The organism is Dyadobacter pollutisoli, assembly GCF_026625565.1.
Taxonomy (GTDB): domain Bacteria; phylum Bacteroidota; class Bacteroidia; order Cytophagales; family Spirosomataceae; genus Dyadobacter; species Dyadobacter pollutisoli.
Genome location: NZ_CP112998.1, coordinates 3059089 through 3289774, shown reverse-complemented (window position 1 = coordinate 3289774; position 230686 = coordinate 3059089). Strand labels below are relative to the sequence as shown.

Annotated in this window: 185 protein-coding genes, 1 tRNA gene and 2 pseudogenes (1 of these 188 cut by a window edge); 100 read left to right on the top strand and 88 right to left on the bottom strand. The window is 46.2% G+C overall.

What is annotated here, in order from left to right; genetic code table 11:
- The 8 genes from ON006_RS13470 to ON006_RS13435 all read left to right on the top strand — a co-directional run.
- Positions 1-514: the 3' portion of an RNA polymerase sigma factor gene (locus ON006_RS13470; RefSeq protein ID WP_244820313.1), read on the top strand. It extends 71 nt beyond the left edge of the window; the window shows 514 of its 585 coding nt (coding positions 72-585); its start codon lies off the left edge, out of view; its stop codon occupies positions 512-514.
- A gap of 88 nt (positions 515-602) precedes the next feature.
- Entirely contained in the window at positions 603-1820 is a 1218-nt protein-coding gene (locus tag ON006_RS13465; RefSeq protein WP_244820312.1) for a FecR family protein, read from the top strand.
- Between the two features lie 298 nt (positions 1821-2118).
- On the top strand, positions 2119-5559 hold the full coding sequence (locus ON006_RS13460; RefSeq protein ID WP_244820311.1) for a TonB-dependent receptor: 3441 nt from the start codon (positions 2119-2121) through the stop codon (positions 5557-5559).
- Between the two features lie 6 nt (positions 5560-5565).
- Positions 5566-7320, top strand: coding sequence for a RagB/SusD family nutrient uptake outer membrane protein (locus ON006_RS13455; RefSeq protein ID WP_244820310.1), 1755 nt, complete (start codon positions 5566-5568; stop codon positions 7318-7320).
- A gap of 48 nt (positions 7321-7368) precedes the next feature.
- Positions 7369-8007, top strand: a complete 639-nt coding sequence (locus ON006_RS13450; RefSeq protein WP_244820309.1) for a DJ-1/PfpI/YhbO family deglycase/protease — start codon at positions 7369-7371, stop codon at positions 8005-8007.
- 3 nt (positions 8008-8010) lie between these two features.
- Entirely contained in the window at positions 8011-8940 is a 930-nt protein-coding gene (locus ON006_RS13445) for a sugar phosphate isomerase/epimerase family protein (RefSeq protein WP_244820308.1), read from the top strand.
- Between the two features lie 11 nt (positions 8941-8951).
- Positions 8952-9500: a gluconate 2-dehydrogenase subunit 3 family protein gene (locus ON006_RS13440; protein WP_244820307.1), complete on the top strand. Its 549-nt coding sequence runs from the start codon at positions 8952-8954 to the stop codon at positions 9498-9500.
- 67 nt (positions 9501-9567) lie between these two features.
- Positions 9568-11271 carry a GMC oxidoreductase gene (locus tag ON006_RS13435; protein WP_244820306.1) on the top strand — a complete coding sequence of 568 codons (1704 nt, stop codon included), beginning with the start codon at positions 9568-9570 and terminating at the stop codon, positions 11269-11271.
- A gap of 34 nt (positions 11272-11305) precedes the next feature.
- On the opposite strand, the gene ON006_RS13430 is transcribed toward ON006_RS13435, so the two are convergent.
- The 4 genes and pseudogenes from ON006_RS13430 to ON006_RS13415 form a co-directional block, all read right to left on the bottom strand.
- On the bottom strand, positions 11306-13912 hold the full coding sequence (locus ON006_RS13430) for an ABC transporter permease (RefSeq protein WP_244820305.1): 2607 nt from the start codon (positions 13910-13912) through the stop codon (positions 11306-11308).
- Positions 13909-14247 (bottom strand): PadR family transcriptional regulator, encoded by a 339-nt coding sequence (locus tag ON006_RS13425; RefSeq protein WP_244820304.1) that lies wholly within the window; start codon positions 14245-14247, stop codon positions 13909-13911. Before ON006_RS13425 ends, ON006_RS13430 begins: the two co-directional genes overlap by 4 nt.
- A 159-nt stretch (positions 14248-14406) precedes the next feature.
- On the bottom strand, positions 14407-14961 hold the full coding sequence (locus ON006_RS13420; protein WP_244820303.1) for a hypothetical protein: 555 nt from the start codon (positions 14959-14961) through the stop codon (positions 14407-14409).
- A 150-nt stretch (positions 14962-15111) separates the two neighbouring features.
- Positions 15112-15235 (bottom strand): annotated as a pseudogene (locus ON006_RS13415) (PadR family transcriptional regulator); the annotation flags it as partial.
- Positions 15236-15588: 353 nt separating this feature from the next.
- Here ON006_RS13415 and ON006_RS13410 point away from each other — a divergent pair.
- Positions 15589-16290, top strand: coding sequence for a hypothetical protein (locus tag ON006_RS13410; RefSeq protein ID WP_244820302.1), 702 nt, complete (start codon positions 15589-15591; stop codon positions 16288-16290).
- A gap of 65 nt (positions 16291-16355) precedes the next feature.
- Positions 16356-20147, top strand: coding sequence for a hypothetical protein (locus tag ON006_RS13405; protein WP_244820301.1), 3792 nt, complete (start codon positions 16356-16358; stop codon positions 20145-20147).
- A 67-nt stretch (positions 20148-20214) separates the two neighbouring features.
- On the opposite strand, the gene ON006_RS13400 is transcribed toward ON006_RS13405, so the two are convergent.
- Both ON006_RS13400 and ON006_RS13395 read right to left on the bottom strand, forming a co-directional pair.
- Complete coding sequence (locus tag ON006_RS13400; RefSeq protein ID WP_244820300.1) at positions 20215-20637, bottom strand: helix-turn-helix domain-containing protein; 423 nt, start codon at positions 20635-20637, stop codon at positions 20215-20217.
- A gap of 156 nt (positions 20638-20793) precedes the next feature.
- Positions 20794-21219 (bottom strand): hypothetical protein, encoded by a 426-nt coding sequence (locus ON006_RS13395; protein WP_244820299.1) that lies wholly within the window; start codon positions 21217-21219, stop codon positions 20794-20796.
- A gap of 276 nt (positions 21220-21495) precedes the next feature.
- Between ON006_RS13395 and ON006_RS13390 the strand changes: the two genes are divergently transcribed.
- The gene (locus ON006_RS13390; protein WP_244820298.1) at positions 21496-22065 is read left to right on the top strand and encodes a DJ-1/PfpI family protein; all 570 of its coding nucleotides are present in this window, start codon (positions 21496-21498) and stop codon (positions 22063-22065) included.
- A gap of 131 nt (positions 22066-22196) precedes the next feature.
- On the opposite strand, the gene ON006_RS13385 is transcribed toward ON006_RS13390, so the two are convergent.
- The 3 genes from ON006_RS13385 to ON006_RS13375 all read right to left on the bottom strand — a co-directional run bounded on the left by ON006_RS13385 (position 22197) and on the right by ON006_RS13375 (position 23149).
- Positions 22197-22529, bottom strand: coding sequence for an ArsR/SmtB family transcription factor (locus ON006_RS13385; protein ID WP_244820297.1), 333 nt, complete (start codon positions 22527-22529; stop codon positions 22197-22199).
- Positions 22526-22960 carry an SRPBCC family protein gene (locus ON006_RS13380; RefSeq protein ID WP_244820296.1) on the bottom strand — a complete coding sequence of 145 codons (435 nt, stop codon included), beginning with the start codon at positions 22958-22960 and terminating at the stop codon, positions 22526-22528. The genes ON006_RS13385 and ON006_RS13380 overlap by 4 nt, the downstream gene beginning before the upstream one ends.
- 72 nt (positions 22961-23032) lie before the next feature.
- Positions 23033-23149, bottom strand: a complete 117-nt coding sequence (locus ON006_RS13375) for an exo-beta-N-acetylmuramidase NamZ domain-containing protein (RefSeq protein ID WP_244820295.1) — start codon at positions 23147-23149, stop codon at positions 23033-23035.
- A 125-nt stretch (positions 23150-23274) separates the two neighbouring features.
- Here ON006_RS13375 and ON006_RS13370 point away from each other — a divergent pair, with 125 nt between their 5' ends.
- The 5 genes from ON006_RS13370 to ON006_RS13350 are packed head-to-tail and all read left to right on the top strand — an operon-like array spanning position 23275 to position 31367.
- Complete coding sequence (locus ON006_RS13370; protein ID WP_244820294.1) at positions 23275-23946, top strand: RNA polymerase sigma-70 factor; 672 nt, start codon at positions 23275-23277, stop codon at positions 23944-23946.
- Positions 23947-24003: 57 nt separating this feature from the next.
- Positions 24004-25014 carry a FecR family protein gene (locus tag ON006_RS13365; protein WP_244820293.1) on the top strand — a complete coding sequence of 337 codons (1011 nt, stop codon included), beginning with the start codon at positions 24004-24006 and terminating at the stop codon, positions 25012-25014.
- An 11-nt stretch (positions 25015-25025) separates the two neighbouring features.
- Positions 25026-28424, top strand: a complete 3399-nt coding sequence (locus ON006_RS13360; protein WP_244820292.1) for a SusC/RagA family TonB-linked outer membrane protein — start codon at positions 25026-25028, stop codon at positions 28422-28424.
- 23 nt (positions 28425-28447) lie between these two features.
- On the top strand, positions 28448-29917 hold the full coding sequence (locus ON006_RS13355; protein ID WP_244820291.1) for a RagB/SusD family nutrient uptake outer membrane protein: 1470 nt from the start codon (positions 28448-28450) through the stop codon (positions 29915-29917).
- Positions 29918-29942: 25 nt separating this feature from the next.
- Positions 29943-31367 (top strand): sulfatase family protein, encoded by a 1425-nt coding sequence (locus ON006_RS13350; RefSeq protein ID WP_244820290.1) that lies wholly within the window; start codon positions 29943-29945, stop codon positions 31365-31367.
- Between the two features lie 107 nt (positions 31368-31474).
- On the opposite strand, the gene ON006_RS13345 is transcribed toward ON006_RS13350, so the two are convergent.
- The 7 genes from ON006_RS13345 to ON006_RS13315 all read right to left on the bottom strand — a co-directional run bounded on the left by ON006_RS13345 (position 31475) and on the right by ON006_RS13315 (position 36184).
- Complete coding sequence (locus ON006_RS13345; RefSeq protein ID WP_244820289.1) at positions 31475-34609, bottom strand: lantibiotic dehydratase; 3135 nt, start codon at positions 34607-34609, stop codon at positions 31475-31477.
- Positions 34610-34738: 129 nt separating this feature from the next.
- Entirely contained in the window at positions 34739-34921 is a 183-nt protein-coding gene (locus tag ON006_RS13340) for a hypothetical protein (protein ID WP_244820288.1), read from the bottom strand.
- A gap of 86 nt (positions 34922-35007) precedes the next feature.
- Positions 35008-35193 carry a hypothetical protein gene (locus tag ON006_RS13335; protein ID WP_244820287.1) on the bottom strand — a complete coding sequence of 62 codons (186 nt, stop codon included), beginning with the start codon at positions 35191-35193 and terminating at the stop codon, positions 35008-35010.
- 161 nt (positions 35194-35354) lie between these two features.
- Positions 35355-35540 carry a hypothetical protein gene (locus tag ON006_RS13330; RefSeq protein WP_244820286.1) on the bottom strand — a complete coding sequence of 62 codons (186 nt, stop codon included), beginning with the start codon at positions 35538-35540 and terminating at the stop codon, positions 35355-35357.
- Between the two features lie 42 nt (positions 35541-35582).
- Positions 35583-35762 carry a hypothetical protein gene (locus tag ON006_RS13325; RefSeq protein WP_244820285.1) on the bottom strand — a complete coding sequence of 60 codons (180 nt, stop codon included), beginning with the start codon at positions 35760-35762 and terminating at the stop codon, positions 35583-35585.
- A 103-nt stretch (positions 35763-35865) separates the two neighbouring features.
- On the bottom strand, positions 35866-36042 hold the full coding sequence (locus ON006_RS13320) for a class I lanthipeptide (protein ID WP_244820284.1): 177 nt from the start codon (positions 36040-36042) through the stop codon (positions 35866-35868).
- A gap of 71 nt (positions 36043-36113) precedes the next feature.
- Positions 36114-36184 (bottom strand) — tRNA-Glu (locus ON006_RS13315).
- Positions 36185-36387: 203 nt separating this feature from the next.
- On the opposite strand from ON006_RS13315, the gene ON006_RS13310 reads away from it, so the two are divergent.
- From ON006_RS13310 to ON006_RS13280, 7 genes are read left to right on the top strand one after another with little or no spacing between them, the layout of a single operon-like run.
- On the top strand, positions 36388-38793 hold the full coding sequence (locus tag ON006_RS13310) for a TonB-dependent receptor (protein ID WP_244820283.1): 2406 nt from the start codon (positions 36388-36390) through the stop codon (positions 38791-38793).
- Entirely contained in the window at positions 38765-39958 is a 1194-nt protein-coding gene (locus tag ON006_RS13305) for a lanthionine synthetase LanC family protein (protein ID WP_244820282.1), read from the top strand. The genes ON006_RS13310 and ON006_RS13305 overlap by 29 nt, the downstream gene beginning before the upstream one ends.
- Before the next feature lie 21 nt (positions 39959-39979).
- Positions 39980-41209 carry a lanthionine synthetase LanC family protein gene (locus tag ON006_RS13300; protein WP_244820281.1) on the top strand — a complete coding sequence of 410 codons (1230 nt, stop codon included), beginning with the start codon at positions 39980-39982 and terminating at the stop codon, positions 41207-41209.
- A gap of 3 nt (positions 41210-41212) precedes the next feature.
- Positions 41213-42121: an LLM class flavin-dependent oxidoreductase gene (locus ON006_RS13295; protein WP_244820280.1), complete on the top strand. Its 909-nt coding sequence runs from the start codon at positions 41213-41215 to the stop codon at positions 42119-42121.
- Between the two features lie 3 nt (positions 42122-42124).
- The gene (locus tag ON006_RS13290; protein WP_244820279.1) at positions 42125-43180 is read left to right on the top strand and encodes a hypothetical protein; all 1056 of its coding nucleotides are present in this window, start codon (positions 42125-42127) and stop codon (positions 43178-43180) included.
- A 19-nt stretch (positions 43181-43199) separates the two neighbouring features.
- Positions 43200-45461, top strand: coding sequence for a peptidase domain-containing ABC transporter (locus tag ON006_RS13285; protein WP_255772868.1), 2262 nt, complete (start codon positions 43200-43202; stop codon positions 45459-45461).
- Between the two features lie 4 nt (positions 45462-45465).
- A complete protein-coding gene (locus ON006_RS13280; protein ID WP_244820277.1) occupies positions 45466-46191 on the top strand; it encodes an HlyD family secretion protein in 726 nt (241 codons plus the stop codon).
- A gap of 92 nt (positions 46192-46283) precedes the next feature.
- Here ON006_RS13280 and ON006_RS13275 read toward each other — a convergent pair whose 3' ends face one another.
- From ON006_RS13275 to ON006_RS13235, 9 genes are all read right to left on the bottom strand, one after another.
- Positions 46284-48023, bottom strand: a complete 1740-nt coding sequence (locus ON006_RS13275) for a S41 family peptidase (RefSeq protein ID WP_244820276.1) — start codon at positions 48021-48023, stop codon at positions 46284-46286.
- Positions 48024-48082: 59 nt separating this feature from the next.
- Positions 48083-48928, bottom strand: a complete 846-nt coding sequence (locus tag ON006_RS13270) for a DUF5694 domain-containing protein (RefSeq protein ID WP_244820275.1) — start codon at positions 48926-48928, stop codon at positions 48083-48085.
- Positions 48929-48973: 45 nt separating this feature from the next.
- Entirely contained in the window at positions 48974-50113 is a 1140-nt protein-coding gene (locus ON006_RS13265; RefSeq protein ID WP_255772867.1) for a radical SAM protein, read from the bottom strand.
- The gene (locus ON006_RS13260; RefSeq protein WP_244820273.1) at positions 50106-50273 is read right to left on the bottom strand and encodes a hypothetical protein; all 168 of its coding nucleotides are present in this window, start codon (positions 50271-50273) and stop codon (positions 50106-50108) included. The genes ON006_RS13265 and ON006_RS13260 overlap by 8 nt, the downstream gene beginning before the upstream one ends.
- 403 nt (positions 50274-50676) lie before the next feature.
- On the bottom strand, positions 50677-51450 hold the full coding sequence (locus tag ON006_RS13255; RefSeq protein WP_244820272.1) for a LytR/AlgR family response regulator transcription factor: 774 nt from the start codon (positions 51448-51450) through the stop codon (positions 50677-50679).
- Between the two features lie 180 nt (positions 51451-51630).
- A complete protein-coding gene (locus tag ON006_RS13250; protein WP_244820271.1) occupies positions 51631-54717 on the bottom strand; it encodes a lantibiotic dehydratase in 3087 nt (1028 codons plus the stop codon).
- A 50-nt stretch (positions 54718-54767) separates the two neighbouring features.
- The gene (locus ON006_RS13245; RefSeq protein ID WP_244820270.1) at positions 54768-54908 is read right to left on the bottom strand and encodes a hypothetical protein; all 141 of its coding nucleotides are present in this window, start codon (positions 54906-54908) and stop codon (positions 54768-54770) included.
- Positions 54909-55012: 104 nt separating this feature from the next.
- Complete coding sequence (locus tag ON006_RS13240; RefSeq protein ID WP_244820269.1) at positions 55013-55771, bottom strand: LytR/AlgR family response regulator transcription factor; 759 nt, start codon at positions 55769-55771, stop codon at positions 55013-55015.
- The gene (locus tag ON006_RS13235) at positions 55768-56502 is read right to left on the bottom strand and encodes a sensor histidine kinase (RefSeq protein WP_267609983.1); all 735 of its coding nucleotides are present in this window, start codon (positions 56500-56502) and stop codon (positions 55768-55770) included. The genes ON006_RS13240 and ON006_RS13235 overlap by 4 nt, the downstream gene beginning before the upstream one ends.
- A 584-nt stretch (positions 56503-57086) precedes the next feature.
- Between ON006_RS13235 and ON006_RS13230 the strand changes: the two genes are divergently transcribed.
- Positions 57087-58037, top strand: a complete 951-nt coding sequence (locus ON006_RS13230; RefSeq protein WP_244820267.1) for a ketopantoate reductase family protein — start codon at positions 57087-57089, stop codon at positions 58035-58037.
- Between the two features lie 101 nt (positions 58038-58138).
- Positions 58139-58570: a DUF1801 domain-containing protein gene (locus tag ON006_RS13225; RefSeq protein WP_244820266.1), complete on the top strand. Its 432-nt coding sequence runs from the start codon at positions 58139-58141 to the stop codon at positions 58568-58570.
- Positions 58571-58650: 80 nt separating this feature from the next.
- Here ON006_RS13225 and ON006_RS13220 read toward each other — a convergent pair whose 3' ends face one another.
- Positions 58651-59202, bottom strand: a complete 552-nt coding sequence (locus ON006_RS13220; protein WP_244820265.1) for a dihydrofolate reductase family protein — start codon at positions 59200-59202, stop codon at positions 58651-58653.
- Between the two features lie 372 nt (positions 59203-59574).
- Here ON006_RS13220 and ON006_RS13215 point away from each other — a divergent pair, with 372 nt between their 5' ends.
- Entirely contained in the window at positions 59575-61989 is a 2415-nt protein-coding gene (locus tag ON006_RS13215) for an ABC transporter permease (protein WP_244820264.1), read from the top strand.
- A gap of 89 nt (positions 61990-62078) precedes the next feature.
- Here ON006_RS13215 and ON006_RS13210 read toward each other — a convergent pair whose 3' ends face one another.
- Complete coding sequence (locus tag ON006_RS13210; RefSeq protein WP_244820263.1) at positions 62079-64043, bottom strand: glycoside hydrolase family 127 protein; 1965 nt, start codon at positions 64041-64043, stop codon at positions 62079-62081.
- A 27-nt stretch (positions 64044-64070) separates the two neighbouring features.
- On the bottom strand, positions 64071-66098 hold the full coding sequence (locus ON006_RS13205) for a beta-L-arabinofuranosidase domain-containing protein (RefSeq protein WP_244820262.1): 2028 nt from the start codon (positions 66096-66098) through the stop codon (positions 64071-64073).
- Positions 66099-66270: 172 nt separating this feature from the next.
- On the opposite strand from ON006_RS13205, the gene ON006_RS13200 reads away from it, so the two are divergent.
- Positions 66271-68091, top strand: coding sequence for a M2 family metallopeptidase (locus ON006_RS13200; RefSeq protein WP_244820261.1), 1821 nt, complete (start codon positions 66271-66273; stop codon positions 68089-68091).
- A gap of 139 nt (positions 68092-68230) precedes the next feature.
- Here the strand turns inward: ON006_RS13200 and ON006_RS13195 are convergent, their stop codons facing one another.
- From ON006_RS13195 to ON006_RS13185, 3 genes are read right to left on the bottom strand one after another with little or no spacing between them, the layout of a single operon-like run.
- Positions 68231-69091: a metallophosphoesterase family protein gene (locus ON006_RS13195; RefSeq protein ID WP_244820260.1), complete on the bottom strand. Its 861-nt coding sequence runs from the start codon at positions 69089-69091 to the stop codon at positions 68231-68233.
- Between the two features lie 57 nt (positions 69092-69148).
- Positions 69149-70942 carry a RagB/SusD family nutrient uptake outer membrane protein gene (locus ON006_RS13190; protein WP_244820259.1) on the bottom strand — a complete coding sequence of 598 codons (1794 nt, stop codon included), beginning with the start codon at positions 70940-70942 and terminating at the stop codon, positions 69149-69151.
- Between the two features lie 29 nt (positions 70943-70971).
- Complete coding sequence (locus tag ON006_RS13185; RefSeq protein WP_244820258.1) at positions 70972-74211, bottom strand: SusC/RagA family TonB-linked outer membrane protein; 3240 nt, start codon at positions 74209-74211, stop codon at positions 70972-70974.
- Between the two features lie 207 nt (positions 74212-74418).
- Between ON006_RS13185 and ON006_RS13180 the strand changes: the two genes are divergently transcribed.
- Positions 74419-75036 (top strand): TetR family transcriptional regulator, encoded by a 618-nt coding sequence (locus ON006_RS13180; RefSeq protein WP_244820257.1) that lies wholly within the window; start codon positions 74419-74421, stop codon positions 75034-75036.
- Here the strand turns inward: ON006_RS13180 and ON006_RS13175 are convergent.
- The 6 genes from ON006_RS13175 to ON006_RS13150 all read right to left on the bottom strand — a co-directional run bounded on the left by ON006_RS13175 (position 75025) and on the right by ON006_RS13150 (position 81997).
- On the bottom strand, positions 75025-75282 hold the full coding sequence (locus ON006_RS13175) for a CBU_0592 family membrane protein (RefSeq protein WP_244820256.1): 258 nt from the start codon (positions 75280-75282) through the stop codon (positions 75025-75027). The two genes, ON006_RS13180 and ON006_RS13175, sit on opposite strands and share 12 nt — an antisense overlap.
- 90 nt (positions 75283-75372) lie before the next feature.
- The gene (locus ON006_RS13170) at positions 75373-76743 is read right to left on the bottom strand and encodes a thioredoxin domain-containing protein (RefSeq protein ID WP_244820255.1); all 1371 of its coding nucleotides are present in this window, start codon (positions 76741-76743) and stop codon (positions 75373-75375) included.
- A gap of 289 nt (positions 76744-77032) precedes the next feature.
- A complete protein-coding gene (locus ON006_RS13165; protein WP_244820254.1) occupies positions 77033-79729 on the bottom strand; it encodes an FtsX-like permease family protein in 2697 nt (898 codons plus the stop codon).
- 5 nt (positions 79730-79734) lie between these two features.
- Positions 79735-80067, bottom strand: coding sequence for a PadR family transcriptional regulator (locus ON006_RS13160; protein ID WP_244820253.1), 333 nt, complete (start codon positions 80065-80067; stop codon positions 79735-79737).
- Between the two features lie 185 nt (positions 80068-80252).
- Positions 80253-80963: a LytR/AlgR family response regulator transcription factor gene (locus ON006_RS13155; protein WP_244820252.1), complete on the bottom strand. Its 711-nt coding sequence runs from the start codon at positions 80961-80963 to the stop codon at positions 80253-80255.
- Positions 80960-81997, bottom strand: coding sequence for a sensor histidine kinase (locus tag ON006_RS13150; protein ID WP_244820251.1), 1038 nt, complete (start codon positions 81995-81997; stop codon positions 80960-80962). Before ON006_RS13150 ends, ON006_RS13155 begins: the two co-directional genes overlap by 4 nt.
- A gap of 201 nt (positions 81998-82198) precedes the next feature.
- On the opposite strand from ON006_RS13150, the gene ON006_RS13145 reads away from it, so the two are divergent.
- Positions 82199-82924 (top strand): ABC transporter ATP-binding protein, encoded by a 726-nt coding sequence (locus ON006_RS13145; RefSeq protein WP_244820250.1) that lies wholly within the window; start codon positions 82199-82201, stop codon positions 82922-82924.
- Positions 82921-83691 carry an ABC transporter permease gene (locus ON006_RS13140; protein ID WP_244820249.1) on the top strand — a complete coding sequence of 257 codons (771 nt, stop codon included), beginning with the start codon at positions 82921-82923 and terminating at the stop codon, positions 83689-83691. The genes ON006_RS13145 and ON006_RS13140 overlap by 4 nt, the downstream gene beginning before the upstream one ends.
- A gap of 410 nt (positions 83692-84101) precedes the next feature.
- Here ON006_RS13140 and ON006_RS13135 read toward each other — a convergent pair.
- From ON006_RS13135 to ON006_RS13110, 6 genes and pseudogenes are all read right to left on the bottom strand, one after another.
- Positions 84102-84425 (bottom strand): annotated as a pseudogene (locus ON006_RS13135) (HEPN domain-containing protein); the annotation flags it as partial.
- Positions 84385-84834, bottom strand: a complete 450-nt coding sequence (locus ON006_RS13130) for a nucleotidyltransferase domain-containing protein (protein ID WP_244820248.1) — start codon at positions 84832-84834, stop codon at positions 84385-84387. The pseudogene ON006_RS13135 and the gene ON006_RS13130, both read right to left, overlap by 41 nt.
- Before the next feature lie 85 nt (positions 84835-84919).
- Complete coding sequence (locus ON006_RS13125) at positions 84920-85339, bottom strand: hypothetical protein (protein WP_244820247.1); 420 nt, start codon at positions 85337-85339, stop codon at positions 84920-84922.
- On the bottom strand, positions 85339-85692 hold the full coding sequence (locus ON006_RS13120; RefSeq protein ID WP_244820246.1) for a hypothetical protein: 354 nt from the start codon (positions 85690-85692) through the stop codon (positions 85339-85341). Before ON006_RS13120 ends, ON006_RS13125 begins: the two co-directional genes overlap by 1 nt.
- A 122-nt stretch (positions 85693-85814) precedes the next feature.
- The gene (locus ON006_RS13115; RefSeq protein ID WP_244820245.1) at positions 85815-86591 is read right to left on the bottom strand and encodes an ABC transporter permease; all 777 of its coding nucleotides are present in this window, start codon (positions 86589-86591) and stop codon (positions 85815-85817) included.
- Positions 86588-87508: an ABC transporter ATP-binding protein gene (locus tag ON006_RS13110; RefSeq protein WP_244820244.1), complete on the bottom strand. Its 921-nt coding sequence runs from the start codon at positions 87506-87508 to the stop codon at positions 86588-86590. Before ON006_RS13110 ends, ON006_RS13115 begins: the two co-directional genes overlap by 4 nt.
- A gap of 476 nt (positions 87509-87984) precedes the next feature.
- Here ON006_RS13110 and ON006_RS13105 point away from each other — a divergent pair, with 476 nt between their 5' ends.
- From ON006_RS13105 to ON006_RS13090, 4 genes are all read left to right on the top strand, one after another.
- On the top strand, positions 87985-88668 hold the full coding sequence (locus tag ON006_RS13105; RefSeq protein WP_244820243.1) for an ATP-binding cassette domain-containing protein: 684 nt from the start codon (positions 87985-87987) through the stop codon (positions 88666-88668).
- A gap of 30 nt (positions 88669-88698) precedes the next feature.
- Positions 88699-89178 (top strand): hypothetical protein, encoded by a 480-nt coding sequence (locus tag ON006_RS13100; protein ID WP_244820242.1) that lies wholly within the window; start codon positions 88699-88701, stop codon positions 89176-89178.
- Positions 89179-89263: 85 nt separating this feature from the next.
- The gene (locus tag ON006_RS13095; protein WP_244820241.1) at positions 89264-90301 is read left to right on the top strand and encodes a sensor histidine kinase; all 1038 of its coding nucleotides are present in this window, start codon (positions 89264-89266) and stop codon (positions 90299-90301) included.
- On the top strand, positions 90301-90978 hold the full coding sequence (locus tag ON006_RS13090) for a LytR/AlgR family response regulator transcription factor (protein ID WP_244820240.1): 678 nt from the start codon (positions 90301-90303) through the stop codon (positions 90976-90978). Before ON006_RS13095 ends, ON006_RS13090 begins: the two co-directional genes overlap by 1 nt.
- Before the next feature lie 38 nt (positions 90979-91016).
- Here the strand turns inward: ON006_RS13090 and ON006_RS32340 are convergent, their stop codons facing one another.
- The 3 genes from ON006_RS32340 to ON006_RS13080 all read right to left on the bottom strand — a co-directional run bounded on the left by ON006_RS32340 (position 91017) and on the right by ON006_RS13080 (position 91996).
- Positions 91017-91133 carry a zinc-binding dehydrogenase gene (locus ON006_RS32340; RefSeq protein WP_374760212.1) on the bottom strand — a complete coding sequence of 39 codons (117 nt, stop codon included), beginning with the start codon at positions 91131-91133 and terminating at the stop codon, positions 91017-91019.
- A 143-nt stretch (positions 91134-91276) separates the two neighbouring features.
- The gene (locus ON006_RS13085; protein WP_244820239.1) at positions 91277-91444 is read right to left on the bottom strand and encodes a hypothetical protein; all 168 of its coding nucleotides are present in this window, start codon (positions 91442-91444) and stop codon (positions 91277-91279) included.
- On the bottom strand, positions 91445-91996 hold the full coding sequence (locus tag ON006_RS13080) for an SRPBCC family protein (RefSeq protein ID WP_244820238.1): 552 nt from the start codon (positions 91994-91996) through the stop codon (positions 91445-91447).
- 239 nt (positions 91997-92235) lie between these two features.
- On the opposite strand from ON006_RS13080, the gene ON006_RS13075 reads away from it, so the two are divergent.
- Positions 92236-93192 carry a methylenetetrahydrofolate reductase gene (locus ON006_RS13075; RefSeq protein ID WP_244820237.1) on the top strand — a complete coding sequence of 319 codons (957 nt, stop codon included), beginning with the start codon at positions 92236-92238 and terminating at the stop codon, positions 93190-93192.
- Between the two features lie 76 nt (positions 93193-93268).
- On the opposite strand, the gene ON006_RS13070 is transcribed toward ON006_RS13075, so the two are convergent.
- Complete coding sequence (locus ON006_RS13070; RefSeq protein WP_244820236.1) at positions 93269-94198, bottom strand: LysR family transcriptional regulator; 930 nt, start codon at positions 94196-94198, stop codon at positions 93269-93271.
- 157 nt (positions 94199-94355) lie between these two features.
- Here ON006_RS13070 and ON006_RS13065 point away from each other — a divergent pair, with 157 nt between their 5' ends.
- Both ON006_RS13065 and ON006_RS13060 read left to right on the top strand, forming a co-directional pair.
- Positions 94356-96017 (top strand): carboxylesterase/lipase family protein, encoded by a 1662-nt coding sequence (locus ON006_RS13065; protein ID WP_244820235.1) that lies wholly within the window; start codon positions 94356-94358, stop codon positions 96015-96017.
- A gap of 41 nt (positions 96018-96058) precedes the next feature.
- Positions 96059-98506 carry an alpha-L-rhamnosidase-related protein gene (locus ON006_RS13060; protein ID WP_244820234.1) on the top strand — a complete coding sequence of 816 codons (2448 nt, stop codon included), beginning with the start codon at positions 96059-96061 and terminating at the stop codon, positions 98504-98506.
- 14 nt (positions 98507-98520) lie between these two features.
- On the opposite strand, the gene ON006_RS13055 is transcribed toward ON006_RS13060, so the two are convergent.
- The gene (locus ON006_RS13055; protein WP_244820233.1) at positions 98521-99627 is read right to left on the bottom strand and encodes an MBL fold metallo-hydrolase; all 1107 of its coding nucleotides are present in this window, start codon (positions 99625-99627) and stop codon (positions 98521-98523) included.
- 236 nt (positions 99628-99863) lie between these two features.
- Complete coding sequence (locus tag ON006_RS13050; RefSeq protein ID WP_244820232.1) at positions 99864-101240, bottom strand: Gfo/Idh/MocA family protein; 1377 nt, start codon at positions 101238-101240, stop codon at positions 99864-99866.
- A 467-nt stretch (positions 101241-101707) separates the two neighbouring features.
- Between ON006_RS13050 and mnmH the strand changes: the two genes are divergently transcribed.
- From mnmH to ON006_RS13025, 5 genes are read left to right on the top strand one after another with little or no spacing between them, the layout of a single operon-like run.
- Entirely contained in the window at positions 101708-102751 is a 1044-nt protein-coding gene (gene mnmH / locus ON006_RS13045) for a tRNA 2-selenouridine(34) synthase MnmH (protein WP_244820231.1), read from the top strand.
- Positions 102752-102755: 4 nt separating this feature from the next.
- Entirely contained in the window at positions 102756-103799 is a 1044-nt protein-coding gene (gene selD, locus ON006_RS13040) for a selenide, water dikinase SelD (RefSeq protein WP_244820230.1), read from the top strand.
- Positions 103800-103857: 58 nt separating this feature from the next.
- Positions 103858-104298, top strand: coding sequence for a rhodanese-like domain-containing protein (locus tag ON006_RS13035; RefSeq protein ID WP_244820229.1), 441 nt, complete (start codon positions 103858-103860; stop codon positions 104296-104298).
- A gap of 11 nt (positions 104299-104309) precedes the next feature.
- Entirely contained in the window at positions 104310-104831 is a 522-nt protein-coding gene (locus ON006_RS13030; RefSeq protein WP_244820228.1) for a TlpA family protein disulfide reductase, read from the top strand.
- Positions 104832-104890: 59 nt separating this feature from the next.
- Positions 104891-106420, top strand: a complete 1530-nt coding sequence (locus ON006_RS13025) for a SulP family inorganic anion transporter (RefSeq protein WP_244820227.1) — start codon at positions 104891-104893, stop codon at positions 106418-106420.
- 17 nt (positions 106421-106437) lie between these two features.
- On the opposite strand, the gene ON006_RS13020 is transcribed toward ON006_RS13025, so the two are convergent.
- From ON006_RS13020 to ON006_RS13010, 3 genes are all read right to left on the bottom strand, one after another.
- A complete protein-coding gene (locus ON006_RS13020) occupies positions 106438-107274 on the bottom strand; it encodes a glycosyltransferase family 2 protein (RefSeq protein WP_244820226.1) in 837 nt (278 codons plus the stop codon).
- 71 nt (positions 107275-107345) lie between these two features.
- Positions 107346-107624 carry a helix-turn-helix transcriptional regulator gene (locus ON006_RS13015; protein WP_267609982.1) on the bottom strand — a complete coding sequence of 93 codons (279 nt, stop codon included), beginning with the start codon at positions 107622-107624 and terminating at the stop codon, positions 107346-107348.
- On the bottom strand, positions 107548-107943 hold the full coding sequence (locus ON006_RS13010; RefSeq protein WP_244820224.1) for a hypothetical protein: 396 nt from the start codon (positions 107941-107943) through the stop codon (positions 107548-107550). The genes ON006_RS13015 and ON006_RS13010 overlap by 77 nt, the downstream gene beginning before the upstream one ends.
- 227 nt (positions 107944-108170) lie before the next feature.
- On the opposite strand from ON006_RS13010, the gene ON006_RS13005 reads away from it, so the two are divergent.
- Positions 108171-109514 (top strand): Gfo/Idh/MocA family oxidoreductase, encoded by a 1344-nt coding sequence (locus ON006_RS13005; protein WP_244820223.1) that lies wholly within the window; start codon positions 108171-108173, stop codon positions 109512-109514.
- A gap of 13 nt (positions 109515-109527) precedes the next feature.
- Here the strand turns inward: ON006_RS13005 and ON006_RS13000 are convergent, their stop codons facing one another.
- The 3 genes from ON006_RS13000 to ON006_RS12990 form a co-directional block, all read right to left on the bottom strand.
- Positions 109528-110340 (bottom strand): helix-turn-helix domain-containing protein, encoded by an 813-nt coding sequence (locus tag ON006_RS13000; protein WP_244820222.1) that lies wholly within the window; start codon positions 110338-110340, stop codon positions 109528-109530.
- A 55-nt stretch (positions 110341-110395) separates the two neighbouring features.
- The gene (locus ON006_RS12995; protein ID WP_244820221.1) at positions 110396-111367 is read right to left on the bottom strand and encodes an aldo/keto reductase; all 972 of its coding nucleotides are present in this window, start codon (positions 111365-111367) and stop codon (positions 110396-110398) included.
- Between the two features lie 108 nt (positions 111368-111475).
- Positions 111476-112384, bottom strand: coding sequence for a hypothetical protein (locus tag ON006_RS12990; protein ID WP_244820220.1), 909 nt, complete (start codon positions 112382-112384; stop codon positions 111476-111478).
- Positions 112385-112553: 169 nt separating this feature from the next.
- Between ON006_RS12990 and ON006_RS12985 the strand changes: the two genes are divergently transcribed.
- From ON006_RS12985 to ubiG, 24 genes are all read left to right on the top strand, one after another.
- Positions 112554-113294: an SDR family oxidoreductase gene (locus ON006_RS12985; protein ID WP_244820219.1), complete on the top strand. Its 741-nt coding sequence runs from the start codon at positions 112554-112556 to the stop codon at positions 113292-113294.
- 46 nt (positions 113295-113340) lie between these two features.
- Positions 113341-114255, top strand: a complete 915-nt coding sequence (locus ON006_RS12980; protein ID WP_244820218.1) for a helix-turn-helix domain-containing protein — start codon at positions 113341-113343, stop codon at positions 114253-114255.
- Positions 114256-114455: 200 nt separating this feature from the next.
- Positions 114456-114887 carry a CBS domain-containing protein gene (locus ON006_RS12975; protein WP_244820217.1) on the top strand — a complete coding sequence of 144 codons (432 nt, stop codon included), beginning with the start codon at positions 114456-114458 and terminating at the stop codon, positions 114885-114887.
- 94 nt (positions 114888-114981) lie between these two features.
- Positions 114982-115416 carry an NADH-quinone oxidoreductase subunit A gene (locus ON006_RS12970; protein WP_244820216.1) on the top strand — a complete coding sequence of 145 codons (435 nt, stop codon included), beginning with the start codon at positions 114982-114984 and terminating at the stop codon, positions 115414-115416.
- Complete coding sequence (nuoB, locus tag ON006_RS12965) at positions 115413-116051, top strand: NADH-quinone oxidoreductase subunit NuoB (RefSeq protein WP_255772866.1); 639 nt, start codon at positions 115413-115415, stop codon at positions 116049-116051. The genes ON006_RS12970 and nuoB overlap by 4 nt, the downstream gene beginning before the upstream one ends.
- Positions 116044-117810 (top strand): NADH-quinone oxidoreductase subunit C/D, encoded by a 1767-nt coding sequence (gene nuoC, locus ON006_RS12960; protein ID WP_244820215.1) that lies wholly within the window; start codon positions 116044-116046, stop codon positions 117808-117810. Before nuoB ends, nuoC begins: the two co-directional genes overlap by 8 nt.
- Positions 117811-117828: 18 nt before the next feature.
- The gene (gene nuoE / locus ON006_RS12955; protein WP_244820214.1) at positions 117829-118308 is read left to right on the top strand and encodes an NADH-quinone oxidoreductase subunit NuoE; all 480 of its coding nucleotides are present in this window, start codon (positions 117829-117831) and stop codon (positions 118306-118308) included.
- A 4-nt stretch (positions 118309-118312) separates the two neighbouring features.
- Positions 118313-119584 (top strand): NADH-quinone oxidoreductase subunit NuoF, encoded by a 1272-nt coding sequence (gene nuoF, locus ON006_RS12950; RefSeq protein ID WP_244820213.1) that lies wholly within the window; start codon positions 118313-118315, stop codon positions 119582-119584.
- 6 nt (positions 119585-119590) lie between these two features.
- Entirely contained in the window at positions 119591-122290 is a 2700-nt protein-coding gene (gene nuoG / locus ON006_RS12945) for an NADH-quinone oxidoreductase subunit NuoG (protein ID WP_244820212.1), read from the top strand.
- On the top strand, positions 122287-123240 hold the full coding sequence (gene nuoH, locus ON006_RS12940; RefSeq protein ID WP_244820211.1) for an NADH-quinone oxidoreductase subunit NuoH: 954 nt from the start codon (positions 122287-122289) through the stop codon (positions 123238-123240). Before nuoG ends, nuoH begins: the two co-directional genes overlap by 4 nt.
- Positions 123241-123261: 21 nt before the next feature.
- A complete protein-coding gene (nuoI, locus tag ON006_RS12935) occupies positions 123262-123777 on the top strand; it encodes an NADH-quinone oxidoreductase subunit NuoI (protein ID WP_244820210.1) in 516 nt (171 codons plus the stop codon).
- A gap of 3 nt (positions 123778-123780) precedes the next feature.
- Complete coding sequence (gene nuoJ / locus ON006_RS12930; protein WP_244820209.1) at positions 123781-124329, top strand: NADH-quinone oxidoreductase subunit J; 549 nt, start codon at positions 123781-123783, stop codon at positions 124327-124329.
- Positions 124326-124637, top strand: a complete 312-nt coding sequence (gene nuoK, locus ON006_RS12925; protein ID WP_244820208.1) for an NADH-quinone oxidoreductase subunit NuoK — start codon at positions 124326-124328, stop codon at positions 124635-124637. The genes nuoJ and nuoK overlap by 4 nt, the downstream gene beginning before the upstream one ends.
- A gap of 24 nt (positions 124638-124661) precedes the next feature.
- Positions 124662-126545, top strand: coding sequence for an NADH-quinone oxidoreductase subunit L (gene nuoL / locus ON006_RS12920; RefSeq protein ID WP_244820207.1), 1884 nt, complete (start codon positions 124662-124664; stop codon positions 126543-126545).
- A complete protein-coding gene (nuoM, locus tag ON006_RS12915) occupies positions 126542-128059 on the top strand; it encodes an NADH-quinone oxidoreductase subunit M (RefSeq protein ID WP_244820206.1) in 1518 nt (505 codons plus the stop codon). Before nuoL ends, nuoM begins: the two co-directional genes overlap by 4 nt.
- Positions 128049-129488, top strand: a complete 1440-nt coding sequence (locus ON006_RS12910; RefSeq protein WP_244820205.1) for an NADH-quinone oxidoreductase subunit N — start codon at positions 128049-128051, stop codon at positions 129486-129488. The genes nuoM and ON006_RS12910 overlap by 11 nt, the downstream gene beginning before the upstream one ends.
- Positions 129489-129572: 84 nt before the next feature.
- Positions 129573-133907: a metallophosphoesterase gene (locus ON006_RS12905; RefSeq protein WP_244820204.1), complete on the top strand. Its 4335-nt coding sequence runs from the start codon at positions 129573-129575 to the stop codon at positions 133905-133907.
- Positions 133908-134059: 152 nt separating this feature from the next.
- Entirely contained in the window at positions 134060-137230 is a 3171-nt protein-coding gene (locus tag ON006_RS12900; protein WP_244820203.1) for a glycoside hydrolase family 92 protein, read from the top strand.
- 273 nt (positions 137231-137503) lie between these two features.
- Positions 137504-139075 carry a glycoside hydrolase family 30 protein gene (locus ON006_RS12895; protein WP_244820202.1) on the top strand — a complete coding sequence of 524 codons (1572 nt, stop codon included), beginning with the start codon at positions 137504-137506 and terminating at the stop codon, positions 139073-139075.
- A 36-nt stretch (positions 139076-139111) separates the two neighbouring features.
- Positions 139112-139726, top strand: a complete 615-nt coding sequence (locus tag ON006_RS12890; RefSeq protein ID WP_244820201.1) for a hypothetical protein — start codon at positions 139112-139114, stop codon at positions 139724-139726.
- 299 nt (positions 139727-140025) lie between these two features.
- Positions 140026-144171 carry a hybrid sensor histidine kinase/response regulator transcription factor gene (locus ON006_RS12885; RefSeq protein ID WP_244820200.1) on the top strand — a complete coding sequence of 1382 codons (4146 nt, stop codon included), beginning with the start codon at positions 140026-140028 and terminating at the stop codon, positions 144169-144171.
- Between the two features lie 128 nt (positions 144172-144299).
- On the top strand, positions 144300-145343 hold the full coding sequence (locus tag ON006_RS12880; protein ID WP_244820199.1) for a methyltransferase: 1044 nt from the start codon (positions 144300-144302) through the stop codon (positions 145341-145343).
- Positions 145344-145427: 84 nt separating this feature from the next.
- On the top strand, positions 145428-149300 hold the full coding sequence (locus ON006_RS12875) for a T9SS type A sorting domain-containing protein (protein WP_244820198.1): 3873 nt from the start codon (positions 145428-145430) through the stop codon (positions 149298-149300).
- A 32-nt stretch (positions 149301-149332) separates the two neighbouring features.
- The gene (gene ubiG, locus ON006_RS12870) at positions 149333-150133 is read left to right on the top strand and encodes a bifunctional 2-polyprenyl-6-hydroxyphenol methylase/3-demethylubiquinol 3-O-methyltransferase UbiG (protein WP_244820197.1); all 801 of its coding nucleotides are present in this window, start codon (positions 149333-149335) and stop codon (positions 150131-150133) included.
- Positions 150134-150411: 278 nt separating this feature from the next.
- Here ubiG and ON006_RS12865 read toward each other — a convergent pair whose 3' ends face one another.
- The 6 genes from ON006_RS12865 to ON006_RS12840 form a co-directional block, all read right to left on the bottom strand.
- Complete coding sequence (locus ON006_RS12865) at positions 150412-150984, bottom strand: DUF2975 domain-containing protein (protein WP_244820196.1); 573 nt, start codon at positions 150982-150984, stop codon at positions 150412-150414.
- A 200-nt stretch (positions 150985-151184) separates the two neighbouring features.
- On the bottom strand, positions 151185-152549 hold the full coding sequence (locus ON006_RS12860; RefSeq protein ID WP_244820195.1) for an alginate export family protein: 1365 nt from the start codon (positions 152547-152549) through the stop codon (positions 151185-151187).
- A gap of 6 nt (positions 152550-152555) precedes the next feature.
- Entirely contained in the window at positions 152556-153584 is a 1029-nt protein-coding gene (locus ON006_RS12855) for an MBL fold metallo-hydrolase (RefSeq protein WP_244820194.1), read from the bottom strand.
- 39 nt (positions 153585-153623) lie between these two features.
- Positions 153624-155393, bottom strand: coding sequence for an amidohydrolase (locus tag ON006_RS12850; protein WP_244820193.1), 1770 nt, complete (start codon positions 155391-155393; stop codon positions 153624-153626).
- A gap of 8 nt (positions 155394-155401) precedes the next feature.
- Positions 155402-156430: an alpha/beta fold hydrolase gene (locus tag ON006_RS12845; protein WP_244820192.1), complete on the bottom strand. Its 1029-nt coding sequence runs from the start codon at positions 156428-156430 to the stop codon at positions 155402-155404.
- Positions 156431-156483: 53 nt separating this feature from the next.
- Complete coding sequence (locus ON006_RS12840; RefSeq protein ID WP_310590304.1) at positions 156484-157329, bottom strand: alpha/beta hydrolase; 846 nt, start codon at positions 157327-157329, stop codon at positions 156484-156486.
- Positions 157330-157468: 139 nt separating this feature from the next.
- On the opposite strand from ON006_RS12840, the gene ON006_RS12835 reads away from it, so the two are divergent.
- The 5 genes from ON006_RS12835 (at position 157469) to ON006_RS12815 (ending at position 167254) form a co-directional block, all read left to right on the top strand.
- On the top strand, positions 157469-159721 hold the full coding sequence (locus ON006_RS12835; protein WP_244820190.1) for a tetratricopeptide repeat-containing sensor histidine kinase: 2253 nt from the start codon (positions 157469-157471) through the stop codon (positions 159719-159721).
- A complete protein-coding gene (locus ON006_RS12830) occupies positions 159696-161645 on the top strand; it encodes a sigma 54-interacting response regulator (RefSeq protein WP_244820189.1) in 1950 nt (649 codons plus the stop codon). The genes ON006_RS12835 and ON006_RS12830 overlap by 26 nt, the downstream gene beginning before the upstream one ends.
- 115 nt (positions 161646-161760) lie before the next feature.
- A complete protein-coding gene (locus ON006_RS12825; RefSeq protein ID WP_244820188.1) occupies positions 161761-162504 on the top strand; it encodes an ImuA family protein in 744 nt (247 codons plus the stop codon).
- Between the two features lie 2 nt (positions 162505-162506).
- Positions 162507-164006, top strand: a complete 1500-nt coding sequence (locus ON006_RS12820; RefSeq protein WP_244820187.1) for a Y-family DNA polymerase — start codon at positions 162507-162509, stop codon at positions 164004-164006.
- 20 nt (positions 164007-164026) lie between these two features.
- On the top strand, positions 164027-167254 hold the full coding sequence (locus ON006_RS12815; protein ID WP_244820186.1) for an error-prone DNA polymerase: 3228 nt from the start codon (positions 164027-164029) through the stop codon (positions 167252-167254).
- A gap of 40 nt (positions 167255-167294) precedes the next feature.
- Here the strand turns inward: ON006_RS12815 and ON006_RS12810 are convergent, their stop codons facing one another.
- From ON006_RS12810 to ON006_RS12785, 6 genes are all read right to left on the bottom strand, one after another.
- A complete protein-coding gene (locus ON006_RS12810) occupies positions 167295-167738 on the bottom strand; it encodes a YHS domain-containing (seleno)protein (RefSeq protein WP_244820185.1) in 444 nt (147 codons plus the stop codon).
- Positions 167739-167936: 198 nt separating this feature from the next.
- The gene (locus ON006_RS12805) at positions 167937-169520 is read right to left on the bottom strand and encodes a Na+/H+ antiporter (RefSeq protein WP_244820184.1); all 1584 of its coding nucleotides are present in this window, start codon (positions 169518-169520) and stop codon (positions 167937-167939) included.
- Between the two features lie 72 nt (positions 169521-169592).
- Positions 169593-170324, bottom strand: a complete 732-nt coding sequence (locus tag ON006_RS12800) for a DUF2490 domain-containing protein (RefSeq protein WP_244820183.1) — start codon at positions 170322-170324, stop codon at positions 169593-169595.
- Between the two features lie 35 nt (positions 170325-170359).
- Positions 170360-170776, bottom strand: coding sequence for a chromate transporter (locus tag ON006_RS12795; protein WP_244820182.1), 417 nt, complete (start codon positions 170774-170776; stop codon positions 170360-170362).
- A gap of 93 nt (positions 170777-170869) precedes the next feature.
- Positions 170870-171850 carry a DUF1259 domain-containing protein gene (locus tag ON006_RS12790; RefSeq protein WP_310590192.1) on the bottom strand — a complete coding sequence of 327 codons (981 nt, stop codon included), beginning with the start codon at positions 171848-171850 and terminating at the stop codon, positions 170870-170872.
- A gap of 97 nt (positions 171851-171947) precedes the next feature.
- On the bottom strand, positions 171948-172793 hold the full coding sequence (locus ON006_RS12785) for a chromate resistance protein ChrB domain-containing protein (protein ID WP_244820181.1): 846 nt from the start codon (positions 172791-172793) through the stop codon (positions 171948-171950).
- Between the two features lie 158 nt (positions 172794-172951).
- Here ON006_RS12785 and ON006_RS12780 point away from each other — a divergent pair, with 158 nt between their 5' ends.
- The gene (locus tag ON006_RS12780) at positions 172952-173950 is read left to right on the top strand and encodes a TolB family protein (protein WP_244820180.1); all 999 of its coding nucleotides are present in this window, start codon (positions 172952-172954) and stop codon (positions 173948-173950) included.
- A 46-nt stretch (positions 173951-173996) separates the two neighbouring features.
- On the opposite strand, the gene ON006_RS12775 is transcribed toward ON006_RS12780, so the two are convergent.
- Genes ON006_RS12775 through ON006_RS12745 form a run of 7 tightly spaced genes read right to left on the bottom strand, consistent with a single transcriptional unit; the run spans position 173997 to position 181076 of the window.
- Positions 173997-175250, bottom strand: coding sequence for a hypothetical protein (locus ON006_RS12775; protein ID WP_244820179.1), 1254 nt, complete (start codon positions 175248-175250; stop codon positions 173997-173999).
- Positions 175251-175253: 3 nt separating this feature from the next.
- Positions 175254-176543 carry a hypothetical protein gene (locus ON006_RS12770; protein ID WP_244820178.1) on the bottom strand — a complete coding sequence of 430 codons (1290 nt, stop codon included), beginning with the start codon at positions 176541-176543 and terminating at the stop codon, positions 175254-175256.
- Positions 176544-176547: 4 nt separating this feature from the next.
- Positions 176548-177810, bottom strand: coding sequence for a hypothetical protein (locus ON006_RS12765; RefSeq protein ID WP_244820177.1), 1263 nt, complete (start codon positions 177808-177810; stop codon positions 176548-176550).
- Between the two features lie 4 nt (positions 177811-177814).
- Entirely contained in the window at positions 177815-179050 is a 1236-nt protein-coding gene (locus tag ON006_RS12760; protein ID WP_244820176.1) for a hypothetical protein, read from the bottom strand.
- Between the two features lie 21 nt (positions 179051-179071).
- Entirely contained in the window at positions 179072-179974 is a 903-nt protein-coding gene (locus tag ON006_RS12755; RefSeq protein WP_244820175.1) for a hypothetical protein, read from the bottom strand.
- Between the two features lie 9 nt (positions 179975-179983).
- On the bottom strand, positions 179984-180559 hold the full coding sequence (locus ON006_RS12750) for a hypothetical protein (protein ID WP_244820174.1): 576 nt from the start codon (positions 180557-180559) through the stop codon (positions 179984-179986).
- A 1-nt stretch (position 180560) separates the two neighbouring features.
- Positions 180561-181076, bottom strand: coding sequence for an RNA polymerase sigma factor (locus ON006_RS12745; RefSeq protein WP_244820173.1), 516 nt, complete (start codon positions 181074-181076; stop codon positions 180561-180563).
- Between the two features lie 299 nt (positions 181077-181375).
- On the opposite strand from ON006_RS12745, the gene gap reads away from it, so the two are divergent.
- The 18 genes from gap (at position 181376) to ON006_RS12655 (ending at position 202905) form a co-directional block, all read left to right on the top strand.
- Entirely contained in the window at positions 181376-182371 is a 996-nt protein-coding gene (gene gap, locus ON006_RS12740) for a type I glyceraldehyde-3-phosphate dehydrogenase (protein ID WP_244820172.1), read from the top strand.
- Between the two features lie 10 nt (positions 182372-182381).
- Entirely contained in the window at positions 182382-183389 is a 1008-nt protein-coding gene (locus tag ON006_RS12735) for a GlxA family transcriptional regulator (RefSeq protein WP_244820171.1), read from the top strand.
- A 72-nt stretch (positions 183390-183461) separates the two neighbouring features.
- Positions 183462-185474 (top strand): sensor histidine kinase, encoded by a 2013-nt coding sequence (locus tag ON006_RS12730; RefSeq protein WP_244820170.1) that lies wholly within the window; start codon positions 183462-183464, stop codon positions 185472-185474.
- 51 nt (positions 185475-185525) lie between these two features.
- Entirely contained in the window at positions 185526-187007 is a 1482-nt protein-coding gene (locus ON006_RS12725) for a sigma-54-dependent transcriptional regulator (RefSeq protein WP_244820169.1), read from the top strand.
- A gap of 312 nt (positions 187008-187319) precedes the next feature.
- Entirely contained in the window at positions 187320-190577 is a 3258-nt protein-coding gene (locus ON006_RS12720; RefSeq protein WP_244820168.1) for a SusC/RagA family TonB-linked outer membrane protein, read from the top strand.
- Positions 190578-190588: 11 nt separating this feature from the next.
- Positions 190589-192067: a SusD/RagB family nutrient-binding outer membrane lipoprotein gene (locus tag ON006_RS12715; RefSeq protein WP_244820167.1), complete on the top strand. Its 1479-nt coding sequence runs from the start codon at positions 190589-190591 to the stop codon at positions 192065-192067.
- A gap of 37 nt (positions 192068-192104) precedes the next feature.
- Entirely contained in the window at positions 192105-193187 is a 1083-nt protein-coding gene (locus ON006_RS12710; RefSeq protein WP_244820166.1) for an alkaline phosphatase family protein, read from the top strand.
- 68 nt (positions 193188-193255) lie between these two features.
- Positions 193256-194413: a TIGR03364 family FAD-dependent oxidoreductase gene (locus ON006_RS12705; protein ID WP_244820165.1), complete on the top strand. Its 1158-nt coding sequence runs from the start codon at positions 193256-193258 to the stop codon at positions 194411-194413.
- Positions 194414-194423: 10 nt separating this feature from the next.
- Positions 194424-195395, top strand: coding sequence for a metallophosphoesterase family protein (locus ON006_RS12700; RefSeq protein WP_244820164.1), 972 nt, complete (start codon positions 194424-194426; stop codon positions 195393-195395).
- A gap of 27 nt (positions 195396-195422) precedes the next feature.
- Positions 195423-196763, top strand: a complete 1341-nt coding sequence (locus ON006_RS12695) for a DUF5690 family protein (RefSeq protein WP_244820163.1) — start codon at positions 195423-195425, stop codon at positions 196761-196763.
- A 36-nt stretch (positions 196764-196799) separates the two neighbouring features.
- Positions 196800-197489: a phosphonatase-like hydrolase gene (locus ON006_RS12690; protein ID WP_244820162.1), complete on the top strand. Its 690-nt coding sequence runs from the start codon at positions 196800-196802 to the stop codon at positions 197487-197489.
- Positions 197490-197690: 201 nt separating this feature from the next.
- Positions 197691-197945, top strand: a complete 255-nt coding sequence (locus tag ON006_RS12685) for a hypothetical protein (protein WP_244820161.1) — start codon at positions 197691-197693, stop codon at positions 197943-197945.
- A 125-nt stretch (positions 197946-198070) separates the two neighbouring features.
- Positions 198071-198571: a DUF6934 family protein gene (locus tag ON006_RS12680; RefSeq protein WP_244820160.1), complete on the top strand. Its 501-nt coding sequence runs from the start codon at positions 198071-198073 to the stop codon at positions 198569-198571.
- Between the two features lie 24 nt (positions 198572-198595).
- The gene (locus ON006_RS12675) at positions 198596-198748 is read left to right on the top strand and encodes a hypothetical protein (protein WP_244820159.1); all 153 of its coding nucleotides are present in this window, start codon (positions 198596-198598) and stop codon (positions 198746-198748) included.
- Positions 198749-198817: 69 nt separating this feature from the next.
- Positions 198818-199336, top strand: a complete 519-nt coding sequence (locus tag ON006_RS12670) for a class I SAM-dependent methyltransferase (RefSeq protein ID WP_244820158.1) — start codon at positions 198818-198820, stop codon at positions 199334-199336.
- Between the two features lie 40 nt (positions 199337-199376).
- Entirely contained in the window at positions 199377-199745 is a 369-nt protein-coding gene (locus ON006_RS12665) for an iron chaperone (RefSeq protein WP_244820157.1), read from the top strand.
- Between the two features lie 176 nt (positions 199746-199921).
- On the top strand, positions 199922-200260 hold the full coding sequence (locus ON006_RS12660; protein ID WP_244820156.1) for a PadR family transcriptional regulator: 339 nt from the start codon (positions 199922-199924) through the stop codon (positions 200258-200260).
- Entirely contained in the window at positions 200257-202905 is a 2649-nt protein-coding gene (locus ON006_RS12655) for an ABC transporter permease (protein WP_244820155.1), read from the top strand. The genes ON006_RS12660 and ON006_RS12655 overlap by 4 nt, the downstream gene beginning before the upstream one ends.
- Positions 202906-202964: 59 nt before the next feature.
- On the opposite strand, the gene ON006_RS12650 is transcribed toward ON006_RS12655, so the two are convergent.
- The gene (locus ON006_RS12650) at positions 202965-205100 is read right to left on the bottom strand and encodes a hypothetical protein (protein WP_244820154.1); all 2136 of its coding nucleotides are present in this window, start codon (positions 205098-205100) and stop codon (positions 202965-202967) included.
- 158 nt (positions 205101-205258) lie between these two features.
- Here ON006_RS12650 and ON006_RS12645 point away from each other — a divergent pair, with 158 nt between their 5' ends.
- Positions 205259-207775, top strand: coding sequence for a phosphocholine-specific phospholipase C (locus ON006_RS12645; RefSeq protein ID WP_244820153.1), 2517 nt, complete (start codon positions 205259-205261; stop codon positions 207773-207775).
- 16 nt (positions 207776-207791) lie between these two features.
- Here ON006_RS12645 and ON006_RS12640 read toward each other — a convergent pair whose 3' ends face one another.
- The 6 genes from ON006_RS12640 to ON006_RS12615 all read right to left on the bottom strand — a co-directional run bounded on the left by ON006_RS12640 (position 207792) and on the right by ON006_RS12615 (position 211552).
- Positions 207792-208880, bottom strand: coding sequence for an NAD(P)H-dependent flavin oxidoreductase (locus ON006_RS12640; RefSeq protein WP_244820152.1), 1089 nt, complete (start codon positions 208878-208880; stop codon positions 207792-207794).
- A 4-nt stretch (positions 208881-208884) separates the two neighbouring features.
- The gene (locus tag ON006_RS12635) at positions 208885-209262 is read right to left on the bottom strand and encodes a nuclear transport factor 2 family protein (RefSeq protein WP_244820151.1); all 378 of its coding nucleotides are present in this window, start codon (positions 209260-209262) and stop codon (positions 208885-208887) included.
- An 80-nt stretch (positions 209263-209342) separates the two neighbouring features.
- The gene (locus tag ON006_RS12630; RefSeq protein ID WP_244820150.1) at positions 209343-210089 is read right to left on the bottom strand and encodes an SDR family NAD(P)-dependent oxidoreductase; all 747 of its coding nucleotides are present in this window, start codon (positions 210087-210089) and stop codon (positions 209343-209345) included.
- Between the two features lie 20 nt (positions 210090-210109).
- Positions 210110-210331, bottom strand: coding sequence for a tautomerase family protein (locus ON006_RS12625; RefSeq protein ID WP_244820149.1), 222 nt, complete (start codon positions 210329-210331; stop codon positions 210110-210112).
- 11 nt (positions 210332-210342) lie between these two features.
- Positions 210343-210879, bottom strand: coding sequence for a YceI family protein (locus tag ON006_RS12620; RefSeq protein ID WP_244820148.1), 537 nt, complete (start codon positions 210877-210879; stop codon positions 210343-210345).
- A 94-nt stretch (positions 210880-210973) separates the two neighbouring features.
- Positions 210974-211552, bottom strand: coding sequence for a Crp/Fnr family transcriptional regulator (locus ON006_RS12615; protein WP_244820147.1), 579 nt, complete (start codon positions 211550-211552; stop codon positions 210974-210976).
- Between the two features lie 184 nt (positions 211553-211736).
- On the opposite strand from ON006_RS12615, the gene ON006_RS12610 reads away from it, so the two are divergent.
- The 5 genes from ON006_RS12610 to ON006_RS12590 all read left to right on the top strand — a co-directional run bounded on the left by ON006_RS12610 (position 211737) and on the right by ON006_RS12590 (position 217272).
- Positions 211737-212912, top strand: coding sequence for a glycosyltransferase family 87 protein (locus ON006_RS12610; protein ID WP_244820146.1), 1176 nt, complete (start codon positions 211737-211739; stop codon positions 212910-212912).
- Complete coding sequence (locus ON006_RS12605) at positions 212875-213606, top strand: glycosyltransferase family 2 protein (RefSeq protein ID WP_244820145.1); 732 nt, start codon at positions 212875-212877, stop codon at positions 213604-213606. Before ON006_RS12610 ends, ON006_RS12605 begins: the two co-directional genes overlap by 38 nt.
- Positions 213603-214382 (top strand): polysaccharide deacetylase family protein, encoded by a 780-nt coding sequence (locus ON006_RS12600; protein WP_244820144.1) that lies wholly within the window; start codon positions 213603-213605, stop codon positions 214380-214382. The genes ON006_RS12605 and ON006_RS12600 overlap by 4 nt, the downstream gene beginning before the upstream one ends.
- A 91-nt stretch (positions 214383-214473) precedes the next feature.
- The gene (locus tag ON006_RS12595; protein ID WP_244820143.1) at positions 214474-215100 is read left to right on the top strand and encodes a dioxygenase family protein; all 627 of its coding nucleotides are present in this window, start codon (positions 214474-214476) and stop codon (positions 215098-215100) included.
- A gap of 30 nt (positions 215101-215130) precedes the next feature.
- Complete coding sequence (locus ON006_RS12590; RefSeq protein ID WP_244820142.1) at positions 215131-217272, top strand: outer membrane beta-barrel family protein; 2142 nt, start codon at positions 215131-215133, stop codon at positions 217270-217272.
- Positions 217273-217466: 194 nt separating this feature from the next.
- Here the strand turns inward: ON006_RS12590 and ON006_RS12585 are convergent, their stop codons facing one another.
- The 6 genes from ON006_RS12585 to ON006_RS12560 form a co-directional block, all read right to left on the bottom strand.
- Positions 217467-218132, bottom strand: a complete 666-nt coding sequence (locus tag ON006_RS12585) for a zeta toxin family protein (protein WP_244820141.1) — start codon at positions 218130-218132, stop codon at positions 217467-217469.
- Positions 218119-218388, bottom strand: coding sequence for a hypothetical protein (locus ON006_RS12580; protein ID WP_244820140.1), 270 nt, complete (start codon positions 218386-218388; stop codon positions 218119-218121). The genes ON006_RS12585 and ON006_RS12580 overlap by 14 nt, the downstream gene beginning before the upstream one ends.
- A gap of 121 nt (positions 218389-218509) precedes the next feature.
- A complete protein-coding gene (locus ON006_RS12575) occupies positions 218510-219379 on the bottom strand; it encodes a HEPN domain-containing protein (RefSeq protein WP_244820139.1) in 870 nt (289 codons plus the stop codon).
- Positions 219380-219507: 128 nt separating this feature from the next.
- Positions 219508-220269: a GIY-YIG nuclease family protein gene (locus ON006_RS12570; RefSeq protein ID WP_244820138.1), complete on the bottom strand. Its 762-nt coding sequence runs from the start codon at positions 220267-220269 to the stop codon at positions 219508-219510.
- 103 nt (positions 220270-220372) lie between these two features.
- The gene (locus ON006_RS12565) at positions 220373-220849 is read right to left on the bottom strand and encodes a PDDEXK-like family protein (protein WP_244820137.1); all 477 of its coding nucleotides are present in this window, start codon (positions 220847-220849) and stop codon (positions 220373-220375) included.
- Positions 220833-221138: a hypothetical protein gene (locus tag ON006_RS12560; protein ID WP_244820136.1), complete on the bottom strand. Its 306-nt coding sequence runs from the start codon at positions 221136-221138 to the stop codon at positions 220833-220835. The genes ON006_RS12565 and ON006_RS12560 overlap by 17 nt, the downstream gene beginning before the upstream one ends.
- A gap of 382 nt (positions 221139-221520) precedes the next feature.
- Between ON006_RS12560 and ON006_RS12555 the strand changes: the two genes are divergently transcribed.
- From ON006_RS12555 to ON006_RS12545, 3 genes are all read left to right on the top strand, one after another.
- Positions 221521-224586 (top strand): SusC/RagA family TonB-linked outer membrane protein, encoded by a 3066-nt coding sequence (locus tag ON006_RS12555; protein WP_244820135.1) that lies wholly within the window; start codon positions 221521-221523, stop codon positions 224584-224586.
- Positions 224587-224643: 57 nt separating this feature from the next.
- A complete protein-coding gene (locus ON006_RS12550) occupies positions 224644-226221 on the top strand; it encodes a RagB/SusD family nutrient uptake outer membrane protein (protein ID WP_244820134.1) in 1578 nt (525 codons plus the stop codon).
- 75 nt (positions 226222-226296) lie between these two features.
- Positions 226297-229590: a VCBS repeat-containing protein gene (locus ON006_RS12545; RefSeq protein ID WP_244820133.1), complete on the top strand. Its 3294-nt coding sequence runs from the start codon at positions 226297-226299 to the stop codon at positions 229588-229590.
- A gap of 21 nt (positions 229591-229611) precedes the next feature.
- Here the strand turns inward: ON006_RS12545 and ON006_RS12540 are convergent, their stop codons facing one another.
- Positions 229612-230652 carry an aldose epimerase family protein gene (locus ON006_RS12540; RefSeq protein ID WP_244820132.1) on the bottom strand — a complete coding sequence of 347 codons (1041 nt, stop codon included), beginning with the start codon at positions 230650-230652 and terminating at the stop codon, positions 229612-229614.
- Positions 230653-230686: the final 34 nt, after the last annotated feature.

Below are 230686 nucleotides of genomic sequence, written 5' to 3'. Positions count from 1 at the left end.
CCGCTCGTTCTTTAATCAATATCATCAGCTACTAGCAACACATATTTTCCGAATTACCAAGTCGAGGGAATTAACCGAGGAAGTTGTCCAGGACGTTTTCCTTAAAATATGGTCAAAGAGGGAGTGCTTGCTGGAAATAAACGATTTTCGCTCTTATCTAAGTGCAGCGTCGAGGAATCAGGCGTTGAGCGCATTGAAAAAACTTGCCGAGGAACGGGCTATGATCCTGGACATCAACTGGACTACGATCGAAGATGAAATAGAAGGCGACAACGAGGTTTCCGAGCATCCTCAATGGATAGACGAAGCCATTGATCAGCTGCCGAACCAGCAGCGTACGGTATATCTGCTAAGCCGTCATGAAAACCTCAAATACCATGAAATTGCCTCGCGGTTGAATATTTCCCGCGAGACGGTTAAAACCTATCTGCAATTAGCGAGCAAATCCATCACAAAATATCTTCAAAGAAAGCTGTTTGGTGGTTTTCTTTGGATTATATTACTTTTTTTTTAAAATATTTCATTCCGCCCTACCCCCTTTTTTATTCATTTTGAGTCTATACAGTTGAGAGGCTGAAATAGTAAAATAATGATTTTCCAGAATGGGTACACACCACAGTCGATTGGCGGAACTTTTCCGACTCTACTACCACAACATTGCCACAGATCGTGAAATTGAGGAGCTAAAGGGACTCGTCAGGGAAGAAAAAGATGACAGGCAGCTTTTGTTGTTGATCGATCATGCATGGAGTGAGCTGAGCGAGCAGGAGAAAATCATTGATTCAGAAAAAAGCTCAAAGATGCTGGCTTTCATTCTCGAACCGGCCTCCCAGAAAGCGAACGGGGAAGACTCAAACTTTGGAGAGGTAGACGAGTGCAGAGAAAAGAGCAGGCCCTTGTGGTACCGATACATTGCGGCAGTATGCATTATTGCCGGTGGGCTGGGGCTCATGTGGGGAATGTGGAAGAAGACCCATAGGCCGGTAGGGCAGAACCAGGTCGCCGCCGTGAACCAGATTGCTCCCGCGGGTAACAGGGCTACCTTGACCTTGGCAGACGGGTCGCAGATTGCACTGGATCAGGCCGCGGAGGGAGTTCTGGCCGTTCAAGGTAAAACCGAAATCAACAAATCAGAGGATGGAACCATTGTTTACAAGGCAGTTAGAGAGCATGATCTTGCAGTAGAACATGGGTCAAATACCATTTCAACACCACGGGGCGGAAGGTATGAAATTGTATTGCCGGATGGGAGCAAAGCATGGTTGAACACGGCTTCTTCCATTACTTTTCCTACTACATTCAAAAAAAATGAGCGGAGTGTGTCCATTCAGGGAGAAGTATTTTTTGAAGTAGTTCACGATCAGTCAAGGCCATTTAAGGTCTCATTCACCGGTGGAGAGGTAAATGTTCTGGGAACCAGTTTCAATGTAAGAAATTATCCTGACGAGGAAATGTCCAGGACCACCTTGGTAAAAGGATCGGTGATCCTCACCAACAAGCGGGGCAGCAGTCGCCTGATCCCCGGAGAGCAGGCAAGTATTGACAAGGGCGGAACGATCAACAAAAGCGTTGCGAATATGGAAGAGGTCGTTGCCTGGAAGAACGGGGTGTTTTATTTTGAGGATGCCGGAATTCAAACCGTCATGAAAGAAGTAAGCAGGTGGTATGACGTGGATGTCGGGTTTGAAGGTGAGCCTACCATCCGAAGGTTTTCGGGTAAGGTTTCACGGGATGCCAGTATTTTTGAATTTATGAACATCCTTAATTATATCGGTGTAAAATACCGGATAGAAGGAAGAAGGATCACGATAACCAAGTGACGTATATGTTAGTACGTTATTGGAGCCTATTATATACCAGGTCGAAAATTGTTTTATTATTAAACCCATTGATTTATGAGAAGAGCTCCCTAAGCACAGTTTGAGATGGGGTCAGGATAACAAAAAAATCAGGGAAAATGCTGCGAACACTTTCCCTGAATGGTTAGGCCTGGCTGAAAATCCTGTTGACAGATTAATCATTTATTTACCTAATCCATACAAATATATGGAAATTAATACTTTGTCCAAAAAGGGGAAAGTGTACATATTCTTTGTACCTCCAAATTTTTTGCTGCAAATGAAATTAATCACAATGCTGCTGGTATTGGCTATACCCCAGTTATGGGCGTCTGGTTATAGCCAAAAAATAACGCTGGAGAAAGATAACATCTCACTGGAAGCGGCATTGAAGGCTGTTGAGAGCCAAACCCCATATTTGTTTTTGTATGACAAGATGGAAGTACCTGTTCATACGAAAGTGACAGTGAAGGTGACCAACGGCACGATCGAACAGGTCTTGAACCAAATATTTGCGGGATTGCCTCTTACCTATAAGATCTTCGACCGCAATGTGGTAATCAGGACCGAAGAAAAAAGTAAAGTTCCGGTTAACAAAAGCAATGTAGATACCGAGTCGAAAAAGGCGGAAGATATTCGGATCAAAGGGAAGGTTGTCGATGAAAGTCAAAGCCCGCTACCGGGAGCCAATATCCTCCTGAAAGGTTCCCAGAAGGGGGCTGTCACCGATGTGGATGGCCACTTTGAGATTGACGTACCCACTACGCAATCCGTATTGGTTTTCTCTTTTGTCGGGTATCTCACCGTCGAAAAGGTGGTAAACAATCAGACTATTCTTGACATCGTGTTGATGCAGGATAAAAAGCATTTGGAGGAATTGGTTGTAGTCGGCTATGGCAGCCAAAAGAAAGTCACCCTTACCGGAAGCGTCAGCACCATCAGCAGCGAGAAGGTTAAAAATAATCCGATCGCAAATGTATCACAAGCCCTACAGGGCACCATTGCCGGTGCAACCGTAACCAACACCAATACGCCGGGCGGTGATTCAAAAATACGTATCCGGGGACTGAGCACAATCAATAATAATAACCCGCTGTGGATTGTCGACGGAGTGCCTCGGACGGGTGGAATCAATCAACTCAGTCCTTCTGAAATTGAATCGGTTACTGTCTTAAAAGATGCATCTGCGACAGCCATTTATGGTGCGCGGGGAGCGAATGGTGTTATTTTGGTAACCACGATCAAAGGAAGGAAATCTCAACCGGTGGAGGTATCCTTCAGTGCGCGCATCGGCACGATGAAGAATTTCAAACGGTATGACATGTTAAATACACAGGAGTATGCAGAATTACTCTGGATGCAAGCCAAAAATTCCGGTATCAAGCCTTCACACCCTATTTTTGGAAGCGGCGAAACCCCGCACCTCCCGCAGTATCTGATCCCGGCCGGGGCAGACCAGGTAGACGAAAGTCAGTATAACCGTTTTACCTACCCGATCACCAAGTTCAACCATGCCGGCACAGACTGGTACAAAGAAATCCTGAATTCGGGATTTACGAGGGATTACAGCCTGAGTATTGTGGGAGGAACCGAAAATACGGTTTACGGATTCGCAGCCAGTGCGTTAAAGGAGGACGGGATGGTAAAAATGACCGGTTTTGACCGCTACAATGTGCGTTCCAATATCTCTTTTAATGTAACAAAATGGTTGGAGATCGGAGAGAGTTTCGGCCTAAGTTATACCAACGACAGCGGTCTGCAAACACAGAACTCCGAAGGGTCTATTTTCGGACAGCTCCTGGATGTTGCAGAGCTCATGCCAGTTTATGATATACGTGGAAACTGGGCACCTCTTACCCGGCTGACAGGCATACAGGCCAACCTTTATCATCCGCTGGCCGAATTGGATTACTATAAAGACAGTGAAACCCAGAACCTGACTTTTATCGGGAACATGTACGCCAGGGCAAACCTGACAAAGAATCTCGCAGTTAAGTCGCAGTACGGGTTAAATTATGGTTATACCCATACCAAAACTCCGCTGGAAATCAATCCGGAGAGTTATATAGCAAGGGCATTTCCTGAACTTTCTGAAAGCTACAACAAGGCCTATACCTGGAACTGGGTGAACACGATGGAGTATAAAAACACGTTCAGAGGAAAACATACGCTGGACATCCTTGCAGGCAGCGAGGCCCTGGGCAGCGTTTCACAATCCCTGGGCGCATCGCGAAACCGGTTTTTGACAACAACGCCAAGTTATTGGGTGATTGATGCCGGGGAAGGCAATATCCAAAACTCGGGAACAATGAGCGACTGGTCGACCTTTTCGTTGTTTGGTCGTGTCAACTATGATTTTAAGGACAAATACCTGCTCACCCTAACCCTGCGCCGGGACGGATCTTCCCGATTTGGTACAAACAACCGATATGGAATGTTTCCGGCCATGTCCGCGGGATGGGTTCTTTCTGACGAATCTTTTATTAACAGCAAGACACAATCCTGGCTTAATTTTGCAAAACTACGGCTGAGCTGGGGGAAATCCGGAAACGATCAGATCGGGAATTACAATTCCTTTACCACATTTAACCAGAGCCGGGACATGTCGTATTACCCCATCAACGGCAACAATAACGAATTGACAACGGGGTTTCAATCGGCAGTTTTCGGAAACCCCAATGCCAAATGGGAGACGACGGCTACCACCAACGTAGGTCTGGATTTAACGCTCTTTAATAACTTTTTCGTCGAGCTCGACCTCTGGCAGCGCAGCACCCGGGATATGTTGTACCAGGTAAGCATCCCGATGGTAAACGGCCAGGCAACGGTACCGTCCGTGAACATTGGAGATATGGACAATCGGGGCGTTGATTTGCAGATTGACTATCGGAACCAGAGTAAAAATGCGCAGATCAAATACAATGTCGGAATGAGTGTGACTCATTACCGCAATAAAATCGTCAAACTCTCTGAGAACGATGCAGAAGTTATTATTGGAGGAGCAATCAGGGACCAGATTTACACCAGGGCACAGATCGGCACCTCATTCCCTCAGTTTTTTGGATATCAGGTCGACGGTATTTTCCAAACTACCCAGGAGGTAGCCGAACATCCGGCATTTGGCAACTACAATGCACCCGGACGGTTCAAGTTCAGGGACGTAAACAACGATGGTATTATTGATGACAAAGACCGGACCTATGTTGGCAATCCGCATCCGGATTTGACAATCGGGCTTAACGGAAATGTGCAATACAAAAATTTCGATCTCGGATTGTCCTTTTATGCTAGTCTGGGTAATGACATTATGAATGTCAACCGACGGGCGCTGGATTTTAATTTATTCCAAAAAAACAGATCAAAAAGACGGCTGTATGAGTCCTGGGGAAGTCCGTACCTGGCAAGCAATGCTGACGCAAAAATGCCCATTGCGGAAGTCAATGATGTGACCAGTCAGCTTCCTTCATCTTATTATGTGGAAGACGGGAGTTTCCTGAGATTCCAGTCAGCCCAATTGGGCTTCACCGTACCAAAGAAACTACTGAGCAAAATAGCAATGAGAGAACTGCGGCTATCGGCGATGGTTACAAATCTGTTCACCATCACCAGGTATTCGGGGCTGGACCCTCAGATTCAAACGTCGGACAGCAGTTTTGGTGTGGACATTGGTGAATGGCCAACGCCCAGAAGATTTGTAATTGGCTTAAATTTTAAATTCTAACATAGGATGAAAAAAATTTTTTCTCTCATCGTTCTCATTCCTTTGCAGCTTGTGATGCAATCCTGTGGGGAGAGTTTCTTATACAAAGAGCCCAAGGGTACTGTTATTCCCGAATCGTTGAATACCCTCGACGGCGTCAATTATTTGCTTATAGGAGCATATTCCTTATTGGATGGATGGGGAAGCGGCACGGCCAACCAGCAAAATATGTCCGCGGCAGCGTCCATCAAAAACTGGGTCTGGAACTCAGCTTCGGATGACTCCTATAAGGGAAGTACACCGGGCGATTTATCTCCCGCAGGTGAGATTGAGCAATATGTGGCATTGCCGACCAATATTATGATCGAATACAAATGGCAGGTTCACTACGATGGTATTTCCAGATGCAATGACGTATTGAGAGCGATCAAGAATGCTGGATCAGCGATTGATGAAAGCAACCGGAAAATTTTGGAAGGACAGGCCCGTTTTCTCAGGGGGCTGTATCATTTCAGAATGCAGGTCATGCATTATCAGGTCCCCTATATATCCGAAGAAGTGGAGGACCCAAGCAAGGTGCCCAATGACAGGTTAATCTGGGATGATCTAGAAAAGGACTTACAGTTTGCTCTCGATAACCTGCCGGAGCGTTTCGCCGGGAATCCGGGCAGAGCTACGAAATTCGCTGCCATTACGGCAAAAGCGTATGTCCATATGTTCCAAAAGGAGTACAGTGAAGCCAAAACCTTACTGGACATGGTCATTAACAGTAAGAAATTTGCCCTGGTGGATAGCTTTTACCATAATTATACCTCCTATACTGAGAATAATGTTGAATCTATCTTTGAAATTCAATATTCCGTCAATGACGGCACGACGCAGGGCCGGAACGGAAATTCCGATTCCTGGCTGACGTTGCCGTATAACCGGTACCTTCCAACCTGTTGCGGTTTTTTTCAACCTTCCGATGATTTGGTGAATGCATTTAAAGTGGATGCGAATGGGCTGCCATTGTTGGGAATCAATGGACCCAGGTACAATGATACACCGCTGCCCAATGATATGGGGATTAACCCCGAGGAAACTTTTGTACCCCCGGGCCACCTGTTCGACCCCCGACTGGACTGGACGGTCGGCAGGAGAGGAATTCCCTATCTGGACTGGGGTATACACTCCGGGAGAGATTTTGTGAGGGATCAGGATAATGGCGGTCCATATGCCGGAAAAAAGCAGATGTACTATAAAAGGGAAGCTGCGACCGCTGCCGAATCCACATTTGCGAGGGCAAACGCAAAAAATTTCAGATTCTACCGATACGCCCATGTTCTGTTATGGAGGGCTGAATGTGCGATAGAGGAAAATGATCTGGTTTATGCCAAGGAATTGATCAATCAGGTGCGGCGGAGAGCCTCGAATGACATTGTGTACGGAAAGGTAAAAAACACATCGTTTGGGCCATCGATCCCGATTGTAGTTGATTATACAGAGCCGGCTGCGAATTATAAACTTGGCGAGTATACCACATTCCCGAGCCAGGCCTATGCCCGGGAAGCGCTCCGAATGGAACTACGCCTGGAAACAGCCCTTGAAGGCAACCGCTTTTTTGATCTTGTTCGCTGGGGAATTGACCAACAGGTGCTTTCTAAATTCATTGCCAACGATTCGAAGTACAGGAGCTTTATGGGCGGAACAAGTTATGCTCCCAGAAATGCCAAATGGCCATTGCCTCAAAGCCAGATCGATTTGCAAAAAGGAGTTTTGATACAGGATCCCAATTACTAAATATTGAACATGACAATCATGAATAGACGAGATTTAACCAAAATCCTTATGGCTACCCCCTTTGTGTTAGGAGGAAGCCGTAAAGCCCGGGCCAATGCCGGGCAACCTGCAAAGACCCGCAATATCCTGATGCCGATTGGCGACGCAACCGAAGCCGTCGATACCCTTTATCCTTTCTTTCGCTTGCAGGAAGAAGGTTTTAAAGTAACGGTTTGCGGCCCCGAAGCTCGCATATACCATATGGTTACACATGAAGTCCCCCCGAACGCCGTTATTCGATGGGATATTACCCAGGAGGCACCGGGCTATCACATTACTGCGGAGAAAGCTTTCAGAGACATTCGTCCTGAAGAGTACGACGGCATTTTCGTCTCTGGCGGAAGAGCGCCTGAATATTTAAGATATGATAAGGATCTGCTAAGGATCACGCGGCATTTTTTCGAAACCAATAAACCGGTATCGGTGGTTTGCCATGGCGTGGAAATACTGGCTGCGGCAGGGGTTATCAAAAACAGAAAGTTAACGACTGTGGCCAAATGCGAGCTGGACATTACGCAGGTGGGCGGCGTTTATGTAGCTGATCCTATGGTGGTGGATGGTAATCTGATCAGTTGCCGGACCTGGCATGATTTCAATACGCCGTACATGAAGCTTTTCGTGGAACAGGTATTAAAGCTAAAAAGTTGATACATGCTCAACAGACGAGAATTTATTCACTCAGCGTCAGGTATGATGGGGTCGGCGATGCTGGCCGACCTCCCATCGCACTGGCTGGACAGGGATGCAAAGGCCTGGAAGCTCAATTACATGATTTCCTCCTGTTTATATGGTTATATGGACCTTGATACCATTCTTGCCGAAGTGGTAAAAAATGGGGCAGCGGCAATCGATATATGGCCTAAAGTCCATGGCAATCAGCGGGAGCAGCTGGATGAGCTGGGTGAAGATCAATTCCGGCAGCTTTTGAAAAAGCATAAAACCTCGCTTGGATGCATTACGCAATATAAGCTGGGCCCGTTTGCCTTGGCAGAAGAGATGAAGCTGGCATCTCGGTTTGGGACCAAAATCATCGTTACCGGGGCAAAGGGAGAAAAGGGACTGACTGGCGACGCATTGAAAAACGAGGTAAAGAAATTTGCCCAGAACCTTCGGCCCACCATTGCCCAGGCAGAGCGGCATGACCTGGTGGTTGCGATCGAAAACCATTCCTCTTCGCTGATCTTCACACCGGACTCGATCAAATGGTTGCTGGAATTTGTCCCTCAAAAGAACGTCGGGATTGCTTTTGCCCCATACCATTTGGAGCATACCGCAGAGGAAATGGCTGCATTGATCCGGCATATCGGGCCGCGGTTGACTTTATTTTATGCCTGGCAGCATGGTAAGGGGAGCAATGGAAATATGAGCAAAGCTGAGGAGCTGCAGCAACTCCCCGGTCAGGGCCCGCTGGATTTTATTCCATTACTGTCTGCTTTAAAAGAGATCAACTATACTGGATGGACGGAGATCTTTATGCATTCTTTTCCACGAGGTGAGGCCGTTGCAAAAACAGCCGGTGGGGTGACCGCGCAGCTGAATGTGTCACGAAAATATCTTGAAACTTGTATTTCTAAAATATAACGATTTATAACATGGATAGAAGGTCTGCTTTGATTCAGATGGGCGTGACTGCGGGCGGGATCCTGGCTTTTACTGCCTGCCGCAATAACGATAAGAAGACTATTTCATCGGCATATGCAAAGCTGGGGATTTCGGAAAAGGAAGTTGGTTTTCTAGGGGATTTGGCAGAGGTGATCATCCCGTCGGACCCTGAGGTGAAAGGTTCGGATGCGTTGGATTTGAAGGCTTTCGTATTGTTGATGGTCAATGACTGCATGAAAAAGCAGGATCAGGAAATATACATGATTGGATTACGGGCTTTTCAAAAATCCGTCGAAAATCAGGACTTAAAAGACAAGGCCATGGAAACCGCTTTCATTAAGGGATTAAGCGGGAACGATGAGAATCCGGAAGAAAAATCCGTCAAGGTGTTCCTATTGACCACCAAGCAGTATACCATTCAAGGGTTTCTTACTTCCAAATACTTCATGACCGAAATCATGCCTTACGAAATGATGCCTGGAAAGTTCGACGGTAAATTCCGGATTACTCCGGGCCACAAGGTGAATATATACGGATAATATCGGGGCCGGATATGATAAAGCTCCGGACCCAGTTTTGGTTTAATGATTATTGAAACAACAACATATGGCGAACTTGAATATTAATTCGATCAAGGACAGGACCTTTGATGCGATCGTGATCGGAAGTGGGATGACGGGTGGATGGGCAGCGAAGGAACTGACAGAAAACGGGCTGAAAACACTCCTGCTGGAAAGAGGCAAGGAAATAAAACATATCACAGATTATCCGACGGCCAATCTGATGCCCTACGAAATCGAGCACCGAAACAAGGTTCCGCAAGATATCATAGACAAAAATCCCATCGCCAGTCGCTGCCATGCTTTTACGGAAGATAAAATGCACCTGTTTGTAAAGGACGATGAGCATCCCTATATCCAGGATGAGCCATTTTACTGGTTCCGGGGATACCAGACCGGTGGACGTTCGCTGATGTGGGGACGGATGGTGCAGCGGTGGAGCGACTACGATTTTGAAGGGCCCATCCGTGACGGTTTTGCTGTCGACTGGCCGATCCGGTACAAGGACCTGGCGCCCTGGTATTCGCACGTAGAGAAATTTATCGGCGTTTCGGGTAACCGTGATGGCATTGATGTGCTGCCTGACGGAGAGTTTTTGCCGCCATTCGGAATGACAGCGATGGAGGAGCATTTGAAAGCGATCCTCCAAACCAAATACAGTGACCGGTGGTTGATTGCCGCCCGATGCGCGCATATAACCGGAAATTACGGGCATTTTGCCGCGCAGGGCAGGGGAGGTTGCCAGCACCGGGACCAATGCCGCAGAGGATGTCCGCTAGGGGGGTATTTCAGTAGCAATTCGTCGACCATTCCCTGGGCCCAAAAAACGGGCAAGCTCACCATACGCCATCATTCGGTAGTTCAGAAAATCAATTATGATGAAAAACAGCAACGGGCAACGGGCGTGACGGTCATTGATGAGCATACCGGAGAAGAGACCGAATTTTTAGCGAAAATAATTTGTGTAAACGCCGGCTCGCTCAATACCAATTTGCTTTTACTAAATTCCACGTCTTCCCGCTTTCCGAAAGGGCTTGGAAATGACCATGAGCTGATGGGGAAATTTGTCGGTTTTCACAACTATCGGGGCAAAATATCCGGTGAGTTTGAAGGGTTAACTTCATTTGCCACGCAGGGGCGACGACCCAATGCCACCTACATTCCCCGTTTCCGGAATGTTAAAAAGCAGGAGACCAAGTTCCTAAGGGGCTATTCGGCCTTTTTAGGTTCAAGCCGACCCTTGCTATCGGACCGATCCGGCATTGGGGCTGAATTAAAGGATCAGCTGCTGAATCCAACATATGGTGCGTGGCGGGTCGGGTCCGGGATGTCGGGTGAAACAATCCCCAAGGAATCCAATCGTGTTCAGTTGGATAGTACAAAAAAAGACCGGTGGGGAATTCCATTACTAAAAATTTCGATCAAATATGATGACAACGATGAGCTGATGATTCAGGATTATCATGATCAAATGGAAGAAATGTATACTGCCGCCGGAATTAAGAACATTAAAAGGACGGATGATAAGGGTGCTCCCGGTCTGGACATTCATGAAATGGGCGGTGTTCGAATGGGCAGAGATCCTAAAACTTCACTGCTCAATGAATGGAACCAGCTGCACACATGCCCCAATGTATTAGTGACTGATGGAGCCTGCATGACATCGACCAGCACGCAAAATCCATCCCTTACTTATATGGCTTTAACGGCGCGCGCTATCAACCATATCGTCGGCGAATTGCAGTCGTGACCAGTTCCTTCATCGCCGGGGCTCCGCGGCAACCTCATTCACTCCGCAAGCTCGTCACGGGGTTCATCAGCGCAGCTTTGATACTCTGAAAACTGATCGTAAACAATGCAATGCCGGCGGCCAGTACGGCGGCCAGGGCGATAATCCACCATTCAAGGGTCGTTTGGTAGGCAAAGCCTTGCAGCCATTTATTCATGGCATACCAGGCAATGGGTGATGCTATGACGATGGCTATCAATATCAGTTTCATAAAATCCTGTGACAGCAAACTTACGACCCCGGCGACGGTGGCGCCCAGCACTTTGCGTACACCTATTTCCTTCGTGCGCTGCTCGGCCATGAAGGCGGACAGGCCGTACAAGCCCAGGCAGGAAATGAAAATGGCCAGGCCCGCAAACAAATTGAAAATGCTTCCCATTTGCTGCTCGCTGCGGTACAGATTATCCAGGTCCTTACCCAGAAAGCCGAATGTGAAAGGGAATGCCGGGTTGAGCCGTGCGTTGATCTTTTCCAATGCTTTGATCGTCTGCTCGTTATTGCCCGCCGTGGTGCGGACCATCACCACGCCGCCCCATTTGTTGAGGCGCAGGATCAGCGGCTCCATTGCATACTGCAGCGATTTGAAATGGAAATCCTTCACAACCCCAATGATCGTTCCTTTGGTATCGCCGAAAGTCAGCGGCTGTCCTACCGCATTATTGGTGTTCATACCCATGATCTGCATCGCCTTTTCATTGATCATATAATTGGAACTGTCGCCCGAAAACGCTTTGTCGAAGCTGCGGCCTGCCAGTACCTGCGATTTGAAGACTTTAACGAAATTTTCATCCACGTCCAGCGACGGGAACACCACCTGGTTACGGGTGGTTTGTCCGTCCCAAACAACGTCGACTGTCCCGGATTCGAGCTTTGTGGGCAGATCTGAAATGACGGTGAAGTTCTCCGTCAGCGGGTTTTGCGCCAGTGACGCCTTCAATGCCTGTCGTTTTTCTCCCAGCTCGCCCGTCATAGGCAGGTAAAGCAGGTTGGACTTGTCGAAGCCGAGGTTTCGTTTTTTGATAAAATCGAGTTGTTTATAAACTACCGCAGTGCCCACCAGCAGCACAATGGCGACCACGAACTGTGTCACCACGAGCGCATTCCGGAAAAGCAAATTGCCCCCCGCGACCCTCATTTTGCCTTTCAGCACCTTCACAGGCGCAAAACCCGAGAGGAACAATGCCGGATAGCTGCCCGAAACCAGGCCGGTCAATACCGCAATACCTAGCAGGCTCATCAGCAGCTTTCCATCCAGCAAATGAATGGCGAGCGTTTTCTCGGTTAGCATCGTGAACACGGGTAGCAGCAGGTACACGATCCCGATCGCGATCACCAGCGAGAGGAACGAAAACAGGAGCGATTCGCCCAGGAACTGGAACACCAGCTGGTAGCGATTGGCGCCTACCACCTTGCGCAGGCCCACTTCCTTAGCCCGGCGCTCGGAGCGTGCCGTGGCCAGGTTCATGAAATTAATGCACGCCACCGCCAGAATGAATAGCGCGACGATAAAGAAAACATTGACATACTGAATGTTACCATGTCCGGGAACGTCAATCTGCAAGTTGGAATGCAGGTGGATGTCCGTTAGCGGTTGCAGCTGGAAGTCGATTTTAATCTCCTCGCCGTGTTCCTTGAACATTTTGCCTATTTGTTGCAGGAGTTTCTGCTGGGCGGGGGCAGATGCGGCCGTCTTTTCGTCGAGTTCGAGGTAGGTGTAAAAGTTGAAATTGCCCCAGGTGTCGTTTTTCAAATCCCAGTTCCAGCTGGCCATCGTTTTCATGGGAATGATCGCGTCGAACTGCAAATGCGAATTGGACGGCGTATTGGCCAGCACGCCGGCAATGGTAAAGTTGTCGTGGTTGTTGATGCGCACCGTCTTGCCCACGGCGTCGGCCGTGCCGTAATACTTTTTGGCCGTTTCTTCGGTGATCAATATCGCTCCGGGGTCGCTCAGGGCCGTAGCGACATTGCCAGCCAGCAGCGGGAATGAGAACACTTCCAGGAAGTTGGAATCGGCATAGAATACGCGCTTTTCTTCCACCTTTTTTTCTCCCACTTCAAACAGCATCGGGCTCGGTTTGCTCATCCTTACCCCGCCTTTGACCTGCGGAAGCTGCGCCTGCAAGCCCCTGGCCATTCCAGCCGGGCTGACGGCCGCTTTGAAGTCGCCTGCACTGCATGTGAGGCGAAACAGCTGGTTGGCGCGGGTGTGGAAGCGGTCGTAACTCAGTTCGTTCTGCACCCACAAAAGGATCAGAATGCTGCAAGCCATGCCGATGGATAAGCCCGCAATGTTCAGTATCGAATAAGCTTTTTGACGGACAATGTTCCGCCAGGCGATTTTGAAATAGTTTTTTAACATATCAGGGCTAAGAGAAAATGGTTGATTATATTTCGTTTTGCTACCACGCCGGCGCACAAATGGCGGCAGCACCGTGACGACATTCAGCAGGTAACGCAGCACAGCCTGTCTTTTTCCGGTGCGTTTATAGGTATACGCATACAGCTCGTCCAGGTCACCTTCCACTTCTTCAATCGTATTTTCGGGGTGCAGCCAGCGAAGCAGCGTTTTTGCCCATTGCGGCGGTTGTGGTGTGTTCATATCCCGCTCAGCTTTAATGTGGGATCGGGCATCAGTTTCCAAAGCTTGTTGCGCAGCTGCTGGATATCGGCCAGCGCGCTTCTCCCGAGGTTTGTCATCTTAAAAAGCCGTTTCCGCCTCCCGCCACGCTCCGTAGTAGCCCCGCCGAGCTCCGACGTTACAAATCCCTTTTCTTCCAGGCGGATCAATGTATTATGAACCGCACCGAAAGTGACGACCCTACCCGTATGCTGCTCGATCTCCTGAGACACGGTAACACCATACGCATCCCCATCAAGAATTGCGATCATGAGTAGAACAAGCTCTTCAAACTCCCCCAAATACGTCCTGCGCATCCCGAAAAATGATTAGTTTATATTTTATAGTATAAATGCATGCCAGGCTTAGAAACAGCTTTCTGAGCGTTTTTGAGAGGTTTTTGATGTTCGGAAAGGGACGGGGGTGTTCGGTTTTGGACGTGTGGGGAGGAGGGGGCGGAATCCGCAACTACAAATCTAATTTTGTGCTGTCCTGCGTTTCAGCTCCATCTTAATTAATTTTGATTTTTTTCGGTTCCTGATTGCGAATATAAACAAAGGAATGGATGCGCCACTAATCAAAAGGCCGCCTGTTATTTGCGCTGCTGTCTTGTTGGAATTCCATATATCATAGTTTTTATAACCACTAATGAACAAAGCTGGGCCGGCGATGGCGGTAATGATGCCGAAGACTGTACAAACAACAAAATTGCTTTGAAACAATTGTTTGTTAGTAGCCAGCTCACCCGGTTGCCAGTTGGTGATTTCATGCTGGAATGCCGATAATTTCACTGATTTGTAATATCCCTGCCTGGGTAAGGTAATAGCAGTGTCAGCAGCAATGTTCGGACCCCGGGAGTCTTCTCTTTCGCCGTTCCCTACCAAAGTGTCCTTTCTGACTGTAGATATTGAATCAGCGTTCCTTTGTTGGGCTGAACTATGGCCTGGTAGAAATAGAGCAACCATAAAAAAGGCTATCAATAATAGCCCTGGCGAAGTGTTTCTGACGAACACGGCTGATTTATTCTCCATAATCTTAAAATTTTTGGTGACGGAAGAGGGACGCCATCCTGCGATATTTTAGCCTTAAGGTCGCCCATAGTGCCAAATGTGATCCCGCAAGACAATCCTAATTTACACAAAAAATATAAGAATAGGTGGCGAGCGCGGGTGTCACAACTCCTTTTCTTCGAGGCTGAGCAATGTAATATGAACCGCACCGGAAGTGACGACCCTGCCCGTATGCTGCTCGATCTCCTGAGATACGGTAACACCATACGCGTCCCCCCTCAAGGATTGCGATCATGAGTAGAACAAGCTCTTCAAACTATCCCAAATACGTCCTGCGCATCCCATAATGATTAGTTTATATTTTATGGTATAAATGCGCGCCAGGCTTGGAAGGGGCTTTTTAAGCGTTTTTAAGGGCTTTGCTGTTCGGAAAGGGAGGGGAGTGTTCAATTTTGGACGGTGGGGGGAGGGGGCCGACGGTGCCGTTGGGTAAGCGCTGATCCTATGGCTTGGTTTTACCGCTGCAAGGTCAATGCAGTAAATCATTCTGACGCATAGACACTCGGCGGTGGTAGGTTTAATACTGAGAATAATTAATCTCTGAATATATTGCAAGTAAAAATGTGAACCCTAACTACAAATCTCAAAATGGATCAGATTAGCGACATTCTTGCCAAGCCTTGGTGGCAGGGCGTATCTGTCATCCTTACTATAATCGGGTTAATTATAGCGCTTGTGCAACTCCGAAAAAAGAAGCTTGGTTATCTTGTGCAATTCTCCGAATCTGTATTTGAGGAAGACTTAGGGTTTACAAACCAATTATCAATTTCTTACAAAGATACTGTCGTCAAATCGCTTAGGGTCGCATCAGTAAAAATCAAGAATTATGGTTTCCTACCAATCAAAAGTGAAGACTTTCATGAGGCCATTGAAATAAAGCTCGTTGGCAATCTTCGAATTCTTGATTGCGAAATAAAGGCGTTGAATCCAAAGAACCTCAAAGTTCAGTTTTCAATCGAAAATAAATCGATCATTATTAACCCCACACTTTTGAATTCAAAAGACACTTTTGGGGTAAAAGTGATTTATGACGGTGATAATGCAGAAATCGACCCGAGCTGTCGAATTGTTGGTGTAAGTCGAATAAAAGATTTGGAACTAGTGAAACAAGCAACCAAGGATTTAACAGTGCTAACATTCTTTGGTGTAATTACTTTATATACACTATTAAACTGGACTTTTTTTGTAACTCCTGACAACTATGGATATCAAGTTTTGGGGTGTTTTGTTATTTTGGGGCTGTTAGCCTATACGTCGATTTATAAAGATGACATGCTTGCTAATCTGTAAGTGTTTATTTAATAATGATAGCCGATTCAAGCCAAACTGAGTATTTGCCGAGAAAGATTTATAATATGAGCGAATTGCTAGAAATAACGGATAAGGATATTGCCGCACTGGAAGACGGAGAATTGAGAAGCTTGATTGGGCTTTTGTGTGAAGCGGAGTATCGAAAGTATGGAATTCCAACAAAGGCAGTTCAATGGGGAGGGCACCAAGACGCCCCTGATCGAGGAATTGATATTTTAATAGCCTCTGACGTCCTGTTGTCGGTAGATAGTTACATTGTCCGGCCACATACTATATTTCAAAGCAAAGTCACAAATATGACACCTGCATTGATTCTCAAAGAAATGAAGCCGCTAGGAAAACTTCGAGAATCTATAGTGGATCTCGCGGGAGACCAGGGTGCCTATGTTATCGTATCTCGACATAGCTTAACGTCAAAGGAGTATAACAATAGGATCGTTGAAATGAAGAAAGCGATCGGAGGCCTTGACGTAAAGGTCGACTATTATCATGGAGGACGTATAGCGACTTGGGTGAGAGAGCATCCTTCAATTATATTATGGATTCGCCACCGTGTTAAACGCCCGATTTTCGGTTGGAAATCCTACGCTGATTGGGCTGCAAATCTTACTACAAACGAAGATTATATCTTGGACGATGGTTGTAGATTAATTGATAAGAGAAGAAAAGATGTTGAACTGACTATTGAGAATGGAATATTGGCTATTAGACAGTTGCTCTCTCAGCCAGGAAATTATTTGAGATTAACCGGATTATCTGGTGTCGGAAAAACCAGACTCGCCCAAGCACTTTTCGACGAAAGGGTTGGGCAAGAGATTGTTAACCAGTCTCATGTGATATATACTGATATCTCGGAGGAGCCTACGCCTAGTCCACAGCACATTACGGAGCAACTCATAGCTGGAAATTACCGGACAATTCTAATTATTGACAACTGTTCTCCTGAACTTCATAGGTCGTTAGTGAATAAATTAACATGTCAGTCACACTCAGTCAGTTTGCTTACTATCGAATATGATGTTGCGGATGACCAGCCGGATGAAACTGACGTTTTTCATCTTGAACCGTCTAGTGATCGTGTGATCAGCACATTGATTTTAAGACGATTTCCCAAAATTACTGAATTGGATGCCTGGAAAATCGCCGAATTCTCGGGAGGCAATGCACGCGTAGCTGTTGCTTTGGCCAAAACGGTTACTCTTGGGGAGTCGATTGGTTATCTTCAAAATAAAGAGCTTTTTAAAAGGCTTTTTTATCAACGGAATAATGAGAATGAGGATTTAAAGCATTCAGCAGAAGTTCTTTCACTGGTTTATTCGTACGATGTGGAGACTGCAAGTTCCGAACTCGAAATTCTTAGTCTTATGAGTTCAATACCGGTGCAAGCTCTATACAAACACTCGGCTGATCTGAGAGATCGAGACCTTGTTCAAGCTAGGGGGAAATTTCGAGCGGTACTACCTCATGCTATCGCGAATAGATTGGCGATAGGAGCTTTGGATCGACTGACAGCTGATATGTTAGACCAGTATTTCCTGCGAAAGGGGACAGAGCGGCTGATACGTTCGTTTAGCAGACGACTTAGTTACATTCCAGATAGTGAGCCGGTAAAAAAAATTGTTGAACATTGGCTCGCACCTGAAAATGGATGGATGAGAGACGTCAGTAATTTGAATGAATTTGGAATGTCGATCTTTGAGAATCTCGCAAGTATACTTCCGGAACGCGCATTGCTCGCGATTGAAAGAGCAAATGCCTTGTTGCCAGGAAAGTTTGCAAGCCGGGAAAATGAATATTTCTCCCGGTTTGTTCGGCTTCTCAAACATATTGGCTATGAGGAGCCTTTATTTCTCAGGAGCGCGAAAATTGTTGCCGAATTTGCATTAACTGAAAAAGTAGGTGAGAACTCTGATTCTATTCGTAGGGAACTAAGCGCCATGTACCAGCTTAGTATGTCAGGTACTTACGCCCCTATTGAAGTGCGTTTAAAACTCGTTAAGAGCCTCTGGGAATCTAACATTACGAGCAAGCGACAACTTGCGATAGAGTTGATTGAATCCGCTTTGGAAGCTTGGCATTTCCAATCTCCTAATAATCCGAGCTTTGGTTCACGATCACGAGATTATGGTTTAAGCCTACAACATCCTGATGAAGTAGAAAATTGGTTTACCAAAGTGGTCGAGCAATGCATTAGAATGCTCGACGACGATACTCCATTCCAAGCAGAGCTCAAAAAGATCCTGGCAGAAAAACTTAGGGGTATTTGGACACAAACCAACCTTTTCGAACTTGTCGAATTGGTTTGTGAGCAAATGACTAGAAATGGTTTTTGGGCGCAAGGGTGGTTTGAAATTTTGTCAATAGTTCGGTACGATTCAAAAGATGACGAAACAGAGAATAAAGAAAGGCTTTTAGTTTTGGAGCAATCATTACGACCTAAGAATTTGTATGAGCAAATCGTCGCATACTTTATGTCAGACGCGATAGGAATGGATATCGCTGATGCACTGCTGGATGAAGAGACAAGTAGCTTTGAAAAACTTTATCAGATCTATGAAGAGCTCGGAATCGAATTGATAAGAGATGAGCAAGTTATAAACAAACTACTTCCAACGCTTTTTTCGGTTGAGAATAGCGATATTTTGCATCTTGGACGAGGGATCTATTATGGTGCGGTTGATAAAGGAGAGGTTTGGGACGATTTGTTAAATAAATACTTGACGATACCGACTCAAAATCGGAGACCTTTTTTACTGAAAGGTTGGATTAATAGTGCTCAAAAAGAGAATGAAAGGTATTCTGATGAAATATTGGAGCAAACATTAGACTCGGCGGAATTGAAACATTTATTCTTGTCATTGCAATCAGCAATTCCTACTAGCCAAAACGGGGTAAGACTGCTTCGACGAGCTCTTCAAGATTTGGAAATAAAATCAAAAGAATTTGAATTGCTCTCTTATTCGCTTATTTATTCGAATACATCACCAAAGGACTTATCTGATATTATTGTTGGAATTTTGAATCGTCCAGGCGGCCAAGAAGCTGCCTTTGAGATTCTGTATTTTAAATGTCACGTTGTGAAATCAGGTTCCATCAATGATATAAGGGGCGAGCTGCTGGATATTGGTAGGCGTATTCTTTTAAATATGGATCTTGAAAAGGAATTAAAGTCTACCGATAGTTATAAGATTGGCGTAGTCTTACAGATATGTTTTTCTGGAAAAGAAGCGTTTGATTCAGCTAGTGAATTTACGTTAAAGCTGATGCGTTTAATCAGACTTAGGTACGGCTTTTTGAAGTCGGCAGATGGCATATTGAAAAAGCTAGTTAAGATTCAACCAGTATGCTTGTTAAATACATTATTAGAAAAAGGGACTCTCACTGTATATGCAGGCTGGATCGACTTTCGTAGAAATTTTGAAAAATACGATACTTATATTTCGACTTTATCGGATAATTTTTTACTCAACTGGTGCAGAGAAGATCCTTACGAAAGATACAAGATTATCGGTGGTGCGCTTATTAGCTATGAAAGAACCGTTGAGCCAGGTAAGCTTAAATGGAAGCCAATTTTTTGGAAACTTGTTGACGGCGCTCCCAACTTATTGGAAGTGTTGGACGAAATTGAAAGCACCCTTAGGCCGTCCGCTGTCTCTGGATCACGTGTGAATGCCTACCAAGCAAGGCTGACGTTGTTTTCTGAACTTTTTGACAATCCCAATATCCAACTTTCTGAATGGGCCAGGTTAAAGTTTAGTCAGTGGAATGAGGAAATAGTTCAGCAGAGAAAGTTTGAAGAAGAGCGGTATCAAGATCGAAATGAAAGTTTTGAATAGTAATCTCATGTCTCACTTGGCAATATTCGCGTTCTTTTCTGCAAGGTTCTAGTGAGTTATACCCCCTTCACCTCCCCCCAACCAACCGCTCCATCCGCCCCATCATCTCATCCTTCTCCGCCAACATCCGCTCATAAAGAGCCATCTTCTCCTCATGCAATCTCCTGATCTCTTCAATGGGATTGATATTGAATGTTGGATGAACATTCACACCTGTTGACTGGTCGTGAAATGTATTCGAAATGATATTAATGGCTTGATTTTCATCAAAATTCCGAATCGCCTCAGCAGGGATTTTAAGAACCGCGGCAACTTGTTCCAGAATGTCGGAATCGATCTTTTCTTTTTGCTCTAGCAGGGAGATTTTTTGCTGGTTCCAGTCTTCGCCGAGCTCAAAGGCCAAAAAATCTTGTTTGACACCGAGCATTTCTCGAAATCTTTTAAGATTACGGCCTTCGTGGATCTTTGGGTTGGAGGTAGTATGTGTCATGCGGAAAGGCGTTTGGATAAGTTAATAAGGCAATTTATATAAATCCCCTCAAAACTTTCCGGATAATTTACGGGCGACCCACGTTGGGCGGCCCGCGTAGGGCCTTTCCATGTAAGTTACCGGAACGGCCGTTGCCGCTAGCCGGAATTCGGGCCGTCAGTCCTGCTGAAAACCATGTACAGCGAACCGCTGCTTTTCCGCCCCATGTTGCACTGACATTGTACCCTTATACGAGATCGTTGCGTCATCAACCCGCCTCGCTTCCTTAATAGCCAGAACAACATTGTAATCCGATCCCGAAAAGTACATATCAAAGCCTTTTGATGTCCTGACGGTCATTGTGTGGCCAACCACCACACTTTTATCGCCTTGAATATAAATCCCTTTTTTGAGCTGATCAGCAGAGAAAACATATTGCTCCTGCGAAAGAGGCACAGTCCGGAGCGCGAAGAAATACCCCGCATGACGCTTAACAGGCGTTTTATCGGCAACCGAGGCGAACTTTGTTTGGGGTGTTTGCAGGGTATCATTCACGACACCCGTGCAAATGGCATACGCCAACATAAGTGGTAGAGAATACATGGTGCAGTACGATTAATATACATATAAAGTGCTGACATTGAGCGACTCAACTACATACAAAAATTGTGCCTGGGCCATATAATTTGCACCCTTAGACATGACTGACAAGTTCATGGGCAAATTTTTCAGGCCTCTGTTACTTTGTTATCTGGATCCTGAGAAATTGTATTGAAAGATTTGATATTCAATCAAGGTAGGACGCACCCGGTGGTGACTTTTGGATGTTTAGCAAAATAAATGACTCAATTAGTATTCCATGTTTAAATCCTTTTTGCCATGAATCGCAAAATATTGATCGTCACCGGGGATGGTGGCGAAAGTTATGAAACCCTCTATGCCGTTCACCGCTTTCAGGAAGAAGGAGACATTGCCGTGATTGCAGCTCCTAGCAAACGCAGGCTTCACCTGGTGATGCACGACTTTGAAGCGGGTTGGGATACGTATGTGGAGCGGCCCGGCTATTGTCTGGCTGCGGATCTGACGATTGAGGAAGTGGTGGTAGGCGACTATGACGCTATTCTGCTACTGGGCGGCCGGGCTCCCGAATACCTGCGCAACCATGCTGCGCTGTTGGAAATAGTCCGCGAGTTTGACCGACAGGGCAAATGGGTCTTGGCCATCTGCCACGGTATCCAGATCCTGGTTACAGCGGGACTGGCCAACAACCGAAAACTGACCGCTTACGAACATGTGCGGACTGAAATTGAGATGGGTGGCGGCACGTATGTCACCGAAGAGGCAGTTCGTGATCGAAATATCATAACCGGCCAGACCTGGCAATCGCACCCCGAGTTTTATCGCGAAGTCTTTGCCTGTCTCAATAAAGCGGAATTCATGGCGCAGTAGATGCAGGGTCGGTAACCTGTAGTTCCTGCCTTCTTTGTTCCCTTGAGGAAGGCAGAAACTACTGACACTGTCGCCAGTCCATGTAGGGGCCATCTGCAACGTTCCCAAACAAGGACCTTATGATGCTTAGGTTAGGATGGTGTATTGTGTTCATGCTGGTTTGCCATTAAGGCGCCCAGATCTTGCATTTTCTCCTGCCAGAACTGATCAAAGTAATTAATCCATTCCAAAAGGTGTTCAAAGCCATCTTTTTTGATCCGACAATAACGCGTCCGTCCTGAATCCTCAATCGTAATGAACCCAGCTTCATGCAGTGCTTTCACATGTTGGGAGATGGCGGGCCTGCTCATCTCGAAGTTTTCAGCAATCGCATTAATCGTCATTCCTCCCTGCGAGAGCAAAAGCAACATATGTCGCCGACTTGGATCGGCGACTACCTGAAATACATCGAGCCTTGCATTCATAGCGGCTGCTTTACTAAATGCATAAAAATTCTTTTGCTGATCTTTTCCCAGCCCTTGTTCATTACCAGGTAAGGAATAACATTTTTAAATCCTTTAAAGCCACTGTGTTCCAGCGATAGCATAGTTCCTCCTTCTTTTGGCGTCAGCGTCCAGGTTACTTTGGAATCCAGGCTCACTTTTCCCCGCCAGCCCCCTTTCCAGCTATACGACAAACGTTTCAAAGGAATGATTTCCAATACTTCACAATGGATTTTTCCGTCAAATCCGAATTGAGGTCTGGGTAGAGCCGTAAAACTGAATTGATGGCCAACCACCGGCTTGAAATCATTGGGCATTAACCATTTCTTCATCAGATCGGAATCAGTGAGGTAAGTCCAGACGGTTTCTGGGTCATGTGGATAGAACCATTCATGGTTTATTACTTTTTGCATGATAGGTAAGTTTAAAGTTACGCAAAGTAAACACGTAAGTTTTAACTTACCTAATTATCAAATTTTTATTCCTTAACGATAAAGGAGCTGCTCCTCACCATTCAGGTATTGCGCTAAGTCACCGATCGTCATGCCATGCGTCATGGGTATGTAATGGATTCCTGACCTGCTGATCAAAAAGACTGTCATATGTAATTATTTGGCTTGTTTTAATTTTTATAAAAAATATCCTGTTTGGTTTAAGGGTTTTCCAAGACTAATTTGTCTTAAATTTAGATTTGCAATTGGTCTGCAAATGGTTAATTCTTACGAACATGCAATTACCCAGTTCTTCGAAGCTCTCTGCACCCACCGAACCGCTGCCATTTGAACCTATGGATATATCACCGGATGGTCAGTGGCCCATCGCTTCGGATAAAGAACTGTTTATTCGCAAGACTTGTCAGACCAATGCTGGCCTTGCCTGTGAACTACTGTTCCGCCAACATTATGTTGCCCTGTGTAGTCATGCGGTGCGTTTTGTTGGATCAAAAGCGGTTGCGGAGGATCTGGTTGCCGATATTTTTTGTCAGTTCTATGAGCAGCAAATATTTGCCACCATTACCAGCTCCTATCGCGCCTACCTCTACAAGGCCGTGCGTAACAGGGCGTATAACTACGTCCGGCAGACTTTTGGACGCGACGTATCCTTGGAGGAGGCTCAGTATCAGGCGACTGGCCAAGCGCATCAACCCGATTCGATCACCCAATATGATGAGTTGTATCGTGATGTAGAGAAAGCCATCGAGTCATTGCCCATACAAAGACGGCGCATTTACCTGATGCACAGGTTTGATGGAATGAAGTATGGTGAAATTGCCAGTGAACTTGGTCTGTCTGTCCGCACGATCGAAGTGCAGATTAGGCTGGCCAGTCACGCATTGCGGGAATTGTTGAAAGGCCGTTGGTTTCAAGTCTTCTTGTGGTCACTTTATGAATTTTTTTGATCAACGTTTAAGGGTTTTAAGTAACCGATGTGTCTATCTAAAAAGGCCAATTGAATCATGCGAGATCTGATTAACAAACAACTTATTTTGGACTCTTTTGCGGGAAAGGTGACCATTCTGCAGCGTCAGCAGATTGATGACTGGTGTCGGAATTCAGCCAACGAGGAATTGTTCTATGAATGGCTGGAAGAGTGGGAAAAGTCTAATCTGCAATATGTTGCAGACAATGCGTCTGCACTCAACCGTTATCACAATTTTATCGTCCATGTACATTCAGAAGAAGCGTTTGCAGAACAGGGTTCGGCCCTTCCGGTATCCGGATTTTTTACGCGTAACCGGTCTCTTCTGGGCTTGGCAGCCTCAATTGTATTGATTGTCGGTCTATTTGTTTTCCAAAAGCAATTGTTGAACCAGACCTATTCAACGCATTATGGTCAGACAAGAATCGTTACCCTCTCTGATGGTAGCCAGGTGACATTAAATGCGAATTCAATGCTTCGGGTTCCGCGATTCGGCTTTGGTACAAAAAATCGGGAAGTCTGGCTGGAAGGGGAAGCGCTGTTTTCAGTAACACATACAGCTGATCACAAGCAGTTTGTCGTAAAAACGGACAATGCGGCTGATGTGGTAGTATTGGGAACAGAATTCACATTATTTGCCCGACCGCGTGGCACGAAAGTGGTGTTGCAAAAAGGGAAGGTAGAATTTCATTATCGGCAGGCGGGTCAGCCTGCCAAACAGGTTACTTTAAAACCGGGCGATCTGGTTGACTTGAAGAAAAATGGAAATGCCAACCTAAAGCCGGTCACGCAACCTGCCAACTATGCTGCCTGGCGTGATCATCGTTACGTATTTGAGGAAACTTCCCTGCGCGAAATTACCTTCCTTTTTCAGGAAAGTTTTGGAATGAACCTTGAAATTACCGATCCCGAAGTAGCTGCGCTGACCATATCAGGAGCTTATCCGTCGCAGAGCGGGGAGGAGCTTTTATCAATCATTGCAGAAGCCCTGAACATTAAAATCACCCGAAAAGAAGACAAGGTGCTTCTGTCACAACAACCTCTTTAATCTCTTAATTTATGTGTTTTAAATCTACTAGCTTCCCGGCTTTGGGACTGGTAGCCTGTCTGGCCATTTCCGGTCAACTAGCTACTTCTATGCCCTTATTTACTCCGCAGGATGAGCATTCTGTGCCCAAATCGACTGCAAATTCCGCGCGTCCGCTGACGGATGTACTGAAAGATCTCAAACTTCGCTTCGGCGTAGATATACTCTACGGAGATCAGCTGGTGGAAGGTATAACGGTCCCTGGCGATGTCATCAATCAGAAAAAGAACCTGGAAGAAAATTTGAAGTCCATCTTAAAAAACACCGGACTTCAATATCGGAAAGTAAAGGACGGGGCATATCTTATTTCGGGTCAACGCATTGAAAAAAAGCTTACAACCAGTGTGATGATGATTTCGGACGGCTTAGGTGCAACCCCTGGTTCTGAGGGAGCAGCCTCCGCGGCTGACCTTAATCCACTGAGACTAAATAGTTCGAAAGCTGACCAGGTTGTCAGCGGACGTGTGACCAGTGAGGTAGGAGAGGGCCTGCCAGGGGTGAATGTTTTGTTAAAGGGAAGTACCCGGGGCATTTCTACGGACGTGGACGGGCGCTATCAGTTGGGCTTGCCGGAATCTGGTGATCACATCCTGGTTTATTCCCTGGTAGGTTACACGTCTCAGGAAGTGGCAGTGGGCAACCGCTCGGTGATTGATGTTCAACTTTTACCTGACGATAAAACGCTTGAAGAAATAGTCGTTGTCGGGTATGGTACTGTCAAAAAGAGCGACATCACAGGCTCCGTCGGCTCAGTATCGGCCAAAGAACTAACTGCCTATCCCACCATGAACGCTGTGCAGGGCCTGCAGGGGCGTTCTCCCGGGGTTCAGGTTATGCAAAATTCAGGCGAACCAGGTACTACATTAAGTGTCAGGATCCGTGGCGGGAATTCATTGCAGGGCAGCAACGAGCCACTTTATGTCGTGGATGGCTTTGCGTTATCGGGGCCGCCAAATGCAATCAGCCCGAATGAGATTGAATCAATGGAGGTTTTAAAAGATGCATCGGCTACTGCGATATACGGTTCGAGAGGGGCAAATGGTGTTATTTTGATCACAACCAAGCAGGGGAAAGTTGGGAAACCCCAGGTAACTATTGACAGCTACTATGCCGTCCAGCAGGTTAACAAAAAACTTGACCTGATGAATGCGCAAGAGTTTGCAACGCTGGCTAACGAGCGTGCGGTCAATGATGGTGTAGCGCCGTATTTTACCTCTTCGCAGATCAGCGGATTTGGCCAGGGAACAGATTGGCAGGATGTAATTTTTCGAAAAGCACCCATGCAAAATCACGCTCTTTCGGTTGCAGGCGGGAGTGAAAATACACAGTACGCGCTTTCTGGAAACTTTTTTGGCCAGCAGGGGATCATTCGGGGATCCAACTACAACCGGGAGAGTTTTCGTGCGAACCTCAATCAGAGGTTAGGGGATAAGGTACGGTTGATGTACAATGCAGTGCTGACTAATACAAATCGTTCGCAGTTATTGGCCGACAATGGCCAGAAAGGAAGCACAATCGTTTCTGCGGCGCTTGGATCGCCTCCAACTATCACGCCCCGAAATGAAGCAGGAAATTATAGTTTTATTAAACCTTATGCATTTAGCCCAAACAGCCTGGAAAATCCTCTGGCGCTAGCCGAGGCCAGAAAGCAAAAGAACAATGAAATATATATCCTCAGCAGCATGGCCCTTAGTTATCAGCCGGTAAAAAATCTGACTTTGAGATCATCGGTCGGTATAGAAAATAGCTCCATGAGAGGCGATTTGTACTCGCCTTCTGTGATCACTACCACACCAAATGGTTCTGCCAACATTACCTACGCTAACCGTTTCAATTTACTGAATGAAAATACCGCTACTTATATTCCCAAACTTGCCAAAGACCACGAGCTAACCCTACTGGGCGGAGTCACTTATCAGCAGGAGAATAGCAGATCGTTCTCTGCAAGCGCTACGGGTTTTAATTATGAGGGGCTTGGATCTGAAAACATTGGGGTGGGAAGCAATCCAGGCATACCCACCAGCACTTCGTACAAATGGGTCCTTTTCTCCTATCTGGCCAGGGCGAATTATGCCTTCAAAAGCCGGTATTTGTTTACAGCCAGCATGCGGGCCGATGGCTCTTCACGCTTCGGGGCCAATAACAAATGGGGATATTTCCCTTCCGCAGCTTTCGGCTGGCGGGTGATTGATGAACCCTTCGCCCAGAATTTAAGGACCATTTCGGACCTGAAACTTCGCCTGTCCTATGGCGTGACGGGTAACACGGCACTATCTCCCTATCAGACACTTTTTACGTTAAGCCCGATCAATACGGTTTACAATGATCAACTTTATGTAGGGCAACTGACCACGGCGCAGCTGACTAATCCAAATCTAAAATGGGAGTCAACGGCTCAATTCAATGCCGGTCTTGACCTGGCCATTCTCAGAAACCGCTTCTCGCTTACATTCGATTATTATCTAAAAAATACCAGAGATCTACTGGCAACTGTCCCGCTTCAACAGTCTACAGGATACACCAGCACCATTCAAAATATCGGCCAGATTCGTAACCGTGGAATCGAGCTGGGGTTGAACGCCAATATCATCAATTCGAAATCGGTTAAATGGGACCTGAACCTAAACATTACACGAAACCGAAGCGAAGTACTCAAACTGGCAGGCGGGAGCGATGTGTTTGGGACAGCACTCCAGCAACCATTATCAGTGGCTGTAAACCTGATACGTGTCGGTCAGCCGATCGGGGTTTTCTATGGGTATCTTGAAGATGGCCTCAACGAAAAGGGTGCAATTAAGTACAAGGATTTGAACGCGGACAATGTGCTAACCCTTGCAGACAAGACTATTATTGGTGACCCAAATCCTGACTTTCTTTACAACTTTGGAAGCAACATGTCATACAAGGATTTTAGTCTGAATATGTTCTGGCTGGGCAAACAGGGGGGTGATATTTTTAATGCCAACCTGACCAACCAAGCAAGTAGTATGTACTTCGGCGAAAATCAGATCAGAGATGTTTACAACAATCACTGGGTGGCAGCCAGTCCGGATCCTGCTGCCAAATATCCAAAGATCAGCGCCAGCACCTCATTCAAAGAGTCCAACCGCTTTATTGAGGATGGATCTTTCCTGAGACTGAAAAGTATCCAGCTGGCCTACAATATCCCGGCGAATCGTTTGAATATCAAATGGGTGCGTAGTGCTCAGCTCTATGTAAGCGGACAGAACCTGGTCACTTTTACGAAGTATAGCTGGTACGATCCGGAAGTGAATACGCTGGGCGGGGCTAACTCGATCTCAATGGGCATCGACCAAACCGGTTATCCAACTGCCAAAACATATACTGTCGGCGCACGCCTAGGCTTCTAACTCTTCTTTTCAAGCAATCAATCATGAAAAAAATAACATTATATGCTCTGCTTACGGTTAGTTTCTTAACCTTTTCATGCCGGGATTTGCTGGATGAAAATCCTGAAAGCTTACTGGCCAGTAATAATTTTTACAAAACAGCAGCTGATGCCAACTCGGCGGTAACTGCAATCTCCGGAACACTGCATGGGACTACCATGTACGGTTTCCGTTACCTGGTGCATACCACTGCGCTGGAAGATTATTCGTCCGGGCAGGGATTTTACATACCCATGTCGCAATACCAAATCTCGACTTCGATCATTTCTGTGACAGATGGGTTTTGGACGGGTTTTTACAAAACGATCGATGCAGCCAACCGGGTATTGAAATATGTTCCACCGATTTCGATGGATGAAACTCAAAAAACGCAGCTACTGGGCGAGGCCTATTTTCTTCGGGCTCTGGCATATTACAATTTAGTAAAGCTTTTTGGAGGTGTACCCATCAGAACAGAGCCGACGGAAAATTTGAACAGTCTGGGTGGTAAGCGGGAAAGCATCGAAAATGTTTATGCGCTTATAATTGCTGATCTGAAATTGGCCGAAGCCAGTCTGCCTTTAACGCAGTCCATCATCGGTAAGCCCACATCCGGAGCGGTCAAAACAATGCTTGCCGACGTATATCTCACACGTGAAATGTGGGCAGCAGCGAGGGATAAAGCAGAGGAGGTGATAGGTTCTCAGGCTTACTCGCTGGTAAACGTCAAGCAGCCTGGCGACTTCGAAAAAGTTTTCGGGGCAGATGTGACAACGTCAACCGAGGAAGTATTTTCGATTAAATTCCAGCGGTCCGTGGCCGGAGGCTCGGGGCTACCCCAATTTTATCATCTCAACAACAGTCAGTGGGCGAGCAACGGATTCGGGACTTTTTTCGGATTTCCGAACTATCCCTTATTACGCGATTGGCCGGAGGCTGATCTCAGAAAAAGCTTCAATCTCTATACAGCGGGGCCCAACAAACAGGGCGTTATCGTCCCCAATGGAGCGACACAACCAATACGATTCGGTAAATTCAAGGATTCGGCGGCCCCTACCGGAATTGCCCACGGTAACGATTTCCCTATTTACCGGTACGCAGATGTCCTGTTGATCTATGCTGAGGCGGCTAGCCAGGCCGGAGCGGCACCCAATCAACAGGCCCTGGAACGGCTCAACATGGTTCATCGACGCGCTTATGGTTATGCCCCGGCCAGCCCCTCTCCGGTAGATTTCACTTTGGATGGCCTTACGAAGTCATCATTTCGCGATCTTGTTCTCAAAGAAAGGGCTTATGAGTTTATGGTAGAAGGAAAGCGCTGGTATGACCTGGTAAGAACGGGAACAGCAAAGCAGATCATCAAGGAGGCCAAAGGTCTTGATATTTCAAGTACCGTATTTCTGATGCCTATTCCTAAACAGGAGATTGACAACAATCCGGATATTGCTCCGACGGATCAGAATCCAGGTTATTAACAGCAATTTTATTGAATATGAATCTATGAAAAAGTATTTTTTACAAGGGTTAATTCGAAGCAAATGGATATTTATCCTGCTTTTGTCCGGTGGACAAATCTTGGCACAGCAAGCAAAATCACCTAACATTATTGTTATTCTGGCCGACGATCTGGGATATGGTGATCTGGGGTGTTATGGGCATCCCACGATCAAAACGCCGTATCTGGATCAAATGGCAGCAGAAGGGATGCGTTTTACGCAGTTCTATGCGTGTGCCGCAGTCTGCACCCCAAGCCGGGCCGGATTAATGACCGGCAGGCTGCCGGCGAGAACCGGTGTGTATGGCAAGGGAGATGTTTTTCGCCAGAACTCGGCTAGCGGTTTGCCACTCAGCGAAGTCACCATTGCGGAAATGCTCAAGACCAAGGGATATGCCACCGGCTTGATCGGGAAGTGGCATCTGGGTCATTTGCCAGAATTTTTGCCAACCCGCCAAGGATTTGACTACTGGTTTGGTACGCCCTATTCCAATGATATGGGCAAGGTGTTTACGACCATGAAGGGAGGTGTATACAATATTCCACCAGGCCCCAGAGCCAATGCACCTGTGTTGCCATTGTACCGTAATGAAACTGTGATTGAAGAGGAGCCGGATCAGCACTTTCTGACCAAACGCTATACGGAAGAAGTGGTGAACTTTATCAAAAAAAGTAAAGACAAACCGTTTTTCATGTACTATGCCAGCAATTTTCCGCATACGCCGCTCTTTGCATCACCCGAGTTTGAAGGCAAAAGCAAACGCGGATTGTATGGTGATGTAGTAGCGGAGCTGGATTGGAGCGTGGGACAAATCCTGAAAACGCTGAAAGATTTGAAGCTGGATAAGAACACACTCATTGTTTTTACCAGTGACAATGGCCCCTGGATGGTTATGAAGGACCACTCCGGATCTGCCGGATTGTTGTACGAAGGCAAAAATTCTACTTACGAGGGTGGGATGCGTGTGCCGGGAATAGCCTGGTGGCCTGGGAAAATTAAAGCCGGTGTAACCAGCGAAGCGTTAATTAGTGCTTTGGACTTATTTCCAACGATTAGCAGGCTAGCCAACGTAACAAATGGTAGCGGAAGTGTACTGGATGGGATCGACCAGACGAGCGTGCTGATGGGGCAGAAAGAAAATGCCCGTGAGACATTGCCATACTACATCAACGAAAATGTTTTTGCTATTCGCAAAGGATCCTGGAAAGCTCATTTTGTGACACATGCATCCTATTCACCTGTGGCACCGGAAACCCATGCGGTACCTTTGCTGTACAATATAGAAAACGATCCAAGTGAAAAGTATGATCTTGCCAAGGATTATCCGGATGTGGTAGCCGATTTAACAAAAGAGTTCGAGAAGCAGAAAAACGCATTTATACTGCCACCCTCCGAAATTGAGAAAGTACTGCCGGCTAAAAAAGATTGAACATCAATAGGGAAGAGGGGTAATGGACCTAACCCGAAAAGACAACTTTTACTTTTCGGTCAGTACAGGTACGATTACCCCTTTTCCTTTTACACTAAAATTGCACTTCAAACTAGTTCAGCAATGTAGCCTTTCACACTTTTAGCGCGAGCAAGTAATGACTCATAATATTTGGACAGGTAATGATAAATCACCAGCTCCTGCATTCTAGGCTCCGCAATGAGTAATCTGATCGATGTCATGTGAATGTGACTGTAAAGTAGTCGCTCCTTTTTGGCAAGTGTCAAATGCAGTTTGTCCAAAATTGCCCTGTTCATGCCGGATCGTGTTTCAAAGTACCTGGCAGCGTGTTTAACCACAGGTTGGTCCTTTTTTGGGTCCAGTATATTTTCTATTGACTGTCTGTTTTCTCTGTATTTCTGATTCAGGTTGTGTTTTAATTTGTCGTTCCCGGAAAATTCCTTGAAGTAGTTTTGAGACATCAATTCCATTACGGTATGTCGCTCTTTCAAATCGAGCGAAAAATCCGAGAATAGCATGTCAATGCTTCGAATGGCAAAGAGCCAGCGATATTTTTCACCTTCTTCACCCTCAATCAAATTAAGGAAGTTGACGGCAGCCAGACTGTCATTAAAGAAGAGCGATTCGCTCATTTCCATGGTATCTGCACCGTATCGCTCGATTTCCTGGTTATACGTATCCACCTGAAATTTGTGCACTTCCCTGTTTTCAATGGAAACCTGTAACGCCTGATTCAATCTCATAAGAATTTCGGGCCAGAAATTCTCTTTTTTACTATGAAACCTGATCCGTATATGGTCTTCCGGATCGGCATAGCGAAGAAAGAACCACTTGTCAATGGTTTCATTTTCAATGAGCTCTTTACACAATGGCCGGATCAGGGAAGTAAGGATTTTATCGGCCGTTTTAGTGCCGGCGTAGATTTTCACATATAACCATTCACTGCCAATGGTATATTTTCTTTTTGTTACTGCTACGGGACTTTTCTGAATGCCGGGTAATGCTGGTTTTTCTTTGCGTATCAGTAGGGAAAAAATGATTTCATTACAATATCTGTTACCAAGATCGTCTTTTAAAATACAATTTTCAGGTGTTTGTAAGAACTCGACTAATTTAATGTCGCCTTTTGATAGGTAGGTTTTTAAAACCGCCAGTGTATTCTCGGAGTCAGTATCAATTAAGAGCTGATTGTCGCCTTGTGACAGCAATACAAACCTTGGAATGTTGTATTCGTCCTTCAATTTTTTAAATACATTAAATGTATCAACTGAAACATTAAAATATTCCTTCTTTAAATTCCATTGAGATTTTCTAAGAATAATATTTTTGTATTGGATTCGTGGAATGTAAATTTCTTCCTGATCAATAGAAGACGTCCAGGAAAATGGCTGACTCAACTGCTGAAATTGAAGATCACAAAGAAATTTATAAACCGGCAATCCTTTCGCAAAGTTATGGGCATTAGTAAGTGAAGGTAAAATTTCTTTATTTAACTTTTTACTTCTCAACACAACTCTGTCTCCCGAAACAGAGACCATTAAATCATTGATCGGTATTTGAAACTCTTCCGAAACCGATGACTGACCTAAATATGGAATTTCATATTTGAATGTATGCGGTCTCATCAGAATGTTTCCTATTCTGGACTGCGGAAGGTGAACAATCTCTGCAATGATCTTTTCGGTTGATTCTTCTTCATAGCGACAAGTACCGCTTAATTCATCAAATATATTTTGTGAATCAAGCCCAAATCGGGCTAAAATATTATTCGAAGATTTACCACCTAGTACAGTCAGATCGAATAGGAAATTGTTTTCACCAATCGACCCGTTGCTGTTTGTCAGGAGCGAGCCAAATGCCTGCATACTTGGCGGGAAATTTAATGTAATATTATCTTTATCAATCAATGATTGAATGTCATTATCGCTGATAAAGATGACCGACTCTTTATTTTTTTTCGCATATTGAACTTTCTGATAAATAATTTTATTCCGGTCCGTCCAATCCATGGACTGTATTTTTTTTCTCTCTGGCAGGCTAAGATTATTTAGCAAAGGCATATGGTTGGATATCCTTCTCGAACTGATACCATATCCAATTCCGGATTCATTATCTAGCGCAATGGCAAGAGGAATTTCTTCTCCTTCGTACCGACTTGAAAAATTAGTGATGAATGTTTCAAGATCTTCATTTTTTGCTTTGAAATTGACCTTTAACAACTCCGAGATTTGGATAGAGAGTGTTTCCTTAATTTTAGACCCTATTTTAAGATTTGTTTCGTCGAAGAACAGGTCCGTTTGAATCAAATCTTTTCCGGAGGTATTGGGAAATGATTTGATAATTTTGCTATGCAAATCAATGTAATGAGCCACTGACCGTTCTTCGTTTTCCAGTGTGTTATTGATTTCATTGAGAAAAGAAAGATATTTTCCGGCGGTTGGAATTTTGGCGAGTCTTTCCAGAAGGTAATTGAAAAAGGATTTACCTGTGAGCGTTGGTTCCAGGTCACTTACCAGGATCTGCCCGTCAATTAAGTTATTGATAAACTGGGTTGCGGTGCTTAAATCTAAATCATTGTCCAGGCACGCAGCCAGCTCGGATATGAATGCTCCACCGGCAGCCCTTTCGACCACAAGATCAAGCAGGTAATTTTTCTTTACCCGGCAGGAGGAGTAGGTTCTCTTTTTATTTTTAAGCCTGTATTCCACCAGGCGAAGATTTTCGCCGAGCTTATACATGCTGCTATTGGGTTTGTAAACCAGATATGGCTTAATCTCATCATCCTGAGCTATGAAAATTGCTATTTCAGCAAGGTAGTTCATGTCCAGACGAGAGCGCTTACGTATATTTTCGTTGTTCACGCGAAAGCTCGTGTTCTCCAGAGTGTGGAATGATCCCATCGAGCAGCCCGAAAAGAGGCCGTACGGTGTGCTTCGCATACACATGCGTGTATAGTATTTGTACAGGCTTGTCGCCAGTTTGATGTCGTTATCGGTCTGCGATTCAGGTAGTTTAAGCCATTTGATAAGTTCATGGTATAAGTCAGTGGATGCCGTGTAGATGGCCTCCTGGAACAGCGGTGCAGAGAACGTTTCCCTCATAAAAGGTATGAGGTACATGTGTCCCTTCTCTTGCACCAGATTTTGTGAAGACATCAGCTGGTCAATGGAAAGGAGAGGTTTTCTCAGGAGAAAGCGGTCTTTGAAATCGATGCCAGTCATTGCGAACAGAACTATTGTTTGTATAATCTCACCAGAATCAAGGAATTTAAGCAAAGGCTTTGTATGGTGGTGCGTTGTAAATTACGGATTGAGCCAGGCGCTTAAACAGGCACCTGGCTCGAATGCGAATTAACAGGAGTGATTTTGGCATGAACAGGCTCCCTGACCAGTTCCGGCTTCCAGATCAACAGATCCTCCGGCCAGGTTTTCCAGCTGATCTTCATCCAATTCGTTGAGTTTTTCTTTTGCTACGTCAATGAGTTTTTTTGTTTCGTCTGCGTTTTCTGATGGATTTGTGCTTTCGTCTTTCATGATCGTAAAAGTTTGAGTGTTAAAAGATAGATATGTATTTAAATGGAATTCAATGAATGATGTAGGCGATCCAATGGATCAGCCTGTTAATTACAGGAGTGACGTTCGCAGCTACATCCAAGCCAGCTGTCAGCCTCGGCGTCGGCAATACCGCCCGACAATTTTTCAAGCTGTTCTTCATCCAGCTCACTTAGTCTTTCTTTGGCAACTTCAATAATTTTGTCTTTGTCTTCTTCCGGACCTCCCGATTGGTTTAAATTTTCGTCTTTCATGATTCTAAAAAGTTTATGTTTAAAAAATTAAAAACCACATTTAAGAATTATTAAATTTCCTCTAAATGTTTGCAGCCTGTAAAGGAATCGAACCTCTGTTTTTCATAATAATGAAAGCCTTTCCACTAGACGAATAGGCTAATTTTTACGCTCCAAAAAAATTAATTTTCCGGGCAAAGAGTCTGACAAGAGCAGGCGCTACCATGTCCGGTAGTCATTTCTTGATCCGTAGATCCTCCTGAAAGTTTTTCCAATTGATCGTCATCCAATTCAGTCAATTTTTCCTTTGCTATCTCAATTGATTTATTTATTTTTTCTTCGAATGGATTTTGATTTTCGTTTTTCATGATTGTACAAGTTTGACTATTTCCCTTGTCTTTTATTTTGCCTTAAAAGGTCGTATTGCATCCGCTTTGGCAGGAGCATCCACTTGCGGTTGCTTGTTCGTGATCGGTTCCACCAGCAAGATTTTCCAGCTGATCGTCATCCAGTTCAGCAAGCTTTTCCTTTGCAACCTCTATGGATTTAATTATTTTTTCTTCTGACGGATTTTTGTTTTCATCTTTCATGATCGTAGCAGTTTAGGCTTATCAGGCTGATTCATTTTCTTAGACTTTATTGGTTACCTACATATTTATCAATGCAGGTAACCAACAGAAGTAGAACTTCCTATTAGCATGAGTGGTTTTGGCAGGAGCAAGCACCCTGGCCAGTTCCAGCTTCGTCGATAGCAGCGCCACCGGCAAGCTTTTCCAGCTGGTCGTCATCCAGTTCAGTAATTTTTTCTTTTGCAACTTCGATTAACTTCTTAGTTGTTTCTTCTGCTGGTTTTTGATTTTCGTCCTTCATAATCGTAAAAGTTTATGTTTGAATAGTTAAGAATCACATTTGAAATAGGTATGATCTATTTTAAATGTTTGTAATCTGTAAAGGATTCGAACCTCTGTTTTTTCATCGAAAATGAAACGTCCTACCGCTAGACCAACAGACCATTGTGATTGCGCTAAATTTTATGTTTGCAAACTAAATGCGCCGGTATTGCAATAGAAAATTTTTGCGACGAACTGCAATTCATGAACGAATTGCAGTTCGTCGCAAAAAAGAAGACGTTAGTCGCTTAAAATTGAAGTGGTCATTATTAGCAGGTAAAATTGCTATGTTGTTTCTGAGTTAATAACTTAAATGAAGAATGGTATGGGAAGATATTTGGTTTTCATCGCAGCGTTTTTGGTAAACGCGATGTCTGTAAAAGCGCAGAGCGGATCGATCAAAGGTCATGCTATCGACGGCAGCCGCCAAGCTCCTGTGGAGTTTGCCTCCGTTACACTTTATACATCGGGGGACACGAGCCTGGTGCAGGGAACCTTGACGGATACCTCGGGTTATTTCGAAATTGCGAACGTCAAGTCTGGAGTATACATTATTACCATTACTTCCATTGAGTACCAGAAGGTTTTCAGGGGGCCTATTCAGGTCAATGCTGAGCACAATGTGGCTGATTTAGGTGATGTGACGATGGCTACCGATCAGAAATTGCTTGGTGAGGTGGTGATAAAGGGTGCCAGATCCCTGGTGGAGCAACGGCCTAATGGCATCGTGGTTAATCTCGAAAATAGCATCTTGTCGAAAGGCCGAAACGGAACGGAGCTTCTGGGCGTCATTCCACTGGTTAACGTAGGCATGGGGGGAGGAATTACCGTACGGGGAAAAAGTAATGTACTGGTATTGATAGACAACAAGCCCTATTATGGCGAAACACTGAATATGATGCTTTCGAATATGAAATCGGAAGACATTGTAAAGATTGAGGTGAACACCAACCCATCGGCCAAATACGACGCCGCAGCTTCGGGCGGGGTGATCAACATTATTACCAAAAAGGCGACACAAAACGGATTTACCGGCCAGTTCGACGGCCGGGTTTCTCAGGGTGAAAGGCTTCGGTGGAGCCCACGTTTGAACCTGGGATACCGGTACAACAAATTTTCGATGTTCGCGAATCTGGGATATAGTTTCTATGATGGAAAGAATAACCAGCATTTAACGAATTTGTACCGGTCAGATAACCAATTGTTTGAGAATGAAGGGGTACACAATTATAAGAGGAATACTGTGCCGGTAAGTGCGGGAGTGTCCTATAATTTGAACAAAGGCAACACATTAGGTTTTACATTCGATAACACCAATGATAAGCGGCGTGATGATATCAGTGAAACCGCAGCGTTTTTCCTGATTAATGAAGACAGCCCGTTGCTAAACGGTACGGTGAGCAAAACGCTGGGGGAAGGCAAAAGCCATCTCTACAATTACAGCGCCTATTACGAAGGCAAGTACAGCAAAAGCAGTTTGAATTTTGTAAGCACGTTCAGCAGGTACACCAATTCGAGCCTTTCGGATATTTTTTACTATGACTTTGACCTTAATCGTGACAAAGTAGAAGACAGCGATACCCGCATTAACACCTCCAATGGTGCTGATATCAAGCTCCTGGTTTCTCAACTCGATTACAACTACGAGGTAAGTGATAAAACCTCATTTGAAGTAGGTGTGAAAGGGATGTATACCCAGTCCGATAATTCGATCGATCAGTTTCAGGTCAAAAATGGTATTCAGTCGCCGATCGAAAATCCGTTTGCAAGATCGGGATATGAGGAGACGATTTTAGCCGGATACTTGACGTTTTCGCAGGAAATTGGGAAAATAAAACTCAATGGCGGGATTCGTGCGGAGCAAACGCAGTCGGATGTTCAGCACGTGGGAAAAAGGGACTTTCTGAATTTCTTCCCTTCATTTCTGATTCATAGCAAACAGTCGGACAACTATCAATGGGGTCTTTCTTTCAGCAGAAAAATCAATCGTCCGGCATTTTCTATACTGATTCCATTTGTGGCATATTCCGGAAAGTATGCCATTCGGCAGGGCAATCCTACGCTAACTCCGCAGTATAACAACAATCTGGAATTCACGCAGACTTTCAGGCAGTTAAACGTCGTCCTAGGTTATACACATGTTAAAAATGCGATGTTTGACATTCCAAAGATTAACGACGAGACCAAGGTAACTACTTTTCTGTACCAGAATATGGATAGCCAGGACCAATACTCGCTATCCCTGGTATTCCCTTTCCACCCTTTGAAACAAGTGAATAGCAGCGTGACATTATATGGCGGCTACACGGTTTTGAATGATGCCGGATTGAACCAGAATATTGCTTTCAACAACTCGGCGTGGAGTGGTTACGGGCAGATGATCAATACGATCACCTTGCCCAACAATTGGAAAGGAGAAGTATTATTTTACTATCAAACACCCAGACTCGAAGGAATTGACAGACTGAAAAGTGCTTCCAGCCTTGATTTTGGTATAGGGAGGCAAATTTTCAACCACCATGGCAATATCAAGCTGAGTGTTTCCGATGTTTTTCGCCAACGGAGATGGAGAGGCAGTTCACATTATGGAAATGTAAATATGACGGTCAACAATTTCTATGACACACGCAGGGTGCAGCTCTCGTTCAGCTACAACTTCGGTAAGAAAACGGTGAAGAAAATCAAAGAAAAATCACTTGGCAATGAAGATCAGAGAGGCCGGATGTACTAGTGTCTTGCAGGATCAACGGTTGTATACAGAGGGCGTTATCGAAGACATTCGTGCCTCGCTTGATCCAAATGCAACCAATTTGAAGTATGTCGGTTACGGCAGCGGATTGTTAAGTATCGCTCTGTTCTATTCCTTCTATGCCAAATTCAAAAACGATGGAAAGTACAGATTGCCCGCGATCGAGTATTTTGAAAAAAGCATCGCCGCAATTTCATTCAGATTATATGATGACACGATACTCTACTTCAGAGAGATTATAGAAATAGGTTTATTCATTCAGTTTGTTAAAAATGAAGGCTTACTTCCCCAGATCAATGCGGAGATACTTCGCAAGTTGGACGCTCAGATTAGTGTTTTCATGAGGGTAAAGCTAAGAGAGGGAGAATTGAATCATTTTGGAGCAATGTTCGCCGGCGAGTATTTTTTAACCAGAATAAATGAAAATCCGGAGGCGATCGATCACTTGGCAGATCTGGTACATGCATTTGAAAAGTTTGCGATCAAAGATCAAAAAGGGTATTACTGGAAATGGCCATTTGCAAAAAGAGATGGGATTTACTTGGGAATGGTTTGCGGCTCGTCGAGGATAATAACATTGCTGTCATCGATCTATGAGAATGATATCCTTCGAGGTGACTGTCTTCGCATCATCGATCATGCAACAGATTTTCTCCTTGGCCATGAACAAAAGCCAAATCCGGGATATTTTCCGGCAAAGTCAGGAAGCACGAATAAGTCAAATGCGCTATTGGACGGAGATCTAGCGATTGCGTGCGGCCTGTGGAACGCCTGGAAAGTTACAAAGAGAGCCGATGTAAATGACGTAATCGACCGGACTCTGGATCTCTGCTGTATTCGGCATACGCTTGATGATTGTGGCGTAAGCGATGCCAGTATTTTGTATGGTACTACCGGACTGGCGCTTCGATTTGATCGACTATACCGGGCAATAAGGGCAGAGAAATTACGAGACGCCTCAGATTTTTGGTATGCGGAATCCATTAGGCAGAGAAAATTCAACAACGAAACGGCAGGGTTTATGGCCAGGTATAATCAAGGCCACCTGTCTACCAATATTGCTTTTCATGAAGGAATTGCAGGGATAGGGATTGGTATGATGTGTTTTTTGAACAGAGACTTACCACTTCCGACCATGCTCATCTAGCAACATTTTAACGACAATGATATGATCTTGGACCAAATCGCAAAATCAGAAACATATGCCTCGACCGAATTGATTGATCTGGTCGATCGTAAAATCGGTTCAAATCCGACAAAAGGTGACGGGCTTTATGCCGGAGAGCTGGGTATCGTGTTGTTTTACTTGCATGCTTACCTGTTGGACGGTGATGTAAAATACAAAAACAAGGTACTTGGGAAGCTGAACGACATTATAGAAAGAATAGGAACGCCTTCGGGCCTGACGGGTTCCATTTCTTTATCAGCTGGGTTCACCGGACTGGGTTGGGTATTGAGCTTGCTAAAAAAATACGAATTGATCGGTTCCGGGTACGACGATCTTAAATTGGAGCTGGATGAGCGGATCTATAAAAGGGCATTGCTGGAAATTGGTAACCACAATTTTGACTACATGCATGGTGCGTTAGGCGCACTAACGTATCTGTGTGAGGGTGACATTACAAACGAGACCGTAAGGGAACACATTACGACCCTGGCGCAGGAAATATTAAGTAGGAGACCTTCTGGCGCAGATTATATCAAAAACGAATACATTTACCGCAAGCTCAAATTCACCGTTGAGGATGATTTGAATTTTGGCTTGGTTCACGGGCTTCCGGGAATTCTGCTGGGGTTGCTGGGTGTGTACGAAAAAGGCCTGCTTCAAAACGAAATCCGGGAAGCCGTTGAGCGGGGCGTAGGTTACATCTTTTCCCTGGCGAACTTCGAAAATGAGAAGGATCTTAACAAGAGTATTTTTCCTACCAATCAAATGCTCTCATTACCCGCGGACGATCCCCAAAATGTGGGCTTTTATACCTATCGAATGGGATGGTGCTACGGAGACCTGAATCAGGTCATGTTGCTTTATCGCGCAGGCAGCATACTCAACAATCCCGACTGGATATCGATCGCCGGAAGGGTAGGGAGCAGGTGTTTGAAAAGACAAACGCAAAGTGAAACATGGGTCGATAACCCGCATTTATGTCATGGGTCCAGCAGCCTTGCCCTGATATTTCAGAATCTGAAACAGTTTGATAATGAGATGTATGCGAGTTACGATGACGGTGTGATGTTCTGGGAGAATGAGACTGAAAATTACCTGGACAAGATACTTGGTGATGACGCGGCGACGGACGTATCCTTTTTGAGTGGTTTGTCGGGTATCGCGCTTGCACGATTTGCACTGGAACATCCTCAATATAATGAGTGGCAAAAAATCATGTTACTGTATTGACCTATGAAAAACGTCAGGTTAGGACTTCTGGACTTTGGCTTACGGGGCGGCACGACCAATAGCCTAAAAATACTCAGCGACCTGGTGGAGTATGCACAGTATGCCGATCAGTTGGGGTTTGAAAGAATATGGCTTGCCGAACATTACTACGGTCATAAAACACACGCCTGGACTACCCCCGAACCACTCATTGGCGTGCTTGCTTCCGCCACAAAAAATATACGGATCGGGACGGCGGGTATTTTGCTGTCCATACATCAGCCTTTTCATATTGCGGCACGGTTCAAGTTACTAAACAGTCTGTTTAATAACCGGATAGATCTCGGTGTGGTCAATGGACGTGTCAGCGACAAAGTGAAGTCGTATGCACTGGAAGACAGCTCAAAAGATATAAAAGCAGGTTTCGATAAATCGTTGGACGAGCTGCTGTTCTTCCTGAGAAATGAGGATGAGCTCTTTAATGGTGGCGACGGCATAGTTCTGCCTCCTTATAAAGCAGCCGTACCGGAATTATGGGGCATGAGCGGATCATTGAACGGATTAGACCGTACGCTGCGGAAGGAAATGAATTTCTCCCGCTCACTATTTCACAAAGGAGCTGACCTGGAACCGCATAAAGACCTGATGCAGGCATTTAAAGAGCGGTATCAGACCTCTTTTGGATACGCCCCCAAAATTAATCTTGCCATTTCCGGCGTGTGCCTGGAAGGATATAAGGCAGGCAGGAATGATCAAGTCAGCGAAAAGGAAAATGCAGAAAATTGTCACGTTGGCTGCCCTGACCGGTTCTACGACATGATAGCCAATTATCAGGAAACATTCGGGGTGGACGAATTCATATTTACGGATCTGTTGACCTCGCATTCAGACAGAATGAAAAGTATGGAGCAAATCGAAAAGAGATTTAACTAAACCATGGAAGCAAGCGGGATCATCGGTCTTTCAGAAAAGTTAGCGGGGTCTTTTGTGTCCAGCGAGAAAAGCGAGCTATTGGAGTTCGAAAGAAAAACGCGGATTAATCGTCTTGACAAAAACGAAGTGTATCGGTTTTTGGGAGAAGAACCAGGAAGAATGTCGCTCCAAGTAGTCGATATGTTTTCTGAGGCCGTCAATGTGGCGCGAACGAAATCGGTGAAGAGTTCACTGGATTATTTTCAACGGGCGAATGCGGAGCTGGCACTTCTTAAAGGAAATTCACATTTGTATGCAAAGCTTTTTTATCATTCAGGTTGGTCTTTCTTCTTTTATTCAAATGGCGTATATCCCGAAGCGGTAGCGCATTTAAATGAAGGCCTCGAACTATCTGAGCACCTGGAAAGTAAAGGCGCAGCTTTTCTGGCGTTCAGGAGAATTTTGGACCAGATCCCTAATCTGGCCAAAATTCATTTAAAGGAAGGGCGGGTTCGCCGGGCATGTGAACTGCACAATGGAATTTTGAAAGCACTGATCTACAAGGACTATGCTTCATTGCCGGGGAAGTGGGATTATTATATGTTTGACCATGACGGCTACACCAGGCAGCGCGGTATCGACGATGTGATTCTCCATACAACCAAAATGATTTTGGGATATTCCAAAAGAGCTGAAGAAAGGGCTTTATATGAAATCGTTTTGAAGGATATGGGTCATTTTGAAATTTCGAACGATCACCTGCAAATAATCGGAAGATTTATCTCTCTGAAAAGAGCTTTTTTCTTACAGGAGCATAACGCTTTCCTGAGCCAACTGGCTGAGTTCCTGATGCTGCCAATGGATACCAGTTTTGATGTTTTAAAACTAGCTGTGATCTGTAACTATCTGAACCTTGCCCAAAGACATTTGAGAGGCGAAAGTTTTCAGGCGGTTTGTGAAAAGGTAGACGATTATATATCCTTTCACTTGCATTTACAGCCTTCGGATCAGTTTCTTATTCCATTGATACATAGAGAGTTTACTCAGTTAAACCGATGTAATCAGCCCGTATACATTTAGCCACTTATCCAAAATGCATATGAAAAACAAATATAAATTTTTTCGCCAACTGGACTACATGGATTGTGGGCCAACTTGTCTGAGGATGGTTACTGCATTTTATGGCAAGGACTATTCCCTTGATTTTTTCAGGGCCAATGCGCACATTGGAAAGAATGGCGTAAGCTTGAATGGCCTCTGCCAGGCGGCGGAGAAAATCGGTATCAAAACCTTGCCCGTTAAGTTAAGCTATGAACAGCTGGCCACCGAGGTGCCGCTACCATGTATACTTCACTGGAACCAGGAGCATTATGTGGTTTTGTATGATGTCAAGGAAAAAAACATATTTCGAAAGGAGAGTGTTTTGATCGTTGCAGATCCCGGTCATGGGCTGGTGAAGGTGGATAAGAAGGTTTTCATGAGGAGCTGGGCAAGCTCTCACGATGAAAAAGGGGTGGCTCTTTTGCTGGAACCCACACCGGAATTTTACGATAGCAGTGAGGAGCACAAACAAACGCCGATCGGGTTCAAATTCCTCTTTCAATATCTGCGGCCTTACAAACGATATCTCGTGCAGATATTTCTGGGCATGTTGTTGGGCAGCTTGATCAGTGTATTGTTTCCGTTTTTGACACAAAGCCTGGTCGACTACGGAATACAACTGCAGAACTACAATTTTATCCACCTGGTGTTATTTTCTCAGCTATTGCTGTTTTTAGGGAATATTGGGGTCGATATGATCCGAAACTGGATTTTGCTACACGTCAATACACGGCTCAGTGTCTCGATTATTTCCAACTTTCTGACGAAGCTCATGAAGCTTCCCATTAACTTTTTCGAATCGAAAAATGTGGGGGATATATCGCAGCGGATCAATGACCATCACCGGATCGAAGAGTTCCTGACCGGTTCGACCCTGAATACGCTCTTTTCGCTGGTCAATCTGCTGGTGTTCTCAGTGGTACTTTCTACGTATAACATTTCACTTCTGGGTATCTTTTTCATCGGAAGCATCATCTCGGTAAGCTGGGTTTTTGTCTTTCTGAATCGAAGAAAAAATCTGGACTATATGCGGTTTCAACGATTGAGGGAGAATCAAAACAGCATTTACGAATTGATTACCGGAATGCAGGAAATCAAGCTCAACAATTGCGAGCAGGCCAGGAGATGGGAATGGGAAAGAATACAGGCCAAATTGTTTAAGATAAGTGTAGAAAGCCTTTCTCTGGAACAATACCAGGAAATAGGAGCCAACTGTATCACACAGATCAAGAATATCCTGATCTCCTATCTGGCTGCCAAATTGGTAATGGAGCAGCAGATTACGCTGGGAGCGATGCTGAGTATCTCCTACATTATCGGGCAAATGAATGGTCCATTGAATCAGATCATGAATTTTGTCAAGAAGGTGCAGGATGCAAAAATTAGTCTGGACCGGCTGGGTGAAATACATAACAAGCCCAATGAGGAACTGGATGAGGAGTACCACATGCAGGGAGGCAATTTGGAAGATGGTGAAGACGCCGACATTCTGAAACTGAATAGTTTGGAGAGTGATAACAAAGGTATTGTTCTAAACGACGTTTCGTTCAGGTATGGAAGCAGTACTTCGCCTTTGATACTGAAAAATGTTTCCATGCACATTCCCAAGGGAAAGGTGACAGCGATTGTTGGTTCCAGCGGCAGCGGGAAGACAACGCTTTTGAAATTGCTCCTCAGGTTTTATCCATTGTCGTCCGGGCAGATTGTGGTGGATGGAGAGGACCTGGATCAGATTTCGGCCAAAGCCTGGCGGAAAGATTGCGGTACCGTTATGCAGGACGGTTTTATTTTCTCAGACACCATTGCCCGGAATATCGCGGTAGACGGCCAGAGAATTTTGGAAACCAGAATGAAAAAGGCTATCCACGTAGCGAATTTGCAGGATTATATCAAAAAGCTCCCCCTTGGCTTTACCACCAGGATCGGCAACACCGGAGCGGGGATCAGCGGTGGCCAGCGTCAGAGATTGTTTATCGCACGGGCGGTTTACAAAGATCCCAAATACATGTTTTTTGATGAAGCTACCAGTGCATTGGACGCTAATAACGAAAAGATCATTATGGAGAACCTGGACGAGTTTTTCAAAGGAAAAACAGTCGTAGTGATTGCACACAGGTTAAGTACGGTGAAAAATGCCGACCAGATTGTGGTGCTTCACAACGGAGAAATCCGCGAGGTGGGAACGCACCAGGAGCTGACTGCCAAGAAAGGATATTATTTTGAATTAGTTAAAAATCAATTAGAACTTGGAGCCGCCTAAAACTATGGAAACAAAAGACAAAAACTCGGAATACGAAAGAGTTAGCGACGAAATTCAGGACATCATCGGCCAGATACCGCCATGGATTGTCCGGTGGGGTATCTCTGTATTGTTTGGCGTTGTGATCATCATTCTGATCATTGCCAAGAACATTTCTTTCCCTGACATTATTATTGGAGAAAGCCAGTTGCAGGCCAAAGAGAAGCCGCGCAGGGTCAGCTGGTTTGTTTCTAACCCGGGCGATGACTATTCGCCGTTGGTAAAGGAAGGACAGCACGTGAAGGTTGGAGACAGCCTGGTGGTGGAGAAAGGGTCTTTGAAAAGAACCTATTTCCGGTCCACGATCGATGGTACCGTCTCGTTTTCTCAGGGTTATAAAGAAAACGCGGACAAGCGGACGATATGGGTTGTTCCGACCATCAAAAACTACGAGGTTTTGGTGAAGATTCCAGTCAAAAATTCTGGAAAGGTGAAGGTAGGGCAGGAGGTGAAGATAAGCCTGGACGAGTTTTCACAAAACGAATTCGGTTTCATTGTCGGAAAGATCGTTTCGGTATTACCCGTGAAAATAGAAGGTCAGTACCGCGTGAATGTTGAATTAGTCAACGGCCTTGTCACCAATACCGGCTACAAACTGGAAAAACAGCCAACATTCGTAGGGAAGGCAGAGATCATTCTGGATGAAAAGAGCATACTACACCGGATTTTTGGAGGATTGTTCGGGGCGTAGTTGAAGAGAAATTGAATATCAAAAAGTTGCTGCATTGTTCCCGGATTTCGGAGCGCAATGCAGCAACTTTCTTTTTGTCGATAAAAATAAGCTTATTTCCCGTCGATAATTTCAATGGCCTTTTCTATTAATTCGTCACGATCTTCCGCGATTCCTTTAATGGTAGGACTGATCTGAATGTCAGGTATGATGCCGACGCGCTGGGTGCCCCGGCCATCGGGATAAAACACCCCGACAGCGCTGATATAAGTCATAACATTACCCGGGAAATAGATGGGGGACGTGTTGCCATCCGCACCGGCAGTAGTACTTCCGATCACTTTTACCTTTGGCGCGGTCCGGAACGCCATTGCGGTATATTCGGAAGCGCTCTGGGTTAGTTCATTGATCAGGATCACAACCTGCCCCTTGAAATAATCGGGATTATCTGCTCCGATCTCAATGGGGCTTGCGAATTCAAAAAGGCCGGGCTCGCTCAGCTTCGCAATGGAATATTTTACAAATTCCTGAGGGGACGGAAGTAATGTATTGGAGAAAGTATCCACCAGATCGTCACTCGGGTAGCACCGCAGATCTACGATAAGACCCTTCGTTTTGAGGATCTCAGGCGTTATTTTGGGTAAGTAGCGGTTTTTGAATGATCCTGGATATAAATAAGAAATATCGGGCCGGATCATTCGAAAACAAGTGTCTTTCCGTTGATTTTTTCGTGGTACCTGCATGTTTTGCAGGTCGTAACTTTTGATCGTTAGCCTTCCCGTTTCCTGGCCGCGTTTGTAATCCACCACGATCAAAGAATCGTTGGTACGCAAAAGTTTGGTCGCTATTTTACGGAGCTGTGTTGGATAGTTGGAGGCCGGGGTGATGGGAAGGGATTCGCGGATAATGTCCGCCACAGCTTTTCCGTTTATTTTTTGGAGGATATCTCCCTTTTTCAGGCCGGACTTTTCACCAAGGGTTTTTTTGTGATAACCCGTCACTACCGCCTCATTTTCAATAAAAGAGACGTCAATAGCTGCATTCCTGTCTCCGAAATATTTGTTTAGCACCGAATCCCCCTGCATATCCGCATGCGTGTCGTTGATCCTGGCAATGAGTTTTAAGGCTGTTAATTTGTAATGTATCTCATCGGGCGCAGCGAGGAATTTCGGTATGAATTCCATGAGGACATCGTTCCAGTTTCCGTCGATCAGGTTTCTGTATGGAAAATAATACTGGATCGTATTCCAGTAACGAAACAGGGCCAACAAACGAAACCCGGCGTCCGGGTAGTTCATTGACTCATAAGGATTTTCGTTTTTAAACTCCGGATTTTCATCCTGCGTGTTTCCAATATAATAATGCTTCCCCGTCCTTGCAGCGTTTTTAATGGCCATTAGTCGGGCTTTTAGCTCCTTGTGAAAACCGGAAGATTGGATCCAGTTCAAATCAGGAGGAAGTGCAATTTCGGTCGGCTGCGCCTCAGCATATTTTCGTTCTTCGAAAGCGCCCAGGCCTGTGACCCAGGCCGACAATAGCACCTGTTTCGCCTGTTTGCTTTCTGCTTCCTTATATTTGAGAAGGAACCTGAATAGTTCGTAATCCCAATTGTATTTGCCGCTGGCGATGACGGGGTGGTGGTACTTCAAAAATCCCCAGATTTTACCCACATCAGCCAGGTCGTTACCTGGGATTTTTTGCAGCTGTTCCCGGGTGATCGTCGAGCCGTTATCAAACTCTTTATCGTCTTCAGCTTTTGCCAATTGCTTAGATTCTAATGTTTTGCCTGTATTGATCTGCGAGAATGAAAAGTTGTTGACCAGGATGAAAACAACAAATATGAATTGTTTCATAAATACTTTCGATTTATAATTGGCTTCTGCTCAATTTCCCGATTAAGCCATTAAGGTGATTACAATTTGCCAAACTCCACGAATTCGTATGCGGGTGAACTTTCAACTAATTGTCTCAAAACAGAGGCATGTCCGTTTCCAAATATTACCAATATTCTGTCCTCGTTACTTTCGGTGATCTGCTGTAACTTTCTAAAAATCCGGAGGTTTCTGTTATACCACCAAATGGAAAGAATATCCGCACCCCGATGGTCTTCCAGTTTGAAATTGCCAATCAAGTAACTGCCGAAACCCAACTTATGAACTTCTTCGGAATTCATATATTTGAAATAAGTCAGAAGGTTGGTTTTTGCAGCCAGTTTATCATCATAGGTATACCAATTTTGGTACATTGCTATGAACTCATCATTGGTTTTTAAGTTGTAGTCTTCAAAAAAAGCCTGAAAGTAGGTGGAGTCTACTTTCATTAAATCTTTGTCAAATGATTCGCAATCAATGCTATATAATGTATCCAGATTCAGTTCTTTGGCGATTCGCATGGCCAGCTGATATCTTTCGTCTCTTTTATCTGAAAATTCTCCTTTTTTATATTTTTTTAATTTTCTTGTAGCCTCCCATTCAGGAAATGCTTCAATAGCGATTTTTGTGGGCTTGAATTTTTTTATATAATTGACCAGTTCTGTTACCTCCGATTTTTTGGGCTCAGTCAACACATCAATCTGGTCGCTCTTTTGCACCTTGGCCATATCCTTATTGGGGTAATCAAAATGAAACGAACCGGCGATGAGAACTTTCGCCCGCTGATTTGGAAAAAAAGCTAATGGACGCTTGATTTCTTCCGGTGGTTGTGCAAGCAAACCGATCGTGTTCAGATGGAAAATGATCAAGCAAAATATCGACTTCATACGCGGTACTATTTTAAAGCTTCGTTTCATTGAATTCGGCGCTCCTCAAAGTTTCTCCAATCCTGCTTCCAGGATTGTTTGTTCGGATAGTTCGTCCATGATGGCGTGCTGTATGTGGACGATGATCTTTTTCAGGTCTTCGCAGTATACGGAAGGGTTATCGAAGTGCCTGTCATCACTATACCGGTGAGGCAGGAAACCACCACCGCAAACATAGGCTACCGGACATTTCCGGCATTCCGGGGCAAGCTCTTTGTGGCTTTGATGGTATAGATTCATTAACGGCGATCCAAGTGCCTGTTCGAAGTAATGTGTTTTCAGGTGATAGCTTTCTTTGGTAAAAGCATCGCCGCAAATTTTCATGGCATCGACGGTTTCTATGCTTCCGTCTGTTTCAATCACGAGATAGTCATTGGTCTCCTGGCCAAGCATGTCGAATCCCTCTCCCAGGCCAAGGCAGTTTACAATGATCTGCGTGAGGAAACGTATATTAGGCTTCGTTTCGTCGCGGTCGTAAAACCAGATATCGAATAGTTGTATCCACCATTCGGCGTATCCACTCTGCCTGGGTTTGTTACTGTGATGATGATGCGGGAGCAGGAAATCAATATTGGAAGCTTTGGTGCTTTTAATAAATGAATAGATCTCATCGGGATCTGTTTCAGGGTTTTGAACGCCCAGGAGGGCAAAGGGATAGTTGTTTTTCCAGCATATTTCCAGGCCATCCATTACGGCCAAAAAACTCCCATTGCCTTTATGGTCTCTTCTGTGCAGGTCATTGATTTTTTCAGGGCCATCAATGCTGATCCCCAGAGATACTTTGTGCTTGCGGAAGATTGCAATCCACTCATCATTGAGTAATGTTCCGTTACTTTGGATGGCATAATGGATGGTAGTAGTATTCCCAATCTCCGAAGAAATGTGTGTGAGTAATTCATCAAACTTTGAAGGAGACATTAATGTCGGCTCTCCCCCGTGAAGAATCAGCTGAAAAGTTGGGACGGCGTGTTGGAAGAAATATTGTTTGAGTCGGGCAATCAATTGGTTGGCTACCAATTCGTCCATGAACTTGGGTTGTTTTAAAAAACTGGAATCTCCATGACTGTACATATAGCAATAGGTGCAATCCAGATTACACCTACTGCTAATTTTTAAGATTAACCCTTTCAGTAACTTCTCATTCATCGCCTAGTTTTTTTTCACCATCGATTCGCTCACTCATAATCTCAACCCAGCCACCGTGAATATTTTCGCCAATGACTTTATTGGCTCCTTTACTAATTTCGTCCAGGGCTTTTTTTGCGCCCTTTTTTTTGCCAAACAGTTTTTTTTCGTCTTTTCCCATGATCGTATCATTTTAGGTTGTCTAATAACATACTTGCTTTTTGCCAGATAGTGGTGTACTCAAATTCATAAACGGGCCGCGTGGGTTCTCTGTCACCTCCTCTTAATACAGACGCATCCTGTGATTCAAGGATTTCTAGTCTTTGCGGATTGGTGGCGTCGTTCTGCAAGGATTTGACCATAAGTTCATCGATAGAAAGTCTCATATGTATAAAGATTTATGTGAACTGAACAAAACAACATCAAATGGCTCCGAACATCAAAAAATTGAGATAGTTAACTCTGGAAAGCGACTAACGGCGTGTTTTTTGCGGTGAACGACAATTCCAAGGCCGAAATATTTGAAAAGGAGACGGACATCAATGGTGCTGTTGGTGGAAATGCAGCTTGATGACTGAGAAAAATCAAAACGTGATGCCTTCTATTTTCTTTCGGACATCGTCCCTGAAAGTCCGTCCGATTTGCAGTCTTCGTGTGTCTTTCAACTTGATTTCGTTGCCTTCCAAAGCCATCACGTCCTGGAAATTCACAATGAAGGACCTGCTGATGCGAAGGAATCCTTGTTCCGGTAATTTTGCCTCTATCTCCTTCATCGTCATCCTGATCACAATGTATCCCAATGTATTGATGGGTTCTTTCAGGAATATTTTGAGATAGTCTTCCATAGCCTGGATCATCGTGATATTGCTAAAAAAAAGTCGCAAGTTTTTTTTGTCAAACTTTACAAATGCGGAGTCATTTTCTTCCTGTGTTTCCTGCGCAACGCTGAGCCACCCGTTTCCGCCCCGTACCCCGTCCTTCATACTTTTCATCTCCTTCACTTTTTCAATGCTCCTGATGAATTTCTCAAATGAAACAGGTTTTAAAAGATAGTCCAAAGCATCAAAATCGTAGCTTTTAAGAGCATGCTCGACATAGGCAGTCGAGAAAATGACGAGAGGTTTGTGAAGGCGCAGTACATTAAGCATCTCAAAACCGGACATTTCGGGCATGTTGATATCCAGTAAAATGAAGTCGGGCTTTTTACTTTGGATGACCGAAATGGCCTCAACGGCGTTGTTACAGGTCGCTATCAGGTCGATGTCCGGTAGCTTTCCCAAGTAGCGGTGATAGATGTTTTGGGCGAGCGGCTCGTCTTCGACAATTACACAGGTTATTCGATTATGCTCGTTAGTCATCCTACTCTGTGTAAAGTATTAAGAGATTGTTGAGTATTACCAGGGCACATCATCCGTAGAGATCTTCAGTGCTTAAATCTGGTGAGTTTATTCAGGCTAACAGATGATTCAAATGTGGAAAATTAATTTGGAAGCCATAAATTTATTCGACATTCCCGCAGCAATTTTCGACAAACTGTCTTAATTTGACGACTTCCTGGCGGATGCCTGCTCCTGGGCGACTTTACCTTTGTAGTACTTATTTAGAAAATGATAAATCAGCAATTCCTGCTCCCGCGATTCTGAAATCAGCAATCTATTGCAGGTCATGTGTACGAATGATCCGATCTGGTCTGGTGAAAATCTGCTGGATGAAGTAGTCAGCACATTGCTTAGGTCAGCTGAAAGTTGGTGGCATAGTTTGCCTATCTGCCCTTCTGTATAGTCTTCGTCCGTTTCCATCACTGCGGTTACCTTGGGTCTTAGCGATCTGAATTTTTCGTTTAGTTGAATTTCAACTTTATCGCCATTGACATAGTCCCCCAGGAAATTCATCATAAATTGCCTGGTGAGCGCTGCCTTTTCATCCAGTTTTAATCCAAATGAAGACAGTATCGCGTCAATTAATTTGCAGGCATAGAGCCATCGGTACTGGTCTGCATCATGTTCAGTAATTTTTACAATCGAATTGATTACCAATTGACTATCGATGAAGAAAATCGTTTCTGCCAATTCGATATTTTCGGCCCCGTACCGCTCCAACTCCCGGTCATATGTGCCGAGTACAAATTTGTCGATCAGGTTTTGATCGGTAAATGGCGCGAGTTTTTCCTTCAACTGCATCACAATTTCCGTAGCATTGAATGAATCCGCATTACTGAAAAACCGTAAACGAAGATGAGGAAGGGGATCCTGGTAACGTATAAAGAACCACTTTTCAATGCGACCATTTTCTAACAAATGATCGCAGAAGGGTTTTATGACCTCGGTAAGTATGTTATCGGCGATGGTACTCCCGGTGTAAATTTGCACGTAAAGCCAGGGATCACCAAAACTGAATTTTCTTTGAACGTTTTGGTTGTTGGAAGGATAAGTTTTCGAAGGATTCAGGGCATTGATCCCGGACTTTAACGGAATGATCACCTCATTGGAATAAGAGCCATCCTGATCATTAATAATACATTGCGAGGGTACCGACAAGAACTCGCGTAGCTCAGCCTTGCCCTTTTTTTCAATTTCATCCCTCAAAATGGATTTGGCAAGCGGCAACTGCAGATCGAGCAGCATTTCGTTATCGCCTTCAATCAATTGAACATATCTTGGGACGCGATATTTCTGTATAAAATGGTCAAGGTCATAGTAGCTGGACTTTTCAATATTCCAGGTTTTCCTGCTAAGGATTAAGTAGTTATAGGTGACCCTGGGCAGAACAGGCCGGCCGCTCAAAATAGACCATCTCCAACTGAAACTGATCGCATTCGTTTCATTTTGAATGTCACAAAGAAACTGGTAAATCGGAAGCTCTGATCCATAGTTATGCGCATTGGACAGCCTGGGGATAATTTTCTTGCCCAACTTTTTCGAACGAATGGTGACCTTGCCGTCGGCAGTTACGGACACCAGCAGATCGTCAACAGGCAGTTGATTTTCTGCTTTTGCGGAGGAGAGCGTAATGTACGGAATCTCGTACGTATACAATGGCGGGTGCGACAGGACATTTCCGGTCTTTGTCTCAGGAAGAAAAACGATTTCTGCCAGCACCGAGTCGGCAAAACAACGCTGTTCGTGTGCTGTTGTTTCCAAAAGCTGCGCTTCCAATGCTTTGTTTGAACTTGAAAAGCGGGCCAATAATGCTGCCGCCGAATTTCCTCCCAGGGAATTGAGGTGAAATTTCAGATCCTTCTTACCATTGCCCGACTCGTCAATGATGTTTCCAAAAGCGTAAAAACTTGGATTTGAGGTTGGCACAGACGCAAATCCATTTATATCTTCTGTCGTCAGATTAATTTCCTCTGACTGATTTTCGGCATAAGCCAGGTATAGATTGAGCACGAAGTTATCCCATTCGTTAAATTGGGATGCGGTTTTTCCCTTTGATGTCAGGTCTATCCCTTCCAGAACAGGAATATTGCTCAATCGGGATGCATGACCGTAGTCAATTCCGAGTTCACCGTCCAAAGCAATCGCCAGAGGAATTTCCGCACTACCATATTTATTGTAAAACTCCCTTGTAAAATTGGTGAGGTTTGAACTCGCTCTGTTTTGAGACAAACGCTGAATTTGTAAGAGATCCAACTCAATTTTTTCTCTGAACGATTGTTCGATCGATACGTCCTCGTAAGCTTGTTGCAGTGTGATTTGTACGAGATTATCTGTGGATACTCCTTCGAAATTTTGCTCAATTAAAGCTTTCAGTTTGGTAAAGACCTCGATCCGACATCTGTCGGAGCCGAGCATTTGGGAGATCGTTGCCAGTATTGGCAACAGGGTGCTATCAGCCTGTATCTGCTCCAATTTATGGATAAAGTCATGCAGACCGTTTGTAGTGGTTATTCTTGGAGACAAATCGCAAACCAGAAGTTGAAATTCCAGGAGGTCGCTGACGAATTCCGCGGCATTTGCCTCCGACAGGCCGAGTGCTAAAAGGCGATTTCTGATATCAGATAAGTAGCACCCATTTCGGGCCAGCGAAATGACACTTTGAAGTTCTTCGCTGTTTTGTATGGAAGAAATAAAGTATTTTCTTCCTGCTTGTTCTTGGGCATATTCTACAAACCGGACATCGTTTCCAACCTGATAAATGCTGTTATTGGAATAGAATAGCGACTTTTCCTTTAAATCAGAAGTTGCTAATGCAAAGTCTTTGATTTGGTTTAACAGCAGTATGTCGGGCTCGATAAAAACCCGGTCTCCGGGCCTGGACGGTACGATGTTAGTATGGTCTCCCCATCGCCCAAGGGAAACACCCGAAAACAAACCGTAGGGAGTCGCGCGGCTGCATATCCTTCCCCAGTATTTGTAGAGGGTTTTGACAAGTTTGGTCTGTTCAGAAATGACTGATCCTGAAAGCCACTGTGTGGTTCGCTCATGAAGAACAGGCGATGCCAGGTACAGGGCTTCCAGGAAGTGGTCATTGGTGCTAACAATCCTCTTGAACGAATGTAAAAAAGACGGTTCCTCTTTTAAATAAAGTTCATAGAGGCTGCAAAAGGAGTCGACTGGTAAATTAGGCCTTCTGACAAGGAAAAAATCGAAAGAAGCAAATTCAGTATGATCTTTTCCTTTCATGCTTTGATTTTGAACTTCGTAAAAAATAACGGACTTCGCTTGCTCCCGGATTACCTGAATGTGAAAATGGTAGTCTCGGTGGTAGTAGTGCTCTCGGTAGAGTTTTTGTTACCGGATTTAACGGAATTTTTTGCTTTAAGCGTAAGGATTCTTTTCCTTACCAGCTTAACTGTTAGGTAGTTGTTTGACATCTTGATACAGATTTAGTTGTTTGTTTAAGTATGGACGTAAACAAACTGCACAAGAATCAAACAAAAAAATATTTTAGATGAAACGAACCAATTCTTAGACAAACCTATATTATTCTACCTTGTAGATTGTTCAGGACGACATCCCGGAATGTTGCCCCGATGGGAACTTTCTGCTTATTGGAAAGCTCCATCTCATTGCCATCGATCGCTTTGATCTCTCGTATGTTCACAATGAAGGATTTGTTGATCCTTATAAATCTGTGTTTTTTAAGGACTTCCTCCATTTTACCAATGGTCATATGAATGATGACCATAGAGTCGGTCATGTGAATTTTGAGATAATCCTTCATGCCTTCCACGACAACAATTTCACCAATATTGATCTTGATTAACTTTTTGTTACTTTTTACCATAAAAAAGTTATCCCCGGCATGGCTGGATTCTGACGACGACTCAGGGTTGCTGTCAGGGTTTCCTCCCCAGGTGTTGCTTTTAAGGCTCATTTGCTCTGAAACCTTATTTACAGCTCTTACAAAACGTTCAAACGAGATGGGCTTGACGAGGTAGTCGATCACTTCAAAATCATAACTTTCAGCAGCATGGTTGGGGTAGGCCGTCGTGAAAATAATGTAGGGGCGGGAGTTGCCTAGTATTTTAACCATCTCTAATCCAGTTACTTCCGGCATTGAGATGTCCAGAAATAGAATGTCTGGATTGAGGTTATGGACAGCTTCCAGTGCCTCCAGTGCATTGGGATAGACACTAAGCAACTTCAGGTAAGTCAATCGCTCCACAAATCGGCACAAGAGGTTTTGTGCAAACGGCTCGTCGTCTACAATAATACACGTAATTTCTTTCTTCATTTTAGAGTGATCTGCAAGAAGACGTCATACTCTGCGGCAGAGTTGTTAATTTTTAACTCATAACGGTTTGGGTAATAAATATCCAATCTTTTCTTCAAGTTTACTAATCCAATACCTCCTTTTTGGAGCTGTTCGCTTTGGGCAGTCGGTTTGCTATTTTTAACCTGAAAAACCAGTTTCGAATTAGAGAGGTGAATATTAATTTCTACCCATTTTTTCCCGACGGTATTTAGTCCATGTTTAAAAGCATTTTCAACAAATGGGATAAGCAGAAATGGTGGAATGCGATGGTCTTCGAAATTCCCGTCGGCCTGAAAATTGATTTGTGTGTCGGGTGTGTGCCGGATTTTTTCCAGTTCAATGTAGTCCTTTAAAAACAAGATTTCTCTCGAAAGAAGCACATTTTCCGAGCTGGATTCGTATAGGGAATAACGCATCAGATCAGCCAGTTTCAGGATCGTATTGCCGGCTAGCTCATTGGTTTCTTCAACCATCGAATAGATATTGTTCAGGCTGTTGAATAGAAAATGGGGGTTTAACTGAGACCTCAGAAAGTCCAGTTCCAGACTTAAATTGTTCCTCTGAAGCTTCAAAATCCGGTTGAAATAGGAAAAGGTATTACTAATTCCGATGATGGCAATTGGAATGACGATGTAATTACCGGTGAGCGCCCAGATGTAAAGATCCATATACCGGTTGAAGGGAATCATCCAAATTGATTCTGTTTTCATTCGCTGCCAACCAAAAGATACAAATTGCGACGGATCAGGAGTTGAAGCTATAAATTTAAAAGAATAATAAATGACGTAAGAATTGAGAAAGTAAATAAAGATGGCAACAAAGACAAATATGTAGAACCTGTCGGGAAGGCTTCTCTGAAGTGCATATATCAGCGAATATATCGACAATATAATCACAGCAAAAATGCAGTTTGATAAAATATTATTCCACTCCTTATCGCCCGTACGACCTAGTGTAACAGTAAAGTCTGAAAGAATATAAATCCAATATAACCAACAGAATGATAAATGCTTGCCTATGGTTAAATATTTATTGTTCCACCAAAAATCTTTTAAATCAAAGGGCATAATTTCGGATATTTCAAAGATTTAAGAATTAAATCCTTCTCAATTTATTAAAGAATTGGTTTGCACAAACTTTTTGATGCATTCTTTTAAGCGAGGATTTTCTTGCAAAGTGGATAGTTACCTAACCGGAGGTACCCGGGAAACTGCTACCATTAAAAATAACAAAACTGTATCTGTTATGGCAATTTCCTTTTGTTCAACTTTGAGCTTGTCATTTCGGTAACATCATGCATTCAAATTCAGACCACATTTACATCATCGGATCCGGGGCGATCGGGAAAGCGCTGGCTGTATTTTTGACACTTTCGGGACGAAAAGCTACGGTCATCAGGGGCAGTGTGGACAATGGCAGCCAAAAAAACGAGCACATCCGCGTGCAAATGCCGGACGGAACCATACATGAGGCTGAGATTACGATTTCTACCTTAAATGCATTTCCCACGCTCGATGGCATTGTTGTTCTTGCGAGCAAATCCTTTGGAAACGAACAACTGGCGATTGCTTTGAAGAACAAGACGGGTAGTTCACCCATTGTTTTACTGCAAAATGGCCTGGGGGTTGAAAAGTCATTTTTTCAGCATGGCTTTTATGAAATTTACCGCTGCGTGTTGTTTGTAACAAGCCAGATCATCGATGAAGGTACCGTTCGTTTTAAACCTGTGGCGCCTTGCCCCATCGGTATTGAGCGTGGCGATATAGATCATTTACAACACATTGTCAGGCAATTAAATACACCGCAATTTGTATTCAAAAGCAAAGCGGAAATCCAGCATACGATCTGGAAAAAGGCGATCATTAATTGTGTTTTCAATTCGGTTTGTCCGTTATTGGAAGTGGATAATGGCATATTCTACAGGAGCGCGCCGGCGCTGGATGTAGCCCGGCGAGTGATCGCGGAATGCATAGCGATTGCGAATGCAAAGGGTATCATGCTTACCATCAACGAAGTAGAGGAAAGTCTGTTACAGATTAGCCGGTCGTCCGATGGACAACTAATTTCTACATTGCAGGATATCCGTGCGGGCAGAAGAACAGAAATCGACACGCTGAATTTGGAAATCGCGGGAATGGCCCGGGAGCTGGGTTTGGACAGCGCAGTACACGAAACGCGGCTCTTGGGGGAGTTAGTGAGTATGAAAGCGCAAATCAATCTGCGAGGTGGCACCCTTGTATCTTAATTTTGCCGATAGTTCAACACAAAAAAACTAACTTGAATAACATTTAAAGTCTTGTGTTGTCAAACTGAATTAGCAATGTAATCCCGCAATTTAGATTTCATATGGACGTGGAAGAACAGATCAATGCCTACCTTACCAGTCAGCCTGAACCAAAGCGCAGCGACATGCAAGCGTTGCACCGCATCATTCTGCGCACAATGCCAGGGTGTAAATTGTGGTTTTTAGATGGTAAAAACAGTGAAAATAAAACTGTTTCTAATCCGAACATTGGATATGGACTTTACACGATAAAGTATGCTGACGGAAAAAGCAGGGCGTTTTATCAGATCGGACTGAGTGCAAACACAACCGGAATCTCGGTCTACGTTATGGGTATCGATGATAAAACATACTTAGCCCAAACTTTTGGAGACCAAATAGGGAAGGCGAGCGTGACCGGGTATTGCATTAAGTTTAAAGCGCTGAAAGACATAAACACTGAAGTACTGGAAGATGCGATACGATATGGGGTTGCAACTTCGCTTGGGGAGTAATACTAAAGTCGAGGGGCCTGGTAGTCCCAGGCCATGTGATTTGTTCCATACCAGTGATGGGGGATGCTGAAAAATAGCAGTTACTCTTTCGAGAATTCATAATAAAGCATTACTGCCCCACCAGCGAAGGTTTTTGTGTTGACCAGCTTCATAACCGTCCTGTTATGGATCTTATCGAACAATGGTAAGCCTTTTCCCTCGATGACAGGATAGATCATAACCTGGAATTCATCGACGAGTCCAAGATTTATTAATGCAATGATTAAACTCCGGCTGCCAACCAGAATGTTTCCGCCTGGCTGTTGCCGGAGCGATAGTACTTCTTCCTCAAGGCCGCGTTCTGCTATTCTTGCAGTTTCCCATTCAACAGTTTTCAGGGTGTGGGAAAATACAACTTTTGGAATGCGGTCCATCACCACTGCAAAGTCATCCATTGACTTATCGCCGGTTGGGTTCGTTGCCAGGGGTTTCCAATATTCCATCAGCTGATAGGTGATCCTGCCATAGAGGGCAACGTCGCCGTTTTTTAGCAGGTCACGGTAATGGTCGTGTATTTCATCATCCGGAATGCCTGACGTGTGGTCGCAAAACCCGTCAAGCGTCATATTCATTGCTGCGATTATTTTTCTCATCCTGTTTTTGCATGAAGTCAAAACACATTGAACTGTTGCAAAAATAAGCTAAGCTCAGCCCGTTTTGGGAAGTCATTCAGAACAAAAACAGGGGGGATTTGGGACATGTTAAGTTTTGCTGGCGGGCCTATTTTACCGGAGGCCGGAAATATGGTCCAGACGCGAAGCCGTTCCGGCGATAGATCTGTTCGCTAGGGAACGAGGTTAGTCCGTTTTTGAACATTCTATGTCTAGCTGTCGATTTTTAAATGATTGATTACTAGTATGTTAAAGTTTAGGTTGGTTAGTGGCAAGATATTTGACGAGCCAATGCATAGTATGCGTCCTTTTTTTGACATAGCGTGCAGATTCCAACTCTTTAACTTCTGAACCATGCTTGCAAACTACCTGAAAATTGCCTTTCGTAGTCTTCTAAAAAATACTGTTTATTCGGCCATCAACATCGGCGGGCTGGCTGTCGGAATGGCCGTGGCCATGCTGATCGGCTTGTGGGTTTATGATGAATTGACCTTTGACAAGTATCATCGCAATTACGATCGTCTTGTGCAGGTGATGCAGCACCAGTCTTTCAATGGGTCCATAGGAACCGAAAAGTCCATTCCTATACCGCTTGTGACCGAACTGAGAAATCGGTACGGATCTGATTTTAAGCATCTTGCAATGTCAACCTGGCAAGGAGGGCATGTTCTTGCATACGGAGAAAAGAGAATTTCGAAAGGTGGTAATTTTATGGATGTGGAAATGCCCGAAATGCTATCGCTGAAAATGTTGAAAGGCGACCACGGCGCATTAAAAGAAACTAACTCCATCATTCTTTCTGCTAAAACGGCTGAGGCACTTTTTGGCCCTGTCGATCCTATGGGCAAAATCGTGCGAATGGATAACAAAATGGATGTACGGGTAACCGGCGTGTATGAGGACTTACCATTTAATACGGAGTTCCGCGAGCTGGCAATGATTGCGCCGTGGGAGCTGTTTATTGCTTCACAACCTTGGGCGAAAAGGTCGAGGGATGAAGAAAAGTGGGATAATAATTCCTTTCAGCTTTTTGCAGAGGTCGCCGATCACGTGAATATTGACAAGCTGAGTGAGAAGATCAAATTTGCAAAGCTCAACCGGATGAAAAAGGACGAGATCTCTTCCAAACCCGAGATTTTCCTTCATCCGATGAAAAACTGGCATCTGCGTTCTAACTGGGTGGAAGGGGTTAATACCGGCGGTTTTATCCAATATGTATGGCTTTTCTCGATCGTTGGGGCATTTGTGTTGCTGTTGGCCTGTATCAATTTCATGAACCTGAGCACCGCGCGTTCGGAAAAACGGGCGAAGGAAGTTGGCATACGTAAGGCCGTAGGATCGCTCCGCGGACAGCTGGTCAGTCAGTTTTTCAGCGAATCTTTTCTGGTAGTGATCATTGCCTTCGTTTTTGCAGTCTTTCTGGCAACGTCACTTCTTCCACAATTTAATGACGTAGCCTTTAAGCAGGTAGAATTTCCATGGACAAAGCCGCTGTTCTGGCTTGTAAGTGCCGCATTTATTTTCGTAACTGGTATTCTGGCAGGAAGTTATCCGGCATTGTACCTCTCTTCTTTTCAACCCGTGAAAGTTTTGAAAGGCGCCGGTTCGTTGCTACGATTCAACGTTGGCAGGTTTGCAGCAGCGCCGCGGAAAGTGCTGGTAGTTGTGCAGTTTACAGTTTCTATCACGCTTATTATCGGTACTGTTATCGTGTATCAACAAATTCAACATACTAAAAACCGGCCCATTGGTTATGATCAGAATGGCCTGATTATGCTGAGCGTAGTATCGCCGGAATTTGCACAAAAAGCCGACGTGATCCAGGATGAGATCAAAAACTCCGGTGCTGTGGAACGGGTGGCGCTGTCTTCGAGCCCACCCACGGGTATCTGGTCAAATAATGGTGGATTTAGCTGGAAAGGCATGGACCCGAATTTGCAGGCGGATTTTGGTACCATTTGGGTTACCAAGGATTTTGGAAAGACGGTCGGCTGGCAATTCAAGGAAGGCCGCGATTTTTCAAGGGAGTTTGTCACCGATTCCACGGCGTTGGTAGTCAATGAGGCCGCTGTGAAATTTATGGGTATAAAAAATCCTGTCGGGAAGGTCGTACAGTGGGGTTTTGGGAAAGAAGCCGAATTCTACACCATTATCGGCGTGATCAAGGATATGCTGATGGAATCACCTTACGAGCCTGTAAAACAGACGTTTTACTTCACTGGCAAGGCTACCAACTTCATGACGATCAGATTGAACCCGACAAAAAATGCGGTTGAGTCAATTGCTGCCGTGGAAACGATCCTGAAAAAACACGTTCCTTCCGCTCCTTTTGAGTACCAGTTTGTCAATGAGGAATTTGGGAAGAAATTTTCGTCAGAAGAGCGTATTGGAAAGCTTGCGGCAATCTTCGCCTGCCTTGCCGTTTTCATATCGTGTCTCGGCTTGTTCGGGCTGGCTTCTTTCGTGGCCGAGCAACGTGTGAAGGAGATCGGGATCAGGAAAGTACTGGGTGCTTCTATGGTCAATTTGTGGCAGTTAATGTCCCAGGACTTTGTAATATTGGTGATTATCTCCTGTCTGATCGCCAGCCCGATTGCCTATTACTTCCTGAATGACTGGCTCTTGACCTATAAATATCATACGACTGTCCAATGGTGGATTTTCCCCGTAGCCGCATTGGGCGCGATGACCATCACCGTGCTCACGGTGAGCTATCAGGCCATTCGTGCCGCATTAATGAATCCGGTGAAATCGCTCAAGAGCGAGTAAGAGACAACAATCTCAAAACCTCCGGACCTGCATCAATACCACTTCCATGGGCGGTCAGAAGAATTCAGGCGTACATTCAATTAATTTCCTTACTCCGCTATTCTGATATTTTTAATTTTGGAAGGCAGCCAAACTTGCATTGGCCCTTTTCCCCGGTTGGCCCAGGTGTAGTAGGGGATAGCGGTGACGAGCTGCGGCTTTGTTTTTACATTCAAACCATCAGCTGTGGCTTCTACTTTTAGCAGATTGGCCTGAACGGAAATGACGGATTCGTCGAGTATCTTGCTTTTTTGTATGTTAAACGTAGGATTTTCAGGAACCAGCAGGTCCCACACTTCACCCGCATTGTCAGCTCCTTCCACGCAGTAAACGATCGGCCCGCGTTGCAGGGCAATGCGATCTTCATTCGCTTTTACTTCTTTCCGAGACTTGATCTGACGCACTTCCATCGGTAATTTCACCTCTACTTCGTCGCCATTCTGCCACGTGCGATCGATCACGGCATAGCCTTTTTCGACCTGATAATTGACCGGTTTGCCGTTTAGCAAAACCTCAAATTTTTCGTTTCCGGCTCCAATGAAGCTGTAAAGTTCACCCGGAACAGCCGTATTGCCTGCCCAGCCGGGAATGCGGATATTCAACGCATACTTCACTTTCTGACTGGGACTTACCTTTATTTTGACATTGCCTTCCCAGGGATAATTCGTTTCCATGAGAAGCGGAACATTGGTTTTTCCAACCTGAAATTTAGTACCGCTGCCCACAAAGAGGTTCACCCAGATTTTGTTCTCGGATTTTCCATAAATATAATCCCCAACCGACGCCACGAGCCGTGCAATGTTGGAAGGACAGCAGGCTGTTCCAAACCAGGCGTTACGTGCATTGTTGCCGATTGATGAAAGCGGATTGCCGTAAAAAAAGTGGTCGCCGCTCAGGCTTAGCCCGTCCAATGCACCATTGTAAAGGCTGCGTTCCAGCACATCAATGTACTTGGCGTCGCCGGTCAGAGAATTCATCCGCTGGTTCCAGAACACCATCCCAACGGAGGCGCAGGTTTCACTATAAGCAGCGCCATTCGGTAGATCGTAGTCGTCAGTAAATCCTTCATTGTGGCCAGAAGACCCGATTCCGCCCGTCAGATACATATTTCTGTAAACCACATCTTCCCAAACCGCCGTCATCGCATTCATATAGCCCGGGTCCTGGTTTACAGAAGCCACATCCGCGGCACCCGTATATTGGTACATAGCGCGCACCGCATGCCCGGTGATTTCCTTTTGGTCCTTCACCGGAATGTCGTCCTGGCAATACTTGGGATCTTTCCATTCATCCCAGATTTTCCCTTTTCCATAGCCGTGTCCGCGTTGCTGTAAAAACCAGTCAGCCAGTTTCAGGTACCGGTCTTCTTTGGTCAAATGATACATTTTCATCAATGCCAGCTCAATTTCCTGGTGGCCGGATACCCACGGACGGTTTGCAACGCGGAATGTAGCATCAATGTGGTCTGCCAGGCGAATCGCTACGTCCAGCAATTTTCGTTTGCCGGTTGTGTTGTAGTAGGCTACTGCTGCTTCCATTAAATGTCCCGCGCAGTAATCTTCGTGCTTTTCCATGTCAGTCCAGCGCTGGTTAATGTCCGTCAGCGTGTAGAAAGTGTTCAGGTAACCGTCCGGCTGTTGCGCCGCCGCAATTTTATCGATCCATTCATCTGCTTTCTTTTCCAGGGCTGCGTCAGGCCGGTTTTTAAGCGAATAGGCCATTGCTTCAATTGCTTTGTACACATCACTGTCGTCATAGTAAATACCCTCGTGCTTTTCTCCGTGTTTGCGGGCCACTTTTTCAAAATTCCTAATCCGCCCCGATTTTTCCTCCGTCTGAATGATACATGCATTGAGCGTTGCCGTCGCTACTTTTTCTTGCTTGGGCTTCCAGAAATTGTCATGGATGGTAACGTCCGAAAAACGTACGGACTGTATTCGCTGCGCCTGCACGTGAATCACATTCAAACAGAATATGCCGGCGGCGATCAGGGAAATTTTGGTGGTATGTTGCATTTTGAATCTCGTTGTATTTCAAAGATCTTATTTTTTGCGGATAACGGGAAATTGCGAAATTCGAAGGTTTGTGCAGCCGTACGGGATCAGGACAATGTCTTCTTCTTGATCCTCCGTGTCCAGCTGATAGGTAATGCTGTACGGGAGCGGGCCTGCCATCTCATTGTACACTCCCCATGACGGAATGCGCCTGGCTTTGGTTTTTATCTGTAAAGGCGCATTCTCCGGGTTCCACGGGTAATTCGACACCTGCCTGGCTACTTCCCATTTGTATTGCCCTTCCAGTTTGTTGTCAGGCGTGAAGATCAGCCCGTAGTTCCAGGGAGTGGTAGGTCGTAATTCGTTGTAAACAGAACCGTAGTCGATCGGGTCTTTGTCATTTTTCACGGTTTTCAATGATTCACCGATTTTTAATGCATAGGTCAGCGGTCCGCGTTCAATCGAAATAGAATTTTCGACCCAGGTATTTTTGAAAATATGCATGGGTAATGTCAACTCCACCACATCGCCTTTCTCCCATTCTCGGATCAGCTTCACGACCTGGTTACCATCCGGTTCCAACCACAGTTTTCCATTCACTTTAATCGACGCTTTGCGGCACCATTCAGGTATCCGCAAATGAAATGGGAACACCGAATTGGCAGATGGGGAGATGGTAAATTTGATGGTCTCTTCGAAGGGATAAGCAGTTTCTTCTTTTACCACAACCTCAATTCCGCCGGGCAGTTTGATTTTCGCTTCATTGGCGGCGTATGTCAATGCCGCTATGCCTTTGTCGGCAGTCGAATACCAGAGATTTTGTACAAATTTTGGCCAGCCCTGGTGCATATTGGATGTGCAGCAAGGATATCCGGTCAGTAACCCCGTGCAAAGATCAGTACCTCCGTGATTGACATCGAAATTGCGCTGATGCCGCGTAGTCATAACCTGGTTGGCCTGCTGAAAATACTGTCGCGTCATAAAATCGTCCGAAACCTGTGTGGGCAGCGCATTAAACGCAACTTTTTCAAGCATATCAGCATAACCCACATCGCCGGTGATTTCGAGAATGCTTTCCAGGGAAAACATCATTTCAACTGCCGAACACAACTCGGACCCTTGTGTGGGATCATTGCCGTGCAATGCTTCGTCGCCTCCATACAGCCCATGCGCCATGCCGTTGAACTTACGAATGTCTGCGAAACCTTTCTTCGTTGCGTTCAGGTATTTTTGGTCCGGGTGATGCTGGAAATATATAAGCGGCGCTTTGATGCCCTGGGCCAGGTTTACACAGTGAATGCTTCCACGTGTCGACAAGAGATCGGTGTTTAAAAATGCATTGGTATAGTCAAAAGTTTGCTCGTGGATCAGGTTGCCCAGGTCCAGTAAAAACTTGTCGCCTGTAATGTTGTAGAGCCAGTATACGATCATCAAATTATCCGCACCTCGGTATCGGGCCCAGAAAGTCCAGTGATCCAGTGGTTTAGCAGGCAGTTCTTTGAGTTGATATTTAAAATAGTTGGTCATCAATGTGATCACGCGCTTGTCAGATGTAGCGGAATAATATTGCTTTAATATTTTCAGCATCACCATTTTAGGCCACCAGTCACGGCTGTTGTCGCGCTGCACGCCTGGCTCATGACCATAGTCTTTCGACGGGCCGAAATATCCGTCGGGCTGCTGGCTGCTCAGTGCCCATTCAACCCACGGTTTCGTTTTGGCAATAAGCTCCTTATCGTCCAGAATGTAAGCCAGCGGAAGCAGGCCGTCTATCCAGTAAGGCCCTCTTTCCCACTGATCACCATCTCCACCGAGCCAGCCGTTTCGTTTGCCCATTACCAGTGGATAAAGCTCATCCAGCTTGCCCGTGGCACCGTTTTTCTGCGTGATCAGCATTGCTTTAAGCCACCCCTGTGGTTCAATCGCACCCAGGGGAAGCTCGCTGTACGGATTGGAGCGCAAAGGCGCGCGGCTGCCTGTATATGCGTTTGTTGCATTCGTACCCGTTTGCCCGGCTACCTGAAACGCTTCACTAACGGATAGAAGAAGAAAAAGTAACGTTATAGCTTTTTTCATAGGGATTTTGTCGCGCAAAAGGAAAGTGATCTTGTTACTATTATTACAAATTCTAATTCCCAGACGAACTACTGCCTAAGTCTATAAAAAGGTAGCTTTATCAAAGGTTTTCACTTAAATATGAAATATCTTACAGGACAGAATAAAGGAGGTTACTAAAAACAATTTGACTATGAAATTGATACATGCTTTACCGCTCATATTTGTTTTGGCTGCATGCAGTAAGTCGAAGGACAAACCTGCCGGTAATGAAATTCTGCAAGCGCAGGCGCAGGTTTACCTGGATGATTATAATAGTAACTACAAAAAGTTAAGCACTGCTTCTAATGAAGGCCAATGGCGGCTTAATACGCACATTGTTGTAGGGGATAGTACCGATTCCAAGGCAGCGGCGGCTTTTGATGAGGCGATTGCAAAATATACCGGCAGCACAGCGAACATTGATAGTGCAAAAAAATACCTGGCAAAAAAAGATGAGCTTAGTCCTCTTCAGGTGAAGCAATTTGAATATATATTATTTCTTGCCGGCAATAATCCCGAGACTGCCGGCCGGTTGGTGAAGGACAGAATTGATGCTTCCAATGCGCAGTTGGAAAGACTTTATGGCTTTAATTATACATTGCATGGTAAAAAGGTGTCAACCAATGACCTGGATGCTATTTTGAAGGGAGCGGCACCATTGAGTGAACATTCCCAGGCTTGGGCAGCCAGTAAGGAAGTAGGTAAGACGCTGAAAGACGGCTTGGTGCAATTGCAAACACTTCGCAATGGCTGCGTAACCCCACTGGGCTATACCGACTATTTTGCCTACCAGACCAGCGAGTACGGAATGAGCTCGAAGGAAATGATCGATTTAACCCAAAGTTTTATATCGGACGTATGGCCTTTATACCGGGAGCTGCATACCTGGGCCCGGTATGAGCTTGCCCAAAAATACCATCAGCCTGTGCCGCAATACCTACCGGCGGACTGGTTACCCAACCGGTGGGGGCAGGATTGGAGCGCGCTGGTCAATGTGGAAGGCTTGAATATTGACCCGGTATTGAAGAAAAATGGACCGGAATGGATTACCAAAAAAGGAGAGGACTTTTGGACTAGCCTGGGATTCGCTAAGTTGCCACAATCGTTCTGGGACAAATCCTCTCTTTATCCGTTGCCGGCAAACGCCAAGTTTTCAAAAAACAATCACGCATCGGCATGGCATATAGATTATGACAAGGATGTGCGTTCGTTGATGAGCGTTGAAGCGAATACGGAATGGTGGACGACTGTCTTGCACGAGCTCGGACATATTTACTATTATATGGAATATTCCAATCCTGAGGTTCCGATTGTGTTACGCGGTGGTGCCAATCGCGGGTTTCACGAGGCTTTTGGAAGTATGATCGGACTTGCTTCCCTGCAAAAACCGCTATTGGAAAATCAGAAACTGATCGCAAGAGGGGTGATGACTAACGATACTTTGAAGCTTTTGGGCGAGGCGCTTAGCTATGTAGTGAACATTCCCTGGGGCAGTGGGGTGATGACGGGTTTCGAATATGAGCTTTATGCCAACCATTTGCCCAAAGACCAATACAATTCGAAATGGTGGGAATTGGTAAAAAAATACCAGGGCATTGTGCCTCCGCATGAGCGAAAAGATGCTGACGGGTACTGCGATGCTGCTACCAAAACACACATCAATGACGATCCCGCGCAATATTATGATTACTCCATAAGCAATATCCTGTTGTTCCAGGTACATGATCACATTGCCAAAAATATCCTGAAACAAGATCCGCATGCTACTAACTACTGGGGCAGCAAGCCTACGGGCGATTTTTTACGTGTGCTCATGCGTCCGGGTGCTACCGTTGACTGGCGGGAACATTTAAAGAAAAACATTGGTAGTGAAATGAGCGCTAAACCTATGGTTGATTATTTTACTCCGTTAATGGCCTATTTAAAAAAGCAAAATGCGGGCAGGTCTTATAGCTTACCGGAAAAATTGTAATCGAATGATGGCGAGACGTTCAATCAGTAAGACGGATAAAATATTGATTTCAATCCTGATCATTCTTGTCGCTCCCTTTATTCGGTTAACCTGCCCATGTTTTTCAAAGCCACGGGCAGGTTAACACGGGTAATGTAATTTAGTAGGCGTGAGGATGGTAGGTATTCGTTACGGTTCCGTCAGCGTAAAGTTTCAGTATTGCAAATCCAGGCGGTGTTTCCTGATAATAGTTGGGTGCGGCCGATTCGGCATCACCTTTTCCCCACCAAAAACCGCTCATCGCGCCGTTGCAACAGTACTGAACGCCATTGTAAAAGGTACTATCCTGTAAATGCTGGTGCCCGCTGAGGCAAATTTTCACCTTATCTTTATGTTGGTAGAAAAGAGATTTAAGCTGTTTTGAATCTGAATGACCTCCGCCAACCAGTATAGGCGTTGCGCCCAGGATCGGGTAATGCGACATCAGCACCACGGGAGTTCCCGCAGGAAGCTGCTCCAAATCGTTTTTTAGCCAGTTGAATTGTACGTCATCCAACGAAATCTTGGAGTTATTGCCATCCAGAATGATAAAATGCCAGCCTTTTTTGGTAAAGCTATAATACCGTCCCGGCGTTTTGAGCCGCTTCACGACATAGTTTTTTCCGTACATTTCATCCTGTTCCGAAGGTGCAGCCCACCAGGGATCGTGGTTGCCGATACAGCTGTGGATTTCATAGTCCTTCAATGTTGCCGTGCATTCGTCCCATATTTTCCAATATTCCAGCATTTGTTCACGGGTAACATCTTTATAGTCAGCGGCATGAATGGAGTCGCCTCCGTTCAGGAAAAAGTCTACATCATGTTTTTTTACATCTTCAAGACATTTTTTGAACCGTGCAGGTGCATCATCGCCCGCACGTATATGTACATCAGTAATGTGCGCAACTGTGAGAACGGGTTTCTTTTTAGCCGGCGCTATCGACTCCGAAAGCGGGGCAGCAGTCGCTGCCCCTGTTATCATTCCGGCATTTTTGATCCAATTTCTTCTATTCATCATTTTCTAATTGTGGGTACCAGGTTATTGCCAGCCAAAGACTTGTTTCAAATCGGGATTGAGGAGTATTTGGGTTTGGGGTATAGGACGATAATAATATTTTGGTTCTTCAAATTTCCGGACAGCAGTTTCAGTAACCATCGTACCTCCGGCTATTCCATTTTTCAAAAATACGGTAACATCCTCGCCAATGGCGCCTGTCTTATAATAAACTAATACGGTCCCAAGGCTATTTTTTTCCTTGTTCGCCTCCGCGGGAATAGAAGTATTTTTATCAACTAAAATAATATCCGCGTGGCCATCGCCAGTCATATCGTATTTCCCGGGACCGGCAAAGTACATTCCTTCCGGTATTTTAGTGAGCAATGTACCTGCATGCCAGCGCATTAAATCGTCGTAGCGCAAGTTTTCAAACGCAAATTCAACCCTTCTTTCTCTCCTGATTTCAAGCAGTACGCCCCTGTTCGTACCGGAAGTGTTCGGATATTTTTGAACAAGAGCGGGATCGGGTTTTCCATTGGCCAAAGCCATGTTTAAATCCGGCATGCCCACTCTTTTCCGCAACATATTGACAGACAAATCCAGGTCATTTTGGGTCAATGTCCCTAGCTCAGCTTTCGCCTCTGCATAGGTTAGCAGTACTTCGGCAAAGCGGTATACCGGGAAATCGCTACTGTTTAGCACATTGTTATCGGTGCTGTTAATGTATCCTTTTAACTGATGGTACCCGGTAAAATTCTTATTTAGCCTTTGAATGTAAGGATTGGCATCCGGTACCCTGATCCATCCCGGATAAACCATGGTTTGGTTTAATCTCGGATCCCGGTTTTCAAATTCCTTCACAAACCCGAATTGCTGATAGCCCGCAATGTCGGAAAACCGGGAGCCGTCCTTCATCAGATAGGTCTGGATCAGGTCGCGGGATGGAGCTTGCTCGTAATCTCCGAAAACAACCCCATTGACATTGCCGTTTTTCTTTTTCTCTGAATCGTACACATTGGCCAGGATCACCTCGGGGTTAGATAGCAGGTTCGGACTTGCAAAAAGCGTTGCATAATCCTGTGACGGTTTTCCGCTCGAATAGATACTGAACTTTCCGGACTTGATGATGGCTTCGGAAACAGTTACGGCTGTTTGCAGGAACTGATTTGCCGTGTTTTGCAGGTTCAATTCCGTATGGTATTTTCTGTAAGTTCCTTCGTAAAGCGCTGTTCTGGCATATTGGGTCATTACTGCCCATTTTCCGGGAGTGCCCGATGGTACGCTTTCCCGCACGTTTTCAGCGGCAAAAGCAAGGTCCGCCATGATACTGTCGACTACCAACGTTCTCGGATCCTGCGGTTTATATAATTCCTTATCATCAGGGTTCAATGTTTTGGAATACCACGGAACGTCAGAAAACCGGGCTACTTTATCCAGGTAGAACTGGGCACGGTAATAGCGTGCGAGCCCTACATAATGCGCCTTGATTTGGGATGATATGTTGGCTTTGTTATAATTATCCAGAAAGTAATTGATGTTCCGCAAACGTCCCCATTCCCAGCCGCTGGTGACAGTTTGAGAGCTAGGAGCTCCCGTCATGATCACTTTTACCTCCACTGCCCCGGTTGTGGTGGCATTATCAGTATTTTGATCGTTAAGATAAGAGTTGGTGCCCGGCATGGAAACCAATCCATTGATATATAATGCAAGATCTTCTTCGGTGTTAAAGAAAGCTTCCGGTGCAATAGAGGTCTGGGGAAGGCGTTCCAGAAAATTGTCCTGACAGGCGCTCATCGCGATCATCAATAAGGACAGCATTAGTATGTTTTTTTTCATGATCATGTTGATTTAAGAAAGGTTTAGGATCAAAATTCTACGTTAAGGCCGATAGCAAACTTCCTCTGGAATGGATAAGCCCAGCCATTGCCGCTGTTAATGGATTCAGGATCAACGTATTTTTTGATCTTTGAAAACTCGAACATATTCTCACCCGATACGAAAACCCGGAAGCGGTTTATGCCATGTTTTTGTAATAAAGCTGCGGGCAGGGAATATCCAACCGTCACATTCTTGATGCGCAGATAAGCCGCGCTCAGCAGATACTTCGTCTGGGGAATGTCCAGCCCCGAGCCATAGTTAGCATCCGCCAGCCACGATTGCAGCACCGGGTAGGAGGCATCGGGATTTGCGTCAGCCAGCCCGGCTTTGATGTAAGAGGCCGAATGTTTGCTTCTGTCCTGTGCCGATTCCGAGGTTCCGCGATAGTAATCCAGGTTCCAAGGGTAAATATTGGCATAAGGCTGCTGATACGGTCCCCAGAAAAGGTAGTGATGAGGATAGTAATCTGCTTTTCCAACCCCCTGAAGAAACGCCGCCACATCAAATCCATTCCAGTCGGCGCTCAAATTAAAGCCAATCCGGTAGCGCGCCGTTGAATTCCCGATCACCGACATGTCCTTTGGATTCTTTTGGGACAAACCCTTTGTAATCCGGCCATCTCCGTCGAGGTCCTTGTATTTTGGCCAGCCCGGAACAATGGACAATGCACCCCAGGGGATAATATCGGTTTCGTCCAGCTTGCTTATTTCATCCGTGTTTTTGAAATGTCCGTCGTTTGTGAGCCCCCATATTTCTCCAAGTTCCGCTCCCTGGCGGTAGGAAGAAAACAATTGCTGCTCATTTTTGAACTTAGTAATGTGTGAGCGTGAATCAGAGAGGATTAATTTGGCATTGAAAGACAAAGGCTTCGCGCCTACGTTGTAAGAATCATTGAAACCCATTGTAAACTCCCAACCTTTGGTACGCAGGTCAGCTGCATTTTGACTTGGTACCGTTGTCCCCAGCACCCCTGGCAACTCCTGTCCCGCTGTAAGCATACCTTTGGTATCCCGCAAGTAATAGTCAAATGCAAAAGTCAACCGGTCACTTAATACACCCAGATCTGCCCCGAAGTTGATGGTAGAAACCCTCTCCCAGGTGTAATTTCTGGGATCAATGTAGAGTGACGGTGCATTGCCAATAACAGTTTGCTGTCCTCCGTTGATGAGGTTGTTCGACAGTCCGGTTGGCAATGTCTGCCGAAAGCTGTAATAACCCACGTTCTGGTTTCCAAGATCACCATATGATGCCCGTAATTTAAGTGTCGGGATAAATGGAAGTGCTTCTTTGATGAAAGATTCAGAACTGGCTATCCATGCAGCTGAAACAGACGGGAAAAATCCCCAGCGGTTGCTCACCGGAAAGCGTGAGGAACCATCGTACCTGCCGTTGAATTCGACAATGTAGCGATCCTTCAAAGTATAATTTAACCGGCCAAAAAAGCTGCGGGTAGCATAAGAATCGTACGTACTTCCTACGAAAGCGTCTCCGCTTGTAAGGCCAATGAAAGGGAGCGAAGACGATATCAGCGTATTTCTGGTTGCATCTATTTTTGCCCACTCATACATTTCCTGGTTATAGCCACCCAGTAAACTGATCCGGCTTGTTCCGAATGTTTTGGTATAGTTTGCAAACAAATCCAGTACGTTGTTGACGAGCGTACCATTGGTTTCGTTGACCGATCCGTTCCCGCCTTCTGCTCTGACATCCTGCGGCCCGTAGCCGATTAAGAATTTTTTGGTATCCGTATGCTGTTTCCAGGATTCCCTTTTAAAGCTGGCTGATCCCGTAACCGTCAGGTCCCCATTGAGCGCAGTCACAATTCCGCGGAGGATGTTTTGAAAACCAAACATGTCCTGCCTGTTTTTTCCTCCGTCCGTCAGCCGTGCCGCCAGCCTGCCTGCGCCAGTGTTTGCCCAGGTACCGTCGGGGTTTTTGGCAACGTCGGTGGGTTGGAGATAATAGAGATCAGTAATGCTCGTGCTCGGTACCGCTCTTTCTGTTTTATAAATCGAAAGGTTATTGTCAAATTTCAGCCATTTGAGAGGTGAAAAATCAAGGCGTACCCGCGAAGAGTAGCGGTTCCAGTAGTCGTCAGCCAGTTTGTTGAGGCCGTTTTCCTTATTGTAATCGGCAGATACATAGTACCCGACCACTTTGTCATTAGCTGTTTTGGCGCTGCCTGTCAGGGAGAGGCTGTGGTTTTGAGAAAGGCTCTGTTTGTTGAAAAAATAGTCATACCAATTATTGGCACCCATATAGGCCCAGCGTGTCGGGTCACTTGGGTTCAGACGTGTATCAGGTACCGACGGATCTTCTGAACGCTGTTTGGCCCATTGATAATGCTCGTCCGAATAGTTCACGTAGTCCCAGGGCGTATTGTCCGTGGAAGTTTCCAGCACGCGTGAATAAATGTACGGATCCGTTACAGGCTGGGGGAGAACGGTGGACCTGCCCCAGGAGAAGAAATTATTATAACTGATGGCCTGTTTGCCTTTGCCACCCTGCTTGGTTGTGACCAGTACCACACCGAAAGCGGCTCGTGCACCGTAAATGGCCGCCGAAGCAGCGTCCCTGAGCACGGAAAAACTGGCTATGTCGGAAGGGTTTAGTCGAAGTAAATCGTTGCTACTTGCGGCCGCGATACCATCGATGACAAACAATGGCTCCCCACCATTGATGGAAGTAAACCCTCGTATGTTGAAGTTAGGGGTTGTGCCCGGTGCGCCGCCGCTGTAAGTAATGTTCAGTCCCGGGCTGATACCCTGCAAGCCCTGCATGACATTGGCAATGGGGCGTGCTTCAAATTGTTTTCCGGAAATCTGGTCCACTGCGCCGGTAATGTTTACTTTCTTTTCGGTACCATACCCGATCACGACCATTTCGTCGAGGTTGGCGGCATCCTGCTGCAAGGAAACGGTTATTTCATTTCGTCCGCGAAGAGGTTCTTCCACGGTTTTGTACCCAATGAACGAAAACACGAGAACAGCATTTTCTGACGCAACTGTTAAAGAATACTTACCATTTTGGTCGGTTGTGGTTCCCGTTTGAGTGCCTTTTACCAACACATTCACACCCGGCAACCGATCCCTGCCATCGCTTACTTCGCCCTTTACTTTCACACTTTGCGCAAATAGGGTATTTGCGCATCCGGCAAAAATCGCCAGGCAGCAGTTTAAAAAAATCAACTTTTCAATGTTCCTGCATTTCAGTAGACTTCGCATCATATTTATTGTTTAGAGTTAAAAGGAATATTCAGGGGTTATTTGGGGTGCAAATGTCAGGGTTGAAGATTACCTCAATGTTAACAAATGGTTATCAGTCTGTAAACATAAATTAATTGAACGTTCATTTAATCTATTGAAATGCTAATGTATGATTTAATCGAAAAATCTGCTATATTGCTTAGTAAATTTTTTATAGGAGCATTATCGATGGGAAGAAAGAGCCTCAAAGAAACCCGGCAGAAAGAAATCATAAAGGAGTTTTATAAACTCGCCAAAAAGGAAGGATTAGAGAATACGTCTATTGCCAAGATCGCCAAGAAGATGGAGATCAATCCCAGCCTGATCATCCATTATTTCCAAACCCGCGAGGATCTCGTATACGGGCTGATCGAGTTCATACTGGATAAATACCAATTGATTTATAAGACAAGTCCCAAGAAGACAACCGATTCAAGGGCGGCACTGCTTGAAATAATTGACAACCTTTTTTCGAAAAAATGGAACGCGCTCTTCGATGACGGGCTGTTTTACAGCTGCTACTCGCTGACTTTCAGAGAAGCGAAAATCAGGGATAGCTATAAAAAACTACTGGACTCCCTCCGTGAGAAGCTGGGCCAATACATCCGGCAATGTATGGAGGAGGGCATTTTACTTGCCGATAATGTGGAAGCCGTGGCGGACAGCATTTTTGTGCTCGTCGACGGGGCTTATTTTTATTTGAGCCTTGTGAGCGACAAGAAGGAGTATGAGGAAAAGCTTAACAAATACAAAGAGCAAGCCATCGCATTGTTGTGCCTCTCGGAGGTTGCGGTCTTACCGGACTGATTGTGTAAAGTAGCGTCTGGCGATGGCAAAGATCCCAATGAGCAGCCAGATCAGATTGACGGTCAGATTGGGGTGGTCGCCCTGGTGTGCAGAGTCTATGATCAGCCCTGTGGCCCCTAAAACATTGAACAGATGAAAATTATAACCATTGGACCTGAAAATTCCAGCGGCGAGCAGCAGATAGGCGAAGACATAAAAAACAACTCCTGCCCAGCCAATTATTTGAACTAATGTATCATTATCCATACTAACTTATGCGGCAAATGAGGCCCCAAGATCTGGAAATCTTTTAGTTATTTCGACATCTTGGGACCAAAATTGCACTTCGCATTTTTATCATTTCAATGTTCCTGCCTTCATTTCGTTGAGGTCTTTTTCCATGGAAGTCCACGACATACCTGTTACTTTTTGCGCTTCTACCGCCTTGGTTTGCCATTCTATGGATTCATTTTTGCGGCCTAGTTTGTATAGAAGGTGAGCATACGTATCTATATATGCGGGATTCCCCAGCGGGAGATGCTGCTTATCCTTGCGCAGCTCTTCATGCCATTCCATAGACCGTCTCGACCACATTAATGCCCGTTCCAGGTCCCTGGGGTTATTATTCATTTGATAATAGTGCCAGGCATGTTCATTCAGTTCAATGTGAAAAGTCTGGGATGGTGGGGCAAAACGAACAGCCTGCTTCTCGCCGGGAGGGCCGACCGGCGTTTGTGCCACCCGGTTTTTCTCGAAGGCAGCCGCATCCATCCGTTTTAATGAATCTACCGTCATCAGAAGATGGGTCTGGTCCAACAGTTGCCGACATTCGTTGAAGTATGAAGTAGTATCCTTAACCTCATAGTAATACCTGATCATATTACGCTGGAAATAGAGCCTGCCCATTACATAGTTCTCCCGAAAGATTTGCTGCGAGTAATTCGCAGCCTGATAGGCAAGTTGCTGGTTTTTAGTTTCAACAGCTTTCTTAAATGTGTTGTTAATGATACCATTGTTGAACGCGACCGCTTCATGCGCGGGAACCGACCGGTACATGCTATCGATCATTCTGTGCTGGCCCAAGGCCTGGATCAACCTATATGCCCGGCTGTCGAGTGCTGGTCCCTGCTGATATATGAATTTTACAACATAGAAATTGGTCAGCGAATCCACAGGCAATTTTCCTACGTATTCGTCCAGTAGATCGTTGGTTGGCATATGTGATTCCCGCCGTTTTTGAATAAATGCTTTTAGGAATGCGCCAGACCTTTCGCCGCGTTGATATTCCTGTTCGAATTCACTGAGTTGTTTGCCTCCCTTCCGGCTGATTGCCTCTTGTGCGTATTCCAGATAGGTGTTAGAATAGCTCGTGGACCCGTTGAAGCGGTTCAATACATTGCCTTCCGAATCAACATAAAGTGAGACGAGCGCCCCTTTGATATGAAATTTCTCGGCCAGTTTCTTTCCATTTTCGGAAGCCACATCGCTTTGGATGGCAATAAAATTATCCTGAAAAACCTTTTTTAAAACCGGGCCTGCAAAGCCTTTGTTGGCCACTTCGTTACATTGTTCACATTCGGTTCCCCAGAGGTGAATGAACAGTAGTTTTTTCTCCTTTTTAGCAATTTTTGAAAGTTGTTCCCAACTGGTATTTTCGGAGACAAAGGAAATTTGACCATTGCACTGAAAAGTAACAAAGAGGGCGGTAAGTAGTAGTAATTGTTTCATGACCGTAAAGTTTGTAGAAGTAACCTTAATTTACGGAAAGTTACAAAAAGTAGAGGTTTTACTGTTTTTGTTGTGGAATTTATTGAGTGGGTAAGAATACGAGATAAGTATAGATATTGCCCCTGAGGAAGAATTCATAAGTTTTTTCCCAATCTGCACCCTTGCCCCAGCCTATCATCGAAGACACAATTTTAGTATGGGTTTGATCAAGAGGAAACAGTTGTATTACTTCCTGAAGGTTTTGGTCTTCGTCCTGGACTTTCTTCGTAAAGTTATCGCTAGTAGAGAGTCACTCGCTCCTCAAACTTCTTACCGGATTAACAAGCGCTGCTTTGACCGTATGAAAACCGACGGTAATAAATGTGATTAAGACCGCCGCTGCCGCCACGCCGGCAAAAACCCAAATACTCAGCTGGATACGCTCCGGATAGTTGGCCAGCCATTGCTGCATACCAAACCAAGCCAGCGGTATCGCGATCAACAAGGCTACGCCGACGAGTTTGACAAAATCACGGGACAAAACGAAAATGATTCCCGGAATGCTCGCACCCATTACTTTACGGATGCCGATTTCTTTGGTGCGCTGCTCGATCACCATCAATGCTATGGCAAAAAGGCCGAGGCAGGAAAGAAATATGGCAATTCCAGACGCCAGGCTGCATATTTGCGAAAGTCGTCTTTCATTTTCATACCAGCCCGCCAGATTTTCATCCAGGAATGTGCCCATAAATTCGGTTTGGGGCGCTACCTGTGTCCACACGCTTTTCAGTTTTTCCAGTGAGCCTTCGAGATTGTGAGGCGCTACCCGTACTAAAATATAATAGATCGATTCAGAGCCGGAAATGTGCATGGTGAGCGGCATCCGGTCATCGGCCAGTGAGTACAAGTGAAAGTCGGGTATCACGCCAATGATCTGGGATTTGGTGCCGGAGGTGTCGGCATCGTCGCCGAGGAGCATCCCGACCGGGTTTTTCTCGCCGATCATCTTCGCCATACTTTCTGATATGATCACCCGGTTGGTCGAATCTGCTGCGAATGAACTGTCAAAATCACGGCCTGCTTTTACTTTAATGTTCAATGTTTTGAGATAGTCAAAATCGATCAGCAGCCAGTCGGTCGCCACATCTTTTCCTTTGTACTTGAAACCGGCGATCGACCGTGAGCTCACGCGATCCTTGCCTTTGCCTAAGTTGACGCCCGTACCTGTGATCGAGATAATAGCGGGATCGCTTGCCAATGTATTGCGCATTCGTGCCAGGATTTGCCGCCCATTCAACTGGTTTCCGACAGGTATGCTGATCACCTGCTCTTTCTGAAAGCCAAGCGGGACCGATTGCATGTGATCGACCTGCTGAACTGCGATAATGGTGCAGCAAACGAGCAATGTAGAAATGGAGAACTGTGTGACAATCAACGAATTGCGCAGTATACCTGGCTTTTTCATCGAAACTTTGCCTTTGAGCACTTCCACGGCATTGAACTTGGCCATTTGCCACGCAGGATAGCCGCCTGCAATGAAGGTTACTACTGCGAAAACGCCGAGGATCAGCATTACAAAACCTGGTTTTAGCATGTATTCAAACGTCAGGTTGCTGCCAAAAGTCGCGTTGAAAGCCGACAGACTTGCCCAGGTAAGCAATGCACCTCCCAGAAAACCGACCAGGCAGATCATCGTAGTTTCGCCCCAGATCTGCACAAATAGCTGTTTTTTCAGTGCGCCAAGTGACTTGCGTACGCCCACTTCCCTTGCTCTGGTGAACGAGCGTGCAATGCTGAGATTGATAAAATTAATGCAGGCGATCAGCAGTATAAAAAACGCAATGGCCAGCAGGGTATAGATCAATGCGATTGGCGCACCTTTTCCACCGGAGATTTCCCTGTCAAAATGGACTTTGCCGAGGTTTTGCAGACGTACTGCGAAAATGTCACCAAACTGGTCCGGTTTAGCGCCTTTTTCACGAAGCTCTTTGATAGTTCCTGCGAAGTATTTTTTTGAGAATGCCTTCAAACGCATTTCAAACGCAGCATGCTCTACATTGGCGGGCAGTTTGATGAAAAGTGCGTGAGAGTTCGCTGCCCAGTTATTTTTATCACTGGCATAGTTGTCACCGTTTTCGATCCTGATTAGCGCATCATACTGGATCGACGAATTGCTGGGTACATCCTCGGAAACGCCGGTAACCACATAGTCTTTCCTGTTGCTGCCACTGCCGACCGCCAGCGATTTGCCCATCGGATCTTCACTGCCAAATATCGCCTCGGCCATGTTCCGGCTGATCACAATATTGCCCAGGTTGTTGAGCACATTAACTTTATTGCCCTGCAGAAGTTTGAAAGAGAATATGTCGAAAAAATCCGGGTCCGTCATCACGACCAGCTTGTCAAAATATTTGCCATTCACCTCGACCGTACTTTTCCGGCCTGACATCACCCTTGCAAATCCTTCTATTTCAGGATAATCGGCTTCAAGCGCAGGTCCCACGGGCAGTGACATAGCTCCCTGACGTTCAGTACCGTCGGGATTATTGGAGACGAAATAGGTTTTAAAAATCCGGTCGCGGTCTTCGTGAAATGAGTCAAATGTGAGCTGCAGGTACGAAACCAGAAACAAAAAAACGCAAATGCAGAACGCGACCGACAGGCCGGTGACATTAACGGTGGTGTAGCCCTTGCTCTTCCAAAGGTTACGAAATGCGATTGTAAGGTAATTGCGGAGCATACCGGGATGAAGGAAAAAGGGTGATGGATAGGGGTTGAGAACGTAGGTTTTAGCCGGGGTCTCTGCCTTTCTGGTGAGAAAGTAGGGTCGGACAAACTTTAAAACTTCGATAATGTATTTCCTGCGGGCTTTTGCTTCGCCATTTTTCGCGATTTCCTCCATGAATTGCTCATACAGGTCGCCCAGAAGCTCTTCGGTAAGATCGGGCGGGCACACAGCCACGAGGAGGCGGCTTGCCCATTGAGGTGGCTGAGGATTTGGGTTCATGTTTTTCATCTGGGAGAAAGGGAAATACCGGGTATGGCATCATAAAGCTCATTGCGCACCTGGCGGATGTTGTCCAGCGTTTGTTGCCCCGAAGCTGTGACTCGGAACATTCTTTTTCGTCGCCCGCCGCGGGATGCAGTCGCGCCGCCCAGCTCAGAGCTGAGCAATCCTTTTTCTTCCAGCCGGTACAATGCAACGTGCACACCGCTGAGGCTTATGCTGCGGTTGGTGCGTTGTTTTAGTTCCGAAACGATGGTAAGGCCGTATGCACCGTCTTCCAGGACAGCTGTTGCCAGCAGTACCAGTTCCTCGAATTCTCCCAGGTAAGATCTCTCCATTTTTAAGGTTATGAGCGCAGATTCTATTTCTCTGTTATTTGCTAAACAAATAGTGTGCCCAAGAATAGAAATCCCCTTTATAGCCTATATAGGCTGTTTTTATATTCTTCGGATCAAAAAACTTGTTCGCGAACGGACAGTATTTGTACGCTCGCGGTCAGGTGGAAAGGCTAGACGGTAATAGTTCAGGAAATCCTTTTAAGCAGATCTTCCCGATAAAATTCTCCGATCGGAATCTCGGTCTTGTCGATCAGGACGCGGTTTCGCTCAATGCTCTCTATTTTTGCCAAAGCAATGATAAATGACCGGTGTATCCTTACAAACTGGTTGGCCGGCAGTTTTTCCATCAGGCTGCTTAGCGAAGCTTGCGTTGTGATCTGGCTCTGGCGGGTATGGATCATGATGTACTCTTTCTTACCCTCAATAAACAGGATTTCCTGTAAATCGATGCGTACCGTTTTGCTGCCCGATTTAATAAAAATATGCCCGTCGAGCGGTTTTGCTTCGTTCGGGCCGTCCTTCCGAAGCCTTGTTTCAGACCATTGCGCCTGTACTTTTTGTACTGCCGCCAGAAATCGGTTGAATGGAATGGGTTTGAGGAGATAATCCACCACATTCAGTTCGAAAGCATCAACGGCAAATTGCGGGTAGGCCGTCGTCAGGATCACAAGTGGCGGGTTTTTCAATGTCTGAAGAAACTGCAATCCATTTAGCCCAGGCATTTCAATGTCAAGAAAAAGTACATCGACTGAGTTTCGCGATAAAAAATCCAGCGCCTGCATGGGTGTTGCGCACAGCTGCGCGAGATGCAGGAACGGTACCCGCTCAATATTAGCCTCCATTACTTCCAGGGCCAGCCTTTCATCGTCTACTACGAGGCATTGGATTTTCGTCATTGCAAATCAAAAGTCAATGAAAGCGTGGTTTGAAAGCTTTCGTCGGTTTGGTGAAAATACAACTGATAGCGGTTTGGATACAAATGGATAAGGCGGCGTTCCAGATTAGCCAGCCCGATCCCGCCCGTTGCGACCATTGGTTTTGTTCCAATTCCATTACTGGTTTGCAATGTGATATTATTTCCCGTCGCCAAAAGTGAAATGGAAGCGAATCCGGCCCCGTGTTTAAATACGTTTTCGATAATGGGCATTAATAGCAATGGTTCCAGGAAGATTTTCTCAACGTCTCCTTTTACTTCAAAATTCAATGGAAAATCCAGCGGCAGTCGCAGCCTTTGTAATGCGAGAAAATGTTCGATCATTTCCACTTCTTTCGCGAGGTTTACCCGGTCTTCATTTGTTTCATAAAGTACATATCGCATCAGCTGCGAAAGCTGCATGATCCCCGACGAAGTTTCCGCGGATTGCTTGATGGCCAATCCATAAAGCGCATTCAATGTATTGAACAGGAAATGTGGATTCAGCTGAGAACGCAGGAAAGCCAGCTCGGTTTTTAGATGCGTATTTTCAAGCTCCTTTGTTTTTTGCTGAAAGGAAAACCAGTCGATGGAAAACCGCGCGATGCAAGCAAATCCTGCGAACATTAACAATTCGAATGACCTCAAAACAAACTGTTCCTGGTAGGGTAATGGAAATGGAGCGGCGTCGGGGCCAAGATACCAATTTCGCAATGCATGGTAGGCGGGAATAAAGAGAAGCACCAGGCCCAGTATAGTGGCAACATTGAGCAGCAGGAACCGGGGGACTTTCATCTTCGCCAGCAGGGTAGGAATAAAGTAGCGATAATTGGCGTAGAAGACGATCATTTCCGCGATGATATGAATGCTCGGGTGGCCAATTAAAAAGTTAACTCCCTGATAATTATTGATATAAATCGCAAACAGCAGATAAACCAACCAAACCATGCAATGAAACAGCGCAGGGAGGTAATAGGGCAGGGGTTTGTAAAAAAGCTGTTGAAACCGGTTTTGCATAATTGGTAAAATTACTGAATAAGCATTCCATTTTCTTATCCGGCCCCCAGACTGGCATTTCGGATAGCCAGACGCCATTTTTGAAACCTTCAAATTGCGAATCGTGCTGCATTCTGTGTCGAATGCATTTGGAATCGTGTCTGGCGTTTTTCGTTTTTGAAATCAAAGGCATGGATTTGTTTTGGTGAAAAATCAAATCTGATGACCTACGCAATCCAAACCAATCAACTGAGCTACTCCCGCCGCGGGCAGTTGATCGTCGACAACCTTAGCCTGCGGGTACCTGCCGGAAGTATCTTCGGTTTTCTTGGCCCCAATGGCTCCGGCAAAACAACCACCATCCGCCTGCTGCTAGGATTGATCCAAACACAAAAGCCATGCATTCAAATATTCGGACAGCAATTGCACGAGCACCGACTGCCGATCCTGCAAAAGATCGGTGCGCTGATCGAAGCTCCGGTGCTTTATCCGCATTTGTCGGGAGGGGAAAATATGGAAATCGGAAGGCTGGCCCGGCGGGTTGAGCGTGAACAAACAGGCTGCGTACTTGAAATGGTAGGGCTTGCCGGAGAGGCGAAAAGACGTGTGAGAACTTACTCGCTGGGTATGCGGCAGCGGCTAGGTATTGCATTGGCATTACTGGGTGATCCCGACCTGTTGATTTTGGACGAACCAACCAACGGTCTCGACCCGGCCGGGATCAGGGAAATGCGACGGATGCTGGCCGAGCTGAGCGAAGTGCATGGTAAAACGATCTTTATTTCAAGTCATTTATTGGATGAAATGGAAAAGCTCGTCACGCATGTGGGCATTCTGAATCACGGGAACCTACTCTTCCAGGGGCCTATGGCTCAGCTTCATGCGGACTTTACAGCCGGAGCAACATTGGAAGAAATATTTCTGAACCTTACCAACGATCGGATATGAATGCTGCTGCACATTTGATTTCAAGCCTTGCCATGGAAAGGCTAAAAGTAAAAAGAACCTTCATGGTCTGGCTGGCCGTGTTTGCGCCCGCTTTTGTGGTGGCCGTAGCATTTGTAGCTGGCTATGCCGACGGAGAAAAGTTTTACAGCCCCGGAATTAATCCTTGGATCAATTTTTCGGAGCATATTCTGGCAGGTTGGTCGCTGTTCATTTTTCCGATTTACGTTTCCCTGCTTTCTGCGCTTTACGCGGCCATCGAACATCACAATAGGGCTTGGGGCTACATTTACAGCCTGCCTGTTCGGAAAAGCAGCATTTATCTGAGCAAGCTGCTTGTATTGACGGCTTTTATTGCCCTCAGTCACATAGTATTGCTTGTGTTTGGGTTAGGCGCCGGACAGCTGATGGGCGTGTTGAAACCTGCTTACGGTTTTCAGGATTTTGCTATGCCCGCATTCACGGCACAGGCTTGCTTGTGGATGTTGGTCTGCGGCCTTGGGATGACAGTAATCCAACTATTGATCAGTCTGTGGTACGAAAGCTTTATTGTTCCGGCCGGTTTTGGCCTTTTCGCAACACTGGCTGGCGCAATCGCAAGAAGCTTTCACATCAGTCATTTTTCTCCCTACCTGTGGCCTTTTGTTTTTCTGAATAATACGCTGGAAGTGCAGAAATGGGACTATTCTATTTTGAGCAAGAGCTTTTCGCTATATGTGCTCGGTGCCTTGCTGAGCATTTGGGCTCTGGGACGGAGAAACAATGTGTAGATTGAATTGTGGTGGTTATATTAAAGACAACGATACTGGGCTTGAATCCTGAGGGCCTTCTGAATTGTTTTGCCGACCAATGACCATTGAAGTCCGTTGACAAATCGTCAATGGTCAAAGCAATTCCCCTAAAACTCAGCCTTCGCTCAGTATCACTTCCTTATTTCGACCCACTTGTCAAAACAAATTTTTCAAAAAAGAGGAGGAGAAAGAGAGCAGGAAAGATAATGAGGACTAAGCTTTAAATTCGAAACGGATCGGTTGGTACAAGTCGCCCTGTTTTCGTTTCATTCTTGCGTAAACTGCGCAATCCGCTCATTACAAATCCGTTCCGTCAGGACTTTTAACAACTTTACCCGCTCGCCCAGATATTCCAATTCGTCTTTTTCAATTTTGTAATTCATATCGTATCTCGAATCAACGTATGCTCTTTTCAAGAGTTCAAACAGCCGCTTTTCCTCCTGCGTATTTTTCGGGAAAACCGTTCCAAAAGCGAAATGAAGTTTTTCAACTTGATTTCCTAATTTCTCTATGTCGTGAATTTTTGGCTTATAATCAGTGAAGACTAGAAGAATAGTGACATAATATTTTTCTGTTGTTTGATGAAGTAAAAAAGCGGAGTCGTTAAACCAATTATTTTCAAACTGGAATTCAAAAGTTTTAAAAAAGTTATTTGCAGAATCAAACCAAGGTTCAAACTGCTCCTTTGCTTTTTTTTTGTCTTTCTTCTGGATTCATATTTTTTGGCTCAGATAATTTGAATTTTTCCGAATCAAAAAGCATTATTCCTTCTTTTAAAATATCGACGAAAAAATATTGATTTCGTTCGATCTTATCATTTACAAACCCAATACTGTGTTGAATGATGGTTACTTTTGTGTGTTCATCATTACTGTTTATTTTCTTGTTCAGCTCCCACCACTTTTCGCCGTCTTTGGCTGATTTCCTGCCTTTGGTAATGACGAGAATGTCATAGTCACTTACATACTCAGTGTTTTCCTGATAATCCTCAACCCAATCGCCACGCGCATGGCTACCGAAAAGGATGACCATTTCGGCTGGTACTTTTTCAACAATGATTTTGGTAAGTGTTTCTAATTCTTCCTGCTTGTCGTCGGGGAGGTGAGAGAGGGTGGTTTTCAAAGCTTGTGTAGGTTAGTGTGGTGGTTTGATGGCTTTAGCTTCAATTAAAAGCTGATCCTTTTTTTGGCAAAGGGCAGCAGAAACATTAATTGTATACGTTTACCCCCATTGATCTTGCGTAGTTGTTCAGTCCTGCGTCAAAGGATATTAAATAGTCTATTCTTTGTGGTTGCGTCGAGATAACTTCTTTGATAATTTCATCGACTAGACTCACATCATTAAATTCATTTATAGCTTTTTCAAAAAAATTATTTAACGCAACATCTTTATATGGACTATCATCTAGTTTTATATAATTAGGTTTTGCTAATAGTTTCTGAAAATGCAACGCATCATTCTTTCGGGAAAATTTAGAATTTAAAAATTCGTATAAGCTTGGAAATGGAATTATTATTTCCCGATTTTCAATGAATTCGGTGATTAAATTAATGTCATCATTAATTTGAATGTGCTTTTCTGGATTGTATAAAGCAATCCAGAAACAAGTATCTATTAATATTTTCATTATACATCCAAATCAAGATTTTGCAACAGATTGTTTTGTGCATATCCTGTCCATGGAGATTGCTTACTTCGTCCAAATAAAAACGCGGCTTTTGTTTTATTGGATTCTAAACTATTCCAAATCATGTAGATCCTATCATTGGAGCCTAATTTGACCCTTTCTTTTAATTCATTCCTTACAAACTCCCAAAAGTCATTGTCAGTTTTAATGGATTGATTATCGTATGAATATTCTTTAATGATACCTATCCCATATCCACGCTCTTCTGCATTATTTTCATCTAACCATTTATATAGTCCATCATAGTCGCCCTTCATTCCGAAGTCGTATGATATAAAAATTAACTTTTTCATTTAATTATAGTGTTTGATTTTGTTGCTTGATACAATTGTTGCTGCTCCTGAAATAATTCTACCACCAGGATATGCTGTAAGCGCTAGAATTTTCCCAAGATACAAAATTTCAAATTGGCAAGCTACCCTCGCTCTTTCAACCTATTAATATCCAGAAAACCAAGTACAAGCACAATCGGAAACGCAACCGCCGCACTGATCATCACTGTTTGTAGCCGCTCCGGTTCCTTTGCCGGATCGAGAAAAAACAGGAAGGTGGAATAGATATAAGGGTAATAGTCAATGTGTTCCCAATCCATTAACACAATACCGGTGATCCAAAGGCCGATCCCTATGCCTAGCGGGACGACGAAATTACGGAACCGCAGGCTTAGCCAGTATTGAATGACTGTGATGGCCTGCGCGCCCAGATAGATCTTGTAGGTAATGGCAAAAAGAGCGTCCCATTGGATCGAATCAAAAAGGAATGGATAGCTAGGGTTTGCCAGATTGACGGCCAGACCGGAAAGGATCACAAACACATCGAACACAAGAATGTACAGGATAATAAGTGCTTGGATCACAACATATTTGGAGAAGAAGATATCAGCAAAACTTCTGGGTGTAGTATAAACCTGTTTCCAGGTATTGTTCCGGTATTCGATCTGCACCAGCAGGTTGGAAATCAGGATGATGTACATCGGCAGGATCACAGCCGCCACATTTTTCCAGCAAAACCTGAAAAAGGTGACCCAGCCATCGGCCTGAAATTTGGGGAGCATCATGTCTGGCCTTTGGGTTAGGATCAGGAAGTTGATGGCTGGAATGAAGATGGCTGCACCCAATGTGAGCCAGTAGGCAAAGGATCTTTTGCTTTTCAGGAACTCTGCACGGGTATTGGAAATGAATGAGGTTTTCATAGCTGTTTTTCAGAAAGGATTTGTAAAAAGAGGTCTTCCAGGTCATTTTTCATCACACCAATGCGGTATACCCGGATGCCTGCGCGCACCAGCATTTCATTGATGGTCGCGACCTGCATTTCGCTGATATAGCCAAACCGGATCGTGTCGTCGGCTTCGAGAGTCGCAGCATTTTCGTGTTTCAAAAGGTCAAGAGCCCGCGCCGTATCATCGACTTTCACTTCGGCGCAGGTGTGGATCGTTTTGAGTACCTGCAATGCATTTAATGTGCCTTGAAAAAGCAGCTTACCATGATCGATGATCCCTACATGCGTGGCGATCTTTTCAACTTCTGCGAGCAAATGGCTGGATATGAGAATCGTTTTTCCTTCCTGCTGGTTTAGTTTTCGGATCAAGTCCCTGATCTCTATAATGCCCGTCGGGTCCAGCCCATTGGTAGGTTCGTCCAGGATAAGCAGTTCGGGATTATGCAGCAATGCGATTGCAATGGCGAGCCGCTGTTTCATTCCGAGTGAGTAGGCCTTGGCTTTTTTACCCGCCGCGTCGGACAGGCCTACGATCGCCAGCACTTCATTGATCCGTTCTTTCGGACAACCGTATGAAAGCCGAAATACTTCCAAGTTCTCCCGGCCCGTCAGATGCATATAAAGGGAAGGCTGTTCAATCAGCGACCCGATTTTTTTAAGCATGCCAATGCGGTCGTCGCGGAGTTCGTTGCCGAATAATTTAATGTGGGCGTTTTCCTCGCGTAGCAGGCCGAGGATGAGCCTGAGCGTGGTGGTTTTTCCTGCGCCATTCGGGCCGAGAAATCCGTAAATGCTTCCTTTGGGAGCGCTCAGGTTTACGTCTGCCAGAATGTTCTCCCCCGGTTTAAAGCTGAAATTCAGATGGTTGGTTTCAATGATCGGCTGGTCCATATATTTTTTGTTTTCTCCCAAAGGAATAACCGGCACCGATCACGAAGAAATAAAATCACCAACGGCAGAATTTTGTCTGCCAACTGGCGAAATATTGGGCTAAAAACCGGGACAAAAATCGTCCTGCGTTAAAACTTGTTAATTTTTTTATGATCGTAAAAAAGTCAGTTATCTTCCCAAAACAGAAAAATGCGACGGTTTCAGGTTTTATTGACTTTGTACAGACAACTCTGGCCTATAACCTGGGGGACCTCTCTACTCATGTGGTCAATAGCCCGGTTTCCAACCTTAATATCGGATCAATTTCCTGCTTTTGTTACTGCCTTTGTATGGCTACGCACCTTTTGCCAATTGCTGATCTGGTATCTTTTTCGATCTTTTAATCAAAAGGGTTTTGTTTTTTACCACCATTTCGGGCTCTCTGAAATGCGACTTGCTTTTATCACATACCTGCTGGATCTTTTACTTTTTGCCTTATGGATCATAATAGTAAGCCTGATCGTCGGATGAGGCTGGAAGTAGATGGTGTACTACTCGAATACAAGCATCGTAAAATTCTGCAAAATGTGTATTTAAAGATTGAAGCGGGCGAAGTAACAGGCTTGCTTGGAAGGAATGGAAGTGGCAAGTCAAGTTTGTTTGAAGTGATATATGGTATCCGATCAGCACAGAACAGCTCTGTTAGAATTGATGGCGAATTTATCAGGAAGGGATATCAGCACAAGAATTTAATGGCCTATCTGCCTCAGAAGTCATTTATTCCTGGTCATTTAAAAGTAGAGGAAGTTTTAAAGCTTTACCAATCTCCGGTGGATGAAGCGATCTGCCATTTCCCGGAAATAGAGCAGTTGCTACCTTATCGTTCAAACCAGCTGTCGGGTGGTCAGCAGCGTTTAGTCGAAACCATAGCGGTAATAGCTTGTCCTGCATCCTTCATTATCTTGGATGAACCTTTCTCGAATTTAATGCCTCTGCATATTGAAACATTGAGGGTCTGGCTTGCGGAATTAAAGAAGATAAAGGGTATCCTCATTACAGACCATTATTACCGGGATGTGTTAGCCATTTGCGATCATGTGTATTTACTGAATTTGGAAGGCAAAACCATTCAATTGACGGAGCAAATTCAGCAGCTTAGAGATTTGGGATATGCAAGCTAAATTCTTGGGCCAGGAGGCATCTTGTTTTTCATGAGACTAACACACTACCTCACTCCTAAAACCTATTTGATTTACCAGGCGATTTTTGCAAATTGGATTACTGAAAAAGAAGAAATTATGCGGACTGATATTAAACTACATATCCTGTTTTGCCTGATCACCCTGGCGCTTTCCATGGCGCAGCAGCTGGTAAACCTGCCGGGCAGTGTTTTTGGCTATTTTCTGTTTCTAGGCAGTGTTTATACCGGCAGATGGATTGCCGGCCAATCCTATACCGCTAGCTGGGTGGATATGTTCCGGATGTTTTTTCTTAGCTTTTTTGCTTTGAGTATCGCAGGGCTGGCCTTGTTTGCCAGCTACGTCGAACCCGGGTTGCGGTTGACACATTATTTGGAGTCGCTGATTAATATTTCATGCTTTACCACATTGTTCCTGTTCTCAGGTTTTTTCGTTTCCAAAATAAGAAGAAGAAACAATGCGAAAGCCATGAGAGAAAATGGCATTGAGTGATCGGTAAAATCTGCATGTTGGCAGATGAAAAGTGTGCGTTGGCGCTAATTTTTTCGGGTAAGCGTCAAAATCGGTATACTCGCATATGATTGAACCGACGAATGAGGCATGGCAACCGCTGCTGGAAAAAAAACTTCCGGTATTGCTGCATTTGCTGGCCTGGGGGATTTATGCGACCGTTGTTTTTTACGGCAACTACGCCCGCACATCGCCCAATGTGTTTTTTACGCATTACGGATTAGCATTGGCGACCCATGCCGGCAGTTTTTACCTGAATTACACCTACCTCATCCCGCGAATTCTTCCACGCCGAAGCCTGCTGCGTTTTCTGGCCGAAAATATATTGGCAATGGTGCTGATAGCTACGATTGCGATCGCCTTCGAAGACGCCCTTTTACACCCGGGGTATTTTTCCGGGCGGATATTCAGTGGTGATTTTTCGCCACTGTTGATCAGGATCAGCAATTATATGGTCTTTGCTTTGTTTGCGTTGGTTGTACGGCTGAGCGTGGATTGGTACCGGAAGCTTCGTAAGGATAGGGAAAAAGAAAATGAATATCTCAAATCCGAACTCGCAGTGCTAAAAGCGCAGATCAATCCGCATTTTCTCTTTAACTCGCTCAACAACCTCTATGCGCTCTCGTTACGGCAGGCCCCGGAGACACCCGCTGCTATCCTGCGTATTTCCGAAATGATGCGCTATCTTTTGTATGAGACCAATACCCAACTGGTCCCGCTTGAAAAGGAGATCAATATGATACAGACCTATGTTGCCATGTATGAAATGCGTAGTAAATCGGGAGATGGGACCCGCTTTGAAACTTCCGGGGAGTTGCACGATGTCATGGTCCCGCCACTGCTGCTTTTGCCGTTAATCGAGAATGTTTTTAAGCACGGATCGTCACCAATCGCTGTTTCGGTTCGATTGATGGATAATGTACTCCGGGTTCATACGAGCAACAAAATGAGGGCCGCGGGACCGGAGGTATCCGGCGGACTGGGTATTGCTAATCTGCGGCGGCGGCTCGCATTGCTCTACCCGGCGGCGCACGAACTGTCTTTGCAGCAGGAACAGGATTCATTTGATGCCGACCTTACCATTCAACTTGACAAACCTGCGTGATGATCAACTGTATTGCCGTCGACGATGAGTTTCTTGCATTGGAAATAATAGAAAATTACGTTTCCAAATGCCCCTTTTTAGAACTGGTCACCACGTTTTCGTCTCCCCTGGAAGCGTTGCCATTACTGAACAGCGGAAAATGTGATCTGTTGTTGCTGGATATTAACATGCCGGATGTGAATGGCCTGGATTTTTTGAATGCGATCCAGAACCCGCCGCTGGTGATACTTACCACAGCCTATCCCCAGTTTGCGCTGGCCGGTTTTGAGGCGGATGTTGTGGACTATCTGGTAAAGCCCTTTTCCTTTGAACGTTTTCTGAAAGCAATCCAGAAAGCACAGATACGTCTGGGTACTACGGCCGAAAATACTCCCGATTATCTTTTTATACGCTCTGCACACAGGATGGTGCGTGTGGATTTGGAAGATATTCTGATGGTGGAAGGGAAAAAGGACTACGTGGCGGTGCATACTTGGGATCAGGTGATCGAAACGCTGATGACGCTGACCGCATTGCTCGAAAGGCTACCAGCCAAGGATTTTATCCGTGTACACCGGTCTTTTATTGTGGCGCTCAATAAAATCACTTCTATTGAGCGTAACATCATTTATATAGGCGACCAAAAAGTGCCGATCGGGGACTTGTTCCGAGATGAACTGCTGCGGCGAATTGGATGATGGCTGCGGATCAGTACGTATGCTATGCACCTGACCAGCTACGCTATCTTAATGAGAACCTTACCCTTACTCTTCGCACGCTCGCTTTCAACGTAAGCCAGGGCTTCATTGGCCTGTTCGAATGAAAAGACCTTGTCCACTACCGGGTGTATAATCCCTGCATCGACTCAATCCGTGATCTTGCCAAGCAGATTTCCATCGGCTCTCATGAAAAGAAAAGAATATTCCACGCCAAGCCGTTTTGCTTTTCTCCTGGTGGTAAGACTTAGGATGAACATAACTACTTTCAGTATCCAATTCAATCCGGTTTCACTGGCAAATTCAGGATCAGGCGGACCGGATATGGAAATAAGCTTCCACCGGGCTTTAATATACGTAGCGATTTTTCAAGGGTCTTGGCATCCTGGCTGTTCAAGACCACATCATAGTCTTTCAGTACGGCTTCAAAATCCTCCTTCTTCAGCAACTACTTGCCCTTGAATAATTTAGTCAATTCTTCATAGGTATAAATATTGCCCCTGACGAAGAATTCATAAGTTTTTTCCCAATCTGCACCTTTTCCCCAGCCTATCATTGAAGACACAATTTTGGTATGGGTTTTATCAACGGGAAAGAGTTGTATTACTTCCTGAAGGTTTTGGTCTTCGTCCTGGACTTTCTTGGTAAAGTTATCGTTAAGGTTGACTTTTAATGTAAGTAACTCGTTATCGATGTAGTTGATAATATCGCTGCTGATCGCTGATTTGTCTGTCAGCGATTTCCCTTTGTCATAATTGGTCACCAGTGTTCCACCAGCCCGAAGGTCAACATGGACGACAGGGGCAATCCAAAGCTTCAATTTGTCATCATTGCTAAAATATTGCCATGTTTCGGTTTGAGACAAGGGCAAAATAAATTCAACGCGTAAAACCTTCTCCCCGGTGGCCGAGACGTAAGACGTGTTTGTCACATCCTGCGCATTGCCTGGCATTATTGCGGCCAGCGAGAGAGCGATTAATAGGATAGCTGTTTTGATCATAGGTGTATATTTTTTGTGTTCTTTTTTCAATAAAGTCCTATTGGTACATTGTCAACTACAATATACTCGAAAGAGCGGATGGTATGAAACTTCAAATCATAATCTGGCATAGATCCATGGAATCATGTAATGTTGCATGCTGAAAATACCTATTCCATTATCTCTGATCACAAAAAACCCATTATATTGGCAGATTAAAAAAATGAGGAGGGAGCGGAAGCCGCAATTCAGATACTATCATGTTTCTACAAAAGATCAAATCAAGAGAATCAGGGGTGATGCTTTACGGCATCACGCCTCCCAAAGCCGGTACAGCCCCGGAGCGCGTTGCAGAAATTGCCGAGAAAACAATTGACCGCCTGTCTTCCCTGGACATTGACGCACTCGTTGTATACGATGTGCAGGACGAATCGGCCCGTACCAAAGAGGAGAGGCCCTTTCCGTTTATCAATGCCCTCGATCCTCTTGCTTTTGCATCGGAGTATATGGGCCGTTTGGAAGTTCCAAAAATTATCTATCGCCCTGCCGGTAAATTTTCACCGGCAGAGTTGTCTGATTGGCTGGACGAGCTGCACTCGAACAAATTCTATCCCATTTTTGTAGGCGTTCCTGCGCCGGATTTTCCGGTCAAAACCAACCTTGCCGAAGCATACAAAATTTGGGAGAAAAACGAAGATACCTCCGTCATAGGCGCAGTGACCATACCGGAAAGACACCAGGTGTTGAAAGACGAGGATGTCAGGATGCTGGACAAGATGGACAAAGGCGTATCTTATTTTATCTCGCAATGTGTTTTTGATCTTGACTATGCCAGGAAGGTTGTCGAAGACCTGGCTTTGAGTTGTAGTAATAAACAGATAGATCCTCCCACTATCATCTTCACGATTACTGCCTGCGGATCGGCCAAAACGTTGGATTTTATGGAATGGCTGGGTATTCACATTCCCGATCAATTGAAAGAAGAACTGAAAGGAGATGGCGACGTGCTGGAAAAATCGGTAAAAGTATGTCTGGAAATTGCCTCTGAACTTACTGAGTTTTGTATAAGCCAATCCATTCCTTTCGGCTTCAATATCGAAAGCGTTTCCATTCGCAAAGCGGAGATCGAAGCTTCGGTAGACATGGCGCATCAGATCAGTCAGATGCTGAAGGACAAGGGATTGAGAAAAACGGTAGAGAGCCTCGTTGAGGAATAACTGATTTTTTTGCCAGTGCCTTTCGTGGCCGGAAGTTTAATATAGTAAGTGTAGTAAATGCATATAAACAGGTCCGTTATTGTTCAAAACTTTGACGGACCTGTGATTTTAGCAACCCGCTCAGCGCCTGTACCAATGGAGATGGCTGCTCGGATTTATGAATAAGTACGTGCCTGATTACAATTTCTTTAAATGGTGTCCCGTCGGGATTCGCAATGGGCATGGACACCAGATTGTTTTCATTTTGTAAGTCCAAAGAGGCCGGAATGAACGCAATTCCTTTTCCTGAACGCACCATACTTTTTAGCAGGTCAAATGATGGTACGTAATGGGCGATATTGCTTTCCCGATGAAAACCAGCTTTTCTGCATACTTCTTCCAACTGACTGTAAAACAGGCCTGCTTCTGGCCCGTGATCAATCCACTTTTCCTTTTTCAACTCTGCTAGCATAACATTTTCCTGGTTTGCCAAATGATGTTCCCGGTTCAATAGGATGGTGTAGTCTGCCTGGGTGTACTGGTTCGCAATTAAGCCATCAGCCACCAGTGGGAGCACGCACAAACCCATGTCAACCTGATCATTAGCGACGGCAAGCTGTACTTGCAGCGGATTGGGCAGTTCAGCCAGTTTAATTTCTACCGATGGGAAATGGGTTGCGAAAAGTTCCAGAATGCCCATTACCCTTTCCGGAAGAATAAGTTTGAAAACCCCGAGCGCGATCACCTGCTGTTTAGCGCCAACCTGACGAACATTGCGTATCGCTTTATCACTCAATTGCAGAATACGTTTGGCTTCGGCAAAAAAGACTTTTCCCGCTTCGGTGAGCTCCACCTTGTGTAATTGGGTTCGCTTAATCCCTACAAAAAGCTCCACGCCCAGCTCGGCCTCTAGCAGCCGGATCTGCTGGCTTAATGCTGGCTGTGAAATGAACAGTTTTCTGGCAGCATTCCCAAAGTGTAATTCTTCGGCGACGCCTGCAAAGTATTTAAGTTGACGCAGTTCCATAAATTATACCAATGCCAATTTCCTGTTTATTTAAGACCAAACTTGATAAGAATTACTTATCAGCTGGTAGGAAATTGCAATTAGACTTTTACGGCATTAACTTGTATTCTTGCAGGTGCTATTCAGCAAATTGCCTGACCATATAACTTTACTATTAATGAACACAATCGCCAGAAGACATTTTTTATCACAACTTTCGCTGGCTAGTGCAGCGGTTGCTACTTCCGGTTTTGGGTTTGCACGATCTGGCAAACCAGACGAATTTATTGAAGTTGAAATAGCGCCCGGCAAGATCAAGGGTGTTCGTAGCGACGGCGTGAACATATTTAAAGGCGTTCCTTACGGCGGCAAGACATCGGGAGACAGGAGGTTCCGACGGCCGGCTCCTTTGCAGCCCTGGACCGGTGTGCGGGATGCCACGCAGTTTGGCGCGCCAGCGATTCAGTCGCCACGACGTAACGAGCCTGCACCTTCCGAGGATTGCTTGTTTCTGAATGTCTGGACGCCAGCGAATGATAACAAAAAGCGACCGGTTATGTTTTATAGTCATGGTGGCGGATTTGTGGTTGGATCCGGGGCATCGCCAGGACAGGATGGAGCCAATTTGGCCAGGAATTTTGACGTAGTCGTGGTGCAAACCAATCACCGCTTGGGCTTATTGGGTTTTCTTTACCTGGATGAAATTGCCGGTGCCGACTATGAAGGTTCCGGTAATATGGGCATTCTTGACATTGCCGACGGCTTGAAATGGGTGAATGAAAACATTGCCCAATTTGGAGGAGACCCCAATAATGTCATGATTTTTGGTGAATCGGGCGGCGGGGCCAAAACATCGTGTTTGTATGCGATGCCAGCTACTGCCCCCTATTTTAATAAAGCATCTATCGAAAGCGGCCCGGGCGTAAGGATGACTACGAAAGAAACGGCTGCTGAAACAACGGCCATGCTTTTGAAAGAACTTAACATTGCCCCGAAAGATTGGAGAAAGTTATTGGATGTTCCTGCTGCTGACTTGCTGGTGATGCAGGCCAAGTTGCCATTTGTAGCCCCGTTTATTGAAAAAAACAATAATAGGGTAGGTATGCAGCGCAATGCAGGTGGTTTTGGGCCGGTAGTGGACGGAAAAGTACTCCCACATCACCCCTTTGATCCTACCGCACCTGAAATATCCAGGAACAAACCATTACTCGTAGGATGGAACGAGGATGAATACACCTTCTTTGCCTGGGAGCGAAAAGATACAGAAACATTTAAACTGGATTTTGACGGCTTGAAGAAAAAGCTGGAACCTAAATATGGCGCGGACACGGATAAAATGATCGAAACCTACCGAAAAGCAAGGCCGGACGCGTCAGCGCCTGATATTTTTGTTGCTATTTCATCCATTTCCATGATGGGACTGGGTTCTGTGGACATCGCGGAAAAAAAGTCAAAACAGAATCAGGCGCCTGTTTACCTGTACAATTTTGGTTATAAATCCGAAAAAAAGATTCCGGGTACGGACTATGCATTGGGCACGCCGCATGCCATGGATATTTCTTTTAAATTTAATAACGAAATCGCGCCAAGGGACGGTTCTCAGCCAAAGGAGAGCTTCTTCGGCGGCAATAAGCCGGAGCGGTTTGTGGCCTCTCACCATTTTGCAGAGCTATGGACAACCTTTGCACGGACAGGCAAGCCAGCTGCCAAAGATGTACCGGAGTGGCCTGCCTACAACCTGAAAGACCGGGCGACGATGCGAATCGATACAAAATGTGAAGTGATCAACAACCGCTTTGGAGAAGAGCTTGCCATGTGGAGATCAATAGGGGAAGTGTAGCCAATACTAATAATTCAGCAAGCCAATTATAAGATCCTTACATGAGATTAAAAATACACCTGTTCCTTCTGTCAATCTGTGTTGCATTTACGCAGTTACTACCTCGAACAGTAGCAGCGCAGCAGTTAAGCCAAGACCTTTTACAGAAACCGTGGAAAGCCCAATGGATAACTGGCCCTGGCAGGCCCATTAACCGCTTTACTGCATCCTCGGATTTGACCCTTAAAGATTATGGTGTATTCAAGTTTAGGAAAACAATCGAACTAGCTTCCAAACCGGCGGCATTTGTCGTGCATGTATCAGGCGACAACCGTTACAAGTTGTTTGTCAATGGCAAGCAGGTTTCACAAGGGCCCGCACGAGGGGATTTGTACTTCTGGAATTTCGAGACATTGGACATTGCATCCTATTTGCAGGCTGGCAGCAACACCGTTTCTGCCGTAGTTTGGAATGAAGGCCGTGTGAAACCTGAATCTCAGATATCTTATTTGACAGGCTTCATTCTGCAAGGAAATACCGCAGCGGAAGAGGTACTCAATACCAATGAGACCTGGAAAACTATTAAGGATGAAAGCTACCAGCCTTTGTCCGTGAAGGTCCCTGGCTATTACGTAGCCGGGCCAGCCGAGCTGGTGGATATGAACAGCCATGTGAGTGGATGGGAAAAAGCAGGATATGATGACAGCAAATGGGTAAAAGCAAGGCAGATAGGCCCCGGGGTAACAAAAGATGCCGCTGTGAACTCGTCCGGATGGATGCTTGTGCAATCACAGTTACCTCAAATGGAAATGAGTGTCCAGCGCCTTTCAAAAACCAGAAAAGCTGAGGGCGTGGAGATTCCGGCCGGGTTTCCTGCTGCCAGGACAAGTGTTACAATACCAGCCAATTCAAAGGCGACGATTTTGGTTGACCAGGGGTTTTTGACCAATGCATATCCAACATTGGAATTTAGGGGAGGAAAGGATGCTGGAATAGCAATGGGTTATGCAGAAGGGCTTTATATAGGTAAAAAAGAAGTATTAAAAAGTCCCAGGCTGCCCATGCTTCCCAAAGGAAATCGCGACGAAATTGACGATAAGATCTTTGTCGGCAGAACTGACAGCATCCGTTCAAATGGAGGGGCTAACCAGCAATACACGCCGCTCAGCTGGCGGACTTACCGGTATATCCAGCTCACAATCGAGACCAAAGCGGATCCATTAGTCATAGAAGATCTTTATGGGACATTCACTGGTTACCCTTTGGAGCAAAAAGCAAAGCTTCAAACCCAGAATCCCGAAATGGCGAAAATGCTTGATATCGGATGGCGGACCGCACGGCTTTGCGCTTTCGAAACTTATATGGATTGCCCTTATTATGAGCAGTTGCAATACATTGGCGATGCCCGGATACAAGCTTTGGTTTCCATGTATAATGCAGGAGATGACCGGCTTGTCCGCAATGCCCTTACATTAATGGACCATTCGCGGATCGCAGAAGGTATCACCCTAAGCCGCTACCCCACAGACTTGCACCAGCAGATACCCACTTTTTCGCTATGGTGGATTGCCATGCTACATGATTATTATAAGTACCGGCCCGACAGCCTGTTTATCAAAGATAAGCTTCCGGGCGCAAGGCAGGTCATCTCATTTTTTGAGCGCTATCAACAGGCTGACGGTTCATTGAAAAATGTGCCCTATTGGGTATTCACCGACTGGTCGCAAGGCAAAGGCTGGGACTTTGGGATGGCGCCTATTGGCAAAAATGGAGAGTCGGCAGTGCTGGATATGCAACTGCTGTGGATCTACCAGCTGGCAGCTGAACTGGAAGGTAATTTGGGCCTGAAAGAGCTGGCAGCCCGATATAAAAGCCGAGCAGCCCAGTTGAAAAAGACCATTCAAAGCAAATATTGGGACGCTGGCAAAGGACTTTTTGCGAATACTCCCGAAAAAGACAACTATTCCCAGCACGCCAACTCGCTGGCAATCCTTTCGGGTGTAGTTGCAGCAGATCAGTCAAAACCTTTGGCTACCAAAATGCTGGCCGATACAAGTCTCGCGCCTGCTTCGATTTACTTCAAATTTTATCTGCATCAGGCACTTACCAAGGCGGGGCTGGGAAATGACTACATGGACTGGCTGGGTAAGTGGCGCGAAAATATGGATATGGGGCTTACCACCTGGGCAGAAACGTCGGACGTGAGCACGTCCCGATCGGATTGCCATGCATGGGGATCAAGTCCTAATGTCGAATTTTTCCGTACCGTACTGGGCATCGATAGCGATGGCGCTGGCTTTTCTAAAATAATAATTACTCCCCATTTGGGATCAATCGACGATATCAGCGGGGAAATGCCTCACCCAAATGGTAAGATCGTGGTTAGCTACAAATTAAAGCAGGGGGCAATGCAGGCGGATATCAACCTCCCCGAAAAAACCTCGGGCAATTTTGTCTGGAAAGGCAAAACAACGCCTTTGAAGGCTGGAAAGAACTCATTCAAATTGTAGTAGTGATGGCGATGTTACTTGGATGGCGTTGTGGGGCGGACGTAATGAAAGGTTTCGCCCCACGTCATATTCAATGTCTTGAATGATGATGCTTTGAGCTCCGGGTAAGTAAGTTGAAGGAATTCAGAATCTCCCCAAAACGGTACCCTGTCGTCGACCGGGTGTCCCAATTCATTTTCATGCCCCGGTATGACAAGCGCAGGTTTGAAGCCTTTTACAATCCGAAATATTTCATTTGTCCAGCTCGGCGGGATCAGCACGTCAACTTTGTGGTTTTTGGCCACGTGATCAATCCATTCATAGTCAATCATAAATGGCCCCTCATTGATCTGGTCACCCATATGAGAGAATGACAAGCCTTCGGGCGTGTACACCAATGGGACATTGTTTTCGATTTGCTGCATCTGGTGACCGGGATAGAGCACAATTTTTAGTTTTTGCCCGTTTTTCAGCGCTAGTTCCTGCAAAGTGTCGGCTTGCCTTTTCAGATGGGTTATGGTTTGGTGAATTGGCTTTCCTGCCCAGATTTGAGGCGGGGCCACTACTGGCTTTCCATTGTCGATGAACTGTTTTGCAATAGCTTCATCGGCATGGTCACGATGGTAGTGGCTGACGAAAAGTACATCGCACTGGCGAATAAGTCGGCTGAGTACATTTTGAGACAGGGCAAATGAGTCGGCCAGCGCACTTTTACCGTCAACCAGATCGAAAGCCAGCGTCACGGTTTTGGTACGGATGATAAACCCCATATTGTACAGCTTCCAAATCATGGCTCCCTGTTCCACCTTGGTATTTTCGATTTCCAGGAGTGTTTTGGCTATTCTTTCATGAAAAAAGTCCTGTACCGGCCGTCGGTAAGCGGCGTATTTGTCGTGCAGCACGGCATCGAGCAACAGCAGGCTGCTTTGCCTTTCGGTCTGAGGCGATGGTTTGGGTGGGTATTTCTTTAATGTGGCGTTTACACGCGCGAGAAATTCCTGTGCCTGTCGGTCCATATAAGCATTGCCTTTATCGTCAAGGCACGGGTCGGGAATTCCTGGTGTACTGGCGGCACGGTTCTGGGCCATCGAGACCGAGGAAGAAAGCAGGAGAATTGCCAAAAGAAGGCGGAAGTGCATCATTGAAAAGGTACTTGTGTTATCAGGTATAGGAATCGTCAGACTATATACGCGGGATTCCCGATTTATTACCCCTTCAAATCCTAAAAATTTAGTGAAAAGCCACTATGCGCTAACGTCGCTTTGATCTCAATTCATTCAACAATGTTTCATTGGCATCAATATGTTGACGGAGAGGCTTAATAGTTTTCGTACATGCAGTGCCCTAGCTACTAAGGCACTACTTGTACGAAAACTACCTAGAACGCTCCTTTGATCTCCCAGCCTTTCCGATAGGTACGTCTCAGGTATTTATTGGCTTCGGGGTGATTGGGGAATTTCAGTTTTTTCGCGTCCCATTCAAGTAGTTCGTTGGGAGCGCGGAGTGCCACTGTTCCAAGCAAAATAGCTTCGGTCATCGGGCCGGATTGTGCAAAATGCGATTCCGTTTTCTCTCCTCCGAGGCACGCATCTACAAAATGATGATAATGGTTTCTGCTTTCGAATTTAGGTAGCGCTGTTTTCGCAAATTTGCTTTCCGGTAGCAGTATGGGTGCCGCTCCGCCGTGCGGGATCAGCAATGCACCTTCCGTGCCCACCAGCATGGCCGACTCGGCAGGATAGTCCTCAACTGAATATAGTGCCCGGATATTTTCGGGAGGGTAAAAGAGTCCATCGAACCATTCCAATGTAAGCTCATCTGACTCTGTGTAATCATTTCCGGGAAAAACCCAGGTAATATGGTCCCCCTGCGGCCAGGTATCTCCGCGTCGTTGGGCCGAGTCTTTCCAGGATTGCTGTACCTCCGCGATTACCGATTTCGGAGTCTTCAACCCCAGTCCTTTCCATACCGCATCAAAAATATGGCAACCAATATCTCCCGACCATCCTGTGCCAAAATCCTGCCATGCGCGCCATTTGGCCTGATGGTAAATGCCTGGCATATAGTCACGCCTGGGCGCAGTTCCGAGCCAGAGATCCCAGTTCAGATTGGCCGGAGCTTCTTGTCCCTGAGCGGGTCTGGGTCCTACCAGTCGGTAAGTATCAATGGCGCCCGGGCGATTGGAGCACAGGTACACGTGTTTGATCTTGCCGACCGCTTTGTTTTTGATCAATTGAACCGCAGTACGATCGCAGGAAGTAGATGCTACCTGGGTGCCGAGCTGGGTTACAACGCCTGCTTTGGTAGCTATTTCGGTAAGCAGCCTTACCTCCGCAACGTCATGGCACATTGGTTTTTGACAGTAAACATGCTTTCCTGCTTTGATAGCTGTATAAGCGGCTGAGAAATGCGTGTGGTCCGGAACGGATACGTTTACAGATTGAATGTTCTTTTTTTCCTTTTCAAGCATCTCGCGCCAGTCGCTGTATGTGCGTGCATTGGGTACTAATGCAGATGCCTTTTTGAGAATATCGGCATCCACGTCGCATATGGCGGTAATATTGACATTGGGGTGCTGCATGAAGTTCTTAAGGTCATGTGCGCCCATTCCTCCTACGCCAATACTGGCATGGTTTAGCTTGCCATCCGCAGTGGATGCAGGCAGCGACATTCCTAACAGAAGTGGTGGGGTGAGGGCAGCCGCGGAGGTCAACAGGAAGTCCCGCCGCGAGACTGATTTGAATTCGTCTTGCATTTTTCTTTGGTTTAGGAATAAATGATTTTTTGTATCCGATACTACTTTTCTTTAAAAAGTGGCTATCGTATAGAATTTTACCCAGAATAAATATTCAGTTTCTTTAATTTGAATAAGCTCCTATTCTTTGGCAAACTGTAATGCCTGCTTTTCTCTGTCAGTTTGCACATTTGCCTGGTGATGGCCGTAACAAGGATCGTAATGAGCCCCGGCCCTTATTTTTATGACCTGCTTGCAGAGCCATGATAAATATGCCACGTTATTACGTGCCTTTCATCGCAATCTGCTACTAGTCCTCGCCTTACTAACTATATTTCTTAACTGGAAAAACAGGCAAGCAGAAGGAGCCCGAACCAACCGATGACCCCGCATCGCTACCACATGAGTTGAAATAAATTCAAAGATCTTTGGAAGATTTACTGGTTTGGAGATAAGTTTCAGCAATATTTCAGCCAAGAAATTGAATAATGATCAAAAATGTAGCGGTAAGTGATTTTCTGGATTTGAAAGGCACAGTCCCTTTGGCCGATGTACGCACACCGGCCGAATTTGCGCACGGCCATATTCCGGGGGCTTTTAATCTTCCCTTGTTCAGCAATGAGGAAAGAGTGTTGGTAGGGACAACTTATAAGCAAATCGGTCGTGAGCAGGCCATTCTGCTTGGTTTCGATCTTACCGGCTCCAAGTGGTCGGGATTTATCAGGGAAGCGCTTGAGAAAGCACCTGACAAAAAAATCGCGGTACATTGCTGGCGTGGCGGAATGAGGAGTGGCGCGATGGCCTGGGCGCTGGATTTGTACGGCTTCGAGGTATATTTAATACAGGGCGGCTACAAAAGCTACCGGAGATGGGCGCACCAACAGTTTGGGGCAAGCCGCCAGCTTTGCCTGCTGGGAGGTATGACGGGTTCGGCCAAAACGAAGATCCTTTATGAGCTAGGCAAAATGGGCGAGCAGGTAATTGATCTCGAAGATCTTGCCCAACATCAAGGCTCATCTTATGGTACCATGAACAAAATGGTACAGCCAACTCAGGAACAATTTGAAAACAATCTGGCTGACCAGCTGAAAGACCTGGATCGGAACATTCCGACCTGGGTGGAAGACGAAAATCTCAACATCGGTAAGATTTCAGTTCCCAAGCCTTTTTGGTATCAGATGACCAGTGCCATGCAGGTTAATCTGGAAGTAGGGTTGGAGCAGCGCATTGAAGAATTGGTGGGAGCTTATGGATCGCTGGACAAAGATTTTCTGATCGCCTGCACGGAGCGTATTCACAAACGGCTGGGCCCTGTGCAAACCAGAGATGCCATAGCTGCAATCAGAGAAGACAGAATGGCTGATTTTATCAGGCTTGTTTTGGTTTATTATGATAAGACCTATCTGAAAAGTTTAGGAAAAAAAGAAAAAGATAAGTTGTTTTCAATCTCGCTGGACAATGATCATCATTTAGAAAATGCAATGCGAATATTAGATTTTATAAAAACGATTTCAGTAAACTGGCAGGCATAAAACAATGATTGATATCTCAAATATAAAGCTGACCCAGTATTCGCACGGAGCGGGCTGCGGCTGTAAAATAAGCCCGGCTATCCTGGATAAAATATTATACAGCCCGTTAGCACACCAGGTAGATCCGCGACTTTTGGTAGGAAACGACAAACGGGACGACGCCGCAGTACTTGACCTGGGTAACGGAACAGCATTGATTTCGACCACGGATTTTTTTATGCCAATCGTCGATGATGCCTACGATTTTGGACGAATCGCTTCGGCAAATGCGATCAGTGATGTGTATGCAATGGGAGGTAAGCCGGTCCTCGCCATCGCAATTTTGGGCTGGCCCATTGATAAATTACCTCCCGAAGTAGCCCAAAAGGTGCTCGAAGGATCAAGGGCAGTGTGTGCGGAGGCGGGCATTACCCTGGCCGGAGGGCATAGTATTGACTGCCCGGAACCTGTGTTTGGACTGGCCGTTACCGGAATGGTAGATGTGGCTCAATTGAAACAAAACTCAACCGCAACAGAAGGGTGCAGGTTGTACCTCACCAAACCATTGGGTGTAGGGATTTTGTCAACCGCGCAAAAACGTGGCATCCTGCTTGAAGAAGATGCGGCAATCGCATTGAATAGTATGACCACGCTCAATAAACTGGGAGAAATCTTCGGGAAAATGGACGCGGTGAAGGCCATGACAGACGTGACAGGATTTGGATTGCTGGGTCATTTGTCCGAAATGTGCGAAGGAAGCGGACTTTCCGCGGTGATCGAATTCGATAAGGTGCCTGTCATTGAATCCCTTCCTTTTTATCTTGCCAAGGAATGCTTTCCGGGCGGTACTACCCGAAACTGGGCCAGCTACGGTCACAAAGTGGGAAACGTGAAGGACTATCAGAAATTTGTACTGGCCGATCCTCAAACCAGTGGCGGTTTATTGGTGGCAGTTTTGGAGGAGCAATCCGGCGCTTTTGAAGCAGACCTTGCAGCCCTGGGGCATCATTTTATATCATTCGGTAAACTAACCCGCCAGGATGATGGTTCACTGATCACGGTCGAATAGGCTTGATTGTAGACTGGATCAATGTTTGAAAGATTTTAATACTTAAAAAACAAATGGTATGAAAAACGTAACTCAGATTTTAGCCTTCACTTTAACAATATTTTCAGCGGTCGCTGTTCATGCCCAGGCTGTAACTGAGCCCTGGACGGAGGCGGAATTGAAACCGACCCAGGAACTGGCTGATCAGATCAATGGGTCAGATAAGGTCAAGCCGATCATCATCAATATCGGGCCTCAGGCGGTGATAAAAGGATCAGTGGATGCTGGTCCTGGTAGCGAAAAAGAGAACTTGAAGAAGTTGGGGAAAATCTTGTCCAAGCACGATAAAAACCATGAAGTCGTTCTCTATTGCGGATGCTGCCCATTTGCAAAATGCCCCAATGTCAGGCCAGCTTTCAAATTACTGAAAGAGCAGGGGTTTACGCAGGCAAGATTATTAAACATTCCTAAAAATATTAAGACCGACTGGATAGATAAAGGCTATCCGGTGAGCAACTAATTCGCGTGATAATGTGCAGAAAACAGTATAAAATCTTCATCATATGTGCAATGCTGATCGGATGTTACAGCGCAAGAGCCCAGCCAGTTGAGATAAAAGAAGGTAATGTGGCACCGGAAATCAGGGTGCCAAATTTGAAGGGCGACACGATTGCGCTGTCGTCTCTTCGGGGGAATTTGGTTCTAATCGATTTCTGGGCAAGCTGGTGTGCACCGTGTATGGAGGAGCAGTCGGAATTGAAGCAGCTTTATTCCAAATACGGCCATTTAAATGGTAATGTGAAGGGACTGAGAATCTTCGGCGTGTCTCTGGATAGCAAAAAGGAAGCCTGGAAAAAGGCAGTCCGAAAATACAATCTCCCCTGGGCGCAGGTCAGCGACCTCAAATTCTGGACATCTCCCGTCGCAAAGGATTATCAAATCGAAGCATTGCCATTCAATGTCATCGTGGATGAACAAGGCGTTATTATCGCCATGAACTTACATGGTGAAGCATTGAATGACTTTGTCGCTTCCTATTTGAAAGAAAAATAAGCGGCTCCATTTAGATTGACGGTGCCCAAATTAATAGTTTTGCGAACAATCTGCTATTCATGAAGAGCTATATTAACCTATTTGATTTTACACAAAAAATAGACTATAAGACAGAGATCCTTGCAGGCCTTACGGTTGCCATGACTATGATGCCGGAATCGCTCTCTTTTGCTATTCTCGCGGGTTTTCCTCCGCTCGTGGGGCTTTATGCAGCATTTATAATGGGGCTTGTTACCTCGGTTTTTGGCGGCAGGCCTGGTTTGATATCCGGCGGTGCCGGTGCGACGGTCATTGTTTTAATCGCGTTGATGAAATCGCATGGCATTGAGTATGTTTTTGCAGCAGTTGCATTGGCAGGTGTCGTGCAGATCCTGGTAGGGGTATTCAAGTTTGGCAAGTTTATCCGCCTGGTGCCGGAGCCCGTTATGTACGGCTTTGTGAATGGTCTGGCGGTGGTCATATTCATGTCCCAGCTTGAACAATTTAAAGTCGTAGTCGATGGGCAACCTGCCTGGCTGAGCGGAATGCCACTTTTGACAATGGCCGGCCTGGTTTTGCTGACAATTGCCATCATTATTTTATTACCAAAACTAACCAAAGCGGTTCCGCCCTCGCTGGTGGCGATCATCGTTATTTTCATGGTCGTACTTGGATTTGACATTGATACCAAAACAGTTCGGGACATTGCATCGGTAAGTGGCGGTTTTCCTCCATTTCATATACCCAGCGTGCCACTCGATCTTGGCACATTCCGGATTATTTTCCCTTACGCACTGATTATGGCAGGGGTGGGGCTTACCGAAGGCTTGTTAACCCTCAACCTGGTAGACGAAATCACTGCGACGAAAGGAAATAGTAACAGGGAATGTATTGCGCAGGGATCGGCCAATATTTTGAACGGTTTCTTCTTTGGAATGGGCGGCTGCCCGATGATCGCACAAACGCTGGTTAATCTTTCCGCAGGCGCCAGGGCGAGGTTATCTGGGATCATTGCATCTCTGGCGATTTTAATGATCATTCTGTTTGGTGCCCCTGTTATTGAAATGGTACCCATGGCTGCACTGACCGGTGTCATGATCATGGTTGCGATTGGGACATTTGAATGGGCCAGTTTCCGGATCATTAACAAAATGCCGAGGCAAGATATTTTCGTCGGTATGTTGGTGGCGGCAATAACGATATACCTTCACAACCTGGCCCTGGCTGTGCTGATCGGGGTCGTGATTTCCGCATTGGTTTTTGCGTGGGAAAGTGCCAAGCGCATTCGTGCGCATAAATCCATTGATGAAAATGGTGTAAAGCATTACAGGATCTACGGGCCGCTATTCTTCGGCTCGGTAGCTGCATTTAATGAGAAGTTTGATGTTTTGACAGATCCTGATGAAGTTGTCATTGATTTTTCTGAAAGCAGGGTCGCAGACATGTCCGGTATAGAGGCACTCAACAAGATCACGGCCAGGTATCGTGCTGCGGGCAAGAGAGTGCATTTGACACATCTGAGTGCAGATTGCCGTCAGCTGCTCCTAAATGCCAATGATGTGATCGATGTCAACATTATTGAAGATCCAACTTACCGGGTGGTAGTGTGACAGTCCGCCGTCAGTAATTATTGGAATTTATCCAAAATCCTGAGTATGGTGGTATCTTCAATCTGATTGGACCCGTCGTTGTGATAGTGGAACTCTTCCAGCTTTCGTTTGCGCTTTGTATCGCTGATTCCCCTCTCCATCTTTTGGTGATATTCTGCCAGGGAGCGGCAATAATAATGGTTCAATTGAATTTTATCTACGCTTGGGTCGGCCGTTGCGCCGTCGATCGGGGTTAAGTGCTCATTGACACAGAAGTATCCCTCTTTGTATTTGAAGCAATGTGACTTGAACGCAGATGCGACGTATCTGGGCTGTACAATGCTTTTAATGTGCGTGTTAGGTAAAAAATTGATGTCGGAGCGCTTGGTGAAATTTTCTAACTGGCGACCGCTTTGTTTCTCAATGTGCCCGTTAGATCCGAAGATGAGCCAGGACACCCCTAATCCCCCGTAGCTTTCGTATTCCTGCAAGAGCTCAGACAGATTCGAATTATTCGTCTTAGGTACTATAAATTCATCCAGATCAATAAAACCTATCCAGGCAGACTGCTTGCCAAATTTGTTCAGGCAATGCTGGTAGGCTTTTACATGCATATTTTTTCCGGGGATATCGATCACCGTAATGCCGGCAGCGCACCCAATCGCTTTTATCGATTCGCGGATGGGCACTTTACTGCCATTGTCGTAAATGAAAAAGTGTTCTACTCCGATTTTTTGATGGTAATTTATCCATTCTTCCAGGTAATCGTTTTCGTCTTTAACGATACAACAAAGGGACAAATAGTATTTTGGAGCGACTTCCTGACTCTTAACCGAATGCCTGAATTTTGAAAATAAGTCTTTGATTGAAAACATTGTTACCTACTTCAATTGCTGATGAAAGATCCAAAATTACGAATATAATGTGCTTTTGGGCGACAGAATAATCAAAATTCGGCGTCATCCAATTGAAATAAAACTTCGACAGTAGTATTAAAAACTTTCGCCATCCGTAAAGCAAGTAAAGTGGATGGGATAAACTTTCCGGTTTCGATAGAATTTAAACCCTGTCTTGATACCCCGATATGTTTTGCAAGATCGGCCTGCGTCCAGTTTTTTTTTTTGCGCGCTCTACCTTTATAGTATTTTTCATGCCCCGTATTTTTTCCCCGAAATAAACCAACCAATAAAATAAAAAAGCCAGCAGTAAACCACCAGATGCCCATAGGCAAACCAGTCGGGTTTCGATATGCCACACAGACTTAATAAAAACAGGATCATCAGCAGCATTACCGTCAATGAAAAACCAATAACAACGGCTTCCAGTTGCACCCGCTGCTTCACTTCGTCCATTGTCGAAAAGGCTTTGATTAATTTAAAAATAAATATGGCGAACATAGCAATGGGTACCACGGCAATAATCACGGAAACAGGCTGACTGAATTCACGATTTTTTAGCAGCCATACCGCCGGCAAATAGGTCGCTCCGTGGATGAGGGCGAAGATAACAGATTGCAGGTTTGCGCTTTTTTGGGACTGTTCCATTTGTCAGTTGTTTTAATCTTTTCAAAGATAAGTAAACATTTCAAAATGTCATGTATTGTTGACAAAAAGTCTTTAATGCTTGCAGGTTTGTATAGGGCGGTCCGGATTATCGCCAAAAGGCGAATGCATTGCCTTCTAAGGAGAAAAAGGAGGGTGGGTACTTTTATTTGACAGGAGCACGGAGCTGAGGTTTCGTTAAAAACATTAAAATCATCGTATTATAAGTTATGCAAAACAGACGCGAATTTTTAAAGATAGCAGCAGCAGGCTCGGCAGGGATGACCATCGGTGGTTCCGCTTTCGGGTTCAGTGCCAAAAGTTATAACCGTATCATAGGCGCCAACGAACTCATACGCATTGCCACCATTGGTGTTAATAGCCGTGGGAAAAGCATGGGCGCGACGATTGCTGGCCAGAAGAATGCAGAGGTAGGTACTATTTGCGATGTGGATGAACGTGCGATTCCCAAAGCGATCAAAGCAGTAATGGATGCCAAGCAGGTACAAACCCCAAAATCCGAAAAAGATTGCCGCAAAGTGCTGGAAGACAAATCCATCGATGCGATCTACATTGCAACACCCGATCACTGGCACGCGCCGCTGACGATCATGGGCTGCCAGGCAGGAAAGCATGTGTATGTAGAGAAACCTTTGAGCCACAACCCAAGAGAGGGAGAATTGGCGGTAGAAGCTGCGCGCAAATACAAGCGGGTGGTGCAAATGGGCGCGCAACGCCGTTCGGCACCGATCCTGACGGAAGGGATCAATGAATTGCACAAAGGGATTATTGGCCGCGTTTATCTTGCCAAAACCTGGTACACCAACAAACGCAAAGCCACATTTTTGAAACCGGGCACGGTACCATCCTGGCTGGACTATGAACTATGGCAGGGGCCTGCACCCAGAATGCCTTACAAAGAGGGACTTATCCACTACGACTGGCACTGGTTCTGGCACTGGGGAACTGGCGAGGCGTTGAACAATGGCACGCACGAGGTGGATGTGGCCCGCTGGGGACTTGGCGTGGATTTTCCGACGCGTGTAAGCTCCATTGGTGGCAGATATGAGTTTAAAGACGACTGGGAAACGCCTGATACGCAAATCGTTGCAATGGATTTTCCAAATCGTGTATCGCTGGTATGGGAATCGAGAAGCTCGAATGGACGTAAAATTGAAGGTCAGGACAGAGGTATTATTTTCTACGGCGAAAACGGAAGCCTGGATACCGGCGGCGACGAATATACCGTGTACGACCTGGACGGAAAGCTGGTAAAGGAGGTGAAATCTCAGGAAAAAGCAGACGTACAGGGACGCAACACGGCCAGCCCTAGCCTGGGTATGGACAGCCTGCACGTAGCCGATTTCCTGGATGCGATCAAAAGCAACCGCCGGCCAAACTGTGATGTGGAACTGGGGTATAAAAGTGTACTATCCATGCAACTGGGCAATATCGCCTGGCGTGTAGGCCGGGACCTGAAAATCGATCCGCAAAACGGTCACATCATTGGAGACAAGGACGCGCAGAAATTGTGGTCGAGGGAATATGAAAACGGTTGGAAGCCAACTGTTTAATGTGCTTAACAGGCTAAACTGCCCATTCTGTCGGAGTCTTGCCGAATTTTCTTTTGAAAGAATGAGAAAAATGCGAGAGGCTCTCAAATCCCAGATCGAGGTAAATGGCTGATGGTTTCTTGTTCTTGGTTTCGATCAGGTGCCGGGCTTCTACCAGCCTCCTTTCTTGTAGCCAATGCCGGGGCGCCATACCGAATGTCTTCTGGAAATCCCGTTTGAATCCCGCCAGGCTCCTGCCAGTTAGGTGAGCAAACTTTTCAATCGGAATATTATAGTGATAATTGTGAAGCATGAATTTTTCCAAATCCATTTTATAGGGCTCCGAAAAATCAAATAGGAATTCCTGCAGTTCGGGTTTCGTGTGAAGGAGCAGGTGAACTGCTTCCTTTACTTTGAGTATGCCCATCGAATTTGTTATCTGTTCTTCCGGGTGACGGACATAGGGAATGATCGACTGGAAAAAAGCCTGAAGAAAATCGTTGCCGGGGATAAGGATGTTGCGTGGACCTGTGTACCGTTTTCCTGTCTCAATTTGCTCTTCCAATGCGATCTGCCTGAGCAGGTCTTCCTGCAGGCTTATCACAATGGTTTGATAATACTCTTCTTCCAAAGGGATTTTGGTGAGCTCTCCCAACTGATTTTTTTGTATCAGCAACATCTGACCGCTGCCCATCGAGATTTTTTCAGTGGCCGTTGCAAAAGAAAACTGCCCTGAAACCTGCAACACCAGTTTATGGTGTTCGAGAAATGCTACTTTCTCCTTTCTAATAGTTGAGTAATAGGAGAAGAAAAGGAGCCCGGGGATGATTTCAGTTGGATTTGTCACCTTGTAAAGATATAAAATGCGGGGTTTAAATGTAGCCCCGCACTAGTTTAACTTGTTATCGCTGCAGGTAAGTGCCGCCCAGTATTGCGCCAGGCGCAAACTGTGTTTGGAGCGCATTCATTTCATCAGCAGTAAATTCGATCGCCATGGCCTCTATGTTTTCAGGAAGCCTCGATCTCCGGCTCATGCTTACCAATGGCATAATATGCTCGCCTTGTGCATTCACCCAGGCGATTGCCAGCTGTGTCGGCGTATATCCTTTTTCTTCGGCCATTTGCTTTAACACTTCTACTTTTTCGAGGTTTTTGACCAAGTTATCGCCTTTGAAACGCGAAAAATGATTGCGATGGTCGCTTGCCGGAAGGGGCGCTTTGGTCTCACCGGTGAGCAATCCTTCGGCGGTATTGGCAAATGCCACAACTCCGACGCCGAGTTCTTTTGCTGTGGGAAGCAGGTCACTCTCAATCTGGCGATCGGCCAATGAGTAGGCTATCTCTAATGCCGATACCGGATGTATGCTGTTGGCCTTGCGCAGCTGGTCCGCCGTAATTTCAGACACACCCAGGTAACGCACCTTGCCTTCCTTAATGAGGTCCGCGACAGTTCCGATCACGTCTTCCATTGGAACACTATCATCGAGTCTGCATGGTTGATAAAGGTCAATTGTCTCTATGCCCAGGCGGGTTAGCGAATAGTTAACAAAGTTTTTAATTGCTACGGGGCGCAGGTCCAGCCCAAGCCATTGACCATTGTAAAAAATTGCCCCGAATTTGACGCTTATAAATGCGTCGTCTCTACGGCCTTTGATGGCCTTGCCTACCAGTAGTTCGTTGTGGCCGGCACCGTAAAAATCCCCGGTATTCAAAAAGTTGATGCCGTTGTCCAACGCCATTTGAATAGTCGATATGCTTTCGCTTTCATCATTGGTTGGGCCTCCCCATACGGAAGACATTCGCATGCAGCCTAAGCCAAGTTTAGAAACAAGCCGGCCATTTTTGCCGAGGTTTATTTTTGCTATCGTTGTCATCGCTATTTTTTTGTGAATTAACGATACAAAGATGGGGGCTGCCCTCCGTTGCCTATTTTCGCCCACGGCTCAAATAACTTGCTTGTATGGATCACTCCGGCGAGCCATTCATCGTAGCGTCTCGATAACCTCTGCTTTTACCCAAAAAATATCACCGTCCCTGGAAAAAAAGAGGTATTTGCCGTCGCTGGTTACAAACGGACAGAATTCGTAACCGCCGGTATTGATGATACTGCCCATATTTTTTGCTTTTTGCCACTCACCGGTTTTGCTTTTGAAGCTGATGTATAAATCACCAGCCCCTAACCCCTCGGGGCGCTCGGCGCAGAAGATGACATATTGCTCATCAGGTGATACAAATACGTCGGCCTCGTAATTTTCCGTGTTGACATTACCTGACAATTTCCTGAAAGCCTGAAATTTGCCTTTGGAATACGCGGACGATCGGATATCATAGTTCTTGTCGGTAGCGGCGCTGGTACCTCCATTCGATGAAAAATACATGGTACCATTTTTCGTAAACGACATATAGTACTCGTTCTTTTCTGAATTGATGGCTGGCCCGGCGTTAATCGGGACGTCGGACCAGCCATCTTGCTTCCGTTCGATATACCAGATGTCAAAGTCTTTTTTCTGACCTTGCCCATTGGCCGACCGGTCCGAAATAAAATACAACCGCTTTCCATCGGGCGACAGGAAGGGGTCATTATATTCATATTTTTCGCTGGCAATGATGATTTTTGGCGCAGTCCAGGCATTTTTTTCAAACCGTATGCACCGAATCTGCGGTTTGCTATTGATGATGACGGCGTAGTAGAATTCCTTACCATCATTCGAAAATACCGAACCGTATTCATAGTGATCTTTTAGGGACACCCGATCCGGGGCGAACACCTTGGGTGTCATACCGGGCCGGCTCTGGTTCAAATACATGGACGCTGCCGGTATCGCGGTTTGCGCAAATAACGAACCAGTAGCAATAACCATCAGGGCAAATACAGCTCGTAAACGATTCATAACAGGTAATGGATTACGTGAAAGTATCAGAGTTCAGAATAAGATACCAATATATAAGTAATTGTAATCTAGCACATATACTTGCGGTTTTGGCTACACATTTAACAATCATGGATACATTTCTCTAAAAGTCCTGAGCGAGTTTTGCAAATCAAAATTTTAACATGATATGGAAAACGGAATCAAAGGAAAAGTAGTAGTCATTACGGGAGCCAGCAGCGGTATGGGACAAGCTATGGCGGAACTACTTGCGCAACGTGGCGCAAAGGTTGTGCTGGGAGCGCGCAGGACGGATTTGCTCGCCGCCATTTCAGAACGCATAAAACAAAATGGCGGAGAGGCGGTTTACTTGAAAATGGATGTTACCAATAGGGAAGAGGTTGCCAAACTTGCGGAGTTGGCTGTGACTGAATTTGGCAGGTTGGATGTAATGATCAACAATGCCGGCATCAGCCAACTTCACCGCATGGAAGAACTGGATGTAGCGGGTTGGGAACAAATGATAGATGTTAACCTCAAAGGCGTTCTTTACGGAGTAGCGGCTGCGTTGCCCATTTTCAAAACGCAGGGATCAGGGCACATTATTAATATTATATCAACTGCCGGGATCAAAATTGTTCCGTCAATGGGTGTTTATGCAGGCACAAAAAATGCAGTACGAACGATCAGCGAAGCATTGAGGCAGGAGTCTGGGGGACGCTGGCGTGTTACGGGCATCTCGCCGGGCCTTGTTGACACAGAATTCGTCAGTAATATCAAAAACGATGATATGAGAAAGGCGATCCAACAGAAAGCGGACGAGATCGCTATCCCGGCGGATGCGATTGCCCGAGCCGTAGCCTACGCGATTGAACAGCCTGACAATGTGGATGTAGGAGATATTGTTATCCGGCCAACAGCTCAGGATTAATTGAATAATAATATAGCTTCGCGAGTAGCAAAGAAATGTGGCCGATATGATGACTGAACCTGTGTTTTTTGAGACAATTTCCGAGTTAATGCAGCGGTTGGACCTACCCAAGCCATTGCATCCGCATATCGCTTTGGTTAACTATGATCAGGTCAGGCCAAATTTGAAAGATGCCGGACGCCGGTATTTGCTCCGTTTTTACAAAGTAGCATTCAAAACAAGTTTCGTCGGCAAAGCAAAATATGGGCCGGGTACTTATGACTTTAAGGAAGGCGGACTGGCTTTCGTTGGCCCGAACCAGATGGTCGAGCTATCCGCCGATGAAGAGCAGCATGAAGGGTACGCATTGTTTTTTCATCCCGATTTACTCTTCCGGTACCCGCTGGCGAAAAGTATTCATCAGTATGGTTTTTTCTCTTACCGGGTGTCCGAAGCATTGTTTCTTTCTGAAAAAGAAAAACAAATAATCGGCTTTCTTTTTGAATCCATTGACATTGAGCTGAAAAATAACATTGATAGTTTCAGTCAAAGCGTGCTCGTATCGCAGATTGAATTGCTGCTTAATCATTGCAATCGTTTTTATAACCGCCAGTTTCTGACAAGGAATGTCGTTCATCATGATGTAATTGATCAGGTGAACGCATATTTGACCGATCGGTTTAAAAAGGAACAGGCGTTGATCAGCGGATTACCGACCACACAGGAAATTGCGGATCAATTAGAATTGTCCCAGCGTTATTTGTCGGATATGCTTAAATCTTTGACAGGCCAGACAACCCAGCAACATATTCATCTTTGGATCATTGAAAAATCAAAAGAAATGTTGGGCAGCAATGCATTAACCACGGCAGAGGTTGCTTACAATCTCGGCTTCGAGCACCCGCAATCATTCAATAAGTTATTTAAGCAAAAAACAGGATTGTCGCCTGCTGCATTCCGACTGGGGCTTCGTGCTGGGTAAACAAAATTCCTGGGATGCCGGATGCATTCATTACGGTTTTAGGAGGTAAATATTTCCAGTTTAGGCATCGACTTCACGTGTAGAAGATGCTCGAAGATAAAATACAAAAAAATATTAGAATATTAGCTTTTTCTTAAAAAAAATACTAGTTTTATATTAACCAATTTATCGCTGTATCTATTAGGAGAAGGGGGTTAATTATGGGAAAAGTCAGAAACATTCTCGAAACAAAAAAGACAGGTCCGGTATCGATTTGCCCGGATAACACTGTTTTTGAAGCTCTGGAACTGATGGCTGAAAAAAACATCGGCGCGCTCCTCGTAATGGAGCACCAGAGGGTCGTTGGAATCTTCACGGAAAGAGATTACGCACGTAAAGTTATCCTGAGAGGAAAGGCCTCCAAAGAACTAAGGGTCAGGGAAATCATGACGATGAATCCCCTGACGGTATCATCTGATACTACCATCGAAGATTGTATGTCCTTTATGACGGACAAATTTATCAGGCACCTGCCGGTTATCGACGACGAACAACTCATGGGCATCATCTCGATTGGTGATGTTGTGAAGTACATCATCGAAGATCAAGAGTACATCATCGGGAACCTGAAACATTATATCACGGGCATTTAAACAGCTTCGACACCCCGGATTTTCATTTTCGCATCACGTTATTTTAAGAAAAGACAGTTTTTTTCTGTTATCGTTTTCTAACATCGAATTGCTTATGGAGGGTTTAAATGCGTCTGGTACGCCAGGATGGCCGTTTGTGGTCTATACTTTACTGGTTTTTGCATTATTAACACTGATCATTTCGCTTTCTTACTTTTTAGGACAACGTCATCAGGGCGGGGCTTCGGACCAGCCGTATGAATCGGGCATTCTTGAAACCGGTTCTGCGAGGCTGCGGTTCTCGGCACAGTTTTATCTTGTGGCCATGATGTTCGTCATTTTTGACATTGAAGTGGTATTTATTGTGCTGTGGGCTTTGGCTTTCCATGAACTTGGATGGCCGGGTTACCTCAGCATTTGTGTTTTTATAGGGCTGTTATTTGCTGTTCTGATTTATGAATGGAGTATAGGCGCGCTGAATTTTGGTCCCGACGGAAAAAAAATCCTGAAAGCATATCGTAAATTACCCTTTAAAGATCCTGCAATATGAAATGGTGGCTTAGCAAACCGTCCGAGCCTGCCGTCACCACGCAGGGAACTAGTTCATTCGAAGAGTCAGTAGCGCAAAGCATTATGCTTACGACCGTTCAGGATTTGCTCGCATGGGGCCGTAAAAACTCCATGTGGCCTTTCCACTTCGGTCTTTCCTGTTGCTTTGTGGAAATGGCCACCAGCCTTACCAGCAAATATGATGTGGCACGTTTTGGTGCGGAGGTTATCAGGGGAACTCCCCGCGAGGCCGACGTCATGGTGATCGCCGGGACTGTTTTTGTGAAAATGGCCCCGATCATTAAAAGGCTTCACGATCAGATGATGGAGCCTAAGTGGGTGATTTCCATGGGCTCTTGTGCCAATTCCGGAGGTATGTATGACATTTACAGCGTGGTGCAGGGCGTGGATAAATTCCTCCCCGTGGACGTGTATGTCCCCGGTTGCCCACCGCGGCCGGATGCTTTTATGCAAGGACTAATGCTCCTGGCCGACTCGGTTGGAAAGGAACAGCGGCCATTGAGCTGGGCTATTGGTCCCCAGGGCGTCATCAGGCCCGAAAAGCCGGTGATGCGCGTTGAAAAAAGAGAAGAAAGAGCGAAAATCATAGATTTCCGTACGCCTGACAATGTTTGATAGCAAGGATATCGATTCAAGCCTGGAAGATGAACTGCTTGCTGAGTTTGGCGAAGCAACTTTCAAAAAGCGTACCTCAGTGGATGAGGTCACCACCTTATGGGTTAAAAAAGAGGAGATTGTAGCGGTGCTGACGCATCTCAAAACGAAGATCCGCAGCCCGTTCAATATGCTCTATGACCTCAGCGCCATTGACGAGCGCAACCGGGCCAAAGTGGGGATGAACGGTTCTGTTCCTCCCGATTTTACGGTTGTGTATCATTTACTATCCTTCGGGCGCAACCGATTTATCCGGCTGAAAGTAGCATTGCACGGAGAATACCCTTCCATAGCCTCGATTTCGTCTCTTTGGAAAAATGCCAATTGGTATGAAAGAGAAGTATTCGATATGTTCGGTATCCGGTTTGAAGGGCATCCGAACCTGCGTCGTATACTCATGCCGTTAACTTGGAATGGTCACCCGCTGAGAAAAGAACATCCGGCGAGAGCAACTGAAATGGGACCGTTCCGGCTTTGGGATGAAAAGCAGGCAATGGAGCAGGAAGCTTTGCAGTTTAACCCGGAAGACTGGGGTTTGAAAAGGCACAGCGCTGATGCAGATTTCATGTTCCTGAATCTTGGGCCGCAGCATCCGGGTACACATGGGGTACTTCGGATCATTCTTCAGTTGGATGGCGAAGATATTGTTGACGCAGTCCCGGACATTGGTTTCCATCACCGCGGAGCCGAAAAAATGGGCGAAAGACAGTCCTGGCACACCTATATACCCTATACCGACCGGGTTGACTACCTGGGCGGCGTGATGAATAACCTTGCCTATCTGCTGGCCGTTGAAAAGCTGGCAGGTATCCAGGTTCCCCCACGGGTAGAGGTGATACGCGTGATGTTGTGTGAATTTTTTCGCATTGCCAGCCATTTGGTCTGGTATGGCACTTTTGCACAAGATCTCGGACAGCTTTCGCCAGTATTCTATATGTTTACCGACCGTGAGAAAATCTTTGACATTGTAGAAGCGATCTGTGGCGCAAGGATGCATCCCAACTGGTTCCGCATTGGAGGCGTAGCCCAGGATTTGCCTGTGGGGTGGGATAAACTGGTGCGCGATTTTGTCGCTTATTTCCCGAAACAGCTGCGTGAATATGACCAGATGGTGATGCGTAACAGCATTTTTCGCGGCCGTACGGTCGGTATTGGTATTTACACATTGGAAGAAGCCATTGAGTGGGGGGTAACCGGTCCGGGCCTGAGAGCCTGCGGATATGAATGGGATTTTAGAAAAAAACAACCCTACTCGGGTTACGAAAATTTCGATTTTGACATTCCCACGGCTAAAAATGGGGATTGTTACGACCGCGCGGTGATCCGGGTGGAGGAAATGCGGCAGAGCCTGCGCATTATCGAACAATGCCTTCAAAATATGCCCGAAGGTTCTTATAAGTCGGATCATCCCCTCACCACCCCGCCATTGAAGAAAAATACCATGCAGGACATTGAAACGCTCATCACCCACTTTCTGAATGTGAGCTGGGGGCCGGTGATACCGCCGGGAGAAGCGATGAGCTGCATTGAAGCCACCAAAGGGGCGAACAGCTATTACCTGACCAGTGACGGAAGCACTTCGGCCTACCGGGTGAGGATCCGTACCCCGTCGTTTCCCCATATGCAGATGCTGCCGTATATCAGTAAGGGTTACACAGTCGCCGACCTGTTGTCGATCCTGGGAAGCATTGATTATGTTCTGGCAGATATTGACAGATAACCATGAAAAGATCCGATCATGACCACCCTGGAAACACTCACAGCCGAAGAAATTACTGAAATTGACCACGAGATCGCGCTGGTACCTTTCCGCAAGGCAGCGGCTATCGAGGCATTGAAGATCGTGCAGCAACATCGCGGATGGGTCTCGGATGAGAGCCTGCGCGCCATTGCGGGACATTTGGAAATTTCACCGGACGAGCTTGATAGCGTGGCGACATTCTATAACCTTGTTTTTAGGCAACCCGTCGGCAGGAATGTTATCCTGCTGTGTGACAGTATCAGTTGCTATGTGATGGGTTATGAAAAAATTTATGGCTATCTCCGTGACAGGCTGCACATTGGTTTCGGTGAAACCACGCCTGACGGCCGTTTTACGCTCCTGCCCAACGCCTGCCTGGGAACCTGCGACCGTGCCCCCGCACTGATGATTAACAATGAACTATTCAGGGACCTGACCGAGGCCAGGCTCGATGAAATTTTGGACGGATACCACTGACAACATGGAAACACCGCTAACCCGACATATCAGCTTTGACCGCCCGCCTTATAATCTCAGCGATTATGAGAAGACGGGTGGATACCAGGCTTTGCGGAAAGCGCTCACAGCCATGGGGCCGGCGGATATTACCAAAACAGTGCAGGAATCGGACCTGAAGGGCAGGGGAGGCGCGGGTTTTAACACCGGGATGAAATGGAGCTTTGTGCCCATGACGGGCGATCATCCCATTAAGTATCTGATCTGCAATGCAGATGAAATGGAGCCTGGGACTTTCAAAGACAGAATGCTGATGGAGGGCAACCCGCACCAGCTGATAGAAGGTATGATCATTTCCGCATTCGCCATTCAGGCCAATATATCCTACATCTTTTTACGCTGGGCTTACAAAAAAGCAGCCAGGCTGCTCCGGCATGCGATCGATGAGGCGTATGCGGCAGGCTATCTCGGAAAGAACATATTGGGTACGGGTTACAACCTTGAAATGTACCTGCATACAGGTGTAGGCCGCTATATCTGTGGTGAAGAAACCGCGCTGCTCAATGCATTGGAAGGAAAAAGGGCAACGCCCCGGACCAAGCCTCCCTTTCCGCAAATAAGTGGCCTGTTTGGCAAGCCTACCATTGTCAATAATGTGGAAACGTTCTGCAATATCCCGCATATCATTAACAATGGCCCGGACTGGTTCAAAAGCTTGGGTGGCGGAAGCGACGCGGGAACGAAGATCTATGGCATCAGCGGGCGGGTCAAAAGACCGGGTCTCTGGGAATTACCGATGGGCGTTACGATGCGTGAGCTGATCGAGGTACATGCCGGAGGAATGGCCAATGGATATGGGTTCCGGGGTGCTTTGCCAGGAGGTGCGTCCACCGATTTTTTGGTGAAGGAGCACCTGGATGTGAAGCTGGATTTTAAGTCGGTAGCTGCGGCGGGAAGCAGGCTGGGGACTGGTACGATGATCATTCTGGACGACCATACCTGCCCGGTAGGCTTCGTGCATAACCTCGAACATTTCTTTGCGCAGGAGTCGTGCGGCTGGTGTACGCCCTGCCGGGAAGGGCTACCCTGGACGGAGAAAATACTGCTTTCCATCGAACGCGGAGAGGGAAGATTGGAAGACTTGCAGCTGCTCGACATGCACACACGCTTTCTCGGACCAGGCAATACCTTTTGCGCGCTGGCACCTGGCGCGATGGAACCATTGCAAAGTGCGCTGAAATATTTCAGAGAGGATTTTGAAAAGCACATTAACCAAAAAAAATGCCCCTGGCGGTAAATCATTATGGCACTTATTTATATTGATAAAAAGCCTTATGAGGTAAAACAGGGCAAAAACCTGCTCGAAACATGCCTCACGCTGGGTCTTAACCTGCCGTATTTTTGCTGGCATCCCGCCATGGGTTCCGTTGGGGCCTGCCGCCAATGTGCCGTCAAGCTTTTTAAAGACGAAAACGATACCAGCGGACGGTTGGTGATGGCTTGCATGGAAGGCATTCGTGACAATATGTATGTGTCGGTGGATGATCCCGTTGCCAAGGATTTTCGCTCACAGAATGTGGAATGGCTCATGACCAATCACCCTCACGATTGCGCCGTGTGCGATGAGGGCGGCTCCTGCCACTTGCAGGATATGACGGTGATGACCGGGCATGCTTACCGCCGTTTCAAATTTCCCAAACGTACTTACAAAAATCAGTACCTGGGGCCATTTATTAATCATGAAATGAACCGCTGCATTCAGTGTTATCGCTGTGTGCGGTTTTACAAAGATTATGCTGGCGGAAAGGACCTGGATGTTTTTGCTGCCCACGATCACGTTTACTTTGGAAGGGAAAGCGACGGTGTACTCGAAAACGAATTCAGCGGTAACCTTGCCGAGATATGTCCAACCGGGGTTTTTACCGATAAAACCCTGAAAGAACATTACACCCGTAAATGGGACATGACCATGGCGCCCTCCATTTGCCAGCATTGCAGTTTGGGCTGCAATATCATTGCCGGCGAGCGGTATGGCGAACTGCGGCAGATCACGAGCCGGTTCAATAGTGAAGTGAACGGGTACTTTATATGTGACCGGGGCCGGTTTGGCTACGAGTTTGTTAATAATGTTACCAGAGTACAGCGACCTATAGTCCGGGGCGAAATGGCCGACGTAGGCGACAAACAGAATTTATTCAATAGCCTGGCGGCAGTTTTGCTCGGCGGGAAAATGATTGGGATAGGTTCGCCGAGGGCTTCGCTGGAAGCAAACTTTGCATTGCGCCAACTGGTTGGAAAACAGCATTTTTACCAGGGTATCCCCGAAAATGAGACCCGCCTGACCCATACCGTACTCGAAGTTTTGAACTGCGGACGGGTACACACACCATCACTGAAAGAAATAGAGCAGGCCGACGTGGTACTGGTCCTGGGGGAAGATCCGACCAATTCCGCTCCGAGGCTTGCGCTGGCATTACGGCAGGCGGTGAGGCAAAAACCATTGGAAGATGCGGCATCGATCAACATTCCTACCTGGCACGATGCTGCATTGCGTGAGCTGATCCAGGATAAAAAAGGAGAGCTTTTTATTGCTTATCCTATTGAAACCAAACTCGACGAGGTTGCAACTGAGACCTTTCATGTGGCACCGGATGACATTGCCCGCTTCGGTTTTGCTATTGCCGATTATCTGAACAACACTGCCCCCATACCCAAAGGGATGAATGATCAGACTCTGGAAATAGCGAAACATGTCGCGGATATTTTGGAAAAAGCCGAAAGACCGCTGATCGTTTCGGGCACCACGCTTTTCAATGAAGATATCATCAAAGCCGCTTATAACATTGCACTGGCATTGGAAATGGAGCATAAGAAAGCGGGCTTGTGTTTTGTAGTGCCCGAATGTAATTCAGCGGGACTGGGTATGATGCAGGCTCCCTCCCTGACCCGGGCCATGGAAAATGAGGTAGCTGATACGGTCATTATCCTCGAAAACGATTTGTACCGAAGGAGTCCAAAGCAAGATGTTGATCATTTTCTAAGTGAATTTAAAAACATCATCGTCCTCGATCACCTTCATAATGAAACAACAGGCAAGGCGACCATACTGATCCCTGCGGCTACTTTTGCGGAAGGCGAGGGTACGCTGATCAATAATGAAGGACGGGCACAACGATTTTTTCAGGTTTTTATGCCCAAAAATCAAAACATCAGGGAAAGCTGGCGCTGGCTGGATGAATTCAGGCAGTTTCGGAATGGTACCAAGCCGGAAGATCTCAATGAGCTTGACAACCTGATGGAGGAACTGGTTACCGCTATGCCGCAGTTCAGCGGGGTCGAAACCGTAGCGCCTCCTTCCGATTTCCGCATTAACGGTCAGCGCATACCCCGGGAGCCGCACCGGTTCAGCGGCCGTACTTCCATGCTTGCGAATGTGGCCGTTAGTGAGCCCAAGCCGCCCGAAGACACCGATTCGCCATTTTCTTTTACCATGGAAGGCTACCGCGGTATTCCTCCTGCGCCGTTGATCCCTTTTTACTGGTCACCGGGCTGGAATTCGGTTCAATCCATTAATAAGTACCAGATAGAAGTAGGTGGCCCGTTGCATGGCGGCGATCCGGGTGTTCGGCTGTTTAGGGAAGGGCTGGTTTCGAAGGCCGGTTTTCAGGACAATATCCCCACCGCTTTTAAGCCGCACAAAGGAGAGACAGTCATTGTATCGTTACCGCATATTTTTGGCTCCGACGAACTGAGCGTGTATTCACCTTCGATCACCAGCCGTTCGGCCAAGCCATACATTATGCTGGGCCGTACCGATGCGGAGCGTTTGAATGTGGGCGAAGGAGAAATTTTACATGTGCAGATCGGTGGTCAGGGTTATGACTTGCCGGTCGTCAGAAAAGATGCATTGCCTGAGGGATTGGCCGCGATGCCTTATAACCTTCCTTCCATGCATGGTATTATCTGGCCTGCCAAAGGGATTTTAACCAAAACGATATCATGAATGAGGTATTCCGCTATCTACTGATGATCGTCGTCATGCTCTTCACGCTGACTACCATCGCTGCCTGGCTCATCTGGCTGGAACGTCGCATGCTCGCATTGTGGCAGGACCGCTACGGACCTAACCGCGCGGGACCATTCGGGTTGCTGATTGTCGCGGCGGACACGATCAAGCTGTTCTTTAAGGAAGACTGGATACCTCCGTTTGCTGAGAAAACTATTTTTGTCATTGCGCCGACGATCGTTGCCGCCGCCGTGCTGCTGAGCTTTGTGATTATTCCTTTCGCTCCCGGCATCCTGGTTGCCGATTTGAATGTAGGACTGCTCTTTTTTCTGGCTATGTCGTCGCTAGGTGTGTACAGCATTGTGCTGGGCGGGTGGGCTTCCAATAACAAATATTCATTGCTGGGTGCCTTGCGTGGCGCATCCCAGATGATCAGTTACGAAGTTTTTATGGGTCTTTCTCTGATGGGTGTGGTGATGCTTTCGGGTTCATTCCGGCTGACGGACATTGTAATGGCGCAAAAAGACCTTTGGTTTGTCGTGACGCAACCGGTTGGTTTTGTGCTGTTCCTGATCGCCGGAATTGCCGAAACGCACCGGTTACCCTTCGATATACCCGAAGCTGAAAGCGAGCTGGTGGCAGGGTTTCACTCCGAATATTCCGGTATGAAATTTGGAATGTTCTTCATTGGTGAATACCTGGGCATTACGCTGGTATCGGCCATGGTGGTTACTATCTTTTTTGGCGGCTGGCTGGGCCCATTCCTGCCGCCGATTGTTTGGTTTGCATTGAAAACTTTTGTCTTCATCGTGCTTTTCATACTCCTGCGGGCATCGCTTCCCAGGCCGAGGTATGATCAGTTAATGGAATATGGCTGGAAAATCATCCTGCCTATCGCGCTTCTGAATTTGTTAATAACCGGTGCTTTTGCATTACTGAAAGGCTAACATTATCTAACCCGCAGCATCATGATCAGTTTAATAAGAACAATGTGGTTGACTTTTCTGCATATGTTCAGAAAACGGGAGACCATTCAATACCCCGAAGAAAAAGTGGTGCTGCACCCTCGCTGGCGGGGACGGATTGTGCTCACCCGCGACCCCGATATGGGCGAGCGTTGCGTAGGCTGTTACCTGTGCGCGGCGGCCTGCCCGGTCGACTGCATTTCCCTGCAGGCTACCGAGGATGAGAATGGCAGAAGGTACCCTGAGTTTTTCAGGATCAATTTTTCAAGATGCATATTCTGCGGCTACTGTGAAGAGGCCTGCCCAACTTATGCCATACAGCTTATTCCCGACTTTGAAATGGGAGAATATGACCGGCAGAATCTGGTATATGAAAAAGAAGACCTGCTCATCAATAGCGAAGGGAAGTATCCCGGATATAATTATTACAAGGTAGCCGGCCTGGCCGCCGGAGTGAAAGGCAAGGGAGAAGGAGAGAACGAGGAGCCGCCAGTGGATGTACGCAGTTTATTGCCATAGCCCATGGATATCGCTTTTTATATAACCGCAGCAGTCACCGTAATAGCCACGCTTATGGTCATTACCCGGCATAATCCGGTGCATGCCTTGCTGTATCTTAACATCTCTTTGCTGTCGCATTCCATGCTGTTTTATCTACTGGGTGCGCCATTTGCGGCATTGCTTGAAATTATCATTTACGCCGGGGCGATCATGGTGCTTTTCATTTTTGTGATCATGCTTTTAAATCTTGGAAAAGAAACCGAGGAGCAGGAGCGCAAATGGCTGAAACTGAAAGTTTGGGTTGGCCCGTCACTGCTGGCGGCGGTACTGTTTGCCGAGTTTCTTTACTTGGTACTATCGTCGGAAAGTACTGCTTATGATCCGAAAACAGTAAATCCCCGGGAAGTGGCCATGTCATTATTCCAGGTTTACGTGATTGGCGTGGAGCTGGCGGCGATGCTGCTGATGGCGGCGGTGGTAGGAGCGGCGCATATCGGGCGACATAAAAGATTGGTTTTGCACCGGTTTTTGAAAGAAGAAAAAGAAGAACACGAAGAGGCTGTATTATGAAATCATCTGTTTCCATCGAAATGGTAATGCTGCTGGCAGGCCTGCTCTTTACACTGGGTATCGCCGGTGTGATCATCCGGAAGAACATCATTTTCATGCTGCTATCAGTTGAGATTATGCTCAATGCTTCCGGGCTTGCATTTATCGCGGCAGGCTCCCACTGGGGCCAGCCGGACGGACAGGTTATGTTCATTTTTATACTAGCCATGGCGGCCGCCGAAGTTTCCATCGGGCTGGCTTTGATATTGCAGATCTATCACCAGCACAAATCACTGGATATCGATAAGTTGAAAGAAATGAACGGTTAGGTCATTTAAATAAAATGAATGCGTATGGATAACCAGTTATGGCTTATACCCGCCCTGCCCCTCGCCGGCTTTCTGATCCTTGCGTTCGGGGGAAGCTTTTTGTCCAAAAAACTGATTGCCGCAACTGGCGCGGGCAGCATATGCCTTTCAGCATTAATTACCTTCGTGATCGGAATGGGCCTGCTTTCGTCAGAGACCGGTTTTTATTCCCAAACACTATGGACCTGGATAGATGTGGCCGGGTTCAATGCTAAGATTACGCTGACGATGGATGCCCTGTCGCTGGTTTTTGTTTTTGTGATCACATTCATTGGCGCACTGATACACATTTACTCCGCCGGTTTTATGGAGGGCGATAAGGATTATTCGCGGTTCTTCGCCTGTATGAATTTGTTTGTATTCTCCATGCTAGTGCTGGTACTGGCCGATAACCTGTTGCTGATGTACCTGGGCTGGGAAGGGGTGGGGCTGTGCAGTTATCTGCTGATCGGGTTTTGGTATGAAAATCCGGCCAATGGTTATGCGGCGCGTAAAGCATTCACCATCACCAGAATAGGGGATACGGCGATGGCCATCGGCCTTTTTATGGTCTTTTACCAATCGGGAACATTGGTAATTTCTGACATTACGGCCCGGGCACCGGAATTATGGCAGCAAAATAATACCACAGTCACTCTTATCGCATTGCTGCTCCTGGCTGGCGGTGTAGGAAAGTCGGCGCAACTTCCGTTACAGACCTGGCTGCCCGACGCTATGGCCGGACCTTCGCCGGTGAGTGCGCTCATACATGCGGCCACGATGGTTACTGCAGGTGTGTACCTGATCGCGAGAATGCACATTGTTTTTGAGCTTTCAGTAATTGCCCAAACGGTTGTAGCGATCATTGGTGCCGCTACTTTGCTGATCGCAGGCTTCACTGCGCTCACACAATACGATATCAAACGGGTACTGGCCTACTCGACCATGAGCCAGATCGGCTATATGTTTCTCGCACTGGGCGTGGGCGCATGGACGGCGGCGGTATTCCATTTTATGGTCCATGCTTTTTTCAAAGCATTACTCTTCCTGGCAGCGGGAGCGATCATTGAATCCCTTCATCATGAGCACAATATGTTTCGAATGGGTGGGTTGAAAGATAAAATGCCCGTTGTTTTCTGGACTTTCCTGATCGGCGCGGCGTCACTGGCGGCGGTACCGCTCATCAGTTCAGGTTTTTACAGTAAAGACCAGATCCTCTGGTACGCCTGGGGAGCGGAAGGAGGCAGCCCGTTGCTATGGGCGGTTGCGCTGCTGGGGGCATTGCTCACCGCTGCTTACACCACCCGGATGATGATCCTGACATTCTGGGGCGAATCCAAAACGCAGATAGGGCATCACCCCGGTAAGCGTATGACCATTCCGCTGATTGTCCTGGCTTTTTTCTCAGTAATCGTCGGGTTTATCGAGCTGCCACACAATTTCGGTCATTTCGCACTTTTTTCAGATTTGATGCATCGGGTTTTGCCTGAAACGATTTTGCGTGCGGATGTAAGTTCTGAATGGATGTTTCAGCTCTTGGCAGCTCTTGCTACTTTCAGCGGCATCTTCCTCGGGTACTTTTATTATGGTCAACAGCCGCGACGCATTGAAAATTTACGACAGAATGAAATGCTGGTTGGTTTGCACAGGTTCTGGTTTTCCGGCTGGGCGTTTGATCAGTTATATAATGTCTTGTTGGTCAGGCCTTTCGTTTTTGTAGCCAGGATCAATAAGGCTGATTTTGTCGACAGACTTTATACCGGCATTGTTTCAGTAACGGACGGACTTTACAGGTTGCTTTCCCGGACACAGTCGGGCTCGCTTCGGTGGTATATCATGGGCATGGTAATCGGTGCAATTGTCATATTAGGTATTCAGATGATGTTATGATGCTGGTTTTACTGATCGTGATTTTAATGACAGGAGGTGTGATTGCGCTTCTTGCCGGTAAATGGAACAAAAGCTTTCCACGCTGGATTGCATTGGTTTCCTGTCTCGTCGGACTGATGGTACTGGTGCTTTTCTGGCTGGACCAACACGACGTCCTGCATGTCAATAGCGACGAAAACTGGCTTGTGCAGTATCAAATGACCTGGATCCCTACATTTGGCATTACTTTTCACCTGGCCGTCGATGGGCTGAGCCTGTTATTGCTGATACTGACATTCTTCATTGGAATCCTGGCCGTGTTGTGTTCATGGGAGGAAATCAAGACGAGAACAGGTTTCTATTATTTCAACCTGCTTTGGATACTGGCCGGGGTGGCCGGGGTTTTTATGGCAATGGACCTCTTCCTTTTCTATTTTTTCTGGGAAGTAATGCTCATCCCAATGTATTTCCTGATCGGGATTTGGGGAAGCGAAAACAGGGTTTATGCTGCATACAAGTTCTTTATTTTTACACAGGCGAGTGGTTTGCTGATGTTCCTGGCGATCCTGGGGCTTTATTTTATTCATGGCAATAATACGGGCGTTTACACATTCAATTACTTTGAATTGATGGGCACCGTTATTCCCTCGCAGACTGCAATCTGGCTCATGATGGGTTTTATGGTCGCTTTTGCCGTCAAGCTGCCCATTGTTCCATTCCATACCTGGTTGCCCGACGCACACGGCGAAGCGCCCACTGCCGGCAGTCTGATCCTGGCTGGGTTGCTTTTAAAAACGGGTGCATACGGCATGTTGAGGTTTGTCATTCCGCTGTTTCCCGATGTTGCAAGACAAGTAGCCGTTCCGGCCATGGTATTGGGAGTAATAGGAATCATTTATGGCGCAGTGCTGGCCTATTCTCAAACCGATTTGAAAAGACTGGTAGCATTTACGAGTGTCAGCCATATGGGTTTTGTCCTCACCGGTATTTTCGCCTTCAATGAGCTGGCTTTGCAAGGCGTGGTGATGCAGCTGGTAACTCACGCGATCAGCACGGGCGCATTGTTTATCCTGGCGGGCATGATCAAGGAGCGGCTGCATACGAGGGATATGGACCTGATGGGAGGGCTATGGACGCAGATGCCACGACTGGGCACGATCGGAATGGTGTTTGCCATGGCTTCGCTGGGGCTGCCCGGATTGGGGAGTTTCATTGCCGAATTCCTGATTTTGCTGGGCGTATTCCATGCCCATTTCTGGGTAACGGTGATTGCCGCCTCCGGTCTGATCTTTTCGGCGGTGTATTCTTTGCGCATTGTCCAGAAAATATTTCTGGGGCCGGAGAAAGGGACAGGACATGTACCTGATTTTTCATTGAGAGAAATGATCATAATGACCGCGCTTACCGTGTCCATTGTGTGGCTGGGCTTGTACCCGCAGCCTGTGATCAATACTGCTAAGCCGGCCATTGTCAGACTGGTACAGCTGTTGCAACCTGATAGTGACATCAAATACGAGCAATCCCATGTCAGATAACGATTTCCATGCACTAATGCCATTGTTGCTGCTCGCCGGAGCTTCCGTGCTGGTGATGATGCTGATCGTCGCCAGACTTAGCCACCGTATTATTCAGATCGCCAGTCTGATACTATTCATTGTTTCATTTTCCTCCCTCATTTACATCCGGGATTCGCTTCCTTATCATGTTGATCCATTGTTTGTGATCGACGATTTCGGGGCGTTTATGATAGGTCTTATCATTTTTTCAGGGCTGGTCGTCAATGTTCTGTCTTATATTTATTTTGAAGAAAAAGAAGAAGGCCCCAGAGAGTATTATGTGCTGCTTTTCCTGTGTACGCTGGGAGCGTGCGTAATGGCCGTGAGCGAGCATTTTATCTCTCTTTTTCTGGGACTGGAAATTCTTACCGTGGGCTTGTATGCATTGATTGCCTACCTCCGAAAAAGGAACCATAGTATCGAGGCGGGAATCAAATATCTCATCCTGGCTGCATTTTCATCTGCATTTTTGCTTTTCGGCATGGCATTGATTTACCTGCAAACAGGCAGTATGGGTTTTTCTGATATGGCTGATGCGCTGGCTAATGTGAACACCATTCCTCCGTTATTTCTGATCGGGTTAGGTTTGATGTTGGTCGGCATTGGATTCAAACTGGCGGTGGTCCCGTTTCATATGTGGACGGCTGACGTATATCAGGGAGCGCCAGTACCGGTCACGGCGTTTATTGCCACAGCTTCCAAAGGAGGGGTTGTAGCCGTAATGTTGCGGTTTTTTGTAGCTATCGATGGATTCCGGTTCGAAGGGCTGGTGTTTTTGCTGATATGCATTGCGATTGCTTCCATGATCGTTGGTAACCTGTTGGCATTGAGGCAAACAAACATCAAGCGGATCCTGGCCTATTCGTCCATTGCACATCTGGGCTATTTACTGGTGGCATTTATTCCGGGAAGTGCGATGGCCCCGCAGGCGGTAAGCTTTTACCTGCTTGCTTATTTTGCTACAACGCTGGCTGCATTTGGGATCGTAGCCGTTTTGTCCGAAAGAGAATCTGATGCTGAGGAGTTGACCAGGTATAAAGCATTGTTTTGGAAACACCCTGTGCTGGCTTGTATATTAAGTTCTGCATTACTTTCGCTGGCAGGAATTCCGCTCACAGCAGGTTTTACGGGCAAATTCTACATTCTGGCTACCAGCCTTCAAAGCGGTTTCTGGCTATTGGCCATTGTATTGGTCGGTAGCAGCGTCATCGGCCTGCATTACTATTTGCGGGTCATTACGGTCATGTTTTCGGGAATCAATGATCATTTGCCCGAACCCAAGGAGAAGCATCCTCTTTTTTTCGCGATCAGTATCGTTGTCCTTTCCATACTTGCTGTCGTCATTATTTGGCTTGGCGTTTATCCCGACAGGATTATCAGCTTTGTCCAGCAGTTTCGGTTGAGGTAAGAAGTTCGCAAACTAATATTTATCATATTTTTTCTCCGAATAAATATGTAAATTGACGCAATAATCCTCTAATTCAGTGTTGTTATGGAAACTAAGCTCGCACCTCGCAGTGCCTGGTCAACCATTGCCAGGTTACACAGGCTAATGGTTTGCGTACTGCTGTTCAATATTTCAGAAGTCAATGCGCAAATCATTGTCCCTTATAAATCAAGCTGGAAGTATGCTACCGAAAGTGCTACTGCCCCTGCGTCAACCTGGAAAACTTCTGGTTTTAGTGATGCAGCCTGGAAAAGCGGAACTGCTCCTTTTGGTTTCGGCAGCCATTTTTACAATACATTACTTCAAAAAGGGCCCAACAATACGACTCCGCACTATCCCGCATTCTATTTTCGGAAAACGGTGAGCATAGCCAATACAGCGGCCTATAGCAAAGTTCGTTTGCGGGCATACCTGGACGATGGTATAGTGATCTACGTTAATGGCGTGGAGGTAAAACGTAAAAATATGAACGCCAACCCGAATGACCCCTACACTGGAATGGCCGGGGATTCGCTTACCATTGATACATTGCTGAGTACGTCACTTTTTCAAAACGGCAACAACCTCATTGCTGCGGAAGTACACCAAACCGGCCAAACGAGCAGCGACATTCTTTTTGATCTTCAATTGGAGGGGCAAACGCCGTCCCTGTTCCGGTATCCTTACCTGCAGCTCGCTTCTCATGATCGGATGACAGTTCAATGGTATACCAATGTGGCGACAACGGCCACGGTCCGGTACACCACCAATCCCGATCTGGAAATTTACCAGGAAGCTTCTTCCACGAAGAACGATACGCTGCACAGCGTTACATTGAAAAACCTTAATCCCGATACCAAATACTATTATAACGTCGGTTATTATGACGGTAACGAGTTCCGGCAATTGCAATATAATCCCCTGGTGAACTACTTTCGTACCTTACCTTCACCTGCGGACACAAGTCATGCGTTGCGTTTTTGGCTGTTGGGCGATTCCGGTGCCGGCACTTACAAAAATCCGCGGCCTTACAAAGTGCGCGATGCGTACCTGGCCTATCTGAGTGAGCGGAATAATCCAAATGTGGATGGTCTGGTATTTTTGGGGGATAACTCAAATACCAGCCCTTACGAAGGGCTTCAAACGGCATTGGACACAACCCTGTTTAAGTTTTACAACCGTCCCAATGACCAACAACTGCTTTCACATATCCCGTCCTGGACCGTCATCGGTAATCACGACTATGACTACGATACAAAATACGTTCACAGTGATGGTGTTACTTATTATGTCAGGAAAGCCTACCATAAAGAAACAGCAGCCAGTTTCTCTACGTTTGCTTACCCGGATAGTGCTCAAATAGGGGGAGAGCCTACGTATAACAAGAAAGGTTATTACTCTTTTAACCAGGGAGATATACATTTTGTGGTTTTGAACCCACCGCTCATTGAAAGCCAAAACACGGCCGATAACTGGGTAAAACCATTTGTACAGAATCTGTATAATATCTTCAGTAAAAATTCAATTGCGCTTGACGATACTTATAATACTCCTATCGACTCCCTTCCTCAGGTCAAGTGGTTGGTTAAAGATTTAAAGAGCAATAAAAAGAAATGGACCGTCGTCACCTTCCATTTGCCGCCCTTTTCCACCATTGGGCATTTCCCTACCGAGTACGACATGAAAAGGGTTCAGGAAAAGCTGTTGCCTATTTTGGAAAAACCGGAATACCATGTTGATGCTGTGATAGTATCTCACTCACACGCATACTTGCGGGCCGGGATGATCCGGAAAAGTGGGGCCCAGGCCAGGACCACCGACTTTTCCCAATCGGGAAATCTGGGGCGATATCCTGCATCCCGTCCATACATAAAAAAGAGCACTGAGACGGCTTATACTTATGTTATGTCCGGATCAGCCGGACGCGGATGGTACGATGTTAATAATCCTACTGATAACGATGCAGGTTTTCCAACCAATTCAAGTGTCCAGCATCCCAGTACCTCCGTTCCTCCTCTTGACAACCTGACAGGGGACAATACCACCGATTTTTATCACAAGCAAGGTGGTTCTGTAGAGTTGGTATTCAAAGAAAACAGGCTGGATGTGAAGTTCATCAAGGAATCGGACGTGGCACCCCGCTACGTGATCGCCGACTCTTTTGTGGTGATGAAGGATGTGAATAAAAAAACAAATCTTACCGTACAAAATGGCGGAGATGCTGTGAAGCTGAAAGCCTCCTGGGTCGGTGATTATAATTGGTACTCTTCGCAGCAGCCGAATCAAATTCTTACATCCGGCATACGGGAGCTGAGCCTGGGGCCAAATAGCAGCAGCACTTTTTATGTCCGGGACCAAACTGGCTACCTGGCTGATACTTTCAATATAACTGTGGTCAATCCCAAACCCACCGTTACTAATGATACACTTATTCCCTACCGTTCACAGTGGCTATACCCATTGTCGGCAGGTTTCGCGACTAAAAGTGTGAAGTTGAGCGAGCAATGCGTAGCGTCATGGACATTTTCTCCCCCAGCGTTCGAACTGCCTCAAAAAGGTATACTAGGACTCGGTCACACTGATGAGGGATACAAGCTCCCCAATCAGCTGATGGAAAAAGTTTTCATTGTAGCCGACAGGTTGTGGTTCAGGCGAAGTTTTATATTGAATGGCTCCACATTAACCTATGCCAATTTCAAGCTTACGTTAGTGATGGATAAGAACCTGGCCACTCGGAAATCTTTTACTACCAAAGTACAATCGATCCTGATCAACGGGCAGGAGGTTACCATAGAGAATACTACCAGCACGGATATAGCTAATGGCCGGGAGGAAGTAACCTATACTTTGACCAACAAGGGATTTAGCTATGGTATCAATTATATTCTGGTGAGTTTCTATTTAACTCCAATATCGCCGCTGGTGTATCCAATGGACGCCAGTAAAGACCCATTTACTTTTGATGCACAGCTGATCAGTACTTCGCTTCCTTCGGCGCCCCCACCGCGGACCAACCAATTCAAACTGGTTAATGCCACATTGGCATCTCAGGAGGTTTGCGCAGGTGATACGGTAAGTGTGCACTTTGCGGCCCTGGGCAATGAAACAGACTTTTCGCTGGTGTATGAGGCTAAGCTGGTTGCTCCTTCCGGGGACATTCCATTGGCTGAGGGGACCAAATCCCCCATTGTGGTACAACTTCCATCTAACATTGAGGAGGGGAATTATAAAATAAAGGTTACCACCAAGAGCGCATTTATGGATCAGCTGGAAAGTTCAGAAATGAAAGTAAAGGTACTCCCCAAAGCAGCGATCACTCCGAACCCGACGATATCTGTCTGGAAAGGAGAACTGTTTTCGATACCCGTCAAGTTTGAAGGAGGTGGCCCGTGGAATTATGTTTTGTCTGATAGCAGCAAGGGTACTTCCGTTCCGACAGCAACAGCAATTCAGGTCAAAGCTAGCCGTACAGGTACTTACACGATCAGTTCGGTTTCCAATAGCTGCGGTGTGGGACAGGCAACGGGTAGTGTTCAGGTGGAAGTGAAAGAACCGATTTTATCAGTTGGCAAGATTAACGGATTTACATCCGCACCTCTCAAAACGGCACTTTGCGACGGGGATTCGATTTCAGTTGCGTACTCGGTCGTAGGTCCCAACAGCCAACGGACATATGCCATTGAGCTGTCCGACCCGAATGGAAACTTTGGTACGCCGGTTGTCCTGGGCACCGGTACTGCTAACCCTCTTCGCGTACTGCTCCCGACATCAATATCGGAGAGCGATAAGTACCGTATTCGGGTGAAAGCGTTAAACCCGGATGTTGATTTTACATTGGGTAATTCTGATGTAATAACCATTAGAAAAATGGCCGCGGGGAATTTTACTGTGAGCAAAGAAGCTATTTATAATAAAGAAGAGATCAAATTAAATGTGGCTTTAACCGGTACTCCGCCAGTCTACTACTACTTACGCTATGGCACTGATACCCTGCGCGGAAATACAAGTCAGGCTGTGTTGGAACGGACGATAGCGCTTCGTGAGACTACGGTGTTTTCGTTGGATTCCGTCCGCAATGTCTGTGGTTATGGTTTGGTTTCGGGAAACCGGACTGTGACCGTCAACCTGTTGGTAGGTCTCGACCCTCTTTCTGTTCACGGCATAACGGCCTATCCCAATCCTACCTCAGACTTCATTTTGTTAAAAAGTAACCACCTTTGGAGAGGATCGCTGCAATGGCGTATTTATCACACCAATGGCAAAGTAATGCAACGAGGGGATAGGAAACCGCTGGCGAACACACCGTTTGAAATCAACATAGGTGCCTTGCCGGCAGGCCTTTATATTTTGGGATTAACGGAGGGAAATGAGCAAAGTACCTGGAAGATTATAAAGAAATAAATGAGATCTCCGGGTGATAAAAGACGCAATGTTCATCGTGAGCATTGCGTCTTTATTTTTTGTTTCCGAAGTTTTTGTATACTTTTCTATGTTCATACATACGAACATACTTTTCGGCTTGTATTTTCTAAACTAAATAATCACGTAAGGTAATGGTTCAACAGGTTGGTGTCCGTTTTTTTGCAAGAGCATTTTCCCCTTTCTTATTACTCTTTTTGGCTTTCCAGCAGACCTATGGTCAGGAAAAGACGATATGGAAAATAGGAGAGGCTGACAATTCGCCTTCGGGTATGGCACTGGCCCCTGATCAGTTCAAACGCTTTCTGGAAAAAGACTTCGGCTATGAGGATAATTTTTTTCTGATAGGCCATTCTGAAACCCAGAAAGACTGGCCTTATGTGTTACCCGGACCGGTCAATGGCTGGGGTGGTACGGGAGGTACTTCGGGGATCAGGTCCCATTTTCTGACAGCGTTATTTGACATTAAAAATAAACCGACTGCCGGTAAGTGGATGTTGGTGGTAGATATTCTGGAAACTGATTCACTGTCTGCGCCTTTTTTTAAGGTGCTTGTCAATGGTAAATCGTGGGAATTCCAGCTTGAAAAAGGGTCCGGTTTTAAAGATCCGGGCAGATTTACTGCTAACCCCAAAGAACAGCTCGTTAAAATTGACATTCCTTCGGATTTGATCAAAACGGGGGTTAACGAGATTGTAATGACCACACTGCAAGGCGGTTGGCTGGCATTTGATCAGGTGAAACTGGAAGGTCCGGCGCAAGCGGTCCTTTCTGCTCCCGGCAAAGCGCTGCTTAGGAATGTAGAAAGTGCCGACTATGAACTGAACGTTGACGGAAAGTTAATCCAGCCATTATTAATTGATGTGACGCAGCTTCGCAGTGAGCCGGTGATCGAAGTAAAGGTGGATGGAAAGGTCATTTTAACCCAAAAGATAGAAGAAGGACGCTATACTCTTGAAGCACCTATGCCCGCGGTTACCCAGTCTGTATCAGCCACATTTCAGGTTTATGCAGACAAGCAACTCATAAGCTCCGGCAAGATAGAGCGGGCGAAAAAGAGACTCAGAACACCGGCAGGTTATGTGAATACCATGCTGGGAGCGGGACATTCGAGATGGATGATCGCACCGGGGCCCTGGATGCCTTTTGGAATGGTTAAGTTGAGCCCTGATAATCAAAACGGAGGCTGGCAGGCGGGGTATGACCCTACTTTCGAATCCATTGGTACATTCAGCCACATTCACGAATGGACGATGACGGGCCTTGGTATTTTCCCAACCTCCGGACCGTTGCAGATCAAAATGGGTAGCCAGAATAATCCGGATGAAGGTTACCGTTCAAGAATCGACAAAAGCACAGAGAAGGCGCCTTTGGGTTACTATAAAGTGAACCTGGCAGACAACAACATTACGGCTGAGCTGACCGCGACAACCCGTGGATCATTCCAGAAATATACCTACCACGAAAGTGCTGTCGGTCGCGTCATGGTAGACCTTCAAATCCCGACCGAATATGGGTATAGGGTCAAAAACGTGAAGATTGATAAAGTGGGTCCACAGCGCATTGAGGGGTATAGCGATCAGCTTTCAAGGAATGTCTGGTCGGGCGGGATCGATCAGCAATATAAGGTACATTTCGTGATTGAATTTGATCAGCCCATTAAAAATTATGGGGTATGGCTTAATGATGAAGTGAAAAAGGAAACGAACCTGGCAGCAGACAGCGCGAAGAACGCAGGCCTTTATCTTGAATTTGATACAGAAAAAAACAAGGTTTTGCAGGTGCGGTCGGGGATTTCCTATGTAAGTATTGAAAATGCTGCGCTCAATCTGAAAACTGAAATCTCTGACCCGTTCGGTTGGGATTTCGAGCTGGTAAGAAGTAATCAGGAGAAGGTTTGGAATGATTTACTGGGGCGGGTAGCGATTTCGAGCAACGACAAACGTGAAAAAGAGCGCTTTTATACCAATATGTACCGGTCGCTGGCGAGCAGAAATACATTCAGTGATGTGGATGGCAGCTGGCGCGATGCGGATGAAGTAGTCAACAAATTTGAAAATAAAGATGACGTAGCATTGGGCTGTGATGCTTTCTGGAACACGTTCTGGAACCTGAACCAGTTCTGGAACCTGGTAACGCCCGAATGGTCGAACAGATGGGTTAAATCCCAGCTGGCTATGTACGACCGCGGGGGGTGGCTGGCAAAAGGCCCTGCCGGGATGGAATACATTCCCGTGATGGTGGCTGAGCACGAAGTCCCGCTGATCGTAGGCGCATACCAAATGGGCATCCGCGGGTACGACGTGGGCAAAGCTTACGAGGCTGTCCGCAAGATGCAAACCACCCCTGCCGAGTCAATTGGCGGAGGACGGGCCGGAAACGAAGACCTGACGACTTATTTGCAACATCAGTATGTGCCTTATGATCAGGGGAGGTTTTCGAACTCGCTGGAATATAGTTTTGACGACTATACCGTTTCCCAGTTTGCCAAAGCATTGAATAAAAAAGAAGATTATCTGAAATTCGGCGAAAGAGGAAATTGGTGGAAAAATGTGATCGATCCCAAGACCGGATTTGCCCGGATGAAGGATGCAAAAGGCAATTGGCTTGCAGATTTCGACCCTTTTAAATCCGGCGCTAACCATCACTATGTCGAAGGTAATGCCTGGCAGCTTACATTTTTTGTCCCTCAGGATGTCCCAGGTTTGGCAAAAACAATGGGTGAAAGTGAGTTTGTAAGAAGGCTGGATTGGGGATTCAATGAGAGCGTAAAGTGGCGCTATAATGGCCCGAATGATCAATATTGGGATTATCCGGTGGTACAGGGAAACCAGCAATCAATGCATTTTGCTTTTCTTTTCAACTGGGTTAAAAAGCCGTGGCTGACACAGAAATGGAGCAGGTCTGTGGTGGACCGGTATTACGGGCATGAAGTTTCCAATGCATATCTGGGCGATGAAGATCAGGGGCAAATGAGTGCATGGTTTGTAATGAGCACGCTCGGGCTCTTTCAAACGGACGGCGGAACCCGCGTCGACCCGATTTATGAAATCGGAAGTCCAATGTTCAAAAAATCAGTCATTAATCTTGGAGAGCAGTTTGGAAGAGGCAAGACCTTTACCATTGAGGCTAAAAATACTTCCCGGAAAAACGTATATGTTCAAAATGCAACCCTGAATGGGAAACCCCTGACCAATTTCTGGTTCAAAGCTACCGATCTGTTAAAAGGCGGGTCGCTCGTTTTAGAAATGGGCCCGGTGCCTAATATAAAATGGGGTATAGGTGCCCTTCCGGCTGCGGAATGATGTAAGGTTTAGTATCCGCCACACACCTGCCAATATTCATCTCAATTCGCCCTTTTGAATTCAATAAAATGACATTTTTCATACAGAAAATGTCATTTTATTGAATTGTCCCCTCTTTGATGTGAGAATACCGCCCCTTCGGTAGCTCAGTATAATCCTACTTTTGCTTGATCCTATCCAGATTTGTCGTTCTGCGCTTTGCTATCGGCTGGATCCCGGACGGGTTACCTACGCTATCCCTTTTTCTATTTTTCATCTATTAATGCCTGTTTTATGTCAACACTGTTACGAGGTCAGCTTCATTTGTTAGTGATTTTATTTTGCTCGCTGGGGTGTATCTTCAATTGTCTCGGCACCGGATTATATATAAATCGCATTGCCGGGGACAGCACTATTCAACTGCACATTAATCCGGATATTACCCATCAAACGATCAGACATTTTGGGGCGTCCGATACCTGGTCATGTCAGTTTGTAGGAAAATGGCCTGATGCTAAAAAGAATGCGATTGCCGATTTGCTTTTCAGTAACGAGCCCCTGGCGACTGGCGGCTTGAAGGGTATTGGTCTTTCTCTCTGGCGTTTCAATGTCGGATCGGGATCGACTGAGCAAGGTGACGCGAGTGGCATTAAAGATGATTGGAGGCGAACGGAATCTTTTCGGAAAGCCGACGGTACCTACGATTGGGACAAACAAGCCGGCCAATTGTGGTTTATGAGTGCTGCGAAGACGCGCGGTGTAAATGAATTCCTTATTTTTCCCAATACTCCGCCGGTCCATTTAACGGTAAACGGGAAGAGTTATGCCTCCAACGGACAGCCCAATCTGAAACCTGGGCAATTTGGGGATTTTAGCAATTTTTTAGCCGATATCGTCGATGGGATTCGCAACCGTACCGGCATTACTTTTCAGTACATTAGCCCCATCAATGAGCCTCAGTGGGATTGGAGCCATGCTGGGCAGGAGGGAACGCCGTTTCTGAATGACCATGTTGCTTCCGTGACCAGTTCTTTAAGCGCCGCGTTGTTAAAAAGAAAACTTCCCACCCAGATTGTAGTCGCCGAAGCTGCACAGATCGACTACCTCTATTCGGATTTTGGCATGCCAGCCAGAGGAACTAATATCTATACCTTTTTCGATAAAAATTCCGCACATTACCTGGGTAGCCTTCCAAATTTACATCCTGTCATTTCCGGGCACAGTTATTTGACGACATCTCCCTTCGAGCTTTCAGAAATCAAAAGAAAACAGCTGGCATCGGCTGTTAAAAAAGTGCCGGGGCTTGACTACTGGATGACCGAGTATTGTGTTTTGGGTGACAATGAGGGGGAAATTAAAGGAGAAGGTCGTGACTTAACGATCCACACCGCGCTGTATGTGGCAAGGGTTATTCACAATGATTTAGCCAATGCGAATGCCTCCGCCTGGCATTGGTGGCTCGCTGTTTCCCCATATGACTACAAAGACGGGCTGGTTTATATTGACAAGAACAAGGAAAACGGATCATTCCAGACATCAAAAATGCTGTGGGCTTTGGGTAATTTCAGCGCATTTATCCGGCCGGGAGCAGTCAGGATTGAGCTTTCCGGGCTTCCTGGTAATCCGGACCTGCTTGCTTCATCATACAAGAACACGACTGGCGAAATAGTCACAGTCTTAGTCAATTCAGGTACAGAGAAAGTTAATGTCAACCTTGCTTTGCCAGCGGGCAAGTTACAAGACGTAAAGCAATATGAGACATCGGCCGACAAGGATCTGGTTCAAACCCAAATTCTGAAAGAGGGTAACAATCTGACGATCAATGCGAAGAGCATTGTTACCGTTATAGGTAAAATTCACCCATAGTCAGCGAAGGTATTTGATCACCCATCGGCAAAATGTATGAGACTTTCACTGAAAACCGTTCATCGCCTTTCGGCATATTTACTGATCACTTTTATCGCATTTCATTTTTTCAATCACTTACTAGCCCTTTTGGGGCCCGATGCTCATACGGCGACGATGAGACTGTTTCGAAACGTATATAGAATTCCATTTGTAGAAATTGGCTTAATGCTAAGCGTACTGACGCAAACGATCAGTGGGATAGTACTGATCATTAAGCAACCACATTTTTGGAAATCGAAAGTTTCGGCTTTACAGGTCGCCAGCGGGCTTTATCTTGCATTCTTTCTGATCAATCATGTTCGTGCGGTGCTGATGGCCCGCTATTCATGGCACATTGAAACGGATTTTTACTTCGCTGCCAATGTCGCCGTTGATCCCAATACGAAGTCATTTTTTCTTCCTTATTATTCGTTTGCGGTCCTGAGCGTATTCCTGCATCTGGCATGCGCCCATTATCGCAGGAGGCTAATGCTTAGTGGTGATCTTTTCACCGAAAACCGGCAATTTCAGGTCCGTGTGAAGCGGGAAGCGATGCTGATCGGGGTATCGGGCATCGTTGTTGCTGCATTGATAATGGCCAGTTTTGGGGGCTTTTTGTATAAGTTTTGATCAAAAAACGTCCCTCAGTTGTTACTGACTGCGTGGCGGCCGTAGATGGCCGCCACCTTTGATAGTGATGAGATCCGGTATTTAAAAGCAATGGCGCCATAAAGATCTTTGTTGTTGTGCCTATTTAAGATTAAATTTAACTATGTCAAGGATTGGGGGCAGCGCCGCTCGTCGAAAGAATTTAATGAGGGTAAAAATCTAACTACAACTGAAATGAAGTAGGTCGGGTCTGTTTCCTGTTTTTGTATGTTTTAGTGAATCATTTGAAAACGGCAGGTCTTGTAATAGGCGTAGTTATTTTGTTGTGCACTTGGGCAAAAGGCCAGCCGGGTGCACAACAACCGGGTGCGGCCCGGCCGCGCTCGGCCCAACCGAATGCGGCCCAACCCTATGTGGCGTGGGTGAAGCATTATGGCCCCGAGGATGGCCTTGCGCACCGGGAAGTAAATGCGATCTTTCAGGACCGGCAAGGATTTATATGGTTTGGTACCAAGTTTGGACTCAGCCGGTTTGATGGGAAAACTTTTACCAATTTCACCAAAGATCGTAACGGGCTTGAATTTGATGATATACAATCCATTGCCCAAGACGCCGATGGCCTGTTATGGCTCATGGGGCCGTATGGGGAATCCCGGATAGCCCTGTTCAATCCATTGACGGGAAAGACAATTCCTTTTGAGAAAAAATTCGGAGAAAAGCACACCGGTAACTACTTGAATTTTCCGCAGCGCCTATTTGGCAGCACGGATGGAACTATATTTTTTGCCAATTTCCGTCCAGCTGTACTTTCGTCTTATCACCCAAAATCAGGCCTTAGGCATGTCCGTCTTTCGCGGTTCAAACAACTGACCATCCGCCAGATAACCGCTCGCAATACCGTTTGGGCCATCGCCGACGGACAGAATTTTGTTGAACTTACCACTGACGGACGAATTCTTAAAGAGTATAAGCATGCAGAGGACTTGTTTACAAATTGTCTGGGGCAACGCAACGCGGGTACCGAATTTTGTTATTTGGCTTCAAATCTGTCAGACGGCTTCGTTAAAGCGTACAGAATTGACGACTCGGGCGAACGGCACCAAATTCCGCACACACAGCAACCCGTTTTATCACATGCACTTTTTCCGGTTTGTTATGTCTTTGATAAAACCGGCGCAATATGGGATGGAACCCGTCTCCGCGACAAAACCGGTGCATTGCTTCTGGATATTGCGGATCAGCTGACGGGAGAAGCCGTAGTCAACCGGAGCTTTTTTGTGGATCAAAATGGTTCGATGTGGTTGGGGACAAGTTTTGGCGTGTATCAGATAAAAGTGGTGCCCAATTACTTTCGAAGGTTATTTTACAATGCTACCTACACCGGAGAAAAAGCAGCTGCCATTCGCGGAATCACAGTTAGCGGGGACACACTCTATGCCAGTTTCGAAAAGTTTGGACTGTACACCAGCAATATAGTCGGTGGATCGGTAAAAAAACTTTTGAGCGATCCGCTTCATGGGCCAACAATTGCCCTGATCGATCATCCGCCTGGGCGGCTCATGATAGGATTGGCAAATCAATTGGTTGACTATGACCGTAAAACTGGCAAGCAAACGGCATATCAGCTACTCAATAACAGTACGATATGGGCGCTCCATCCATTTGGTGAAGATCGGTGGCTGGCAGGCGGTCGTCTGGGGTTGTGGGTGGCGGATTCCAAAACCGGCCGGCTGGAATCATTTGCCGACTATAACCAGTTTCCCGAGCTTGCGCAGTCGCATGTGCTATACATTGCGCCTGATCGGAATGGTACGTTCTGGATTTGCTCGGGAACCGGTTTGTATACCATTGACCCGGTCAAAGGCGTCACTGCCCGGTATTGGAGTGGTGGGAAAGGTAGTTTTCATTTGCCAGGTGACGCTTACGAGCATTTTTATCAGGATCAAAACGGTATCTATTGGTTGGGAACAGCCAATGCAGGATTGATACGATGGGATAAGAAACGGAATGAATACCGGCAGTTCCGGCGCACAGAGGGGCTCACCAATGACAATATACACGCCATATACCCGGATCGGAGAGGCACGCTTTGGTTAAGCAGCGACCACGGTATCATGCAATTCAACCCGGCCAAGCTGACTACCCGGGCGTATTTTACCCAGGACGGTGTTACCCATGATGAGTTTAACCGCATCGCGCATTTTCAGGATAAAGCCGGAAAGATATATTTTGGGGGGCTGAATGGAATTACTTCGTTTGATCCCCGGGACTTCGAAAGCGAAAAACCGCCGGCTCCGCTGCCTATGCGCGTGGTTTCGTTTCGTCAATTCGATAACGCACTGGGTCAGCTCAAAGACAAAACAGAGGAACTCGCTAAAACGCAGCAAATCATTATCCAGCCAGGTGAACAAACCGCTGTGCTTGAATTTGCAATGCTGAATTTTGCCGACGCAGATAAGAACGTATATGCCTATCAGTTGAAGGGCCTGGACAATGCCTGGACCCAGCAGGCCGAATCGTCGTTAAGGCTGGGGAACCTGCCTTACGGCCAATACCAGTTACTGATCAAGGGGCAGGCGACCAACGGGCAATGGTCGTCCAACACATTAACGATCGGGATTGACGTCAGGCGGCCTTTTTATCTACAGTTATGGTTTCTGGGCTTAGTAACGCTGTTATTGATTGCCGGTATCTGGGGCTGGTTGAAATGGCGGATCTGGAACCACCAGCAGGAACAACTCCGACTCGAAGCCGAGATCAGGCACGCTACTGCCCGCATTGAACAGGATAAACAAGTTATTGAGCGTCAGGCGAAGTCGCTTCATCTGCTCAATGAAGCCAAGTCACGGTTTTTTGCCAATATTTCCCACGAGTTTCGCACACCGCTGACTGTTATTCTGGGTATGACCTCTGAGCTGAAACGTTACGAACCCAGCCAGATTGTAGAGCGAAGCCGTCGGGTGGCTGACTTGATTGAGCGCAATGGCAGTAGCCTGCTGCGGTTGATCAATCAGATTCTGGACCTTTCCAAACTCGAATCGGGGGCAATGTCCTGGCAGCCGATCCGGGCTGATTTCGTCCGGTTCGCACGTTATGTCGCCGAGTCTTTCGATACCATGGCAGCCGCCAAGGACATTCAAATGCATTTTCATTCGGCTGAGCGGGATTTGGAAGCCGATTTTGACAAAGATAAACTGCAAGATATTTTATCGAATCTTTTAACCAATGCTATCAAATTTACACCAAGCGGTGGCCAGGTATACCTCCGGTTAACGGTCGATTCCACTACGGCCAGCGAAAACGAAGGGCCACTCCATAGCCAGGGATTTTATGAAGCGGTTTCGTCGGTACAACAGCCGGATAGCCAATGGATTTCAATCTACGTCCGTAATACCGGTCCGGGTATCGAAGCCGATAAGTTGCCGCTGATCTTTGATCGGTTTTTTCAGGTTTCCGGCCAGCAGGCTTCCGAAACAAGCGGGACTGGCATTGGCCTGGCGCTGGTACGTGAACTGGTCTCCCTGATGCAGGGCGGCCTGGCGGTTCGAAGCGTACCCGGGCAGGGAGCTGAGTTTCTGGTTCGTTTCCGCCGGACCCGGCAAGCGCCCTTCGTTCTGCTACCACAGGTCGAGCTGGTTTCCAGTAGCCTTGAAATGCCGGAAACGCCCACAGTACCGAGTGATGTAGCCGGAGAAAAACCGGTTCTGCTGCTGGTGGAAGACAATGAGGATGTAGCCGCTTACATTGTCTCCGCGATGAGTACCGATTACCACATTATCCGCGCCGACAATGGTGAGGCAGGCATTGAACTGGCATTAGAAAATATCCCGGACCTGATCCTGACCGATGTGATGATGCCATTGAAAGATGGTTATGAGCTGTGCGATTCACTGAAAAACAATCCCGCGACAAGTCACATTCCGATCGTCATGCTGACTGCCCGGGCTGGTATGGCGGACCGGATCAGCGGACTTCGCCGTGGCGCCGACGCTTATCTGACTAAACCGTTTCAACGGGAGGAGTTGGAGGTTGTGCTGAGTAACCTGCTGCAATCCCGCCGCCGGTTATGGGCCTATTACAGCCAGCAGGTAATGGAGTCTGCGCACGCGGACATGGCACCTGTTGAGGAAAACGAGTCTCTCGAAAATTTGTTTTTGCAAAGACTACGGTCAGCATTGGAAGAGCAGTGGGGCAATAACCCGGCATCGATGGAAACGATTTGCCAACAGATTGGTATGAGCCGCTCTTCGCTCCACCGGAAGATGATCGCCCTCACTGGAATGTCGGTCACCCGCTATGATCGAATGCTCCGCCTGACCGAGTCCCGCCATTTGCTGACCACTACTGCCATGACTGTTTCCGAAGTAGCTTATGCAGTGGGATTTGAAGATCCCAAGTATTTCAGCAGGCTGTTTTCCGAAGAATTTGACCAATCTCCGACCGAATTCCGGCGGTTGAAACAATAGTCCACCTTTTTGAACGAATAGTCCACCACAACCCGCGCAGCCTTCGATACGTTTGCTGCATGGGTTTTATGCCATCCCCCTGTTTCACACTGGCACATTTGTAACCTAAACTATTTCAATTCAAAACGATGACAACGAATCAGTCTACTGAACCCTCGCCCGGGCACATTCTTCAAATGGGTACCGGCTTTTGGGCATCTAAAGTATTGTTGACCGCCGTCGAATTCGACCTGTTCACCCTGCTGGCCGACAGCAATCCGTTAACTGCCGCTCAACTGAAACAAAAACTGAACCTGCATTGCAGCGACAGGAATATGTACGACTTTTTGGATACGCTCACCGGATTTGGCTTTTTAAACCGTACCGGCATCCTGGAAACCGCCGCCTATTCCAACACACCCGATACTGATCTGTTTCTGGACCTAAAAAAGCCAACCTATGTCGGGGGAATGCTCAAAATGCTTAACAACCGCCTGTACGGTTTCTGGGGAACGCTGGAAGAAGGGCTGCGGACCGGAAAGCCACAAAATGAAGCAAAGCATGGAGAGAATTTGTTTGATGCAATTTATAAGTCACCCGAACAATTGGAAAGCTTTATGAACGCCATGACCGGCATTCAGATAGGGGCATTTATGGCTTTCGCTCAAAAGTTTGATTTTTCAAAATACAAAACCCTGACGGATGCAGGTGGTTCCAGCGGCTTACTTTCTACGGTGGTTGCCAATCACCAGGCACACATGTCCTGCGTAAGTATGGACCTGCCGGGTGTGACCGCTATTGCGGAAAAAACGATCGCGAAAGCCGGGTTAAACGGACGGGTTAAGGCGGTATCGGGTGACTTTTTCAACGATGCCTTTCCGGCAGCCGATATGGTGGTTATGGGTAACATTCTTCATGACTGGGATGAGGAACAAAAACTCAGCCTGATGAAAAGCGCCTATGCTGCTCTGCCCAAAGGAGGAGTTTTTGTGGCCATTGAAAATGTAATTGATGATGACAGAAAAACAAATGTCTTCGGCCTGATGATGAGTTTAAATATGCTCATTGAAACAGGTACCGGCTTCGACTACACTTTCGCGGACTTCACCAGATGGGCTCAGCTAGTGGGGTTCAGTTCCACCTCGTTGCTGCCGCTCGTAGGGCCGACCAGTGCGGCCATTGCCCTTAAATAATGCGGCTCTCTTTTAATAAATAAAGCGTCGGGCGTTCTGTCTGACGCTCGAAAGGCTTTTTGACCAACTAATCGAAAAATAGAAATGGAAAAGACAGCACCCGCTTCGTTAAGATGCGGATTATTGTTCTCGTTGCTTGGCTTGGTTTTGTCTGCAGGCAGCGTGTTTGCACAAACCACATGGACTGGCATCATTAACACTGATTGGAACACTGCTGGTAACTGGTCGTCGGGAGTGCCCGTAGCCACGTCGGATGTGACAATCCCGAACGTTACAAACGATCCGGTGATCAGTTCAGCCGGAGCGTTAGCCAAATCGGTCAACATCACGGTCGGGGGCTTGCTTACGGTACAGGTTGCGGGTAGTTTGGCCATTAATGGTTCCAGCGCAAATGGCCTTCAAAATGGAGGAACGGTGGAAAACAGCGGAACGATTAACATTACGAATGTCTCGGGCGAGTACGGCATCGACAACCTGGGCACTTTCAGTAACAAGACAGGCGGACTGGTTACCATCGACAATGTAGGTTTTGCGGGTATATTCAACGACGAGGGCGTGTTTACCAATGAAGCTTCTATCAAAATCGGCAGCACCGGAGGCGTGGGCGCCTTCGGCATCAATTCAGCAGCCACCTTCAATAACACGGCAACCGGACAGATTACGATCGACCGTGCGTGGCAAATCGGTTTTAGCGTTCATATCGGCACGACCACCAATCAGGGAAGTATCATCGTCGGTGCCTCAGGTGCGACAAATGTCGAGCAGGGAATTAATGTTTACTTGGGTACTTTCGCAAACGGTGGCGGACAAATCACCCTTGACCGTTGTGGGATCGGTATTAGCGGCTTCCATGCCAACGGGAAGTTTTTAAATAACGGTACTCTCAAAATCGGCGCATTGCAAAGCGTTGCGGACCTGATAGGAAATGAAGAGTTTACGGCGCTGATTTTTACCAACAATACCGGCGGTATTCTTCAGGGCACGGGAAAGATCCCCGCCGTCCACTTCGTTGCCGCGGGAGGTACACTGTCTCCCGGCTATTCGCCCGGAAAACAGACCATTAATGGTGACGAAAATTTAAGTAACGGCATCCTGGCTATCGAAGTGAACGGAGCCGGCGTGGCGGGTACGGATTACGACCAGGTCGTCGTGAATGGAACAGCAACATTGGGTGGCACATTGGCATTATCAATTAACTATACGCCAACTGTGGGCGACCAGATTACAATCCTGAGCGGTTCCGGCTTCACGGGTGCTTTTGGTACTGTAACAGGCTTGCCCGCGAATTGGACCGTCCAATATACGCCCGTCAGTGTAATGTTGATTTACGGCGGGGTGAATGGCAATGTCTGGAATGGCAGCGTCAGTTCCGAATGGCATGATGCCGCCAACTGGTCAGTCGGCGTACCTGATCCGAATTCGGAAGTTACAATTCCTGACGTCGCTAATGACCCGGTTATATATGCTCCGGGAGCTGTCGCCAAATCTGTTATTGTAAAATCGGATGCAGTGCTCACCGTCACCATCTTAGGCGCTCTGTCTGTCAATGGAGCGCTCAACCAAGGAGTCTGGAACCAGGGCACCATCCAAAACAATGGTACTATCAATATCGGCAATACGGGTAATGTGGGTAACTACGGCATCTATAATGAGGGTGTTTTGAACAATAACATTGGTGCCCGGATTAAAATTAACCGTGTTACGACCTCGGGTATTGCACTCTCGTCAAACACCGTCACCAATAGCGGAGATATAACGATCGGGGCGCTGACACCCATTTCAAAGCTAATAACGGCTTTCAATGGCCAATTTAACAACAATACAGATGGTGTTTTGATGGGCACTGGTGAAATCGCTGCAGCGAATTTTACCAATGCCGGTGGTACTTTATCGCCTGGTTACTCTCCAGGGAAACTAACTTTTACAACAAATGAGAACTTCAGCAACAACATCCTTGTCATGGAAGTGAATGGTAAAGGAACTGCAGGTGTTGATTTTGACCAGGTAATAGTGTCCGGAACGGCAACATTGGGCGGCACACTTAGTCTGTCTGTCAATTATCCGGCTACTATCGGTGATCAGATTGTTATAGTAAGCGCTACGCAGGTAACCGGCACTTTTGCCTCCCTCGTTGGCATTCCGGTAGGCTGGCATGTCGTTTATTATCCAACTGCGGTTGTACTGATTTACGGAACAGGGCAAGCCACCTGGACGGGCGTCGTCGACGTGGACTGGAACAACGCCGCAAACTGGTCATCGGGGATCCCCGATATCTCTTCAGATGTGACGATACCCGACGTCGCGAATGATCCCGTAATCGGCTCCGGCGCGGCGGTTTCCAAGTCGGTCACTATTGCGACCGGCGGCGTGCTTACGGTTGAAGGTATGGCTAGTTTAACAATCCAAAACTCCAACTCACAGGGACTCTTAAACCAGGGGACGATGCTTAACAGGGGAACCACCGTTATCACTGGCACAGGTGCAAATGGCCTTCAAAATGGAGGAACGGTGGAAAACAGCGGAACGATCAACATTACGAATGTCTCGGGCGAGTACGGCATCGACAACCTGGGTACTTTCAGTAACAAGACAGGCGGACTGGTTACCATCGACAATGTAGGTTTTGCGGGTATATTCAACGACGAGGGCGTGTTTACCAATGAAGCTTCTATCAAAATCGGCAGCACCGGAGGCGTGGGCGCCTTCGGCATCAATTCAGCAGCCACCTTCAATAACACGGCAACCGGACAGATTACGATCGACCGTGCGTGGCAAATCGGTTTTAGCGTTCATATCGGCACGACCACCAATCAGGGAAGTATCATCGTCGGTGCCTCAGGTGCGACAAATGTCGAGCAGGGAATTGATGTTTACTTGGGTACTTTCGCAAACGATGGCGGACAAATCACCCTTGACCGTTGTGGGATCGGTATTAGCGGCTTCCATGCCAACGGGAAGTTTTTAAATAACGGCACTCTCAAAATCGGCGCATTGCAAAGCGTCGCGGACCTGATAGGAAATGAAGATCTAATGGCGCTGATTTTTACCAACAATGCCGGCGGCGTTCTTCAGGGCACGGGAAAGATCCCCGCCGCCTACTTCGTGGCCGCGGGAGGTACACTGTCTCCCGGTTATTCGCCCGGAAAACAGACCATTGATGGTGACGAAAATTTAAGTAACGGCATCCTGGCTATCGAAGTGAACGGTACTGGCGTGGCGGGTACGGCTTACGACCAGGTCGTCGTGAATGGAACGGCAACATTAGGAGGCACGCTGGCACTCACTTTCAACTTTCCGGCGCCAAATGACGGAGATGTAGTTACCATTATTGACGCTACTGCGATATCCGGCACATTCAGTTCGGTAACAGGGCTGCCAGAGCACTGGGATATAAAATACAATTCACCCAATTCAGGGGAAGTGAGCCTGGAATATACCAATAACCTGCCGGTAACCCTGGTACGTTTTACAGCTAAAAAACAGGATAATTCCGTAAAACTGGATTGGCAAACTTCGGAGGAAATCGACAACCAGGGGTTTGAAGTTGAACGCAGGCTTGATAGTGGAATGTGGGAAAAAGTCGGTTTCGTGGATGGAAACGGGACTACAAAAGAAAATAACACTTACTCTTTCTTGGATCTGCTACCATTACACGGTATGAACTATTACCGGCTGCGTCAGCTGGATTTCGATGGTAAAGTTGAACTCTCCCGGATTGTTGGCGTAAAAATGGACAGTGGGAAGCTCCTGAAAATTTACCCCAATCCGACCACCGGAATAATCAATATAGAAGGTACCCAATCCAATATCAGAATCCTGGACATTCTTGGCAGACCGGTGATGACTGGAACAATAGTCAATCAAAAACTAGACGTTTCCCATTTACCCGGAGGCTTTTACATACTATCAGTTTCTTCTGAAAACAATGTAAAATCAATTCCAATTGTGAAACAGTGACAGAATTTTTAAACCAATTAACCAAAATAAAAATGGAAAAGATTGCCCCGGAAATTTACAGCCAAATAGACAACGACCTTTATAATGCGGAAGGTGACCTGTGGTGGAACCCCGAGAATGTTTTGCACATCTTAAAAACGTCCGTAAACCCTTGGCGTGTGGGTGTCGCAATGGACGCTTTAAAGAGGCTGAACTTTGACCCAAAAGGTAAAAAAGCACTCGAAGTAGGCAGCGGTGGCGGAATCCTCACCGAAGAAATTTGCAGGATGGGATTCATCACGACTGGTATTGATCCGGCGGAAGAGTCGATCCGCACAGCGGCAGGTCATGCAAAAGCCATGGGGCTTGACATTACCTATGATAAAGGTACTGGTGAGCAGCTTCCTTACGCCGATGCGTCGTTTGACTGCGTGTTTTGTTGTGATGTTCTGGAACACGTCGCCGATCTGCCGAAGGTAATCTCTGAAATTTCAAGGGTACTTAAACCTAATGGCGTTTTCCTTTATGACACGCTCAACAGGACATTTATCAGTAAGCTTGTCGCCATTAAAATCTGGCAAGAGTGGAAACGCTGGGCGTTTATGCCGCCTAACCTGCACGTCTGGAAAATGTTTATCAAGCCCGAAGAGATAAAAGGACTTTTGGCAAAAAACGGTTTTGAATGGAAGGAACACAGAGGTTCCGAGCCTAACGTACCCATTCCCAAAATGCTGAAATACCTCCGAAAACGTGTTAAAGGAGAATGGACTTTTGTAGAACTGGGCCAAAACTTCTGCCTGGTTGAGAGCGATGACATGAATATACTCTACGCTGGATACGCGGTGAAGAAATAGGGATTGCGCAGCAGGTCATTAAGTTATCGATGAGCTTGCTCATTGAAACAAAAAGGCCTGCAAATCAACCTTAAAGTAATACTCGTTTGCAATGATAAATGGTCTGAAAGATGAATGATTTCAATTGTTAAGTAGGGGACAGTATCTGTAAAAAGAAGACCTTCCACTAAATTGGAGGTCTTCTTTTTACATGAATGCGCTCGATTCGCAAAACATGTCAGAAATATTCAAAAAAGAGGAATAGAGCACTGTTATTTTGAGCTAAACCCTTAATAGGTTCAGATTGTTAATTGATTCTCTTCGAGCAGTTCGTTGCCCCTTTTAAATATTTCTGCCAATAATAATGCAGCCAGGGACAGCATCAACGGGGTTAATTGTAACGAATAGCTGCGTAAACTGGCTTCTGGGGCACTTATGAATGTGAATCCTGATAAAATAAAAATAACGAAGAGGTATTTGCTGATCTTTTGAAAGGATAAAATATTCCTCTTGTGGAAAGTATCGATTTGTCCAACGGAGCGGATAATGTTCAAGAGCTCTCGTACACTAATGAATGCAAGAAAAAGCACAGCGAGTATCTGGAAATAATTGAAATACAGAGACGAAGTATTGATTTTATCGAATGACAAAAGCGTCGCGTCATTTGAAGTTACAGTACTCCATGTTTCGACAGCAGTATAGGTTAGTGTACCTTTTGGGAACATGGCACCTGCATTCCAATGGGCATAATCCTGGGGGTTAATTTGAAGATTTACAAAAATGCCGGTTGTATAAATGGCGGCAATTGCAATAAAACAATACAGACCCCAGCAAAACAAAGTAGGAAATCTCAGCATATCCACCTCTCTCATAATGTATGATTTTAAGTTTCAAGCAAAGTAACACTTTTTATTGATTTTCAATATATATATATCGAAAACTAATAAAAAGTGTTAACTAGTTAAGGAGTCATCAAGTTCCCGGTTTAATGTTGGGCAACACCGTTGAGCTACAAAAGAGCCAAATCCGGCGTACAAACGAAACCTGTTTCTTGCTGGATCCGTCAATGCATCTAAAATTTGAGTTCGGCGGTTATGCAGGCAAAGAGAATGTTCTTCCCAGGTCCGGCTTCTTTTAAAAATTGACCCGTTTTAAACCATGTAAATTCTCCCGCAAGACTCAGAAATGGACTTGTTTCATAGTCGATGACAGCAGAGTACTGCTGCCCCGTAAACTTTGAAGAAGTGTTTTTGCCTGAGTAAATCAATGCAGCATTGGGGCCATAAACCCCGTCCTGAACGCTGTAACGCCAAAAAACATCATAATCCAGATCTAATGCCAGCTTTTCTGTTAAGGTTAGATTGATGGACGGGTGCACGTCGATCAGGTTGGCTGGCCCTACCAGAGCGGCAAGCCCGAAGTACCCACCACGCGGAAACAATGGATTGAAAGTGCCCAGTTTGTTATCGCCATAGGTAGCGTCTCCGCTGATGATCTCGGTCTTCAATCCAATTTCAGGGACGAACTTCAAGTGGTTCAACATATAATCGATGTGGGCAGAAGCAGTCCACGCATTTATTTTCTTGTTTGCAAAATCTCCAAACTGGTAAACCGCTTCCAGATCGTAGCGCCATTGCTCGGTTTTGCCCCAGATACGAGTCCCCAGCGAATGCCTGACTTCCCTCGCTTTGCCGTCGTCGTAGGCTGCGGTTTTCTTCTCCAATCCCAGATAGTATAAGTCCAGATTTTTGATAAACCTTAGATTTTTAAAAACAGAGTAGACACCCCATAGCCTGGTATTTTTATTGAAACCATCGTCGAATACCCCTTTTTTGGAAGCAACATAATGCGTGTAAAAGAGATCGGTTTGCCGATTTGGTGTTACATAAATGACTTTTAAGCCATCGAATGAATGCCGGTTATTGGGGCCTTCCCGTACTGATATCAGCCGCTGAGATCCGTAATAGAGCTCCTGCCTGCCGGCCCTGAGTATCAGATTAGCAGGTTTGCCGGGTGCGAGATTGACATCGAAAAACGCCTGATGCAAGTCCAATGGGTTTTCGTCGGCCGGACTGGTGGAGGCCTTCGCATTGGCCATTCCGCTTTGCAGTTCTAGATAAGCCCTGAAATATTTCCCCGCGTGAAAATCCGCATGCGCGAGGTAACGCGAGAAGACATATCCGTAGTTTTTATCCAGCTGCTCACCCCATTCATCATTGATCACATGGTAATACTGGAACCGAACATCCCCGCCAAAGCTAACAAATGCATTTCCCGTGGCTGACAACGACTTATACTTGATAGTTTGATAGAAGCTGGTCGTTGAATCGGCTTTCAGCGGCGCATAATTTTCATCATAACGAAGCGGTTTAAATGACGGCGTAAACTGGGCAAAACAGTGAGTCGAGCACAGACAGAAAAACAGAAATTGCTTCATGATCAATTACTTTTTAGTGTACTGGTTCTGAATGTCCTTGTAGGCATTGGGAATGTTGAAATTGTAGTGCAGCCAGTTGTACAGAATGTATCCTTTGTCAAATTCCGGCATCGTGATCTGGGTGCGCGCCTGTTCGGATGTCAGTCCTTTTTTTACCGCCGACTCCACCTGGCTTTTCAATGCGGTGACGTAATCAATGGTGTATTTGATGCCAGCTTTGTTGGTAATGCGTCCGTGCCCGGGTACCACCGTATCATTGTCACCGATCATCGCGTAGATCTTTTTGAGATTGTCCACGGGTTCGAGAAAATAGCCGTCAAACAGCCATGGGATAGCAGGGCTTTCGGCGATAAAGGGGTTTCCCAACCACCAAATTGTCTGATCTTTTGAATGTACTTTCACAAACAGGTCCGCCGGTGATTGCGCGGTTCCTGTGTTGATCAACTCAACCGAATTACCGTTGCCCAGGTCAATTTTCAGGTTTTGGAATTTCGGTATGAGCATATCCGCAGCCCGGAAACGGGTGTCTTCAATCCCGCGGTTTGTCCCAAAAAGCATGACCATGAACTGTTTGATCTGTTCGTAGTTTTTGGTCAGATTTTCATTACAAAATTCATTTTGAATGATCATCGTCTGCTCCGGCAAGAGGTAATTTCCAAAGCAATGGTCACCGTGGTCGCTGGTGTTGACGGCATACAGGACCGGTTTTTGACTTACAGATTTTACCAATGTAATGAGTTGGTCGTACAGACGTTTCGTCATCATTGTTTCAATCAGCAGTATGCCTTTTTCCCCGATAATAAACCCAGCGGTTGTTGCTTGCGGCACGCCTTTGGTTGTTTCTGTCTCAGCCGTGGACGGAATGACAGCGTAAACAGACTCCGTGATCTTATGGAGTTTCAATGTAACCACATTAGCGTCCCAGATCGGTACATGCGGTGGTAAAGGCAGTTGCGCGAAAGCGAAATGGGGCGCGAAAAAAAGCACAAACCCGGTTAGCAAAATGATATGGGAAATCCTTTTCAGAATGATCATGATGATATTTTTTGTCTTGTGAATGGTGCTGGTACCCGCTTAGTTTTTACTCTGATAACCTCCGTAAAATTTCACAGGCGACCATTCCGGAATCACTGCCGGAATCTCAGGATCGAGCTTTTTATAAGGGCCAGCGGCGTACACTACTTTGCCGTTTACAATGGTGAGCAGTGATTCAATGCTTCTGACTTCATCGGTCGAGACCTTGAAGTAATCCTTCGATAGTACCGTGAAATCCGCGTACATGCCTTTTGCAAGCTTACCTTTCAATGTATCTTCGCCTGTAAACCAGGCGCTGCCGGAGGTGTATATATGCATGGCTGTGAAACGGTCGAGCACCTGATCTTTGGGCCAAAACTGCATGCCGCCAATGGTCTTGCCGGTTAAAAGCCAATGAAACGCCATCCAGGGATTGAATGTAGAAATTCGCGTTGCATCCGTGCCCATTCCGACCGGGATTCCCATTGCCAGCATTTTCTTGATTGGAGGCAATTGTTTGTCTGGCTGGCCGTAAAGCTTGTTGTACAGCTCTCCCTGGTAATACATTCGGAATTGTACTGCAATCCCGCCGCCTAGTTGCTTTACTCGTGCCAACTGGCTGTCGGTAATGGTTTCGGCATGATCAAAAAACCAGCGTAGCCCGTCAAAAGGAATTTCCTTATTCACTTTTTCAAAAATCGCCAGCATCCTTTCAATGGATTCGCCATAGGTCGCGTGCAATCTGAACGGCCAGTGGTTTTGCACCAGCAAACGGATCACAGGTTCCAAATCACCTTCCATACTATCCGACAGGATAGTCCTTGGTTCCAGAAAATTTTCAAAATCGGCCGCCGTAGCTACCAGGTTTTCACCGGCGCCTTCCGTGGAATAACCATTCGGCATCAACATATGGTCATTTTTATTCGGGAAGGCTGTTTTTACCCAATTTTGGTAATCCTGCAATTCCTTTCCTTTTTGTTGGGCAAACAGGAAATAGGACGTCCGGATATTTAGCTTACCATTCTTGGCGAGTTCCAGGGCTACCGCATAGTCGGCAGGGAAATTCTGCCCGCCACCGGCCGCGTCTCCCGCGCTGGTGATGCCAAATCGGTTCAGTTCGCGGTAGTACTGCAGCGTGCTGTTCAGCCTTTCTTCATGCGAAAGTTTGGTAGTCAGCCCCAACGTTGTGTAAATGGCTTTCGGGGTTTCTTTGGCATACAACATGCCTGTTGGGTTGCCCTCACCGTCGAGCTCCACCAGGCTCCCTTCATAATGGGTTTTGCTGTCATAACCCAGCGTTTCAATTCCCTTTTTATTCAAAAATGCTTTACCGTACAGGTAGGTAATAAAGACCGGCTTATCGGGAACCGCTGCGTTGATCTCCGCCAATGTAGGCTGCCGTTTTTCCTCAAACTGAAATTCATTCCAGCCACCTACGACCTTCACCCACACGCCGGGCGGAGTCCTTGCTGCCTGCTCTTTTAGCATTTGCATCGCTCTTGCGAGGGTTTTCACGCCGTCCCAGCGAAGTTCTGCATTGTAATGCAGGCCTTCACGGATGATGTGGATATGGCTGTCGTTGATGCCGGGCACGATGGTTTTGCCCCCGGCATCAATGATGTTCGTTTTTACATTCTGATAGGCCGATAATATGCTTTTGGAATCGCCGGTGGCAAGTATGATCCCATCTTTAACGGCCACCGCCTGTACAAACTCCCCGGCTTTTATCATCGTTGCGATCTTTCCGTTGGTAACGATCAGGTCGGCATTCTTTTGGGCATGCAAAGTCATGCTCGTCAATGCGAGTATTGCAATAAGTATCGTTTTCATAGTAATGCTTATTGGGCTTTTGTACTGTCTGCCATGAAGAAATCCATCAATGCCTTTTGAACGGCCGCGGTGTTTTCCTGCACCACCCAATGCCCGGATCCCGGGATTTTAGCCTCGGTAACATGAGTAGCGACCAGTTTGGAGTGATCTTTCAGGAAAGCTGCTGCGAAATATTCGCCGCCCAGGGCCAGAAGCGGCATCGGAAGCTTATGTTTGGCCAATTCTACATTGTCTTTTCCATCCTGCGGAAATGCACCAAACCAATGGAATGCGCCGGTAGTCCCACCCGAAACGGCATAAGCACGTATAAACTCATCCGTTTCCTGTTTGGTAAATGGATCTTTCACATGCCCCACCATCGGCCAGAAGTTAGTGAGAAACTCCCTTTCTCTGCCTGCCACAATGCTTCCCGAAGCCGGCCAGCCAAAGAAGCCAAACCACCAAGCTCCGGCCGAAACCTGGCTCCATACCGGCTCAATACCAGGAAGCAATGCATCCATCAAAGCGATCTTTTTGACATCTGTTGGGAATTGAGCTGCGTAGGCATACGCTACCATTAATCCAATGTCGTGGCCGGCAAGGTTAATGTTTGAATAGCCGAGCTTCTTCATCAATTCATGCAAATCGGTGGCCATCGTTTTTTTATCATAGCCAGTTTCAGGTTTGTCCGATTCTCCCACACCGCGCAAATCAGGCGCTATGACCGTGAAATGTTTCGAGAGCTCAGGCAGCAGCCGGTTCCACATAAACCAGTTTTGTCCAAAACCGTGAACAAGTAGTAATGGCTCGCCTTTGCCTCCAATAACGTAATGGATTTTAATACCATTGACGGTGGCAGTTTCGTGCTTAAAGTTCGCAGGCGGGTCGGCGGGTGGTACCGCAACGGATGCGGCTGTGCTGTCCGCCTTTTCCGGTGCGCTGGCCTGGTCACCTTTTTTGGTGTCACAGGCAACTAATGTGATCAGTAGGGCCGAAATGTAAAACAGACGATTCCAGCTTTGTGAAAACGTACGGTTCAAAAGGAATAGTGATTTCATAACGTGTAAAGTTTTAAGTGAAGATTTGCGGTGAGTAAAGACTAAAATGTTGGTCAGCTATGTTTTCCAAGCCAGTTTTGAATGTATTCGGCAATTTCCTCCCAACCTGCTTGCCCGAGCACATAATGCGTGCGGCCGGGGAATTTTTTGAAATCTGTGACCGAGCCGCTGCTTCTGTATTTACGATAATTGGAAAAATTAAGGGAAGCAGGAATCGTGTGGTCCTCAGTACCGGAAATGAGCAGGAGCGGGGCGTGCGGTTTTTCAAAGTCAACGTGAGCCACTTTTGTGATCGTGTCCCTTACGATCTGTTTGGATTCAGGGATCGCCAGGTCGTAGTACCCTTGTTTTTGAACTTCCAGCGGCAGCCCGTTCGTAAAAGCATACTGCCATTGCCTGAACGATATCATAAAAGATTTGCCGACAGGCGTAAAAAAACCAAGCGGTCCCCAGCCTGCTATCAGGAATGACAATTTGAATGTCATAATCCCTTGTGGCGGAACGGAATGGATAGCGATTCCCACTGCTCCGAGATCACGCTGCAAGAGTAATTGTGTAATCAGTCCTCCGATGGAATGTCCGATGATAATGGGTTTCTCGGGTAGATTGGCAGCGATCTCTGCATAATGTTCGATCAATGTTGCCAATGTCATGGAGGCGATGGCCGGATCCGGTTGCCGGTTGCGCAGCTCTTCGGCAGGTGCATCTTTGTGGGGCCAGGGAGGCGCAAAAGTTTGGTAACCTTTGTTCTCAAAGTACAATTTCCATTCGTCCCAACAACTGTTACTGACAAAGGCGCCAGTAATAAAAAGGATAGTTTTAGAAGGATTGCTTTTCATTTTGGCTGTTTCGTTTGCGGTAGCAGAGCCAAAAGAATGCCTGAATGGTAAGTTGTTCAAATACAACTAATTAATTAATATTGAGCGGGCTTATCCAACGATATATCGTTTCTGAACGAAGTTTCCGACGAAATACAGTTGGGTATATACGAACTAAAAATCCTTTTACCTGCGACGTCAGTCAGTACCATTCACTTCTATGCTCAAAAATCTGCTTCTCCTATGTTTTTTATCAATATCCCTGCCCGGCACCGGCCAGGATCCAGGCCCCTTTACCGCAAAGGATACCAAACCGCTCGTGTTAGCGCTGAGAAGAAGCACTCCGGACACTGGCAAAGTACAACTGCTTTTAAAGCTGAGCGATCAATATTATTATCGGCTCAACAGGCAGCCCAGTGACATTGAAAAGGCTTTGTCCTACACATTGGAAGCAAAAAAACTGAGCATTTCGCTGGACTATCACAAAGGAGAAGGGATCAGCGAACTGCTGCTTTCGCGCATATTACCTCAAAAGAACGAAAGAGAAAACGGCAGAAAGGCTGCGTTGAAAGCAATCGCGATTTTGACAAAATACAATGAATACTTCCAATTAGGAGAGGCTTATTATACCATGTCGGGCTATTACTCCACTAATGCAGAGGAGATAGGCCAGCGGATCGCACTGGTTGAAAAGTCATCAGAAGCTTTTGGGAAAGCCGGCAACAAAGAGAAGCAGGGACATATTTATATGCAGCTCGGTGACTTGTATGTAACCCAAGGATCAACGGCTAAGGCTCTTTCAGCGCTTAGACAGTCGCTCGCCTTTTTCAAGGCAGCCGGGTACAAGAACCTCATGGGTGTTTATGATCTTCTGGGGCGTATTTACTTGGAAATAGGGTCTGTAGACCAAGCGATCGAACACGGTTTGCTGGCAGAACGTACCGCCAAAATGCTTGGTGACACAAGCAGTATGCAGTTGTGTACGATCTACAACCGGCTAGGAAATGCGTACAATGCGCTCAATAGATTTGATAAGCAGCGTGAATATCAAACCAAGGCGCTTGTTTTAGCACTTCGTTTGAAGGATGCAGAGTCAGTCCACATCATTGCGGTAAACCTCGCTGTTTGTATGCAGCGTCTTGGAGATTTCGATCACGCATTATCGATGTTAAATGAAAGTGTCAAGAAATATCCATTGAAAACAGATAACAGCAAGGTTTTAGTCTATGGACAATATCTGATCATTTATGGAAAATTAAATCTATCGCTGGGACGGAAATATAGTAACATTGTCGAAGAAATTACGTCCAAATCAACCCTTTCAAATATCAATCTTCGGTACGCGTACAATTGTCTGATCCTGTTTTATTTTGAGGACAAGAATTACAAAAAACTTGAAATGAATTTGAAAAAGAGCAATGAGCTAGCCAGAAAGGCAAATTTCAGAATATATCTTTATCAGAACTATCTCTATAGTGCCCGACTGGATTCTATCAGAGGAAACTACTCGGGCGCATTAGAAAACTACCAGAAATACAGCTTGCTGAAAGATTCAGTTTTCAGGGAAAGCAAAGCCCGGCAGATGAGCCAGTTGGAAATACTTTATGACGTCGAGAAAAAGAATGACAGCATACAGTTTCTGACCAAACAATCCGGGCTGCAGTCAGGCATGCTCCGCCAGGCGGGCCTTATTCAAAATATCACTTACGTGAGCATTGGGCTGTTACTGGTCATTATTGCGCTTTTAATTGCAGGTTACCGGCTAATGCAAAAAAGTAACAGGAATATTACTGTCAAACAGGACGAGATTAACCGAAAGAACATCTCTTTGGAACATTTGGTCAATGAAAAAGAATGGCTGATCAAGGAAATTCACCATCGGGTCAAAAACAACCTGCATATGGTAGCGGGCCTGCTCGACAGCCAGTCGGAATACTTGAAAACGGAGGAGGCAAAAACAGCCATCGCCGACAGCCAGCACCGGATCCAGTCCATGTCGATGATTCACCAGAAGTTGTATCAGACCGAAAATCTCTCGTCGATAGACATATCCGCCTACATTTATGAAATGGTGCAATACCTGAAAGATAGTTTTGATACCAATCAGCAGATTCATTTCCAGCTTGAAATTGAACGTATTGAAATGAATATCAGCCATTCCATTCCATTGGGGTTGATACTGAACGAGGCGATCACCAATGCTATGAAATATGCTTTTAAAGGAGACAGAGAAGGCACTATTTTCATTGCTTTCAAACCAATTGGAACCGACTACTTTCAGCTTATCATTGCGGATAACGGGATAGGGTTACGGCCGGATTTTGACATCAAACGTGCCGGCTCGTTTGGGATGACATTGATTCAAGGTCTTTGCGACGATATCGGGGGCACATTGAGTGTCAAAAACCAGGACGGTGTTACGATTACGATTGAATTTTTATATCAAAATGAAGAAAAAGATACTCATCGTTGAAGACCAGTTTATTGAAGCCAACCACCTTCGCATCATGCTGGAACGCGCGGGATACGAGGTTTCCGGTATCGCCAGGTCGGTAGAGCAAGCGGAGGAGCAGGTTGCGAAAGAAGCGCCGGCATTGGTACTTCTGGACATTTTTCTCACCGGAACACGGACTGGCATTGAGCTGGCGGAGCAATTGCGGGAAGCGAATATTCCCTTCATTTACCTTTCTGCTAATTCCAATGAAGAGATCTTGAATGCGGCCAAAGCTACGCATCCCAATGGGTTTCTGGTCAAGCCTTTCAGGGAAAAGGATCTGCTGGTAGCATTGCAAATCGCTGAATATCATCATGAAAATGGATTGGAAGCCAAATTGCGGAAGGAAGCGATTTTTCAAAAACAGCTCACCGCCATTACGCAGGAAAAACTAGCCAGGGAACAAACATTACTGAAAATTGCACAGGTTTTGCAACCTCTTTTTCCTTTCGACATGATGGCGGTCGGGTATGTGGGCGAGCTCCCACATGTGACACATGTGCTTCACTTTCTAAGGATTGGATTTAACGAATATCAGGTTATAGATGCACAAGGGCTGCGTGTTGTATCCAATCTGAAATTGGAAGAATTTAATACCCTGCAAAGCAAAATGACCCCCGCTGTGGACGTGGAAATTCATACCGGCGCAGCTTTTAAAAAACTGGCAGCTGAACCGTCTGTGAGAAAGTTGATAGCGACGACTTTCGGAATGAATTCGTATCTCGGTTTTCCGCTTCAAACAGTGCATCAAGTGCATGGTTTGCCTTTTCTGGCTTTTTATAGTCGCCGCCCGGATGCGTATAATGAAGAGCACAAGGCGCTATGTTACCGTATGATGCCACTTCTTTCACAGACTTTGCAGCATTTGGTTAAATCAGAGAAACCCGCTGCGTTTGAGCAAGATCGCAATGTTTCTCCGACGACTTATTCTACTAATAATCAAGTAAATACTTTTGAAGGCATCATTGGGCAGAGTCATTTACTGCTCAATGTTTTTGACCTCATTTCGCAGGTTGCCCCAGTGGATACCTCCGTGCTGATTACCGGCGAAAGCGGCACGGGAAAAGAACGGGTTGCGGATACCATTCACGCGCTTTCAATGCGGAAAACACAACCACTGATCAAAGTGAATTGCGCCGCATTACCAACAAACCTGATCGAATCGGAATTGTTCGGGCATGAGAAAGGAGCCTTCACCGGTGCTTTCGAAAAGAGGACCGGAAGGTTTGAGCAGGCCAATAATGGTACTATTTTTCTGGACGAAATAGGGGATATGCCCTTGGAAACCCAGGTAAAACTCCTGCGTGTTTTACAGCAAAAAGAAATTGAGCGGCTCGGTGGAAAAGCGCCTGTCAAGGTCGATATCAGGATCATAGCGGCCACCAACCGGAACCTGGAAAAAGAAGTGGCGGAAGGGCGCTTTCGCCTGGATTTGTATTATCGCCTGAATGTGTTTCCGATCCAGATGCCCTCCCTCAGCGATCGCAAGGAGGACATTCCTCTGCTGGTGGATCATTTTTTGCAATACTATGGAAGAAAGACCGGGAAAAAGATAACAGGCGTCTCCGAAAAAGGCCTGCGGGCATTGGCTTTGTACGATTGGCCGGGAAATATACGCGAGCTTGAAAACGTGATCGAACGCAGCGTACTTCTTGCAAAGGGAACATTGATTGACCAGATCATACTACCCACGAATTCTGTCGCGAAAGTTTCCGGTAAATCGGAGGAAGCCCGTCTCAAAACAATCTTCGAGAACGAACGCGACCACATCATTGCCGTACTAAAGAAATGCAATGGTCGTATCCGCGGGTCCCAGGGGGCAGCAGAAATATTGGACATACCGCCATCCACCCTTGGCTCAAAAATGAAGAAACTGGGGATAAAGAGGGATTTTGGTTATTGATGGATGTTGACGGCGGAATACAGTAAAAAAAGTTTTGTAGTTGGAGTGGTTAATGTTACTTTTGAGATCATAACTTTGTTACTATAAATATCAATGTTAAGATTGAAATTGTGATATGGAAACTGCAATGAGAAAAAGTGAGCTGATTGCCAGACTGCGAAGCGAAATATTATCGCTGCAAGGTTTCCGGACGCCTTCCTTGGGTCAGCACAGCGATTTTGGCTTAGGGCCTGTCGAGGCGGCATTCCCTAATGGTGTTTTCCCAATAGGTGCTATTCATGAATTTATAAGTAGTGCCACAGAGGAATCTGCGGCAACATCTGGCTTTATGGCGGCGCTGGCAGGCCGTCTGATGAAAGAAGATGGTATATGTCTGTGGATCGGTACGAGAAGATCAGTGTTTCCGTTGGCCCTTCACTTTTTTGGTGCCGCGCCTGAAAGAGTCATATTTGTTGACGTAAAAAAGGAACGTGATCTCTTATGGATGATTGAGGAAGGGCTTAAATGTGAAGCATTGGCTGCCGTTATTGGTGAAATAAAAGAGATTAGCCTGACGGGTTCGCGGCGACTGCAACTGGCTGTAGAACAGAGTAAGGTAACCGGTTTATTGCACCGGGTCAACCCACGCCTGAATAATCCTGTTGCTTCGGTTTGCCGCTGGCAAATAAGCCCCATTCCCAGCCAATTGGACACCGGTCTGCCGGGAGTAGGATTTGCACGGTGGAATGTGCAAATCGTCAAGGTCCGAAACGGAGAGCCTGGGAGTTGGCAATTGGAATGGAGCAATGGCCGCTTTACACCCATTACCCGGCCTGTTATCAAAAGAGTAGGGAAGCGGCAAATACTTCGCGCTGTGTAGCCATGAAACGGTATGTAGCGATATGGTTCCGGCATCTGACCACCGACCAGCTGATACTGCTTCGGCCGGAACTGGCTGACGTGCCCTTTGTTCTGGCCTCTCCGGAGCGGGGGAGGATGGTGGTGAGAGCAGCAAGTATAGCAGCGAAAACCAGCGGAATCGACAAGGGGATGGTAGTCGCAGACGCCAGAGCGGTTTTACCTGGTCTGCAGATTATCGATGATGACGCTGAACTTGCCGGAAAACTATTATACAATCTTGCCGAATGGGCGCTTCGCTATACACCGATTGCGGCTATGGACTTACCCGACGGCCTGCTTCTGGATGCCAGCGGGTGCTGTCATTTGTGGGGTGGGGAAGTAGCATATCTAAAAGATATTGTTACCCGTTTGCGAGGGTTTGGATATGATGTGCGTGCGGCCATGGCAGATACTATTGGGGCCGCCTGGGCTGCCTCAAGGTATGCGTTAACCGATACTATAATAAGCCCGGGAGACCAGGTCAATGCCATGCAGGTATTTCCTCCGGCAGCTTTACGGATCGAGGCGGTCATTCTTGAAAAAATGCAGAAACTGGGTTTTTACCAGATCAAGGGCTTCATCCATATTCCCCGCTCGGTACTCAGAAGGCGCTTCGGTCAGTCTTTATTGGATCGTTTAGGTCAGGCGCTGGGTTATGTTCATGAAAACCTTGAACCCATTCAGCCACTGCAGCCCTACCAGGAGCGCCTACCTTCTTTAGAGCCAATTCTTACTGCAACAGGCATTGAATTAGCTTTGAAAAGATTGCTCGAGCAGCTTTGCACACGTCTTGCCAAAGAAGGGAAGGGACTCAGGCAAGCCTCTCTTAAATGTTACAGGGTCGACGGAGAAATGCGTCAAATTGAGATCGGTACCAGTAGTCCTTCCTGCAGTACCCATCACCTGTTCCGGCTTTTTGAGCTTAAAATAGCAACGATCGAACCGGCGTTAGGCATCGAACTTTTCTTGCTGGAAGCACCGGTTGTGGAGGATATGACTGAGCAGCAGGAAACAATTTGGAATATAGCAGGTCAAAACAAATGGGCGGCAATTGCGGAATTGCTAGACCGTCTGGCAGGTCGTGCCGGTACTGATATTATACACCGGTACCTGCCCTCCGAACACTACTGGCCAGAACGCTCCATCGCGGAAGCTTCGTCACTCAGAGAAGAGCCGGCAATTCCCTGGCGTACGAATCGGCCCAGACCGATACATTTACTGCGCAACCCCGAACGAGTGGAGGTGACTGTTCCCATGCCCGACTATCCTCCAATGCTTTTTCGCTATAAAGGACAAATCCATAAAGTACGAAAAGCCGACGGCCCGGAACGGATCGAGCAGGAATGGTGGATTTCTGAGGGGCTTCTCCGCGACTATTACATTTTGGAAGACGAAACAGGTGCTCGCTTTTGGATATTCAGGTTAGGACATTATAATGAAGAATCCAACCCGGAATGGTTTGTCCATGGTTTTTTCGCATGAACGCTTAAATGTTAGAAAAGATGTACACCGAATTACAGGTAACAAGCAATTTTAGCTTTCTGCGCGGCGCTTCACATCCCGAGGAGCTGGTAGTCCAGGCTTTTGATCTGGGCTACAAAGAAATTGCCATCACCGACCATAATACACTTGCCGGTATTGTCAGGGCGCATGCGGCGGCCAAAGCCAAAGGTATCCGAATTATTCCGGCATGCAGGCTGGATCTTCAGGATGGGCCAAGTTTACTGGCATACCCGACGTCAAGAGATGCTTATGCCAGACTTTCGGCTTTACTCTCGCTAGGGAATTTACGGACTGAGAAGGGTAAGTGCGAGCTTTACCGCTCCGATGTATACGCACACGCCGCAGGAATTATTTTTATTGCCATTCCACCCGAGGACCTCAATTCCCAATTTGAATTTGAACCGGATTTTGAATCGAAAATCACAGAATACAGGAACCATTTGGGGGACAGTTTGTATTTGGCGGCGAGCCGCTACTATCACGGCAACGATGCCAAAAGGCTCCACCGGTTATCGGAGATAGCAGAGCGCACCGGTACCTTACTAGTCGCCACCAATGATGTTTATTATCATCATCCGGAGAGAAGACAGTTACAGGATATTGTAACCTGCGTGAGGGAGAAATGTACGATCTATACCGCCGGGTTCAGGTTGCATCAAAATGCGGAACGCTATTTGAAACCCATTACCGAAATGATCAGGCTGTTCCGCCAATATCCGGATGCACTGGCACGTTCCCGGAAAATTGCTGATTCCTGTAAGTTCTCCCTGGACACGCTGGAATATGTTTACCCCGAAGAGATTACAAGTGAAGGCCGTACACCGCAGCAGGAGCTGGAACATTTGACATGGTTGGGTGCCAAGGAAAAGTTCAGTGGCGACATACCAAAGAAAATAGATAATCTGATCAGAGAAGAACTGGCTTTTATGGAGCGTAAGAATTATGCCTCCTACTTTCTTACTGTTTATGACTTCGTCAGTTTCGCCAGAAGCCAGAACATACTATGCCAGGGAAGAGGCTCGGCCGCTAACTCGGTGGTGTGCTACTGCCTGGGTATCACCTCCGTAAACCCCTCTAAATTTAAACTTCTGTTTGCCCGCTTTATGTCCGATGCCCGTGACGAGCCACCGGATATTGATGTGGATTTTGAACACGAGCGAAGAGAAGAGGTAATGCAATATATCTTCAATAAATACGGACGTGAGCGCGCGGCGATCGTTGCTACTGTGACACAATTGCACCATAAAGGGGCAGTGCGCGACGTGGGTAAAGCAATGGGCCTGTCGGTAGATGCTATCGGCCTGCTTTCCAAATCTATGTATGAATTTACCGAGGATTGGTTTGAGGGCAAGCGCATTTCGGAGCATGGGTTCAATCCTAAAGATCCGCATCTGATCAAAGTATTGCAGCTTACCGAGCAATATGTGGGCTTTCCTCGCCAGCTTGGCCAGCACACTGGTGGTTTTGTCATTACACGTGGCCGCCTTTCTGATCTGTGCCCGATCCTGAACGCCCGCATGGAAAACCGTACATGCATTGAATGGAATAAAGATGATATCGAAGCATTAGGCTTTTTGAAAGTGGATGTGCTGGCGTTGGGCATGCTGACCTGTATCCGAAAGGCGTTTGACCTTGCAAAAGAACATTACGGTCTTGATCTTACTTTGGCAAATATACCGCAGGATGATCCGGCAGTATATGAGATGATCAGCCATGCCGATACCATCGGTGTTTTCCAGATCGAAAGCCGTGCACAGATGTCCATGCTGCCCCGCCTTCGCCCCCAATGTTTTTACGACCTGGTTATTGAAGTGGCTATTGTAAGGCCTGGCCCGATCCAGGGGGATATGGTGCACCCTTATTTGCGGCGCCGTAATGGTGAAGAGCCGATCGTATACCCTTCCAAAGAACTGGAGGATATTTTAGGAAGGACATTAGGTGTTCCCTTGTTCCAGGAGCAGGCTATGGAGATTGCTATCGTAGCAGCAGGCTTTACCCCGGCAGAAGCCGATGGGCTACGACGCAGTATGGCCACTTTTAAGGCTAAGGGACAGGTGAGCCAATACCAGAAAAAGCTGATTGACGGAATGGTTGGTAACAATTATACCGAAGAGTTTGCCAAAAGGGTATTTAAGCAACTGGAAGGTTTTGGTAGCTACGGTTTCCCTGAAAGCCACGCTGCAAGCTTTGCGCTGCTGGTTTATGTATCCAGCTGGATCAAATGTTATTACCCCGATGTATTTGCAACCGCACTGCTGAATAGTATGCCAATGGGCTTTTACCAACCCGCGCAAATCATCATTGATGCCCGTAAGCATGGAGTGATCGTCAGGCCGGTCGATGTCAATCTTTCCGATTGGGATAATAAATTGGAAGAGAAACAGGGAAATTACAAAGTGATACGTTTGGGCTTCCGGCAGGTGAAGGGTGTAAACCGGGAAGATATTGATTTACTGGTTGCTGCAAGGACGAAGCGATATACAGCGATCCATATCTTACGAGACGCCGGCGTTTCACAGGGAGTTCTTGAGAAGCTGGCGGATGCCGACGCTTTTCGCTCAATGGGCCTGGACAGAAGGCAGGCTATGTGGGAAGCAACTGCTCTTGCCGACCGGCCCTTGGGATTATTTACCGGTCATGAGTCGCAAAGTGCTTTTGAACAGCCCGTACAGCTTCCTGAAATGACAATCTCAGAGCATGTGGTACAGGATTATGCTTCATTGTCGCTTTCGCTAAAAGCGCATCCGGTAAGTTTTGTCCGGCAACATTTGACCGAACTGGGCACACTTTGTACAAGCGATTTATCCAAACGTAAAGATGGAAGCATTGTCCGGGTGGCAGGGCTGGTACTCGTGAGACAAAGGCCCGGTACCGCCAAAGGTATCTGCTTTATCACTGTGGAGGATGAAACAGGGATTGCCAACCTGGTAGCTTTTAAAAATACGTATACAAAGTACAGGAAAGAAGTGCTGCGATCGAGACTACTAATGGTGGAAGGGAAATTACAGATTGAGGGCGAAGTGATACATGTAATTGCGCATCGGCTTTACGATATGTCACACTTGTTGCGCGGGCTCAATGTAGCCCAGGAACAAGATCCTGATGTAATGACCTTGTCCAGGGCCGATGAAAAAGATGAATATGATTCCCAAATGGTCAATAGAAAAGCACCAGTGAAAAAGCCGGTCCAAATGGAGATATTTCCTGCCGGTAGGAATTTCAGGTAACTATGACCACTTTGTGTAATTTTTCTAATTGCATTTGGGATCACGGTTTGTCTTTAATTTCTATCCAATTTTTATCAGCTTTCTCAATGTAGCCTGGTATGTCCTTGCTCCATAATTGCTGTACTTTTTTGTTGTAGTTGAAATAGAGCTTATTGTCTTTTACTGTCCAGGTATCGGTTTCGCTGGGTGCTTTGTGGCCGTCGGCGGTTCCGTAGGCGCAGTAGCCACCGTATTGGGGCGCGTATTTTTCAGGATCTTTTTTGAACATATCCAGGTTGTCCTGGCTCTCAAATAGCCAGTTGGTATCCTTCCAACGGTACGTGAAGTTTTCGCTGCCCTTCTTGGCTTTGGCTTCTGTAAAAAATGCGACGACATCGTACCCTTTGATCGCCATGCCATCTTTTTCGAATATTTCTGACTTCTGGGCGAATGCTGTGGTGAATGTGAAAAAGAAGATTAATGATAACAAAATTGAATTTTTCATTAGAATCAGTTGTAAGATTAGCGATTGATTCACTATCTCAAACCATGTGCCAAGGATAGGTACCAAGAATAAAGTGCCTAGAAGCTTTGTATTGGCAGAATTTAGAGGATAAATGGTTCATGCCAGAAAATAGATTTACGATATTTCGTAATCCTTTGTGCTGTTTCGTGAGCGGCTTGATGAAATATGGATCTTTTGTCAAATGATCCTTAACCTTTCTTCTTCCAAATCGATCTGATACAACTGCTGACGGATAATGTCTTCGTCAATCTTTGGGTCTTTGTTGAGTTCGGTCAAATATTGCCGCTGGGTTTCCAGTAATTCTACGAAAATCACCTTTGTCTTTTCATTCATCCAGGTATCATCGGCCGCTTTTGCCCGTTCTTCCCATAGTTTCAGGAGCTTTTCCATACCGGCATGACCATTCAGCTCGGTTTCATATTTATTTTTCAGAAACTGGTAGACATGCTGTTTCAAGCCTTGTTTCATTTTTCTTCTGGTCAATTCTTCCGGTTCTTCTTCCATCAATCCTTCAAACAATCCCGACCGCGATATGATCGAAGGAAGCGTAAGTCCCTGTACCACGAGGGTAAGCAGAATGACAATGAAAGTGATAAAAAGGATTAGGTTCCTTTGCGGGAAAGCCGCGCCATTGTCCAGGGTAATGGGGATGGCCAGGGCCGCCGCCAGCGATACCACACCGCGCATGCCTGTCCAGCCGAGCAGCATTGGCATAAGCCAGCGCCTTTTTTTTGATCGGGCACGGGGCATTACACCGGGACGAAAGATAAAGGTTGCAAGCAGCGCCGCATACGAACTGATGACCCGGGCGGCAATTAAAACCCCCGTTATCAATACGCCGGAGCCGATCGCGGTACGTAACGGAATGCCCTTTTCGCGCATACCTTCGACGATTTCGGGAAGCTCCAAACCGATGATAAGAAACACGATGCCATTTAAAATAAACACGAAGCTCTCCCACACACTGAAACTCTGAATGCGGCTGGTACTATTCAGAAAAACGAGCCGCTTGGCCGACAAGTACAGCCCGCCACTTACTACTGCCAGGACGCCCGAACAATGAAACTGCTCAGCAAGCCAATACATAAAATAAGGCTCAATAAGCGTCAATGCAATGTTTGACTGCGCATCGAGAGGTAGGCGTTTGTGTGCCTGAACAAAAATCCAGGCCAGCAACAAACCAATGGCCACACCACCCAATACCATCCATAAAAAGCTAATTGCTGCTTGCTGCCAGAAAAACTGCCCGGTACCGACCGCAACCAATGCGAAACGGAAAATGATCAGGGAAGAGGCATCATTGAGCAGGCTTTCTCCTTCCAGAATAGCGGAAGTGCCTTTGGGGATTTTTACAAATTTGGTAATAGCCCCGGTACTTACAGCATCAGGTGGCGACACGATCCCTCCCAACAAAAAACCAAGAGCAATCGTAAATCCCGGTATGAAATGGTGCGCTACTACCGCTACCGACGACGCGGTGAAAAACACGACCAGAAAGGCGAAACTACCAATGATGCGCCACCACTTTTTCATTTCCTTGAACGAAATCGTCCACGAGGCTTCGAAGAGAAGTGGTGGCAGGAAAATGAAAAAGATAAGGTCGGGGTCGATCCGTACCATGGGCAGCCCGGGAAGAAAACCAACCAGCAGCCCGGCCACCACCAATAAAATAGGATAAGCAATTTTCAGTTTGTTGGCCAGCATGTTCAGCAACACGATGGCAACGATCATTGCTAGCAGGAAAGGTAACTGGGTATGCATAATTCGTGTCGCCTTACCATTATTGAATAACTAAGCAGAGTTCTCACAAGGGTAATATAGACATAAATCTCATTATTTTTTTGTGCGAAGGTCAAGGTTATGAAACACAAATACCCGCAGGACATTGTTACTATTGAAATGATTGCCGGAAGGAAGTTGTTGAAACTGGTTCATATAGCCGACCTGTAAATTCAATCCTTTTGTAAACTGATAACCCAAACCGACAAATAACCGGTTCTGATCGAAGATGTTATAGGTGATCTGTTTGCCTGCATTAATATGTATTTCGTCGTTAAAAGCAAAGAATATCGTGTTGGGCTCAATGAAGTCGCGGTTCAAAGGAACCATCAGGTTTAACAAATAGCGAAAACGGAAATTGAAATTGTGGCCATCCTGCAATTGATCATTGGCTATTTTTCGATTAAAGCGCTCTTCAATGCGTATCCACTGCTGGGTTTGCAGCCGTTTCTGCCGACTTGTCCAGAGTACCTGTTGCCAAAGCCTGTTTTCCGGGCGGACTGTATGGAGGCCTGCTGCCGGGTAGCTACGTGCGTATGCGTACCCGGCCGTGAACCTTAAATGGTCATTGGCATAGTATGTAATCCCCGGTCTGATGATCTGCGTGGCCCATCTGTCCAGAAAATCGGTGCGTCGGGCGTGCAGATCAAGCCATACTCCCCATTTGCCAGTAATTCTGGTTTGATTAAAATAGCCAAACCATACGCCGCTTTGTTTGTTGACCTGTTTTTGTCCGAATGATGAAATGGAGAAAAGTATAAAAAGTAGAAGAAGAGATTTTTTCATGCCTGGTTAATGATAGATTATTTCAAAGGTAAGTTTTAAGGAGAAAGCCGATGATCGCCGCGCAAAGGATAATGTAAGGTTCCTGCAATTTTTTGATGTAAATCAAAGCGAGAATGGTGGTAGCGGCAAGCTATCCCCAGCAACACTACCATTACAAAAGATGGAAGTACAAATGCCAATCCAGTAAGCGTAGCTCCCGGGACACCATAATGCACATAGCCCAAATAAATGCCAAGCTGAGCCGCCAGTGGCCCCGGCGCGAGCTGTGCCAGCGCGAGGCCTTCGCGGTACTCTTCCTCGCTGATCCACGCTTTATCTTCGACGAGGTCGCGGTGCATATAGCCAATGAGTGCCACCGGGCCGCCAAAACCCAGGGTGCCGAGTTTCAGGAAGTACTTGGTTAGACTAGCCAGGCTGTATGTTGGTGTTTGGATTTGTGTTGGAGTTTCCATTCATATTTTCCTTTTTGAAGACATTTTGCATCACATGATGGCTGGCGACGTAGTGAGAAGGTCCGGGGCGAAATACCTGGGCGAGTTTACCTATCAGTGAGTTGAATGAGGGCTTTTAGGTACTTTTCCAAGCACATCCAACGCGGCCCTGAAACCGGCTGCCAGCCTGGCGGCCGCGCCACGACCGTAATAGTGTAGAAAGATGATCCTTGGATTTTCTCCGAACATATGGTTGTGCAATGCAACTACTTCCAGGTTATTGGCGCGGAGCACTTTAATCACCGTGTTGACTTCATCTTCCATCATTGCTATATCACCGGCGATATGCGCGTTGTCTTTACTGCCTGCGAAACTCGCCCATGAGTTCAACCCAATGGCAGCAGTCATTTCTGCACCCATCGCTATTACCGTCAGGTCATCCCTTCCAACAGTGTATTTATAGGTTGGTCCATTGACAACGCCCGTATATTTCACAATCTGATCCAGGACGGGTATGTCAAATAGTTCCTTTCCCGTGGCTACTGACGGGGCGGCAGGCGCTGGCTGGTTGGCGGGGGAAATCTTCGCATCTTTGATCGTGGAGGCAAACTTTTTGGCCAGCTCCTGTGGGGTGCCCATGCCATGCAGGTGCATGTAGAAAATGCGTGGCTGCTCATAGAAGAAATGATTGTGGATTGCGCCGATTTCAAGCCCGTTGGCGTGTGCCGCCGAGATAAGCGGGTTCACCTCATCTTCCAAGAGTACAGTATCACTCATTAGGACAGCCGATTTCCCATCGAGTGTTTTTTTAATTGAGGCCCATCCACCAAAGCCAAACGGGATAGGCACAGGTTCTCCTTTGACGGTTACTTTAAGGTCGTTTCTTGGAAGCGGGGTTGTATGTACGGCCTGGCCTTCGTTATAGGTTCCTTTTTTACCCATAGCCGCTTCAATTGCAGCAATTTCCTCGGTAGTGAGTGCTGGTGTCTTTGCCGGGGCGTTAGTTGCCAGCGACGGTGTCAACCCTAACATTTGGGCAGAACCTATTAATCCGCCTAAGCGAAGCCAGCTTCTGCGTGAAAAAAATGTATCCATTCTGATATGTATGATTTGGTGGTTGCTCGTAAAAAATGCAATACTAGCCCAGGCGATTGCCAAATGATAGAATGAAAATGACGGATTTGTACGATAATTACTTTTGGGGCAAATTTTTTCGGTAATCCGACGGATTTTGGCCGGTATGCGCTTTGAAGATCCTGTTAAAGTGGCTCTGATCGGAAAATCCGGTCAGGTAGGCGATCTCGGACAATGTGTGCTCAGGATTTGTGAGCAGGTCTATGGCTTTTTCAATGCGGAGCTTGCGGATATATTCCCCGAACGACAGGTTACTGAAATATTTGGAAAATTCCCGCGAAACATATGATGGATGGATCTGTAAACCTTCCGAAATTTCCTTCAAACTTAAACTTAGATTAGTATCTATCTGGTCTTGAATGATTTCTTTAAGTTCTTGCGCCCACTTGGGAGTTTTAAGTTTCTCGGTGTTCTTTTTGTCAAGATAGGTATTGAAGACGGCCAGAAGTAGCTTTTCTGTTGGGTTTTGGGTGTGCTTTTGGTGCTGCAAGTGTTTAGCCCAACTGTATAGCGCATCGTAAATGAGCATTCCTTTTTCTAACAGCGCCTGGTCATCGGTAATATTATAAGCAAGCCCGGCCGAGATCGCCCAGAGGCCGGACGACTGGCTGGCAACGGAGTGGTCGTCGGTATCCGCGCCCCGAATGATCACGGCCATATCCTTTAATGCAGGGTCTTCGAGCTCATACCTTTCCAGAAAAAAATCAAATGTGCAGCGATCTTCATAGTGGGTAAACTCGGTGTCCGGGATATCGAACGGTGTGGCATCAAGTTCCAGCGCCTTTTTTTTGACCTGGTCAAATGGCACGTAGAAAATCTGCGCCTCCGGATCAATGAATCTTTTGATCAGCCAGGGGCAAGCGAGGCGGTCAATTTTCGGGCGTTCGCGTGTGATCCAGTTCATTTAATCTTCTCTTAGCTTCTGATCCGCATAATTTCATCAAAGCTACACGGATAGATGAAGCTAATCATAAAATCCCGGAACCTGAAAAGTAAGTTTTTGCGGGGTTACAACTAAATGGCTGGTTTTTGTACCTTATAAAGAAAAAAACGGAATCCAATATGAAGAAGTTTTTAGCCATTGCATTATTGCTTCAAAGTTGCTGGCCGATAGAATTGGGCAAAAGAAAGGATGGTGACTTTCTGGATGAAGTGGTTCGTCTGGATGAGTTTAATTCCGAGTTTGACGATTACAATTCCAATCTGCCCTATAATAAATCCGGGCATACGTTTCTGACATTTTCTTCTAAAAGAGATAGGAAAAGCGTTTTTAATCTCGTCAATTTTCAGGCACAATTCACTTATAATAAACGATTGAATTTGGAAATATATAAGCCCAATGGTGTGCAATATGATCGCTTTTCGGATCGTGGCGCGCTGGAAGGCATGATCAACAGGGCAAATGGTAATTTCAATGTATTCGGCCCCAAAACATTGTTGCTGGGCGACGATATCCAGGGTAATATCAGTGAAAGAAATTTTTTCCTCTTCTACGCCGATGACTCCGAAGGCAACATGCAGATTAAGTACTATTGGAATAATAATAAAGGGATTGAGGGACCTTATAATTTTGATATTTTGAATTCGGCTGCGGATGATGGTTATCCGAGCTTTTCCTACCAGGGCGACAAGATTTTTTTCAGTTCAAACCGCGATGGCAATTTCGATATTTACGAGCTAAGCATACCAAGAGCTGAAAATGAGCAGGTCACACCCGAAAACCTCCTTCATCCGAAATCTTACAAAATTCGTAAAGTGGAAGAGCTATCAAGTCCTTACGACGATAAGTGTCCCTATTTTCACGATGGAACGATGGTCTTTGTGTCTGACCGGCCGGGAGGGATAGGAGGCCAGGATATTTATTATGCGACTTATGAAAATGAAAAGTGGGGTGTACCGATCAATGCCGGTAGCAGAGTTAATACCGCGAGTAACGAGTACAGGCCCATTTTACCTAAGACAAATAATTTCAACTATCGCCTCATGATCTTTTCCTCAGACAGGCCTGGCGGCAAAGGCGGATATGATCTTTATATGACCGGGCTGACGAAAAAGTGGTGAAGCGCATGACCATTGCTTCGATTGTAAAAAAGGGAGCTTTCAAAAACTAGAATGTAAATCCCATTGTCATTTTTGAAGTCAAGAACGGTTTCTGCCGACCGAGATAAGTGTCGTCGACAAGAAAGCTTTTTCTATAAACGAGACTTGCGTCAAAAAATATTCTTTTGAACAGGCGTTGCTGATAACCTAAAAGCAGCGCGGTGTTCCAGATTCTAGTCTCAATATTTTGGTTAAACTCGGGTTGATATTTATAACGAGATTTAATAAAATTAAAATTATAACCTCCCAGCAATCCGGCATAAGGACCGGATAGATCACTTGTGCTTTTTCCGCGTCTCTCCTTAAAATTTCGCAGAAAATAGTAGCGGAGCTGCAAATTTCCCTCAACAGATGTGGATCGAGTTGGCGATGAGCGGAACCAGTTATTGTTATAGAGCGAAAATCCGATGTCTCCCTGCATGGAGAGCGGAATTTTACCGAGCTTTCGCTCATAGGCAACTTCGGTGCGGACGATCTGGTTTTTTAGACCAATGCTGATATTGGGCATTTGAACTTTCCATTGACCTTTTACTAGTTCGTCACAAAAGATGATGTCACAGAAAGGTGCGGTCTTCGTCTTTTTCCAATCTCCAATTGCAAGCCCAATGTTCAAATTGGTTCCCAGAACATAATTTTTTGGTTTCCAAAATGCTGGGCTTCCTTCAACATAACTATTCGCTCCGGCCTCTTTATTGAACAGTGCGACCGAAAAATCGACAAAGCCGTTATTGAAAAAACGACTCTGCAATCCATACAATAATCCAATCCGGCCTGTATTTGTGTTAGTGTATTGATAGCGCAGAAAGACTGATTGGTCGTAGGTAAAACCAATATATGGGCCACTGAAGTTATTTGCATTGAGGCCTTTTTTTATCCTGCGGTTCATATTATAGTACCAGCGCGCCTTCGCATTTACCCAGATATTCACTTGTTTCCAGTTAAAATGCAACAAATGGTCGGCTAGTGCTTCATTGTACTCGCTGAACTGAGCGAATAAAGCCGCTTCAAAAGACAGAGAAGGAAGAAGCTTGTATTCATACCCGAAGTTGATTCCCATTCCCTGTACTTCGGAACCCTGGTAACCAACCTTAAACATATGCCGCGTCGGCACTTTGGTCATAAACACATTCTCATACCTATCAATAAACCGCTGCCTGACGAGCGTATCCGGTTCTTGGGAATAGGAAACTTTGATGCTGTCCTGGGCGTAGGAAGCAATTCCGGACAAAATAAAAAGCAATGTTAGCAGAGCGTTTTTCATAAGCTAGAATGTAAATCCAATAGTCATTTTTGACGAAAAGTATGGTCGTGAACCACCTATGACAAAGCTTGGAGATTTGACCGGTTTCAGGTAAAATAACGACAGATCAATGTATAGTCTCTTGAATAATCGCTGCTGGTATCCTAGCGCGGCTGTCGCATTAAGATTATTCACCACCTCATCCATTCCTCCGTCAGGCTGAAAGATACTTGATGAATTATAACTACCTCTAATATAACTGGCTATAAGACTGGCATAAGGCCCGGAGAAATTGCCTCCGCCTTTTCCATGTCTGGCCTGGTACCGTTGAAGAAAGTAATATCGTAAAGCCAGGTTTGCGCCAGCTGAGAAGTAAGTAAAGTGTGTTCCGCCCGAGAACGACTGATGAAACAGATTAACCCCAACGTCAGCCTGCGCAGATAACGGCGTGTTACCGATTGCCCTTTCATAAGCCACTTCCGAGCGAACAATCTGATTCGTAAATCCCAAAACGATATTCGGAGCCTGTACCTTCCAATGCCCACGGATTAACTCATCGCAAAACAAGACGTCGCAAAGTGGAGTTGTTTTGGCTTTCTTCCAATCGCCTACGGCAAGGCCAATGTTAAACTGGGTTCCTAAGACAAAGTTTTTTACTGCCCACGGAGCGGAAGCACCTTCAAAATCGTAGAATTGCCCCAAGTCTCTTTGATAAAGACCAATTGAAAAATCAGTAAAACCATGATTAAAAATACGGTTCTGAAATCCATATAACAAGCCGAATCTGGTCCCATTTTTATTTGCGGAAAAGTTCTGCATATACACCGACTGCTCATACGAAGCGCCGATATATACGCCGCTGAAATTGTTCGCATTTAGTCCTTTATTAATACGCTTGTTCATATTATAGTACCAGCGTGCTTTTGCATTTGCCCAGACATTCACAGCACGAGAATCGAAATGGAGTAGCTCGTTAGCCAGGCCCCCGTTAAATCTGCTGAGCTGCGTATATATGGAGGCTTCCAGGGAGAGCGACGGCAGTACTTTGTATTCATAAGCAAAATTGAAACCTGTACCCTGCACCTCCGATCCGACGGCTGAAACTTTAAACATCTGACGAGTCGGCACCTTTGTCATAAACACATTCTCATACCTATCAATAAAGCGCTGCTTGACGAGCGTGTCCGCTTCCTGTGAGTATGAGACTTTGATGCTGTCCTGTGCCATGGTAGTTCCGATAGTCAACAGGACTGCTGCCAGCGATTTAATAAAATGGCTTCCGAAAAAGCCATTCATAGTGGATGGTATGTTCATTTCCTTAAAAGGTAAAGCCAAAGCCAATTTTGAAGTACAGTTTGTTGAATGGGATGTAGGCGCCTCCTCTATATTTTCCAAACAGATCGGTGTAGTAAAGCGAACCGTCGATATAAAGGCGCTTGAAAAGCCTTTGCTGGTAACCCATTGAAAAGGTGGCCGTTTGGTACCAGGCGCTACCTGTTTCTCCACCTACGTTGTAACCTGATAGCAGTGCGTTTGCACCGATGGCGGCGTAAAGTCCCGAGAAATTATTGCCGCCGGTCCCTTTCCGAATCTGCATTTTTTGCAGATAATAGTATCTCAGTTGAAGCCCGCCGGTAAAATAATACGTGGCATGAGACAATTGAGACCTTACACGGCGGGCCAGCCAGGCGCTTACATTGGCCTCAACCGAAAAGGGACTCTTGCCAATCCTTCGCTCATAGGCAATGCTTGTGTTTCCTGCTTGAAGCCTCAAACCAACTGTAATATCGGGAAGCTGCACCTTCCACTGGCCGTTGATCTGCTCGTCGCATAATAACACCTCGCACGCAGGCGCGCGCTTCGATTTTTTCCAGTCACCCAATGCAATCCCGAATGCGGATTGTGTTGTCAGCACAAAATCCTTTGGGCTGAAAAATCCGCTGTTGTCAGCCTCAAAAAAGAACTTGTTTTTCCAAAAACCCTTGTTAAAAAGTCCGACAGACAGATCAACATATCCGTGGTTAAAGAACCGGCTCTGAAAACCGTAGAACAGACCAAATCTCCCCGTTTCCTTGGCGTTCAAAGCAAGCCCACCGTGTTCCTGAATCGACTGCTCATACGATAGTCCAATATAGTTTCCGCTAAAATTATTGGCACTCAATGCTTTATCGACTCTCTTTCCCATGTTATAGTACCAGCGGGTCTTCACCGATGCCCAAAACCTCCGGTCCGACCCGAAAGCCACAGTGTTAAAATCATACTGGTCCAGTTTGGTATAAATAGCTGCTTCGACAGAAAGATGTGGCACAATTTTAAACTCATAACCCAAACGAAAACCCGCGCCTGTATAACCCGAGTAGCCGATTTTGAGCATTTGCCGCGTCGGCACTTTGGTCATAAACACATTCTCGTACCGATCGATAAACCGTTGCTTGACAAGCGTGTCCGGCTCCTGGGAGTACGATATCGAAACACTATCCTGTGCATTGGAAGCGACAGCACACAGAAGTGCCGATACCGCGATGGCCACTTTCATGATAAATCCCTTGCCCAAAGAATGCAGTGCGTATCGTTTCTTCATGTCCTCAGAATGTAAAGCCGAAGGCTACTTTGGCCGATAACTTTTGGTGCTGGATATAGTATCGTGAATAGTCGCCCATTAAGCGGGAGTAGAAAAGCGAGGCGTCGATATACATAGACTTGAAGAGTCTTTGCTGGTAACCCATCGAAAAGGCAGTGGTTTTATACCATACGTGATCCTGAGAGCTTTCATTTACACCTCTCTTTTGTTTATAGCCGTAAAGGAGCGTGCTGGCCCCGATACCAGCATAAGGTCCGGAGAAATTGCCACCTCCAGTCCCTCTCCGAAGTTGCATTTTTTGCAAATAGTAGTAACGTAACTGCAAGCCGCTGCTAACCTGATATGTTGCGTTGGAATGATAAGGTGTCGAACGGCGGGCCAGCCAGGCGTTGACATTTGCCTCTACCGAGAAAGGACTGCGACCTATTCTCCGTTCATAGGAAATGCCCGTGTTTCCTGTCTGAAGCCGCAAACCGGCTGTGATATCAGGAATCTGTAACTTCCACTGGTCACTGATCTGTTCATCGCACAAAAGAACATCACAGGCGGGTACTTGTCGTGACTTTTTCCAGTCACCCAGCGCTATCCCGAACGAAGACTGCGTCGTGAGCACAAAGTCTTTGGGACTGAAAAAACCATTGTAATCATAAGCCTCTGGCCAGTACATATTCCTCCAATACCCTTTGCTAAAAAGTCCGATAGAAAGGTCTAAATAGCCCCGGTTAAAAAACCTGCTTTGAAACCCGTAGGACAATCCGAACCGCCCCTTTTCATTACGATATGGTCCAGGCGCTCTGAAAGCGTGAATGGACTGCTCGTAGGATAAACCAAAATAAGTACCGCTGAAATTACTCGCGCTCAGCGATTGATCAACCCGCTTGCCCATATTGTAATACCAGCGGGCGTTCAAGGAAGCCCAGAGGTCAACGTAGTTACGGTAGTAGATGAGATTGAAATTGTCCTGATCCGTGATGGTGTAGACAGCTGCTTCGAGGGATACAGTTGGCAAAATTTTGAACTCGTAACCCAACCTGAAACCCGCCCCCTGATACCCTGAGTAGCCGATCTTCAACATCTGCCGAGTCGGCACTTTGGTCATAAACACATTCTCGTACCGATCGATAAACCGTTGCTTGACAAGCGTGTCCGCCTCCTGCGAGAAGGCCACTTTAATGCTATCCTGTGCGCAGGCTGCTTGTATGATGCTTTGAAGGAAAAGCGCCAGAAGAATTTTTTTCATAAATAGAAGGTTAACAGGCGACTACCTGATGGTCACATTGCCAAATTCCGCGTTGATATCGACATTGGCCAGCTGGTTCCGGTTGAAGAATGCGTCTTTGAAATCGGCTGTATTGCGTGTCCATTTAAAGCCGTTGGGCAACTTCATCGTCGCATATGCGCTTTGAATGGTGTAGTCAAAAATCTGCCAATTCTTTGTAAGCAGTGTTATTTCGGCCTTTTTTGATTTGATAGCCAGACTAGTTAAACCAATGGTTGGATAAATGTCCACATTGCCATAGTCCGCGTCCAGCCTGATCACGCCTGCCACCTGGTTCAAATGCAGCCTGGTGTGGTCGCTGGTGAAAGTGAAAACGCCCGACAGATCGGTGCCTTTTAACTCTCCGAAAGAGGTATTCACCTGTCCTTTTCCCCTCAGGTCCACCAGATTGGTGGTACAAAAGTCGGCTTTGAGCTGAATACTGTTCGTCAGGCCTTTGAGCGTAATGGTACCGAACGAATTTTTAAGATCGACGGAGCAGGAGGGAGGCAAATGGATCACATAACGGGCCTTTACATTGGATACAGGCTTATTTTCGCCATCTTTCAGGACAATGTAATTTCTGAGAAAATAATCCTTTCCGTTACGGTCGGCGATATACTGCACTTTGGAAAGATCCGTCGCTGCCGTGTTTCTGTCGGGATGCCTGGCCGATAGTTCCAGGACGATCGTGATCTCGGCTTTGTTCCAGGTCGTCATTTCGATATCTGCCTTTTCAGCTGTAATAAAAAGTGTGCGTACAGCCGGGCTGCCGATGGTTTTTTCGATCGTTTTGGTGGCAACCTGTAAAACTCCCTGTGCCCGTACCTGCCCGATCGTCGCAATCAATGCAAGCGCCGGCAGTGTCGACAAGATGTATCTGTAAAAAATTTTGAGCGGTTTCATGTCTTTTATTTAAATCATTTTGGCCATTTCATTCAAAATATCAGCCTTTTGTTCTTCTAATATTGCAAACTGCCGGATAAGCTCGGCTTCGGTATTATACTCGCCAATCGCCTGCTGTAATTGTACCGACGCTTCATTCAATTTCTCGTATTCGTCTTGCAACTGCTTGTAATCTTTACTGTTACAAACTAGTGTTTCGGTTTCACAATATGCTTTTAACCTTTTATACTGAGCGTCGGTTACTTTTATTTCGTCGTTTTGCAGGCGGGAATCTACTTTTTCAATGGAGTAGGAAACCTGCTGCTGCTGGCCTTTCCCATAGAACAGCATGCCGAGCGATAACCCGACAGCCACCATCGCAGCTGCATAATGCCACCAAAGTAATGTGGGTTTTTTGACAGCAGCATTCGCGGCGATCAGGTCCCAAAGCTTATCGTCCGGTTCATATTCGGGCAATGTATTTAATGCATTGCTCAGCGGGAGCTCGTTCAGTTTTTCATTTAAAGTCGCCCAAACGCGGTCGTCTGGCTCGTAACCTGGCAATTTGCTGATCGCCTTTTTTAGATTATCATGGTTCTTTTCCATATCAGTATCCATTTGAGGAAAGCATGCTGCGAAGTTTCCTTTTGGCGTGAAACAGCTGAGATTTAGAGGTACCTTCTGAAATATTGAGCATTACCGCGATTTCCCGGTGGGTATAACCCTCCACTTCTGCCAGCACGAAAATCGTCCTGAACCCGTCGGGAAGCGATAGGACCGCAGTTTCGAGATGGGCCACATTGATATCATTATTTCCCCAGTCAATGCTTTCATCCATGTAATCCTCCACATTCTGCCACATCACCACTTTTTTCTTTTTGGTCGATTTGCGCACCACGATCTGCTTGATCCAGGCACCGAGTGTTGCCTCTCCGCGGAACTGATCGAGGTGACGGAATATCTCTAAAAAAGCATCCTGTAAAACATCATTGGCATCATCGAAGTCACCGGTAATGCGGTAGGCGAGCGTATACATCGCTTTTTTGTACCGGTCGTAAAGTTGCCGTTGCGCGACCCGGTCGTTCAAAAGGCAACCCGATATCAGCTCCGTCTCAGATGTCATAGATGATTTTTAGTGTCTTCGGGTTAAAGAGGCCCACCCGGAAGCAAATGGTTGTATGCAATGAAAATAAAATTTGATGCTAAGAAACGGAATTTACCCAACAGGTTCTCAAAATGGAATACAGGTCCGTCCAAAGTATCCCATCAGAAGCTATATTTTTAGTATAAAGTCAACTATTTCACTTTGGCAGAAATAGTATAAAATTTGTCATTTCTGCCAATATTTTCATTTTGTAAATTTGTTCCATGATTGAGCCCCGGAAGTGAATGAGGATCAATCGGTACCTAAATGATACAGACATGAAAATTGCAATTAATGGTTTCGGTAGAATAGGCCGTATGACTTTGCGCGCCTTACAAAACAAGGAGAATGTTGAAGTGGTCGCTATCAACGATTTGACTGACATTAAAACCCTTACTCATTTACTCAAATACGATTCATCGCATGGTCATTTCCCTGGCCAGGTTTCGGAAGACGGGACTTATATCAATGTCAATGGTAAAAATATCATTCTGCTGAGTGAGAAAGCGCCGGAGAAATTACCCTGGAAAGATCTTGGAATAGACGTTGTCATTGAATCCACCGGACGGTTTACCGAAAGGGATAAAGCCCAGCTGCATATTGACGCCGGTGCTAAAAAAGTGCTCATTACCGCTCCTGCGACCGGTGGCGTGAAGACCATCGTAAGCGGGGTCAACAATGACATCATTGCCGTCGACGACAACATTTACTCGACTGCTTCCTGTACCACCAATGCTATCGCGCCCGTCCTGCACGTTCTCGACCAGGAATTTGGAATTGAGTCGGGTTATATGAGCACGGTACATGCTTTCACGGCGGATCAGGTATTGCAGGATGCACCCCACCGGGATTTACGGAGAGCGAGAGCGGCCAGTCAGTCGATCATACCTACTACTACCGGCGCGGCAAAAGCGATCGGTGAGGTGCTCCCTAACCTGAAAGGAAAACTGGACGGATTTTCTTACCGGGTGCCGGTTGTGGACGGCTCTATCGTGGATCTTTCGCTCAACCTGACCAAACATGCGTCTGCACAGGAAATTAATGATATATTGAAGGCATATTCGCAAAATCAGTTGAGCGGAGTGCTGGAATACACCGAGGAACAATTTGTGTCGGTCGACATCCTGGGCAATACCCATTCATCGATTGTCGACGGAACGCTGACAAGAAGTATCGGTAACATTGTGAAAGTGGTTGCCTGGTACGACAATGAGGTTGGTATCTCCAATCGTATCTCCGAATTGGTTTCCGAGATTTTAAATACTGTCAAATAAAACAAACCAAATGAACGCATCGGAGCATTCAAAACTGGTTGTCATTGTCGCATTCCCGAACCTGCCTTTATTGGAAATTGCAGGTCCGGGAGATGTTTTTTTTCAGGCGTCCAAAATGGTTTACGAAAAGACCGGGGTTGAAAGTGCTTACAAAGTGATTGTAGTCGCAGCCGATCGTTCCGACCAGGTCGTGACCAGGTCGGGCATTGTCATCAGTACACCCATTAAACGGGACGATATCCAGCAGCCCATCGACACACTCATTATCGCAGGTTACAATTTTGAAAACCCGGTTATCGAAACTTCCGATTTTTATCAATGGGTTTCGGAAACATATTCCAAAGTCCGCCGGATAGGATCTATTTGTGTGGGGACTTTTGCATTGGCGAGGGCCGGGCTTTTGAATAACAAGAACGTAACCACGCATTGGGAGAAAGCGTCGCGATTGAACCGTGAGTATCCTGATGTTCATGTTGATTCTTCGCAGCTTTTCATCAAAGACGGCAATATTTATACCTCAGGCGGCGTATCGTCGGCAACGGACATTTCTCTGGCGCTTGTGGAGGAAGACTATGGCCGTGAAATCGCTGTTTCGGTGGCGCGTCATCTGGTTCTTTATCTCAAACGACCTGGGTATCAATCGCAATTTGGGGACTTGTTGCCTGAGCCGGAAAATACGACATTCAGCAAAATTCAGGAATGGATGATTGCCAATCTGGATAAGGATTTGAGTGTAGAGCAGCTTGCATTGCACAGCAATATGAGCCCGAGGAATTTTGCCCGGGTATTTCTAAAAGAGACCAGCCTGACTCCCGCCAAATTTGTAGAAAAACTCCGAGTCGAAATGGCCCGGAAACTATTGGAGGAAAGCGACCTGAATATGGAGCAGATTGCCACAAAAACCGGGCTGGTAAGTCTGGTGTCGATGCGCAGGGTATTCCTCCGAAACCTCATGATCACGCCCAGTGACTACAAACGCATGTTCAGGACGAGCAGAAGTGAAGTTGAATTTGCATAGAAACAGCCGGATATTTACCACAGATAAATTTTTTTGTACCATCTTCGGCGCATCAAGTTTTTGGTAATTAACATGGCTAAATTATTATCCGGGGCATTAGGCTGGTTATTCATATTGATCTGGATCCCAAGGTCAGCTCTATCGCAGCGCGACACCCTGCGGATCACGGGTTCTTCTTATTTTGACGAAAAGAGGACGCTGGTACTTTGCCAGTACATTTCCGCGAAACTAAAAATACCCGTCAAATACGAAAACATCCCTTCCACCAAGCGAATGCACGAGGTACTCAGGCAGGGAGAGGTGGATTTGGCGATGATGAATACCTTTCAGTACGTTTTTGCCAAGAGTGACCACATTACCAATATTGAGCCATTTGTGATTTTGGGAGACAGTAGTGGTAAAGCCAAAACATACCGCAGCTGCCTCATCGTCAGGCCCGGAAGTCCTTATCATACCATCGGTGAGGTGATTGATGCAGCCGATAAGGTCAAAATAGATTTTGCTTATGTCGCCTCTACTTCCGGGCACATTGTCCCTCGTATGCAGCTGGCCACAGCGGGCGTCCAGTATCCCGAAGCACAGTTTGGAAGCGTCCATTTTTCGGGCGGCCACCTCGAAGCCATCCAGTCGGCGATCGACAAGCGGGCTGATGCTGCATTCGTATCCATTGATGACCTGATGAACTATCAGCTGACTGGCCAGATCGCAAAAGATGCCGTCAGGATCATCTGGACGTCGTATCCGATCATGCAGAGCCCGGTGGTCATCCGGCGAAACTTACCTGATAACCTGAAACAGCAGCTAAGGTCTCTGTTCCTGAACCTGCATCACGACGATCCCGCAGTGTGGAATCATGTCCGGGAGAACTGGGGCGCAGTGGATCCCGTCCGGTTCGTAGATGCTTTCGCGGCCGATTTTATTTCTGTTCAACAGGCGGCTGACAAGGTGGGCAAGCTGGTTTATTTTCTGAACTATTATGAAGAGCGCCTCGCACAGCAATCATTGGAACTGGCGAAAGGAGATGGCCTGATTGAAGGCCAGCGGGCCAAAATCCAACAGCAGAACAAGGTGTTGGACAAGCAGATCATTCAAATCAGGACCCAGGCCGTATCGCTTTATTTGTTGGGATTGATCGTACTCGGCATTGGCGTGATCATTACTTTGGTGGTCCGGGCGAGCAGGTCGAAGCAGCGATTGAATGAAGCATTGATCCTCAAAAACGACCAGCTCGAACAGGCGCTTTCCGACCTGAAACTCGCACAGGATTCGCTCATTCATTCCGAGAAAATGGCGTCGCTGGGTTTGCTGACGGCAGGTGTCGCCCACGAGATCAACAATCCGGTCAATTTTATTTTTACCGGGATCAATGGATTGGAGAAAAATATCAATGCGCTGATGACAGTCATGAGGGCATTGGAGGAAATAGAAAACCTGCCCGCTGAACAGATCGCTTTGCAGCGGGTTAACATTGAACTTGTCAAGAAAAATAACCGCTATGAGGCCGTGAAGGCCAGTTTGGGCGATTTTATCGACGGGATCAGGCTTGGCGCCAAACGTACGGCCGACATTGTCAGCGGGTTACGGAATTTTGCCCGTACCGATGAGTCCGAGCGTAAAATGGCCCATGTCCACGAGTGCCTCGACTCGACGCTGCTACTGCTTCAATTTAAATTCAAGGAAGCCGGTGTTCAACTTTCGAAGCACTATGACGACCAGATTCCCGAAATGGCCTGCTATCCCGGGCCTTTGAACCAGGTATTCATGAACCTGTTTACCAATGCCATTCAAGCCATTGAGGCGAGAACGGACGGGACGGAAGGCCTGATCAATGTCACAACTAAACAGGTTGGAGAGACGGTTGAAATTACAATCAGCGATAATGGAACTGGTATTGAGCCAGAGATACTGGCCAAGATTTTCGATCCTTTTTTTACTACCAAGCAGGTAGGCGAGGGGACAGGGCTGGGGCTGTCGATCACATATGGTATAATCCGCAAGCACCAGGGTACGCTCGAAGTAGAAAGCGAGGTTGGTCACGGTACCAAATTTTTTATTTATCTTCCAACAAATTTAACACTGGCTTAACTAATAAGAGAATTTAGCCTATTATGTTTAATATATATTAACAAAATGGCAATGGAGCAAAAGTCCTATACGATCTTATATGTTGACGATGAGGAGATCAATTTAAAGTTTTTCGCAGCCACGTTTTCATGGGAGTATCATGTGTTGACGGCCCTTTCCGCAGAGGAGGGACTAACCATATTCAAGGAGCATGAGATAGACCTCGTGGTGGCCGATCAGCGCATGCCGGGAATGTCGGGTGTTCAGTTTTTTGAGCAGATCTACCAGCTTAATCCCGAACCCGCACGCATTCTTTTAACGGGATATGGCGATTTGGAAACGCTAGTTCAGGCTGTCAACCAGGGTAAGATATTTCATTTTTTTCATAAGCCCTGGGCGGAAGAGGAATTACAAAGGTTGTTTGAAAGAGCCCTTCAGATCAGAATGCTGCAGCGTGAAAATGAACGGCTTATCCAACATTTGCAGCAAACCAATGAAAACCTTTCGCGGGCATTGGGTGAAGTCGAAACACTGACGACCATGCTGGAAGAAGAGAACCAGCTGCTCCGGGAAGAGGTGAACGAATCGTTCAATTTTGACGATATGGTGAGCCACAGCCCCGTTTTTCAGGAGGTACTGCACCGGACAGCCCGCGTAGCCGTTACCGACGCGACGGTACTGATCACCGGTGAAACGGGTACTGGAAAGGAGCTGCTGGCCAGGGCCGTGCACCGGCTGAGCCACCGCCGCCAAAAGCCATTCATTAAGATCAACTGCGCGGCATTACCGGCCCAGCTGATCGAAAGTGAATTATTTGGGCACGAAAAAGGGGCATTCACGGGCGCCACCTCCGCTCGCCCCGGCCGGTTTGAGCTGGCACATCAGGGTACTATTTTTCTGGATGAGATCGGCGATTTTCCATTGGAGTTACAGGCGAAGCTGCTTCGGGTTTTACAGGAAGGTGAGTTTGACCGGCTGGGCGCTACCAGGACCACTAAGGTCGACGTCCGCGTGATTACCGCCACCCACGTTGACCTTAACGCAGCGGTGCAACAGGGCCGTTTTCGGGCGGACTTGTTTTACAGGCTCAATGTGTTTCCGTTGCATACACCTCCATTACGGGACAGAAAAGAAGATATTCCGCTTTTGGTAAGGCATTTTGTCAAAAAATATGCAGTTAAAAATGGGAAGGTGATCCGCCGGATTTCGAAGAAAACCTATCAGCTTCTGGAAGCACACCATTGGCCGGGCAATATTCGCGAGCTGGAAAATGTGATCGAGCGCGGCATCATTATGAGCAAGGGCGACAAGTTCAAGGTGGACGACTGGTTACTCGAAGATCCGGCACGTTCCCGCAAAACGCCTGGTGAAAGCGGCGCCATTGAATCGCTGGAAGAAAACGAACGTATCCACATTCTCAGGGCACTTCAACAAACGAACTGGCGGGTTACCGGCGACCAGGGTGCCGCACGCCTACTTCTCATCAACGAACGAACGTTGCAATCCCGCATCCGCAAATTGCAGATCCGCAGGCCGAATGGTGCTGATGATTAGTCATCAGTAGCCTTCTGATGAATTTAAGTGACTTTTCGACACTTATAGCAACTATTGCAAACATTTGATTTATCGAAAAAAAACAATTGTATTTTCTCGATAATAGCATGGATTGTTTCGTAATTTTTTCATTTGCAATATTATCTTAATATTAAGGTCGGAGGCTGGAAGTGCGTTTTTTGACTAAATATCATCAAAAACAGTCAGTATCATCAAAATGGAGCTATTTTAATTGTGTAATCTATTGATTTTCAGTTGTATAAACATTGGGTCGCTTTTTGATATAGAAAAGCGAACACTCAATCCTTATCTATGAAAAACAAGGTTTACTATTTGGAAGGCCCTTACTGGACAAAGGGCTTTTTGCCAACCTGCCTGCTTTTAATCACCGGGCTCTGCTTCCCCGCCGTTTCCGGAACCTCGGGAATGGCTGATTCAAACACTGCGACGTATACCAGTGTGGGTTCCGGTTCGACAGCTGTTATTGTTATTGAAAAAATTACCGGTAAAGTGGTTGACGCTGCCAATAGCGAACCACTGGCAGGTGTGAATGTATTGATCAAGGGAAGTTCAAAAGGAACGATCACGGATGCATTCGGTAACTATTCCATTGAAATGGAGAATGGCAGCAATGTGCTGATCTTCTCATTTCTGGGTTTTGTGAGTCAGGAAGTACAGCCTGGAAGCCAGACGGCCGTCAATGTATCTTTAAGTGCAGACCCGAGGCAGCTGAATGAAGTTGTGGTGACTGCATTGGGTATCAAAAAAGAGAAAAAAGCAGTGGGATATGCGGTGCAGGAAGTGAAGGGCGCCACGATGGTAAAAGCCCGCGAACCCAATGCGATCAGCTCTCTGACCGGTAAAGTGGCCGGTTTGACAATTGCCCAAAGTCCTGACCTGTTCTCGAATCCCAATGTGACATTGAGGGGACGTAGCGGTGTTTTGTATGTAGTGGACGGTGTACCTATTAATACGGATTCCTGGAACCTTAGTCCGGACGACATTGAAACTTACTCGGTTCTGAAAGGGGCGAGTGCTGCCGCATTATATGGTAACAGGGGCCAGAATGGTGCGATCATCATTACTACTAAAAAAGGATCCTCGGGTAAGAAGGGTTTTACAGTCGATTTCAATTCCAGCACGCAGTTACAGACTGGTTTCAATGCTATTCCTAAGTACCAGACTGAGTACGGCCCGGGTAGTAACTTCCAATATTCCTTCGTGGATGGCCGCGGCGGTGGTATCAATGACAATGATTACAATATCTGGGGGCCAAGGTTTGAAGGTCAGCCCATTACCCAATATAATAGCGAAAGAGACCCTCAGACAGGCAAGTTGATCCCGCTTCCCTGGCTTGCCAGAGGTAAAGATAACCTGACCAACTTTTTAAGAAACGGGCTTTTGAGCACCAACAACATTGCTATTTCGAATAAAAGTGATTTCGGTGATTTTCGTTTGTCGGTTTCACAGCTGTTTCAGCGCGGGCAGGTTCCTAATACCAAACTGGGCGGAACAACGGTTAACATTGCCGGTGGGATCAATGCAGGTAAAAAGCTGCGTTTTGATGCCAGTATCAACTATAACCGTCAGTATTCTCCCAATTATCCTACATTGGATTACGGTCCTGCCAGCCCGATTTACGTATTTACGGTTTGGGGTGGTGTGGACTATGATGTGAATGACCTGCGCAACTACTGGCAGCCAGGAAAGGAAAACCAGCAGCAGTACAACCGTGAATACACCATTTACGATAACCCCTGGATGACTGCGTATGAGGCTTTGAAAACCTACTATAAGACAGATACTTACGGGTTTGTGCAGGCAAACTATAAAGCTACCGACAACCTGACATTCAACCTGCGCACCAATTTGAGCGCCTGGAACAGAAACCGCAGTACCCGCGCCCCGATATCTTCCAACCTTTACAATTTTGGTTTTCCGAACCAGGCAGGAGGATATTCAGAGACCTATGATAACTTTTTTGAAAACAACACGGAGGCCTCTGTAAAATATGAAAAGCGTTTTGGACAGCAATTTGGCCTGAATGCATCTCTTTATGGAAACCTGCGCTCAGTGAAAGTGAGCTCGCTGTACGGGGTTACCACAAAGGGATTGATCGTGCCGGGCGTTTATGCATTGTCTAACTCGGTGCAGCCTTCAACTTCCAGTAATGATTATGCCAAACGTCAGGTAGGTAGTGTGTATGGTTTTGTGGACATGGATTACAGGGACTTTCTGTTCCTGAACGTGACGGGCCGCGTGGACAAATCAAGTACGATGCCGATTAAGAACAACACCTATTTTTATCCGTCGGCTTCGATGAGCGCTGTGCTTTCGGAAGTGATTTCCTTTCCTCAGAAAATATCGTTCGTGAAATTGAGAGGTTCGTATGCCAACGTGGCGAGTGATTTTGTAAATGAAAATGATCAGTACGGGATTTACAGCTTAATTCCAACCTACTCAAATTCAGGTCGCTGGAACAATTCCTATACCGGCGTAAGTTATACCGGAACTTTGTATAGCGACAATTTGCAGGCTGCGCGCGTGAAAACATTGGAACTGGGTCTTGAAGTACGTTTTTTCCAAAACAGACTGGCTGTTGATGCTGCGATTTTCCGGAATGTGGAAGGCCCTGGTATCGTGAGCGTCCCTACTTCGGTCACTTCCGGCGTATCCGGTATCCAGCAGAATGCCTATACCTACATCAGAAAAGGAGCGGAATTGACCGTCGAAGGAACTGCGATTAAACTGGAAGATTTTTCATGGAATGTAGCGGCTAACTGGTCAACCAATCACCGGTGGCTCAATAAAATCAATGGTACGCAAATGCGCGACGGAAACATCAAGGTGGGTGACCGCTCAGACGGTTACTTTATCAGGGATTTTCAGCGTGACCAGCAGGGAAATATGATCGTGGGTACGAATGGAATGCCAGCTTACAATCCGTATAACTCCAAAATCGGGTACTACGACAACAAGTTCAGCGCCGGGATCAATAACACATTCAAATACAAATCGGTGGTGTTGAGTTTCCAGGTTGATGGCCGCTTTGGTGGAAAAGTAAATAATTACATGTATACCAAGCAGTTTGGTAGCGGAACCGCGCCGGAATCTGCGAGTGAGTTTCGTTTGAAAGACTGGAACAACAGGGATACCGAAGGCTACAAAGGCAGCGTAATGACCGACGGCCAGCGGATTGTAAAAGGTCAGCTGAATACCGACCAGGACGGAAATGTAGTGTCCGACACGCGGGAGTTCGCAACGAACGATGTGCCCGTTCTGTGGCAAGCCTGGGCGACCAACTACTATCAATCGGCTTATGTGGCGGCGAAAAACCGGACTTATGTGAAGCTGAGAGAAGTGGTGATCAGCTACAATTTACCTGCAAAACTTTTGGCAAAAACCCGTTTTGCATCCGCAGCGAGCATTTCTCTCGTGGGTAGAAACCTATTTTACTTCACCGGAAAATATACCCGCAACATCGATCTGGACCAGTTTACAGGAACCACGACAAGTTTCCAGACTCCATCGGTCAAAAGTTTCGGTGCTAACCTCAATCTGACATTTTAATCAAAAGCGCAATGAAAAACCTTAAATATATAATCCTTTCGCTCGCGATTTGCCTGGCATCCTGCGAGGATATCCCCGACCCGCAAAAAGACCCGGGAGCGATCACAAAGCCATCCGCCGATCTGATGCTGACTGGCATTCTGCTGAACACTTATGACTCTCCATGGAGTACCGATCAGCGTCACAACCAGTATATGACCCAGAACGAAGCTTATTATGAAGGACAGCCTTACAGCTGGACCAGTGGAAGTTACGACGGATTTTACACGACATTGAGAAATGTAAACCAGATGGAAATAGAGGCGGAGAAAATGGGCGAGCTGGGTGCACCGTATAAAACGATGGCCAAATTCTTCAAAGCCTACTTTTACAGCCGCGCCACTGAAATGTTCGGCGACATACCGATGACGGAAGCAATGAAAGGTGTAAGCGATCAGAATTTCAAGCCGAAATACGACAGCCAGAAGGATGTTTACATTCAGGTGCTGAAATGGCTGGACGAAGCGAATGCTGAACTTCCTGCATTGATCGAAAAACGTGTCACGGTTCCGAGTGATTTTATCTACAATGGTGATCTTTCCAAATGGCAGAAACTGGTTAACTCCTTCCGTTTGAGAACGTTGATCAGCCTGAGCAATCGCGCCGATGATACCCCTGAATTGAATGTAAAACAACAGTTTGCTACCATTGTGGCGAACCCGGCCAAGTATCCGCTGATCCTTACCAATGCTGACAATTTTCAGATCGTTTACAACACTTTCAATACCTATCCGCTTTGGCCAAGTAATGGAGTAGTCGTTAAAAACGATAAAAGGAACACATTGGGCGCTACTTACGTGGATATTGCCAAAGCGACCCAGGACCCGCGTCTGATGGTTGTTGCTCTTCCCGCCGAAGCGCTCGTGAAAAATACGGACGTATTTGCCAGGTATGGAGGCGGAAAAACCGGTGATCTGCAATCAACATTGCTGGACCAATCGAGTAAGGGTCTTTTGTCGATGATCAACTTTGATTTTTGGGAAACTTCGGCGGCGGGCGTGCCTGCGATCCAGCTGGGCGCACCGGAAGTGAATTTCGCGATAGCAGAAGGCATTAACCGCGGCTGGGCAACCGGTAGTGCCGCTACCTACTATCAGAAAGGCATTGAAGAATCGATGAAATTTTACAGCATCGGCGCTGCGGCGGTTGCGGGTTTTATCGCAGCAAATCCATATCCTGCCACGGCTGCTCAGGGGCTCAATAAAATCCTCGAACAAAAGTATATGTCCTTTTTTGAGAACTCTGGTAAGCAGGCTTTTTACGACTACCGCAGAACAGGTGTGCCTACATTTGATATCGGCCAGGCTAATGCCAATAACAACCAGATCCCAGTGCGCTGGGCTTACCCGACATCGGAATACACTACCAATGAAGTCAATGTGAAAGCTGCGATTCAGGCGCAATACAGCGGTGCTGATACGCAGAATGGTGAAATGTGGCTGGTTAAATAAGGCATTTTTTATATTCCTAAACCTATTAAAATACAGAATGAAAAGTAAATTTCTGGTTCTTTCATTGCTGGCGTGTGCCCTCACAGGGTACGCCCAGCAAACCAAAAACATCGTCCTGATTTCCATTGATGGCTATCGCTGGCAGGAGATCTTCCACGGCGCGGATTCTACATTGATTTTCAATAAAAAATATTATAAACAGGATTCTGCGACTCTTTTTAAGAAATACTGGGCTGCGTCGGCGGTTGAGCGCAGACAGAAACTGATGCCTTTTTTCTGGAAAACAATCGCAGGTAAGGGACAGCTTTATGGCAACAGGGACCTTGGAAACAATGTGAATGTCAAAAATAAATACTGGTTTTCGTATCCCGGACGGAGCGAAACGCTGTGTGGTTTTTATGATGAAAAAATCAATAGCAACAGTTATCCGAACAACCCGAATGAGAATGTCCTAGAATTTTTCGACAAACAAAAAGGCTTCAAGGGTAAGGTAGTCACATTCGCTTCCTGGGACGCCGTGTTCAGGATCGTGAACCGTGAGCGTAACGGAATGCTGGTGAACATTCCGGGTGAAGTTGTGAAAGGGGCAAACTTGTCGGAGGCGCAGGTTCTTGCAAACGAACAGCAGAAATTCATACCGGACTATTTTGGCGACGGTATCCGTTTTGACGCACATACCTATGCTATGACCAAGTCGTACGTCATGGCCAATCATCCCAAAGTGGTTCACATTGATTTTGCCGATCCTGACAATTTTGGACACTCGGGAGAGTACGATTCTTTCCTGGATGCAGCGCATTATCTGGACGCCATGATTGCAAGCCTGTGGGAGACCATGCAAAAGGACCCGTTTTATAAAGACAAAACCACATTTATGATCTATCCCGATCATGGCCGCGGCACTGGCGCGCGCTGGACAAGCCACGGTACCTCGGCGCCTGGGTCTAACGAAACGTTCCTGGCAATCATAGGCCCGGATACACGGGCGGGAGGAGAAATGAAGGACAAAGTGCAGATCTATCAGGACCAGTTTGCGCAGACCGCCGCGCGCATTATGGGATTCAAGTTTACAGCAAACCATCCCGTGGGAGAGGTGGTGCAGTCGGTTTTTAAGAAATGATTGAATGATTGAATGAGTGAATGAGTGAATGAGTGAATGAGTGGGTGTAATTCTAAATTTTTGATTGAATGGCTTCTAAGTATGATTTGATTGTTGTGGGGGCTGGGGCGTTGGGGACGTTTCATGCTTATCACGCTGCGGCTGCTGGAAAGAAAGTGTTGCTTTTGGAAAAAGACCAGCGGCCTGTTAATGCGACGGTCCGCAATTTTGGCATGGTAATCGCCTCGGGTATGGCTGGGAAGTGGTTCGATTACGGCGTGTATGGGACAGCGCTTTACAAATCCATTCAGCAACGTTTTGATGTCTCGGTTCGGAACAATGGTTCGGTATACATTGCTTCCGACGACGATGAGCAGCAGTTGATCCATGAGTTAAAAGCTGCTTATGATACCAAAGGATATGAGTCGCAGCTGCTTTCGCAATCGCAGCTTTTGGCAAAATATCCGTCATTAAAGGCTTCCTATTGCCGGGAAGCGCTTTATTTCCCTCAGGAAGTGAGCGTCGAGCCTAATCTGTTCATTCACAGGATACATCAGTATATGCTCTATTCATTTCCCGGCCTGGAAATGCGGAGGGCGACGGTGGTGACGGAATGCAGTGTTTCGGGCGACAATGTGTTAGTGACGCTTGCAGGTGGCGAACGTCTGTCTGCTGAGCGGGTAGTTGTGGCGTCGGGGCATGAGTTTAAGATACTTTTTCCTGAACTGTTCAAAGAGCAGGATCTGTCGGTCAGTAAGTTGCAGATGCTGAGAACAAAACCATTGCCTTCGCTGGCGTTGCCCGGAAACATTGGTACCGGCCTGAGCATTCGCCGGTACGAAGCCTTTACGGAATGCGCAGGATTTGCCAATATGAAAACACCGGACCATTTGCTGGAATTGGAAAGTTATGGCATTCACATTCTGTTGAAACAAGCGGTCGACGGTACGGTTATCATTGGCGACTCGCATGAGTATGCGAAGATAGGAGAAGAGGAAAACCTTGGGTACGAGCTGAATCAGCACATTAATCAGCTGATGTTGAAAGAGGCAAGCCGGATTGCGGACTTTGATATGACCAATCTGAGCGAAACCTGGGCGGGGTATTATGGCCTGCACGACAAGGAAGAAATCTTCGAACACACCATTGAAGACAAGATTTTTATCACGGTAGGGATTGGAGGGAAGGGTATGACTTGCTCGGCGGGCTATGCGCAGGAGAACATCAGAAAGGTTTTTAACCAATAAAGGCATCAACATGCAAGACAGGAGAAGTTTTATCCAAAATATTGGCCTTGCCGCGGGCACCACATTGCTGGCCCAAAGTGTGTTCGCGATCCCTGCGAGTGAGTCGGGACAAAAGAAAAAGCTTCGGTTCGGTTTCATTACCGATCTCCACCATTTGCAGTTTGGGAAACCGGAAGACGCCCGAATGCAAGGGTTTATAGACGCGGTCATGAAAGAAAACCCGGACTTCATCGTGCAGTGCGGCGATTTTTGCAGGCCGACGAAAACGGCCGGGATAACGGGTATTATGGAGCAATGGAACCGTTTCAAAGGACCCAAATACCATGTGCTGGGCAACCACGATATGGATTTTTGTGATAAGGAAACGATCATGAAAATGTGGGATATGCCGGAGCGATACTACTCTTTCGACCGGGACGGATTTCACTTTGTGGTGATGGACCGCAACTTTCTCAAAAAAGACGACGGTACCCTTGTGGACTACAATGCATCCAACTGGGGGCCACTGCCTTCGCCGAAGAGAAGTTTTACAGATCAGAAACAGCTGGATTGGCTCAAAGAAGACCTGAAAAATGCACAACATCCGGTGATCGTTTTCATGCACCAACCGGTATTTCTCAGTGATTTTTTTGATGAGCTCGGCAATGCCAATGATATCCTGAAAATCTTCGACGAGGCCAATTTCAATGCTGGTAACAAGAAGACAAATAACAAAGTGGCGGCAGTTTTCATGGGGCACGACCATGACGACAGGCACGGTGAGCGAAATGGCGTCCATTATTTTATCATCAACAGCGCTTCCTATGTTTATACCAATAGTGGCGCACACTACTACAAAGATCCGCTCTACGCATTCATTACCCTTGATCCGGCAGGCAAGCTGATCATTGAGGGCCGTAGTACCACGTACATCAAGGAAACTCTCGATGAAGTGCGTGCCCGGTTTCCGACCCGGATCAGTGATCACAGCGTTCGTCTATAATTTTCATCTCACAAAATTAAGTTCCAAATGAAGATATGGGTCAAGGAATGGCTGGCACGTTCCCAAGTGTTTTTTGTTGTCTGGTGTGTGGTGGCGGCCTTCGGAACCTACTTCTGTATGTATGCTTTTCGAAAACCGTTTACGGCCGGAACGTATCAGGATTACGCGCTTTGGGGCTTTCATTACAAGACGGTACTGATTGTGGCGCAAGTGCTGGGGTATATGTGCTCCAAGTGGGTGGGTATCAAGGTTATATCGGAACTCAAACCTTCGTTCAGACAAACGTTGATCGTCGGGCTGATCATTTTCGCAGAACTATCACTTGTACTTTTCGGGCTTGTGCCTGCGCCTTACAACTTTATTTTTCTGTTTTTCAATGGTCTTCCGCTGGGAATGGTGTGGGGTGTGATTTTTAGTTATCTGGAAGGCAGGAAGTTTACCGAGACCTTGGGTATGGGGCTGAGCATCAGCCTGATCGTTTCCTCTGGTTTTCTGAAAACAGTATACTTTCAGATTCACAATGTGTTTCCCGCGCTGACCGAATTTTGGCTCCCTGCTATCATTGGCCTGTTGTTTTCGCCGGCCTTTTTGTTCTTTTCCTGGATGCTGCGTGTCATTCCAGCGCCCAGCGAGTCGGACAAGTTACTGCGTTCGGAGAGGCTGCCCATGAACAGCGCGGATAAGCGACTGGTGATGAGCAATTATGGCTGGGGTATCATGGGTTTTGTACTCATTTATATTCTGCTGGCTACCATGCGGGATTTCAGGGACAATTTTTCGGTAGAGATCTGGAATGAAATTCAGCCAGGTTGGGATAAAACCGTTTTCTCTCAGACAGAAGTGATCAGCGGCTCCATTGTATTATTGTCTGTGGGTTGCATGTCAGCGATCCGTAGCAATTCGAAGGGATTCCTGGCCATTCAGGGATTGATCGCATTTGGTATAGCCATTTGCGGCCTGAGCACATTGGCATTCAGCTACCAGCTGATCGGGCCGTTCAGCTGGATGGTCATATTGGGTACTGGTATGTTTTTAGCTTATACACCCATTCAGGTAGCATTATTTGAGCGCATGATCGCCCTTTTTAAAATAAAGGCGAACGCAGGATTTTTTATGTACATCTGCGACGCATTCGGATACCTCGGCAGTGTAGCGCTGCTGTTTTACAAGGAATTTTTTATGAAGGACCTCAATTGGTCTGGCTTACTGATACAATTCTGCTACGTCGTTGCGGTGGTCGCGCTGTTTGCTCTTGGGTTCAGCCATTTATTTTTTTCCAAAAAAGCTGCCCGGGATTTTCATAAAAAGGAATCATTATCAAATGATGAAAACGCGAAGATTGCCTTGTCTAATTCGCATATTGCATGATTTAAAATAGAAACCATTCATCCTAAATAATAAGCAATGATTAAAATGGTCGTTTTCGACATGGCGGGAACCACGGTCGACGAAAATAATGTGGTATATAAGACGCTGATGCTTGCTATCAATGAAAAGGGCATCAATGTGGCGCTGGATGAAGTGCTGGCCGAAGGTGCCGGAAAGGAAAAGCTACAAGCCATCAGAAGTGTGCTGGCCATAAAGCAGATCGAAGATGAAACATTGGCAAAAGAGATCTTTGAACGCTTTCTCACAATGCTCGATGATGCGTACGCCGAGCAGGATATTTTTGAGCAGCCCAATGCGACAAATGTTTTCAATGCATTGAGAGAGAGTGGTATAGCAGTAGTACTCAATACGGGTTACAACCGCCAGACTGCGGAAGCATTAATAACAAAAATAGGCTGGCAACTAGATGTCAATTTTGACTGTCTGATCACAGCTTCCGACGTAGAACTGAACCGTCCCAACCCGGATATGATCCTGCTGGCAATGAGCCAACTGGGGATAACCGATGGGAGCGAAGTAGCCAAAGTAGGGGACTCGGCGATCGATATTGAAGAAGGACAAAACGCAGGCTGTGGTTTGAGCATTGGGATCACTACGGGGGCACACACGCCTGAGCAGCTGCGCCAGGCCAACCCCGATTACATTATTGGCGACCTCATTGAATTACTGGGGATTTTGGAAAATGCGAATAAGGCATTGGTTTGAGCGGCCATCGGTTTTAATAGTTCACGGGTACCAATTTCTGCCCGGGCTGTTCATTTATGGGCGTGTAAGAAATGTGGAAGACTGGTTACTGAAATTCTGCTTCTTTTAAGCGGCGGCGAGTTGTTGCCTCGCTCAACCGTTTTTGCTAACTTTAAAGCAGTACTGCTCAGGGTTAAAAAAGCCAGTAAATAATCTGCTACCGTGCTACTACTTGAACTTCTTCTTTTTATTGTCGCCGGAATGTTCGCATTTACCGTCAGCAAAATCGCTGAATGGATCGAAACGCAGTTTCCTCCCAAAGAAAAACCGCCCCGCCCCAGGCGCCGTCGCGAAATCAAAGCAGATCTGGACGTGCTTTACAGTTCTTACCGCCAGGGCCTGCTCGACGAAGCACAGTATCTTAATCGGACAGACGAGCTGATAGACCAGCTTGCGGAGCTGACTTATGGGGATTGAGTGGGATGATACCGGTGAAGCCGCATTCAGCCACAGAGCAGCTACGTGTTTGTGGCTCTTAATTTGCATTCTGCGAAAAATTTGGTCACTTTCGACCAAATTTGCACACTATACTTTTGAATTTAATGAGTGTATCAACTTACGATACAGAGAAGATCAATACCGAAGATTATATCGACACTGTACCCGGCATTGATATCATGGATTCTCGTCGGTTTTTCAGCGAGGGACGTAATGGGAGGTTCGAGCTACGGGCCTTTATCACTAGGATAAGGCATGATTCGAGGCGAGAACTGTTTAATATTGGTTTTGGGGTATGGGATCAGACACGGCAAGCGGTGGATGATAAAATTCAGACCAGAAATGATGATATGCGTCTGATCTTGGGTACGATTACGGTCATTGTACTAGAATTTTTGCAAAATTATCCTTTTGCGTACGTGTACGCCGAGGGCAGCACGCTAGCAAGAACAAGACTTTACCAACGGGAAATTTCGAAGATTTTGGATGAGCTTCCTGGCGATTTACTGCTATATGGTTTGATTAGTGCAGAGGATATCGGTTTTATCAAATTCCGTCGTGGGATAAATTTTGAAGGGTTTTTGTTATCCCTAAGTAATCGCTAAATTTGAATGTAACACACCATTATTATGTCGACAATCACAGCCAAAAAATCTGAAAAAGCGGTAGCAACAGCCAAATCTGACCCTGTAACTCCGGTCGAGCAACAAATAGATGTTATCGTCAAAAAAACTTATCGCATGGCTGAAACTTTGAAGAAATATCCTCTTCCAGGCAAATAGATTTATTTTTCTGTTTGATTTCGACATTGGCGCTTCATGGCCTCGCCGTTTTTTTTATCCACGGATTGTATGACCAACCAAGAAGCAATCTCACTAATCAGCAAAGGAATTCCACAAGGAAGCAAACCCCAGAAATGGGCTGACCTGGGCTGTGGGGGTGGTACGTTTACAGTGGCTTTGGCAACGATATTGCCTTTTGGTAGCCAGATTGTTGCGGTGGATAAAAGTATGCAACAGCTGGAAAAAACGATGGGCAATGGTGTTTCAGTTAATTTTATCCAGGCTGATTTTGAACAAATCGATTTGGAACTGACGGATCTGGACGGAATTTTGCTCGCCAATTCACTGCATTATGTGAAGGATAAAATTACATTGATTCAAAGGCTGGAAAAGTACCTTATCACTGACAAAAGATTCCTGATCGTGGAATACGATACACTAAGCGCGAACAAATGGGTGCCGTACCCGATTGATTTTATTCGTCTCGAAGAGCTGTTTGCGGATTTGAACTATCGTTCAGTTGTGAAACTGTCCGAGCGGAAGTCTCTGTATGGGCGGGGCAATTTGTATGCGGCGGCGATTATTTAATAAATTAGCCTAAACAACATTGACCTAAATCTTTAAACCAATGGCTAAAACAGACTATCAATCCATTGACGAATACCACCAGGCATTCCCCGAGCATGTGCAGGAAAGACTGCAGATTATCCGTAAGCTCGTTCATAAAATAGCCCCGGAAGCAGAAGAGGTGATCAGTTACCAGATTCCTGCTTTCAAAATCGGCAAAAAGTTTTTGATCTACTACGCAGGGTTTGCAAAACACATCACCATTTCCAATCCATGGAGCGACGTGTTCCTGACAGCGTTCGCCTCGGAACTAAAAGGGCTGAAAGTTTCGAAATCCGCTATTCAACTTCCTTTGGACAAGCCTTTTCCAGCAGATTTTGTGGAGCGGGTCCTGAAATTCAGAAAGGAAGAAACTGACGCGACAAAGTAAAATACAGTTGCGCGGAAAGATCGAATCTCTTGCTATAAAGCCGGACAATTACTGTTCAGAAATGAACACTTTTCCAAGTTGTATTTGATTGTAAATTACTGAATGATAGTGCATTGTGAATCCTTCTAGTTGCTGGCAAACTATTTTATCAGCAAATATAGGACTAATGGATGATCATGAACCGAGCCTACCTGGGAGAGTTTGAAGAAATTGTATTGCTGACCGTCGCCGCGCTCGATGGTAACGCATATGGCGTGGTACTCACGCACGAAATTGCCGAGCAAACCGGACGCTCGGTGAGGTTGAACCAGATCCATTCTGCATTACAAAGGCTGGAAGAAAAGGGAATGGTGAAATCGGATATGGGCGAGCCCACTGCCGAACGCGGCGGGCGACGTAAGCGGCTATACTCCGTGACGGCTTACGGCCAGCGCACATTGCAGCAGGTGAGGGAAGTGCGCGAAAACCTGTGGTCACGTCTCGTGAAACCCTTTAATCTCGCCATCGACTTATGAAACCAGACCCTCGTAAACCACCTGTCCTGGCCGAAAAGCTTCTTCGCTGGATTTGCGCCCCGCATCAGGTCGAAAGCATTCTGGGTGATCTCCATGAAGAATTCATTTTTCAGGCCAAAAAAGTGGGTTTGCAAAAAGCCCGGCTTTTTTACTGGTGTGAAGCCCTCGGTTTTATCAAACTCAGATACATTAAAAGGAAGAAATCACCCTATTCATCCACTTTTATATTTAGCCATGATATGATCCGTAACTATTTCACCATTGCCTGGCGCACGCTGTCACACAGCAAGGTCTACTCGTTTATCAATGTCATCGGCCTGAGTATCGGACTGGCGGCGGCTATGCTGATTTTGCTTTATACCAAAGACGAAGTCAGTTTTGATCAGTTTCATGCCAATAATCCGAACATTTATCGCATTACCAGTCAGTTCATTTCCACCACGGGTCAGCAGAAGGGGCTAGGTGCCAATACGGGTTTTCTTCAAGGTCCCAAGTTTGCCGCCGGAGTGCCTGAAATCCTGCACGCAGTCCGCTATCACGGTCACCGAAACGATATTAAAAAGGGCAATGAGATTAAAAGTGAAGAGGTTTTTCGTGTTGATTCGTCTTTCTTTTCAATATTCTCGTTTCCATTGCTGAGCGGGAACCCGCAAACTGCATTGAAGGAACCCAGGTCCGTGGTTATTTCTGAGGAAATGGCGGAGAAGCATTTTGGCAACAAGAATGTGCTCGGAAAGACGATCCTGATGAAGGACAGTTTTGATAAAGATGCCCGGTTTGAGCCATTTACAGTCACCGGTGTGGCGCAAAAATCGCCTCAAAATTCGTCCATTAAGTTCAACTTCCTGATCCCGATCGTGACCAATCACGGCGAAATGGAGCGCAGCCAGAACTGGTTTAATACATTCCTGAACACATTTGTGGTGCTCGCGCCGGGGACGAATGTCAGCCTTGTGGAAAAGAAGATGAACCTCGTTTACAATGCGGATGCGAAGGAAGCCATTAAAGAAGTTGCCGCCAAATTTGGAGTGACCGACCGAAAAGTGTATCGCCTTCAACCCTTCACGGAGATGCATTTGAGCGCCGATCTGCCTGCTGACAATGGCCTTACCGATCATAGCAACCCGCAGTTGTCCTACATTTTGACTGGTATCGCGCTTTTTATCCTCACCATTGCCTGTATCAATTTCGTAAACCTGACGGTTGCGCGGTCGTTGAAACGTGCTAAGGAAATAGGGGTACGGAAAGTGATTGGTGGTGGCCGCATGCAACTGGTTGTTCAGTTTTTGGGTGAATCGTTTTTGCTTTGTCTGGCGGCATTCATTTTTGCGCTGGCGCTGGTGCAGCTTACATTGCCTACATTCAATCACTTGGCCAACAAAGCATTGGCGATATCTTATCTTTTTGATATCAAACTGATACTCGGTTATCTGCTGCTCTTTTTTGCCACCGGTTTGCTTGCCGGCTTTTATCCTGCACTGGTATTATCGGGTTATGATCCGGTCAAAACGTTGTACAACCGGATGCAGCTTTCTGGCAAAAACTACCTGCAGACTTCTTTAGTCGTACTGCAGTTTACCATTGCCTCCTTTCTGATTATTGGTACCCTTACTATCAATTCTCAGTTCAATTATCTGATCAATAAGGATTTGGGATATAATGACGAGCATTTGATCAGTGTGGAAAAGAATAATCTCACTCGGGAGGAAGCGCATTTGCTGACATTGGAATTAGAAAAAGACCCTAACATCATTGCCGTGGCTCCCAAGAATGGCGGCCGATGGAATACCGCAGCAAAAGTGAGTGGAAACATAGAATTACAATTTGCCTACGAAACCATTGACCCTCAATTTTTGCCGACAATTCAGGTTCCCATTGTGAATGGCCGCAATTTTTCAGACGCATTCCCAGCAGACTCTGCGCGGTCAGTGCTGGTGAATGAGACATTTGTAAAACAGGCTGGCTGGAAAGATCCGATCGGGCAAATTGTTGATTTTTGGTATGACAATCTCAAATACACGGTGGTAGGAGTTGTAAGAGATTACCATTATACTAGCCTCAATGAAAAAATTGGCCCACAACTGTTCACAATGAAGCCTAGGAATCAGTACGGAAGGTTTTTTGTCAAGATCAAAGCGGGAACGGAATCGACGAGCCTCCGTCACATTGGTGAAACTTACACAAAGCTGTTTCCGCTCGATCCGTACACTTACAAATTCATTGACGATGAAAATCAGAAACGCTATGAATCAGAAGCGAAATGGAAGCAAATCATGCTTTTTGGCACGGTACTGACCATTTTCATTTCCTGTATTGGCTTGTTTGGGCTTGCTACACTTTCTGCGGAGCGGCGTACAAAAGAGATCGGCGTTCGCAAAGTGATGGGAGCATCAGTTACCAGTATCGCGCGGTTGCTTACTTCCGATTTTCTGAAACTGGTATGCATCTCATTCGTTTTTGCTTTTCCACTGGCTTACTATGCGATTGACAAATGGCTGCAAAACTATCCATACCGCGTTGATGTCAGCGCAGTTACATTTCTGGAAGCTGCGCTGATGGCCGTAGTTGTCGCCTTTCTGACGGTAAGTTTTCAATCGGTCCGGGCTGCGTTGATGAACCCGGTCAAAAGTCTGCGGAGCGAATGACTCTGGTGTTTACTCAGACCGCATTACCAAGCAATAGCATAGGGACAGAATTTCAAAACTCATTTGGCCTCGCCATTCCCCAGCAATCCATGGTAGTAAGCCATATAATAAGGAAGTAAAAAGAACGTGCCTTCGTGCTCGTCGTGGCCGTCGCCTTCCGAGGCAAGTAATGCGAAACCATCGCGGTCCTGCCGCACGTGACCGCGCTCGTCAATGGGCAGGGCGTAGCCGTCCACACGCCATCCGATATTTTTTTCCTGCATGGGCGAGGAGTCAAAAACTACGTCGAGGCGATGGGTGTTGTCCATCGTGTAGCCGATCAAGTCGAGCGGGATCTTTTGCAGGTTTTCAAGAATGAAGTCGGTGCGGTAGTTTCCTTTGTAATGTCCTTTCACCACTTTCGACGCATACAACCTGTTTTCGGGGAAAAGGCCTTTGTTTTCGAACATTTTCTGATCCGCCTGCTTGGTGAAACGATTAGCGAGTGAGGCGTAAATGGCGTCCCAGAATGCGTTTTTCTGCTTACTGATATGCTGCCACGCCACTTCAAGGCCTTGACGGTACATAAGCAAAAGCGAAGGGTCTGTCTCGTAGTTGATCAGTCCGTAAATGCTCATCAGGCAAAGGTTATTATCCCAGGGAACGACATTTTCCGGTGGGAAAAATTCCTTCGGATGCATTGCATTGATATGGTAATTGTATTTGTCACGCAGTATTTTGGCTTCGTGATCATACTTTTGGTCGCCGGTAACATGCTTTGCCACATTCAGGAACGACAGCATCATCATGGAGTTAAGTCCGCGCTGATCGTAACCATACACTGAATTGAAATACTCCGGAGAGAAATCACCCCAACGCGTCACTTTGCCGTCGTGGTCTACCAATTTGTAGCCGTGGCGTACCAAATGGTCGGTAATGTCGCCTACTACATCCCGCACTGCCTGTTTTTCTTCTTCTGTTTTCGCAACCAGGTCATAATATATTCCGTAGAAGAAAAAATGGCCAGCCAGTTCATCGGAACTCGTGTCACATTTCCAGTAATATTTGCCGTCTTTGCTTTTTGGGAAACGCGGATAAATGTCTTTCCACATCGGATCGTGCTCCTGATGCCGGAGATTTGCCTCGCGGCTGTACACCTCATTCACCGGTTCGTGCCAGTCCACCGGGATAATGACCCGCGCCGGGAAGCCTTTTTCGTGTGAAATATCCACCAGCCATTTGCAGGACTTGAAGCTTCTGTCCGCCAGCGCTTTGGCCTCGGGATCACCCGTCGCCGCATACCTGAATGCCTGCGCGGCACCGTACATGGCCGTATACATGCCATCATTGTCGGAAATCGCTACTTCGGAAGTGGCTACATTGAATTGCTCTTTCAAATGGCTCTGAGCGATAAAGCCCATGCGGTTATGCCGTTCTTCGACCTGCCTGGTGAAAATTCGTGCCTTTTCTTCCAATGATAATGCAACCGGTGCAATCTGGCTGATGCCTTTGTCGGTACCGATCCAGGCGGTACCATTATCAGGCTGTACGGCAATGGTATTCACCTGGTCGTTGGGCAGCCATCTGCGGCTGAAACGGTATTTGAACTGATCATTGTCAACTTCAATGGCGCCTTTTTTGGTACCAAACCAAACTATTCCGTCCAGCCCGGCGGCAGCGCAGGTAAACTGGTTATAAGGTAAGCCCTCCTTTCCGGTGAACAGTTTCCATTTTGTACCGTCGAGATAACCCACTCCTTCTTCCGACCCAAACCAGAGCCGCCCTTTCGAGTCGGTAACCAGTGCTGCTACATTTCTGAGCGCCCAGCTGTATTCTTCATTTTTCGGAAAAATCCTTTCTGCTTTTTTGCCATTTTTATAAACATACAAACCTTCCTCACAGCCTATCGCATACCCGCCCTGATACGGCACAGCAGTCAGTATCTTAGTTCCGACAATGGCAGGTAACCCAGCATTCGTTGCATGTTTTTCATTGGCAGCTGAAATCCATTTACCAGCGCTGAACTGCACGGATTTACCAGCCACCAGCGCTACCGGCTGATTGTTTTTTAATGTGATCTGAGTGATTTTTCCAGCGGGTAACCCTTCCTTGCCGGAATGAATGGTGACTACTTCCTGGACAAATTTCTGGTCGGGAACGGACTGCGCCAGCAAATGCAAAGGGGCGAGCAGGATCCAATAAAAAAGCGATTTCATGCGATATATGGGAGAAGTTTTATACGAACCAACGCAACTTATACTCGCCGCCATCGCAAAGAGGCTACTGTAATGATTCTGTTATCATATCATTAATACTAAGTATCGAAACTGTCCAATTTGCTTTCTTTGGTAGTTGCTAAACCATAACCACCCACATGGATTCAAGGAGAGAATTTTTAAAAAAGGCCGCTCTGCTGACCGGCGGCGCAGGAATGATGGGCTTTTTGCCCGAATCGGTGCAGCGCGCAATGGCCATTAATCCTGCTCCCGGCACCACTTATCTGGATGCTGAGCACGTCGTTATTTTAATGCAGGAAAACCGCTCATTCGATCACACTTACGGTAAGTTGCAAGGAGTACGGGGCTTCAATGATCCCCGGGCGATTACGTTGCCGAATAAAAATAAAGTCTGGCTGCAGACTGACAAAAAAGGAGATACCTACGGACCTTTCCGGCTCAATATTAAAAATACAAAAGCTACGTGGATGCACGATCTGCCGCATTCGCGTGAGTCGCAGGTGGATGCTTACAATGGTGGTAAGTATGATAAATGGCTGACTTCGAAGCGGTCAGGTCATGCCGAATATTCGGATATGCCGCTGACGCTTGGTTATTACGACCGCGAAGATCTGCCGTTTTACTATGCACTTGCCGATGCATTCACGGTCTGTGATCAGAACTTCTGTTCGTCGATGACGCCCACACACCCGAACCGCTACTATTTATGGTCGGGTACGATCCGCGAAACTCCTGATATTGACTCACTCGCGGTGGTTCGGAACAGTTATTTTTCGATCAATAAGCCGGTCAAATGGAAGACATTCCCGGAGCGGCTGCATGATGCGGATGTTTCGTGGAAGTTTTATCAGAACGAGGTTGGCGCGATCATGCAGTTTCATCCCGGCCTAGGTTCGTGGCTGAGCAATTTTGGCTGTAACCCATTGGAAAGGTATGCGCAGTACCATGTTAAGTCTTCTGCGGATTACATTCATTATGCCAAACTGGAAGTTGAAAAACTCAAAACCGAGCTGCCCAATTTGAAAGAAAAGCTCACGGTAGCATCCGTTGAGGAAAAAACCAAACTTTCGAAAAGCTACGATAACCAGGTTGCATTGCTGGAAAAATACGAGGGAGATCTGGCCCAATACAGTGAAGAAAACCTCAAAAAATTCTCGGTAAAGGAGCGCGACCTGCATCATCGTGCATTTGTGTCCAACCGCGAAGATCCTGATTATCTCAAACTAAGCACGATCACTTACGAGGAAAATGGAGAAAAAAGGAAAGTACAGGTCCCGAAAAGTGATATTTTCTATCAATTCCGAAAGGATGTAAAAGAAGGAAAGCTGCCGACAGTATCATACCTGGCCGCGCCGCAGAATTTTTCTGATCATCCGTCTGCGCCCTGGTATGGTGCCTGGTACGTTTCGGAAACGCTCGATATCCTGACGCAGAACCCGGAGGTTTGGAAGAAGACGATCTTTATTTTGTGTTATGATGAAAATGACGGCTACTACGACCACGTTCCACCGTTTTCAATCCCGAATCCATTTAAACCCGATTCCGGGAAAGTGTCGGAAGGCATTGACATTAAAGCGGAATACGTGACGCTGGAACAGGATATGTCGCAGGTACCGAAGGGGAATGCGCGGGAAGGTGCTATCGGACTGGGTTTCCGGGTGCCACTGGTGGTAGCGTCGCCGTGGTCGCGCGGGGGCAAAGTGTGCTCGCAGGTTTTTGACCATACTTCCATTATTCAGTTTCTTGAAGAATTTACCAGCCATAAATCAGGCAAAAAGATCAGGGAAACCAATATATCCGAGTGGAGAAGGACGATATGTGGAAATGTGAGTTCGGTATTTCAACCTTATGATCCTTCCACTTACAAAAAGCCCCAGCCTGTCAACCGCGACGAAATTGTGACGACGATCCATAAAGCACAATTCCGTGATGCACCATCGAATTTTAAAGCATTGTCGGCGAGCGAAATCAAAGAAATTAACCAGAATACTGCCGGTACCAGCTACCTCCCTAAACAAGAACCCGGCACGCGGCCGTCGTGTGCGATACCTTATGAGTTGTACGTCGAAGGTGATCTTTCCAAAGATAAAACTACATTTGAAATTGCCCTGCATGCAGGAAATAAGGCTTTTGGTGAAAAATCAGTGGGTGCGCCATTCATCATTTACGCCATGAATCCATATCAGGGCGAAGAGCTGAGAGTCTGGAACTATGCAGTCAAAGCCGGGGATACATTAAAACAAACCTGGAAAATATCAGACTTTGAAGGCGGAAAGTATCATTTGAAAGTTTACGGTCCCAATGGATTTTTCCGTGAGTTCGCAGGCGGTGTCCAGGACAATGATGTGACGGTAACCTGCGCCTATGTACCCGACAAAACAGGCAAATTGAAAGGTGATCTGCTATTTACGATTGGCAACAAAGGCAGCAAAGCGGCTTCGATCGCGATCATTGACAATGCATATGGAGAAAAACCATTGAACCTGAAAATAGCAGCCGGCGGCCGTTCACAAGCTGTGATGACACTTTCCAAAAGCTACAACTGGTACGACCTCAGCATTCAGGTAGATCAATCCAAGACGGTGAGAAGATACGCAGGGCACGTGGAAACGGGTAACGAAAGTGTCACAGATCCTTTTATGGCAAAAGGGTAACAAAATGCTTTCGGCCTTACAAACCAGCACGAGGTTCAAGTATGCGCTGCGTTTCGGTGACCAGTGCCTGCATGACCTCTGCTGCTTTTGAAAGTTTTAACCGGACCGGATTCTGACCTGACCAGAAATTGACCATATCTGTTCTGCCCTGGGCCAGGGAGGCTTCTCTGAGCGGGGCGAGCAGGCGTGTTTGCAATGGAAATGGCAGTACCGGAGTCTGGTTTGAAATTTCCTTTGAAATGGTATTGCTGATCATTCTCCCCATTCGGCCAGTCAGTGATTTGGAAAGGACCGTGTGGTAATTGGCTTCCTCAGAGAGCAATAAGGCTTTGTGAAGTGGGGTGGTATTGGACTCGTCGGTCACCAGGAATGCGGTACCAAGTTGTGCGGCATCGGCTCCCAAAGTCAATGCGGCTGCAATGCCCTTGCCGTCGGTAATACCTCCGGCGGCGATCACAGGTGTTTTTATCCGGGCTTTCAGTTGCTGAACCAAGGCGAATGTGCCGGTTAGGGAATCCTGTGCAGGTTTTAAGAAGGAAGGACGGTGTCCGCCTGCTTCAAAGCCTGCTGCCACAATAGCGTCAACTTTTGCTTCTTCCAAAGCCAGGGCTTCATCTAATGTAGTAGCCGCGCCAACTGTTTTAATGCCCAATCTCCGTGCCTCATTCAGTATTTCGGGCGAAGGAATGCCAAAAATGAAACTGAAAACTGCTGGCTTGATATTGAAAAGCACCTCTACCTGCTTGTCGAATTTGGAGGGAATGTTCATGTCTAATTCTGGCAGGGGAATGCTCAGAGCGTCATAGAAAGGCTTGAAAAGCGCTTTTACTTTTTCCAGGCTTTCTGCTGAATAATGGGCTAGCTCAGGGTCAACATCCGAAACCCAAAGATTGATGTTATAAGGCTTATCTGTTTGATTTTTGATAGATTTTCCCGCTTCCAGCAGCTGCTCGGGCGTGAGGGTATAGGCGCCCAGGCTTCCCAATCCGCCTGCATTGGATACTGCGGCCAGAAGCTCAGGTGTTGAAAAACCACCGCCCATCGGGCCCAAAAGGATTGGATATTTAATACCCAGCAGCTGCGTTATTCTGGTTTGGTTCCACATGATTTCAAATGCTTACATTGGTTAATAACTTATTTACGATCACCCATTCTCCATTGACTTTGGTCAGCGATAACAGGTCATAATAATTAAACTCAAACATAGGCAGACGCAACTTCGCAACCGCTATCATATTGATGATTTCTATCGATAAAATTTCCATGCGAAACTTTTCGCCCAGCTCGAAAGGGCTCTTCCGGTTTTTGACGCCGTCGAGGTATTGATCCAGCGTTTTGAAATAAGGCTGCCCGTTCACATCGCCAGCTACCAGTGCCTGAGGGTGAAATGCGCTGCGGAGCAAGTCAACGTCTCCATTAAAGACTCCGTTAAGATAGTTTGATAAAACGGCTGTTACAGCCGCTGCGTTATCAGTGTAGTTGTTCATTGTATTGTTTGTTTAGGAGGTATGCGCCGGTATTTTGCCCCCTTCGCATACCTTGTTCATTTTTACAAATTCATTTGATTTTATCCAATGTGGTGGCCGGAAACATGCCCGCCGTCCAGGTTGATGATCTCGCCGCTCACAAAATTGCTGCCTGCCAGGTAAAGGACCAGTTCGGCAACATCACTTGTTTCACCGATACGGTCAACCAGATGAAGGCCTGCAAGGCTGTCCGCGTCGCTGATGCCGTTTTTGGATTGCAATGGGCTTCTGATAATGCCGGGTGCAATGCCGTTTACACGAATATTATTTTTGCCAAACTCGGCTGCCAATTGTCTCGTCAATGCATGGATACCACCTTTACTTGCAATAGGTGCGGTCGCTGGAAATCCGCCGATAGCGTGATCTACCAGTACGGTACCAATGTTAATGATGGAGCCTTCGCCCTGTTTCAGCATTTGCCTGATCGCAGCCTGACTTGTGAAGTAGGTACCTTTTAAATTGATACTTAAAAAACGGTCGAGATAGGCTTCGTCCACTTCCAGAAAACCTTTGGGCTCAAATATCCCTGCATTGTTTACCAATATATCCACGGTTCCGAACCTCGTTACGGCTGTTTCAACAAGCTGCTGCCCAGTAGCCGGGCGGCTGATATCCCCAGTAACCCTGGCCAGTCTCTCGTGATGGCCGAGTTCATTAAACGTCTCGGTTAGGTTTGCCTCATTGGCTGAGTTGATGACCACATTGTACTCATTTTGTAAAAATAAACCGGCTATGGCTTTGCCAATTCCTGTGGATGCGCCGGTTATAATAATCGTTTGCTTTTTCATGATTTTTTTGAAATTCCCTTTCAGGCAGGTTTGTTAGCGGTTATTCCCTTTTCGCGGAGTACAGATACCTGCTCTCCCGCGTAACCCCAGTCGTCCAGTTCTATTTCCTGTATCACCACGTGGGTCAGTTTTGGGTCTTTGTTCAGTACTTCGGTAATCACGTTGGTCACTCCTGCGATCAGCTTTTGTTTTTGTTCACGGGTAACGCCTTCCCGGGTTACCTCTATTTTGATGTAAGGCATGGTTTTGCAGTTTAAATGGTGGCAGATGCGGTTAATTTTACATCCAGTTCAAATTCATTGTAGATGAGCGTATCGCCCAGGTTTGTGAAGAAATTACCTGAACGGAACTTCATTTCGTAGCGGGTACGATCGACGAGGATTTTACCCGACGCGGTCACGGAGCTATCTGAGAAATGTATATGGGCCGGGAAGCTCACCGTGTGGGTGATACCCTTGATCGTCAGATCGCCGGTGACGGTGTAGCTGTCGTTATGCTGCTGACTAGTGCTGGTAATGACAAATGTGGCCTGGGGAAAACGTTCTGTTGCGAAAAAATCTTCTGAAAACAGGTGGCCTGCAAACTGCGCGTTGGTAGCGGGATCAGTGATGTCCAGTATCTTGATGGACGTAGCGTCGATGACGAAATTCCCGCCGCTCAGTTTTCCATCGAGCAATGTCAGCTCGCCAGCTTTGATGTCAATGGTGCCATTGTGCGCACCTGTTACTTTTCTTCCTGTCCAGTCAATGTTACTCTGTGAACCCTCGACTGCAAATCTTTTAGTTTCCATTTTCTTTATGATATCAATTGTTAAAATTTGATAGCACAAAGGACAGCAGGAATGCGCAGGCGGTTACGTGATGTAGATCACTTTCGAAAGGAGGTTATTTGTGAGAATTGTAAAGTCTGCTGAGCGTCTCCCGCGAAACCCCGAGGTAGGCGGCAATGAGGTGTTTCGGGACCAGATTGTAGAGCTGGGGATATTGTGCAAGCAAATCTTCGTAGCGGGTCCGGGTATTATTGTTCATAAATGATAGCAGCCTTTTTTGCGACGCTATATAACCCCGGTTGGTCCGCCAGCGAAAAAAGTGCTCCACCTGGTGAAATTCACCGCATACTTTTTCACGATCGTCATTGGAAATACTGAGGACTTCTGCATCGGTAATACAGTCCACATTAATGGTCGCCCGGGTCTGATTATATAGTGCGCCATAGTCTGACGTCCACCAGGTGGGCATTGCGAATTGCAGGATGTACATTTTGATCTCATCATTGACAAAAAAGGCCTTTAAGCAACCGGAGGTGACGAAATACTCATGTTCGACCTTGTCTCCCTCGGAAATTATCACCTGTCCTTTTTTGAAAAAAATAGGCTTAAAATGTGAAAAAATATAATTAAATTGCTCGTCAGTCAATGTGACGGTTTTGGCAAAATGATGTTTTAAGATTTCTTTCGCTTCCATGATGTGGTGTATTTGATGATACCCGTCAAAAGATACAAAAGCTCTCAAAAATTGTGTCCCTTATGGATCAGTAAATTCTGGTTTTGATGGGATGCATCAAATTTTTTTGTCACCGATTCCATCCATTTGGACTCATAATGCGTCTCTATAAAACTTTTGAAATGCTTTAAAAATTTACCCTCCAATGCTTAAAAAATTATCGGCTTTTTTTTCAAAAGAGTATGCGATTTTGTCAGTGTATGTTTTAGCCAGTATCGGGATTGCCCTCCAACATTACCGGGGCGGGCCAGACAAATACAACAACTTCGTCATTTTCAGGTCGTCCGTCTTACATTTATTGCATCATCAAAATCTGCATTTGGAGTATCCTGATGAGTATTTTGATCTGTTTCTTTATCATCCGTCATTCTGCATTCTTTTTTCGCCGTTCGCGTTTTTGCCGGTTTCGGTTTCAATCGTGTTATGGGCCATTGCGTGTTCGCTTGCGGTTTTTTATGCGATCAAATGCCTGCCTGTTTCCTACAAAAGCAAATGCTTTTTGTGGTGGTTTATCCTGGTGGAGCTAACCACGTCTCTACACAGCCAGCAGACCAATCCGCTCATCGCCGCATTGGGATTATTCACTTTTACATTCCTTGAAAAACAAAAGCCGAAGTGGGCCGCGCTGTTTCCGATACTTGCTTTTTGTATAAAAGGGTATGGGCTGATTTTCGCAGCAATGTTTATTTTTTATCCAAAAAAGGGTCAATACATCCTGTATTCGCTGATTTGGCTGTTGGTTTTAACGATCCTGCCATTCCCGATTACCGGCACCGGGCATTTTGTTCAGGTCTATCAAGATTGGTTTGACATCCTGCTGGCCGATCACAAAAACAATTTCGGCTTCTCTGTAATGGGTCTTTTTAAAGTCTGGAATCCCAACCTGACAGACGCCGACGTCACCAGGATACAGCTGGCTGGTCTCTTGCTTTTGGCAACTACATGGACATTGAATTTGATCAAAAACACATTCGCCGATGAAAGCCGCCGTATGCTGCTATTGGCCTACTTATTCCTGTGGGTGATACTGTTCAATCACGCCTCGGAGTCTCCTACGTACGTGATCGCTGTCACGGGTGCCGCGCTTTTCTACATCGTCAACCGCGACTTTGTCAAGCCATGGCCCACCGTGCTGATAGTCCTTGTACTGTTTTTCAGCATGCTCGCACCGACCGACGTGTATCCACCATCGTGGCGTAATGAATTTTTTAAACCCTATCTGATCAAAGTGATTCCATGTTTGCTGGTATGGGCTGTTGTACAGTTTGAGCTTTTATTTATTTATGAAAAACAGCCAGCCCTCTCATCAACCCAGTATTAGTATCGTTCTGCCATGCTACAATCCCGGCGAGGGGTGGTGTAGCGATCTTCTTCGTAATATGGCTTGCCTCAGGGAGAAGTTGCCTGAGCATTTTATTCAGTTTATTATTTCCAATGATGGCTCAACGCGTCTGGAAAGGCACCAGCTATGTATGCTGACTTCGTTTGGCAATGTTGTTTTTCTGGACAATCCCCGTAATGAAGGAAAGGGTTCGGCGATCAGAAAAGGGGCTTGTCGTGCTTGTGGCGACATCATTATTTATACCGACCTCGACTTTCCTTTTGGAACCGATGCGATCGTGGAAATGGTATCTGTTTTTGAAAACAATCCGGGATGCTCTTTTGTGTATGGTAACAGAAGTATGGAGTATTTTCAAAAACTTCCATTGAAAAGAAAGCTGTTCTCCAAAATGCTCCGGATTACGAACCGTTTGACATTGTCCCAAAAAGTGGCCGATACCCAGGCTGGAATTAAGGGATTGCGGAAGGAGATACTCCCGATTGTACAGCAAGTAAAAACGAATACATTTGTTTTTGAGATTGAATTGATTCACAAGCTGCTCAGAGAAGGGATCGGTATTGAGAAAATCGAGGTTTGTGCGAATCCGTCCATCGTTTTTACTGATTTTAATATGAAAGTGCTTTTCAGGGAGGCCGTCAATTTTACCCGTATCATCACCGCCGGATTGCTATGACGGAAAAGTTCGTAATGCTGACCTTCGATCTCGAAGAGTTTGATATTCCCGAGGAATACGGGCAGACTGTTTCAGAATATGATCAGATGAATGTGACGCTTTCCGGCATGGAGCGCTTATTGAAAGTCCTTGAAAAACATCAGATTAATGCTACTTTTTTCACTACTGGCAACTTCGCCAGGTACAACAGTTCGCTGATCAAAAAGCTGGCTGAAAAGCATGAGATCGCGTCGCACGCCATGTACCATTCTCCCACGCACGACTTCAAAGAGAGCGATATTGAAGAATCCATGTTGGTTTTAAAAAGCATTACCGGCAAGGACGTATCCGGTTTTCGCATGCCCCGCCTGAGATCATTTGACAGGAGCAAGTTGTCCGGCATGGGGATCCGGTACAGCTCGTCGACGAACCCGACTTACCTGCCGGGCCGCTATAATTCGCTTGATAAAAATCCATTGCCGGCCATGCAGGATGGTATGATGGAGCTGCCTTGTTCCACTGTACCGGTTTTTCGTTTTCCTCTTTTTTGGCTTTCATTCAAAAATCTTCCCACCGGCTTGTACAACTCGCTTTGCAGGATCACATTGAATTCCCGCAAAAACCTGATGCTGTACTATCATCCCTGGGAATTCGCGGATATAGGAGATTATAAGCTGCCCGGGTATGTCAAATCGCCTGACGGTGAGAAGCTTACCAGCAAGCTGGAACTGCTGATCCAATCGCTGTTGGCGCAAGGTGCGACATTTGTAACATGCAGCAAATTCATCGGAAACTGACGGTTATCTACTAATCGCGTCGTTGCTCTACTATTTTTTGATGTCACTCAAAGTTGTAGTTTGTTTGTTTCGGAAACAACCTGCATTAGCCATGAAAAATCTAGTTGCCCTGGTATTGATAATTGTCTCAGCAACAGTCACCTCCGCGCAGACCAAAAGAGTAGGAGGCCCCTGTGAAGGCTGTGAAGCGATCTACGAAAACACCGTCCCGTTCGAAAAACTGAACTCGTTTGTGCAACTTCCAGAGGTTAGTTGGGAAGGAAAAAAGCCAATGGGAATCAATGGCACTGTTTTCAAGGCCGACGGCACGCCAGCTCCGGATGTAGTGCTTTATGTGTATCATACGAACGAAAAAGGGGTTTATCCCAAAAAAGGGGATGAAAAGGGCTGGGCCACAAGGCACGGCTATCTACGTGGCTGGGTGAAAACTGACCAAAAAGGAGGATACAAGTTCGGGTGTCTGCGTCCTGCCTCCTATCCGGGCGGGGACGAGCCAGCCCACATTCATGTCACCATTAAGGAGCCGGGGATTAACGAATATTACATCGACGAGTTCCTGTTTTCCGACGATCCGTTGTTAACACCGGAGCGGCGCGCGAAGCTCGAAAACCGCGGTGGAAGCGGCGTCGTGCAGATCCACGACGTGGGTAATATGTATAAGGGCGAGCGGAATATTTATTTAGGGAAAAATATCCCGGACTACCCCGCTAAAAAGTAAAATCCGCAACAACATCTAACCTGAAAGGACATGAGAAATTTTGTGTTCGTGGCAGCGCTTTGCGCAATTTTTGCCATGCATTCGAAAGCCCAAAACGCTGGTAATTCCAGTGTTATAGCAGATACATTAAAGGCAAAAACACTGGAAGCAGTCACTGTTCGCGGACAAAGGCCATTGATCGAGCAACGTGCCGATGGTATCACTTTCAATGTGGCTAACTTACCTTCTGTGGCGGGTTCCGACGGTGCTGATATTTTGAGGAAAGTGCCCATGTTGTCCGTCGATGTCAATGGTGGCGTCGCGATGCGGGGCAGTTCCAATATCCGGGTATTGATTGATGGTAAGCCGTCGGAGGTTTATGCTTCGTCAGTTGCTGATGCTCTGAAAGCGATACGGGGCGAGAATATCGTAAAAGTGGAAGTGATCACGAACCCATCGGCAAAGTACGACGCCGAGGGGACGGATGGTGTGGTCAACATTATAACCCTGAAAATCAGGACGGACGCGACTAACGGAAATATTACCGGCACACTGGCCAACAGAAGTGAAAGCGTGATGGCGGACATCCATAACAAACATGGGAAATGGCTTATAAATGCGGATGGTTTCTATCAGAAATATCGGAACAAAAACGGGGCCGAACTGGAAAGGACGACTGAACAGCTGAGGCTTTTTCAGAAGAATGAATCGAGGCAAAAAGGCACTTATTTCTTCGGTGGGGCAAATATCCTTTACAGTATCGACTCCTTAAACACATTGAGTGTAGGTTACCGCGCCCGGCGATCGCCTAACAAAACCAGTACCGTTTCGGAAAATTTCACAGTAGCTGACGACGAAAAGATTCCCTTGTTTCGGAGGAATATTACAACCCCAATGGGCAACAATGGCAATTCATTCAACGCCGGATACAATGGTACTTCGCGGAATGGGCGACAGGAATTTTCCGCGCTCGCTATGTATGCCATGTTCGACGGGATGAGCGGTTATGATATGGAACAGCTTCAAAATGAGATGATTGATTACAGGGAAAATTTCAAAAGCAACATGCGCTTGCAAGACTTTACGTTTCAGGGAGACTATACCAATGCTTTGAATGATCACTGGAAGTTGGAAGCGGGTGCAAAGCTGACGCGCAGGAGTATGGACAGTGACAGCCGGTTTGGGATTTACAATTTTGATCAGAGGGAATTTATGAATGATGCGGCGAGGGCCAATCATTTTAGCTATCTCAACAACATTTACGCGCTGTATGGAAGTATGAATTTGAAACTGAAAAAATGGGCGATCGTAACAGGTGTTCGCTATGAAAGCACCACATTGAACGCTGTTTTTCAGGATACTTCGCTGAGGGTTCCGTCCTATGACAATGTCATTCCCCAGATTTTGGTCAACAGGATTGTCAATGAGAAGACCAGTTTGAAGCTCAGCTATACCGCCAGGATAGCCAGACCCTACTTTGGTTATCTCAATCCTACCGTCAACAGAAGTGATTCGCTCACAGCGCAATATGGTAATCCGTACCTGCGGCCTGAACTGACCAATCGGTATCAACTGAGCCTTACCCGTACCGATCCCAAGTTGTTCAAAGACTTTGCATTGTTCTTCAGCGACAACCGAAACAGCATTGAAACCATCCGTACAGCTATCCCTGGTGGCTTATTTGAAAGCACATACAGGAATGTGGGTAAAAATCAGAGAGTCGGGTTGTCGGCAACATTGACATGGAAACCGGCAGCAAAGTTCACTCTCAGCGGCACATTTACCGGGCAGTATGTATGGCTGAAAAGCGCTGCGCTGGGTATTTCAAATTCAGGACTGATGCGGCAACTGGTGATTAACAGCAGTTATAAAATTGGCGGCGGTTACAGCGTCGACTTTTACGGATTTTTTGACAGCAAAAACCTCAGATTGCAGGGCTACCGTTCGGGCTGGAAATATTACAGCATGACGATCAACAAAAAATCTAAAAATGAACGGATAAATCTGAGTTTGCGGCTGGATGCATTCCTGACACCCCACACATTTCTCAAAGAAGAAGTTACGAGCGAGGCCTATCATCAGGTTCAGACATTTCGATACCAAAATCAGAACATCAGACTCTCGGTATCCTTCAAATTGGGCAAAAAGGAAATTAAGACGCCTAGAATGAAGCAGTTAGACAATGCGGAGTAGGGTGGCTTTTCGTTCGCGTCTCATCCTTCCGTAAACTGCGCAATCCGCTCATTACAAATCCGTTCGGTCAAGTCTTTCAACAGTTTCACCCGATCACTCAAATACTCCAATTCTGTTTTTTCGATTTTGTAATTCATATCGTATCTCGAATCGATGTACGCTGTGTAGCGGCGACTCCACGCACTTGTTGTAGATCATTTTGAAATACCAGGAGACTGATTGAGAAAAGCGCGAACCTTTAGAGCTATTGATGGCAGGCCATTTTTTAGCCAAACCTTTTTTAAGGCTGATTTGCTTGCGAAAACGACATGATTGTCCTGGATTTTGACCAGTAATGTAGGTACTTGCATTCCATCATAGAGTTCAATGGATTTAAAAGTATTTTGATACTGGTCAATATGCTCGAGGTTTTTCTCGTAGACACCGTTGATTGTATGTGGCGGAACGTAATGACCTCCTTCTAAGACACGTTGACCGACCCGAGCGACGCAGTCACTGACTTTGTCCAGGCAGAGGTAATTAAGTTGGATCTGATAGTCATTGCGCTCAAACAGATCCAGATACTTCCAATAGTCCGGGTGGGATAGGGGCGTTTCTAAGACAAAATGGCTTTTATTGCTAATCGCCAGTTGCATCTGCTCGACCAGTCTGGTTTCCATCATCTGCGTCGAGAGTTTTGGGATCAGACTTGGGTCCGAACCTTGCTTAGCTAACAATAGCTCAAATTCTGACCTTGTGTTGTCACGGTCAAATGAGTCGATTCCTTCGAAGGCTTCTGGCAACATCGTCTGAATGTGGGTAGACTTGCCTGCGCCATTCGGGCCGGAGATCACGATCAGTGTGGGCTCAGAATAATTCATATTCTTCTCTGACCTTATCTGCATCAGAGGAACCCAAAACATGAAGGACTTTTACTTCAAATTGGCTACCAGTAGCAAAAACCTGCTGGACTTCAATACGGCCGTCAGGAAATTCCCTGTAGACCTGCCCGTCCGGAAGTTTGTCGGATAGAATTAAGAATGGAAGGTTTTTCTTGAAATTTCTTGAACGAAGCGCTTTTACAGTTGCTGTGTAGCGCTGTTTTTGATCCTTTCCATTCGAAGGTGACTTGCTCATATAATCCTTTTTATCTGTTGTTTTCTATATGAATGCAGAGTAAAAATACAAAATTCTCGCCATACATCATAAACGTTTGGCCAGATACGATGAAAAGAAATGCACTCATTTCATTCGCGTATTACCCTTCCATAAACTGCGCAATCCGCTCATTACAAATCCGTTCGGTCAAGTCTTTCAACAGTTTCACCCGATCACTCAAATATTCCAATTCTGCTTTTTCAATCTTGTAATTCATATCGTATCTCGAATCAACGTAAGCTTTCCGTAAGAGTTGGAACAGCTTCTTTTCCTCGTCTGTATTTTTCGGGAAAACCTTCGCAAAATCTGGATGCTGTTTCGATACCTGATTTCCTAGTTCTTCAATATCATGGATTTTCGGTTTGTAATCAGTGAAGACCAGAAGAATGGAAGTATAATATCGTTCTGTGGCTTGGTGAAGTTCGAATGCAGCAATCTTATACGGCGCCGAGTCATTTTCTCCCTTCAAAAAATAGAATTCAAAGCCATCCAAAAAAAGATTTGCAGATTCAAACCATGGCTTGAACTGTTCTTTTGCTTTTTTCTGTCTCTCCTCGGGATTCATATTTTTCGGTTCGGATAATTTACATTTTCCCGAATCAAAAAGCATAATTCCTTCTTTTAAAACATCGACAAAAAAATATTGATTACGCTCGATCTTATCATTTACAAACCCAATGCTATGTTGAATGATAGTGACTTTTGTGTGCTCATCATTACTATTTATTTTCGTGTTCAGGTCCCACCACTTTTTGTCGTCTTTGGCAGATTTCCTGTCTTTTGTAACAACGAGAATGTCATAATCGCTAACATACTCAGTGTTTTCCTGAAAGTCTTCTACCCAGTCGCCACGAGCATGGCTGCCAAAAAGAATGACCATTTCGGCGGGTACATTTTCAACAATGATTTTGGTGAGAGCTTCTAATTCTTCCTGCTTGTCTTCGGGAAGGTGGGAGAGGGTTGATTTCATGTGTGTGTGGGTTTTTAGTGTGGTAGGCTAAGGATTTTTTGATTTTTGGAAGTGTCTGGTTTCAAGAGTTCAAGAAGTATATTTTCCTCCAAACTAATCTCGCAATCATATCTTGTTGGTTCAATGTGTCAATATAAACGGACTGCAATTGGTGAAATAATGTCAACCTTCATTATGTCATTGGGCTTAAAATTATTTTTAATCCAGTCACGAAGTTCTTTGCCGCCCATTATTCTTGGCGTCCCATTTTTATTTGCAGTCCGGTTGATATAGCCTAGAATTGTAGTGTCGCCACTTGAACCTAATTGTATGTCTATGATAGCATTATCAGCTCCAAACAATTCTGAATGTTCTCGTCCAACATTGAAAAAGCCTTGATTAAAATAAGCCTGTCCAAGCAAAATATTTAGTGTTGTTAACACTGGAATGAGCGCAGCAGTTGACTTGGGTTCTTTTGAAAGCTCTGGTTTTTCACTTTCTGCGTCGACAGAAATTAAGTTTCGTCCGAAAAGATTCCATTCGGGATTTATTCGATAAATTAAAGTGTCTTCAAGTCCCGCCGCAAGATTAATTCTAAAGTCACCATAGTTCAAAAGCCCATTATCTGTTAAAATGAAAATGTCAACTGGCGAGTCATTGAACAGCAAACTTTTAATTGCTGCATTTACTCTTATATTGGTTGTTTGTGAAGAACCGGGATTTTGATAGCCATACATTCTTTGAGACAACTGCATTTTGGTCTTTCCAATATACTTTATGTCGCCATTGGAAATAAAACTATATAGAACGTTTGTTGTTGTGTGATGAGAAGTCAAGTTGTATTTAATAGCGTCATCATTAAGTGTCCAGTGTCCAACCGAAATAAAACCAATGTTAAGTAATCTGTTCATACTTGAAGGGTGGCTTTAAAATAACATACAACTTGTTAATTGACATATTTTTTGTGCATTGAGCAATTCTAATCAGCTAGTCACAATATTACTTTTAGCGCAGTTAATGCTCTATCTTAGGGAAGTCAGTATAATCCTTAATGTATCTAGTGAAATCCTGCCCAGAACACTCCGCCTTTCCTTTTGAGAAAGAAAAGTAAAACGTAATGTTTCCCTTGGATTCAGAACCTACATTTTCATTTTCAAAATGATTGAGTAGATAATCTTGTCTGATAATTACTGGCTTCGACCATTCATCGTTATGTCTCACAATGAATACATAGTGAACCGGTATATTCGAAATATTCTGAAGATTTTTAACAGACACATTGAATTGGCCGCTGAAACTATCTTTTCGTGAGGTAGAAGTTGACGTTTTAACTTGTACCCGTCTTAATGTACCATTATCATCCTGAACCACAAAGATGTCATCCCCGATATCAACTTCGGGAATAGCGACATTCCAGCCGAGCATTAAAAATTCAGACATAATTGCCAGGTGCCCAGCCTTCCCAAGATATTGATTAAACTTTTTCGTCACGCGGGTTTAATTTGTATAGTACGTTTCCAGTCTGAGTGTCAACGAATTGAATTTCATCAAATTGATTGAGATCACTCTTACTGTCAACACCTAATAACGCGGGATAGATTTGACTTTCGAGTTTTCCAGCATAAACTTCAAAATTGCTTTTTGTGTCATACCCTACAAAAATATTGTTAGCGGGATGCGCATTAGGAAAAAGCTTCCTGATGAAGTCACGAATGGAAGGTGAGATACTGAATGAGTATCCATCCATTTGCTTATTTACCTTTATTTTGATTGCGTCCATTGCTCAGAAAATTTTACATTCAAATATAGGAAATTATCATCGTAATGAGATTTGCGCTCGACCTCTAGTATACATCAAAGAAGCCCAAAAACCACCAATAGTCCTCAATCCGTCACATTTAGCTTCAAATTCCTACCCAGACCTTCTCCAACAATCCACACCAAAGTCGACAGCCTGATATCTCTCGCATTGTTTTCAATACGGGAAATGTGGCTTAAAATTCAAGAATTTCATAGGATTGTCCATCATTTAGAAAAGAGAATCCATTTTCTAAGAGGTTATTAACGAGGACATTTGTGTGGTTGCAAATAGTACTATACTAATTTATTTTTCTACAATAAAGAGTTTAAAAAGACCTTTTCTACATTTAAAACAATTTCTTATGAAGCGATTAATACTTCTGATGAGAAGAATGCTTTTGGCTTTGATCGTATTCTCGTCGATGGGCGCGTATGCCCAGGGCGAGCTTACAGGCAAGGTTACAGGAGACAACAACGAGGTACTTCCTGGTGTGAGCATCACGGTAAAAGGGACGAGCAAAGGAACGACGACAAATGCTGAAGGTATCTTCAAAATCGAAGCTGCGGCTGGGACCAAACTGGTTTTCAGCTTTATCGGGTTTGAAACGCAGGAGGTAACGACCGATAATGCGACAACACTGAATGTGAAGATGATATCGGGCACCAAGGCACTCGAAGAATTGGTCGTGGTGGGTTATGGACAGGTAAAGAAAAGTGACCTTACGGCATCCGTATCCAGTGTGAAAGGTGCGGCAATCAAAGAGTTTCCGGTTACTTCGCTCGATCAGGCATTGCAGGGACGTGTTTCCGGGGTGCAGATCTCGCAGTCTTCGGCTGCGCCAGGCGGTGGGCTTTCGGTGAGGGTTCGTGGCCCTAACTCCATTCTCAGCGGTTCAGAGCCTTTGTATGTCGTGGACGGATTGCCTATTTATCCTGATAATAATGCAGTGGGAACAGGCGGAAACCGTCAGCCATCCAATGCGCTGGCAATGCTTAACCCCAATGATATTGAGTCCATTGAAGTGCTGAAAGACGCTTCGGGTACTGCTATTTATGGTTCCCGTGGTGCCAATGGTGTGGTGATGATCACTACCAAAAGAGGTAAGGAAGGCGGCGGCAGGCTGACCTACGATGGTTCTTATTCGTTCCAGAATATGGCCAAAAAAATTGATATGCTTCGTGCAGATGACTATATGCGGTATATCAACAAGCTGGAAGTGAGCCAGGGCGGTGCGGGCAGGTATAGCGCCGACCAGATCTCGGCGGCCGGTGCAGGAACCAACTGGGTTGACGCGGTAACACGCCCGGGCAGCATTCAGAGCCATCAGCTGACATTTTCAGGTGGTAATCAAACAATGAAGTATGCATTCAGTGCGAATGTGCTTGATAATCAGGGTATCATCATCAATACTGATTTCAAACGTTACGGTTTCCGGTTTAACCTGGACAACGATTTCCTCGGCGGCAAGGCTACGCTTAGCAACAGCTGGTCGTACAGTCGCCTGATTTCCAACAACGTACCTACGGATCGCGGCGGCCCCGGCGGGATCATGATCACTGCTTTGGGACTGGACCCTACGGTTGCAATTTACAATGATAACGGAGGCTATAATTATCCAAGCTACGACGGTCGTTTCAGCATTAACCCTGTGGCCGAGGCTAAGGAAGGTTATGACAGGGACGCTACAAACCGCCTTTTCGGAACCACTGCTGTTACATTCAAGATTTTCGACGGCCTTAAATTTAAAACCAGCATCGGTGCTGACGTGGTGAGTGCAGGACGTACTTCGTTCTTCAACAGCTTCACCAGACTCGGTCGCCAGAATGCCCGTGAGCTCGACAAGTTTAACCGGAATGTTACCAATCTCCTGAACGAAAACTTATTGTTTTATCACAAAGAACTAACTCCCAACCACATTATCGATGCCACTGCGGGTTACACATTCCAGCATGAAATAAACCAGTATGCGTCGGCGTCCACGTTTGGCTTGCCTTCGGACGACGTGAATTCGATGAATTTGCAAAACGGATCTAAAATTCAGACGCCTTATTCGGGAAGACAAGAATGGAACCTGCAATCGGTGATCGGTCGCCTGAACTATTCGGCCTATGACAAATATTTGCTGACGGTTACGGTTCGTCGTGATGGTTCCTCAAAATTTGGCCCGAACAATAAATACGCCATGTTTCCTTCGGCGGCTTTGGGATGGAAAATCGCCAACGAGAAGTTCTTCACGGATTCAAGGCTGAGCAACATTTTCGACGACATGAAATTAAGGGCGAGCTACGGGGTGACAGGGAACTCGAATATTCCTCCTTACCAATCTGTTTCAGGGCTGGTACCTTACAATTATGTCTTTGGTGGCCAGCTGAGTGCAGGTTATGGTGCCAACAACATCGCCAACCCGGACCTTAAATGGGAATCGACCAGAATGCTTAATATTGGGTTAAATACAAGGCTTCTGAAAAATCGCCTGGATCTTTCGATCGACTGGTACAACACCAAAACATCTGATTTGCTTCTATATGTTTCCATCGCGCAGAGCACAGGATTTGGCACAGTTTTGCTCAATTCCGGAACATTGACCAACAAAGGGATGGATTTCGAAGCCAATTATAAAGCCATTGACGGAGAGAGACTTAAATGGGATATCGGCGGAAATATTTCTTATGTAAGAAACAATTTGACAGACCTTGGTAAAAGCACACCATACTTCGCGAGCAGCCCGAGCGGTCACCTGGGTATCGACGGAAGCTGGGTACAAGCAGGCAACCCGATCGGTGTGTGGAGGGGATATGAATATGCAGGTTTGTTTACTTCGGATAGTGAAGCAGCAACGTTTTCAGCCAAAGCAGGTTATCCGAAATATACAGATGTGAATGGTGACGGCAAATACACGTCGGACGACTATAAAATTATTGGTAATCCAAACCCGAAATTTACCTGGGGACTAAACAGCTCACTGAAATACCAGGGCTTTGATCTGGGTATTTTCTTCCGGGGCGTGCAGGGCAATCAGGTAAGGAATTTGCAACAGTCGGAAATAGGCGACGGCGTACAGAAGATCAACCAGCTTTCCAACATCCTTACGGATTCATATAGTACTGAGAACCCGAATGGAAATAGACCGGTGATCGATGGAAGAAGAGACTTTATTTCCTTCCGTAAATCGTCATTCTTTATCCAGGACGGCTCTTTTGTAAGATTGCAAAACGTTTCACTGGGCTACAATATCCCCCTTACCAGCAACTTTATCCGCTCGGCCAGAGTGTCTGTAAGTGGTCAGAACCTGTTCGTCATTACCAAGTACAAAGGCTTTGATCCTGAGGTGAATAACAGCGGACAGAGTAACCTGAACCGTGGCGACGATTATGATGCATATCCACGTGCCCGTACGGTCACAGTAGGTGTGAATCTGGGATTCTAACAAGTTGACGAAGAGATAGAGAGCTGAATGTTTTTATAACATAACAATATTGATCCAATGAAAAACAAATTGATACAACAAGCCAAACTCGCAGTGGCCGTAGGAATGCTGATGACTGCCGGCTGTTCCGATCTTAAAGAAAAGCCCGATTTCATCAATCCGGATAGTTTTTACCAATCGGCGACGGAGCTGGAATTAGGTGTGAATGCGATATATGACGACCTGGGTATGGGTAATGGCGACTGGTTCAACCACTTTTATAACCGCTATGTATTTGAATGTCTGGTAGGGTATCAGGTAGGGTGGGAGAAGGGACCGCTGCAATATAATCTCGGGAACATCAGTCCGTCGGACGATTATATCAATGTTTACTGGCAGGAATGCTACCGTTCTATTGACCGGGCCAACAAGCTCATTGAAGTGGCAGACGCAATGGATGACCCGGCCAACGTCGATAAAGTGAAGAGGATCAAGGGGGAAGCAGAATTCCTTCGTGCATTTTACTTCTATGAATTGCTGAGATATTTCGATAATCCTCCGATCAAGACCACTTCTACCAAAAGTTATAACGACCTGCCGGACAATGCAGGTGGAAAGCGAAAAGTAATTGATCAGATCTACGCCGATGCTACTGCCGCAGCTGCTGTTTTACCGGCAAATTATACCGGTACCGATGCGGGTCGTGCCACCAAATGGGCAGCGAAAACACTGTTGATGAAGGCGCAGCTGTGGGACGAAAAATGGGCTGACGCAAAAGCAACTGCCGAGGATATCATTAAGAACAGTGGCATGACGCTGTACCCGGATTTTACCAATAATTTCGACGTGGACCACGAAAACCAGGGCGAGCGGATCTTTGAAGCGCAGATTTCGGCCAAAGCGAATTCCTCGGAATACAATAACCACTCGGCGCATTTCAATCCTGAGGATTTTCCGAGTGACCTGGGCGGCGCCGGATGGAGCTGGCTCAGCGCTACAAAGGATTTCAGAATGTCGTATGAGGACAATGATAAACGCATTGGCGGTACATTCGTAGAGTCTTACCCGACGGGAAGAACTGCTAAAACAGCAGATGGTAAATTTCCGACTGTAAAATGGTCAGCAAAAGCGGATTATAATCTTTCCCGATTCGGTGGTTTGGTTGATCCGAATGCTAATCCGAACAAACCAGAGGAACTGATTTTTAGCAAAGCGTGGTCTTCGAAGCTGGTGGAGCTGGACAAAAATTACTCCACTACCGAGAAAAATACGATCTACATGCGTTTTGCAGAGGTACTTCTCGGTCACGCGGAGGCTTGTAATGAAAGCGGACAAGGCGATGCTTATGAAAGTATCAATAAGGTGAGGTCCAGAGCGGGACTTACCCCATTGAAAGGGCTGACGCAGGCTACATTGCGGAGTGCAATCGTGGATGAGATCATGCATGAATTTGCTTTTGAACAGGTGGCTTACCCGGAACTGCGGAGAAAGAGCAAGTTTGGCGGTTCTCCTGATTTTCTGGGAGATTACATCAAACATTACTCGGCTACATATAAGGTAGGGCGTGTCCCCAAGGCGAAGGATTACGTGCTTCCGATCCCGCTGATTGAGATTCAGGGAAATCCTAATGTGGCGCAAAACCCGGAATGGAAATAGCAGGTTGAATATTGATGCGGGGAGCTGAACAGGCTCCCCGTTTTTGTATATTAAGCATTCATGTTTTTGAAGAAAATGAAAGTTAAGCTGGTTTGTTGTCTGTTATGGCTTTTGATCGTTTCCTGCCGCGAGAAGCAGGAGACACTTTTCACGTTGCTTCCGTCTGCACAAACAGGTGTGAAATTTGAGAATACCATCCACGAAAACGACGATTTTAACCTCATTGACTACTATTACGTTTACAATGGCGGTGGCGTATCGGCAGGTGATGTCAACAACGACGGGCTGCCGGACCTTTATTTTACCGGAAATCAGGTTGCTGATAAACTGTATCTGAACAAGGGAAAAGGGGAAAACGGCGAGCTTCATTTCGAAGACATTACGGAAGCTACGGGGATCAAAACGGGAGGGTGGAGCACCGGCGTAACCATGGCGGACGTGAATTCCGATGGTTTGATGGATATTTATGTTTGTAAATCAGGTAATTATCCGGCTGAGAAACGTAAAAACCATTTGTATCTCAACAAAGGCAATATGCGGTTTGAGGAATCGGCGGAACGGTTGGGGATAGCGGATACGACATTTACCAATCAGGCGGCATTTTTGGATTATGACAAAGATGGCGACCTGGATCTTTTCCTGATCACGAGTACCAATCTGGTCAGAAACCCCAATAAACTGGTTGCGCCGGTCAATGACGGAACCGGTCTTTCGGCTGACAGGCTGTACCGGAATGATGGTGACAAATTCACGGATGTTTCCAAGAACGCAGGCATTGTTCACGATGGCATGAGCCTGGGATTGTCGGTCGCTGATTTTAATGGTGACGGCTGGGACGATATCATGGTGGGCAATGATTTTCTGTCCAGCGATTTGTTATATCTTAATAATCAGGACGGTACGTTCAGAGAGGCGGCCAAGGAAGCATTCGGGCACCACAGCCAGTTTACAATGGGGACCGATGCGGCGGATTTTAACAATGACGGAAAGATTGACCTGATGACCGTCGATATGCTTCCGACTGACAATGAACAACGGAAACTGATGGCCGGACCGGCTAATTTTCAGCAGTTTGAAATGGCGCGCCAGCTGGGTTATCATCCTCAGTATATGCGGAATATGTTGCAATTGAATGCCAGCGCAGGAAACGGAGGGGCGGAGAGACCGGTCCATTTTTCAGAGATCGGGCAGTTTTCAGGCGTACACAGCACGGATTGGAGCTGGTCGCCGCTTTTCGCGGATTTTGACAATGACGGTTACAAGGATCTGTGCATTACCAATGGTTATCTGCGTGATATTACAGATCTTGATTTCGTAGCCTACAATGCGGAAATGGCGCAAGGCGGAGCATCCAAAGAGGTTATTGACAACCGGATGAAGGTCGAAGCGCTGAAAATGAAGACTTTGAAAAAGAACAATTTCATTTACCAAAACAATGGAGACCTGACTTTTTCCGATAAAACAAAAGAATGGTTTGGCGACGCACCTTCATTATCAAATGGCTCGGCTTATGCAGATCTGGACGGCGACGGAGACCTGGATCTGGTGGTGAATAATATCAATCAGGAAGCATTTATTTTTCAGAATAACACCACCGGAAAGAATTTTCTGAACATTAACCTGAAAGGGAAAAAGGGCAACGTGAATGGTCTGGGAGCAGAAGTTACGCTTTACACCGGCGGTGGTTTGCAGCAAATTAATCACTCCGTAACCAGAGGATACCAGTCTTCCAGTGACTATCAGGTTCATTTTGGTCTCGGAAATGCAAAGCTGGCTGATTCTGTCCGCGTGGTATGGCCTGACGGGAAAAGCCAGACAGTACAGAAGGTTAATGCCAATCAAGTACTGACATTGAATTACCAAAATGCAGGGCAAACCACTATAAACAAACAGCTTATCACTCCGATTTTGAAAGAAGTGACATTGCAAACCGGGATCGATTATCTGCATCAGGAAGAACCTTACATGGATTATAATCAGGAGCCAATGCTGTTGCACATGCTTTCCAGACAGGGCCCGAAAATGGCCGTGGGCGATGTCAATGGCGACGGGCTGGAAGATTTTTATGTGGGTGGTTCTTACCATCATCAGGGCAGTTTTTACATTCAAAGTGCATCCGGTAAGTTTAGTCCGAAGCCCATCAAAGGAGTAAACGAGCAGAAGGATGAGGAAGACACCGGCGTGTTACTGGCGGATTTGGACGGTGACAAGGATCTTGATCTCTACATTGTGAGTGGTTCCAATGAGTATTTCGATGGCTCGGAATATTATCAGGACAGGATCTATCTCAATGACGGCCGGGGCAATTTTACAGCCGCATTGAATCTCTTGCCCGCAATCCGGCACAGCGGTTCCTGTGTCGTCGCAGCCGATTTTGACCATGACGGTGATCTGGATCTCTTTCGCGGTGGCAGGCTTATGCCGCTGGGCTACCCAAAAGCAGGCGAAAGTTGCATTTTACGGAATGACAATGGCCATTTTACAGATGTGACGGATTCGGTAGCGCCGCAGTTACGGAACATTGGTATGTTAACCGACGCTGTTTGGGTCGATATTGATAATGATTCCTGGCCGGATCTGATGCTGACGGGCGAACTGATGCCGCTGACTTTATATAAAAATACCAAGGGGAAATTTTCGAATGCTAACAGTTTTCCTTCTTCAAACGGTTTCTGGAATTGCGTCAAAGCGGCTGATTTCGATCACGACGGTGACCTGGATTTTGTGGCTGGGAATCTTGGGTTAAACAGCCGGTATCGGTTTTCAAAAGCAGCGCCAATGTCGGTTTATAGTGCTGATCTGGACGCAAATGGCCGCTATGACGCCATTCCTTCTTATTTTCTGAACGGAACCGAGTATCCGGTGCCGTCGAGGGATGAGCTGACGAGGCAAATACCGGTTTTTAAAAAGCGATTTCAGTCATATGCCTTATATTCCAAGATCAAAATGAGTGAATTGCTGACTGCTGAGCAACAAAAGGCAGTGACAGTGAGCAAAGCCTTCGAACAACAAAGTGTATACATTGAGAATAAAGGTGTAGGCAAATTTGAAATAAAACCATTGCCTCAGATCGCGCAACTATCAGTAGTACAGGACATACTGATCGACGATGTGGATGGGGACGGGAATCCGGACGTGCTTTTGGCTGGCAATGACTACACTACTGAACCTGGTGCGGGCCAATATGATGCTTCTTACGGTGTGTTTGTGAAAGGGAATGGGAAAGGAAATTTCCAGCCGGTTGCTACCGACGTATCGGGCTTTTTTGTGAATGGAGATTGCCGCAGCATCAGGAAAATAACGGGTAAGCGTGGCTATTACGTAGTTTCCAGAAACAAGGCGGGTATAGTGGTCTTTGCGAAAAGGTGATACTGGGATTTCTGCGAGATTTTACCTGAAAGCATACAATGTTGTCGAAGTGAATTCCTGACCGGGCAAAAGTAATGTTGAAGGAAAATGAGGCTGATGCGGCGAATCGGCAAAGTGCTGTGTTTCGAGGCATATACCTGCATATTTGGCATAAGGCTTCCCGGATTTTCCGACTACTTGCCCGTCAAAATAATTGGCACAATAAATATGAATCCCTGGCTCGGTAGTGAATGTATCCATCGTGATCCCGCTTTCCCCAGAAACCAGTCGTACAGCGTGTTTGAGCACGTTTGAATTTTGGGTCTTTAACACATAGCTGTGATTGATACCCGCATCAATCTTCATTTGAATGTCATTACTTGCCAGTGCGTCGCCTATTTTTGTCAATTCAACAAAAGAAAAAGGTGTTTGCGATACAGTTTCAAAGCTTCCGGTCGGGAGTGACTGCTCGTTATTTGGAAGGTAGCTGTCGCTGTGTATTTGCAGAAAATGGTTTGCTATCGTCATATCCGACGCGGGCGAAAGATTGAAATAACTGTGCTGTGTGAAATTAATGTGTGTTGGTTTGTCGGTAGTAGAGCGATATTCAATTTTTAATTCATTTTTTTCGGTCAAGGTGTAAGCTACTTTGACAGTCAGATTTCCCGGAAATCCTTCTTCTCCGTCCGGACTGGTATAACTCAGTTGTAATGAATTGGTGGTATGACCTGTCACTTCCCACAGTTTTTTATTGAATCCGTTAAACCCACCATGCAGGCAGTTTTTACCATTATTTATCGACAGCTGAAAATGTTCGCCGCCAATTTCAATGGTTCCATTTGCAATTCGGTTCGCATACCGGCCGACCAATGCACCTATGTAAGTTTGGTCAGCTACATATTCTTCGAGCAATTCAAAACCCAGCACCACATCGATGATCTTTCCATTCCGGTCGGGGACATTCAATGATCGTATTGTTCCGCCATAGTTCAGTATTTCTGCCGTATAGCCCCGGCTGTTTTTCAACAAGAAAAGCGAAACTTCATTCCCATCAGGCAATGTTCCGAATGTATATTTTGACATGAATAGTGAGCCGTTTGTGCATTACAAATGTATT

What these genes read in the sequence shown, in the direction of transcription:
- ON006_RS13075 (WP_244820237.1), top strand. Translation starts at nt 92,236, where the DNA reads ATGTTTCTACAAAAGATCAAATCAAGAGAATCAGGGGTGATGCTTTAC.
- ON006_RS13230 (WP_244820267.1), top strand. Translation starts at nt 57,087, where the DNA reads ATGCATTCAAATTCAGACCACATTTACATCATCGGATCCGGGGCGATC.
- ON006_RS12865 (WP_244820196.1), bottom strand. Translation starts at nt 150,984, where the DNA reads ATGAGAGAGGTGGATATGCTGAGATTTCCTACTTTGTTTTGCTGGGGT.
- ON006_RS13175 (WP_244820256.1), bottom strand. Translation starts at nt 75,282, where the DNA reads ATGGATAATGATACATTAGTTCAAATAATTGGCTGGGCAGGAGTTGTT.
- ON006_RS12570 (WP_244820138.1), bottom strand. Translation starts at nt 220,269, where the DNA reads ATGAACAGATTACTTAACATTGGTTTTATTTCGGTTGGACACTGGACA.
- nuoL (WP_244820207.1), top strand. Translation starts at nt 124,662, where the DNA reads ATGGATAACCAGTTATGGCTTATACCCGCCCTGCCCCTCGCCGGCTTT.
- ON006_RS12795 (WP_244820182.1), bottom strand. Translation starts at nt 170,776, where the DNA reads ATGGAAACTCCAACACAAATCCAAACACCAACATACAGCCTGGCTAGT.
- ON006_RS12635 (WP_244820151.1), bottom strand. Translation starts at nt 209,262, where the DNA reads ATGAACAACTACACTGATAACGCAGCGGCTGTAACAGCCGTTTTATCA.
- ON006_RS13070 (WP_244820236.1), bottom strand. Translation starts at nt 94,198, where the DNA reads ATGGAACTGCGTCAACTTAAATACTTTGCAGGCGTCGCCGAAGAATTA.
- ON006_RS13035 (WP_244820229.1), top strand. Translation starts at nt 103,858, where the DNA reads ATGAAAAACGTAACTCAGATTTTAGCCTTCACTTTAACAATATTTTCA.
- ON006_RS13360 (WP_244820292.1), top strand. Translation starts at nt 25,026, where the DNA reads ATGTGTTTTAAATCTACTAGCTTCCCGGCTTTGGGACTGGTAGCCTGT.
- ON006_RS13460 (WP_244820311.1), top strand. Translation starts at nt 2,119, where the DNA reads ATGAAATTAATCACAATGCTGCTGGTATTGGCTATACCCCAGTTATGG.
- ON006_RS13090 (WP_244820240.1), top strand. Translation starts at nt 90,301, where the DNA reads ATGATCAACTGTATTGCCGTCGACGATGAGTTTCTTGCATTGGAAATA.
- ON006_RS12900 (WP_244820203.1), top strand. Translation starts at nt 134,060, where the DNA reads ATGGTTCAACAGGTTGGTGTCCGTTTTTTTGCAAGAGCATTTTCCCCT.
- selD (WP_244820230.1), top strand. Translation starts at nt 102,756, where the DNA reads ATGATTGATATCTCAAATATAAAGCTGACCCAGTATTCGCACGGAGCG.
- ON006_RS12650 (WP_244820154.1), bottom strand. Translation starts at nt 205,100, where the DNA reads ATGAAATCGCTTTTTTATTGGATCCTGCTCGCCCCTTTGCATTTGCTG.
- ON006_RS13110 (WP_244820244.1), bottom strand. Translation starts at nt 87,508, where the DNA reads ATGGACCAGCCGATCATTGAAACCAACCATCTGAATTTCAGCTTTAAA.
- ON006_RS13320 (WP_244820284.1), bottom strand. Translation starts at nt 36,042, where the DNA reads ATGAAGGACGAAAATCAAAAACCAGCAGAAGAAACAACTAAGAAGTTA.
- ON006_RS12555 (WP_244820135.1), top strand. Translation starts at nt 221,521, where the DNA reads ATGAAGCGATTAATACTTCTGATGAGAAGAATGCTTTTGGCTTTGATC.
- ON006_RS13265 (WP_255772867.1), bottom strand. Translation starts at nt 50,113, where the DNA reads ATGAATGAGAAGTTACTGAAAGGGTTAATCTTAAAAATTAGCAGTAGG.
- ON006_RS12815 (WP_244820186.1), top strand. Translation starts at nt 164,027, where the DNA reads ATGTACACCGAATTACAGGTAACAAGCAATTTTAGCTTTCTGCGCGGC.
- ON006_RS12600 (WP_244820144.1), top strand. Translation starts at nt 213,603, where the DNA reads ATGACGGAAAAGTTCGTAATGCTGACCTTCGATCTCGAAGAGTTTGAT.
- ON006_RS12990 (WP_244820220.1), bottom strand. Translation starts at nt 112,384, where the DNA reads ATGAATCGTTTACGAGCTGTATTTGCCCTGATGGTTATTGCTACTGGT.
- ON006_RS13405 (WP_244820301.1), top strand. Translation starts at nt 16,356, where the DNA reads ATGAGCGAATTGCTAGAAATAACGGATAAGGATATTGCCGCACTGGAA.
- nuoC (WP_244820215.1), top strand. Translation starts at nt 116,044, where the DNA reads ATGTTTGATAGCAAGGATATCGATTCAAGCCTGGAAGATGAACTGCTT.
- ON006_RS13300 (WP_244820281.1), top strand. Translation starts at nt 39,980, where the DNA reads ATGATCTTGGACCAAATCGCAAAATCAGAAACATATGCCTCGACCGAA.
- ON006_RS12695 (WP_244820163.1), top strand. Translation starts at nt 195,423, where the DNA reads ATGAAGATATGGGTCAAGGAATGGCTGGCACGTTCCCAAGTGTTTTTT.
- ON006_RS12980 (WP_244820218.1), top strand. Translation starts at nt 113,341, where the DNA reads ATGATGACTGAACCTGTGTTTTTTGAGACAATTTCCGAGTTAATGCAG.
- ON006_RS13325 (WP_244820285.1), bottom strand. Translation starts at nt 35,762, where the DNA reads ATGAAAGATGAAAACAAAAATCCGTCAGAAGAAAAAATAATTAAATCC.
- ON006_RS13200 (WP_244820261.1), top strand. Translation starts at nt 66,271, where the DNA reads ATGAAATTGATACATGCTTTACCGCTCATATTTGTTTTGGCTGCATGC.
- ON006_RS12680 (WP_244820160.1), top strand. Translation starts at nt 198,071, where the DNA reads ATGAGTGTATCAACTTACGATACAGAGAAGATCAATACCGAAGATTAT.
- ON006_RS13095 (WP_244820241.1), top strand. Translation starts at nt 89,264, where the DNA reads ATGATTGAACCGACGAATGAGGCATGGCAACCGCTGCTGGAAAAAAAA.
- ON006_RS12770 (WP_244820178.1), bottom strand. Translation starts at nt 176,543, where the DNA reads ATGAACATACCATCCACTATGAATGGCTTTTTCGGAAGCCATTTTATT.
- ON006_RS13330 (WP_244820286.1), bottom strand. Translation starts at nt 35,540, where the DNA reads ATGAAAAACGAAAATCAAAATCCATTCGAAGAAAAAATAAATAAATCA.
- ON006_RS13155 (WP_244820252.1), bottom strand. Translation starts at nt 80,963, where the DNA reads ATGACGAAAATCCAATGCCTCGTAGTAGACGATGAAAGGCTGGCCCTG.
- ON006_RS13225 (WP_244820266.1), top strand. Translation starts at nt 58,139, where the DNA reads ATGGACGTGGAAGAACAGATCAATGCCTACCTTACCAGTCAGCCTGAA.
- ON006_RS13185 (WP_244820258.1), bottom strand. Translation starts at nt 74,211, where the DNA reads ATGATGCGAAGTCTACTGAAATGCAGGAACATTGAAAAGTTGATTTTT.
- ON006_RS13410 (WP_244820302.1), top strand. Translation starts at nt 15,589, where the DNA reads ATGGATCAGATTAGCGACATTCTTGCCAAGCCTTGGTGGCAGGGCGTA.
- ON006_RS12835 (WP_244820190.1), top strand. Translation starts at nt 157,469, where the DNA reads ATGCTCAAAAATCTGCTTCTCCTATGTTTTTTATCAATATCCCTGCCC.
- ON006_RS12545 (WP_244820133.1), top strand. Translation starts at nt 226,297, where the DNA reads ATGAAAGTTAAGCTGGTTTGTTGTCTGTTATGGCTTTTGATCGTTTCC.
- ON006_RS13115 (WP_244820245.1), bottom strand. Translation starts at nt 86,591, where the DNA reads ATGAAAACCTCATTCATTTCCAATACCCGTGCAGAGTTCCTGAAAAGC.
- ON006_RS13395 (WP_244820299.1), bottom strand. Translation starts at nt 21,219, where the DNA reads ATGTATTCTCTACCACTTATGTTGGCGTATGCCATTTGCACGGGTGTC.
- ON006_RS13145 (WP_244820250.1), top strand. Translation starts at nt 82,199, where the DNA reads ATGACCTACGCAATCCAAACCAATCAACTGAGCTACTCCCGCCGCGGG.
- ON006_RS13270 (WP_244820275.1), bottom strand. Translation starts at nt 48,928, where the DNA reads ATGAAGTCGATATTTTGCTTGATCATTTTCCATCTGAACACGATCGGT.
- ON006_RS12745 (WP_244820173.1), bottom strand. Translation starts at nt 181,076, where the DNA reads ATGACATCTGAGACGGAGCTGATATCGGGTTGCCTTTTGAACGACCGG.
- ON006_RS13430 (WP_244820305.1), bottom strand. Translation starts at nt 13,912, where the DNA reads ATGAACACACCACAACCGCCGCAATGGGCAAAAACGCTGCTTCGCTGG.
- nuoB (WP_255772866.1), top strand. Translation starts at nt 115,413, where the DNA reads ATGAAATGGTGGCTTAGCAAACCGTCCGAGCCTGCCGTCACCACGCAG.
- ON006_RS12630 (WP_244820150.1), bottom strand. Translation starts at nt 210,089, where the DNA reads ATGAAAAAGCAAACGATTATTATAACCGGCGCATCCACAGGAATTGGC.
- ON006_RS12975 (WP_244820217.1), top strand. Translation starts at nt 114,456, where the DNA reads ATGGGAAAAGTCAGAAACATTCTCGAAACAAAAAAGACAGGTCCGGTA.
- ON006_RS13275 (WP_244820276.1), bottom strand. Translation starts at nt 48,023, where the DNA reads ATGAAACAATTCATATTTGTTGTTTTCATCCTGGTCAACAACTTTTCA.
- ON006_RS13120 (WP_244820246.1), bottom strand. Translation starts at nt 85,692, where the DNA reads ATGAAAAAGTTAATTTTTATATCATACGACTTCGGAATGAAGGGCGAC.
- ON006_RS12995 (WP_244820221.1), bottom strand. Translation starts at nt 111,367, where the DNA reads ATGACAACGATAGCAAAAATAAACCTCGGCAAAAATGGCCGGCTTGTT.
- nuoH (WP_244820211.1), top strand. Translation starts at nt 122,287, where the DNA reads ATGAATGAGGTATTCCGCTATCTACTGATGATCGTCGTCATGCTCTTC.
- ON006_RS13380 (WP_244820296.1), bottom strand. Translation starts at nt 22,960, where the DNA reads ATGCAAAAAGTAATAAACCATGAATGGTTCTATCCACATGACCCAGAA.
- ON006_RS12580 (WP_244820140.1), bottom strand. Translation starts at nt 218,388, where the DNA reads ATGAGCAAGTCACCTTCGAATGGAAAGGATCAAAAACAGCGCTACACA.
- ON006_RS13205 (WP_244820262.1), bottom strand. Translation starts at nt 66,098, where the DNA reads ATGAAAAAAGCTATAACGTTACTTTTTCTTCTTCTATCCGTTAGTGAA.
- ON006_RS13025 (WP_244820227.1), top strand. Translation starts at nt 104,891, where the DNA reads ATGAAGAGCTATATTAACCTATTTGATTTTACACAAAAAATAGACTAT.
- ON006_RS12850 (WP_244820193.1), bottom strand. Translation starts at nt 155,393, where the DNA reads ATGAAAACGATACTTATTGCAATACTCGCATTGACGAGCATGACTTTG.
- ON006_RS13440 (WP_244820307.1), top strand. Translation starts at nt 8,952, where the DNA reads ATGGATAGAAGGTCTGCTTTGATTCAGATGGGCGTGACTGCGGGCGGG.
- ON006_RS13105 (WP_244820243.1), top strand. Translation starts at nt 87,985, where the DNA reads ATGGATCATAATAGTAAGCCTGATCGTCGGATGAGGCTGGAAGTAGAT.
- ON006_RS12670 (WP_244820158.1), top strand. Translation starts at nt 198,818, where the DNA reads ATGACCAACCAAGAAGCAATCTCACTAATCAGCAAAGGAATTCCACAA.
- ON006_RS13365 (WP_244820293.1), top strand. Translation starts at nt 24,004, where the DNA reads ATGCGAGATCTGATTAACAAACAACTTATTTTGGACTCTTTTGCGGGA.
- ON006_RS13420 (WP_244820303.1), bottom strand. Translation starts at nt 14,961, where the DNA reads ATGGAGAATAAATCAGCCGTGTTCGTCAGAAACACTTCGCCAGGGCTA.
- ON006_RS13450 (WP_244820309.1), top strand. Translation starts at nt 7,369, where the DNA reads ATGGCTACCCCCTTTGTGTTAGGAGGAAGCCGTAAAGCCCGGGCCAAT.
- ON006_RS13215 (WP_244820264.1), top strand. Translation starts at nt 59,575, where the DNA reads ATGCTTGCAAACTACCTGAAAATTGCCTTTCGTAGTCTTCTAAAAAAT.
- ON006_RS12730 (WP_244820170.1), top strand. Translation starts at nt 183,462, where the DNA reads ATGGCTAAATTATTATCCGGGGCATTAGGCTGGTTATTCATATTGATC.
- ON006_RS12800 (WP_244820183.1), bottom strand. Translation starts at nt 170,324, where the DNA reads ATGAAAAAATCTCTTCTTCTACTTTTTATACTTTTCTCCATTTCATCA.
- ON006_RS13435 (WP_244820306.1), top strand. Translation starts at nt 9,568, where the DNA reads ATGGCGAACTTGAATATTAATTCGATCAAGGACAGGACCTTTGATGCG.
- ON006_RS13345 (WP_244820289.1), bottom strand. Translation starts at nt 34,609, where the DNA reads ATGACTGGCATCGATTTCAAAGACCGCTTTCTCCTGAGAAAACCTCTC.
- ON006_RS12640 (WP_244820152.1), bottom strand. Translation starts at nt 208,880, where the DNA reads ATGTGGAACCAAACCAGAATAACGCAGCTGCTGGGTATTAAATATCCA.
- nuoG (WP_244820212.1), top strand. Translation starts at nt 119,591, where the DNA reads ATGGCACTTATTTATATTGATAAAAAGCCTTATGAGGTAAAACAGGGC.
- ON006_RS12970 (WP_244820216.1), top strand. Translation starts at nt 114,982, where the DNA reads ATGGAGGGTTTAAATGCGTCTGGTACGCCAGGATGGCCGTTTGTGGTC.
- ON006_RS12595 (WP_244820143.1), top strand. Translation starts at nt 214,474, where the DNA reads ATGAAAAATCTAGTTGCCCTGGTATTGATAATTGTCTCAGCAACAGTC.
- ON006_RS12985 (WP_244820219.1), top strand. Translation starts at nt 112,554, where the DNA reads ATGGAAAACGGAATCAAAGGAAAAGTAGTAGTCATTACGGGAGCCAGC.
- ON006_RS13100 (WP_244820242.1), top strand. Translation starts at nt 88,699, where the DNA reads ATGAGACTAACACACTACCTCACTCCTAAAACCTATTTGATTTACCAG.
- nuoE (WP_244820214.1), top strand. Translation starts at nt 117,829, where the DNA reads ATGACCACCCTGGAAACACTCACAGCCGAAGAAATTACTGAAATTGAC.
- ON006_RS13140 (WP_244820249.1), top strand. Translation starts at nt 82,921, where the DNA reads ATGAATGCTGCTGCACATTTGATTTCAAGCCTTGCCATGGAAAGGCTA.
- ON006_RS12620 (WP_244820148.1), bottom strand. Translation starts at nt 210,879, where the DNA reads ATGGAAACTAAAAGATTTGCAGTCGAGGGTTCACAGAGTAACATTGAC.
- ON006_RS12725 (WP_244820169.1), top strand. Translation starts at nt 185,526, where the DNA reads ATGGAGCAAAAGTCCTATACGATCTTATATGTTGACGATGAGGAGATC.
- ON006_RS13235 (WP_267609983.1), bottom strand. Translation starts at nt 56,502, where the DNA reads ATGAAAACAGAATCAATTTGGATGATTCCCTTCAACCGGTATATGGAT.
- ON006_RS12585 (WP_244820141.1), bottom strand. Translation starts at nt 218,132, where the DNA reads ATGAATTATTCTGAGCCCACACTGATCGTGATCTCCGGCCCGAATGGC.
- ON006_RS12755 (WP_244820175.1), bottom strand. Translation starts at nt 179,974, where the DNA reads ATGAAACCGCTCAAAATTTTTTACAGATACATCTTGTCGACACTGCCG.
- ON006_RS13250 (WP_244820271.1), bottom strand. Translation starts at nt 54,717, where the DNA reads ATGAAAGGAAAAGATCATACTGAATTTGCTTCTTTCGATTTTTTCCTT.
- ON006_RS12830 (WP_244820189.1), top strand. Translation starts at nt 159,696, where the DNA reads ATGAAGAAAAAGATACTCATCGTTGAAGACCAGTTTATTGAAGCCAAC.
- ON006_RS13340 (WP_244820288.1), bottom strand. Translation starts at nt 34,921, where the DNA reads ATGAAAGACGAAAGCACAAATCCATCAGAAAACGCAGACGAAACAAAA.
- ON006_RS13400 (WP_244820300.1), bottom strand. Translation starts at nt 20,637, where the DNA reads ATGACACATACTACCTCCAACCCAAAGATCCACGAAGGCCGTAATCTT.
- nuoF (WP_244820213.1), top strand. Translation starts at nt 118,313, where the DNA reads ATGGAAACACCGCTAACCCGACATATCAGCTTTGACCGCCCGCCTTAT.
- ON006_RS13425 (WP_244820304.1), bottom strand. Translation starts at nt 14,247, where the DNA reads ATGCGCAGGACGTATTTGGGGGAGTTTGAAGAGCTTGTTCTACTCATG.
- ON006_RS12550 (WP_244820134.1), top strand. Translation starts at nt 224,644, where the DNA reads ATGAAAAACAAATTGATACAACAAGCCAAACTCGCAGTGGCCGTAGGA.
- ON006_RS13050 (WP_244820232.1), bottom strand. Translation starts at nt 101,240, where the DNA reads ATGCAAGACGAATTCAAATCAGTCTCGCGGCGGGACTTCCTGTTGACC.
- ON006_RS13375 (WP_244820295.1), bottom strand. Translation starts at nt 23,149, where the DNA reads ATGACAGTCTTTTTGATCAGCAGGTCAGGAATCCATTACATACCCATG.
- ON006_RS12735 (WP_244820171.1), top strand. Translation starts at nt 182,382, where the DNA reads ATGAACGCATCGGAGCATTCAAAACTGGTTGTCATTGTCGCATTCCCG.
- ON006_RS12775 (WP_244820179.1), bottom strand. Translation starts at nt 175,250, where the DNA reads ATGAAAAACGCTCTGCTAACATTGCTTTTTATTTTGTCCGGAATTGCT.
- ON006_RS12665 (WP_244820157.1), top strand. Translation starts at nt 199,377, where the DNA reads ATGGCTAAAACAGACTATCAATCCATTGACGAATACCACCAGGCATTC.
- ON006_RS13030 (WP_244820228.1), top strand. Translation starts at nt 104,310, where the DNA reads ATGTGCAGAAAACAGTATAAAATCTTCATCATATGTGCAATGCTGATC.
- ON006_RS13220 (WP_244820265.1), bottom strand. Translation starts at nt 59,202, where the DNA reads ATGAGAAAAATAATCGCAGCAATGAATATGACGCTTGACGGGTTTTGC.
- nuoK (WP_244820208.1), top strand. Translation starts at nt 124,326, where the DNA reads ATGAAATCATCTGTTTCCATCGAAATGGTAATGCTGCTGGCAGGCCTG.
- ON006_RS13055 (WP_244820233.1), bottom strand. Translation starts at nt 99,627, where the DNA reads ATGATGCACTTCCGCCTTCTTTTGGCAATTCTCCTGCTTTCTTCCTCG.
- ON006_RS12710 (WP_244820166.1), top strand. Translation starts at nt 192,105, where the DNA reads ATGAAAAGTAAATTTCTGGTTCTTTCATTGCTGGCGTGTGCCCTCACA.
- ON006_RS13255 (WP_244820272.1), bottom strand. Translation starts at nt 51,450, where the DNA reads ATGACTAACGAGCATAATCGAATAACCTGTGTAATTGTCGAAGACGAG.
- ON006_RS13245 (WP_244820270.1), bottom strand. Translation starts at nt 54,908, where the DNA reads ATGTCAAACAACTACCTAACAGTTAAGCTGGTAAGGAAAAGAATCCTT.
- ON006_RS13285 (WP_255772868.1), top strand. Translation starts at nt 43,200, where the DNA reads ATGAAAAACAAATATAAATTTTTTCGCCAACTGGACTACATGGATTGT.
- ON006_RS12855 (WP_244820194.1), bottom strand. Translation starts at nt 153,584, where the DNA reads ATGATCATTCTGAAAAGGATTTCCCATATCATTTTGCTAACCGGGTTT.
- ON006_RS12715 (WP_244820167.1), top strand. Translation starts at nt 190,589, where the DNA reads ATGAAAAACCTTAAATATATAATCCTTTCGCTCGCGATTTGCCTGGCA.
- ON006_RS13170 (WP_244820255.1), bottom strand. Translation starts at nt 76,743, where the DNA reads ATGAAACAATTACTACTACTTACCGCCCTCTTTGTTACTTTTCAGTGC.
- ON006_RS13295 (WP_244820280.1), top strand. Translation starts at nt 41,213, where the DNA reads ATGAAAAACGTCAGGTTAGGACTTCTGGACTTTGGCTTACGGGGCGGC.
- ON006_RS13015 (WP_267609982.1), bottom strand. Translation starts at nt 107,624, where the DNA reads ATGGGCATCTGGTGGTTTACTGCTGGCTTTTTTATTTTATTGGTTGGT.
- ON006_RS13010 (WP_244820224.1), bottom strand. Translation starts at nt 107,943, where the DNA reads ATGGAACAGTCCCAAAAAAGCGCAAACCTGCAATCTGTTATCTTCGCC.
- ON006_RS13125 (WP_244820247.1), bottom strand. Translation starts at nt 85,339, where the DNA reads ATGAAAATATTAATAGATACTTGTTTCTGGATTGCTTTATACAATCCA.
- ON006_RS12540 (WP_244820132.1), bottom strand. Translation starts at nt 230,652, where the DNA reads ATGTCAAAATATACATTCGGAACATTGCCTGATGGGAATGAAGTTTCG.
- ON006_RS13080 (WP_244820238.1), bottom strand. Translation starts at nt 91,996, where the DNA reads ATGATCAAAACAGCTATCCTATTAATCGCTCTCTCGCTGGCCGCAATA.
- ON006_RS13060 (WP_244820234.1), top strand. Translation starts at nt 96,059, where the DNA reads ATGAGATTAAAAATACACCTGTTCCTTCTGTCAATCTGTGTTGCATTT.
- ON006_RS13335 (WP_244820287.1), bottom strand. Translation starts at nt 35,193, where the DNA reads ATGAAAGACGAAAATTTAAACCAATCGGGAGGTCCGGAAGAAGACAAA.
- ON006_RS12760 (WP_244820176.1), bottom strand. Translation starts at nt 179,050, where the DNA reads ATGAAAAAAATTCTTCTGGCGCTTTTCCTTCAAAGCATCATACAAGCA.
- ON006_RS12890 (WP_244820201.1), top strand. Translation starts at nt 139,112, where the DNA reads ATGAGACTTTCACTGAAAACCGTTCATCGCCTTTCGGCATATTTACTG.
- ON006_RS13445 (WP_244820308.1), top strand. Translation starts at nt 8,011, where the DNA reads ATGCTCAACAGACGAGAATTTATTCACTCAGCGTCAGGTATGATGGGG.
- ON006_RS13150 (WP_244820251.1), bottom strand. Translation starts at nt 81,997, where the DNA reads ATGCAAAACCGGTTTCAACAGCTTTTTTACAAACCCCTGCCCTATTAC.
- nuoJ (WP_244820209.1), top strand. Translation starts at nt 123,781, where the DNA reads ATGGATATCGCTTTTTATATAACCGCAGCAGTCACCGTAATAGCCACG.
- ON006_RS13165 (WP_244820254.1), bottom strand. Translation starts at nt 79,729, where the DNA reads ATGAACCCAAATCCTCAGCCACCTCAATGGGCAAGCCGCCTCCTCGTG.
- ON006_RS12645 (WP_244820153.1), top strand. Translation starts at nt 205,259, where the DNA reads ATGGATTCAAGGAGAGAATTTTTAAAAAAGGCCGCTCTGCTGACCGGC.
- gap (WP_244820172.1), top strand. Translation starts at nt 181,376, where the DNA reads ATGAAAATTGCAATTAATGGTTTCGGTAGAATAGGCCGTATGACTTTG.
- ON006_RS12615 (WP_244820147.1), bottom strand. Translation starts at nt 211,552, where the DNA reads ATGGAAGCGAAAGAAATCTTAAAACATCATTTTGCCAAAACCGTCACA.
- ON006_RS12790 (WP_310590192.1), bottom strand. Translation starts at nt 171,850, where the DNA reads ATGGATACATTTTTTTCACGCAGAAGCTGGCTTCGCTTAGGCGGATTA.
- ON006_RS12610 (WP_244820146.1), top strand. Translation starts at nt 211,737, where the DNA reads ATGCTTAAAAAATTATCGGCTTTTTTTTCAAAAGAGTATGCGATTTTG.
- ON006_RS12765 (WP_244820177.1), bottom strand. Translation starts at nt 177,810, where the DNA reads ATGAAGAAACGATACGCACTGCATTCTTTGGGCAAGGGATTTATCATG.
- ON006_RS13180 (WP_244820257.1), top strand. Translation starts at nt 74,419, where the DNA reads ATGGGAAGAAAGAGCCTCAAAGAAACCCGGCAGAAAGAAATCATAAAG.
- ON006_RS13390 (WP_244820298.1), top strand. Translation starts at nt 21,496, where the DNA reads ATGAATCGCAAAATATTGATCGTCACCGGGGATGGTGGCGAAAGTTAT.
- ON006_RS12720 (WP_244820168.1), top strand. Translation starts at nt 187,320, where the DNA reads ATGAAAAACAAGGTTTACTATTTGGAAGGCCCTTACTGGACAAAGGGC.
- ON006_RS13280 (WP_244820277.1), top strand. Translation starts at nt 45,466, where the DNA reads ATGGAAACAAAAGACAAAAACTCGGAATACGAAAGAGTTAGCGACGAA.
- ON006_RS13160 (WP_244820253.1), bottom strand. Translation starts at nt 80,067, where the DNA reads ATGGAGAGATCTTACCTGGGAGAATTCGAGGAACTGGTACTGCTGGCA.
- ON006_RS12825 (WP_244820188.1), top strand. Translation starts at nt 161,761, where the DNA reads ATGGAAACTGCAATGAGAAAAAGTGAGCTGATTGCCAGACTGCGAAGC.
- nuoM (WP_244820206.1), top strand. Translation starts at nt 126,542, where the DNA reads ATGATGCTGGTTTTACTGATCGTGATTTTAATGACAGGAGGTGTGATT.
- ON006_RS12845 (WP_244820192.1), bottom strand. Translation starts at nt 156,430, where the DNA reads ATGAAATCACTATTCCTTTTGAACCGTACGTTTTCACAAAGCTGGAAT.
- ON006_RS12785 (WP_244820181.1), bottom strand. Translation starts at nt 172,793, where the DNA reads ATGAACTGGATCACACGCGAACGCCCGAAAATTGACCGCCTCGCTTGC.
- ON006_RS12675 (WP_244820159.1), top strand. Translation starts at nt 198,596, where the DNA reads ATGTCGACAATCACAGCCAAAAAATCTGAAAAAGCGGTAGCAACAGCC.
- ubiG (WP_244820197.1), top strand. Translation starts at nt 149,333, where the DNA reads ATGGAAAAGATTGCCCCGGAAATTTACAGCCAAATAGACAACGACCTT.
- ON006_RS12660 (WP_244820156.1), top strand. Translation starts at nt 199,922, where the DNA reads ATGAACCGAGCCTACCTGGGAGAGTTTGAAGAAATTGTATTGCTGACC.
- ON006_RS13020 (WP_244820226.1), bottom strand. Translation starts at nt 107,274, where the DNA reads ATGTTTTCAATCAAAGACTTATTTTCAAAATTCAGGCATTCGGTTAAG.
- ON006_RS12655 (WP_244820155.1), top strand. Translation starts at nt 200,257, where the DNA reads ATGAAACCAGACCCTCGTAAACCACCTGTCCTGGCCGAAAAGCTTCTT.
- ON006_RS12780 (WP_244820180.1), top strand. Translation starts at nt 172,952, where the DNA reads ATGAAGAAGTTTTTAGCCATTGCATTATTGCTTCAAAGTTGCTGGCCG.
- ON006_RS12750 (WP_244820174.1), bottom strand. Translation starts at nt 180,559, where the DNA reads ATGGAAAAGAACCATGATAATCTAAAAAAGGCGATCAGCAAATTGCCA.
- ON006_RS13195 (WP_244820260.1), bottom strand. Translation starts at nt 69,091, where the DNA reads ATGATAACAGGGGCAGCGACTGCTGCCCCGCTTTCGGAGTCGATAGCG.
- ON006_RS13455 (WP_244820310.1), top strand. Translation starts at nt 5,566, where the DNA reads ATGAAAAAAATTTTTTCTCTCATCGTTCTCATTCCTTTGCAGCTTGTG.
- ON006_RS13260 (WP_244820273.1), bottom strand. Translation starts at nt 50,273, where the DNA reads ATGGGAAAAGACGAAAAAAAACTGTTTGGCAAAAAAAAGGGCGCAAAA.
- ON006_RS12690 (WP_244820162.1), top strand. Translation starts at nt 196,800, where the DNA reads ATGATTAAAATGGTCGTTTTCGACATGGCGGGAACCACGGTCGACGAA.
- ON006_RS13310 (WP_244820283.1), top strand. Translation starts at nt 36,388, where the DNA reads ATGGGAAGATATTTGGTTTTCATCGCAGCGTTTTTGGTAAACGCGATG.
- ON006_RS12590 (WP_244820142.1), top strand. Translation starts at nt 215,131, where the DNA reads ATGAGAAATTTTGTGTTCGTGGCAGCGCTTTGCGCAATTTTTGCCATG.
- mnmH (WP_244820231.1), top strand. Translation starts at nt 101,708, where the DNA reads ATGATCAAAAATGTAGCGGTAAGTGATTTTCTGGATTTGAAAGGCACA.
- ON006_RS13305 (WP_244820282.1), top strand. Translation starts at nt 38,765, where the DNA reads ATGAAGATCAGAGAGGCCGGATGTACTAGTGTCTTGCAGGATCAACGG.
- ON006_RS12575 (WP_244820139.1), bottom strand. Translation starts at nt 219,379, where the DNA reads ATGAAATCAACCCTCTCCCACCTTCCCGAAGACAAGCAGGAAGAATTA.
- ON006_RS13240 (WP_244820269.1), bottom strand. Translation starts at nt 55,771, where the DNA reads ATGAAGAAAGAAATTACGTGTATTATTGTAGACGACGAGCCGTTTGCA.
- ON006_RS12805 (WP_244820184.1), bottom strand. Translation starts at nt 169,520, where the DNA reads ATGCATACCCAGTTACCTTTCCTGCTAGCAATGATCGTTGCCATCGTG.
- ON006_RS13005 (WP_244820223.1), top strand. Translation starts at nt 108,171, where the DNA reads ATGCAAAACAGACGCGAATTTTTAAAGATAGCAGCAGCAGGCTCGGCA.
- ON006_RS12705 (WP_244820165.1), top strand. Translation starts at nt 193,256, where the DNA reads ATGGCTTCTAAGTATGATTTGATTGTTGTGGGGGCTGGGGCGTTGGGG.
- ON006_RS13385 (WP_244820297.1), bottom strand. Translation starts at nt 22,529, where the DNA reads ATGAATGCAAGGCTCGATGTATTTCAGGTAGTCGCCGATCCAAGTCGG.
- ON006_RS12560 (WP_244820136.1), bottom strand. Translation starts at nt 221,138, where the DNA reads ATGGACGCAATCAAAATAAAGGTAAATAAGCAAATGGATGGATACTCA.
- ON006_RS13350 (WP_244820290.1), top strand. Translation starts at nt 29,943, where the DNA reads ATGAAAAAGTATTTTTTACAAGGGTTAATTCGAAGCAAATGGATATTT.
- ON006_RS13465 (WP_244820312.1), top strand. Translation starts at nt 603, where the DNA reads ATGGGTACACACCACAGTCGATTGGCGGAACTTTTCCGACTCTACTAC.
- ON006_RS12810 (WP_244820185.1), bottom strand. Translation starts at nt 167,738, where the DNA reads ATGAAAAATTCAATTTTGTTATCATTAATCTTCTTTTTCACATTCACC.
- ON006_RS13210 (WP_244820263.1), bottom strand. Translation starts at nt 64,043, where the DNA reads ATGCAACATACCACCAAAATTTCCCTGATCGCCGCCGGCATATTCTGT.
- ON006_RS12820 (WP_244820187.1), top strand. Translation starts at nt 162,507, where the DNA reads ATGAAACGGTATGTAGCGATATGGTTCCGGCATCTGACCACCGACCAG.
- ON006_RS12860 (WP_244820195.1), bottom strand. Translation starts at nt 152,549, where the DNA reads ATGAAGCAATTTCTGTTTTTCTGTCTGTGCTCGACTCACTGTTTTGCC.
- ON006_RS13370 (WP_244820294.1), top strand. Translation starts at nt 23,275, where the DNA reads ATGCAATTACCCAGTTCTTCGAAGCTCTCTGCACCCACCGAACCGCTG.
- ON006_RS12895 (WP_244820202.1), top strand. Translation starts at nt 137,504, where the DNA reads ATGTCAACACTGTTACGAGGTCAGCTTCATTTGTTAGTGATTTTATTT.
- ON006_RS13065 (WP_244820235.1), top strand. Translation starts at nt 94,356, where the DNA reads ATGAACACAATCGCCAGAAGACATTTTTTATCACAACTTTCGCTGGCT.
- ON006_RS12905 (WP_244820204.1), top strand. Translation starts at nt 129,573, where the DNA reads ATGGAAACTAAGCTCGCACCTCGCAGTGCCTGGTCAACCATTGCCAGG.
- ON006_RS12875 (WP_244820198.1), top strand. Translation starts at nt 145,428, where the DNA reads ATGGAAAAGACAGCACCCGCTTCGTTAAGATGCGGATTATTGTTCTCG.
- ON006_RS13355 (WP_244820291.1), top strand. Translation starts at nt 28,448, where the DNA reads ATGAAAAAAATAACATTATATGCTCTGCTTACGGTTAGTTTCTTAACC.
- ON006_RS12910 (WP_244820205.1), top strand. Translation starts at nt 128,049, where the DNA reads ATGTCAGATAACGATTTCCATGCACTAATGCCATTGTTGCTGCTCGCC.
- ON006_RS12880 (WP_244820199.1), top strand. Translation starts at nt 144,300, where the DNA reads ATGACAACGAATCAGTCTACTGAACCCTCGCCCGGGCACATTCTTCAA.
- ON006_RS12625 (WP_244820149.1), bottom strand. Translation starts at nt 210,331, where the DNA reads ATGCCTTACATCAAAATAGAGGTAACCCGGGAAGGCGTTACCCGTGAA.
- ON006_RS13290 (WP_244820279.1), top strand. Translation starts at nt 42,125, where the DNA reads ATGGAAGCAAGCGGGATCATCGGTCTTTCAGAAAAGTTAGCGGGGTCT.
- ON006_RS12700 (WP_244820164.1), top strand. Translation starts at nt 194,424, where the DNA reads ATGCAAGACAGGAGAAGTTTTATCCAAAATATTGGCCTTGCCGCGGGC.
- ON006_RS12605 (WP_244820145.1), top strand. Translation starts at nt 212,875, where the DNA reads ATGAAAAACAGCCAGCCCTCTCATCAACCCAGTATTAGTATCGTTCTG.
- nuoI (WP_244820210.1), top strand. Translation starts at nt 123,262, where the DNA reads ATGATCAGTTTAATAAGAACAATGTGGTTGACTTTTCTGCATATGTTC.
- ON006_RS13190 (WP_244820259.1), bottom strand. Translation starts at nt 70,942, where the DNA reads ATGAAAAAAAACATACTAATGCTGTCCTTATTGATGATCGCGATGAGC.